Source organism: Jannaschia pohangensis (genome assembly GCF_900113875.1).
Taxonomy (GTDB): domain Bacteria; phylum Pseudomonadota; class Alphaproteobacteria; order Rhodobacterales; family Rhodobacteraceae; genus Jannaschia; species Jannaschia pohangensis.
Genome location: NZ_FORA01000003.1, coordinates 331933 through 526971, shown reverse-complemented (window position 1 = coordinate 526971; position 195039 = coordinate 331933). Strand labels below are relative to the sequence as shown.

Annotated in this window: 201 protein-coding genes, 2 tRNA genes and 2 pseudogenes (1 of these 205 only partly in view); 111 read left to right on the top strand and 94 right to left on the bottom strand. The window is 65.5% G+C overall.

Features of this window, described 5'->3' with window-relative positions; genetic code table 11:
• The 7 genes from BM002_RS13715 to BM002_RS13685 all read right to left on the bottom strand — a co-directional run.
• The coding region (locus tag BM002_RS13715) for a hypothetical protein (RefSeq protein ID WP_139212376.1) at positions 1-222 on the bottom strand (222 nt) is incomplete at its 3' end.
• A gap of 360 nt (positions 223-582) precedes the next feature.
• Positions 583-1779, bottom strand: a complete 1197-nt coding sequence (locus BM002_RS13710; protein ID WP_092782109.1) for a winged helix-turn-helix domain-containing protein — start codon at positions 1777-1779, stop codon at positions 583-585.
• A 112-nt stretch (positions 1780-1891) separates the two neighbouring features.
• Complete coding sequence (zapE, locus tag BM002_RS13705) at positions 1892-2941, bottom strand: cell division protein ZapE (protein WP_092782105.1); 1050 nt, start codon at positions 2939-2941, stop codon at positions 1892-1894.
• Positions 2942-2944: 3 nt separating this feature from the next.
• Complete coding sequence (locus tag BM002_RS13700; RefSeq protein WP_092782102.1) at positions 2945-3730, bottom strand: ABC transporter substrate-binding protein; 786 nt, start codon at positions 3728-3730, stop codon at positions 2945-2947.
• On the bottom strand, positions 3727-4440 hold the full coding sequence (locus BM002_RS13695) for an ATP-binding cassette domain-containing protein (protein ID WP_092782099.1): 714 nt from the start codon (positions 4438-4440) through the stop codon (positions 3727-3729). Before BM002_RS13695 ends, BM002_RS13700 begins: the two co-directional genes overlap by 4 nt.
• Positions 4434-5138, bottom strand: a complete 705-nt coding sequence (locus tag BM002_RS13690) for an ABC transporter permease (protein ID WP_092782096.1) — start codon at positions 5136-5138, stop codon at positions 4434-4436. Before BM002_RS13690 ends, BM002_RS13695 begins: the two co-directional genes overlap by 7 nt.
• Before the next feature lie 63 nt (positions 5139-5201).
• Complete coding sequence (locus tag BM002_RS13685) at positions 5202-6134, bottom strand: glycosyltransferase family 2 protein (protein ID WP_245749257.1); 933 nt, start codon at positions 6132-6134, stop codon at positions 5202-5204.
• 206 nt (positions 6135-6340) lie between these two features.
• On the opposite strand from BM002_RS13685, the gene BM002_RS13680 reads away from it, so the two are divergent.
• The 4 genes from BM002_RS13680 to BM002_RS13665 all read left to right on the top strand — a co-directional run bounded on the left by BM002_RS13680 (position 6341) and on the right by BM002_RS13665 (position 12925).
• Positions 6341-8590, top strand: a complete 2250-nt coding sequence (locus tag BM002_RS13680; protein WP_092782090.1) for a hypothetical protein — start codon at positions 6341-6343, stop codon at positions 8588-8590.
• 141 nt (positions 8591-8731) lie between these two features.
• A complete protein-coding gene (locus BM002_RS13675) occupies positions 8732-11008 on the top strand; it encodes a glycoside hydrolase family 99-like domain-containing protein (RefSeq protein WP_245749256.1) in 2277 nt (758 codons plus the stop codon).
• A gap of 16 nt (positions 11009-11024) precedes the next feature.
• A complete protein-coding gene (locus tag BM002_RS13670; protein ID WP_139212375.1) occupies positions 11025-11996 on the top strand; it encodes a hypothetical protein in 972 nt (323 codons plus the stop codon).
• Positions 11996-12925, top strand: a complete 930-nt coding sequence (locus BM002_RS13665) for a class I SAM-dependent methyltransferase (RefSeq protein ID WP_092782084.1) — start codon at positions 11996-11998, stop codon at positions 12923-12925. The genes BM002_RS13670 and BM002_RS13665 overlap by 1 nt, the downstream gene beginning before the upstream one ends.
• Positions 12926-12967: 42 nt before the next feature.
• Here the strand turns inward: BM002_RS13665 and BM002_RS13660 are convergent, their stop codons facing one another.
• Entirely contained in the window at positions 12968-13327 is a 360-nt protein-coding gene (locus BM002_RS13660) for a Lin0512 family protein (protein ID WP_092782081.1), read from the bottom strand.
• Positions 13324-13668, bottom strand: a complete 345-nt coding sequence (locus BM002_RS13655; RefSeq protein WP_092782258.1) for a Lin0512 family protein — start codon at positions 13666-13668, stop codon at positions 13324-13326. Before BM002_RS13655 ends, BM002_RS13660 begins: the two co-directional genes overlap by 4 nt.
• A 168-nt stretch (positions 13669-13836) precedes the next feature.
• Here BM002_RS13655 and rfbA point away from each other — a divergent pair, with 168 nt between their 5' ends.
• Positions 13837-14712 (top strand): glucose-1-phosphate thymidylyltransferase RfbA, encoded by an 876-nt coding sequence (gene rfbA, locus BM002_RS13650; protein ID WP_092782078.1) that lies wholly within the window; start codon positions 13837-13839, stop codon positions 14710-14712.
• Between the two features lie 2 nt (positions 14713-14714).
• On the opposite strand, the gene choV is transcribed toward rfbA, so the two are convergent.
• The 3 genes from choV to choX all read right to left on the bottom strand — a co-directional run bounded on the left by choV (position 14715) and on the right by choX (position 17597).
• Complete coding sequence (gene choV, locus BM002_RS13645; RefSeq protein WP_092782074.1) at positions 14715-15725, bottom strand: choline ABC transporter ATP-binding protein; 1011 nt, start codon at positions 15723-15725, stop codon at positions 14715-14717.
• Positions 15722-16555 (bottom strand): choline ABC transporter permease subunit, encoded by an 834-nt coding sequence (gene choW, locus BM002_RS13640; RefSeq protein WP_092782071.1) that lies wholly within the window; start codon positions 16553-16555, stop codon positions 15722-15724. Before choW ends, choV begins: the two co-directional genes overlap by 4 nt.
• Positions 16556-16664: 109 nt before the next feature.
• Positions 16665-17597, bottom strand: a complete 933-nt coding sequence (choX, locus tag BM002_RS13635) for a choline ABC transporter substrate-binding protein (protein ID WP_175484900.1) — start codon at positions 17595-17597, stop codon at positions 16665-16667.
• 108 nt (positions 17598-17705) lie between these two features.
• On the opposite strand from choX, the gene betI reads away from it, so the two are divergent.
• From betI to betA, 4 genes are all read left to right on the top strand, one after another.
• Positions 17706-18278, top strand: coding sequence for a choline-binding transcriptional repressor BetI (betI, locus tag BM002_RS13630; protein WP_245749255.1), 573 nt, complete (start codon positions 17706-17708; stop codon positions 18276-18278).
• On the top strand, positions 18275-19780 hold the full coding sequence (betC, locus tag BM002_RS13625; protein WP_092782065.1) for a choline-sulfatase: 1506 nt from the start codon (positions 18275-18277) through the stop codon (positions 19778-19780). The genes betI and betC overlap by 4 nt, the downstream gene beginning before the upstream one ends.
• A 77-nt stretch (positions 19781-19857) precedes the next feature.
• Positions 19858-21318: a betaine-aldehyde dehydrogenase gene (gene betB, locus BM002_RS13620; RefSeq protein ID WP_092782252.1), complete on the top strand. Its 1461-nt coding sequence runs from the start codon at positions 19858-19860 to the stop codon at positions 21316-21318.
• 8 nt (positions 21319-21326) lie between these two features.
• Positions 21327-22973 (top strand): choline dehydrogenase, encoded by a 1647-nt coding sequence (gene betA / locus BM002_RS13615; protein ID WP_092782249.1) that lies wholly within the window; start codon positions 21327-21329, stop codon positions 22971-22973.
• Between the two features lie 7 nt (positions 22974-22980).
• Here the strand turns inward: betA and BM002_RS13610 are convergent, their stop codons facing one another.
• Positions 22981-24000, bottom strand: a complete 1020-nt coding sequence (locus BM002_RS13610) for a LacI family DNA-binding transcriptional regulator (protein WP_092782062.1) — start codon at positions 23998-24000, stop codon at positions 22981-22983.
• A 123-nt stretch (positions 24001-24123) separates the two neighbouring features.
• Here BM002_RS13610 and BM002_RS13605 point away from each other — a divergent pair, with 123 nt between their 5' ends.
• The 14 genes from BM002_RS13605 to BM002_RS13540 all read left to right on the top strand — a co-directional run bounded on the left by BM002_RS13605 (position 24124) and on the right by BM002_RS13540 (position 38998).
• A complete protein-coding gene (locus tag BM002_RS13605; protein ID WP_092782246.1) occupies positions 24124-25179 on the top strand; it encodes an ABC transporter ATP-binding protein in 1056 nt (351 codons plus the stop codon).
• Between the two features lie 30 nt (positions 25180-25209).
• The gene (locus tag BM002_RS13600; RefSeq protein WP_092782243.1) at positions 25210-26535 is read left to right on the top strand and encodes an extracellular solute-binding protein; all 1326 of its coding nucleotides are present in this window, start codon (positions 25210-25212) and stop codon (positions 26533-26535) included.
• A 117-nt stretch (positions 26536-26652) separates the two neighbouring features.
• Entirely contained in the window at positions 26653-27564 is a 912-nt protein-coding gene (locus BM002_RS13595; protein ID WP_092782059.1) for a carbohydrate ABC transporter permease, read from the top strand.
• A 1-nt stretch (position 27565) separates the two neighbouring features.
• Complete coding sequence (locus tag BM002_RS13590) at positions 27566-28423, top strand: carbohydrate ABC transporter permease (protein ID WP_092782056.1); 858 nt, start codon at positions 27566-27568, stop codon at positions 28421-28423.
• 175 nt (positions 28424-28598) lie between these two features.
• The gene (locus tag BM002_RS13585) at positions 28599-29294 is read left to right on the top strand and encodes a cytochrome b561 domain-containing protein (protein ID WP_092782053.1); all 696 of its coding nucleotides are present in this window, start codon (positions 28599-28601) and stop codon (positions 29292-29294) included.
• 81 nt (positions 29295-29375) lie between these two features.
• A complete protein-coding gene (locus tag BM002_RS13580; RefSeq protein WP_092782050.1) occupies positions 29376-30950 on the top strand; it encodes an ABC transporter substrate-binding protein in 1575 nt (524 codons plus the stop codon).
• A 105-nt stretch (positions 30951-31055) separates the two neighbouring features.
• Positions 31056-32006 (top strand): NAD(P)H-binding protein, encoded by a 951-nt coding sequence (locus BM002_RS13575; protein ID WP_092782047.1) that lies wholly within the window; start codon positions 31056-31058, stop codon positions 32004-32006.
• A gap of 114 nt (positions 32007-32120) precedes the next feature.
• Positions 32121-33668 (top strand): ABC transporter substrate-binding protein, encoded by a 1548-nt coding sequence (locus tag BM002_RS13570; protein ID WP_092782044.1) that lies wholly within the window; start codon positions 32121-32123, stop codon positions 33666-33668.
• A gap of 174 nt (positions 33669-33842) precedes the next feature.
• Positions 33843-34820 (top strand): ABC transporter permease, encoded by a 978-nt coding sequence (locus BM002_RS13565; protein WP_092782240.1) that lies wholly within the window; start codon positions 33843-33845, stop codon positions 34818-34820.
• Entirely contained in the window at positions 34817-35731 is a 915-nt protein-coding gene (locus tag BM002_RS13560) for an ABC transporter permease (RefSeq protein ID WP_092782041.1), read from the top strand. Before BM002_RS13565 ends, BM002_RS13560 begins: the two co-directional genes overlap by 4 nt.
• Complete coding sequence (locus BM002_RS13555) at positions 35731-36081, top strand: ADP-ribosylation/crystallin J1 (protein ID WP_092782038.1); 351 nt, start codon at positions 35731-35733, stop codon at positions 36079-36081. Before BM002_RS13560 ends, BM002_RS13555 begins: the two co-directional genes overlap by 1 nt.
• Complete coding sequence (locus BM002_RS13550; protein ID WP_092782034.1) at positions 36081-37064, top strand: ABC transporter ATP-binding protein; 984 nt, start codon at positions 36081-36083, stop codon at positions 37062-37064. The genes BM002_RS13555 and BM002_RS13550 overlap by 1 nt, the downstream gene beginning before the upstream one ends.
• Positions 37061-38047 (top strand): ABC transporter ATP-binding protein, encoded by a 987-nt coding sequence (locus BM002_RS13545; RefSeq protein ID WP_092782031.1) that lies wholly within the window; start codon positions 37061-37063, stop codon positions 38045-38047. Before BM002_RS13550 ends, BM002_RS13545 begins: the two co-directional genes overlap by 4 nt.
• 54 nt (positions 38048-38101) lie before the next feature.
• Entirely contained in the window at positions 38102-38998 is an 897-nt protein-coding gene (locus tag BM002_RS13540; RefSeq protein ID WP_092782028.1) for an SMP-30/gluconolactonase/LRE family protein, read from the top strand.
• Here the strand turns inward: BM002_RS13540 and BM002_RS13535 are convergent.
• From BM002_RS13535 to BM002_RS13520, 4 genes are all read right to left on the bottom strand, one after another.
• Positions 38995-39777 carry an IclR family transcriptional regulator gene (locus BM002_RS13535; RefSeq protein ID WP_092782025.1) on the bottom strand — a complete coding sequence of 261 codons (783 nt, stop codon included), beginning with the start codon at positions 39775-39777 and terminating at the stop codon, positions 38995-38997. The two genes, BM002_RS13540 and BM002_RS13535, sit on opposite strands and share 4 nt — an antisense overlap.
• Before the next feature lie 17 nt (positions 39778-39794).
• Positions 39795-41153 carry a TRAP transporter large permease gene (locus tag BM002_RS13530; RefSeq protein ID WP_092782022.1) on the bottom strand — a complete coding sequence of 453 codons (1359 nt, stop codon included), beginning with the start codon at positions 41151-41153 and terminating at the stop codon, positions 39795-39797.
• On the bottom strand, positions 41150-41824 hold the full coding sequence (locus BM002_RS13525) for a TRAP transporter small permease (RefSeq protein ID WP_092782019.1): 675 nt from the start codon (positions 41822-41824) through the stop codon (positions 41150-41152). The genes BM002_RS13530 and BM002_RS13525 overlap by 4 nt, the downstream gene beginning before the upstream one ends.
• A 137-nt stretch (positions 41825-41961) precedes the next feature.
• A complete protein-coding gene (locus BM002_RS13520; protein WP_092782016.1) occupies positions 41962-43194 on the bottom strand; it encodes a TRAP transporter substrate-binding protein in 1233 nt (410 codons plus the stop codon).
• Positions 43195-43316: 122 nt separating this feature from the next.
• Here BM002_RS13520 and BM002_RS13515 point away from each other — a divergent pair, with 122 nt between their 5' ends.
• Positions 43317-44933 carry a GMC family oxidoreductase gene (locus tag BM002_RS13515; RefSeq protein WP_092782013.1) on the top strand — a complete coding sequence of 539 codons (1617 nt, stop codon included), beginning with the start codon at positions 43317-43319 and terminating at the stop codon, positions 44931-44933.
• 3 nt (positions 44934-44936) lie between these two features.
• Here BM002_RS13515 and BM002_RS13510 read toward each other — a convergent pair whose 3' ends face one another.
• The 4 genes from BM002_RS13510 to BM002_RS13495 are packed head-to-tail and all read right to left on the bottom strand — an operon-like array spanning position 44937 to position 51736.
• Complete coding sequence (locus BM002_RS13510) at positions 44937-46220, bottom strand: mannitol dehydrogenase family protein (protein ID WP_092782010.1); 1284 nt, start codon at positions 46218-46220, stop codon at positions 44937-44939.
• Positions 46217-47368, bottom strand: a complete 1152-nt coding sequence (gene uxuA, locus BM002_RS13505; RefSeq protein WP_092782238.1) for a mannonate dehydratase — start codon at positions 47366-47368, stop codon at positions 46217-46219. The genes BM002_RS13510 and uxuA overlap by 4 nt, the downstream gene beginning before the upstream one ends.
• Positions 47368-48738, bottom strand: coding sequence for a glucuronate isomerase (gene uxaC, locus BM002_RS13500; RefSeq protein WP_092782007.1), 1371 nt, complete (start codon positions 48736-48738; stop codon positions 47368-47370). Before uxaC ends, uxuA begins: the two co-directional genes overlap by 1 nt.
• Positions 48739-48796: 58 nt before the next feature.
• Positions 48797-51736: an L-glutamate gamma-semialdehyde dehydrogenase gene (locus tag BM002_RS13495; RefSeq protein WP_245749254.1), complete on the bottom strand. Its 2940-nt coding sequence runs from the start codon at positions 51734-51736 to the stop codon at positions 48797-48799.
• A 117-nt stretch (positions 51737-51853) separates the two neighbouring features.
• On the opposite strand from BM002_RS13495, the gene BM002_RS13490 reads away from it, so the two are divergent.
• From BM002_RS13490 to BM002_RS13470, 5 genes are all read left to right on the top strand, one after another.
• Positions 51854-52336: an Lrp/AsnC ligand binding domain-containing protein gene (locus BM002_RS13490; protein ID WP_092782001.1), complete on the top strand. Its 483-nt coding sequence runs from the start codon at positions 51854-51856 to the stop codon at positions 52334-52336.
• 340 nt (positions 52337-52676) lie between these two features.
• Positions 52677-53981 (top strand): flagellin, encoded by a 1305-nt coding sequence (locus BM002_RS13485; RefSeq protein ID WP_092781998.1) that lies wholly within the window; start codon positions 52677-52679, stop codon positions 53979-53981.
• A gap of 137 nt (positions 53982-54118) precedes the next feature.
• A complete protein-coding gene (flaF, locus tag BM002_RS13480) occupies positions 54119-54490 on the top strand; it encodes a flagellar biosynthesis regulator FlaF (RefSeq protein WP_092781995.1) in 372 nt (123 codons plus the stop codon).
• A complete protein-coding gene (locus BM002_RS13475) occupies positions 54491-54895 on the top strand; it encodes a flagellar biosynthesis repressor FlbT (RefSeq protein ID WP_092781992.1) in 405 nt (134 codons plus the stop codon).
• Positions 54892-55680: a DUF1217 domain-containing protein gene (locus BM002_RS13470; RefSeq protein WP_092781989.1), complete on the top strand. Its 789-nt coding sequence runs from the start codon at positions 54892-54894 to the stop codon at positions 55678-55680. The genes BM002_RS13475 and BM002_RS13470 overlap by 4 nt, the downstream gene beginning before the upstream one ends.
• A 34-nt stretch (positions 55681-55714) precedes the next feature.
• Here BM002_RS13470 and BM002_RS13465 read toward each other — a convergent pair whose 3' ends face one another.
• Positions 55715-57049, bottom strand: a complete 1335-nt coding sequence (locus BM002_RS13465) for a FliI/YscN family ATPase (protein WP_092781986.1) — start codon at positions 57047-57049, stop codon at positions 55715-55717.
• An 82-nt stretch (positions 57050-57131) separates the two neighbouring features.
• Between BM002_RS13465 and BM002_RS13460 the strand changes: the two genes are divergently transcribed.
• The 10 genes from BM002_RS13460 (at position 57132) to BM002_RS19145 (ending at position 61998) form a co-directional block, all read left to right on the top strand.
• Positions 57132-57500 carry a FlgB family protein gene (locus BM002_RS13460; RefSeq protein WP_175484898.1) on the top strand — a complete coding sequence of 123 codons (369 nt, stop codon included), beginning with the start codon at positions 57132-57134 and terminating at the stop codon, positions 57498-57500.
• A gap of 3 nt (positions 57501-57503) precedes the next feature.
• A complete protein-coding gene (gene flgC, locus BM002_RS13455; protein ID WP_092781979.1) occupies positions 57504-57896 on the top strand; it encodes a flagellar basal body rod protein FlgC in 393 nt (130 codons plus the stop codon).
• A gap of 38 nt (positions 57897-57934) precedes the next feature.
• Positions 57935-58192 (top strand): flagellar hook-basal body complex protein FliE, encoded by a 258-nt coding sequence (gene fliE / locus BM002_RS13450; protein WP_092781976.1) that lies wholly within the window; start codon positions 57935-57937, stop codon positions 58190-58192.
• Positions 58193-58195: 3 nt separating this feature from the next.
• Complete coding sequence (locus BM002_RS13445; RefSeq protein ID WP_092781973.1) at positions 58196-58462, top strand: flagellar biosynthetic protein FliQ; 267 nt, start codon at positions 58196-58198, stop codon at positions 58460-58462.
• Positions 58463-58465: 3 nt separating this feature from the next.
• Positions 58466-59179, top strand: a complete 714-nt coding sequence (locus tag BM002_RS13440; protein ID WP_092781970.1) for a flagellar hook-basal body complex protein — start codon at positions 58466-58468, stop codon at positions 59177-59179.
• 13 nt (positions 59180-59192) lie between these two features.
• Positions 59193-59978 carry a flagellar basal-body rod protein FlgG gene (flgG, locus tag BM002_RS13435; RefSeq protein WP_092781967.1) on the top strand — a complete coding sequence of 262 codons (786 nt, stop codon included), beginning with the start codon at positions 59193-59195 and terminating at the stop codon, positions 59976-59978.
• On the top strand, positions 59975-60391 hold the full coding sequence (gene flgA / locus BM002_RS13430) for a flagellar basal body P-ring formation chaperone FlgA (RefSeq protein WP_092781964.1): 417 nt from the start codon (positions 59975-59977) through the stop codon (positions 60389-60391). The genes flgG and flgA overlap by 4 nt, the downstream gene beginning before the upstream one ends.
• Positions 60392-60409: 18 nt before the next feature.
• Positions 60410-61141 carry a flagellar basal body L-ring protein FlgH gene (gene flgH / locus BM002_RS13425; RefSeq protein ID WP_092781961.1) on the top strand — a complete coding sequence of 244 codons (732 nt, stop codon included), beginning with the start codon at positions 60410-60412 and terminating at the stop codon, positions 61139-61141.
• A gap of 1 nt (position 61142) precedes the next feature.
• Positions 61143-61598, top strand: coding sequence for a hypothetical protein (locus BM002_RS13420; RefSeq protein WP_092781958.1), 456 nt, complete (start codon positions 61143-61145; stop codon positions 61596-61598).
• A gap of 64 nt (positions 61599-61662) precedes the next feature.
• Complete coding sequence (locus BM002_RS19145; RefSeq protein WP_139212374.1) at positions 61663-61998, top strand: hypothetical protein; 336 nt, start codon at positions 61663-61665, stop codon at positions 61996-61998.
• On the opposite strand, the gene BM002_RS13410 is transcribed toward BM002_RS19145, so the two are convergent.
• The 8 genes from BM002_RS13410 to BM002_RS13375 are packed head-to-tail and all read right to left on the bottom strand — an operon-like array spanning position 61938 to position 69972.
• The gene (locus tag BM002_RS13410; protein WP_092781952.1) at positions 61938-63008 is read right to left on the bottom strand and encodes an EscU/YscU/HrcU family type III secretion system export apparatus switch protein; all 1071 of its coding nucleotides are present in this window, start codon (positions 63006-63008) and stop codon (positions 61938-61940) included. The genes BM002_RS19145 and BM002_RS13410 overlap by 61 nt on opposite strands.
• Complete coding sequence (locus BM002_RS13405; protein ID WP_092781949.1) at positions 63005-63757, bottom strand: flagellar biosynthetic protein FliR; 753 nt, start codon at positions 63755-63757, stop codon at positions 63005-63007. The genes BM002_RS13410 and BM002_RS13405 overlap by 4 nt, the downstream gene beginning before the upstream one ends.
• Positions 63754-65814 (bottom strand): flagellar biosynthesis protein FlhA, encoded by a 2061-nt coding sequence (locus tag BM002_RS13400; RefSeq protein ID WP_092781946.1) that lies wholly within the window; start codon positions 65812-65814, stop codon positions 63754-63756. The genes BM002_RS13405 and BM002_RS13400 overlap by 4 nt, the downstream gene beginning before the upstream one ends.
• Positions 65815-65874: 60 nt before the next feature.
• Positions 65875-67626, bottom strand: coding sequence for a hypothetical protein (locus BM002_RS13395; protein ID WP_139212373.1), 1752 nt, complete (start codon positions 67624-67626; stop codon positions 65875-65877).
• The gene (motA, locus tag BM002_RS13390; RefSeq protein ID WP_092781940.1) at positions 67623-68486 is read right to left on the bottom strand and encodes a flagellar motor stator protein MotA; all 864 of its coding nucleotides are present in this window, start codon (positions 68484-68486) and stop codon (positions 67623-67625) included. The genes BM002_RS13395 and motA overlap by 4 nt, the downstream gene beginning before the upstream one ends.
• A 4-nt stretch (positions 68487-68490) precedes the next feature.
• A complete protein-coding gene (locus BM002_RS13385; protein WP_092781937.1) occupies positions 68491-69063 on the bottom strand; it encodes a MotE family protein in 573 nt (190 codons plus the stop codon).
• 2 nt (positions 69064-69065) lie between these two features.
• Positions 69066-69461, bottom strand: a complete 396-nt coding sequence (locus tag BM002_RS13380) for a hypothetical protein (protein WP_092781934.1) — start codon at positions 69459-69461, stop codon at positions 69066-69068.
• Position 69462: 1 nt separating this feature from the next.
• Entirely contained in the window at positions 69463-69972 is a 510-nt protein-coding gene (locus tag BM002_RS13375) for a flagellar basal body-associated FliL family protein (protein ID WP_092781931.1), read from the bottom strand.
• A 127-nt stretch (positions 69973-70099) separates the two neighbouring features.
• Here BM002_RS13375 and fliF point away from each other — a divergent pair, with 127 nt between their 5' ends.
• Genes fliF through BM002_RS13350 form a run of 5 tightly spaced genes read left to right on the top strand, consistent with a single transcriptional unit; the run spans position 70100 to position 74003 of the window.
• Positions 70100-71764 (top strand): flagellar basal-body MS-ring/collar protein FliF, encoded by a 1665-nt coding sequence (gene fliF / locus BM002_RS13370; RefSeq protein ID WP_092781928.1) that lies wholly within the window; start codon positions 70100-70102, stop codon positions 71762-71764.
• Positions 71761-72381: a FliH/SctL family protein gene (locus BM002_RS13365; RefSeq protein ID WP_092781925.1), complete on the top strand. Its 621-nt coding sequence runs from the start codon at positions 71761-71763 to the stop codon at positions 72379-72381. Before fliF ends, BM002_RS13365 begins: the two co-directional genes overlap by 4 nt.
• Positions 72374-72649, top strand: coding sequence for a FliM/FliN family flagellar motor switch protein (locus BM002_RS13360; protein ID WP_092781922.1), 276 nt, complete (start codon positions 72374-72376; stop codon positions 72647-72649). The genes BM002_RS13365 and BM002_RS13360 overlap by 8 nt, the downstream gene beginning before the upstream one ends.
• Complete coding sequence (gene fliP, locus BM002_RS13355) at positions 72646-73359, top strand: flagellar type III secretion system pore protein FliP (RefSeq protein ID WP_245749252.1); 714 nt, start codon at positions 72646-72648, stop codon at positions 73357-73359. Before BM002_RS13360 ends, fliP begins: the two co-directional genes overlap by 4 nt.
• An 8-nt stretch (positions 73360-73367) precedes the next feature.
• Positions 73368-74003, top strand: coding sequence for a hypothetical protein (locus BM002_RS13350; RefSeq protein ID WP_092781919.1), 636 nt, complete (start codon positions 73368-73370; stop codon positions 74001-74003).
• Positions 74004-74019: 16 nt separating this feature from the next.
• Here BM002_RS13350 and ettA read toward each other — a convergent pair whose 3' ends face one another.
• From ettA to BM002_RS13330, 4 genes are all read right to left on the bottom strand, one after another.
• Positions 74020-75675 (bottom strand): energy-dependent translational throttle protein EttA, encoded by a 1656-nt coding sequence (ettA, locus tag BM002_RS13345; RefSeq protein WP_092781916.1) that lies wholly within the window; start codon positions 75673-75675, stop codon positions 74020-74022.
• 109 nt (positions 75676-75784) lie between these two features.
• Complete coding sequence (locus BM002_RS13340) at positions 75785-76069, bottom strand: hypothetical protein (protein ID WP_092781913.1); 285 nt, start codon at positions 76067-76069, stop codon at positions 75785-75787.
• 41 nt (positions 76070-76110) lie between these two features.
• Entirely contained in the window at positions 76111-76803 is a 693-nt protein-coding gene (locus tag BM002_RS13335) for a PspA/IM30 family protein (RefSeq protein ID WP_092781910.1), read from the bottom strand.
• An 86-nt stretch (positions 76804-76889) separates the two neighbouring features.
• Complete coding sequence (locus tag BM002_RS13330; RefSeq protein ID WP_245749251.1) at positions 76890-77477, bottom strand: TetR/AcrR family transcriptional regulator; 588 nt, start codon at positions 77475-77477, stop codon at positions 76890-76892.
• Positions 77478-77580: 103 nt separating this feature from the next.
• On the opposite strand from BM002_RS13330, the gene BM002_RS13325 reads away from it, so the two are divergent.
• The gene (locus tag BM002_RS13325; protein WP_092781904.1) at positions 77581-78180 is read left to right on the top strand and encodes a nicotinate-nucleotide adenylyltransferase; all 600 of its coding nucleotides are present in this window, start codon (positions 77581-77583) and stop codon (positions 78178-78180) included.
• Here BM002_RS13325 and BM002_RS13320 read toward each other — a convergent pair.
• On the bottom strand, positions 78177-79019 hold the full coding sequence (locus BM002_RS13320) for a DMT family transporter (protein WP_245749250.1): 843 nt from the start codon (positions 79017-79019) through the stop codon (positions 78177-78179). The two genes, BM002_RS13325 and BM002_RS13320, sit on opposite strands and share 4 nt — an antisense overlap.
• A 104-nt stretch (positions 79020-79123) precedes the next feature.
• On the opposite strand from BM002_RS13320, the gene dacB reads away from it, so the two are divergent.
• The 5 genes from dacB to BM002_RS13295 all read left to right on the top strand — a co-directional run bounded on the left by dacB (position 79124) and on the right by BM002_RS13295 (position 82334).
• Positions 79124-80572 carry a D-alanyl-D-alanine carboxypeptidase/D-alanyl-D-alanine endopeptidase gene (gene dacB / locus BM002_RS13315; RefSeq protein ID WP_092781901.1) on the top strand — a complete coding sequence of 483 codons (1449 nt, stop codon included), beginning with the start codon at positions 79124-79126 and terminating at the stop codon, positions 80570-80572.
• Positions 80569-81027, top strand: a complete 459-nt coding sequence (locus BM002_RS13310; protein ID WP_245749249.1) for a tRNA (cytidine(34)-2'-O)-methyltransferase — start codon at positions 80569-80571, stop codon at positions 81025-81027. Before dacB ends, BM002_RS13310 begins: the two co-directional genes overlap by 4 nt.
• Positions 81028-81056: 29 nt before the next feature.
• Positions 81057-81350, top strand: a complete 294-nt coding sequence (locus tag BM002_RS13305; protein WP_092782229.1) for a DUF5665 domain-containing protein — start codon at positions 81057-81059, stop codon at positions 81348-81350.
• Positions 81351-81533: 183 nt separating this feature from the next.
• Positions 81534-82004: a DUF427 domain-containing protein gene (locus BM002_RS13300; protein WP_092781895.1), complete on the top strand. Its 471-nt coding sequence runs from the start codon at positions 81534-81536 to the stop codon at positions 82002-82004.
• Between the two features lie 54 nt (positions 82005-82058).
• Positions 82059-82334 (top strand): GlsB/YeaQ/YmgE family stress response membrane protein, encoded by a 276-nt coding sequence (locus BM002_RS13295; RefSeq protein WP_092781892.1) that lies wholly within the window; start codon positions 82059-82061, stop codon positions 82332-82334.
• A 151-nt stretch (positions 82335-82485) separates the two neighbouring features.
• On the opposite strand, the gene BM002_RS13290 is transcribed toward BM002_RS13295, so the two are convergent.
• Entirely contained in the window at positions 82486-82983 is a 498-nt protein-coding gene (locus BM002_RS13290) for a hypothetical protein (protein ID WP_092781889.1), read from the bottom strand.
• A 4-nt stretch (positions 82984-82987) separates the two neighbouring features.
• Entirely contained in the window at positions 82988-85174 is a 2187-nt protein-coding gene (uvrB, locus tag BM002_RS13285) for an excinuclease ABC subunit UvrB (protein ID WP_092781886.1), read from the bottom strand.
• Positions 85175-85790: 616 nt separating this feature from the next.
• Between uvrB and BM002_RS13280 the strand changes: the two genes are divergently transcribed.
• Positions 85791-86102 carry an ETC complex I subunit gene (locus tag BM002_RS13280; protein WP_092781883.1) on the top strand — a complete coding sequence of 104 codons (312 nt, stop codon included), beginning with the start codon at positions 85791-85793 and terminating at the stop codon, positions 86100-86102.
• A gap of 21 nt (positions 86103-86123) precedes the next feature.
• Here BM002_RS13280 and BM002_RS13275 read toward each other — a convergent pair whose 3' ends face one another.
• Positions 86124-86429 (bottom strand): hypothetical protein, encoded by a 306-nt coding sequence (locus BM002_RS13275; protein ID WP_092781880.1) that lies wholly within the window; start codon positions 86427-86429, stop codon positions 86124-86126.
• 133 nt (positions 86430-86562) lie between these two features.
• Between BM002_RS13275 and BM002_RS13270 the strand changes: the two genes are divergently transcribed.
• Positions 86563-86639 (top strand) — tRNA-Arg (locus tag BM002_RS13270).
• Positions 86640-86654: 15 nt separating this feature from the next.
• Here the strand turns inward: BM002_RS13270 and BM002_RS13265 are convergent.
• The 6 genes from BM002_RS13265 to BM002_RS13240 all read right to left on the bottom strand — a co-directional run bounded on the left by BM002_RS13265 (position 86655) and on the right by BM002_RS13240 (position 91915).
• Complete coding sequence (locus tag BM002_RS13265; RefSeq protein ID WP_092782226.1) at positions 86655-87542, bottom strand: CopD family protein; 888 nt, start codon at positions 87540-87542, stop codon at positions 86655-86657.
• Between the two features lie 5 nt (positions 87543-87547).
• Positions 87548-87892 carry a copper resistance CopC family protein gene (locus BM002_RS13260; protein ID WP_092781877.1) on the bottom strand — a complete coding sequence of 115 codons (345 nt, stop codon included), beginning with the start codon at positions 87890-87892 and terminating at the stop codon, positions 87548-87550.
• Between the two features lie 32 nt (positions 87893-87924).
• Complete coding sequence (typA, locus tag BM002_RS13255; RefSeq protein ID WP_092781874.1) at positions 87925-89745, bottom strand: translational GTPase TypA; 1821 nt, start codon at positions 89743-89745, stop codon at positions 87925-87927.
• 147 nt (positions 89746-89892) lie between these two features.
• A complete protein-coding gene (locus BM002_RS13250; protein ID WP_092781871.1) occupies positions 89893-90558 on the bottom strand; it encodes an alpha/beta hydrolase in 666 nt (221 codons plus the stop codon).
• Between the two features lie 113 nt (positions 90559-90671).
• Positions 90672-91370 (bottom strand): anti-sigma factor, encoded by a 699-nt coding sequence (locus BM002_RS13245; protein WP_092781866.1) that lies wholly within the window; start codon positions 91368-91370, stop codon positions 90672-90674.
• Positions 91367-91915: a sigma-70 family RNA polymerase sigma factor gene (locus tag BM002_RS13240; RefSeq protein ID WP_092781863.1), complete on the bottom strand. Its 549-nt coding sequence runs from the start codon at positions 91913-91915 to the stop codon at positions 91367-91369. The genes BM002_RS13245 and BM002_RS13240 overlap by 4 nt, the downstream gene beginning before the upstream one ends.
• 194 nt (positions 91916-92109) lie before the next feature.
• Here BM002_RS13240 and BM002_RS13235 point away from each other — a divergent pair, with 194 nt between their 5' ends.
• Positions 92110-92523: a DUF7282 domain-containing protein gene (locus BM002_RS13235; RefSeq protein WP_092781860.1), complete on the top strand. Its 414-nt coding sequence runs from the start codon at positions 92110-92112 to the stop codon at positions 92521-92523.
• A 311-nt stretch (positions 92524-92834) separates the two neighbouring features.
• Positions 92835-94124, top strand: coding sequence for a cytochrome-c peroxidase (locus BM002_RS13230; RefSeq protein WP_092781857.1), 1290 nt, complete (start codon positions 92835-92837; stop codon positions 94122-94124).
• Positions 94125-94126: 2 nt separating this feature from the next.
• On the opposite strand, the gene BM002_RS13225 is transcribed toward BM002_RS13230, so the two are convergent.
• Positions 94127-95578 (bottom strand): CRTAC1 family protein, encoded by a 1452-nt coding sequence (locus BM002_RS13225; RefSeq protein WP_092781854.1) that lies wholly within the window; start codon positions 95576-95578, stop codon positions 94127-94129.
• On the bottom strand, positions 95575-96819 hold the full coding sequence (locus BM002_RS13220; RefSeq protein ID WP_245749248.1) for an ROK family transcriptional regulator: 1245 nt from the start codon (positions 96817-96819) through the stop codon (positions 95575-95577). Before BM002_RS13220 ends, BM002_RS13225 begins: the two co-directional genes overlap by 4 nt.
• A gap of 202 nt (positions 96820-97021) precedes the next feature.
• On the opposite strand from BM002_RS13220, the gene BM002_RS13215 reads away from it, so the two are divergent.
• The 5 genes from BM002_RS13215 (at position 97022) to xylA (ending at position 103026) form a co-directional block, all read left to right on the top strand.
• Positions 97022-98059 (top strand): substrate-binding domain-containing protein, encoded by a 1038-nt coding sequence (locus tag BM002_RS13215; protein ID WP_092781848.1) that lies wholly within the window; start codon positions 97022-97024, stop codon positions 98057-98059.
• A gap of 157 nt (positions 98060-98216) precedes the next feature.
• Positions 98217-99533, top strand: a complete 1317-nt coding sequence (locus tag BM002_RS13210) for a sugar ABC transporter permease (RefSeq protein ID WP_092781845.1) — start codon at positions 98217-98219, stop codon at positions 99531-99533.
• Positions 99534-99543: 10 nt separating this feature from the next.
• Positions 99544-100299 carry an ATP-binding cassette domain-containing protein gene (locus tag BM002_RS13205; protein WP_092781842.1) on the top strand — a complete coding sequence of 252 codons (756 nt, stop codon included), beginning with the start codon at positions 99544-99546 and terminating at the stop codon, positions 100297-100299.
• Positions 100299-101732, top strand: coding sequence for a xylulokinase (gene xylB / locus BM002_RS13200; protein WP_092781839.1), 1434 nt, complete (start codon positions 100299-100301; stop codon positions 101730-101732). The genes BM002_RS13205 and xylB overlap by 1 nt, the downstream gene beginning before the upstream one ends.
• 1 nt (position 101733) lies before the next feature.
• Positions 101734-103026 carry a xylose isomerase gene (gene xylA / locus BM002_RS13195; protein WP_092781836.1) on the top strand — a complete coding sequence of 431 codons (1293 nt, stop codon included), beginning with the start codon at positions 101734-101736 and terminating at the stop codon, positions 103024-103026.
• On the opposite strand, the gene BM002_RS13190 is transcribed toward xylA, so the two are convergent.
• Positions 103023-103694, bottom strand: a complete 672-nt coding sequence (locus BM002_RS13190; RefSeq protein ID WP_092781833.1) for a VPLPA-CTERM sorting domain-containing protein — start codon at positions 103692-103694, stop codon at positions 103023-103025. The two genes, xylA and BM002_RS13190, sit on opposite strands and share 4 nt — an antisense overlap.
• 122 nt (positions 103695-103816) lie before the next feature.
• Here BM002_RS13190 and yddG point away from each other — a divergent pair, with 122 nt between their 5' ends.
• A complete protein-coding gene (gene yddG / locus BM002_RS13185) occupies positions 103817-104719 on the top strand; it encodes an aromatic amino acid exporter YddG (RefSeq protein ID WP_092782223.1) in 903 nt (300 codons plus the stop codon).
• A 56-nt stretch (positions 104720-104775) separates the two neighbouring features.
• On the opposite strand, the gene BM002_RS13180 is transcribed toward yddG, so the two are convergent.
• The gene (locus tag BM002_RS13180; RefSeq protein WP_092781830.1) at positions 104776-105705 is read right to left on the bottom strand and encodes an ABC transporter ATP-binding protein; all 930 of its coding nucleotides are present in this window, start codon (positions 105703-105705) and stop codon (positions 104776-104778) included.
• A gap of 111 nt (positions 105706-105816) precedes the next feature.
• Between BM002_RS13180 and BM002_RS13175 the strand changes: the two genes are divergently transcribed.
• The 9 genes from BM002_RS13175 to BM002_RS13135 all read left to right on the top strand — a co-directional run bounded on the left by BM002_RS13175 (position 105817) and on the right by BM002_RS13135 (position 113752).
• A complete protein-coding gene (locus BM002_RS13175; RefSeq protein WP_092781827.1) occupies positions 105817-105999 on the top strand; it encodes a zinc-finger domain-containing protein in 183 nt (60 codons plus the stop codon).
• A 9-nt stretch (positions 106000-106008) separates the two neighbouring features.
• Positions 106009-106563, top strand: coding sequence for a hypothetical protein (locus BM002_RS13170; protein ID WP_092781824.1), 555 nt, complete (start codon positions 106009-106011; stop codon positions 106561-106563).
• A gap of 8 nt (positions 106564-106571) precedes the next feature.
• Positions 106572-107237, top strand: a complete 666-nt coding sequence (locus tag BM002_RS13165) for a TIGR02117 family protein (RefSeq protein ID WP_175484897.1) — start codon at positions 106572-106574, stop codon at positions 107235-107237.
• Between the two features lie 63 nt (positions 107238-107300).
• Positions 107301-107981 carry a PAQR family membrane homeostasis protein TrhA gene (trhA, locus tag BM002_RS13160; protein ID WP_092781818.1) on the top strand — a complete coding sequence of 227 codons (681 nt, stop codon included), beginning with the start codon at positions 107301-107303 and terminating at the stop codon, positions 107979-107981.
• A gap of 252 nt (positions 107982-108233) precedes the next feature.
• Complete coding sequence (locus tag BM002_RS13155) at positions 108234-109103, top strand: prephenate dehydrogenase/arogenate dehydrogenase family protein (protein ID WP_245749247.1); 870 nt, start codon at positions 108234-108236, stop codon at positions 109101-109103.
• Positions 109104-109358: 255 nt separating this feature from the next.
• Positions 109359-112151, top strand: coding sequence for a DNA polymerase I (gene polA / locus BM002_RS13150; RefSeq protein ID WP_092781814.1), 2793 nt, complete (start codon positions 109359-109361; stop codon positions 112149-112151).
• Positions 112151-112651, top strand: coding sequence for a DUF6985 domain-containing protein (locus BM002_RS13145; protein WP_092781811.1), 501 nt, complete (start codon positions 112151-112153; stop codon positions 112649-112651). The genes polA and BM002_RS13145 overlap by 1 nt, the downstream gene beginning before the upstream one ends.
• A 7-nt stretch (positions 112652-112658) precedes the next feature.
• Positions 112659-113189, top strand: a complete 531-nt coding sequence (locus tag BM002_RS13140; RefSeq protein ID WP_092781808.1) for a pseudouridine synthase — start codon at positions 112659-112661, stop codon at positions 113187-113189.
• Positions 113186-113752, top strand: coding sequence for a YdeI/OmpD-associated family protein (locus BM002_RS13135; RefSeq protein WP_139212371.1), 567 nt, complete (start codon positions 113186-113188; stop codon positions 113750-113752). The genes BM002_RS13140 and BM002_RS13135 overlap by 4 nt, the downstream gene beginning before the upstream one ends.
• Positions 113753-113762: 10 nt before the next feature.
• On the opposite strand, the gene BM002_RS13130 is transcribed toward BM002_RS13135, so the two are convergent.
• On the bottom strand, positions 113763-113993 hold the full coding sequence (locus BM002_RS13130; protein WP_092781802.1) for a DUF2798 domain-containing protein: 231 nt from the start codon (positions 113991-113993) through the stop codon (positions 113763-113765).
• 94 nt (positions 113994-114087) lie between these two features.
• Positions 114088-114645, bottom strand: coding sequence for a DUF1285 domain-containing protein (locus BM002_RS13125; protein WP_092781799.1), 558 nt, complete (start codon positions 114643-114645; stop codon positions 114088-114090).
• A gap of 66 nt (positions 114646-114711) precedes the next feature.
• On the opposite strand from BM002_RS13125, the gene BM002_RS13120 reads away from it, so the two are divergent.
• From BM002_RS13120 to urtE, 12 genes are all read left to right on the top strand, one after another.
• Positions 114712-115713, top strand: a complete 1002-nt coding sequence (locus BM002_RS13120) for an AAA family ATPase (RefSeq protein ID WP_092781796.1) — start codon at positions 114712-114714, stop codon at positions 115711-115713.
• Positions 115714-115718: 5 nt separating this feature from the next.
• Positions 115719-116603 carry a DUF58 domain-containing protein gene (locus BM002_RS13115; RefSeq protein ID WP_245749246.1) on the top strand — a complete coding sequence of 295 codons (885 nt, stop codon included), beginning with the start codon at positions 115719-115721 and terminating at the stop codon, positions 116601-116603.
• Positions 116600-119305 carry a DUF4159 domain-containing protein gene (locus BM002_RS13110; protein WP_092781790.1) on the top strand — a complete coding sequence of 902 codons (2706 nt, stop codon included), beginning with the start codon at positions 116600-116602 and terminating at the stop codon, positions 119303-119305. The genes BM002_RS13115 and BM002_RS13110 overlap by 4 nt, the downstream gene beginning before the upstream one ends.
• Before the next feature lies 1 nt (position 119306).
• Entirely contained in the window at positions 119307-121367 is a 2061-nt protein-coding gene (locus tag BM002_RS13105; protein ID WP_092781787.1) for a hypothetical protein, read from the top strand.
• Positions 121368-121476: 109 nt separating this feature from the next.
• On the top strand, positions 121477-122505 hold the full coding sequence (locus BM002_RS13100; RefSeq protein ID WP_092781784.1) for a TRAP transporter substrate-binding protein: 1029 nt from the start codon (positions 121477-121479) through the stop codon (positions 122503-122505).
• 67 nt (positions 122506-122572) lie between these two features.
• Positions 122573-123151, top strand: a complete 579-nt coding sequence (locus BM002_RS13095) for a TRAP transporter small permease (RefSeq protein ID WP_092781781.1) — start codon at positions 122573-122575, stop codon at positions 123149-123151.
• Positions 123148-124461 (top strand): TRAP transporter large permease, encoded by a 1314-nt coding sequence (locus BM002_RS13090; RefSeq protein WP_092781778.1) that lies wholly within the window; start codon positions 123148-123150, stop codon positions 124459-124461. Before BM002_RS13095 ends, BM002_RS13090 begins: the two co-directional genes overlap by 4 nt.
• A gap of 367 nt (positions 124462-124828) precedes the next feature.
• Positions 124829-126115 carry an urea ABC transporter substrate-binding protein gene (gene urtA / locus BM002_RS13085; protein ID WP_092781775.1) on the top strand — a complete coding sequence of 429 codons (1287 nt, stop codon included), beginning with the start codon at positions 124829-124831 and terminating at the stop codon, positions 126113-126115.
• 58 nt (positions 126116-126173) lie between these two features.
• Complete coding sequence (gene urtB, locus BM002_RS13080; protein WP_092781772.1) at positions 126174-128123, top strand: urea ABC transporter permease subunit UrtB; 1950 nt, start codon at positions 126174-126176, stop codon at positions 128121-128123.
• Positions 128124-128127: 4 nt separating this feature from the next.
• Positions 128128-129306, top strand: coding sequence for an urea ABC transporter permease subunit UrtC (urtC, locus tag BM002_RS13075; RefSeq protein ID WP_092781769.1), 1179 nt, complete (start codon positions 128128-128130; stop codon positions 129304-129306).
• Positions 129303-130046 carry an urea ABC transporter ATP-binding protein UrtD gene (urtD, locus tag BM002_RS13070; RefSeq protein ID WP_092781766.1) on the top strand — a complete coding sequence of 248 codons (744 nt, stop codon included), beginning with the start codon at positions 129303-129305 and terminating at the stop codon, positions 130044-130046. Before urtC ends, urtD begins: the two co-directional genes overlap by 4 nt.
• Before the next feature lie 3 nt (positions 130047-130049).
• Entirely contained in the window at positions 130050-130745 is a 696-nt protein-coding gene (urtE, locus tag BM002_RS13065) for an urea ABC transporter ATP-binding subunit UrtE (RefSeq protein WP_092781763.1), read from the top strand.
• 3 nt (positions 130746-130748) lie between these two features.
• Here the strand turns inward: urtE and BM002_RS13060 are convergent, their stop codons facing one another.
• The 3 genes from BM002_RS13060 to BM002_RS13050 form a co-directional block, all read right to left on the bottom strand.
• Entirely contained in the window at positions 130749-131966 is a 1218-nt protein-coding gene (locus BM002_RS13060; protein WP_092781760.1) for an NAD(P)/FAD-dependent oxidoreductase, read from the bottom strand.
• A gap of 136 nt (positions 131967-132102) precedes the next feature.
• Positions 132103-132178 (bottom strand) — tRNA-Ala (locus tag BM002_RS13055).
• A gap of 82 nt (positions 132179-132260) precedes the next feature.
• On the bottom strand, positions 132261-132587 hold the full coding sequence (locus BM002_RS13050; protein WP_092781757.1) for a TIGR02300 family protein: 327 nt from the start codon (positions 132585-132587) through the stop codon (positions 132261-132263).
• A 99-nt stretch (positions 132588-132686) separates the two neighbouring features.
• On the opposite strand from BM002_RS13050, the gene BM002_RS13045 reads away from it, so the two are divergent.
• Positions 132687-133382 carry a M48 family metallopeptidase gene (locus BM002_RS13045; protein WP_092781751.1) on the top strand — a complete coding sequence of 232 codons (696 nt, stop codon included), beginning with the start codon at positions 132687-132689 and terminating at the stop codon, positions 133380-133382.
• A 15-nt stretch (positions 133383-133397) separates the two neighbouring features.
• Positions 133398-134045 carry a GntR family transcriptional regulator gene (locus tag BM002_RS13040; protein ID WP_092781748.1) on the top strand — a complete coding sequence of 216 codons (648 nt, stop codon included), beginning with the start codon at positions 133398-133400 and terminating at the stop codon, positions 134043-134045.
• Between the two features lie 3 nt (positions 134046-134048).
• On the opposite strand, the gene BM002_RS13035 is transcribed toward BM002_RS13040, so the two are convergent.
• The 17 genes from BM002_RS13035 to BM002_RS12960 all read right to left on the bottom strand — a co-directional run bounded on the left by BM002_RS13035 (position 134049) and on the right by BM002_RS12960 (position 149879).
• On the bottom strand, positions 134049-134636 hold the full coding sequence (locus tag BM002_RS13035) for a hypothetical protein (protein WP_092781745.1): 588 nt from the start codon (positions 134634-134636) through the stop codon (positions 134049-134051).
• Positions 134637-134874: 238 nt separating this feature from the next.
• A complete protein-coding gene (gene lpdA / locus BM002_RS13030) occupies positions 134875-136269 on the bottom strand; it encodes a dihydrolipoyl dehydrogenase (RefSeq protein WP_092781742.1) in 1395 nt (464 codons plus the stop codon).
• Between the two features lie 76 nt (positions 136270-136345).
• Positions 136346-136756 carry an MAPEG family protein gene (locus BM002_RS13025; RefSeq protein ID WP_092781739.1) on the bottom strand — a complete coding sequence of 137 codons (411 nt, stop codon included), beginning with the start codon at positions 136754-136756 and terminating at the stop codon, positions 136346-136348.
• Positions 136757-136823: 67 nt separating this feature from the next.
• Entirely contained in the window at positions 136824-137000 is a 177-nt protein-coding gene (locus BM002_RS19320; RefSeq protein WP_175484896.1) for a hypothetical protein, read from the bottom strand.
• The gene (locus tag BM002_RS13020) at positions 136997-137536 is read right to left on the bottom strand and encodes a L,D-transpeptidase family protein (protein ID WP_092781736.1); all 540 of its coding nucleotides are present in this window, start codon (positions 137534-137536) and stop codon (positions 136997-136999) included. Before BM002_RS13020 ends, BM002_RS19320 begins: the two co-directional genes overlap by 4 nt.
• Positions 137533-137772 carry a DUF3303 family protein gene (locus BM002_RS13015; protein WP_092781733.1) on the bottom strand — a complete coding sequence of 80 codons (240 nt, stop codon included), beginning with the start codon at positions 137770-137772 and terminating at the stop codon, positions 137533-137535. The genes BM002_RS13020 and BM002_RS13015 overlap by 4 nt, the downstream gene beginning before the upstream one ends.
• Before the next feature lie 533 nt (positions 137773-138305).
• Entirely contained in the window at positions 138306-139871 is a 1566-nt protein-coding gene (gene odhB / locus BM002_RS13010) for a 2-oxoglutarate dehydrogenase complex dihydrolipoyllysine-residue succinyltransferase (protein ID WP_092781730.1), read from the bottom strand.
• A 3-nt stretch (positions 139872-139874) separates the two neighbouring features.
• On the bottom strand, positions 139875-142835 hold the full coding sequence (locus BM002_RS13005) for a 2-oxoglutarate dehydrogenase E1 component (RefSeq protein ID WP_092781728.1): 2961 nt from the start codon (positions 142833-142835) through the stop codon (positions 139875-139877).
• A gap of 253 nt (positions 142836-143088) precedes the next feature.
• On the bottom strand, positions 143089-143676 hold the full coding sequence (locus tag BM002_RS13000) for a hypothetical protein (protein WP_175484895.1): 588 nt from the start codon (positions 143674-143676) through the stop codon (positions 143089-143091).
• 4 nt (positions 143677-143680) lie between these two features.
• On the bottom strand, positions 143681-144562 hold the full coding sequence (sucD, locus tag BM002_RS12995) for a succinate--CoA ligase subunit alpha (RefSeq protein ID WP_092781722.1): 882 nt from the start codon (positions 144560-144562) through the stop codon (positions 143681-143683).
• A gap of 19 nt (positions 144563-144581) precedes the next feature.
• A complete protein-coding gene (locus BM002_RS12990; protein WP_092781719.1) occupies positions 144582-145070 on the bottom strand; it encodes a hypothetical protein in 489 nt (162 codons plus the stop codon).
• A gap of 7 nt (positions 145071-145077) precedes the next feature.
• On the bottom strand, positions 145078-145662 hold the full coding sequence (locus BM002_RS12985; RefSeq protein ID WP_092781716.1) for a hypothetical protein: 585 nt from the start codon (positions 145660-145662) through the stop codon (positions 145078-145080).
• Positions 145659-146144 (bottom strand): succinyl-CoA synthetase subunit beta, encoded by a 486-nt coding sequence (locus tag BM002_RS12980; protein WP_245749245.1) that lies wholly within the window; start codon positions 146142-146144, stop codon positions 145659-145661. Before BM002_RS12980 ends, BM002_RS12985 begins: the two co-directional genes overlap by 4 nt.
• 60 nt (positions 146145-146204) lie before the next feature.
• Entirely contained in the window at positions 146205-146561 is a 357-nt protein-coding gene (locus BM002_RS12975) for a hypothetical protein (protein ID WP_139212370.1), read from the bottom strand.
• Between the two features lie 176 nt (positions 146562-146737).
• Positions 146738-147931 carry an ADP-forming succinate--CoA ligase subunit beta gene (gene sucC, locus BM002_RS12970; RefSeq protein WP_092781710.1) on the bottom strand — a complete coding sequence of 398 codons (1194 nt, stop codon included), beginning with the start codon at positions 147929-147931 and terminating at the stop codon, positions 146738-146740.
• 173 nt (positions 147932-148104) lie between these two features.
• Entirely contained in the window at positions 148105-149046 is a 942-nt protein-coding gene (locus tag BM002_RS12965) for a DUF5666 domain-containing protein (RefSeq protein ID WP_245749244.1), read from the bottom strand.
• Positions 149043-149879: a DUF6502 family protein gene (locus tag BM002_RS12960; RefSeq protein WP_092781707.1), complete on the bottom strand. Its 837-nt coding sequence runs from the start codon at positions 149877-149879 to the stop codon at positions 149043-149045. Before BM002_RS12960 ends, BM002_RS12965 begins: the two co-directional genes overlap by 4 nt.
• Positions 149880-150033: 154 nt before the next feature.
• Between BM002_RS12960 and BM002_RS12955 the strand changes: the two genes are divergently transcribed.
• Positions 150034-150528: a fasciclin domain-containing protein gene (locus BM002_RS12955; protein WP_092782211.1), complete on the top strand. Its 495-nt coding sequence runs from the start codon at positions 150034-150036 to the stop codon at positions 150526-150528.
• 71 nt (positions 150529-150599) lie between these two features.
• Here BM002_RS12955 and mdh read toward each other — a convergent pair whose 3' ends face one another.
• Positions 150600-151562, bottom strand: coding sequence for a malate dehydrogenase (gene mdh, locus BM002_RS12950; protein ID WP_092782208.1), 963 nt, complete (start codon positions 151560-151562; stop codon positions 150600-150602).
• A 177-nt stretch (positions 151563-151739) separates the two neighbouring features.
• Entirely contained in the window at positions 151740-152069 is a 330-nt protein-coding gene (locus tag BM002_RS12945; protein ID WP_092781704.1) for a hypothetical protein, read from the bottom strand.
• 263 nt (positions 152070-152332) lie between these two features.
• On the opposite strand from BM002_RS12945, the gene BM002_RS12940 reads away from it, so the two are divergent.
• From BM002_RS12940 to BM002_RS12915, 5 genes are all read left to right on the top strand, one after another.
• Positions 152333-153190, top strand: a complete 858-nt coding sequence (locus tag BM002_RS12940; RefSeq protein ID WP_092781701.1) for an HpcH/HpaI aldolase/citrate lyase family protein — start codon at positions 152333-152335, stop codon at positions 153188-153190.
• Position 153191: 1 nt separating this feature from the next.
• On the top strand, positions 153192-153737 hold the full coding sequence (locus tag BM002_RS12935; protein ID WP_092781698.1) for an NnrU family protein: 546 nt from the start codon (positions 153192-153194) through the stop codon (positions 153735-153737).
• A 1-nt stretch (position 153738) separates the two neighbouring features.
• The gene (locus tag BM002_RS12930; RefSeq protein ID WP_092781695.1) at positions 153739-153945 is read left to right on the top strand and encodes a DUF1737 domain-containing protein; all 207 of its coding nucleotides are present in this window, start codon (positions 153739-153741) and stop codon (positions 153943-153945) included.
• A complete protein-coding gene (locus BM002_RS12925; protein WP_092781692.1) occupies positions 153942-154979 on the top strand; it encodes a MaoC family dehydratase in 1038 nt (345 codons plus the stop codon). The genes BM002_RS12930 and BM002_RS12925 overlap by 4 nt, the downstream gene beginning before the upstream one ends.
• Positions 154980-155600: 621 nt before the next feature.
• Positions 155601-156296 (top strand): DUF4344 domain-containing metallopeptidase, encoded by a 696-nt coding sequence (locus tag BM002_RS12915; RefSeq protein ID WP_092781686.1) that lies wholly within the window; start codon positions 155601-155603, stop codon positions 156294-156296.
• Between the two features lie 7 nt (positions 156297-156303).
• Here BM002_RS12915 and BM002_RS12910 read toward each other — a convergent pair whose 3' ends face one another.
• The gene (locus tag BM002_RS12910; protein WP_092781683.1) at positions 156304-156636 is read right to left on the bottom strand and encodes a DUF3140 domain-containing protein; all 333 of its coding nucleotides are present in this window, start codon (positions 156634-156636) and stop codon (positions 156304-156306) included.
• Between the two features lie 210 nt (positions 156637-156846).
• Between BM002_RS12910 and sdhC the strand changes: the two genes are divergently transcribed.
• From sdhC to BM002_RS12860, 10 genes are all read left to right on the top strand, one after another.
• On the top strand, positions 156847-157230 hold the full coding sequence (sdhC, locus tag BM002_RS12905) for a succinate dehydrogenase, cytochrome b556 subunit (protein ID WP_092781680.1): 384 nt from the start codon (positions 156847-156849) through the stop codon (positions 157228-157230).
• An 11-nt stretch (positions 157231-157241) separates the two neighbouring features.
• On the top strand, positions 157242-157613 hold the full coding sequence (gene sdhD / locus BM002_RS12900; RefSeq protein ID WP_092782205.1) for a succinate dehydrogenase, hydrophobic membrane anchor protein: 372 nt from the start codon (positions 157242-157244) through the stop codon (positions 157611-157613).
• A gap of 12 nt (positions 157614-157625) precedes the next feature.
• Positions 157626-159437, top strand: a complete 1812-nt coding sequence (sdhA, locus tag BM002_RS12895) for a succinate dehydrogenase flavoprotein subunit (RefSeq protein ID WP_092781677.1) — start codon at positions 157626-157628, stop codon at positions 159435-159437.
• A 30-nt stretch (positions 159438-159467) separates the two neighbouring features.
• On the top strand, positions 159468-159716 hold the full coding sequence (locus BM002_RS12890) for a hypothetical protein (RefSeq protein WP_139212369.1): 249 nt from the start codon (positions 159468-159470) through the stop codon (positions 159714-159716).
• Entirely contained in the window at positions 159713-159955 is a 243-nt protein-coding gene (locus BM002_RS12885; RefSeq protein ID WP_092781671.1) for a hypothetical protein, read from the top strand. The genes BM002_RS12890 and BM002_RS12885 overlap by 4 nt, the downstream gene beginning before the upstream one ends.
• Positions 159956-159958: 3 nt before the next feature.
• Positions 159959-160756 carry a sulfotransferase domain-containing protein gene (locus BM002_RS12880; protein WP_092781668.1) on the top strand — a complete coding sequence of 266 codons (798 nt, stop codon included), beginning with the start codon at positions 159959-159961 and terminating at the stop codon, positions 160754-160756.
• A complete protein-coding gene (locus BM002_RS12875) occupies positions 160746-161063 on the top strand; it encodes a hypothetical protein (protein WP_092781665.1) in 318 nt (105 codons plus the stop codon). The genes BM002_RS12880 and BM002_RS12875 overlap by 11 nt, the downstream gene beginning before the upstream one ends.
• A 12-nt stretch (positions 161064-161075) precedes the next feature.
• A complete protein-coding gene (locus BM002_RS12870) occupies positions 161076-161855 on the top strand; it encodes a succinate dehydrogenase iron-sulfur subunit (RefSeq protein WP_092781661.1) in 780 nt (259 codons plus the stop codon).
• Positions 161855-162274 (top strand): hypothetical protein, encoded by a 420-nt coding sequence (locus BM002_RS12865; protein WP_092781658.1) that lies wholly within the window; start codon positions 161855-161857, stop codon positions 162272-162274. Before BM002_RS12870 ends, BM002_RS12865 begins: the two co-directional genes overlap by 1 nt.
• Before the next feature lie 102 nt (positions 162275-162376).
• On the top strand, positions 162377-162895 hold the full coding sequence (locus tag BM002_RS12860) for a peroxiredoxin-like family protein (RefSeq protein WP_092781655.1): 519 nt from the start codon (positions 162377-162379) through the stop codon (positions 162893-162895).
• A 58-nt stretch (positions 162896-162953) separates the two neighbouring features.
• On the opposite strand, the gene BM002_RS12855 is transcribed toward BM002_RS12860, so the two are convergent.
• Positions 162954-163133 carry a hypothetical protein gene (locus BM002_RS12855; protein ID WP_139212368.1) on the bottom strand — a complete coding sequence of 60 codons (180 nt, stop codon included), beginning with the start codon at positions 163131-163133 and terminating at the stop codon, positions 162954-162956.
• Between the two features lie 160 nt (positions 163134-163293).
• Between BM002_RS12855 and BM002_RS19550 the strand changes: the two are divergent.
• The 3 genes and pseudogenes from BM002_RS19550 to creD form a co-directional block, all read left to right on the top strand.
• Positions 163294-163452: pseudogene (locus tag BM002_RS19550) on the top strand (hypothetical protein); the annotation flags it as partial.
• A 75-nt stretch (positions 163453-163527) separates the two neighbouring features.
• A pseudogene (locus BM002_RS19545) lies at positions 163528-163712 on the top strand (type III PLP-dependent enzyme); the annotation flags it as partial.
• Between the two features lie 140 nt (positions 163713-163852).
• Positions 163853-165271 (top strand): cell envelope integrity protein CreD, encoded by a 1419-nt coding sequence (creD, locus tag BM002_RS12845; protein ID WP_092781649.1) that lies wholly within the window; start codon positions 163853-163855, stop codon positions 165269-165271.
• Here the strand turns inward: creD and deoD are convergent.
• Positions 165217-165921 (bottom strand): purine-nucleoside phosphorylase, encoded by a 705-nt coding sequence (gene deoD / locus BM002_RS12840; protein WP_092781646.1) that lies wholly within the window; start codon positions 165919-165921, stop codon positions 165217-165219. The two genes, creD and deoD, sit on opposite strands and share 55 nt — an antisense overlap.
• Before the next feature lie 156 nt (positions 165922-166077).
• Here deoD and BM002_RS12835 point away from each other — a divergent pair, with 156 nt between their 5' ends.
• Entirely contained in the window at positions 166078-168285 is a 2208-nt protein-coding gene (locus BM002_RS12835) for a HEAT repeat domain-containing protein (RefSeq protein WP_175484893.1), read from the top strand.
• A gap of 63 nt (positions 168286-168348) precedes the next feature.
• Here BM002_RS12835 and BM002_RS12830 read toward each other — a convergent pair whose 3' ends face one another.
• Together BM002_RS12830 and BM002_RS12825 are read right to left on the bottom strand one after the other, a co-directional pair.
• Complete coding sequence (locus tag BM002_RS12830) at positions 168349-168687, bottom strand: H-NS histone family protein (protein ID WP_245749242.1); 339 nt, start codon at positions 168685-168687, stop codon at positions 168349-168351.
• Positions 168688-168767: 80 nt separating this feature from the next.
• The gene (locus BM002_RS12825) at positions 168768-170729 is read right to left on the bottom strand and encodes a protein meaA (protein ID WP_092781639.1); all 1962 of its coding nucleotides are present in this window, start codon (positions 170727-170729) and stop codon (positions 168768-168770) included.
• A 174-nt stretch (positions 170730-170903) separates the two neighbouring features.
• Between BM002_RS12825 and BM002_RS12820 the strand changes: the two genes are divergently transcribed.
• The 5 genes from BM002_RS12820 (at position 170904) to BM002_RS12800 (ending at position 176788) form a co-directional block, all read left to right on the top strand.
• Entirely contained in the window at positions 170904-172271 is a 1368-nt protein-coding gene (locus tag BM002_RS12820) for a 1-acyl-sn-glycerol-3-phosphate acyltransferase (RefSeq protein WP_092781636.1), read from the top strand.
• Between the two features lie 109 nt (positions 172272-172380).
• Positions 172381-173676, top strand: coding sequence for a crotonyl-CoA carboxylase/reductase (ccrA, locus tag BM002_RS12815; RefSeq protein ID WP_092781633.1), 1296 nt, complete (start codon positions 172381-172383; stop codon positions 173674-173676).
• Between the two features lie 206 nt (positions 173677-173882).
• Positions 173883-174521, top strand: a complete 639-nt coding sequence (locus BM002_RS12810) for an acyl-homoserine-lactone synthase (protein ID WP_092781630.1) — start codon at positions 173883-173885, stop codon at positions 174519-174521.
• Between the two features lie 18 nt (positions 174522-174539).
• On the top strand, positions 174540-176066 hold the full coding sequence (locus BM002_RS12805) for an ATP-dependent DNA helicase (RefSeq protein ID WP_092781627.1): 1527 nt from the start codon (positions 174540-174542) through the stop codon (positions 176064-176066).
• Positions 176063-176788 (top strand): SDR family oxidoreductase, encoded by a 726-nt coding sequence (locus BM002_RS12800; protein ID WP_092781624.1) that lies wholly within the window; start codon positions 176063-176065, stop codon positions 176786-176788. Before BM002_RS12805 ends, BM002_RS12800 begins: the two co-directional genes overlap by 4 nt.
• A 3-nt stretch (positions 176789-176791) precedes the next feature.
• Here BM002_RS12800 and BM002_RS12795 read toward each other — a convergent pair whose 3' ends face one another.
• Together BM002_RS12795 and BM002_RS12790 are read right to left on the bottom strand one after the other, a co-directional pair.
• Positions 176792-177556: a TIGR02186 family protein gene (locus BM002_RS12795; RefSeq protein ID WP_092781621.1), complete on the bottom strand. Its 765-nt coding sequence runs from the start codon at positions 177554-177556 to the stop codon at positions 176792-176794.
• Positions 177553-178476, bottom strand: coding sequence for a sulfite exporter TauE/SafE family protein (locus BM002_RS12790; protein ID WP_092781618.1), 924 nt, complete (start codon positions 178474-178476; stop codon positions 177553-177555). Before BM002_RS12790 ends, BM002_RS12795 begins: the two co-directional genes overlap by 4 nt.
• Before the next feature lie 203 nt (positions 178477-178679).
• On the opposite strand from BM002_RS12790, the gene BM002_RS12785 reads away from it, so the two are divergent.
• Positions 178680-180245 carry a GMC family oxidoreductase gene (locus BM002_RS12785; protein WP_092782200.1) on the top strand — a complete coding sequence of 522 codons (1566 nt, stop codon included), beginning with the start codon at positions 178680-178682 and terminating at the stop codon, positions 180243-180245.
• Here BM002_RS12785 and BM002_RS12780 read toward each other — a convergent pair.
• The 11 genes from BM002_RS12780 to BM002_RS12730 form a co-directional block, all read right to left on the bottom strand.
• On the bottom strand, positions 180242-181207 hold the full coding sequence (locus BM002_RS12780; protein WP_092781615.1) for an ABC transporter permease: 966 nt from the start codon (positions 181205-181207) through the stop codon (positions 180242-180244). The genes BM002_RS12785 and BM002_RS12780 overlap by 4 nt on opposite strands.
• A gap of 1 nt (position 181208) precedes the next feature.
• Positions 181209-182369 (bottom strand): ABC transporter permease, encoded by a 1161-nt coding sequence (locus BM002_RS12775; RefSeq protein ID WP_245749241.1) that lies wholly within the window; start codon positions 182367-182369, stop codon positions 181209-181211.
• Positions 182366-183907 (bottom strand): ABC transporter ATP-binding protein, encoded by a 1542-nt coding sequence (locus BM002_RS12770; protein WP_092781612.1) that lies wholly within the window; start codon positions 183905-183907, stop codon positions 182366-182368. The genes BM002_RS12775 and BM002_RS12770 overlap by 4 nt, the downstream gene beginning before the upstream one ends.
• A complete protein-coding gene (locus BM002_RS12765) occupies positions 183904-184266 on the bottom strand; it encodes a hypothetical protein (RefSeq protein ID WP_092781609.1) in 363 nt (120 codons plus the stop codon). The genes BM002_RS12770 and BM002_RS12765 overlap by 4 nt, the downstream gene beginning before the upstream one ends.
• The gene (locus BM002_RS12760; RefSeq protein WP_092781606.1) at positions 184266-185273 is read right to left on the bottom strand and encodes a BMP family lipoprotein; all 1008 of its coding nucleotides are present in this window, start codon (positions 185271-185273) and stop codon (positions 184266-184268) included. Before BM002_RS12760 ends, BM002_RS12765 begins: the two co-directional genes overlap by 1 nt.
• A gap of 125 nt (positions 185274-185398) precedes the next feature.
• Positions 185399-185779 (bottom strand): GNAT family N-acetyltransferase, encoded by a 381-nt coding sequence (locus tag BM002_RS12755; protein ID WP_092781603.1) that lies wholly within the window; start codon positions 185777-185779, stop codon positions 185399-185401.
• Positions 185780-185790: 11 nt separating this feature from the next.
• A complete protein-coding gene (gene tsaB / locus BM002_RS12750) occupies positions 185791-186414 on the bottom strand; it encodes a tRNA (adenosine(37)-N6)-threonylcarbamoyltransferase complex dimerization subunit type 1 TsaB (RefSeq protein ID WP_092781600.1) in 624 nt (207 codons plus the stop codon).
• Entirely contained in the window at positions 186404-186964 is a 561-nt protein-coding gene (locus tag BM002_RS12745) for a NifU family protein (protein ID WP_092781597.1), read from the bottom strand. Before BM002_RS12745 ends, tsaB begins: the two co-directional genes overlap by 11 nt.
• Before the next feature lie 125 nt (positions 186965-187089).
• A complete protein-coding gene (locus tag BM002_RS12740) occupies positions 187090-187545 on the bottom strand; it encodes a universal stress protein (protein WP_092781595.1) in 456 nt (151 codons plus the stop codon).
• A gap of 29 nt (positions 187546-187574) precedes the next feature.
• The gene (locus tag BM002_RS12735) at positions 187575-188570 is read right to left on the bottom strand and encodes a hypothetical protein (protein ID WP_092781592.1); all 996 of its coding nucleotides are present in this window, start codon (positions 188568-188570) and stop codon (positions 187575-187577) included.
• Entirely contained in the window at positions 188567-189430 is an 864-nt protein-coding gene (locus tag BM002_RS12730; RefSeq protein WP_092782196.1) for a branched-chain amino acid aminotransferase, read from the bottom strand. The genes BM002_RS12735 and BM002_RS12730 overlap by 4 nt, the downstream gene beginning before the upstream one ends.
• A 99-nt stretch (positions 189431-189529) precedes the next feature.
• Here BM002_RS12730 and BM002_RS12725 point away from each other — a divergent pair, with 99 nt between their 5' ends.
• Positions 189530-190036 (top strand): YdcF family protein, encoded by a 507-nt coding sequence (locus BM002_RS12725; protein ID WP_175484892.1) that lies wholly within the window; start codon positions 189530-189532, stop codon positions 190034-190036.
• On the opposite strand, the gene BM002_RS12720 is transcribed toward BM002_RS12725, so the two are convergent.
• The gene (locus BM002_RS12720) at positions 190008-192305 is read right to left on the bottom strand and encodes a glycosyl hydrolase family 28-related protein (protein ID WP_092781588.1); all 2298 of its coding nucleotides are present in this window, start codon (positions 192303-192305) and stop codon (positions 190008-190010) included. The genes BM002_RS12725 and BM002_RS12720 overlap by 29 nt on opposite strands.
• A gap of 140 nt (positions 192306-192445) precedes the next feature.
• Positions 192446-193333: a LysR family transcriptional regulator gene (locus tag BM002_RS12715; protein WP_092781585.1), complete on the bottom strand. Its 888-nt coding sequence runs from the start codon at positions 193331-193333 to the stop codon at positions 192446-192448.
• 94 nt (positions 193334-193427) lie between these two features.
• Between BM002_RS12715 and BM002_RS12710 the strand changes: the two genes are divergently transcribed.
• A complete protein-coding gene (locus BM002_RS12710) occupies positions 193428-193808 on the top strand; it encodes a DUF4260 domain-containing protein (RefSeq protein WP_092781582.1) in 381 nt (126 codons plus the stop codon).
• A gap of 9 nt (positions 193809-193817) precedes the next feature.
• On the opposite strand, the gene BM002_RS12705 is transcribed toward BM002_RS12710, so the two are convergent.
• Positions 193818-194210 (bottom strand): DUF4864 domain-containing protein, encoded by a 393-nt coding sequence (locus tag BM002_RS12705; RefSeq protein ID WP_092781579.1) that lies wholly within the window; start codon positions 194208-194210, stop codon positions 193818-193820.
• Between the two features lie 51 nt (positions 194211-194261).
• Positions 194262-195039, bottom strand: partial view of a lysine--tRNA ligase gene (locus BM002_RS12700; protein WP_092781576.1) — the 3' portion only. The gene runs 797 nt beyond the window's last position; only the last 778 of its 1575 coding nucleotides appear in the window; the start codon falls outside the window, past its right edge — the gene reads right to left on this strand; it ends in the stop codon at positions 194262-194264.

Here is a 195039-nt window from a genome sequence, read left to right as displayed (position 1 = left end):
GGAGGGGCTGTCCTGGTCGGCGTTGAAGATGTCGTAGGCGAGGCCCGAAGTGCCCGAGCGGGTCGAGACGGTCACGCCATTGTCGGCCTGGCCGAGCTTGGCGACGGAGGCGCGGTCGCCGCCTTCGAGGGAGCCGTGCAGCTTGGTGTAGACGTCGGCCGACGCGGGGACGGCGGCCAGGGTTGCGACGGCGATGAGGGCGGAAGTGATGAAGGTTTTCATTGTGTTAGTCCTTTGTGTGTTGCGAGGACCCTGTTCGTTGCGGCGGGTCCGGGGTTTGATGTGCGGGGCGATGTTGCCCTGCTGATGGCCCTAACCTGGACCTCTGCGGGCTCACCTTCAATGCACGGACGCGTGATAATGGGCGAATATCGGCGCGCATACGCACAGACCTGTCGCAGGCCCGCACCGCCCTCACGATCCGTGATCCGGGGCTCACGTGGCCGTGAAAATACGTCGAAAACTGTAGCGGATGGACGGGTGATCCACGGGTGATCTGCGTCGGACGTGACTCGGGGTGGGTCCGGACAGGCTGAGGGGACCCTTGAGTATTTGGGAAGCAGAGAAGAAAGGGGCGGCGTTCTACTGGGTGCGCCAGCCGTCCGAAACCTCGACCCGCGCGACGCCGGCCAGGGGGCGGACGCGGTCGAGCTCGGTCAGGAGGCCCGCGACGCGCGCCTTGCCCATGCGGACGCCGTGCTCGGGCCAGAAGGCGCGGACGACGAGAGCGTCGCCGGTCCGCTTGGCATCAATGCGTCCGATGATGCGGTCGCCCTGGAGGACGGGGAAGACGTAGTAGCCGAATTGCCGCTTCGCTTCGGGCACGAAGATCTCGATCCGGTAGTGGAAGCCGAACAGGCGTTCGGCACGGGCGCGGTCGCGCAGGGCAGGATCGAAGGGCGACAGGAGCCGCACCCGCGACGAAGGCTCGGGCAGGGTCGCGGCACGGTCGAGCAGGGCCCGGGTCGTGAAACTGCGGCGCAGGGACCCGTCGGCCAATTCGATCTCGGCCTCCAGAATGCGGCCGGATGCCAGCGCCTCGGCACACCAGGCGCGGGCCTCGTCGCGGGTCACCACCTCGAAGAAGGCGGCGAGTTCGCCGCTGGTGGCGAACCCCAGACGGTCGAGCGAGGCGGTCATCGCCCAGTCCACGATTTCACCATCGTCGCGGCGAACGTTCAGATATTCCGGCGGGATCACCCGTTCGGTCAGGTCATAGAACTTGCGGAACCCCTGCCGGTGGCAGATCGCCAGTTGCCCGGACCGCCAGAGAAATTCGAGCGCGGCCTTGGAGGGATGCCAATCCCACCAGCCGGTCGACGACGTCTTTTTGCCGTCGCCCACATCCAGCGAACAGGCGGCGCCGTGGTCGGCGATGTGACGTTGCACCGTCTCGATCTCCCGCGCCCACCCTGCGCGACGGCCTTCCTGCCAGCGGGCGCGCATCCGGGCTTCGTCGCGGGCGAATTTCAGACGCCACATGGGATAGAACGGCATCGGGATGACGGCGGCGTCATGGGTCCAGTGCTCGAAGGCGGTGCGATGGCGGGCGACCAGATGTTCGAGGGATCTGGGGCGATACTGTCCCCGGCGCGACCAGAGGATCAGGTCGTGGGCGCGGGCCAGGGTGTTGACGCTGTCGACCTGAACGAAGCCGAGATCGTGGAGAACACCGTCGAGGTCCGCGCCGCGACCCGGACCGGAACCGGGGCGGAGAAGCAGGTGACGGTCGAGGAACAGGCGCCGGGCACGAGGGTTGTCGAGGCGGGGGAGTGTCATGGCATCATCCTGGCACCAAGGTCGCGTGCCTTGCAAAGGATCATGGCGCGACGGGGCGATTTCGGCCCTGTCCGCCGGACCGCGCATCGGGCGGCGATGGCCGGCGGCGCGATCACCGGCCCCAGTCGGCGCTTTGCATTTCGCGCAGGCGGGAGGCGGTGCGGTCGAATTCGAAGCGGCCTTCGCCTTCGGCATAGAGGTCTTCGGGCTCGGCCTCGGCCGAGATGATGACGGTCACGCGGGCCTCGTAGAGGGCGTCGATCAGGGTGACGAAGCGGCGTGCCTCGTTCGAATGGGCGCGGGCGAGGCGGGGGACGCGGGTCAGGATCAACACGCGGACCGCCCGGGCCAGGGCGAGGTAGTCGGCGGCCCCGAGGGGTTTGCCGCAGAGGTCGGCAAAACTGGCGCGGGCCACGCCGGACGCGAAGTCGGGCAGGTGCAGATCGCGGCCCTTGACGCGCAGGGTCAGGCCGTCGGTTTTGCCGTCGCTGAGCCGTTGCCAGACATCATCGAGATCGCCGCCGTCGACGACGTAGCGGGTCGCATCGGACAGCCGGTCCTGGCGGTAGTCGGTGGGCGAGGTCAGGTGGTGGACGATCATCCGCGCCTTGAGCAGGTCGATGAAGGGCAGGAAAAGCGCGCGGTTCAGCCCGTTCTTGTAAAGGTCGTCGGGGATGCGGTTCGAGGTGGTGACCACATGGACCCCGGCGTCGAAGAGCTTCTCGAAGAGGCGGCCGACGATCATGGCGTCGGTGATGTCGGTGATCTGCATCTCGTCGAAGCAGAGGACGGTGGTGTCGGCGATGATCGCCTCGGCCACGGGGGCCAGGGCATCGGGGGTGCCGGCGGCGCGGGCCTCGTGCATGCCTTCGTGGACCTGCTGCATGAAGGCGTGGAAGTGGACGCGGCGGGAGGGAACGGGCGAGGCTTCGTGAAAGAGGTCCATCAGCATGGATTTGCCGCGCCCGACCCCGCCCCAGAGATAGCAGCCCATGGGGCCGGTCGGGGCCTTGGCGCGCAGGCCCAGAAAGCCGCGCTTGGGTGCCGGGGCGGCCAACTTGGCGCGGATCGTCTCGAGCGGGGCCAGCGCCGCCTCCTGCGCGGGGTCGCGGGTCAGGGTGCCGTCGGCGACGCGGTTTGCATAGAGGGTCGGCAGGTCCAAGGGTTACTCCGCGTTGAAGGTGAACAGCTGTTGGCCGGCCACGCGGTAGCCGTCAATCACCTGCCGGGCGGTGTCGGAGGTCAGCCAGGACTCGACCACTGCGGCGGCGGGGGCGTTGACGGTGGGGTGGCGGGCCGGGTCAATGGGCAGGAAGCTGTATTGGTTGAAGAGCGCGGGATCGCCCTCGAACGCGATGGCCATGCCGCCCCGGTTGCCGAAGTTGAGCCAGCTTGCGCGGTCGGCCAGCACATAGGCCCCCATGCCCACGGCGGTGTTGAGGGCCGCGCCCATGCCCGCGCCTACGGGGCGATACCAGGGGCCATCCGGCGTGATCCCCGCGGCATTCCAGAGAGCGAGCTCCGCCTGATGCGTGCCGCTGTCGTCGCCCCGGCTGACGAAGGGGGCGCGGGTTGCGGCGATGCGGGCCAGGGCGTCGGCGGCATCCGTGGCCCGGGCCAGATCGGCGGGGTCGGAGGCGGGGCCGACGAGGACGAAATCGTTGTACATGATCGGGCGGCGATAGGGGGCGTGACCTTCGGCCACGAAAGCCTCTTCGGCGGCGCGGGCGTGGACGAGCACGGCATCGACATCGCCCGCGGCACCCAGACGCAGGGCCTGGCCGGTGCCGACGACGACAAGCTGCACCTCGACGCCCGTGTCGGCGGCGATGCGCGGCAGCAGGACTTCGGCAAGGCCGGAGTTCTCGAAGGACGTGGTGACGGCCATGCGCAGGGTGTCGGCCTGGGCGGAGAGCGGCAGGAGGAGGGCGAGGAGCAGGGCGCGGATCATTCAACGATATCTCCGTTCAGGAAGGCGCGGGCCTGGGGTGTCTGTGGCGCGTCGAAGAAGGCGGCGGCGGGGCCGGATTCGTGCACCCGGCCATGCAGCAGGAAGACGACGTCGGTGGCGATCCGGCGGGCCTGGCCCATGTCGTGGGTCGACATGACAAGGCGTGTGCCCCCGTCGGCGGCGGCCAGAAGGTGCCTCTCGATCTGGCGGGTGGCGCGCCCGTCGAGGGCGGCGCAGGGCTCATCGGCGAACAGGACCTCGGGTTCGGTCACGAGGGCGCGGGCGAGGGCGAGGCGCTGAAGCTCGCCGCCCGACAGGGAGGGCGCGGGTTGATCCAGCAGGGCGGTCAACTCGAAGGTGGTGGCGATGGCGCGGGCGCGCGCCTCGGCCGTCGCGGGCGGGACGCCGCGCAGGCGCAGGGGATAGGCAAGGTTGGCCAGCACCGAGCGGCGCAGCACCACGGGACGCTGGAACACATAACTTTGGCGGGTGCGCGCCGTGGCGGGCGGCAGGGACCAGTCGAGGCTGCCGGAGGTCAACCGCTCCAGCCCGTGCATCATCCGCAGAAGCGAGGTCTTGCCCGATCCGTTCGGCCCGATCACGGCGGTGATGCCGCCGGGGCCGATGGTCAGGTCGACGGGGCCGACCAGCACCTGTCCGCGTCGGCGCAACGTCGCGGCGCGCAGGGTGAGGGGCAGCACAGCTACCACAGGCTGCGCCGTTCTGTGCGCAGGGCCCAGTGGCTGGCCCCCGAGACCAGCAAGGCGATGGTGATGAGGATGAGGCCGAGGCCCACGGCCAGGGCGAAATTGCCGCGTCCGGTCTCAAGCGCGATGGCGGTGGTCAGCACGCGGGTCGCCCCGTCGATGTTGCCGCCGACGATCATGATCGCCCCCACCTCGCCGATGGCGCGCCCGAAGCCTGCCAGCGCCGCCGTCAGCAGTGCGCGACGTCCGTCGATCAGCAGGGTCGTCACCCGCTGCCACCGGGTCGCGTTCATCGAGATCAGGAGGTCGTGGTAATCGGCCCAGAGATCTCGCATCGCCTGATGCGCGATGGAGGCGATCAGGGGCGTGATGATGACGACCTGTGCGATGATCATCGCCGTGGGCGTGAACAGAAGGCCCAGAACCCCGAGCGGGCCGGAGCGCGACAGAAGCAGATAGACGACCAGACCGACCACCACGGGCGGCAGCCCGATGAGCGCATTGAGCACGGCGATCACCGCGCGGCGAAACCGGAACCGCCGCACCGCCAGCCAGCCGCCCAGGGGCAGGCCGATGGCACAGGCGATCAGCAGCGCCGTGAGCGTCACCTGGAGGGAGCGGGCCGTGATCTCGATCAGGTCGGCATCCAGCGTCACGATGAGGCGCAGCGCCTCTCGCAGGCCTGCCAACAGGTCGGTCATGGGGTTTCCCTTGGTGCTGGACCCAGATGGACCGGCGGGCGCGGGGGTTTCAAGCCATGCCCCTCAGAACCGGCGCAGCAGGAGCGCACCGGCAAGGCCGAGCTGACCCAAGGCGCCCTGTCGATAGAGGCCGGCGTCACGCATCAGCGACAGACGTTCGGAGAGGACCGCGTCGCGCGCGTGGCGCACGCGGGCCAGCAAGGCGCGGGCGTCGGGGCTCAGAAGGTCGGCAGCGGCGGTCAGCGCGGCCAGGTTCGCATCCATCCAGACGCGGTAGTCGCCCCGCACCATCCGGCGCATCCGGTGGGCCAGCGCGCCAAGGCCCGCGGCATCGCCGATCTGGTTGGACGCATGCTGGCGGTAGTCGAGGCAGGGCACCGGGTCGAAAAGCGCGGTGCCGCCCGCGCCGGTCACCAGTTGATAGAGAAACCAGTCGTGGACCGGGACGGCAAGGTCGAGCCGGGCGGCGGCCTGCACGATGCGAAGGGCGGACGCGTTCAGGACCATCGTGTTGCCGCCCGCGAAATTCTGGGTCAGCGCGTGGCGGAACGTCAGGGGCACCCGGGTGATCCGCGACAGGCTGCGGCGCGTGAGGTCCCGGTCGCAGACGCGGGTCGCGGCCCCATAGAGCGCCGGGCCGGGCAGGGGCTCAAGGGCGGCCACGGCGCGGGCCAGTTTGTCGGGATACCAGACATCGTCCTGATCGCTGAGCGCCAGGTAGTCGGTTTCGGGCACGGCACCGATCGCCCCGAGGAAGTTCGCGGCATAGCCCCTTCGGGGGCCCGCGCGCCGGATGATCGTGCCGGTCCAGTCTGCGGCGAAAGCGTCCACGATGGCCTCGGTGCCGTCGGTCGATCCGTCGTCGGAGACCACGATCAGCGCGGGCGGCATCGTCTGGGCCGCGATGCTGTCGAGTTGCGCGCGCAGGTATTCCGCCCCGTTCATCGTGCACAGGACCACGGCTATGCGTGGCGGCGGGGAGTGCGGTTCGGTCACGGTCGGGCCTTCGGGCAGTCGAGGAGCAGCCCTTCAACTGGCGAAGGCGCGGGGGCCTGTCAATCGCAGAGGGAGATCCGGGCAATTCGCGGCGACCTTTCGACAAAGGCCAGCCAAGGTCCCCAGTGATGCCCAGTCAGTTTCCTTCTGGCACCGTCTTTTGTCCTCAGGTTGGTCCCAATTCGCCACCTTTGAGGCACATTTCGATGGACATCACCCTTCGTCGCGTCATTCGCCCGAACCTGGAAGATCGCCAATCCCATGTGTCGGATATGGCCATCTATGAGATCGGGGGCCAGGTCTTCCTGATTGCCGGGTACGAAGGCAACACGCGGCTGGTCAGCTATGAGATCGGTAGCAACGGCAGCGCGACGTTTCGCGGCGGTCTGACCCTGCCCGGGGGGCCGTCGGTCGGAGATCTGGGGTCGATTGCCGTGGGGGCCATGGGCGATCTGGTGGTGACGGGCCTGTATGGACAGCATCCGCAGGTCGTGGATGTGCGCGCCAACGGATCGCTCGCCCTTGAGGGGATCAGTTCGTTCGGGCGCGACCTGGGCCGGGCGCCGGGCGATTTCGAGCTGGTCGATCTGCCGGGGGGCACCTTTGCCTATTCCATCAGCGGGACGGGGAACCTGATCGAAGTCGACTCGTTTCGCTCCAACGGGTCGGGTGTGGTGGAATCGGTCGTGACCGTCACCGGCGCGAACGGCGGTTACATGGCCATCCGGGATGTGACCATCGCCGAGGTGGGCAGCGCGACATACCTTGTCGCCGCCGTCTCGGGCGCGGATACGATCATTTCCTACAGCGTGGCGGACGACGGGCGCCTGACCGAGATCGGCCGGATCGGGGCGGCGAACGGGCTGGGCATCCACCTGCCGGAGGTCATCACCTCGGTTCACCTGGGCACGCAGACCTATGTCCTGGTCGGCAGCGCCGGAAGCGGGACGCTGACCGTGTTGCGCGTGCCGGCCAACGGGCGATTGCAGGCCGTCGACCATGTGGTCGACGATCTGGGCACGCGGTTCGACGGCATCGTCGCCATCGAGACGCTGATGGTGAACGGCACGCAGCTGGTGTTCGTGGCCGGATCCGACGACGGTCTGTCGGTGCTGCAACTGCTGCCCAACGGGCGGCTGATCCACCGCGCCACGATCGAGGATACGCTGGAAAGCACGCTTCAGAACATCAACGACATCGAGGTCATCCAGAACGGCAACCGCATCCAGATCTTCGTGACCGGAACCGTCGAAGACGGCATCTCCCTGCTGGAGATCGACATCGCAGAGATTGGCCTGACGCGCATCACCGGCACCGCGGGCCAAAGCCTGTCGGGAGGTACGAACGACGACGTGCTCTTCGCGCGCCACATGAACGTGCAGCTGACCGGTGGGGCGGGGGCGGACCGCTTCGTCTTCGACGCGGGCTATGGTGCCTCGGGATCGCTCGGCACGATCATGGATTTCCAGCCGGGCGTCGACCGCATCCTGTTTCCGAGCCTGCCGCATCTGTCGAACCTGTCGCAGTTCGACATCGTCAGCACGGCGAACGGCGCGATCCTGACCTACGGCGAAGTATCGGTGACCATCCGCAGTGCGACGGGTCAGCCGCTGACGGCCGACGATTTCACCCAGGCCGATTTCTTCGAGTTCGATAGCCATTTCATCGGCAATGCGCCCGACAGCCCGGTGTTCGACTATCGCCCGCCGGCACCCGATGCGCCCCGTCACCTGTTGGGGACGCCTTTTGCGGACCGGCTGGAAGGGGCGGGCGGCAACGACACGCTGATGGGCTATGACGGGAATGACGTTCTCATCGGCGCCGACGGACACGACCGGATCGAGGGCGGCGACGGGGCCGATCGTCTGGTCGGCGGGACGGGCAATGACACCATTCATGGCGGCGCGACCTCGGCCGACCTGCGCGACGAGATTTTCGGCGGTGCGGGCAACGACCTGATCGACGGCGGCTATGGCAATGACGAAATCTATGGGCAAGAGGGCAACGACACGATCATCGGGGGGTTCGGGTCCGATGTCCTGGCCGGTCAGCAGGGCGACGACGTCATCACGGGCGGCCCGCTCAGCGACCTGATCTTTGGCAATGATGGCAATGATTTCATCAATGGCGGCTTCGGCTTCGACCGGATCAACGGGGGCGCGGGGGCGGACCGGTTCTATCATCTCGGCATCGCGGACCACGGGTCCGACTGGATCCAGGATTTCAGCGATGACGAGGGCGATGTGCTGGTCTTTGCGAATGGCCGCGCCCGGCCCGAGGATTTCCAGGTCAATTTCGCCGTTACCGAAAACGCGGGCGTGGCGGATGTGGCAGAGGCCTTCGTCATCTACAGGCCCACGGGTCAGATCATCTGGGCGCTGGTCGATGGCGGCGATCTGGATTCGTTGATGATCCAGTTCGGGTCGGATGCAACGCAATATGACCTTTTGGCATGATGTCGCGCGGTTCTCGGATGGCGGTGGCATCCTGGCCTGGATCATCGCCGGCAGGTTGGTGATCGCGCATTAACCTGACCTTAAGCAAGAATCTCCATCCTCTGCCCAAGAGAGACAGGCCTTGGGGCAGGAGGGGATTCGATGGATTTCACGATTCGATCAAAGGTGTCGCGCCTGATGTCGTTCCTGCTGCCGAATTGGCAGCGTGACCGATACGCCTATGACGTCTGGAGGAGCGGGCTTTTCGACCGTGCCTTTTATGCGCAGGCGATTGCGGGGGCCAATCCGATCTATCGCGCCTTCCCGATCCGCCACTTCACGCGCTTCGGCGAGGCGTTCGGCCTGCAACCCAATTCCGATTTCTCGCCCCACGCCTATCTGCGCCTGAACCCCGATCTGCAAACCGCGCCCATGGCACCGTTCCAGCATTTCGTTTCCTTCGGCCGGAAGGAAAACCGCCCCTTTCGGGACACCCCCTGCGGGCCGTCGCCCCGCGATATCGCCCTGGCCGACCGGCGCAGTCTTGCCGCCAGCCACCGCAAGGCACGGTCCCGCTTTGCCCTGCACCTGCACCTCTATTACCTGGATCTCTGGGAGGAATTCGAAGCCGCGTTCCGGTCCCTCGACATTGCCTTCGACCTTTTCGTGACGATCACCTATTTCGGCCCCGAGTCCGAGGCGCTGCGCGACCGTATCGTCGCCGCCGATCCGAACGCCACGGTCCTGCTGATGCCGAACCGGGGTCGCGACATCTTTCCCTTCGTGCATCTGGTCAACGCCGATATCTTCGCAGGCTACGAGGCCGTGGCCAAGATCCACAGCAAGCGGTCGCCGCACCGTGAAGACGGGGATGCCTGGCGCGATCAACTGGTCGGCGGGCTGCTGTCGGGTCAGGCGACGGGTGACCTCCTGGAAGGTTTTCTGGCGGACGCGGACGCCAGCCTCTGGGTCTCGGATGGCCAGCACTATGCCGATCCGATCTGGTGGGGGTCGAACCGCGCTGCGACGGAACGGATGCTGACCCGGGTCGAGATCCCCATGGATGCGGAGAGATTGTCGTTCCCGGCCGGGTCGATGTACTGGCTCAAGCCCGAGTTGGTGGCGACGATCCGGGGCCTTGGCCTGAGCGAGACGGATTTCGAGCGCGAGGCGGGGCAGGTCGACGGGACCACGGCCCATGCCTTCGAGCGTGCCCTTGGCTACATGGCCGAAGACGGTGGCCGCCGCATCGTGCAGACGTCTCATCTGGCGAACCGTGTGACCGGCAAACCGCTGGCGCGCCCGTCTTTCGTCTCGGCGTTCTACCTGCCGCAATTCCACCGCGTCCCCCAGAACGACGCCTGGTGGGGCGAAGGCTATACCGAATGGTCCGCCGCCGCCTCGGCACAGCCGAATTTCGCAGGCCATCAGCAGCCGCAATTGCCGACGTCGCTCGGGTTCTACGATTTGCGCCAGACCGAGGTCATGGGCGAGCAGGCGGCGCTGGCCCGATCCGCCGGGATCGATGCCTTCTGCACCTATTTCTACTGGTTCGACGAGAAGCGGATCCTGGAGTCGCCGATTGACCGGCTTCTGGCGCGTCCGGACATCGATTTCCCCTTCTACCTGTGTTGGGCGAACGAGGCGTGGCGGCGCAACTGGGACGGTCTGTCGGGCGAGGTTCTGCTGGATCAGACCTATGCCCCGGGCTTCGAGGCCAAGCTGGCCCGCGATACCGCCCGCTACATGCGCGACCCGCGCTATCAGCGGCCCGACGGTGTCCGCCCCAGGTTCGTGATCTACCGGGCCGAGGACATGCCCGACCCCGTCGCCAACGTCGCCCGCTTGCGGCAGGCCTGGCGCAGCGAGCAATTGGGCGAAGTGGAGTTGGGCGCGGTCCTGTTCCATGTGGCCGGTGACAGCCCCGTGCCCGAGGGTCTGTTCGACTTCCAGGTCGAGATGCCGCCGCACGGGCTGGTGGGCGAGGCCGACTATCTGGTAGGTGGTCCCAAGGGTCCGGCCCGCGACATGGGATTGGCGCCGGGGTTCGACGGATTGATCTATGACTATCGCGCCGTCGCCCGGAACGCCGTGTCCGACGCCTACCGCGACCGTCTGCCAGCCGACACGATCGCGGGGATCATGCCCAGTTGGGACAATACCGCCCGGCGCGGTGGCAAGGCCCATGTCGCCTGGGGGGCCAACCCGATGACCTTCGACCGCTGGATGCAATCGATCTGCGAGCGGCGATTGGCGTCCTCCTATGGGCAGGAGCTGTTCATCAACGCCTGGAACGAATGGGCCGAGAAGGCGATGCTGGAGCCGACACGGCAATACGGCGACGCGAACCTGCGGGTTCTGCGCAAATGGGCCAGCGGACCAAAGGCACGACGCCGCAACCCGGTGTTAACCGGTCATCGCGTACAGCAGACAGCCTGAGAAAAGGGGAACCGCCTTGGCGAGAATCGTACTGCACGTGGGAACCCACAAGACGGCGACCACGACCATCCAGAAGACGCTGCACCTGAACCGCGCGGCCGCGGCATCGGCGGGCCTCATCTACCCCGAACTGCGAAACCAGCATCATGGGCTGACCTGTCACTGGGTGCGCCTGCCTGCCTTTTATGCCTACGCCGAGGGGGCGCGCGCCGCCTGGGACCGGATCATCGCCGACCATGCGGCGGGCGAGGGCACGGTGCTGATCTCGAGCGAGGAGTTTTCGCGCGGCACCCCCGGCAATCGCGTCGACTACGGCGAGTTGCGCAGTTGGCTTGCCCCGTTCGAGTCGGTCGAGGTGGTCTGCGTCCTGCGCGAACAGGTCTCCCTGATCCAGTCGATCTTCCTGGAGGTGTTCCGCAAGAACGGCCAGTTTCCCTGGGCCCGCTATTTCGACGCGTGCATCGAGCAGCGTCTCGGAACGGGCGTCCACCTCGACTACAATGCCCTGCACGATGCCCTGTTGACCGGCTTCGATGCAGAGGAAATCACCTATCTGCCGTTCCGTGCCGAAGGCGAGCGTCCCGATCCCATGGGCACGCTCTTGCGCCACATCGGGTTCGACACGCTTGCAACGCAGCTTAACCGCCATGACACCAATGTCTCGGGCGATCCCCTGGCGACATGGATCATGGGTCAGCTTGGCGGCCAATGCCCGTCCGATCCAGCGCTCGAGGCGAATATCCGGCGTGTGTTCAAGGATCGCCCGAGCTTCATCTACAACTGGCCCGAGTATCAGAGCGTGATCCGGACCTTTGCCCCGCTCAACGACCGGTTCATCGCGCGCCAGTCCGGGGTGACGGCAGGTGACCTGAAGTTGCTGCACCTCGAGAAAGGCCGGGCGTTCCTGCGTAACGACATGGGGGCGGGCCATTGGATGCAGGTGGCGCGCACCCTGCTGGCGGCACAGACCGCCGCGCAGGCCGCCTGATGGGAAGCGGTCTGGCCCTCCTGACGCGCCGCGCCAGCACCCTGCCGCAATCCGCTCCTGAGCCCGTGGCAGCGCAGCTTTATCGCCGGTCGCGGCAATTCTTTGACCGGTTCGACGCCCTCCACCGCTTCCACCGGGCGCATTTCGATCTCCATCACCCGGCCGAGGCGGCATTATCGCGGCGTGGCGGACAGATGCCGATCCACCACCTTGGCTCGGACGCGGCGGCGGACGTCGATATCGCGACAGGCGCGATGTTTCTCGACCTGTTCAACTTCCGCGAGAGTTTCATCGACCCGACCGGCCTGAACGCTCGCCAGCGCCAGCTGGTTCTGGCGGTCTTGATGCGCCGCGCGGCGCGACCGCAACTGACCGCGCTGTTCGAACACGGAACGGCACTGCACCGGGCGTTGATCGACGCGGGGCTTCCCGTCCATTCCAGCCACTACGTGCCCGATCCCGGCGATCCGTTCCGACAGGACATGCAGGCGCTCGACTACCCGTCGGACAAGTTCGATCTGGCCGTCCATGCGGATGTGCTGGAGCATATTCCCGACCACGCCGCGGCCCTGTCCGAATGCTGGCGCATCCTGAAACCAGGCGGTCAGCTGATCTTCACGACGCCGGTCTTTCCGATGCGCGAAAACGTCCTGCGCGCGGAAATCGCGGCGGACGGCTCTCTGATCCGGCACCATCCGGACGAGATCCACGGCGACAACCTGACCGGCGGCATCCTTGCCTTCCACAACTTCGGATGGGGCCTGATCGAGGATCTGCGCCGGATCGGATTCGGGGATGTTGCCGTCGAGGTCTGCCTTGAACCGCGCCTTGGTCTTTATTCCAGCAATTGCCCGCTCTGGACAACGCTCGACCCGCTTCAACCCGGGAACATGCTGCCGCTCGTCCTCGTGGCGCGAAAGCCGGGCTGACCGCATTGAGACCGGGAGTTGCGCTTTGACAGCACGAGGCAATCAGGCCGGGCGGAAGCCGTGGCCCTCGGTGTCGAGAAAGGCCTTCACGCCTGCAACCGCCAGGGTGATGTCTTCCTGCCCGCCCATGCCGCGATCGTGCAGGCCGCCTTCGATGACCGTGACCTCGATACGTCCGTAGGGCAGGGCGTCGGCCACGGCCTGTCGATCCACCTGGTCGGGAAAAGGCACCGCGATGGTGACCTCGACCCGCATATCGGCCGGGTGTTTGTACGCCTTGAACAGCGTCAGGGAGGAATGCCGGATCGCATCGCTCACCGCGCGCAGGGCGGCCTTGGTCATGTCGTGGCCGTGCACATCGGCCCCCATGCCCATTTCCAGGATCAACGTCTTCTCGGTCATTGGTCGCGCTCCACATCGAAGGACACGCTGACGATGGCGTTCGCCACGATCACCTTGTCGCCATTCATCTCCAGATCCGCGCCGCCCTTGATCGCTTCGGCCGTCACCGTGCCATAGGGCGCTTCGGCGCGGACCCGGTCCAGATCGACGGCGGCGGGGTTGCCGACGCCGATCCTTATGTCGACCAGCATCGCCTCCTTTGGCAGATCGAAGGCCTGCGCCACCGTGAGGTAGTTGCGATGCAGTGCGTCGTGGACCGCCCGGCAGGCCGCCTTGGTATAGTCGGCCCCCTTCAGGTCGGTGCCCATTCCCATCTCGACGGCGAATTGTGTCTTGGCCATGTCGTGCCCTTTCCGGTGTCCGGTTTTGGTCATGCCCGGTCGACGCTCCGTTGCCAAGCCGGGCCGCCCGGGCCCCATCGGGCTGACTCCGCCGATCCCGGGGGCAATCCCTTGTGGCGCAGGGCCCGCACCGCTAGTCAACGCAGACGTATTGCGAAGGGGATATTGATGACACAGCGAAAAGGGATCATCCTGGCCGGCGGCTCGGGCACCCGGCTCTATCCGGTGACGGTCGGCGTCTCAAAGCAGCTTTTGCCGATCTACGACAAGCCGATGATCTATTACCCCATCTCGATCCTGATGCTGGCGGGCATCCGGGACATCGCGGTCATCACCACGCCGCAGGACGCCGATCAGTTCAAGCGAACCCTGGGCGACGGGAGCCAGTGGGGCGTGGCGCTCACCTATATCGAGCAGCCGTCCCCCGACGGTCTGGCGCAGGCCTATATTCTGGCCGAGAACTTCCTTGATGGCGCGCCCTCGACGCTGGTTCTGGGCGACAACATCTTCTTTGGCCACGGCCTGCCCGAAATCCTGAGGGCCGCAGATCAGCGCATACATGGCGGAACGGTCTTCGGATATCAGGTGGCCGACCCCGAGCGCTACGGCGTCGTGGCTTTCGGCAAGGATGGCAAGGCCAGTCAGATCATCGAAAAGCCCGATATTCCGCCGTCGAATTTCGCGGTGACCGGACTCTATTTTCTCGATGGCGACGCTCCGGCGCGGGCGCGTCAGGTGCAGCCGTCGGCCCGGGGCGAGCTGGAGATCACGTCGCTTCTTCAGATGTACCTCGACGATGGCACCCTGTCGGTGGAGCGGATGGGCCGCGGCTATGCCTGGCTCGATACCGGAACCCACGAGAGCCTGCTGGATGCCGGCAATTTCGTGCGGACGCTGGAGCGGCGGCAGGGCCTTCAGACCGGTTGCCTCGAAGAGATCGCCTATCATGCCGGTTGGATCGGACGCGACGATCTGATCGCGCAGGCCGAGCGGTATTCGAAGAACCGCTACGGGCGCTATCTCCTGGGCTTGCTCAACACCTGAGGCTAGCGGCCCAACCGGCTCAGCACCGACTGGCGGTCGACGATGCCGATGGATCGGCCCGCATCCTGCACCGGGATCGGTCCGTCGCGCATTGCGCACAGCCGGATAAGATCGCGGACCGGCATCGTGGCGGGGATCGCCTCGCCGGTGCCGGTGCCCTCCACCGCGATATCCGCCGCCGTCAGCACCCCGAGCGGGTTCATATGCGCCACGAAATCGGCGACATAGTCATTCACCGGGTTGGTGAAGATATCCGCCGGGGTCCCGCATTGGATGATGCGCCCGCCCTCCATGATGGCGATACGCCCGCCCAGTTTGAACGCCTCGTCCAGATCGTGACTGACGAAGACGATGGAGCGTTTGAGCCGGGTCTGAAGCTCCAGCAACTCGTCCTGAAGCCGCGTCCGGATCAGCGGGTCGAGCGCGCTGAACGGCTCGTCCATCAGCAGGAGCGGTGCGTCGGTCGCGAAGGCGCGGGCCAGGCCCACGCGCTGCTGCATGCCGCCGGACAATTCCCCGACCTTGCGGTCGGCCCAGTCGGTCAGGCCCACCAGGTCCAGCTGCGTGTCGACCGCCTTGCGCCGGGCCGCGGGATCAAGCCCGGCCAGTTCCAGGCCGAGGCCCACATTCTCCCGCACGTCGCGCCAGGGCAGCAGGCCGAATTGCTGGAACACCATGGCCACCCGCGTCTGGCGCAGACGGCGCAGGTCGCGCGGTTTGGCGTGGGTGACGCTGACCATCCGGTCGCCATCGTTGATCCGGACCTCGCCCCGCGCCACGGGGTTCAGCCCGTTCACCGCGCGCAGCAGGGTCGACTTCCCGGACCCCGACAGGCCCATCAGGACGAGGATCTCGCCCTGTTCGACCGTCAGGCTGCAATCGTGGACGCCCAGAACCTGGCCTGTCGCCGCCTGCACCTCGGTTCGGGTCTTGTCCTGATCCATGAGCGGCAGGGCCCGGTCGGGGCGGTCGCCGAAGACGATGGAGACGTTGTCGAATTCCACCGCGTTCATTTGCGTTCCATCCGCAGCATCCGGTCCAGCATGATGGCCACGACCACGATGATGAAACCGCTCTCGAACCCCAGGGCCGTGTTGACCTGATTGAGGGCGCGCACCACCGGCACGCCAAGGCCGTCTGCCCCCACCAGTGCCGCGATGACGACCATGGACAGCGACAGCATGATCGTCTGGCTCAACCCCGCCATGATCTGCGGCAGGGCATATGGCAATTCGACCTTCCACAGGGTTTGCGACGGGGTTGCGCCAAAGGCCTGGGCCGCTTCCAGAAGCGGTTCCGGGGTGGAGGAGACGCCCAGATGCGTCAACCGGATCGGCGCGGGCAGCACGAAGATCACCGTGGCGATCAGGCCGGGCACCATGCCGATGCCGAAAAAGACGATGGCCGGGATCAGATAGACGAAGGTCGGGAGCGTCTGCATCAGGTCCAGAACGGGCCGCATCCACGCATAGAGCCGCGGTCGATGGGCGGCGGCGATGCCGATTGGCACACCGATCGCCATGCAGACCACGCAGGCCGAGAGCACGAGGGTCAGGCTCTCTGTCGTTTCCTCCCAATAGTCCTGATTGAGGATGAAGAGGAAGCCGAGCGCAATGAAGAGGCAGAGCTTCCAGCTGCGGTGCAGCGCCCAGGTCAGGGCGACGAAGGCGGCGATGACGATGAAGGGATGGGGCGATTGCAGCACCCAGAGGATCGCATCGATCATCGTCTCCATCGCCAGGGCAAGCCCGTCGAAGAAGAAGGCCAGGTTCGCCTGCATCCAGTCGAAGACGGTTGCCGCAGCTTTCCCCACGGGGATCTTGTTGTCGGTCAGCCAATCCATCGGCGCTTCCTTTGGGCGGTCAGAAGGGCTTTCGCGGAAAGCCCTTCCCGAAGTCCTTGTGAAGGACTTCCCTGTGCAAACTCTTCAACCGAAGAGCCTTGGGGTCGCGTTACTGAAGCGCCGCCGTAACCGCTTCCATGGCATCGCCGCCGTCGAAGGTGGTCACGCCCTCCAGCCAGCCGTCGAGTGCGCCCATGTTGGCCTTGATCCAGGTGGCTGCCGCCGCCTCCGGGTCGGTGCCGTCGTTCAGGATCGCGCCCATGATCTCGTTCTCCATGGCCAGCGTGAATTCGAGGTTCTTCAGCAGTTGGCCCACATTGGCGCATTCGGTGACGTAGCCCGCGCGGGTGTTGGTATAGACCGTGGCCCCGCCCAGATCGGGCCCGAAATAATCGTCGCCGCCTTCCAGATAACCCATCTCGAAATTCGCGTTCATGGGATGCGGCTCCCACCCGAGGAAGACGATGGGCTCTCCGCGCTTGGTCAGGCGGTCGACCTGCGCCAGCATCCCCTGTTCCGAGGATTCGACGACTTCGAAATCGGCCAGGTCGAAGGCCCCCGCGTCGATCATGGACTGGATCAGGCGATTGCCGTCATTGCCCGGCTCGATGCCATAGATCTTGCCGTCGAGGGCTTCGGCCTGCGACGCGATGTCGGCAAACGAGGCGATGCCGAGGTCCATGGCGACCTTGTTCACGGCCAGCGTGTATTTCGCGCCCTGAAGGTTCGCGCGGACGGTGTCGACGGTGCCCGCCTCGCGGTAGGGGGCGATGTCGGCTTCCATCGTGGGCATCCAGTTGCCCAGGAAGATGTCGATGTCGCCCTCGGCCATGGAGGTATAGGTGATCGGCACCGACAGGACCTTGACGTCCGTCTCGTAGCCGAGCGCCCCGAGGAGCGTGGTCGCGACGGCCGTGGTAGCCGTGATGTCGGTCCAGCCCACATCGGCAAGGACGACCTCCTGACAGGCGGCATGGCCATCGGCGAAGGCGGCACCTGCCGTCAGGGCCAGGATGGAAGCGGCGGTGAGCGTGCGGATCATGAGTTTTCTCCCGAGTGTTGACGTTTTCGGCCGTTCGGCGCTTTTTATTGATTGACGAGTCAATTAACACCGACTCGAGCCTGAGTTACAAACCTGCCGGAGTGTGCTGTGCCCAGAATAGGAATGGAACCCCTGCGGCGCGATGCGTTGGTGCAGGCGACGATTTCGGAAATCGCGGCCACCGGGGCCATCGACATCACGGTGGCCCGGATTGCCAAGCGCGCCGGCATGTCTTCGGCCCTGGCGCATCACTACTTCGGGTCGAAGGATCAGATGCTGTTGGCGGCGATGCGGCACGTGCTTTCGGCCTTCGGGCAGGAGGCGCGGAAGGCCCTGGCCGTGGCGGACACACCGGTGACGCGGCTGGAGGCGATCGTGGGCGCCTGTTTCGCCCCGCTAAACTTCCAGAGCGACGTGGTGGCCGCCTGGCTGAACTTCTACGTGCAGGCGCAACGCGATGACGAGACACGCCGCCTTCTGCACATCTATCACGCGCGGCTGCGGTCCAACCTGATCCACGCGCTGCGTCCCCTGACCAACCGGCCGGAGTCGCTGGCCGAGGGGATCGGCGCGCTGATCGACGGGCTCTATGTGCGCCAGGCCCTGCGCAAGGAGGGTCTGACCAGCGCTGCCTCGACCCGCATCGTCCTCGACCACATCGAACAGGGGCTGCGCCGATGACCCGAAACATCCTGATCATCATGGTCGATCAGCTGAACGGCACGCTGTTCCCGGACGGTCCCGCCGAATGGCTCCATGCGCCGCACCTGAAGGCCTTGGCCGCGCGGTCCAAGCGGTTCCGGAACTGCTATACCGCGTCGCCGCTCTGTGCCCCGGGACGGGCCAGCTTCATGTCGGGCCTGCTGCCGTCGCGGACGCGGGTCTATGACAATGCCGCCGAATTCGCCTCGGACATTCCGACCTATGCCCACCACCTGCGCCGCGCGGGATGGCAGACCTGCCTGTCGGGCAAGATGCATTTCGTCGGCCCGGACCAATTGCACGGGTTCGAGGAGCGGCTGACCACCGACATCTATCCCGCCGATTTCGGCTGGACGCCCGATTACCGCAAGCCGGGCGAGCGGATCGAATGGTGGTATCACAACATGGGGTCGGTGACCGGGTCGGGCGTGGCCGAGATCACCAACCAGATGGAGTACGACGACGAGGTCTGTCACTTCGCGAAGATGAAGCTCTACGACTACGCGCGCGGCCATGACGCGCGGCCCTGGTGTCTGACGGTCAGCTTCACCCATCCGCACGATCCCTATGTGGCGCGCAAGGATTTCTGGGATCTCTACGAGGATTGCGCGCATCTGACGCCTCCCGTCCCCGAGATGCCCTACGCCGATCACGACCCGCATTCCAGACGCATCCTCGACGCCAACGACCGGGGCAATTTCGAGGTGACCGAGGATGACGTGCGCCGGTCGCGGCGGGCCTATTTCGCCAACATCTCCTATCTCGACAGCAAGGTCGGGGAGTTGATGAAGGTTCTGGAGGATACCCGGCAGGAGGCCACGATCCTTTTCGTGTCCGACCATGGCGACATGCTGGGCGAGCGCGGCCTGTGGTACAAGATGAGCTTCCTTGAGGGGTCGGCGCGGGTTCCCATGATGCTCGCCGCGCCGGGCATCGAGCCCGGACTTGTCGAGACGCCCGTGTCGAACATCGATGTCTGCCCGACGCTCTGCGACATCGCGGGCGTCGATATCTCGGACGTGGCGCCCTGGACCACCGGCGAAAGCCTGTTGCCGCTGTGCCGGGGCGCGGCGCGAGAGACTCCGGTCGCCATGGAATACGCCGCCGAGGGGACGATCACGCCGATGGTCGCGCTGCGGCAGGACAGGTGGAAATACACCCGCTGCCCGGCGGACCCCGAGCAGTTGTTCGACCTTAAGGCCGATCCGCACGAGTTGACCAACCTGGCCCGGGACCCGGCCCATGCCGAGACGCTGGCCCGGTTCCGCGCCGAAGCCGACAGCCGGTGGGATCTTGCGCGGTTCGATGCGGAGGTGCGCGAAAGTCAGGCCCGCCGGTGGATCGTCTACGAGGCGCTAAGGCAGGGCGGGTATTACCCGTGGGACTACCAGCCGCTGCGCGTCGCGTCCGAGCGGTACATGCGCAACCATATGGATCTGAACGTCCTGGAAGACAACCAGAGGTTCCCGCGGGGTGAATGAGCGCCGGGGGCCAGCCCCCGGACCCCCGGAGTATTTCCAAAGCAGAGAAGACCGGGACGACCCCGGCGGAGACCGAGATGACCCGACCCGACGCCCAACCGACCGCCAGCCATTTCATCGACGGGGCCTATGTGGAGGACACGGGCGGCGACGCCATTCCCGTGATCTATCCCGCAACCGGCGAAACCGTCGCGACCGTTCATGCCGCCACCCCTGCCGTTGTCGAGCGGGCGCTGGCTTCGGCGGTGCGGGCGCAGGTCGAATGGGCCGCGATGGCGCCGGTCGCCCGGGGCCGGATCCTGCGGCGGGCCGCCGACCTGATCCGGGCGCGGAACCGGGAGCTGTCGGTGCTCGAGACGCTGGATACCGGCAAGCCGCTGCAGGAGACGCTGGTCGCCGACGCGATGTCGGGCGCCGATGCGCTGGAGTATTTCGGGGGGCTGGCCGCCGATGTGACCGGCGCGACGATGCAGTTCGGTGGCGACTGGGCCTATACGATCCGCAAGCCCCTGGGCGTCTGCGTCGGGATCGGGGCCTGGAATTACCCCACCCAGATCGCCTGCTGGAAGGCGGCTCCGGCCCTCGCCACCGGAAATGCGATGGTCTTCAAGCCGTCCGAGACGACGCCCCTCTGCGCGCTCAAGGTGGCGGAAATCCTGCATGAGGCGGGCCTGCCTGCGGGCCTGTTCAACGTGGTGCAGGGGAGGGGGCCGGTCGGCGCGGCCCTGACCACCGATGCCCGTGTCGCCAAGGTATCGCTGACGGGATCGGTGCCGACGGGCCGCAAGGTCGCCGCTGCCGCCGCCGGTGCGATGAAGCATGTGACGATGGAACTGGGCGGCAAATCCCCGATCCTGATCTTTGAGGATGCCGATATGGACGATGCCGTTTCGGGCGCGATCAACGGCAATTTCTATTCCTCGGGGCAGGTCTGCTCCAACGGGACGCGCGTCTTCGTCCACGAAAGCATCGCCGCCGATTTCCTGGCTCGCCTGACGGAGCGGGTGGCGACGGCCACTCTGGGCGATCCGCTGGACGAGGCGGTGAACTTCGGGCCGATGACCACCGAGGCGCAGCTCGACATCGTCCTGGGCCACATCGCCCGCGCCCGGGCCGAGGGGGCGACCGTCGCCGCAGGTGGCAGCCGACTGGACCGACCCGGGTTCTGGATCGGGCCGACGATCCTGACCGATCTGACCGACGACATGGCCTGCGTGCGCGAGGAAATCTTCGGACCTGTCATGTCGGTCCTGACCTTTCGGGACGAGGCCGAGGCGCTGGCCCGCGCCAATGCCACCGACTTCGGGCTGAGCGCCGGGGTCTTCACCCGCGACCTCGCCCGCGCCCACCGGATTGCCGCCGCGCTGGAGGCGGGGACGATCTGGATCAACCAATACAACCTGACCCCGGCCGGTATGCCCTTCGGCGGCTCCAAGGCATCGGGCATCGGGCGTGAAAACGCCCGCATGGCGATGGACCACTTTACCGAGGCGCAGACCATCTATGTCGGCATGGGGCCGGTGGACTCGGCCTACTGATGACGCGGATGATTGCCGACTATGTGATCGTGGGGGCGGGGTCGGCGGGCTGCGCCATCGCGTATCGTCTGGTCGAGGCCGGGAAGACCGTTCTGGTGGTGGAATTCGGCGGCACCGATGCCGGACCGCTGATCCAGATGCCGGGCGCGCTGTCGTTTCCGATGAACATGTCGCGCTATGACTGGGGGTTCCGGTCGGAGCCCGAGCCGCATCTGGGCGGGCGCGTGCTGGCGACACCGCGTGGCAAGGTGATCGGCGGGTCGAGCAGCATCAACGGCATGGTCTATGTTCGCGGCCATGCGCGCGACTTCGACCACTGGGCCGACAGCGGGGCTGCGGGGTGGAGCTTTGCGGATGTCCTTCCGTATTTCAAGCGGATGGAGAATTGGACCGACGGAGGCCATGGCGGCGATCCGGCGTGGCGGGGGACGGACGGGCCGCTGCACGTCAGCCGGGGGACGCGGGAAAACCCGCTCTACCGCGCCTTCGTGGAGGCAGGGCAACAGGCGGGCTATCCGATCACCGACGACTACAACGGCGCGCAGCAGGAGGGTTTCGGCCCGATGGAGCAGACGGTCCATCGCGGGCGGCGCTGGTCGGCGGCCAATGCCTATCTGAAACCGGCTCGGGCCTCGGGTCTGCTGGATGTCGTCCGGGGGTTGGCCGCCAGGATCGAGTTCACCGAGGGGCGCGCAACCGGGGTCCGGCTGGTCGGGGGTCAATTGGTCGAGGCGCGGGCCGAGGTCATCCTCGCCGCCTCCTCGATCAATTCGCCCAAGCTTCTGATGCTGTCGGGCATCGGCCCGGCGGCGCATCTGGCAGACCACGGGATCGAGGTGCGCGCCGACAGGCCCGGTGTTGGTCAGAACCTGCAAGACCATCTGGAGATGTATATCCAGATGGCGGCCAGCCAGCCGATCACGCTGTTCAGGTACTGGAACCTTCTGGGCAAGGCCTATGTCGGGGCGCGCTGGCTGCTGACGCGGACGGGGCCGGGGGCGACCAACAACTTCGAGAGCGCGGGTTTCATCCGCAGCCGGGCCGGCGTCGACTATCCCGATCTGCAATTCCATTTCCTGCCACTGGCCGTGCGTTATGACGGCAAGGTCGCCGCCGAGGGACACGGCTTCCAGGCCCATGTCGGACCCATGCGTTCGGCCTCGCGCGGGGCGATCACCCTGCGCTCCTCCGACCCGGAGGAGGCCCCGCGCATCCGCTTCAACTACATGTCCGATCCGCAGGATTGGGTCGACTTCCGCACGGCCATCCGCCTGACGCGGGAAATCTTCGCGCAGGAGGCATTCGCCCCCTTCCGCCGTCACGAGATCCAGCCGGGCGAGGATGTGCAGAGCGACGCCGACCTGGACGAGGCGATCCGCCAGCATACGGAATCGGCCTATCATCCCTGCGGCACCTGCAAGATGGGGGCGACGGATGATCCGATGGCCGTGGTCGACCCCGAATGCCGCGTGATCGGGGTGGACGGGCTGCGCGTCGCCGACAGCTCGATCTTCCCGCGCATCACCAATGGCAACCTGAACGGACCGTCGATCATGACGGGCGAGAAGGCCGCCGATCACATCCTGGGCCGGTCCCTGCCACGGTCGAATGCGCGGCCCTGGATCCACCCGGATTGGCAGACCCGCCAGCGATAGGCGGGCATCAGACCTGCCGCGTCGTGGCCCCGGGCAGCAGTTCGCAGGGCAGCACCGTCACCGGCGCGGGCGTCAACCCGTTGAGCCGCGCCAGCAGATGCTTGGCCCCCTGCACCCCGATCTGGCGGCGCGGGGTGCGCAGGGTGGTGATCGGGGCGGTCATCACGGTCGTCAGGTCCAGCCCGTTGAACCCCGTGATCCCGATGTCGCCCGGCACGTCCAGCCCGGCGCGCTGCGCGGCCATCAACCCGCCGAAGGCCATGTTGTCGGTCAGGAAACACACGACGTCGGGCCGGTCCGACAGGTCGATCTGGCCGAACCCCTCGGCCCCCGCGGCGAAACTGTTGCCGCCGCTGACCGGAATGCGCCGCAACGCCTGCGCCCCCACATCGCGAAACGCCCGCGCAAGGCCCGCGAACCGCTTGTCCGCGCGCGGGTCGAATCCCGGTGGCGCACCCACATAGGCCGCCTTGCGATACCCCAGGTCCGCCAGATGCCGCCCCAGTTGCAGCCCCGCCGCCCCATGGTCGATGCCGACGCAGATGTCGATGGGCGCCTCGGTGACGTCCCACAATTCCAGCACCGGAATCCGCGCCCGGCTCAGTCGCGCGTGCAGGTCGGGCAGATGGTCCACCCCGGTCAGGATGATCGCGGCCGGCCGCCAGGCCAGCGTCCGCTCGGCCCAGGCCAATTCGCGCGCCAGATCATAGTCGCTCGTGTCCATCACGCTGGAATAACCGGCCTGGTCCAGCGTCCGCCGCATCCCCGACAGCACATCCGCAAAGACGTCGTTCATCAGCGTGGGCAGCGATATCCCGACCAGCGTCGAATTGGTCACGGCCAGCGCCCGCGCCGCCGAATTGGGGAAATATCCCATCTCCTGCGCCAGTCGGACGATCCGCTTGCGGGTCCGGTCCGATACGCCGTCAACGCCCCGCATCGCCCGCGACACCGTCATCAGCGACACGCCCGCCGCCTTGGCGACCTCGTGAATACCGATCCGGTCCGTCGATGCCTTGCGTGACAAGTTGATCCTTTCCAGTGGATTACAGGCCAAAACGTTAACGTTAACGCATATGCTTCAGATGCCACCTTCCCCAAGCGCCGTCCAGTCGAAAGGATGACGGGGCGCGATGGAGGGGAGGCCGGGTTGCCACGCATTACCTTTGACAAGGTCGAGAAGAGTTACGGCTCGACGCTGGTCTTGCCGCCGCTGGATCTCACGCTGGAGGACGGCGAATTCACCGTCCTCGTCGGTCCCTCGGGCTGCGGCAAGTCGACGACGCTGCGCATCCTTGCCGGGCTGGAAACGCTCTCGGGCGGCGAGATCTATTTCGACGACCGCCCCATCGGCAAGCTGGAACCCAAGGAGCGGGACATCGCCATGGTGTTCCAGGATTACGCGCTCTACCCGCATATGAACATCGCGCGGAACATGTCCTTTGCCCTGCGCCTGGCCCGCGCGCCGAAGTCCAGGATCGACAGCGAAGTCAATCGCGTGGCCGAAATGCTCAACATCGCGCATCTGCTCGACCGCAAGCCCGCCGAACTGTCGGGGGGGCAACGCCAGCGGGTCGCCATGGGCCGTGCGCTGGTCCGCGACGCGGGCACGTTCCTCTTTGACGAACCCCTCTCGAACCTCGACGCCAAGCTGCGCGCCAAGATGCGCACCGAACTGGCCGAGATGCGCGACACCATCGACAAGAACATGGTCTACGTGACCCACGATCAGGTCGAGGCGATGACGCTCGGCGACCGCATCGTTGTGATGAACGCGGGCATGATCCAGCAACAGGGCACGGCCGAAGAACTCTTTGCCAACCCCGTGAACCGCTTTGTCGCGGGCTTCATCGGCAGCCCGTCGATGAACTTTCTGGCGGGCGAGATCACCGCCGACCGGGTGCAGGGGCAGGGCTTCGACCTTCCGCTGCCGCCGGGTCTGGCCGAACGCGCCGGGGCACGCGCGGTGGAGGTCGGCATCCGCCCCTCGTCCATCGTCCTGGAAGGCGGCGCGCCGATCCAGTTGCGGGTCATCGTCTCGGAATATCTGGGCGCGCAATCCGTTCTGGTGACCCGCTGCGGCAATGTCGACGTGCTTGCCGAAATCGCCAGCGTCGACCGCATCCCGTCGGGCCAGACGCGCGACTTCGGTGTGCGGACCGAGGAAATCATGCTTTTCGACCGCGCCACCGGCGCGCGAATCTAGACGAAACCAAAAGGCATCAGGGAGGATATGATGTTCACTAAATGGAATCTCACCGGTGCGGCCGTCGCGGTCGCCATGGCGGGAATGGCCCAGGCCAACCCCTACGAGCCCTATGCGGGCACGACGCTGGTCGTGAACTTCCCGGCGCATCCGCACTACGACGCGGCCATCGAGGTGCTGGACCAGTTCACCGAAGAGACCGGGATCGAGGTCGAGGTCGATCAACTCGAATACCTCAAGATGCGCGAGCGTCAGACGCTGGAGCTGACCAAGGACGAGGGCGACTATGACCTGATCGCCTATGTCGTCTTCTCCAAGGCCGACTACGTCTATGCCGACCAGCTGGAAAACCTGGCCCGCTTCTTCATGAACCCCGAACTGGCCGATCCGAACTACGACCAGTCCGACCTGATCACCGGCTACGTCGAGAACATCGGCGTTGCGGGCGGCAGCAAGGGCTACCTCCCCGGCCAGCTCGGGAGCGCGTTCGGCGTGCCCTTCGGCGCCGAGACGAGCGTTCTGGCCTATCGCAAGGACATCTTCGAAAAGCACGGGATCACCCCGCCCGAGACCTATGACGAGCTGCTCGAAATCGCCTGCCAGATCCCCGAGCTGGAGCCGGGCATGGGCGGCATGGCCTCGCGGGCCGCGTCCGGTCACCAGGCCAGCCATGCGTTCCTGCTGCATCTGGCGCCCCTCGGCGGCCGGGTGTTCGATGATGAATGGAATCCGATCATCAACAACGAGGCCGGCGTTCAGGCGGCCAATGCGCTCAAGACCATCGTCGATTGCGGTCCCGAGGGCGGCACGACCTTCGGCCCCGCCGAAGCCGCGGCGGCCTTCAAGCAGGGTCAGGCGGCCATGTTCATGGACTCCATCGCCTTCGCCGCCGGGTTCGAAGATCCCAGCCAGTCGACCGTTGCGGGCAACGTCGGCTATGTCATGCACCCCATGGGCGTGCAGCGCGCCAGCCAGACCGGCGGTTTCGGCATCGGCATCCCGCGTAATGCGCCCAACAAGGAAGCGGCGTTCCTGCTGCTCCAGTGGCTGACCTCCAAGCAGGGCGATCTGGCCGTGGCGATGGAGGGGGGCAACCCGTCCCGCTTCTCGACTTACCAGAATGCCGAGCTGAACGCGAAGTTCCCCTATTCGGCGACCTTCGGTGAAGCCCTGCAATATGCTGACCCCGACTGGCGCCCGATCATCCCCGTCTGGGGTCAGATCAACGCCGACATCGGAACCACCATGAGCCAGGTCCTGACCGAAGGTCTCGACCCGCAAGAAGCCCTCGACGGTGTGGCCGAGCGGACCCGCGCGATCATGGAAGAGGCCGGCTACTACAGCTGGCAGGAGTAACCTCCCGCTCCTCGGGCCGGTCCCCTCGCGGGGGCCGGTCACCCGCACGTCCGACATAGATCACCCGTGGATCACCCGTGGTTCAGACGTCGATTTTTCCTGAAACGGACCCCGCCCATGCTGGCCAATGCCAACAGATTGACCCCCTACCTGTTCCTGCTTCCGGCGGTGGCGGTGATGGTCGTCGCCCTGCTTTACCCCATCGGGTACATGATCTGGGCCTCGTTTCTGGACTGGAACCCGAGCCAGCGGATCGGCGAAGCGGACTTCGTCGGACTACGCAATTATTTCAACCTGTTGGGTGACGCGGCTTTCCACGAAAGCCTGTGGGTCACCGTCAAGTTCGCCGTGCTTGTCGTGGGGATCGAGATGGTCCTGGGCGTGGGCCTCGCCCTTCTGCTCGACCGCGAATTGCGGGGCATGACGCTGCTGCGGACGGTGTTCATCCTGCCGATGATGATCGCCCCCATCGTGGTCGGCCTGATCTGGCGCTACATGTACCACCCCACCGTCGGCACCTTCAATCGCATCCTCGACAGCCTCGGCCTGCCGACCGCCCCCTGGCTTTCGGACGGCGATTGGGCCTTTGCCAGCGTGGTCATCGCCGACATCTGGCAGTGGACGCCCTTCATCTTCATCCTGTCGCTCGCCGCCCTGCAATCCTTGCCGAAATCGGCGATGGAGGCCGCCCGGATCGACGGGGCGACCGGCTGGCAACTGATCTGGCACATCAAGATCCCGCTGATGATGCCGGTCCTTATCGTGACCTGTCTTCTGCGCCTGATCGACGCCTTCAAGGTGCTGGAGGTGGTGCTGGTCCTGACCAACGGAGGCCCCGGCCTCTCGACCGAGATCCTGGCCCTGCGGATCAGCCGGACCGCCTCGGAATTCCGCGAACTGGGCTATGCCGCCGCGATGTCGAACGTGCTGCTGATCCTGCTGCTGATCCTGACGCTGGCGATGTTCCTTTACACCAAGATCACCGAGGCCCGCGCCGCCCGGGTTCGCGCCGCGATCGAGGAGGGCTGAGATGCCGCGCCAGAACCCCGCCTTCTATGCCCTGCTGGCCGCGCTGATCGTCATGGCGCTTGGCCCCATCGTCCTGATGCTGGGCAATTCGCTCAAGATGAACGTCGACATCACGTCGCCCACCTCGTCGCTCCTGTTCATGCCGACCCTGCGCAACTACGAGACCGCGCTTTGCGATTTCCTCTGGTACGAGCCCGAGCATATCCGCCGCTGCGACAAGACGTTCGGACGCGCCCTGGTCAATTCGCTGACCATCTCGATCATCTCGACCGGGATCACCCTGATCCTCGGGTGCATGGCCGCTTACGCGCTGGTCCGGTTCCGCTTCATGGGGCGCGGTGTCACGTCGCTCGGGACGTTGATGGTGCGGATGGTTCCGCCGGCCGTCCTGCTGGTTCCGGTCTTCGGCATCTGGACGTTCCAGTTCGGGATCGACGGCACGATCGGGGGCATCATCCTGATCTATGTCGCCATGAACCTGCCCTTCGTGATCTGGATCCTGCAGAGTTTCATCGTGCAGGTGCCCATCCAGCTGGAGGAGGCCGCGCGCATGGACGGGGCGGGGCCGTTCCGCACGTTCTTCCTTGTGGTCCTGCCGCTGATCAAGCCGGGCCTGGCCGCCGCCGCGATCTTTACCTTCCGGGTCGCGTGGAACGAGTTCCTGCTGGCCAATGCGCTGGCGGATCGGGCGACGCGCACCGTGCCCGTGACCATCGTCAACAGCCTGACCGAATACGATATCGACTGGGGCCTGATCATGGCGACGGGCACATTGCTGGCCATCCCGCCGATTCTGTTCACGCTGGTTGCGAGTCGCCAGATCATCACCGGCATGACCGCCGGCGCGGTCAAGGGGTGAGGCACGGTCCGGTCATAAGACCGGCAATCGATCCAGTGGATCGATTGAGTGCCGAACGGGCAGCGCCCCGGGGTGTGCACGGTCCGGTCATAAGACCGGCAATCGATCCAGTGGATCGATTGAGTGCCGAACGGGCAGCGCCCCGGGACCGGAGCGGTTCGGGACGGGGGCGGCGATGATCGACTGGCTTCTGACACCTATCGACGCGGCGCGCGCCCATGACCTCGGCTTTCACCTGAGCTGGCACGGGCGGCTCATGGTGATCGCCTGGGGCGTGCTGGTGCCCGCAGGCGTCATCGCGGCACGGTTCTTCAAGGTCCTTCCGCGCCAGCGCTTTCCCGAAGTGGTCGACAACCGGGTCTGGTGGCGCAGCCATCTGATCGCCCAGGTCATGGCGCTCGTCCTCATGGTGGCGGGCCTTTGGCTGGTGCTGAGCCGACCGGGCACCACGACCTCGCTGACAGACGCGATCTGGGTTCACCGCGCCTTCGGGTGGGCGGTGCTCTGGCTTGGGTTGATGCAGGCCCTTTCGGGTGCTTTTCGCGGCTCCAAGGGCGGGCCGACGGACCGGTCGATGCGGGGCGACCACTATGACATGACGCCCCGACGGCTGGCGTTCGAGGTGCTGCACAAGGTCGCGGGCTATGCGGCGCTGATCCTGTCGATGCTGGCCGTCCTGTCGGGGCTCTGGCAGGCGAATGCGCCCATATGGATGTGGTTGCTCCTGCCGATCTGGTGGGCGATTCTGGGCACGCTTTTCGTCCTCTTCCAGCGTCGCGGCATGGTCATCGACACCTATGTCGCGATCTGGGGGCCGGATGCCGTCCACCCAGGGAACGCCCGAAAGTCGCAGCCGACCGTCGGCGAGTAGCCGCTTGCACATGTCGGCCAACGGTGGTCCCTTGTCGCGCATGAACCCCGGGACAGGGGTCTTTTCCAACAGGAGAACGACATGCTTCGCACAACCGCCATTCTGACCATCCTCGCCATGACCGCCGGGGCCGCCAGCGCCGAGACGCTGCGGTGGGCGCGCGCCGGGGACAGCCTGACGCTGGACCCCCATGCCCAGAACGAGGGGCCGACCCACACGCTGGCCCACCAGATCTATGAGCCGCTCATCATCCGCGATGTCACCGGCGCCTTCGAGCCGGCCCTGGCCACCGAATGGGCCCCGAGCGAGAGCGATCCGAACGTCTGGACCTTCAAGCTGCGCCCGGACGTCACCTTCCACGACGGTGCGGCCTTCACCGCCGAAGACGTCGTCTTCAGCTTCAACCGCGCCAAGTCCGAATTCAGCGCCATGAAGGAGCTTCTGACCTCCATCGTGGAAATTCGCGCCGTCGACGACTTGACCGTGGAATTCGTGACCGACGGGCCGAACCCGATCCTGCCGTCGAACTTCACCAACCTCTTTGTCATGGACAGCGGTTGGGCCGAGGCGAATGGCGTCGTCGACGTCCAGAACATCGCCGAGGGCGAGACGACCTTTGCCGCGACCAACGCCAACGGCACCGGCCCCTTCACCCTCACCTCGCGGGAGCCGGACGTGAAGACCGTGCTGGACCAGAACCCCAATTATTGGGGCATGGAGCAGTTCCCTATGGACGTCACCAGGATCGAATACACCCCGATCCAGAACGCGGCGACGCGGGTTGCGGCGCTGCTGTCGGGTGAAGTGGATTTCATCCAGGACGTTCCGGTGCAGGACCTCGACCGGGTCAACGGGACCGACGGGCTGGTGGTCAAGACGGCCCCGCAGAACCGCGTGATCTTCCTGGGCATGAACATGGGGGCCGCGGATCTGGAGCGTGACAGCGTCGACGGCGCCAACCCGTTTGCGGATGTCCGCGTCCGCCGGGCGATGAACATGGCCATCAACCGCGATGCCATCCAACAGGTCGTCATGCGCGGCCAGTCGCAGCCCGCCGGCATGATCGCCCCGCCCTTCGTGAACGGCTGGACCGAGGCGCTGGACGCCGTCAGCCCGGCGGATGTCGAGGGCGCCAAGGCGCTGCTGGCCGAGGCGGGCTATGCCGACGGGTTCACCGTGCAGCTGGATTGCCCCAATGACCGCTATGTCAACGACGAGGCGATCTGTCAGGCGGTGGCCGGAATGCTGGGGCAGATCGGGATCACGATCAACCTGAACGCCCAGTCCAAGGCCCTGCACTTCCCGCTGATCCAGAACGACCAGACGGATTTCTACCTGCTCGGGTGGGGTGTGCCGACCTATGACAGCGAGTATATCTTCAACTTCCTCGTCCACACCAAGGAAGGGGATCGCGGATCGTGGAACCCGACCGGCTTCTCGGATGCGGATGTGGATGCCAAGATCGTGGGCCTCGCGTCGCAGACCGACCTCGATGCGCGCAACGCCGATGTCGCGGCGATCTGGGACGTGGTGCAGGAGCAGCAGCTCTATCTGCCGCTTCACCATCAGGTGCTGAACTGGGGCATGACCGATGCCGTTGGCACCGAAGTCAGCCCCGAGGATGACCCGAAGTTCAAGCATTTCACCATGAACTGATCGGACGTGTAACAGTGCGGAAGGGGGCCTTTGCGGGCCCCCTTTTGCGTTGCCCGGGCCGGTGTTTGCCCTTGCGCCGATCGTATGGGGACGAAACGGTGAACCATGGCCGCGCAATTGCATTCCATCCTTCTTGCCGGGGCGACCGGGGCCATCGGGCGTGCCGTGGCGTGGGAACTGCTGTCCCAAGGGTTTGCGGTTACGGCCCTTCTGCGCCCCGAAAGCGACCCCTCCGGTCTGCCCGAGGGTGTCGCGGTGCAGGTGGCTGCGCCCGAGGGCACCTTCGATGCGGTTGTCTCCTGCATTGCCTCGCGCACGGGCACGCCAGCCGACGCCTGGGCTGTGGATCATCGGGCCAACCTCGACTTGTTGGCGATGGCGCAAACGGCGGGAGCGGGGCGGTTCCTCTTGCTGTCGGCGATCTGCGTGCAAAAGCCCGATCTGGCGTTCCAGCAGGCCAAGCTCGCTTTCGAGGCGGAGTTGGCCGCTTCGGGTCTCGACTGGACCGTGGTCCGCCCGACGGCCTTCTTCAAATCGCTGTCCGGTCAGGTCGCGCGGGTGCAGGCGGGCAAGCCCTTCCTCGCGTTCGGGGATGGCACGGTCACCGCCTGCAAACCGATCAGCGACGGCGATCTGGCGCGCTTCGTCGCGCGGACCCTGACCGATCCCGCCACCCATGGGACGATCCTGCCCATCGGGGGGCCGGGGCCCGCCATCACGCCACGCGATCAGGCGACGATCCTGTCGGACCTTCTGGGCCGACCTGTGCCGGTCCGGCGGATTCCGCCCATCCTGATGGATGCGATCGTGGGCGTTCTGGATATCGGCGCGCGGATCGTGCCCGGCTTGCGCGACAAGGCCGCCCTGGCCCGCATCGGGCGATACTACGCGACCGAGTCGATGCTGGTCTGGGACGCGGCGGCAGGGCGCTACGATGCCGACGCCACGCCCGAATACGGGACCGAGACGTTGCGCGACCACTATGCCGCCCTGCTGCGCGGCGATCTGGACAGTGACCTCGGGCAGCAGGCCGTCTTCGGCAGACCGAAGGCCTGATTCAAGACCCAAACCCATCAGAATGCGTGATTTGGCCGGACAGACGGCGGAGTCCGGTTGACGTGCCGCCCCGATGCGCCATCGTAGGAGGCATAAACCGGGGAGATATCCGCCATGAAACTTGTCTTGACTGCTGCCCTTCTGGCCGCGGCGCTGCCGGCCGCTGCCGCCGACCTGAGGTTCGCCGCCACATCCGATCCGAACACGCTGGACCCGAACGCGGGCAACTCCGCGCCCGTCTTCAGCCTGCTCGGGAATGTCTACGAGGGGTTGGTCCGCCGCGACCGCGAAATGACCATCGAGCCGGCGCTTGCCGAAGCCTGGGAGCCGCTTGAGGACGGCGACGGCTGGCGCTTCCGCCTGCGGCAGGGGGTCAAGTTCCACGGCGGACAGGATTTCACCGCCGAAGACGTGATTTTCAGCTATGAGCGCGCCTCCAGCGAGCAGAGCGACACGTCGAGCTGGTTCGCCGGTGTCACCTCGGTCGAGGCCATAGATGATTACACCGTCGAAATCCGCACCGAGGCGCCGAACCCGATTTTCGTGGACGGCATCGCCAACTGGATGATGATGGACAGCGGGTGGGCCGCCGAGAACGGGGCCGAGCGTCCCAACATCGAACAGGGCAACTTCGCCACGCTGAACACGAACGGCACCGGCCCCTACATGGTGACCGAACGCCAGCCGGGCCTGAAGACCGTGCTGACCGCCTTTGACGGTTGGTGGGGCGAGGATCGGGGCAATGTCACGACCGCCACCTTCACGCCGGTGCAGAATTCGGCCACGGCCGTCGCCGCCCTTCTGTCGGGCGAACTTGACCTGATCGAGCCGGTTCCGGTGCAGGACGCGGAGCGGGTCGATGCGACGGACGGCGTCAACGTGATCCGCGGGATCGAGGCGCGTGTCATCATGCTCGGCTTTCCGCATGACAAGGACACGCTGCTGACCGGGGGCGAGAACCCGTTCAAGGATGTCCGCGTCCGCGAGGCGGTGGCCCATGCGATCAACGTGCCCGCGATCCTTCAGACGGTGATGCGCGGATCCGCCGAACCGACGGGCCAACTCGTCAGTGCGACGACGCGCGGCTATACCAGCGGGATCGAGCAGCGCGCCTATGACCCCGACAGGGCCCGTGAACTGCTGGCCGAGGCGGGCTATCCCGACGGGTTCGCGTTTTCCTTCAAGTGCACCAACGACCGCTATCTGAACGACGAGGCAGTCTGCACCGCGATCAATGCCATGCTGGCGCAGGTCGGTCTGAAGCCCGCGTTCGAGACGGTGCCGGTCGCCAACTATTGGCCCGCGCTGCGCGCAGATGAGCATGACATGTACCTGCTCGGCTGGTCGCCCGGCACCTTTGACGCGGAACACCCGATCCGCTTCCTCGTCTCGACCCCGAACGAGGAAAAACTGCTCGGATCGTGGAACTTCGGCGGCTATTCCAGCCCGCGCATCGATCAGCTTCTGCCCGGCATCCAGTCGGAAATCGACGAAGAGGCCCGGCAGATCATGCTCGACGAGGTGGCCAATATCGTCGCCGACGACGTGGCCTATGTGCCGCTCTATATCCAGCCGCTGATCTGGGGCGTGAGGGACGGGGCCGAAGTCATCCAGCGGCCCGACAACTTCCTGAACATCCGGTGGATCAACCTGCCGGAATAAGTCGGACCTGATTGTCGAAGGGCGCGGCGGGGCAACCTGCCGCGCCCTTTCGGTTGACGCGACAGCGCCCGGAAACCCGACATATGGGTCAAAGAACGGGACAAGATCCAGAATGTGCCCCAGGCAAGGCGGATCGGCGCTTGACCTCGCCGGTGTATGGGGCAGGTTGGCGGCATGCTCGCATATATCATCCGCCGCGTTTTCCAGTCGATCATCGTCCTGCTTGCGGTCGGTCTGGTCGCGTTTTCCATGTTCCGCTTCGTGGGCGACCCCATCGAGCAGCTTCTGGGGCAGGAGCGCACGGTGCAGGATGTCGAACGCCTGCGCGAGGCGCTTGGCCTGAACGATCCGTTCCCGGTGCAATACGCCAAGTTCCTGGGCCGCGCCGCCACTGGCGATTTCGGGATCAGCTATCGCCAGTCGCGCCCGGTGGCCGAGATCATTGCGGAACGCGCGCCCGCAACGCTGGAGCTGGCCTTCGTGTCGGGTGTCCTGGCGCTCGGCTTCGGGATCGGATTGGGGGTCTTCACCGCGATCCGCAGGGACGGGTGGGCCGCCAACATCATCATGTCCGCCTCGCTCATCGGGGTCAGCCTGCCGACCTTCCTCATCGGGATCCTGCTCATCTATCTGTTCGGAGTACAGCTTCGATGGCTGCCAACCTTCGGGCGCGGCGATGTGGTCGACCTTGGCTGGTGGACGACCGGGTTCCTGACGAGCTCGGGTCTGAAATCGCTGATCCTGCCGTCGATCACCCTGGGCCTGTTCCAGATGACGCTGATCATGCGGCTGGTGCGGTCCGAGATGCTGGAAGTGCTGCGGCAGGATTACATCCGATTTGCCCGCGCCCGGGGCCTGTCGGCCAAGGCCGTGAACTTCCGCCATGCGCTCAAGAACACGATGATTCCGGTCATCACGGTCACCGGCCTGCAATTGGGCGCGATCATCGCCTTCGCCATTATCACCGAGACGGTGTTCCAGTGGCCGGGCGTCGGGTTGCTGTTCATCAACGCGGTGCAGTTCGTCGATATCCCGGTGATGGCCGCTTACCTGATGCTGATTTCGGTGATGTTCGTAATGATCAACCTGCTGGTCGATATCCTTTATGTCTGGGTCGATCCGCGCCTTCGCATCGACGGGAGGCACTCATGAGCGCCCTTCGCACCGCCTGGGACAGCGATCTGGCCTATTCGTTCCGCCGTTCGCCCGTCGCGGTGGTGGCAGCCTTCGTCACGCTGCTCCTGGTGCTGGCGGCCGTCTTTGCACCCTGGGTGGCGACGACGAACCCCTTCGATCCGGCCTCCCTCAACCTGATGAACGGCTTCTCTCGCCCCGGTGAGCCCAATGCCTTCACCGGCGAAAGCTTCTTTCTGGGCACCGACGATCAGGGGCGGGACGTCTTCTCGACCATCCTCTACGGCATGCGGATCTCGCTTTTCGTGGGATTCATGGCAGTGCTCTTCGCGCTGGTCCTCGGGGTCTTTCTGGGCCTTCTGGCGGGCTATGTCGGCGGCTGGACCGAGACGATCATCATGCGCGTGGCCGACGTGCAGCTGACCTTTCCGTCGATCCTGGTGGCGCTCCTGATCTTCGGGGTGGCGCGGGGCGTCATCCCGATCGAACATCGCGACCAGATGGCGATCTGGGTCCTCATCATCGCAATCGGCCTGTCGGACTGGGTGCAATTCGCCCGGGTGGTGCGCGGAGCGACGCTCGTCGAGAAGAACAAGGAATACGTGCAGGCCGCCCGCCTGATCGGGCGCAAGCCCATGGCGATCATGCTCAAGCACATCCTGCCCAATGTGCTGTCCCCGGTGCTGGTCATCGCGACGATTTCGCTGGCCCTCGCCATCATCGCCGAGGCCACGTTGTCGTTCCTCGGCGTCGGCGCGCCGCCCACGCAACCGTCGCTCGGTACCCTCATCCGGATCGGTCAGGATTTCCTGTTCTCGGGCGAATGGTGGATCCTGTTCTTCCCCGCCGTGACCCTGCTGGCGCTGGCCCTGTCGGTGAACCTTCTGGGCGACTGGCTGCGCGATGCGCTGAACCCGAGGCTGCGGTGATGGCTGTTTCAGAGACAACGACCCTGTGGCGACCAGTCGGACCAGAAGAGTTAGAGCTTATTCGTCAAACTGGGATGAAGGCCTTCCCACCTCGTCTGCCGGAACAACCGATCTTCTATCCAGTCACGACCGAAGAATATGCTGTGAAGATCGCGAGAGACTGGAACGTAAAGGCCAGCGGCAGCGGATTCGTCACGAAGTTTGAAGTCGAGAACACCTATCTTGCGGCTTTCGATATTCAGGAAGCAGGCGGGCGAGAGCATCTGGAATACTGGATTCCAGCGGAAGACTTGCCCAACTTCAACGCGGCTATCGTCGGCAGAATCTCAGTGACGCAGGAGTTCCCTTGATGACCACCCCTGTCCTCGAACTCCGCGACCTCACTGTCGACATCCCGACCCGGCACGGCACGCTCCGCCCCGTGGACAACGTGTCGTGGGACATTGCCGCCGGTGAAATCCTCGGCGTGGTGGGCGAGTCCGGGGCGGGCAAGTCGATGACCGGCAATGCCGTGATCGGCCTGCTGGACCCGCCCGCGCATATTTCGGGCGGGCAGGTCTTGCTGGAGGGGGAGCGGATCGACAACTACACCCTGCCGCAGATGCGCAAGGTTCGCGGCAAGCGGATCGGGATGGTGTTTCAGGACCCGCTGACCTCGCTCAACCCGCTGCTGACCGTAGGCGAACAGCTGGAGGAGACGATCCTGCGCCACCTCGACGTGAGCCAGGATGAGGCCGCCGCGCGCGCCATTCGGGGTCTCGATGAAGTGGGCATCCCTTCGGCCAAGAACCGCATGGGTGCCTATCCGCACGAGTTTTCGGGCGGCATGCGCCAGCGGGTCGTGATTGCGCTCAGTCTTTGTGCCGAACCGACCCTGCTCATCGCCGATGAGCCGACGACTGCGCTGGATGTCTCGGTGCAGGCGCAAATCATCGCGCTTCTCAAACGGCTGTGTCGCGAACGCGGGATGGCGGCGATGCTGGTGACGCACGACATGGGGGTGATCGCCGAAACCGCCGACCGGGTTGCTGTGATGTATGCCGGTCGTCTGGCGGAGATCGGGCCGGTGAGTCAGATCGTCGGCCACCCGCGACACCCCTATACCGATGGTCTCATGGCTTCGACGCCTGCGGCCAGTGCGGGCAATGAACGCCTGAGGCAAATTCCCGGTGCGATGCCGCGATTGAACGCCTTGCCCGAGGGCTGTGCCTTTCATCCGCGTTGCCCTTTCGCGCAGGACAAATGCCGCAAGGACCCGCGCCCCGAAGTCGGGGCGTCGGACGCCCGCGCGGCCTGCTGGTTCCCCATCGAAGCCAGTGAGGCGGTCGCATGAACCTTGTCAGCATCAAGAACCTGACCCGCGTCTTCGACGTCTCCAAGCCATGGCTCAACCGCGTCATCGAGCGTCTGCCCAAGCGGATGCTGACGGCGGTGTCGGACGTGAGTTTCGAGATACCGGAGCGGACGACCTATGCGCTGGTCGGGGAGTCCGGTTCCGGCAAATCGACCATCGGCAAGATGGTGGTGGGCCTGCTGCGGCCCACGTCCGGCAATGTGGAGATTGACGGCGTTGACCTCGTGACCGAGAGCGATGCGGCGGTGATCGACCGGATCCGCACCGACATCCAGATGATTTTCCAGGACCCCTTCGCCTCGCTCAACCCGCGCTGGCGGGTGCGCGACATCATCGCCGAGCCGGTGGCCGCGCGGGGCGGCAACACTGATGGTCTGGCCGAGCGTCTGCTGGAACAGGTCGGCCTGTCGGCGGATGACGTGAACAAGTATCCGCACCAGTTTTCCGGCGGCCAACGGCAGCGGCTCTGCGTGGCCCGTGCGCTGGCCTCCGAGCCGAAGCTGATCGTCTGCGACGAGCCGACGTCGGCGCTCGACGTGTCGGTGCAGGCGCAGGTGTTGAACCTGATGAGCGACCTGAAGGAAGTGCATGGGCTGACGTACCTTTTCATCAGCCATGACCTGACCGTGGTGCGGCACATGGCCGACACGATCGGCGTTCTCTATCTGGGCCGACTGGTCGAGGAAGCGTCGCCCGATGCGCTCTTCACCACGCCGGCCCATCCCTATACCGCCATGCTGATCGACGCTGCCCCGCGGCTCGATGCCTTCGGGCGCGAGGTGGAGCCGCCGGAAGGGGAAATTCCCGATCCCATCGATCCTCCCAAGGGCTGCGCCTTCCATCCGCGCTGTCCGCTGGCAACCGACATCTGTTCCGCCGAGCGCCCGACGCTTCAACCATTCAACGGGGGCCGGGTCGCCTGTCACCACGCGGGGCAGGTTGCATTGAAGGGCGCCGCGTGACCGGCTAGCGTTCACGGCGACACCCCGGCGACCCCGCCGCAGGATGGAGCAGACATGTCCGGTTTCGAATCCCACGCTTCGCTTTTCGATGGCTACGTCTTGGGCAATGCCCCTTTGAAACGACTTGCCACCGGGTTCGACTGGGTCGAGGGGCCGGTGTGGTTCGGCGACGCGGATTGCCTGCTGTTTTCGGACATTCCCAACAACCGCATCCTGCGCTGGAACGCCGAGACGGGGATCAGCACCTACCGCGCGGCGTCGAACTTTTCAAACGGCCATACCCGCGACCGGCAGGGACGCCTGATCAGCTGCGAACACCTGACGCGGCGGGTGACCCGGACAGAGCCCGACGGGACGGTCTCGGTGCTGGCGGACCGGTTCGACGGCAAGCGCCTGAATTCGCCGAACGATGTGGTGGTGAAATCGGACGGCTCCGTCTGGTTCACCGATCCGCACTACGGGATTTCTATGGACTACGAGGGGTCCAAGGCCGAGCAGGAGCTTCCCTGCTGCGTCTATCGGATCGATCCCGAAACGGCCGAATTGCGGGTGATGGTCGACGACATGAACTGTCCGAACGGCCTGGCGTTTTCGGCGGACGAGACCTTGCTCTATGTCGCCGACACGGGCCGTTTCCGGCAGGCCGATCCGCAGCATATGCGCGTCTATCAGGTGCGCGACACGGGCCCGCTGACCGGGCGGGATTTCTGCAAGGTGGATGTGGGGGTCAGCGACGGCTTCCGCCTGGATGAGCATGGGAACATCTGGACGTCCGCCGGGGACGGGGTCCATTGCATCGCGCCCGACGGGCGGCTGCTCGGCAAGGTTCTGGTGCCCGAAACCGTCTCGAACGTCTGCTTTGGCGGGCGGGCGCGTCATGTGTTGTATATCACGGCGACGACCAGTCTCTATTCGGTCGCGCTGAACGTCCGGGGCCTCAAGACCGTCTAGGGACCGACGTTGCGTGAGCTGACGTGCGTGGCCAGTTTGGCCGCCGCCTCTCGCAGGTCGGGCAGGAACGACAGCCCGCGTTCCAGATCGATCCTCTGGGTCGGGGCGTGGAAGGACAGGGTCGCCAGCAACCGACCGTTCGCATCGTTGATCGGCACCGCGACGGCGATCATGTCGGGCATGAATTCGCCGCGATCGGTAGCATAGCCCCGCTCCCGGATGCGTTCCAGGGCTGCGGTCAGTTCGGCCCGGTCGGTATAGGTGCCGGGCGCCCGCGGGCGAAGTTCGGTCGCATCGAGGTAGATCTTGAGCTCGGCCGGCTTCAGCGTCGAGAGGAACATCTTGCCCGACGCAGTGCAGTAGAACGGGACCCGCGTGCCAGTCGGCAGCTGGATGCGCAGGGGCCATTCCGTCTCCTCGCGCTCCAGGTAGACCATGGCGTCGCCGTCGGGCAGCGCAATGTTGCAGGTTTCGCCGATAGTGCTGGACAGCTTCTTCAGGATGGCCTGCCGCGCACCTCGCACTCGCGACGACGACAGGACACCTCCGGCCAACCCACGCAGGCGCGGGCCCGGCAGATAGGCGCGGCCCCCGATGTCCCGTTGCAGGAAGCCTTCGTCGACCAGCGTCGAGAACAGGCGATGGATCGTCGGCTTGGGCAGGCCGAGACTTGCGTTGACCTCGGTCGGTGTGACCGGGTCGCCTGCCTTGGCCACCGCCTCCAGCACGAGGAGGAGGCGGAGGTTGGTCGGTATCGCATCGGTCCTCTGGCCGTCCATTTCGGGCGCTCCGTGTCCTATCTTTCAGGCAAAAGTGCCGTCGAAAGTTCCGGTACCAGCGCGACGAAGATCCAGACGGAAATCAGCGCCACGAGGTAGGGCACCGTATAGGGCAGCAGTCTGAAGTATGGAACGCCCGTCACGCCGGATGCGACATAGAGGTTCAGGCCATAAGGCGGCGTGATGAAGCCGATGGACGCTCCGACAAGGAAGATGACCGCGAATTGCACCGGTTCCACGCCGATGTCATGGGCAATCGGCGCCAGGATCGGAGCCAGGATGATCGTGACCGGCAGCGATTCCAGCACCATGCCCGACACGAACACGATGGCCATGGCGGTGAACAGAACGGCGTAGTAGCCGCCCATCCCGGTGACGAAATCCCCGATGACCTGCTGCGCGCCCAGAACCGACAGGATCTGCTGCATGACGACCGAGACGGCGATGAGCGGGGCCAGGATGCCGGTGATCTGCGCCGACCGCATGGTGATCGACGGCAGTTCGAGCGGGGAAAATCCCTGAACCACCAGCATTTCCCACCAGCTCTTCTGTTCCAGAGGGCGATTTCCGTCCCGCCCGATCATCCTGTAGATGGGCAGGCAGATGAAGCCGACGATGATGCAGACGCCGACGGTCACCCCCGCCGCTTCCGTCGGGGAAAAGGCGCCGGTGTAGATGCCGTACAGCACGAGGCCGATCGCCCCGAATCCAAGCCATGCCCCGAGCGCCGTCTTGGCCATCCGCGAGAACGACAGGCCGATCAGGATGCCCCACTTGTTCTTCCACGACAGCAGGAAGGCGGCCATCATCATGGCGAGGACCATAAGGGCCCCCGGAATGATCCCGGCCACGAAGAGATCCGAAATCGGCAGGTTCATGAGAAACCCGTAGACGATGAAGATGATCGACGGCGGAATGATGATGCCGACCGTGCCGCCGGCGGCTGCGGTCGCGGCACTGAACCGTTCGTCGTAGTTGCCCTTCACCATTTCGGGATGGAGCATGGAGCCGATGGTCGCCGTCGTCGCCGAGTTCGACCCGGAGATCGCCGCGAACAGGCCACAGGCGCCGAGCGTCGCCATTGCCAGCCCCCCGCGCAGCCAGCCGAGGCAGGCATAGGCGTAATCCGACAGACGCCGAGCGATGCCCGACCGGTTGATAAGGTCACCGGTCAGGATGAAGAGCGGCATGGCCAGCAACGCGAAGCCGTCGGTGAACACATCCGACAGGGCCGCTCCGATGTTGAGAAGTGGCAGGCCGATGATAAACGACATGCCGACGACCCAATAGCCGATCACCAGAAAGACAGGCACACCAAGCATGAACAGCAGCGTGACGCCTATGGAGATCAGCGTGATGATGGTGCCGTCGGTCATGTGTCACCGCCGATCACGGCCTGTTCGATAAGCGGGGCGCCATTGCGGAAATTGCGCAGGTCGACGACCAGATTTTCGAACACGCGGGCCACCAGGATCGTCCACGCAATGGGCACCGAGACCAGGAACCACCACTGCATCAGGTTGTCGGTTCCCGACATGAAACGGAAATTCGCGGCCGCTGCGACGGTTTCCTGCGTGGTCGTCACGACAACGATCCACGCAAAGCCGGTCCAGAGCAGTGCGTCGAGGAGAAGACAGAAGATCTGACCTGCTGGAGGCATGGCCGTACGGAATTCCGAGAAGGCCAGATGGGTGCGAAGCTTGACGTTATAGCTGCACCCCACCCAGGTCATGATGAGAAAGAGGAAGGAGGGAAGGGTGGTGGACCATGGGTTCTGGTTGTCGAACAGGAACCGCTGCACCACGCTCTCGAAGATGATGAAGCCGATCATCAGGTAAGAGACGACCATCACAGTAGGCTCCAGATGTCGCTCGATCATGGGAACGAACCGGTAGACGAAGAACATCGCCAACCCACCCAGGATCGTGGCCAGAAGGCCAAGGGTCCAGGTCGCGGGCTGGTTCTGCCGAAGCGCGTCCCCCAGTGTCCAGGCATCGTTCGCGAAAAGGGCAGATATGATCTCCCCGATGCCGCCGAAAATCTCCATCGACGGATCCTCCCTGTGGTTGTTGCGACCCCTCCCGGTCGCGTCCGGGGGTCAGCCTGCACGCGGGGTGCCGCCTCGCCCGCCAGTCGGGCCGGGCGCGCGCGGCGCCCGATCCGTTTGCGTGACGGCCCTTCGGATCAGGCCTTCCACCAGCGCCGAGGTTCGACGTTTTCGGCCTTGGTGTCGGCGGGGATCTGACGGGCGACGTCATAGATGCCCTGATAGGTATCCTGACCTCCCGACCAACCGTTCAGACGCTCGCGCCACTGCTCCCAGGCGGCGGGTTGGAACTCGGGCGAGCACATTTCCTCGGCCTTGCGGATTTCCGCATCCGAAAGCGAGGCGACGCGCACGTTGTTCTCGGCAAAGATCGTGCCGGGCAGCTGCGGGTTCGAGAAGCCGACGGTGTTGACCAGCGCCGCCTCGTTGGCCGCCTGCACATGGACCTGGGCCAGATAGGCCGATTCCATCACCGCGTCCTGCAACTCGCCGTCGAGCGCGTCGAAGACCGAGGCCGACATCGCCGTATGCTCGGTGCCGCAGAAGAACTTCAGGTCGACCGATTGGGACACGACGGGCGACATGTTGGCATAGGCCACGGCCGAGGCCCAGGTCTCTGCGCCGTCGATCAGGCCCTGCTTTAGGCCGTCGAGGGTTTCCTCCCAGGCGATCGGCACGGGGTTCAGGTTCAGCAGCTCCATCGCGATGCGACCCAATTGGGTGCCCGTGACGCGGTTCTTGGTGCCGAACAGCTCCTCGATGCTGGTGACGGTCGGCTTGTCGGCAAAGGAAGAACCGGTCTGGATCCCGCGCAGTTCGGCATGGGTGAAGAGGAACTTCAGGCCATGGCGCTGCTCGAAGGGATCGCGCAGCAGCGACACCGACTCGGGGCTGTAGAAGAAGTGGTATTGATCGGCCCGGGAGCGGAACATGTAGGCATAGTCCAGCACGTTCAGATAAGGCGCGCCGCCCGCCGAATTCTGGGTCGAGGCGGAATACATGTCGACGATGCCGGACTGGGTCTTCTCGACGCAGGAGGTCTGGCTGCAGATCTGGTTGTCGCCGATGAATTCGACGCGGATCTCACCGTCTGTGCGGCTTTCGAGATCGCGGGCGAACTCCAGGACGCCGGCGCGTTCGATCAGGAGATTCCGGGCGTTGAAGCCTGCCGCACCCAGTTTGAAGGTGTGCTTGGGTTCTTTGGCGAAACGCTTTTCATAGCTCGATTCCGCGGCCTTCACCAATTCGGGCAGCGTCGCTGCCCCGGCAAAGGTGGACGCGCCGAGGACGACGGACGACAGGCCGTATTGGCCCGACAACTTGAAAAGGTCCCGACGGGAAATCCCGCTCAGGGCGTTTGACGCTTTCATGTTTTCCTCCCTTGGATTGCAAATATGATACTTGCAGTCTCATTATTCAGCATTCTAATATTGGTCTGACAAGCTTTTCTTTCGTCGAGACGTTCAAAAAAGGGTTTGGAGGGACCATCAGCATGGCAGATCGGAGCGCGGATTTCGTCGTTGTCGGGGGTGGGTCCGCTGGCTGTGTCCTGGCGAATCGACTGTCCGCCGACCCCCGCAACAAGGTCATCCTGCTGGAGGCCGGACCGCGCGACTGGAACCCCTGGATCCATGTGCCGGTCGGGTATTTCAAGACGATGCACAATCCGTCGGTAGACTGGTGCTATCGGACGGAACCCGACCCGGGTCTCAACGGACGGCAGATCGACTGGCCGCGCGGCAAGGTCCTGGGTGGGTCATCCTCGCTAAACGGGTTGCTCTATGTGCGCGGCCAGCCGCAGGACTACGACCGCTGGCGACAGATGGGGAATGTCGGATGGGGATGGGAAGATGTCCTGCCCCTGTTCAAGCGCTCCGAACATCAGGAGCGGGGGGCCGACGATTTCCATGGCTCGGATGGGCCGCTCTGGGTGTCGAACATGCGGCTGCAAAGGCCGATCTGCGATGCCTGGGTCGCTGCCGCACAGAACGCGGGCTATCCCTTCAACCCCGACTACAACGGCGCCACGCAAGAGGGAGCGAGCTATTTCCAGCTGACCACCCGGAACGGGCGCCGCTGTTCGTCGGCGGTGGCCTTCCTGAACCCCGCCCGGTCGCGCCCGAACCTGCGGATCATCACCAACGCGCCCGCCACCCGCCTGATCCTGGAGGGGACGCGCTGCACCGGGGTGGCCTATCGCGACAAATCGGGGGCCGAACACATCGTCACCGCCGGGCGCGAGGTCATCGTCTCGGGCGGGTCGATCAACTCGCCGCAACTTCTGATGCTGTCCGGCATCGGCGAGGCGGCACAATTGCGCGACCACGGGGTCGAGGTGCGGGCCGATCTGCCGGGCGTGGGCAAGAACCTGCAGGACCATTTGCAGGCGCGGCTGGTGTTCAAATGCCATGAGCCGACCCTGAACGACGAAGTCCGCAGCCTGTTCAACCAGGCGAAGATCGCCGCGAAATACGCGCTGTTCCGGTCGGGCCCGATGGCGATGGCGGCCTCATTGGCCACCGGGTTCTTCCGCACCGGCGACCATGTCGAGACACCTGACATTCAGTTCCACGTGCAGCCCTGGTCCGCCGACAGTCCCGGCGAGGGGGTGCACCCTTTCTCGGCTTTCACGATGTCGGTCTGTCAGCTGCGTCCCGAAAGCCGGGGCGAAATCCGGCTCGCGTCCGGCAAGGCGGGCGTCTATCCCCGGATCATCCCCAATTACCTGAGCACGCAGACCGACTGCCGCACGATCGTCGAGGGCGTCAACATCGCCCGCCGCATCGCGCGCCACGCGCCGCTGACCGACAAGATCAGCGAGGAGTTCCGTCCCTCCTCCGACCTGTCGATGGACGACTATGACGGCACGCTGGATTGGGCGCGGTCGAATTCGGTGTCGATCTATCACCCGACCGGCACCTGCAAGATGGGCCAGGGACCCGGGGCCGTGGTCGACGACCGCCTGCGCGTCCACGGGATCGGCGGGCTGCGCGTGGCGGATTGCTCGATCATGCCGGAAATTGTGTCGGGCAACACCAACGCCCCCGCCATCATGATTGGCGAGAAGGCGTCGGACATGGTGCTGGAAGACGCCCGCGTCGGGGCCTGAAGGCTACAGTCGAGCGGTGACAGCTGCCTGCCATGTGGGGTCTTCGAAAATCTCGCGATGCCCCAAGCCGTCCAGCCGGGCGAGTGCCCCGAGCGGATTGTCGGATCGCACGGCGGCCCGAAGGCGGTCGGCCAGCGGATCGGACACCTCGGTCGCGCCGCGCAGATAGGTGATCCAGCTTGCGGCGGCGTCGGCATGCGCCGTCACAGCCAGCCCCTTCGCCAGCAGGTCAAGAGCGGGTGCGAAGATGCGCTGTGGCAACTTCTGGCTGCCGTCCATGGCGATCTGCGCGCAGCGATGCGCGATTGCCGGATTTTCGAACCGGGCAATCAGGTCGGCGGCATAGCCCTTGGTGTCCAGATCGGCGGGCAGGGTCTGCGCCGCCGCCATCATGACATCGATCACCTTTGGTCGCAGGTCGGGGTCGGCCATCACGTCGCGCACATGCGTGTGGCCAGAAAGGACGCCCATATAGGCCAGCGTCGAATGCGCCCCATTCAGCATCCGCAGCTTCATCGCTTCGAACGGCGCCACGTCGGGGACGATCTGCGCCCCGGCAGAGGCCCAGTCCGGGATCGGCCCGGCGAAATCGTCCTCGATCACCCATTGGGAAAACGGCTCGGTCTCGATCGCCAGCGGGTCGTCGCGGCCCGTGGCGTCGCGCGCGATGGCGCGCGTCTCGTCACTGGCGGCGGGGGTGATGCGATCGACCATGGTGCCCGGGAAGGTCACGTTGGTGTCGATCCAGGGCAACAGGTCGGGCCGGGTGATCGCGGCGGTTTCCCGCGTCAGCTTTTTCAGCATCGCGCCGTTGGCGGTCATGTTGTCGCAACTGAGAACCGTGATCGGCCCCGCGCCTGCGTCCCGTCGCTGCGCCAGGCCCAGAAGCAGGGTGCCGATCAGGCCATGGGGCGCATCCGGGTGGGCGAGGTCATGGGCGGTCACCGGGTCCGACCGGTCCGGCCCGCCGGTCGCGCGGTCAAGGCCATAGCCCTTTTCGGTGACGGTGATCGTGACCGCCGTGATCGCCGGGTCGGCCAGTCGCGCGGCAATCGGCGCGGCGCCACGGGACAGGGCATGGGCCCGCCGGATCGCCGTGATCCGCTGCACCTTCGGTCCTTCGGGGGCGCGCACGATCAGGGCGAAGCCGTCCTGGGCGTTCAGGGCATCGGCCAGGGTCGGGTCGCGCATCGACACCGCCTCGATCCAGGCGCCCGCATTCTGGGTATAGACCGCCTGATGGGCCCGGTGAAACGCGCCAAGCCCGAAGTGCAGAACTCCGGTCACGACAGGGCCACCATCACGCCGCGCAGTTCGGCCAGACCCTTCAGGCGTCCGATGGCGGGATAGCCGGGCGCGGTGCGGCGGGTGTGATCGTCCAGGATCATCTGGCCGTGGTCGGGCCGCATGGGCATCTGCCAATCCGCGCGGCCCGAGGCGTGGCGGCGGGCCTGTTCGGCCAGAAGGGCGCGGATCACGGCGACCATGTCGGTCGACCCGGCCAGATGGTCATCCTCGAAGAAGGAGCAGGGGACCGTCTCGGCCTCGCGCCGGACATTGCGAAGGTGTACGAAATGGATGTGGGGGCCAAGCCGTTCCACCATTCCGGGCAGGTCCACATCAGCCCGCGCCCCGAGCGAGCCGGTGCAGAAGGTGATCCCGTTCGACGGCGACGGCACGATCCCGACCAGCTCCGCGTAGTCGGCTTCGGTCGAGACAATGCGGGGCAGGCCGAACAGCGGCCAGGGCGGATCGTCGGGATGGCAGCAGAGCCGCACGCCCAGTTCCTCGGCCACCGGCACGACGGCGCGCAGAAAGGCGGCAAGGTTGGCGCGAAGGCCCGCTTCGCCCACATCGGCATAGGCGGCGAGCCGGGTGCGGAAACTTTCGAGGGTCCAGCCCTCCATCGCGCCGGGCAGGCCCGCAAGGATCGTGCGGGTCAGGGCATCGCCGTCGATCTGGTGCGTCATGGCGGCTTCGGTCACAGCGGGCGGATAGGTGGCATCGCGGCCCAGAACCCGAAGATCGAATGCGGCGAAGTCGATCAGGTCGAACCGCAACGCGCGGGCGCCCGAGGGACGCGGATACATCAGGTCGGTCCGCGTCCAGTCGAGGACCGGCATGAAGTTGTAGCAGACCGTCTCGATCCCGGCGCGGGCGACGGCGCGCAGGCTGTCGATCCAGGTGGCGGTGTCGCGGACACAATCGACGTCGCCGGTCTTCATGGCCTCGGTGACCGGCAGACTCTCGACCACGTCCCAGGTCAGGCCCGCCGTCTCGATCTGCGCCTTGCGCGCGGCCAGAGCCCCATCCGTCCAGACTTGCCCCGGGGGCGTATCGTAGAGCGCGGTCACGATGCCTTCGGCCCCGGCCTGACGGATATCGGAGAGGGTGACCGCATCGTCGGGGCCGAACCAGCGCCAGGTTTGCCGCATCATAGCTTGTAGGCCTCCCGGGCCAGACCCGTCGCGAGGCGTGGGGCCAGGGCGAAGGCCTCCTCCTCGTCCAGACGGTGGGTCGTGACCAACCCGGCAAGGAAGGCGCAATCGGCCCGACGGGCCACGTCATGGCGGGCGGGGATGGAACAGAGCGCCCGCGTGTCGTCGTTGAACCCGGCGGTGTTGGCGAAACCCGCCGTCTCGGTCACCTGGCCGCGAAACCGCATCATCCCCTCGAAGCTGTCGTGGAACCACCACGGCGGCCCGAGTTTCAGGCAGGGATAGGCCCCGGCAAGGGGCGCGAGTTCCCGGGCATAGGTGCTTTCGTCCAGCGTGAACAGGATCAGCGTCAGGCGCGGGTCCATTCCCACGGCATTCAGGAGCGGCCGCAGGCCCGCTACGAAATCGGTGCGGGTCGGGATGTCGAACCCCCGGTCGCGCCCGTGCCTGCGATGGACGCCCGCGTGATGGTTGCGCATCGCCCCGGCGTGCAGCTGCATGACCAGCCCGTCGTCGAGCGACATCCGCGCCATTTCGGTCAGCATCTGGGCGCGGAAGGTCTCGGCGTCGCCCGGGCTGGCGTGGCCCCGGATGACCCGCTGGAACACCGCCGAGGCTTCGCCTTCGGACAGGTCCAGGGTGGCGGCGGTCGGGTGGCCGTGGTCCGTGGCCGTGGCGCCCATGGAGGCAAAGAAGGCGCGACGTCTGCGGTGTGCCTCCAGATAGCCCTGCCACCGGGCCGTGTCGCATCCGGTCAGCTCACCCAACCGGATCACGTTGTTCCGAAAGCCGTCGAATTCCGGATCGACACAGGAGTCCGGGCGATAGGTCGGCACGACGCGACCGGTCCAATCGCTGTCGGCGGCGTTCTGATGGTGGGCCAGATCGTCGAGCGGGCTGTCCGTGGTGGCGATCACCTCGATGTTGAACCGGTCATAAAGCGCGCGGGGCCGGAATTCCGGTGTCGCCAGAGCTTCGGTGATCGTGTCGAAGAAGGCGTCCGCGTTTTCTTCGCGCAACCGGTCGGTCAGGCCGAAGACGGTCGAGAAGGCATGGTCCAGCCAGAGCCGGGATGGCGTCGCCGCGAACAGGGGATAGTGGCGCGCAAAAAGGCTCCAGACCTTGCGTGGCTCGCCGTCGAAGGCTTCGAACGGGACGCCCTGGCTCACCAGCATGCGGGTGACGTAGTGGTCGGGCCGCACGAAAAGATCCGTCGCCGTCCCGAAGGGCGCGTTGTCGCCCCACCACGCCGGGTCGGTGTGACCATGGGGCGACACGATGGGCAAATGCTCGACCCCCTCGAAGAGCGACCGGGCGAGGGTGCGCGTTGCGGGGTCGGGCGGAAACAGGCGGTCGGTGTGCATCATGGGCGGCACGCTAGGGTGCGTCTCGCCCGGTGGCAATCCGCCCCGGGCGAGGTTTCGGTCAGCGCTGCTCCATCGCGATCAGCGACGCGTTCCCGCCCGCTGCCGTGGTGTCGGTGCTGACCACGACTTCCTCCACGAAGCGGGTGAGATACAGCGGCCCGCCCGCCTTGGGCCCGGTGCCCGACAACCCATGGCCGCCGAAGGGCTGGCTGCCGACGATGGCGCCGATCTGGTTGCGGTTAACATAGACGTTGCCCGCGCCCACCCGCGCGGTGACATGGGCGATCGTCGCATCCACGCGGGAATGCAGGCCGAACGTCAGCCCGAAGCCGGTCGCCGCGATTTCGTCCAGCACCTTGTCGAGGTCACGCGCCTTCCAGCGTTTGACATGCAGGACGGGGCCGAAGACTTCGGTCGTCAGTTTGTGATCGCGGTCCAGCTCGATGATGGTAGGCGGCATGAAGAGACCATCGGGCACCTCGCCCTCATAGCGGGGCTTGTGGTTCGCCACATGGGCCTTGAGCCGTTCCAGCGCGTCGGCATCGATGATCGGACCGACATCGGTCGCCGGATCCATCGGATCGCCCAGCCGCAAGGTGGCGGCGGCCCCCTCGATCATCTTGAGCATCCCGTCGGCGACATCCTCCTGCAGATAGACGATGCGACAGGCGGAACAACGCTGCCCGGCCGACCGGAAGGCCGACAGGATGACATCGCGCGTGACCTGCTCGGGCAGGGCCGTGGCATCCACAATCATGGCGTTCACGCCGCCGGTTTCCGCGATCAGCGGGACGATGGCCCCCTCACGCTCGGCCAACGCCCGGTTGATCGACCGTGCCGTGGCGGTGGAGCCGGTGAAGGCCACGCCCCCAAGGTTCGGATCGGCGATCAGCGCCTGACCCACCTCGACCCCGCCCGGGGCCAGGATCAAGGCGTCCTTCGGAACGCCGGCTTCGTGCAGCAGGGCGACGGCCTGGGCCGCGATGCGCGGGGTCTGGGGCGCCGGCTTGGCGACCACGGCGTTGCCGACCGACAGGGCGGCGGCGGTCTGCCCCAGGAAGATGGCGAGCGGGAAGTTCCAGGGTGCGACGGTGACGAAGACACCGCGCCCGCGCGCCCGCCATTCGTTCCGCTCCCCCGTCGGCCCAGGCATCGTGCGCGATTGGCACAGCGCCTGCGCTTCGGTCGCATAGTAGCGCAGGAAGTCAACGGCCTCGCGCACCTCTGCGATGCCGTCGTCGATGGTCTTGCCGGCTTCGCGCGCCAGGGTTGCCATCAACGCGGGGCGATGCGCCTCCAGCAGGTCGGCCGCACGGTTCAGGGCGGCGCTGCGGGTGGCGACGGGCGTGTCCCGCCACGCCGGTGCGGCCTTGGCGGCGCGGGCCATGGCGTCGGCGGCCTGCGCGGCGGTCAGCGGCTTCACCTCGTCCATGACGGGGGCGGCGCGCATCGCCTTGGCCAGCCCGTTCAACTCGTCGGCATCCCCGAAGGTCAGGCCATTGGAATTCGGACGCGGCTGAAACAGCGCCGTCGGCAGCGGGATATTCGCGTGGCGCGGCGCTTCGGCCAGGTTCGCGGGCATCTCAAGGACTTGCTCGACCGGTATCTTGTCGTCCCCGGCCTGTGCCACGAAGGACGTGCTGGCCCCGTTCTCAAGCAGGCGGCGGACCAGATAGGCCAGAAGGTCGCGATGCCCGCCGACCGGCGCATAGATGCGGCAGGGACGATCCGTCTCGCGGGTGACGGCGGCATAGAGGGCTTCGCCCATCCCGTGCAGCCGCTGGAATTCATAGCCGCCGGCGTCGCCCGCCATGTGGATGATCTGCGCGATGCTGAGGGCGTTGTGGGTCGCGAATTGCGGATAGAGATGGGGCCGCAGGGCCAGCATCCGTTCGGCACAGGCCAGGTAGTTCAGGTCCGTCACGGCCTTGCGCGTGAAGACGGGGTAATCGGCATGGCCTTCGACCTGGGCATGCTTGACCTCGGTGTCCCAATAGGCGCCCTTTACCAGCCGGACCATCAGCGTCTGACCGGTGCGCCGCGACAGGTCCGCCGCCCAGTCGATGACCGGCAGCGCGCGTTTTCCGTAGGCCTGGATCGCCAGGCCGAAGCCGTTCCACCGCTCGAGGATGTCACCGGCGCAGGCCGCTTCGATCACCGCGATGGACAGTTCGAGCCTGTCCTGCTCCTCGGCGTCGACGGTGAAGTTCAGGTCGTGGGCCTTGGCCTCGGACATCAGGTTGCGCAGGACCGGGGTCAATTCCGCCAGTACCGCCTCGTGGTTGCGAGGCTCGTAGCGGGGGTGCAGCGCCGAGAGCTTGACCGAGATTCCCGGTCGCATCGGGAGCGGGCGCTTGCCTGCGGCCTTGCCGATGGCCGCGATGGCGTCGGAATACGACTTGGCATAGCGCGCCGCGTCCGCGGTCGTCTTGGCCCCTTCACCGAGCATGTCGTAGCTGTGCAGGGAGCCCTTCGCCTCGTTCTCCTGCGCGCGCTTCAGCGCCGCCTTGATTGTCTCGCCCAGTACGAACTGATGCCCCATGAAGCGCATCGCCTGCCGCACACCGGTGCGTACGGCCGGGCCGCCGATCCGACGGGTCAGGTTGCCCATGATGCCCGGGACCGTATCGTTCGGCCGCAGCAGCCGGTTTGACAGGCCCAGACCCCAGGTCGCCGCCGACACCAGCCAGGCGTCGGACGGATCATGCCCGTCCCAATCGCCCGCACCGATCTTGTCGGCGATCAACTTGTCCTGCGTCGCCTCGTCCGGCACGCGCAGCAGCGCCTCGGCCATCGCCATGAGCGCCAGACCCTCGCGGGTGGACAGGTCATAGTCGCGCAGGAAATCCTCCAGACCTCCGATCCGCGTCTTGGCGGCGCGGATGCCCTTGACCAGGCGGGCGGCCATATCCATCGCGTCCTTGCCGACCGTCTGAAACTGTATCAGGGTCGGGAAGATCGCTTCGTCGGCGGGGGCATAGGGGGCGGCAAAGGGCATGATGGAACGCTCTGATTGAGGGGCTTTCCGCATGATACGCCAAGAATTTCCGAATATCTCGCGAAACTTCACAAGTCCCGCTGGCATTTTCCGCGCTTTTCGCAGTAACTCTGACGCATGGCTGAGAATTCCACGAAATTCCCCACCCTTGATGCGCTGGATCGTGCGATTCTTCGCGAACTTCAGGACGATGGCCGAATCCCCGTCACGGCGCTGTCCGAACGGGTCGGCCTGTCTGCCAATGCCACGGCCGAGCGAATGCGGCGGATGCAGCGCGATGGCGTGATCAAGGGGTATTCGGTCCGCCTGTCGTCGGCGGCCCTGGGGCGGGGGATGACGGCCTTCGTGGAGGTCAAGTTGGACCGGACGGCCTCGGACATCTTCGACGCCTTCGCCGCGGCGATCCGCGAGGTCGACGATGTGGAGGAATGCCACATGGTTGCCGGCGGCTTCGATTACCTGCTCAAGACGCGGCACTGGGACATGGCCGCCTATCGTCAGTTTCTGGCCGATACGCTTCTGACCCTGCCGGGGGTTCGCGAAACCCGCACCTACACGGTGATGGAAGTGGTTGCCGAAGGTCGCGCCTTGCCCGTCTGAGCGGCCGAAGGTCGGGAAAACCGCCTGATTTTGATCCGTATTTTCTCCACGAAGGCGCTTGCCCAGGTGGTTTGATCCGATTTTTGTCGACAGATCAGGATTTTAGCAGTGCGGCATCGGGACTCGGGCGACGTCATCCGGTCAAATCTTAAATGAATTCAGAGTATTCGATGCTGGCGCATTAAGGTCCGATTAGGGCAAGCCCAATATCAGGACACACGCCGAGAATGGCGAACGTGGGTGGCCGAATGCGTCGGTTGCCTCAGGACAGAATGTCGATCTGGTTGCGAAAGCAGCTGTCACAAGCCCCGCGAAGCGGGCGCATTCAAAGGAACTACCAATGTCCAGCATTCTGACCAACAATGGCGCAATGGTTGCGCTGCAGACCCTGCAATCCATCAACAAGAACCTCGGCATGACCCAGTCCGAGATTTCGACCGGAAAATCCGTCGCTACCGCCAAGGACAACTCTGCCGTCTGGGCCATTTCCAAGCAGATGGAATCCGACGTGCAGGGCTTCAAATCCATCGAGGAAAGCCTCGCTCTGGGTGAATCGACCACTGCTGTCGCACGCAATGCGGCCGAAACCGTCACTGACCTTCTGACGCAGATCAAGGGCAAGATCGTCGCCGCCCAGGAAGAGAACGTCGACCGCACCAAGATCCAGACCGATATCACCGCCTTGCGTGATCAGATCGGCTCGGTTGTCGGTGCTGCGCAGTTCAACGGCCTCAACATGCTGGGCAACACGTCCCGCACGACGGGCGAAGGATCGGTCAACGTCCTGTCCTCGCTGGATCGGAGCGGGAGTGGTGTCGCCGCCAGCTCGATCAGCATCAGCAAGCAGGACCTCGGCACCACGAAGGCCGCCTACACCGGCAGCACCGCGCTGACCGCTGGCACGGCCGCGAACCTGAACGCGACCCAGACCCAGAACATCGTCATCACGACGGCATCTGTCACTACCGGCCAGGCCTATTCCATCGGCATTGCCGGCACCGACGCGGATGCGAGCACCTTCACCCCCGCCGACTATACCACGGGCACCACGTCAGCAGATCAGTCCAAGATCCTCTATGTCGCTCGCGAGGGTGACACCGCAGCTGACGTGGCTCGGGGTCTGGTAGCGGCCTACAACGGCTATGCCTCCAAGCAAGGTTTGGATCTCGACATTCTCTCCGTTTCGGTCGGCGACAATGTTGCGACCGGCGTCAACCTGAAGTTTACCTCGACCAAGACGGACGGTACCGACTCCCTCGCCGTTCGCGTTGATCAGGGTGCTACCTCGGCGGCAACGGCGACGAACTCGGCGACCATCGGTGGTGCGCTGGCATCGCTTGCCGACTTCGATGTCACCACGAAGAACGGCGCCAAGGCGGCCCTGGCCGGTATCGAAGGGCTGATTTCGACCGCCATCGACTCGGCCGCCGCACTGGGTTCGGCGCAGGGCCGGATCGAAACGCAGTCGTCCTTCGTCTCCAAGCTGTCGAACTCGTTGACCTCGGGGATCGGTGCGCTGGTGGATGCCAACATGGAAGAGGCCTCGGCCCGCCTGCAGGCACTGCAGGTGCAGCAGCAGCTCGCGACGCAGTCGCTGTCGATCGCCAACCAGGCGCCGCAGTCGATCCTGTCGCTGTTCCGGTAATTGGATCGTGGCCCGACCCCTTTTTGGGGTCGGGTTTCCCCGAAGTGGTCGAAATTCCGAACCCTTTGTCCCCCATGGCGCAAAGCGCCGGACCTTCGCCAAAGCGCGAAGCTCGCAAAAAGTGAGACATCGAAGATATGGGCTATTCGCAAATGGCGGCGAACGCATACGCGTCGCTTGATCCCTCTCTGACATCAGCAACACGTGCAGAAGCCTTGGTTTTTGCCAAGGTCACCCGTCGCCTGGAAGCGGCCTATGCTGACGACCAGGCATCCGCTACAGTTCGTGTTTCGGCGCTCCATGACAACCGCAGGCTCTGGCAAGCCGCCGCGATGGCCTGTGCGTCGGATGACAACGAGATGACACCGCAGTTGCGGGCAAGCATCATCAGCTTGGCCGGTTTCGTGGACCGGCAAACGAGCGAAGTTCTCGGCGGATCGGGGAAGCCCCAGGTCCTTTTCGAAATCAACCGCCGCATTGCCGCCGGCCTGTCGAACGGGGCAAGCTGAATGGCCGGCCTCATGCTCAAATTTCCGGCGGGAGATCGCATCGTCGTAAATGGCGCGGTGATTGAAAACGTCGGGCGCGGCGCCCGTCTGCGCCTGCTCACGCCCGACACGCAATTGCTCAGATTGCGCGATGCTGTGGATCCAAACGCTGCCAATTCGCCGGTCAGCCGATTGGCCCACGCGGTCCAGCTCATGCTGATCGGCGAGTGGCCCGCCAAGGAGGGGTTGCCGGAAACACTGGCGACATTGCCGCCCTTGCGGAATGCCTTCACCATGCCGGATGACCGCGCTTGTATCGACCAGGTTCGGGAGCATCTGGAAGCGGGCCAGTTCTATCAGGCGCTTCGTCACCTCGGCCGCCTTCGCAAGCGCGAGTCCGAAATTCTGGCACGGATCACATCATGACCTTTCAGCCCTTCGTTCCGACAGGCGGGCTTGCTGGCTGGCGGTTTCTTCAGAACACCATCTCGGCGCAGCGAGAGGCCCATGGCCAAGGCGCGGTCCTCCAGCGCGACCTGGACTACTTCGCCCAGAACATCGGCAAGATCGACACCGCAGAACAGCTTGTCGGGGATTACCGGCTCTTGTCGGTCGCCCTGACGGCCTTCGGTCTGCAGGATGATATCAATAGCAAGTTTCTGATCCGCAAGGTGCTCGAAGAAGGCACTATCGAGACGGATGCGCTTGCGAACAGGCTGTCGGACAAGCGGTATCGCGATCTGTCGCGGACATTCGGCTTCGGTGATTTCCCGGTGCCGTCGACCAAAATCTCCGATTTCGCCGACCGGATCGCGGAGCGCTACAAGAGCCGAAGTTTCGAGATCGACCTGGGAAAGACAAACGATTCCATGCGGCTGGCCTTGAACGCCGAGCGGGAGCTTGTGTCGATCGGGAACGACGGCACCTCGAACCGGACCAAATGGTTCGCGATCATGGGGACGGCCCCGCTGCGCAAGGTGATGGAAACCGCGTTGAATCTGCCCACGGCATTCGCGACGCTCCCGATCGACAAGCAGCTTGAAACGTTCCTTGAGCGGTCGGAAGCGATCTTTGGGACCAGCGATGTCCGGGAGCTTGGGGAACCAAAGCTGCTCGGGCGGATCCTTGATCGCTATACGGCGTTGGACGGGCTTTCCAACGGGACGACCGCGCCATCCTCGCCTGCACTGGTCCTGTTACGGGGGTTCTAAGGCGCCGACCGCCTCTTTTTCGTCAGCGTCGAATTCATCCCGCGTAAGGTCGGCCGAGAAGTCCGGCAAGCAGTCGAAATCCGTCCGTGATCCGAGGCAAACCCTTGGCTGTGAAGAGTTCGTTCATTCTTGGTGCCAGGACGATCGCTTTGTCGATCTCGGGATTGGACCCTCGGTCATAGAGACCCGACGTCACCATCAAGTCCGAGCGATCCGCAACGCTCAGGATCTTGCGCGCCTCCGCGATGATGGCGTTTTCCTCGGCTGTGGCAGCATCCGGCAAGGATCGCGAGACGGATCGAAGGACATCGATTGCCGGGAAACGTCCTGTTTCGGCAATTTCGCGGGTCAGGACGACGTGGCCGTCCAGCTGGCCCCGGACGATGTCGGCGACGGGTTCTTCCATATCCGACCCTGCGACCAGCACCGAGAAAATCGCCGTGATGTCGCCAGTCCCGCCCTCGCCTGGTCCGGTACGTTCGCACAGCGATGCAAGCAAGGGCGTCAGGCTGGCGGGATGGCCCCGCAGGTTCGCAGCCTCCCCCGCGGCGGTCGCGACTTCCCGGTGGGCCTCGGCGACGCGGGTCAAACTGTCGCAAAGGAACAGAACACTTTTGCCCTGGTCGCGAAAGTACTCTGCAATCGCCAAAGCGGCGAAGGGGCATTTGCGACGGACGTTCGCGGGCATGTCCGATGTCGCGGCCACGACGACCGTCCGACGCATGCCTGCTGGACCAATGGCCCGGTTGACGAATTCGTTGACTTCGCGTCCCCGCTCTCCGACCAGGGCCAAAACGCAGACATCGGCCTGCATCTCGCGGGCGAGACCGCCGAGAAGAGTCGATTTGCCGACACCCGATCCGGCAAACAGGCCCATTCTCTGTCCGGCTACGATCGGTAGCATCGTGTCGAGCACCGCATATCCCGTTCGCAACCTCGCCCCCAAGTGTCGTCGCTGGCCGGGGGCCGGTGGAGTCGCGCGTAGGTGTCGCGGCAGGCCTGGCCGAAGTCGGCCCGAGTCGAGCGGCGCGCCGAAGGGATCGATGACGCGCCCGATCCATGATGTGTCGGGCGAGATTCGGGGCGCCCCGGCTGGCCAGACCGCCAGACCGATGCGCAGGCCTTCGGCGGAACTGTAGGGTGCCGCCCAAAGCGATTCGCGGTCGAGGCGAACGATCTCGGCCCGATGAGAGCGGCCATCCGCGTCTTCGTAGAAGAGTTCGTCCCCCAAACGCGCGTGCTCGGACAGCCCTTCGACCAGAAAGCCGGATGGCTCCAACCGGACGATACGCCCCAACCTATGCGATCTTTTGATCAAGGGAAGCTGGGCCCGGAGGGGGGCGAAGGGGTCTTCGAAGGTCTGTGTCATGGGATTCCCTGAGTCGCTTGAAACGATTTCTAAAGGAATCAGTCTTAAGGCTTCGTTGCACGGACGACGAAGGAGTTGGCCAGTGAACGAGATACCCAATCTGCTCCGCCTTGCTGCGGGAACGGCCCGACACGCCGCAGCCCGGCAAGCGGTCATCGCCACGAACGTGGCAAATGCCGATACGCCGGGCTTCAAGGCCCGGGACATGACATCGTTTCCAAACGCGGTGGAGTTCGAGATGCGGGCCACAAGGTCGGGCCATCTTGGGGTCGCCACCGCCGAGGCGCGCAGTTTCGAACTGCGTGACCAACCCGCCGATCCGAATGGCAACACCGTGGACCTGGAAGATCAGATCCTGCGCGGGATCGAAGCGTCGCGCCGCCATGATCGTGCGATCACGGTGTATCAGAATGCGCTGGACATGATGCGCTCCACATTGGGCCGGAGGTAACACATGGCCGAGTTTTCGAACGCACTCGACATACTTTCGTCGGGCATGCGCAGCCAGGGACAACGCCTGCGCCACGTGGCCGAGAATATCGCGAACGCGGATACACCCGGCTATCGTCGCAAGACGATCGAGTTTCGCGCGACCGTCAAGGATGGCCAGCGTACTGGGGCAGTCGAGGCGGGCCCGGTCCAACTCGACCGAAGTGAACTCCCGAGGATCCATGATCCGGCACATCCTATGGCCGATGCGCAAGGGTACTACGACGGCTCCAACGTCGAGTTGGTGACCGAACTTGCCGACGCCCGCGAGGCGCAACGCAGCTACGAAGCAAATCTGAAGATGTTCGAACAGGTCCGACGCATGTCGTCGCAATTGTTCGATGTTCTCAAGCGCTGACGAACGAACGCGACACCACTTTCCAACAGGAGGCCAGAATGGACCTTAACCCGATCTTGACGGGTCTGGGCGGAACGCCCACGCCCAAGTCGAACCCCGCAATCGATGCCGTCGCCGGTTTCACGGACATGCTTCGGCAGGCTGAAACCCAGGCCACGGCCGCGGTGACCGGCGGGGCCGACCCCCACGCCCTTGTGACCGCGCTGGCCGAGGGGAAACTGGCAATCGATACCGTCGTGACCGTTCGGGACCGCGTCATCGAGGCCTATCAGGAAATCCTGCGGATGCCGGTCTGACCGATGTCCGAGCTCATCTTCTTTGACACCCTTCGGCAGGGCCTCTGGATTTCCGTCCTGATCTCTGCGCCGATCCTGGGTGTGGCGCTGGTGGTCGGGCTGGCCATCGGTCTTTTGCAGGCGCTGACCTCGATCCAGGAAATGACGCTGACGTTCGTGCCGAAGATGGCCGCGATCCTCGGCGCGTTCTGGGTTTCGATGAGCTTCATGACCCTCACGCTCGGGCGGTATTTCACCGACACCTTGCTGCCAATCATTCAGGGGTATTGACCGATGGCCGATGGAATTTATCCCACGCTCGGGCGCCAGACGGGCCTGTTGCGCGAAATGGACGTGATTGCGCAGAACATCGCGAATGCGAACACGACCGGCTACCGGGCCGAGGGAATCGTCTTTTCGGAGTTCGTGATGCGCGGGGGGCGTGACACCCCGTCCGTATCGTTCGCCCATGCCAACGGACGCGAAACGCGCTTCGACCAGGGTGGGTTGGAGCAAACTGGCGGCACCTTCGATCTGGCGATCGAGGGGCCCGGGTATTTCTCCGTGGATGTCGCGGGCGTGCCGCATCTGACCCGCTCCGGTGCGTTTCTGGCCGGACCCGATGGCGGGCTTCAGACTGCCGAAGGCTATCCTGTTCTGGACGAAGGCGGCGCACCGCTTTTTGTACCGGGCAACGCCATTTCCATTCGCATTGCCCCCGACGGGACCGTGTCCGCCGACGGACAGCCCGTCGCTCGGATCGGCATCGTCGCCCCGACCGACCGCGGGGCCATGACCCGCCGCGCGGGCACGATGTTTGCCGCCGAAGATGTTCAACCGGTCGAGAATCCGGCCGTTTTGCAGGGCTTCCTCGAGGCGTCGAACGTTCAGCCGGTGCTGGAAATCGCGCGGATGGTTGCGGTGCAGAATGCCTACGAGATGGGTCAGGGCTTCATGGACCGCGAAGATGAGCGAATGCGCAGCATGCTGCGCTTGATGGAACAATGAGAAAGGTCGCAGAATGCGTGCTTTGAGTATCGCGGCAACGGGTATGGCCGCGCAACAGACCCGGGTCGAGGTGATCTCGAACAACCTCGCGAACATGAATACGACAGGCTACAACGCCCGCCGGGCCGAATTCGCCGACTTGCATTATCAGCAGGTTACGCGGGCCGGGTCGATCAACTCCGCGACGGGCGCAATCGTCCCGGCCGGCGTGCAGCTTGGCCTTGGCGTCCGCCCGACTGCGGTGACGATGGAAGTGGCGCAAGGTGCCCTCGGCCAGACCGGCGGCGACCTCGACGTGGCGATCCAGGGTCGCGGGTATATCGAGGTGACCCTGCCGTCCGGGAACCCGGCCTATACCCGCGACGGCGCGCTCAAACGAACGGGAGAGGGGCAACTCGTCACCTCCGACGGTCACCCTGTCGTCCCGGATATCACGATCCCCGATGACACGCGCTCGATCTCGATCAATCCCGAAGGGGAGGTCTATGCCTATTTCGTCGACCGCGTCGAACCGGAGCTTCTGGGCCAGCTCAGCCTCGTCGGCTTTACCAATGAAAAAGGACTCGAGGCATTGGGCTCGAATCTCTACGCCGAAACCGGCGCATCCGGCGCGCCCTTCGTCGGGTTTGCCGGTGAAGACGGACTGGGCTTCTTTCGTCAGGGATATCTTGAGGACAGTTCCGTTGACGCCGTCCGGGAGATCACCAACCTCATCGAGGCGCAGCGCGGCTATGAGATGAATGCCAAGGTCATCACGGCCGCGGATCAGATGATGTCGGCGACGACGCAAATCCGATGATCCGTCTGGTTCTTCCCTTGGTCATTGCCTGCGCGCAATCCGCGGCCGCCCAATCCGTGACCGTGGTGCAGCCCGTTCGCGCGGGCACCGCCTTGGTGGCCGACGACCTCGCCTTCCGGGAGGTTTCGGACCCGAACGGCTTTTCCGATCCGCGCGACCTGATCGGCCTCGAAGCGCGGGTGAACCTCTATCCCGGGCGGGCGATCCTCGTCCGCGATGTCGGCTTGCCCACTGTCATCGACCGCAACGCTGTGGTCCCGCTCATCTTTCGGCGTGGCGGGCTGACCATCACGCTCGAAGGTCGCGCCCTCAGCCGGGCCGGCGCGGGCGAGCAGGTACGCGTCATGAACCTGTCGTCCCGGACTACCGTCACCGGAGTTGCCACGGCGTCCGGTTCAATCATCGTCAATTAACCCATTTTCGGAGCGAATATGACACGTCTCGTGGCCCTTCCCCTGCTGGCGGCTCTCTCTCTTGTGGCTTGCGCCCGAATTGCGGATGTGGGGCAGGCGCCGGAACTGACGCCCGTTGCCGACAGCAATGAACAACGCGCCATGGCGGCGCCTCAACCGTTCAATGTTCTCGAGGATGCCGATCCCCTTCGTTCCGCGTCGCTCTGGACCGGGGGGCGGCAGTCGCTCCTTGGCGATCGACGGGCGAGCGTTCGCGGCGACATCCTGACTGTCGTCGTCGAGATCGACGAAAGCGCGCAGATCGACAATTCCACCAACAGGTCGCGAAGCGGCTCTGAATCGCTGCAAATCCCCGAGCTTTTCGGCCTTCCCCAAAGTCTGGAGGACGAGCTGCCCGGTGGCGCGACCCTGGGCGATGCTGTCTCGACCTCATCGCAAAGCGCGTCGAACGGATCGGGCGGTGTGCGGCGACAGGAACGTCTGACGCTGCGTGTCGCCGCAACGGTGATCGAGGTGCAGCCAAACGGCGTTCTGCAGATCGAAGGCCGCCAGGAAGTTCGTGTGAATTTCGAGCTGCGCGAGATGCTGGTCACAGGCTACGTGCGGCCCGAAGACATCTCCCGCCAGAATGAGATCACCTACGACAAGATCGCGGCCGCCCGGATTTCTTATGGGGGTCGCGGTCAGATCACGGATGTCCAGCAACCCCGGTATGGCCAGCAGGTCGCCGACATTCTTCTGCCGTTCTGAGATGGGCAAGATCATCGCCATCTTCGTCGTCCTGGTCGCCCTCTGCGGGGGGGCGGCCGCCGGCTATGTCCTGCGTCCTGCACCACCCGAGCGCGAAGACGAGGAACACGCAGAGGAGGTCGCACCTGTCCCGACCGCGGCAATCACCCGGTTTCGCGAGGGGTTCGTTGTCCCCGTACTGCGCGACGGAACCGTCTGGAGCCACGTTGTGCTCAACCTTGGGATCGAGACGGATTTCACGGCGGAGGCGGACATATTCCTGCGTGAGCCGGTGCTTCGGGATGGTCTGACCGAGGCTCTCTTCCTCCATGCAAACTTCGGGGGGTTCGACGGTGATTTCACGGATGCCCAAAATATGAACCGTCTCCGGGTTCGGCTGAACGAAGTCGTTCAGCAACGGCTTGGGGATGACACCGCCCGTATCCTGATCGTCTCCATGGCGCGGCAGGCTAGCTAGGCTCTTCCTAGCGCTTCGACCTGCTCAGTTTTTCCAGAATGGCACGGCGCGCCTGGTCGCGTGCGTGCCGTTCGCGCTCCGGCTGTGCCACGGCTTGCAGGCGCGCGATTTGCGTCGACAGTTCGGCCAGTTGGCCTGCACGCCACCGATCCCATCGATCCTGAACGATCGCCTGCGCGATATCTGCGGACGCGGCCAGTTCCTTGCCGCGCAAATCGTCTGCCTTGGTCTGCAACCGATCAATCAGGGATTGGATCTTGGCCAGGCGTACAGCCGACCGATCCCGCCGCAGGGTTGCCAGTTGTTCAAGGTCACGAAGTTTTCGGGCGGAATTTCCAGTCATTTGCCGTTCTTCTCCAGTTCGCGCGCAAACCTGATGGCGGCGGCGACCGCGGCATAGTGCTCGCGTTCGATCGGGTTGCCGACGTCAACGGCGGCGAAGAGGGCACGGGCCGTCGGTGGGTCGCTGAAAATCGGGACGCCAGCCTCGGTCGCGATCTGACGGATCCGAAGGGCGCTGTGATCGACCCCCTTGGCCACGCAGACCGGGGGCGTGGGATCCATCGGCGACCACTTCAGAGCGACGGCGTAATGCGTCGGGTTCACGACAACCACGGCCGCGTCCGGCACGTCCTTGAGCATCGAGTTCAGGGCAATCTGTTCGGCCCTTTGTCGCCGCTTCGCCCGCATCAGCGGGTCGCCCTCCGACTGTTTCGTTTCGTCCAGGACCTCCTGACGCGTCATCATGTTCTTTTTCATATGCGTGTGGCGTTGCCAGAAATAGTCGACGGCCGCGATCCCGCTTGCGACCAGAACCACGCCGACGGTGAATTCGGCCAGAAGTCTGGGGATGAGCGCCGGAATGGCGCGGGCATCGATGGCCGCTGCGGCCACGATCCGGTCGGCGTGGCGGATCAGGAACCATCCCATGAACCCGCCATAGATCAGCATCTTGACCGCGGATTTGGCGAATTCGAACAAGCCGGAGGGGCCGAACTTGTTCTTGGCATTCGCCAGCAGAGAGATGCGCGAAAGCTTGGGGGCGAGTTTGGTCGGCGCGACGACGAAGGCTTGTTGCGCGACGATGGCTGCTATGATCAGCGCTGCGGCAGGAACGACAAGCAGGCCGGTATTCTGCAGGAATGCCAGCAGAACACGCCCGCCGCCGGTACCTTCGTCAATCCGGACCTGCTCGGACAATCGATCGGCATCAGCCAGGAGCGTGCCTCCGATATCGACAAAACTCCGTCCGACCGTAGGCGCAATCAGCATCAGGCAAAGCAGAACACCGAGATAGCTCGCCGCCGTGGCCACGTCCTGCGACTTGACCAATTCGCCCTTCTTGCGGGCGTCGTCGAGTTTCTGTCGGGTTGGTTCATGGCTGCGTTCGGCGCCGTCGTCCTGGCTCACGGGATGTGTCCGATCGGGTCGCCCAACGTGGCAATCATCGCCGCTTTCCAAACGGTGAGCATGAGGGGCGCCGCCAAGAATAGCAGGACCGCACTGGCCCAGGTGATTGCCGGTGCGCCGACAAGGGCGACCATGAGCTGCGGCATGGCGCGATTGATGACGCCCATGGCGGCGTTGTAGATCAGCGCGGCCAAGGCAAAGGGGGCAGCCAACGCGAAGGCGAGGGCAAAGGCCTCGGCCGCGCGGGCCAGGCCCCAACGTGACAGGTCGCTCCCATCGGGGATGAAGCCAAGTGGCAGGACCTCATAGCTGCGGATCAGCAGGTCGATCACCATCAGAGGCAGTCCCGACGCCATGATGAGCGCCAGACCGGCGAGGTTCAGGATATTGCCCATGGCCGACGACGGCTCGACGGTGCCGAACAGTTGCGCGAGCGAGGTCAGTTGAGCTGCCATCATGCCGGCCATGTTGAGCGCCAAGGCTATGAACCGAAGGACCGACCCCAAAGCGAGGCCGATGATCGTCTCGGTGGCGATCAATCCGGCGGTCACGTCCCCGGCCAGATCGACCGCCGGGGCGACCGCCGCACTCAGCGCGAAACTGACGACCAGCCGCACACGAACCGGGATCATCCGGTCGCCGAGTCCCGGCAGGACGACCATCACCGCGCCGATCCGCAAAAAGACGACAAACAACTGGGACAGGATCGGCGCTGCAGCCTCGTGAAGGGCCAGCGCTGCCTCGATCATGCCGCGACCGAGCCGAGAATGGCGGGCGTCGTGTTGAAACCGATTTCTTCGTAGGCGATCACCGGATTGGGAAGCCCGCGCGCCGACATGACCTCATGGACAAACCGACGGCGCCGCGAGGATGTGACGATCGCAGCCGTGTTTCCATCGCGCGCTGCCTGCCCGATCCCCTCAGCAAGGCCAATTGCGAGCTTCTGGAACAGTTCCGGCGGCAAGGCGATGTCGCGGCGGCCATTCGCACCTTCGAGTTGATGCTGCTCGAAGGTGACCTCCCATTCCGGCGACAATTGGATCAGCGGAAGGGTTCCGTCGGCCCGCTTGAGCTCGGCGGTGATTTGCGTCGAAAGGCGGTGTCTGACGTGCTCGGCAATATCCTCGGGCGAAAGCCCCATGTCGCGCCTCTCGGAAATCGCTTCGAGGATCACCGGCAGGTTGCGGACCGAAACCCGTTCCGCCAGCAGGAGCCGAAGGACGGACAAAAGGAGTTCATGCGGCACCTTGGAGGGGACGATCTCCTCCAGCAGGCGGCGGTTCGCGACGGACTTTTCGGGCGCTGAAACCTTGGTGAACGCATCCAGCAGACGCTGCAGCCCCTTCAGCCCGAGCAGTCGGGGGAAGTTCGACTTGATGACCTCGAGAAGGTGGGTCGCCAGAACCTCGCCCGGCGTCACGATGGTCTCGCCCATCAGCTCCTCGGCCGCTGCCGCCGGAATCCATTTGGCGGGCGCGCCATAGACCGGCTCGCGCACGTTGCGGCCGGGGACCTGCTCGGGTGTGCCTGCGCCGGTCAACATCAGGACGTGATTGCGCTCGAGCCTGTCACGCGCCATTTCCACCCCGTGAATCCGGATCACATATGTTCCGGCGGGCAACCCCTGATCATCCGTCAGCCGGATTTCGGGAAGTATGATGCCAAACCGCTCTGCGATGTGATTGCGCAGGCCGACAACACGCGACTCGAGCCCGTTGGACGGGTCCAGCGCCAGGTCGACCAGATCGAGCGCAAATTCGACCCGGATGTCATCGAGCGCAAGAACGTCACCGATTTCCTTTTCCTTCGGCGCGTCGAATTCGACCTTGTCCGGGGCGGTTTCCGCACGGGTCAGGGTTCCATGGCGCAGCCAGGCTGCCACCCCCAGGATTGCCGCCCCGGCGATAAAGGGGATGAACGGCAGGCCAGGAACCAACGCGAAAACGATCATGATGAGTGCGACGGCGGCCAGCGAAGCGGGATGGCGTCCGATCTGGGTGATGATTTCCACGTCGACGGCGCCTTTACCGCCGCCACGGGCCAGAAGAAGGCCCGATGCAATGGAGATGATGACCGCCGGAATCTGCGAGACCAATCCGTCCCCGACGGTCAGGATTGCATAGGTTTCAACCGCTTCGCCAATCGGCATGTCATGGGCAACCATTCCGACCGTCAGGCCGACGACGAGGTTCAGCAAGGTGATCAGAAGCCCGGCGACCGCATCGCCCTTGACGAATTTCGAAGCGCCGTCGAGGGAGCCGAAGAACGTCGTCTCGGCCAATTCGACTTCCCGTCGACGCTTGGCTTCCTCGTGGTCGATGGCCCCGGCGGACATGTCGCTGTCGATGGCAAGTTGTTTGCCGGGCATGCCGTCGAGCGCAAAGCGGGCGCCGACTTCGGCCATGCGGGTGGCGCCCTTGGTTATGACCATGAAGTTCACGATCAGAAGGACGCCAAACACCACGAGACCCAAGGCAACGCTTCCGCTCATCACGAAGCTGGCGAATCCTTCGATGACGCTCCCTGCGGCGTCGGTTCCCGTGTGCCCCTCGCCGATGATGAGTTTTGTCGACGAGACATTGAGGGACAGCCGCAGCATCAACGACGCGAGGAGGATTGTCGGGAAGGCCGAAAAATCAAGGGGACGCTGAATATAGAGCGTCGTCGTAAAGATCAGGATTGCAAGGGCGAAGCTTGCCGCCAGACCGATATCGAGCACCCACGACGGCATCGGCAGTATCATCATCAGGATTACCGCCATGAGCGCCAGCGCCATCATGGCCGTCGGTTGGAAGATCGTTCTCATGTCGGACCCGTGCGTTCTGCCTGGCTACCGATGGCGTAGTCGATTTCGGTTAAGGCACCGTTACTGAACCGCGGGATCCTGCAGCAGCTCCGAGATTGCTGCGGACATCTGCTGGCTTTCGGACAGGATCAGCTCTGCCGCGGCAAGGTCGCCTTCCGGGTCAATCGTTGCATCGCGGTCGAGGATAAGTGCCGCGACCGCCTTGCGGGCCGCGACGTCTTCGGTCTCGAGCAAGCTTGCGTAGTCGCGTGAAAGCCATGGGTCCGGCACGATCGCCGCGTCTGAAGGGACGTCCTGAACCGGTCGCGGCTGCCGCGGCGCATAGGCTCCGGCAAGGCTGGAGAGACCAAAACCCTCCAGAAGGGCAGCGGCCCTGGCACGTACCGGACTTGAGATCGGCAATCGGGAGCGTGCCCGCATTGCGAATTCGACGGCCAAACCCGGTGCCAGCGTCGCAAGGGCATGCTCGGTCAATATTTCGGTTTGGACAGGGTCCGATTCGACCAGCTTCAGGGCGTCTTCCATGTGCCCGGCTTTCAGCAGTGCCAAAGCCAGCCCCTCGCGCATCGCCGTTTCCTGCGGCCCGGGCGGCACGGATGGCAAGAGCGCAAGCGCATTCACGAGATTCGTCTCATCGAGAACTTCACCATCTGCCGCGGCCTGCTCGAACAATCGCAGGACGGCATCGATGGCCGCGGCATCCGTTCCGGCCAGATCGGGGAGGTCGGGGCCCGGGTCGGGCACGACAGTGTTCTTGTGCAAGCCAATGAGCAGGTCTTCGGCAGAAAGTGACGCTAGCGCATTGGCGATCCTCGTTTCCAGGTCCTTCCAACGCGTGTCGGGAAGATCCGCGAGAAAGCGAACCAACGCGGACTGATCGCTGCGCGCCCAAAGTTCGCGATCTGTCCCGATGAGAAGCGCAAGTGTCGTTGCGGCCGCACCGCACCCCGGGTCGACGATCGAAGAATGCCGAGGCACCGTGTTGTCGAGCGCGGAGGCAATCACGTCGCGCTCGGTATCCGATATTTTCCCGGCTTGCAGAACGGCGATGGCCTCGGCCCCCCATCCAGCGGACAGATAGAGATCGGCGAGCCTTTCGATGGCGGCCTCCTCCAGCAAGTCCTGACCGTCGAGAAGGCTGGACGTCGCTTCAGTCAACTGGGCAAGGGCCGCGTCGGGATCTGCATTCAGGATGCCAGCCGCGCGCTGTTCCAACGAGCAAGTCATCGTCGACGCCTCTGCCTCGGGCGATTGCTCGGGCAGGATCAGCGGCGCAATCCTGAGCGGCTGGACTCGGACCTGACTGGGTGTGTTCTCACGAAGCGGAGCTTGCGCCAGGCGAGGTCCCGTCTTCGGTTCGGCCGGGGATGGCACAAGATCCAGTGAGAGTCCCTGAAGCGGAACAGGGATTGATCTGACAGCGATCGTCTGACCGGCGGGGCTATCCGGGTCTCCATCGCCCACGTCTATGACGACATGCCCGGTCGGGATCTGGCTCACGTCGACACCGCAGTCACATGCCAGGTCGAGAGAGAGAATCCCGGATTCGTACGCAATATCCCGGATCCGGTCGCGCGGGATCAGATCGAAAACCCGGCTGACGTCGAGCTCGGGTTCGCGCGCTGAAAAGCGGATCTCGACACGGCGTTCTGTTGGCCTGTCGATCTGCCATGTCTGGTCGGGCTCATCGGCAAAAACCAATCGCGAAAACCCGTCGTGTTCGCCCGAGCGCAACTGAACGGATTCTGCCAAAGCGCTGCAAGGCAGCAGGAACACACCGAAGGCAAGGACCCGCACGGCTCCGAATGTCATGCAGCCTTGCGCCCCTTGAGCGCTTCTTCGAGGTCGGCAAAGCTGGGACGGAAGTGACTTGGCGTGGATTGACGACCCACTTCGATGCAGATGTTGGTTGCATGGTTGTGCAGGTTGGCCACGAGGACTTCCTGGATGAGGCAATAGAAGTGCCCATCCTGTTCATTGACCGCCTTGAGCCGCACCGCGAAGGGTCCGACGATCCCGTAGGCCAGAAAGACCCCGAGGAACGTCCCGACAAGCGCGCCACCGATCAGCTTGCCCAGAACTTCGGGGGGTTGATCGATGGCGCTCATCGTCTTGATCACACCGAGGACAGCGGCCACGATACCCAAGGCAGGGAGGCTGTCGGCCATCGATTGCAGGGCATGACTGGGATGCAGCGAATGATGGATGTTTTCCTCGATCCGATTGCTGAGGACTTCTTCGACCTGGTGCGGATCGTCGTAGTTCATCGAGATGGCCCGAAGCGTATCGCAGATCATCGCGATCGCCTCCTTGTCGGCCAGAATCCGCGGGTACTCCTGAAAGATCGGGGACTCAGCGGGGTTCTCGATGTGCTCTTCCAGAGCAACCGCATTCTGCCGACCCAAGCGTACGAGTTCGAACAACAGACAAAGAAGATCGCGGTAGTCGTCAGGCTTCCACCGCGCACCCTTGAAGACTTTTCCCAGGTCCTTCAGCGTGTGCTTTATCTCCGACATGCTGTTGCCGATCAGGAATGCTCCGACGGCTGCGCCACCGATCATCATCATTTCGAACGGCAATGATTTCAGGATGATGTCCATCTTGCCGCCGGCGATCAGATAACCGCCGAACACCATGATAAAGACGCAGGCTAGTCCCGCTGCTCCAACCATTTTCCTACTCCCTGGCCGCGTTTGCATTGCGCCCGGCCATCAGAACGCTCAGGGCGTAGGCCTTTTCGGGCGACAGATTCGAGAAGAGCGCGGAGGCCGCGTCGGCGTTCATGCGGGCGAGGAATCCCGCGGCGAATGCCGGTTCCATCGTTTCGAACAGCAGGGCCGCGTCCTTGGGTTTCATGCCCTCGTAGACGTTGACCAATCGGGTCACATCGTCTTCGGCAGCCGTGCTCGACTGGGCCATGCGGTTGGCAAGGCGCGCCTCCGCCTCGGCCAGGCGAGAAAGAGACACTTCGATCTCCTGCCGAGCCACGGCAAAGTCCTGTTCGCGAAGGGCCGCGGCCTCTTCCCTTGCCATGAGCTCCTGCTCGCGGGTCGCGATATGTTCGAGCAGGGTCGCGACTTCGTCGGATGGCGGACACAGAAGCGCGGCCCGGTCGTGCTCCACCTCGTCTGCGGACCCGTCCGGCACGGACGAGAGGCTTGCAGAAACGATCCGGGTCAAGGCCGACAGCACGAACAGGGCCATCAAGACCGTCATCGAAACCAGCTTGAGCTTTTGCAGCAGTGCCATGATCAGAGGTTCCCCTTCACTTGCTGGACGGGCCGCATTGCGCGAAAACTGGGCACGGAATCCGGCATGACCTCGGCGTCGGAAAGCAGGCGGTCCGCTGTCTCCTGCTCCAACTCCTCCAGGCTGGCCATGAGCATCTCCATCCGACCGATCCGATCATCGGCAGAGCTGTTGGCCGCCTCGAGGCGTTCCAGGCGATCATCCCGATAGGCTGTGGCCGCGGAAATCGAGGCCTTGAGATCGTCGACCTGGGTCGACATCGCCGCGATTGTCCCGCTGAGGCCCTTCTCGAGATCGTTGAACGCGCGCAACCGCTTTGTAAGAACGCGGCACCACAGGGCCATGCCGACAGTTGCCGCGACGAAGATCAGATCGGAGAGGAGGGTCAGATAGGGCATGTCAGGTTATCACGAAGTCCACGATGAGAAGGTCGCGAACCGAATCCGGTCCGACGAGCAGTTGGATGCGCCGAAGAAGTTGGGCGCGCAGGTGCAGAAGGGCCGTCGGATCCTCGAGGCGGTCGACGGGAACGGCGCGCAGATAGGTCGCGAAGATATCCAGGATCCTGGGTCTGAGGGCAGCCACGGTTTCATCCGGACCGTTGTGTAGCTGAAGGAAGGCGCGGAACCGAAGTTGCCGGATGGAACCGCTGCTGCCGACAGTCACGACCAGGGGGTCGAGTTCCAGGAAAGTTGGAGCCGCCACCGTTTCAGGCTCGGCCGTCGGGTGCGATTCGGCTTCGGTTTCGGAGGTGCCGAGGATCGGGTCCAGCATTCCTGAAAATGTTGCAAAGAAACCGCCACCGGCCAACAGGAGCGACAGGACAAGCGTGATCACCAGGCCAAGCTTGCCCTTCTTCTTGCCGGTCTCCTCGACCTCGTCTGGCTGTGTCTCGTCCGGTTCGGCCATATCGGCATCCTCGTCATTTCGAGGTTTGTCGTAACTGATCGGTGACTAACCGAATGTTAACGCAAGTGCGGAATCCTGCCCCTCGACACCCAGAACGGGTGAACCGCATCCGAAGGGGGATCGCACGTTGGAGAATCTGAGCACGTTCTGGCAGGGACAGGACAAGCGCCGCCTGGCCGTTCTGGCCTTGGCGACGCTGGTGGCCTTTGCGTCTGTGTTGTTTCTGACGCGTTTGGCGACCGCGCCGCGCATGGAACTCCTCTTCGCTCGGTTGGAGCCAGCCGCCGCTTCGGAGATCGTGGCCAGCCTCGAATCCCGCGGCGTCGCCTTCGAGGTGCAGGGCGATTCGATCTATGTTGACGGCACGATGCGCGACGCGCTGCGGATGCAGCTTGCGGGCGAGGGTCTGCCGCGCATGGACGGCGCCGGGTATGAATTGCTCGATGGTCTGAGCGGGTTCGGCACGACGTCACAGATGTTCGATGCGGCTTTCTGGCGGGCCCGTGAAGGCGAGCTGACGCGCACGATCCTGGCATCGCCGGGCGTGAAGGTCGCGCGCGTTCATCTGGCCACCGGGGACACATCCCCCTTCGCGCGGGACCGGTCGGCCACGGCCTCCGTCACGCTCCAGATGACGTCCGGGGTCGTCGGTGCGTCGCTGGCCCGGGCGGTGCAATCGCTTGTGGCGGGCGCGGTTCAGAACCTGTCGCCCGAGGATGTGACGATCATCGACGGGGCCAGCGGGCGTGTCGTGGGCGGCGGCGCCGTCGACACCCAGGCAGAGGAGCGCGATTCGCGGATGGCTGAAATGCGGGTGGCCGTCGAAAACCTGCTGGCGGCACGCGTCGGGGCGGGGCGCTATGTGGTGGAACTGGCTGTTGAGACGCGGCAGGACCGTGAAATGATCACCGAGCGGCGGTTGGATCCCGACAGCCGCGTTGTGGTCAGCACCGACACCGAAGAGCGGTCGTCGTCCGACCGTGGCAGTGCGGGGGCCGGTGTCACCGTCGCCAGCAACCTGCCCGAGGGCGATGCCGCGGGGGGCGGCGAAGGCAGCGAAAGCAACAACGCCGAGACGCGGGAACGCGTGAACTACGATTTCTCGGCGACCGAGCGTCAGATCGAGCGCGCACCGGGGGCGATCGAGCGGGTCACCGTGGCCGTCATGGTCGACGGGCTGCGCGAACCCGCGGCGGATGGCACCGTCGCCTGGTCCCCGCGTTCGGACGAGGAACTGGCCGTTCTGCAGGAACTGGTGCAGTCGGCCGTCGGATTCCGCGAAGATCGAGGCGATATTGTCACCGTGCGGAGCATGCAGTTCGATTTGCCCCCTGGCGCGGAGGCCGCTCCGGGACTGGCCCTGCCGTGGTTCAGCGGCGGACAGGTCGCGCAGATGGTGACGGCGGGCCTTCTGGCGCTGCTCGGCCTTGGCGTGCTGGCTTTCGTGGTCCGGCCGCTACTCGGCAAGGTTCTGACGCCGCAGTTGCCGCCACCGGCCGTCGGCGATGGCATGCAACTTGCGCCCCCCGATTCGATCGAAGCTCCCCGGGAGCTATCGGCACCGCAGTCCGCATCTTCGAAATCCGACGACGGTTTCGATCTGGGCGACTTGGGAGCCTTGCCGGATCTGTCCGATTTGGGGTCCCTCCCGATGGCATCCGGATTTGACCGGCCATCCGAAGCGGAACAGGACCCGGTCGAGCGGCTGCGCCAATTGATCACGGATCGCCGCGAAGAAACGGTCGAAGTCCTGCGGGGCTGGATGGATGACAGCCAGCGAGAAGCACGATGACGGCGCTCGCACTCGAGGATTTCGGCCGGGGCAAGGCGCCATCGGTCCCCCGAACCGAATCGCCCGTCGAGACGGCGGATCGCTTTGACGAAGGCTACAACGCCGGTTGGGATGACGCCTTGGCCCAGGTCGAGGCGCAGCAGACCCGTGTGAGCGAGCAACTCGCCGAACGCCTCCAGATGCTCGGGAGAGAGCAGAGGGCCGCGATGGCCACGGCTCTGCAAACGATGGAGCCGGTCCTGCGCGACATCTTCGACAAGCTGCTGCCGCATATGGCGGAACGCGCCTTTCTGGGGATCCTGATGGAAGACCTTCGGGATCTGGTGCAGCGCGATACCGAAAGCGTCACGATCGTGGTCGCTCCGGAGGAGGTCGCCGCGTTGACCCGTCTGGTGGAACGCGCCGACTTTGGATCCCTGCGCGTCACTGTCGAGGCGGAAGCGGCGTTGCCCATGTCGCAGGCCCTGGTGCGCTGGCCCGGACAAGAGCGGCGCATCGATCTGGAGGGCACGCTGACCGCACTCGACGACGCGCTCGAAACCTTTCTCGAAACCATGGATCGCGGAGAAGCCGCCGATTCTCATCCCCTAGATGACAAGGAGGCCATGAATGGCTGATTTTTCCGGCGATACGCATTCCTCGCTATCCCGCGTCCCCGTCGAGATCACGATATCCGTGGGGCGCGCGCATCCGACGGTCGCCGAACTTCTCGCGCTCAAGCGTGACGCGATCCTGCCGCTGGATCGCGGCGTGTCCGATCCGGTCGAGCTCTATGCCGGGGATCGATTGATTGCCCGGGGCGAGTTGGAGGAAGTGGAGGGCGACCCCAATGGGCGGCTGGCCGTTCGTCTGACCGAGGTCGTCGATACGGACGGCGGCGCGTGAAATTCCGCATAGCTGCGCTTATCGCCCTGGCTGTCGTCCTTCCCGGCGCAGCTCTGGCGCAGGAGCTGTCGCTCGACCTGGGCGGGGAAGGGTCGCTGACGCTGCGCACGGTGCAGATCATCGCCCTTCTGACCGTTCTGAGCCTCGCGCCCGGGATCGCGATCACCGTGACCTGTTTTCCGTTCATCGTGACGGTGCTGTCCATCATGCGGCAGGCCATGGGGTTGCAGGCGTCGCCACCCAACATGCTCATCGTCAGTCTGGCGATGTTCCTGACCTATTTCGTGATGGAACCTGTCGCCACGGCCGCTTGGGAGGCCGGGATCGGGCCGCTGACACGTGGCGAAATGGAGCCGGGCCTTGCCATCGAGGCCGCAGTCGAGCCGTTCCGCGCCTTCATGCTCGCCCGGGTCGATGCGGATACCCTTGCCCATTTGCAGGACCTGCGACCCCAGGCCGAGAGTGGCGCGCTCAGCGTCCTCGTCCCGTCCTTCCTTCTATCGGAAATCAGCCGCGCCTTTCAGATCGGGTTCCTCGTCTTCATGCCGTTCCTGATCATCGACATGGTTGCGGCGGCCGTCCTGATGTCCATGGGCATGATGATGGTCCCGCCGGCCATCGTGTCGCTTCCCTTCAAACTCGCCTTCTTCGTCGTGGTCGATGGCTGGACGCTCGTGTCCGGCGCGCTCGTGCGAAGCTATCTGCAATGAGGTCTTCCATGTTGAATTTGCGTCGCCTGCGGCCTGCCGCCGCTTCGGAACCCCAATTGACCAAGGCCAAAGCGGCCCCGGACCCGGTGCCATCCGCCAGCAACGCCGAAAAGGCCCGTGCCCTGATCGCCCTGCTCGAAGCGCGGGAGCAGGGGGCGGCGGGGACGCAAGCGCCGCCCGAACACCTGCGGGACTGGGCCCGCGACCTTATCCGCACGGTCGAGGCGCGGCGGGCTGACCCGAAAACCGAGCCTGCGCAGGCACCGACCAAGGCACCGGTCCGCCTGTTCAGCACGGCGGCCCCGCGCTTGACCGACCCGGTGGCGCCTCCGCCCCAAGCGAAGCCCATTTCTGAACCGGCCCATGATGTGCCTCGGGAACTCGCGGCAGCAGTGGCGCAACCGCCGACCCCGTCTGGCCGCACCGCAACGATGGCCAGTCCGACCCTCGCCCCGGCCGAGGTGCGCAAGCTGATCGACGGCGCGTTCGACCCGGCGATGATGGCGCGGGAGCATCCGGCAATCATCGCGATGACATTGGTCGGAAAGCCGTCGATGGAACAGGCTGCGGCCCTGCGCAGCCTGCCATCAGGGCAAGTGCGCGCCGTTCACAAGGCGTTGCGGCAGATGCAGATGGGGGCCTGACGGCCCCCGATCCGGGTCAGCGCGTGAATTTCTTGTACTTCACGCGCGTCGGCTCCAGCGCATCGGGGCCAAGGCGCCGCGCCTTGTCTTCCTCGTAGGCTTCGAAATTGCCCTCGAACCATTCCACATGCGCCTCGCCTTCGAAGGCGAGGATGTGGGTGCAAAGACGGTCCAGGAAGAAGCGATCGTGGGAAATGACAACGGCACAGCCGGCAAAATCGGAAATCGCGTCTTCCAGTGCGCGCAGGGTTTCGACGTCCAGGTCGTTCGTCGGTTCGTCGAGCAGGAGGACGTTGCCACCGTCCTTGAGCAGGCGCGCCATATGGACCCGGTTGCGCTCGCCCCCCGACAGAAGGCCGACCTTCTTCTGCTGGTCGCCGCCCTTGAAGTTGAACGCCCCGCAATAGGCCCGCGACGCGATTTCGGCGTCGCCCAGTTTGATCAGTTCCGCCCCGCCCGAGATCGCTTCCCAGACGTTGTTGTTCGGGTCAAGGTCATCGCGCGACTGATCCACATAGGACAGCTTGACGGTATCGCCAAATTCGACGGTTCCCGAGTCGGGCTGCTCCTGACCCGTCAGCATCCGGAACAGGGTCGATTTGCCTGCCCCGTTCGGGCCGATGACGCCGACGATGCCGCCCGGCGGCAGCGAGAAGCTGAGGTTGTCGATCAGCAGGCGGTCGCCGTAGGCCTTGGAGATGCCGTTGACCTCGATCACCTTCTGGCCCAGGCGCGGACCGTTCGGGATGATGATCTGCGCACGCCCGATCCGTTCCTTTTCGGACTGGCTCGCCATTTCCTCATAGGCCGCGATCCGGGCTTTCGATTTGGTCTGGCGGGCCTTGGCGCCGGCCCGGATCCACTCCAACTCGCGCTCCAGAGTCTTGGTGCGCGACTTGTCTTCCTTGGCTTCCTGCGCCAGCCGCTTGGCCTTCTGTTCGACCCAGGCGGAATAATTCCCCTCGTAGGGAATGCCGCGCCCGCGTTCCAGCTCCAGGATCCAGCTGGTGATGTCGTCGAGGAAATAGCGGTCGTGGGTCACGATCAGGATCGTGCCCTTGTATTCGATCAGATGCCGCTGAAGCCAGGCGATGGTCTCGGCATCGAGGTGGTTCGTCGGCTCGTCCAGCAAGAGCATGTCGGGCGCTTCGAGCAGCAGTTTGCACAAAGCCACCCGGCGCCGCTCGCCGCCCGACAGGTTGACGGGCGATGCGTCGTCGGGCGGGCAGCGCAAGGCCTCGAGCGCGACGTCGATCTGGCTGTCGAGATCCCAGAGGTTCTGGCTGTCGATCACATCCTGCAATTCCGACATCTCTTCGGCCGTCTCGTCCGAATAGTTCATCGCCAGTTCGTTGTAGCGGTCGAGAATGGCCTTCTTTTCGGCGACGCCCAACATGACATTCTCGCGCACGGTCAGACTGTCATCCAGATGCGGCTCCTGCGGCAGATAGCCGACCTTGGCGCCCTCGGCGGCCCAGGCTTCGCCCTGAAAATCCTTGTCCTGACCTGCCATGATTTTCATCAGGGTGGATTTACCGGTGCCGTTCACGCCCACGACGCCGATCTTCACGCCGGGCAGGAAGTTCAGTTTGATGTTCTCGAAGACCTTCTTGCCGCCGCCGTAGGTCTTGGACACGCCGTCCATGTGATAGACGTATTGATAGCTGGCCATGGGTCTCTCCGTGTTCGGGTTCCGGGGGGATTTAGCCCGCCCTGTCCACGGGTGAAAGGGCAGAATGGCCTTTGCCATCCTGCCCTCTCGCACGGTCCGGGACGAAGCGTCAGGACGACTTGTCGGTGGTCACATACTCTTCGAGCAGGCGTTCGTTGCGCGCGTCCTCGATCCGCTGGATACGGTCGTTGCTCAGGCGAGCGTCGAAGCGGTACTTGACGAAGTTCACGAGGCTCAGGGTCAGCATCAGCACCGCGATGCCCCAGAAGCCCTTGGTCGACAGCGGCACCTCCGGCGACATGTAGAGCGAGATGGAGAGCAGCACATAGGATGCGACGACGCCCAGAAAGTTGAACGAGATGATGAGGCGGTTGTCTTCGGCGAATTGGTTCATTGTTTTGGTCCTTGTGAGATGTGTGGTGAGTCGTGAAATGATCAGGTGGCAGGGTTGGAGCGGGTTGCCTTCAGCCGGGCCAGGACATCCGCCGCCGTCGTCTTGAGCGACGGGCCAAAGCCTTCGCTGGCCATCCGATCCGTGAGCGTTTCATGGTTCAGACCTTCGTTGATTTCGCGCAGGATTTCGGCCTGCTCGCCCGGATCATCGCGACGCAGGACGCGGGCGATCAAGGCCTCGGCCTCGTCGACGGGTGCATCCTGACCGGGAATGGTCCGCAGGCGGCCCTGCAGGTCCTGCTCCCGGCGGACGGCGCGGGCGGCCATGGCTCCTTGCTTGAGGTCGAGAATGCGCCGATGTGTGGCCTCGATCGTCTGGCGCAGGCGCAGCACGCTGCTTTCGATCGTGCGCAGGGTGTCCTGACGGATCCGCCGCTCGTTCTCCATGTTGGCGATGGCGCTTGCGGCCTCGGTGGCGAGGTCTTCGCGCGCATTCGACAGAGCCTCCTGGGCGCGGCCGGTCAGATCCTCGATCCTTGCCTCCAGCTGGAACAACTGGCGGCGTTCGGCCCGTTCGCGCTGGATCATCGAGGCGAGTGTGGCCTTGGCGGCCTTCATCTGCGCGTCCGCTTCGCGGATTTTCTGGTCGATGAGGTCGAGGGCAAAGCGATCTCGCAGCCCCTCCTCCTGACGCGCGGCGGCGGCATTCATCAGATCTTTGAAGATTTTGAACATCGGAACTCTCCTTTGAACATTGTTCATGAGAGCGATATGGCAGGACTTTGAACGTTGTTCAATAGGAAAAATGAACAGAGTTCAAATTATTTTCCAACAGACTCCACGATGAAGCGGATCATGTCCGAGATGTTGTCTTTGCCGACCGAGGATATCCGCTCCTCGATTCCGAGCAGCACGATCCCGTGGATAGATGAGAAGAGCGCCCGCGTGCGAAGGCGGACGGCATCGGGCGGCAGGTCGGGGAAAAGATCGGACACCGGCGCGTCGATGATCGACAAGAGCTCGTCGAGCGCCTCCAGATACCACGACGGCAGGTTGCTTGTCTCGGTGATGGGGACGTCGAACAAGGCGCGCCAGAGCTGCGGATGCGCTGCCGCATAGGCGAGGTATGCTTCGGCCATGGTGATCATCCGGTCCGTCGGCGTCGTCGCAGCCGAGGCCACAATCGCGTCGGTCACCGCCTGACCAAGGTCCCGGAACGTCTCGCCGTTCACGGCCATGACCAGCTCGTGCATGTCGCCGAACACGTTGTAGATGGACCCGACGGAACACCCGGCTTCCGCGGCCAGGGTCCGGGCCTTGAGGGCCGAGGTGCCTTCGCCTGCAATCGTCTCTCGTGCGAGGTCGATCAGGGTATCGCGCAGGTTTGCGCGCCGGTCGGTTGTGGACATCATGCCCTCCACGGATAATGAACGCCGTTCATTCCCTACGCTCCTCACCCCCGCTTGGCAATCGCCCCTTGCGGCGGCCCGCGTGGCCAGTGTTGATGGCGCGATGCAGGGCGGGTTTCCTTTCGCGCGGGCCGGTCAGGTCGTGGGTCTTCTGGGCGGGTCGTTCGACCCCGCTCACCACGGTCACGTCCACATCACCCGTGAGGCGCTCAAGCGACTTGGGCTCGATCACGTCTGGTGGCTGGTGTCGCCGGGCAACCCCCTCAAGGCGCGGGGGCCGGCCACGATGGAGCGTCGTCTGGCCCGCGCCTGTCAGATCATGCGGCACCCCCGGGTGAAGGTCACCGATCTGGAGGCGCGGCTCGGAACAAGGTTTACCGCCCAGACCATCGCCGCGCTTCAGGCTCGCTATCCCGGCGTGCGCTTCGTCTGGCTGATGGGGGCCGACAATCTGGCGACGTTCCACCATTGGGAGAACTGGCGGGACATCCTGGCCCGGGTTCCGGTTGCGGTTCTGGCCCGCCCCGGGGACCGGATCGCGGCGCGCACTTCGCCTGCGGCGACGATCTTTCGCGCTGACCGGATCACCACGCAGGCGGCCCATGGGATCGGCAGGCGCGCGCCGCCGGTCTGGACATTCCTCAACATGCCGATGGACGATGCCTCCTCGACCGAAATCCGGGCGACCGGGGCCTGGTCCTAGCGCCGCAGGGCCAACGTGGCAAAGCCCGCACCGACGACCAATGCCAGACCCATCAGGGCCAGCGGGTCGGGAAAGGTGCCGAAGACCGACCAACCCAGCAACGTGGCCGAGACCAGTTGGAAATAGACGAACGGGGCCAGCACGGTCGCCCCCGTGCGCTTGTAGGCCAGGATCAGCAGAAGGTTCCCCGACGCCGAGGCCACCCCGGACATCAACGTCAGGCCGACCACCGGCAGCGTCATCACCGGCACCTCGATCAGTCCGATGGGGGCCAGCAAGATGGTTCCCAGAACGGTCTGCGTCAGCATCAGCTGGCGCGGCGGTGCGACATCCGACAGCCAGCGCGACGCCGTCAGGAACGCGCCATAGAAGCAACCGGCAAGCACGGCGAAGCCCAGTCCGGGCGTCATCCCGAACCCCGGTCGCACCACCAGAAGAACACCGCCAAGCCCGAGCGCCAGCAGGACCGTCCGTCCAACGCTCACCCGTTCGCCCAGGAAGTAGATCGACAGGCCATAGCTCACGACAGGCCCGATGAAGAACGCGCCAAAGACGGTCGCGATGTCTTCGGTCGCAAGCGCGGTCAGGATGCAGGCGATCCCGGCGGCGATCAGGCCCGCCCGAAACCAGATGCGCCAGTCGCGGTAGAGCGGCCAGAGAACGCGCCCGCCCAGGATCAGCGCGATCATCGCGGCCCCGACGGCAAACCGGCTGAAGGCGACGAAGAAGGGTGCTACCCCATGTTCGGTCGTCAGCAGTTTGCCTGCCGTATCCCCAAGCGGGATCAGCGACATCGCCACGAACATCAGCGCCACGGATCCAAGCATATCACGGGTCATTCCGGTCGCTAACACCCGGTTGTGACCTTGCCCAGATGCAAGCGGGGCTTCACTTCCCGAAGACGACATTGCATCAAGACACCGGGTGCGGAGGTTTTTTCACCATGCAGAGACGTTTCTTCCTGACCGGGGCATTGACCACCGCGGCCTTGCCCGCCTGTGCCAACGCTCCCGAGACGTCGGCCCGGCCGACCTTGAAGCCCGCCGACGCCCTGGCGCGGTCGGCCCCTGCGGCAGACCGCCTTGTGGGCGAGGCGCAGCTTGGCGGGCATGTGGGCTTCGTTGTGGCAGATGCGCGGACCGGCGAGGTTCTGGAAACCTACAACCCGATCCGACCGATGCCGCCAGCCTCGGTCGCCAAGGCCGTGACCGGGCTCTACGGTCTGGAGACGCTTGGCGTCGGCTATCGCTTCGACACCCGCCTTGTCGCCACCGGCCCGATCCAGAACGGTCGGCTGGAGGGGGATCTGGTGCTGGTCGGCGGCGGCGATCCCGCGCTCGACAGCGACGGCCTTCATGACCTTGCCGGTCAGGCCAAGGCGGCTGGCCTGCGCGAGGTTGCAGGGCGGCTGCTTGTCGATGGGGGCGCCTTGCCTGCAATCGACCGGATCGATGCGACCCAGCCGGACCACGTCGGCTACAACCCCGCTGTCGGGGGCCTGAACCTCAATTTCAATCGCGTCCATTTTTCGTGGCAACGCAGCGGCAACAGCTATCAGACGGCCATGGATGCGCGGACCGACCGGTTCCGCCCCGAGGTCGCGTCGGCACGGATGCGCGTCGCCGACCGTTCCCTGCCGGTCTACAGCTATGCGCGCGAGGGTGATGTCGATGCCTGGACCGTCGCGCGGGGGCAGTTGGGCAACGCAGGGTCGCGCTGGCTGCCGGTGCGCAACCCGGCGCTCTATGCGGGCGACGTGTTGCGGACGATGCTGCGGTCCAACGGGATCACCGCACCTGCCGCGCAGGCCGGAACGGGGCAGGGGACGACGATCGCCGTGGGGCGGAGCGCGACGCTGGATTCGGTCGTCAAATCGATGCTCAAGTTTTCCACCAACCTGGTGGCAGAGGTCATCGGGTTGACCGCGACGGCGAAACTGTCGGGGCGACCGGGGTCGTTGAATGCATCGGCCGACACGATGTCCGCCTGGGTCGGGCAGCGCACCGGGGCGCGGCGGCCGGATTTCGACGATCATTCCGGGTTGAACGGGACCACGCGGATCTCGGCCAACGACATGGTTCAGCTGCTGACCGCGCCGGGGGCCATGGGGCGTTTGCGCCCGCTTCTCAAGGAGTTGACCCTGGAAGGGCCGCCGAGGCAGCCGGTGCAGGCGAAGACCGGGACGCTGAATTTCGTGTCGGGGCTGGCCGGGTATTTCGACGCGCGGTCGGGGCGGAGCCTGGCCTTCGCGACCTTCGCGGCGGACACGGATCGGCGCGACCGCCTTTCGGTGGCCGAGCGGGAGCAGCCGCAGGGTGGGGCGGCCTGGGGCCGTCGGGCGCGGTCGTTGCAGTTCGACCTGATCGAGCGTTGGGCGGCCGTTCACACGTGAAACCGGCCATCGTCCTGGTCGAGCCCGAGATCGCGGGAAACACGGGATCGGTGGGGCGAACCTGTGTGGCTTTGGACCTCGATCTGTGCCTAATTAGGCCCTATGGCTTTGAAATTACAGACAGAAATGTCCGCAGGGCGGGTCTGGACTATTGGAAGTTCGTCCGGCTGCATGAATATGACAGCTGGGCGGATTTCCTGCGGTTGCGCGCGCCGCGTCCCGAGGCGCTGTTCCTGTTCGAGGAATTCGGGGCGCGGAGCGTTTATGATGTCGAGTTTCCGCCGGACTTTCATCTGTGTTTCGGGCGGGAGACTCGGGGGTTTGACCCGGAGCTGTTAAGGGGTCGTGAAGATCGGCTGGTGAAACTGCCGATGCGGTCGCCGCATATCCGGTCGCTGAACCTGGCCAATGCCGCGACGGCAGCAGCCTATCAGGCGTTGCGGGGTGTCTTGTGATGACGGACGAGGCTGATAGGGTCGGCGCCATGCCTGATGAACGCCTGCACGATGAAATCGCCGCTCTCCGCCGAGAGGTCGCCTCGCTCAACAGCCACCGCTGGCTGAAAGTTCACAATTCTTTTCCGAGACTTATCGCGTTCCAGCTGGCCCGGGGCCTGGCCTTTGGCCTGGGCACGGTGCTGGGCGCGTCGGCGTTGCTGTCGGTGCTTGTCTGGTCGCTGAGCCAGATCAATTTCATCCCGATCATCGGGGATTACGCCGCCGACATCATCAGCATCATCCAGCCTCAACTTGAAGACGACACCCCACCCGCGGAATAAATTTTCCGGCGTTAGGATTGGTTAACGGGGCCGTCCCAAAGGGGGCACCTGCTGTACACCCCCCGTACACCCCCCATGCAGACCGAGGGAGCCACGGCGCACCACGTTCACGAAGGTTAACGAAACCGGGCAGCGTGCGTCGACCCGCTTGACAGGTCGACCGCTCGGGGTAGGTCAACGATCATGACATTGCCCCCCGAAAACGTGCAGACCTATCCGCGCCCGCCGCTGGTGGAGCCGGTCGCGGCGCTGGTCGAGGTCTGGCTGGGCGGAGAGAAGATCGTGTCGACCACCGATGCGATCCGGGTCTGCGAGACGCACCACGCGCCGACCTATTACATCCCGCGCAAGGCGATCCGGGCGGTCATCACCCGCGCCCACGGGTCGAGTTTCTGCGAGTGGAAGGGCGGCGCGCGCTACTGGACGTTCGAGGCGGGCGGCAAGGTGGCCCGCAAATGCGCCTGGGGCTATCCGACGCCGACGCAATGGTTCAAGGATATCGCGGGACGGCTGGCGATCTATGCGGGCGAGATGGACGAATGCCGCGTCGCGGGAATGAAGGTCGAACCGCAGCCGGGCGAATTCTACGGCGGCTGGGTCACGCCCAACCTGCGGGGCCGCATCAAGGGCGGGCCGGGAAGTTACGGGTGGTAGACGCCCGCGATGCAATTATCGGCCCGTCTTCGGGCTCCTGCGAGAGGTGAGGATATGGAAGGTTTTCTGGAAGGGCTGGGCACGTTCGTCCTGCTGCTGCTGGCGGTCGCCGGGCTGTTGGTCGGCGCGCTGGCGGGCAAGCTGACGGGTCGAAGCGTGGCGCTCTATGCGGCGATCGGCGCCGTGGCCGCCATCGCGACGCCGTTCATTCTGGCCGCGCTCGGGGTGACGGTGCTGGCGGCGGGCGGCGCGCTCCTCGTGGTGGTCGTGGGCGCCGTGGGCGCGGCGATTGTCGTGGGGATCGTGCGGGCGCTGTCGAAGAAGGCATAGGATCGGCAGGCGATCCGTCGGGCCGGGGGAAGGCCCGGCGACGGGTTGGCGTCTTCAGGATCGGGCGGGGACGGCAGGCCGACGGTCCGGCGTGCCCGTGCGGTTGTCTTGTCGGGGACGGGGGGTGGCGGGGTGAACCCCGCCCTACAGCCTAGTGGAGAACTTGTCCGTCTTCAGGTGTTTCGCTCAGGCTGTTCTTCTTTATTTCCCCTTGATCGAGGGCGCGAAACACGAGGTCCGATATATCGCGCAAGACTTCATTTGTCATTTCCGGCACCACGTCCGGCATGGAGGCGGCCTGAAAATGTGCCTGATGCAGGGCGTCCAGCCAGTTCAGGCAGACACGTGACACATAGGCGCCATCGTCCGCCGGATTGTCTCGCATGGCTTTAGCCATGAGACGGGATTGTTCGTCGATACACTGGATCAGTTCGGCGCGTTGACGGTACGTGAGTTCTGCCGGGTTCAGGATCACGTCGATGGGCCGTTTGGATTTTTCACGCAAACCCAGAAGCACGACGGGCAACACCATGCCAATCGTCGCGAATTCATCCGGTTCGGCACGCTCCCGTTCCAGCATCATATCGACACCCCGACGCAAGACCTTCACAGCCTTCTTGTGGCTTCGACGGAACACCCATTTCAGCATGATTTTACCGCTTCTTCCGCCGTGACACATTCCCACCCCGCTGACCCGGCCTTCCCGCCGTAGACCGGCCCTCGGCCTTGCGGGCGTCCTCTACCGCCTGTTCCACGGCGGATTGGCGGGCGAGGGGGTCTTCGGAGACCATGAGGTCGACGGTTTCGAGCCGCTTGACCTCGTCGCGCAGGCGGGCGGCTTCCTCGAATTCCAGGTTCTCGGCGGCCTTGCGCATCTGAGTGCGCAGGGCGTCGAGGTGGGCCATGAGATTGGCGCCGACCATGGGTTTGTCGATCTTGGCAGTGACGCGGTTCATGTCGACGTCGCCCTTGTAGAGGCCCGCCAGGATATCCTCGACGTTCTTCTTGACGGTGGCGGGGGTGATCCCGTGTTCCTCGTTATAGGCCATCTGCTTGGCGCGGCGGCGGTCGGTTTCGCGCATGGCCCGCTCCATCGAGCCGGTGATGCGGTCGGCGTACATGATGACGCGGCCATCGGCGTTGCGGGCGGCGCGGCCGATGGTCTGGACGAGGGAGGTTTCGGAGCGCAGGAACCCCTCCTTGTCGGCGTCCAGAATGGCGACGAGGCCGCATTCGGGGATGTCGAGGCCCTCGCGCAGGAGGTTGATGCCGATCAGGACGTCGAAGGCGCCGAGGCGCAGGTCGCGCAGGATCTCGATCCGTTCGATGGTGTCGATGTCGGAGTGCATGTAGCGGACCTTGATGCCCTGTTCGTGCAGGTATTCGGTCAGGTCCTCGGCCATGCGTTTGGTCAGCGTGGTGCAGAGCGTGCGCATGCCCCGGGCGTTCACCTTGCGGATTTCGTCGAGCAGGTCGTCAACCTGGGTCCCGACGGGGCGGATCTCTACCTCCGGGTCCAGAAGGCCGGTGGGGCGGATGACCTGTTCGGTGAAGACGCCGCCGGTCTGCTCCATCTCCCAGGCGGCGGGGGTGGCCGAGACGAAGACGGATTGGGGGCGCATGGCGTCCCATTCCTCGAACTTGAGGGGGCGGTTGTCCATGCAGGACGGCAGGCGGAAGCCGTGTTCGGCCAGCGTCATCTTGCGGCGGAAGTCGCCCTTGTACATGCCGCCGATCTGGGGGACCGAGACGTGGCTTTCGTCGGCGAAGACGATGGCGTTGTCGGGGATGTATTCGAAGAGCGTGGGGGGTGGTTCGCCCGGAGCGCGGCCCGTGAGGTAGCGGGAATAGTTCTCGATCCCGTTGCAGACGCCCGTCGCCTCCAGCATCTCGAGGTCGAAGTTGGTGCGCTGTTCAAGGCGCTGCGCTTCCAGCAGCTTGCCCTCGCCCACCAGCTGGTCGAGGCGGACCTGGAGTTCGTGTTTGATGCCCTTCATCGCCTGCTGCATCGTGGGGCGGGGCGTGACGTAGTGGCTGTTGGCGTAGATGCGGATCTTGTCGAAGGTGTCGGTCTTCTTGCCGGTCAGCGGGTCGAATTCGGTGATCGACTCCAGCTCTTCGCCAAAGAACGACAGGCGCCAGGCGCGGTCGTCGAGGTGGGCGGGCCAGATTTCGAGGGAGTCGCCGCGCACCCGGAAGGAGCCGCGGGCGAACCCGGCGTCGTTGCGTTTGTATTGCTGGGCGATCAGGTCGGCCATCACCTTGCGCTGGTCGTAGTCGGAGCCCGCGATCAGGTCCTGGGTCATGGCGCCGTAGGTTTCGACCGACCCGATGCCATAGATGCACGAGACCGAGGCCACGATGATCACATCGTCGCGTTCCAGAAGGGCGCGGGTGGCTGAGTGGCGCATCCGGTCGATCTGTTCGTTGATCTGGCTTTCCTTCTCGATGAAGGTGTCGGACCGGGGGACATAGGCCTCGGGCTGGTAGTAGTCGTAGTAGCTGACGAAGTATTCGACGGCATTGTCGGGAAAGAAGCCCTTGAACTCGCCATAGAGCTGCGCGGCAAGGGTCTTGTTGGGGGCAAGGATGATGGCGGGACGTTGCGTCTCCTCGATGATGCGCGCCATGGTGAAGGTCTTGCCGGTGCCCGTCGCGCCCAGAAGGACCTGATCCTGTTCGCCGTCGATCAGGCCCTGGGTCAGCTCGACGATGGCGGTCGGTTGGTCACCCGCAGCTGAGAAGTCGGTCTTCATGACGAACTTGCGCCCGCCCTCCAGCTTGGGACGCGCGGAGGGGGGCAGCACGGCGGGCATCTGGTCGGGGCGGTTATTGTGCATTTCTCGGCCTTGTCCTCTGCGGCGGGTCTGTCACAGACTTGTGTGATCTTCGCCCCGGATCAAGGGCATGGGCGCGCACAGGCGAAGACTGCTGACACGACCGGACAGTGGTTGCGCCGCAGGTCGGTATGGCGCAATTCTCTAAAATGCGACGCAACCTTAGATTGTTTGTGTCCGCGAACGCGTATAATATGAAGCTCCATGCAGCAGCGTGGCTGCTGTCGGGTCTTGATACCCACCCCACCCCTCGCTCCTCGAGGTTCGGTAGCAGCCACAGCCTGAGTGTGGTTCCAGCAAGGCGCGCGCCGAAGTCGGTCCGCGCCATGAAGTCCCCCCAAAAACCGCATCAACCTGTTGTTCTCGTTGGACAACGTCGATGTCATTTGTGTCTGACGCGGGCGGCCCCCCGGTCAGCAGGTCGTCCTGCCGTTCGCGGCGACCCGAACCGTTGCGCAGGGCAAAGCTGTCGAGGCCGGCCGTCCGCACCCCCCGGACCGCTGGAAACATGGGTCAGCCCCTAGCTAATGCAACTTTGACGACAACGCCGAAATCCGGTGGCGTTCGGGTCGGCTGTGCCGTAGTCTCGGGGTTCGATTTTGCCCTTCGGAGATCCCCAATGCGCGCCCGCATCTTCAAGCCCGCCAAGACCGCGATGTCCTCGGGGACGGCGAAAACCCGCGACTGGGTTCTGGAATTCATGCCCGAGACCCCGCGCGAGATCGACCCCCTGACCGGCTGGACCGGGTCGCGGGACACGCAGGCGCAGGTGAAGTTGCAGTTCGAAAGCCAGGCCGAAGCCGAGGATTATGCTCGCGACAAGGGCATCGATTATGTCGTGCTGCGGCCGCAGGCCCGCAAGGCCAACCTGCGCCCCGGTGGATATGGCGATAATTTCGCCACCAATCGGCGCGGCGTCTGGACGCACTGACCGACACGGCCCGCACGCCCGTCAGTCAAGGACCAGCAACGCGAGAAACTCCGCAAGTCCCGCGAGACAGGCGCAGGCCCCCGCCATGACGACGGCGCGGGGGATGTCCCGGCGCGCGATTGCCCAGAGCATCACGATCGCCGGGGGCAGCGCCACGGCGAGGATGCCGCGATGACCGATGGTCTGAAAAAAGCGGTCGACGGACGTGCCGAACATCGACCAGTGGTTGCCGCCGTGGCGGCTTTCCGTCGCAAGAACCGCCACGATCGCGGTCCCCACCAGAAGCGTATAGGCCAGCGTGACGATATAGGTCGGGCGAAGAAGCATGGCAGTGGGGCCAGTCAGATGGGTGGCGGGTTGCCCTCTGTGGGCTATCAGCTGCGGATCTTGCGACCAAGACCGCGACGGGCCCATGTCCAATCTTTACCCCCGCCGCCGATCTGGTTAGGCATCGCGGGCGGGGCTCATAGCTCAACTGGATAGAGCAGCCGACTTCTAATCGGCAGGTTGAGGGTTCGAGTCCTTCTGGGCCCGCCATCGCAGACCGCCGTCTCAGAAATTCATAGGCGGTGTCGTCACCGTGGTAAGGACGGCCGTCGCGATCAGGATGACGGCGACCAGCATCAGTTCCGCCTTGATCGTGCGACGCAGGGCCGTTGACGCGTTCGGGTCACGGGCGGCCACGGCCGGAACCAGCCACAGCTTGTTGCGCGCGGCCAACAGCAGAAGGCCCGAGACTGCCGCCACCTTGGCCAGCAGCGTCACGCCGTAGGCGCTGCCGATGAGGGCTGTGACGGAGCCGGTCATCTTCCACGCGAAGGCCACCCCGGCCGCGATCAGGATCGGGACCGTCAAGCTGGCCAAAGTGCCGAAGCGGTGCAGAAGCGCGGCGCCATCCGGGGCGATGACGGCCCGGTGGAGCGGGATCAGGGCGCCCACCCAGAACGCCGCGGCGAGCAGGTGGACCGCCAGAAGAGACGCCAGCACGAGGCGCGGATCGCCGAGGGAATGGCCGACCAACGTCTGCGACACGGCGATCAGGAGCGCACCACAGAGCGAAAGCAGGGTGCCAACCGCCCGGTCGAGCACGACGCCCAGAACGAGGACCGCCCCGACCGCCTTCCAGATGGCGAGCGTGCCGCGCGGGCCGTCCCAGATGATCCCGAGCATGAAGGGATCCATCGCGCCGTCGAGGCCCATGCCGGAAATGCGCGCGGCCTGAATGCCGAACCGCACCGCGAGGATTGGCAGGATCGCGAGGGCCGAGACCACGGCGATGCGGCGCGCCAAGGTCCTGACGCCGGGGTCGGCTGCGCGGAAGACCGCAAGGAACAGGACCCCGCCCATGGCCCCGAGGGCCGCCACATAGGACAGGGATTTTGCCAAGATGGACAGGATGGCCCAGCCGTCGATGGTCGCCAGACCCGCGAAACCGTCCATCGGGGTCATTTGGCCAGGGTGAAGCCGAATGTTCCCTGCATCGCGTGGCCATCCGCCGATAGGCCGCGCCATTCCACCGTATAGTCGCCGTTGGGCAGATCGGCGGGCGGCACCCCGTCGAAGTCGGTCGCGGGATCGAAACCCGCCTCGCGGGTCAGCGCGACCTCCCCGTCCGGGCCTGTCATGGTGATGGAGGTGACGCGCAGCGCATCCTTGAAGCGCAGCGCGATGGTGTCCACAACCGCGACGGTCGCGGCATCGGCAGGCTCGGAGGAGTCGAGCGCGGAATGAGCCTGAGCGCCGGTGGCGAGCGTCAGAACGGCCAGTGCCGCAACCAGAAATCGTCTCATCGCTCGTCCCCCCTGTCGTCCGTGCGGGCCCGTCAGCCCGCGGCGCGGGACTGACGCTTGCGCTCGTGCGGGTCGAGGAAACGCTTGCGCAGGCGGATCGCGCTTGGCGTGACTTCGACCAGCTCGTCGTTGTCGATGTAGGCGATGGCCTGTTCCAGCGTCAAAGTGATCGGCGTGGTCAGGCGCACGGCCTCGTCCGTGCCGGAGGCGCGCACGTTGGTCAGCTGCTTGCCCTTGAGCGGGTTGATCTCCAGATCGTTCTCGCGCGTGTGCTCCCCCAGGATCATGCCCTGATAGACCTGCTCCTGCGCGCCGATGAAGAACCGGCCCCGATCTTCCAGCTTCCACAGGGCATAGGCGACGGACACGCCGGATTCCATGGAGATGAGAACGCCCGCGCGACGGCCCGGGATCGGACCCCGATAGGGCGACCATTCGTGGAACACGCGGTTCATGACGCCGGTGCCGCGCGTGTCGGTCAGGAATTCGCCGTGATAGCCGATGAGACCGCGTGACGGCACATGGGCGATGATGCGGGTCTTGCCGACGCCGGCGGGCTTCATTTCGGCCAGGTCGCCCTTGCGGGTGCTGGTCAGCTTTTCGATCACGACGCCCGAGTATTCGTCATCGACGTCGACGGTGACTTCCTCGATCGGTTCGTGCCGGACGCCGTCGATGTCGCGGAACACCACCTGCGGGCGGGAGATCGACAGCTCGAACCCCTCGCGGCGCATGTTCTCGATCAGGACGCCCATCTGGAGTTCGCCGCGACCGGCGACCTCGAAGGCCTCGCCGCCCGGGGTGTCGGTGACCTTGATGGCGACGTTGGTCTCGGCTTCCTTGAGCAGGCGCTCGCGGATGACGCGGCTTTGCACCTTCTTGCCGTCGCGCCCGGCCAGGGGCGAGTCGTTGATGCCGAAGGTCACGGTGATGGTGGGCGGATCGATGGGCTGCGCCGGGATCGCTTCGGTCACCGAGGTGTCGCAGATCGTGTCGGCCACGGTGGCCTTGGTCATGCCCGCGATGGTGACGATGTCGCCCGCTTCGGCGGCGTCGATGGGCGTCTGGCTGAGCCCCCGGAAGGCCAGGATCTTGGTGGCGCGGAATTGCTCGATCTTCTCGCCGGTGCGCGACAGGGCGTGCACGGTCTGGCCCGCCCGGAGCGTGCCCGCCTCGACCCGGCCCGTCAGGATGCGACCGATGAACGGATCGGCGCCCAGGGTGGTGGCCAGCATGCGGAACGGCTTGTCACGATCGGCGACCTGTCGCGGAGCGGGCACATGGGACAGCACCAGATCGAAGAGCGCCGACAGATCCTTGCGCGGCCCGTCAAGCTCCATATCGGCCCAACCGGAACGGCCCGAGGCATACATCGACGGGAAATCCAGCTGGTCGTCGTCGGCGCCGAGGTTCGCGAACAAATCGAAGCATTCGTCCAGCGCGCGGTCAGGCTCCGCGTCGGGCTTGTCGACCTTGTTGAGCACCACGATGGGCCGCAGGCCGAGCGCCAGCGCCTTGGAGGTCACGAACTTGGTCTGGGGCATCGGGCCCTCGGCGGCATCCACCAGAAGGACGACACCGTCGACCATCGACAGGATGCGCTCCACCTCGCCGCCGAAATCGGCGTGGCCGGGGGTGTCGACGATGTTGATCCGCGTGCCCTTCCACTCGACCGAAGTCGCCTTGGCGAGGATGGTGATCCCCCGCTCGCGCTCCAGATCGTTGCTGTCCATGGCGCGTTCTGTCGTCGCCTGGTTCTCGCGGTAGGTTCCGGATTGCTTGAGAAGCTCGTCCACCAAAGTGGTCTTGCCGTGGTCAACGTGCGCGATGATCGCGATATTGCGAAGGTCCATTACATCAGTCCTGACGGGGAGGTTGCGGGCGCGTTACCGCCAATTGGGCCAAATGACCAGAGCCGATGCCCCTTCTGTGACGCTACGGGGCGGTTTCGGGCTCTGTCGGGTGATTGCGTGCCCCGGCACGGATGGGCGGACACCGGACTATGATCCGATGAAGTCCGACACGTCCTTTGACAGGGCCTCCAGGAAGGCATCCCGGTCGGGGTGGGCATCGGTGATACCCGGCGGCAGTTCGTTCATATATATGAAGTGCCCTGCATCCTCGTCGATCTGGATGCTGACCGGCACGTGTCCCTGAAGGGCCGAATGCAGGAACAAGACCTGATCCGGTGGCGTGATGGTGTCCTTCGCGCCAACCCGGATCCTGACCCGTGCGTCGACGCCAGACAGCGCGCCCGGTCTTCGAAAGAACCCGGTCGGCGGGGCGAGCAATGCGAGGCGATCGAACCGGACAGGTCGTTTCGACGCGAACCGATCACCGGCCCGCGTGTCTCCTCTGCCACCGACGAGGGCGAGCAAGACGACCGCGCCGATCGAGTGACCGACCCCCGTCAACGGGATGCCGTCCGGAGCATGTTCGGTCAACGCGGCTTCGAGGATCGGGATGCGCGCCTCAAGTTCCTCCTTTTCCGGAACGGCGGTCTTCAGCATGTCGAATTGGGGGGCGATGACCGTTGATCCGGCATCGACCAAGGCGGTCAGCAACGGAAGATGGCGCATCGGATTGCCCCCGCGCCCCGCCGCAAACAGAACGATGTTCCGCGGCCCGGCGGCCTTCATCACAATGACGCACGGATCGTTCGACATGGGCAGGCCCTTGGTTCCATTTCGACGGCTCGATGAATGCTGCGCATCCGTGGCTCTGGCGATCTCTCATCCGGGCATGGCGTGGTGACGTCATCGCCAGGGCACCTGGCCGCCTAGAGGGGGTCCGTGACGCCCGGAATATCGACCGTGCCGAAAACACGGCCCGACGGGGAACCGGTCACGGAGCCGCCGGGGGGTTCTTCGCTGATGCCGAGGGTCAGGACGCCTTCAACGGCTGCGATGGTCTGCGGCATCGGCAGGCGGATCGTGTCGCCTTCGGGCCACAGGCCGACCGAAATGGCGGGTGCGCCTTCGCCGTGGCCCCAGACCTGAAGGATGCGGCCCTCGGGTGCCGCGCCGGCCGTGCGAGTCAGGAAGACCTCGTTTGTTGATTTGTCGATCACGGCGACGACGCGGAAATCCCCGGCCTCCGCCACGATCTCGGCCGTATAGAGCGGGCCGCCCGTCGACGTCGGCGCGTTGACGCCCAAGGCGAAGGCAATCGCGAGGGCCAAGAGGCCGAGGACGCCGACGCCCTGCCACAACCAGAGCCGCTCCCAGGTCGGTTTGCGGGCCGGTTCGGCAAAGAGTTCGGCCATCAGGGCGGTCTTGACCGCAGGGCCGGACGTTTGCGGAACAAGCTCTTCTGTCAGCGTCGCCAGACGGATTTCCCAATCCGTGACCGCCCGCGCAAAGGCCGGGTCCGCCCCTACCCGGCGCTTCGCCTCGGCCAGGTCGTCCCCGGTCAACAGCCCGAGGGCGTATTCCCCCGCCAGCATGTCCTGCTCGTCCGATGTTTGGTCCGTGGTCATCGCGACATGCACTCCCGAAGGGCCGACAGGCCACGGCGCAGCCAGGTCCGCATGGTATTGAGCGGCACGTCGAACTGATCCGACAGGTCCTTGTAGCTTTGGCCCCGAAGATAGGCCCCGGAAATGGCGGCGCGGCGGTCCGGCTCCAGTTCGGCCATGCAACCGATGATGCGCCTCGAGTCCGAGGCGGCAATAGCGGATTGCTCGGGCGTCAGCCCCGGTGCCGCGATCCTCTCGCTGAAATCGTCCACGTCGTGGTCGATCCGGCGGGCGCGCAGCCGGTCGATGGCCGTGTTGCGGGCAATGGTGATCAGCCATGTCATCGGCGAATGCCCCGTCACCTGATAGCGGCGGGCGTTCTTCCAGACTTTGACATAGGCATCCTGCATTGCATCCTCGGCGGCGGCGCGTTCGGTCAAGACACGCAGGCAAACGGCCAGAAGTTTCCCCGACGTGGCATCGAATAGCGCCGAGAACGCGGCCTGATCCCCCAGGGCCACCCGGGCGATCAGCGTTTCGATCCTGTTCTCCTGGTCTGCGGTCATCAGAGTATAGAGGCGGAAAGCCCCGGCCCATGAGGTTTGTCTGGTGCGTTGCGTAGCGTGAAAGCAAGGCATTGCCCATTGGCTTCCTTGTCCGCGAATTTTTTTCGCATCGGCTGAAACTTCCCGGGCGGCGTCTCCGTGTCTTCCCCGATCCAGAGGACATGAGGTTCTCTGACTCGAACAAGGAGAGACCTATGAAAACGCTCGTTTCCACCATCGCCCTGACGCTTGTCGCCACCGGTGCCTTTGCCGCAGGTCATGCCGTGACCCCCGCCGTCGAGGCCGCCAATCAGTCGGTCGAGAATGGCGTCGTCAGCGCCGACATGGTCATGGCCGCCGAAAACGGCTGGATGGTCGTGCACCGGACCGACGCAGAGATGAAGCCCGGCCCCGTCGTCGGCTATGCGCCGCTGCGGATGGGTGAGAATATCGACGTCGCCGCGATCCTGACCGAAGCCGTCGCCCCCGGCGAAATGCTCATGCTGATGGTTCATTCCGAAGCCGGCGGCACGATGACCGGCGGGTTCGAATACACGCTCGGCGCCGTCGAGGATGGTCCGATCCGGATCGACGGCAATCTGGTGATGGCCGTCATCACCACCGAGTAACGGCGACGTCGGGTCGGGCGTGCCCCAAGTGCCCGATCCCGGACCACGACCGAAATGTCGCCCGCAGCATCTTGCCTGCTGCGGGCGATTTCATCGCCGCCGTCCGCGCGCATGGCCTGATCCGCAGCGACGGCCCCCCACCACGCATCCCGGCCATGTCCCGCGGCAAGGCGTTCAGCCGTCCCGGCAGGTCCCCCGTCCGACCGTCCCGACCCTGACCGCCGCGCCAGCCGACCAATCCCTCGCCCAGATCGTCGCATCCATCGTCAAGCCGCTTGTCGGCGAGTCTACGGAGTGCTTCTACTGCCGCCATGATCCGATACATTACGCCCCTTCTGTTCGCCCTTCCCGCCGCCGCCATGGACTTTCCGGCTCCCGTCGGCGACGACGCCTTCCGGCCGGTCGATCCGGCGCAGGTCGAACTGGGGCGGCTGCTGTTCTGGGACCCGATCCTGTCGGGCAATCGCAACATCTCCTGCGGGACCTGCCATCATCCGAAGTTCGGCACCGGCGACGGGCTGAGCCTGGGGCTGGGCGAGGGCGGCGTGGGGCTTGGCCCCGACCGGGTCGTGGATGCCGCCAATCCGCCGGAGCAGCGGATCCCGCGCAATGCGCCGGGCCTCTGGAACCTGGGCGCGCGGGAGTTCACGGTAATGTTCCACGATGGCCGCATCGAGGATACACCCGAAGGCCTGCGCACGCCCATGGGCCCCGAGATGGTCGAGGGGTTCGACACCCTGCTGTCGGCCCAGACGATGTTTCCGGTCCTGTCGGGTGACGAGATGGCAGGCCATTATTCCGAGAACGAGGTGGCGCAGGCCGTGCGTCAGGGGTTGATTACCGGCGAGGGCGGGGCGTGGAACCTTTTGTCGGCGCGGGTCGCGGCGATCCCGGAGTACAAAGCCCTCTGGTCCAAGGCGTTCCCGGGCGACGACCGGCTGGATTTCACCGACATCTCGGATGCCATCGGCGCCTTCGTGGAGTTCGAATGGCGCTCCGACACCGCGCCCTTCGACGCCTGGCTTGCCGGAGAGGGCGAATTGCCCCCCCGCGCGCTTGCGGGGATCGAGCTGTTCTATGGCAGCGCGGGCTGCGCCGACTGCCATTCCGGCCCCTTCCTGACAGACCACCGGTTCCATGCCATGGGCCAGCCGCAGCTTGGTCCGGGCAAGGCCGCGCGGTTCGAGCACAACGCCCGCGACGATGGTCGCTTCCGCGTCACCGGGGTCGAGGCGGATCAATACGCGTTCCGCACCCCGTCGCTGCGCAATGTGACCGAGACGGGGCCCTGGGGTCACGCCGGGGCCTATTCCGACCTTCGGGCGTTCGTCCGCGACCATGCGAGGCCGCGCGCCGCGTTGTCGGAGTATCTGCGCGACGTCACGCTGCCCGCGTTCGAGGCGGAAGACTGGGCCGTGATGGACGACCCCGAGCAGGTGACCGCCATCGCCGCCGCCGTGCAGGGGGTGGAGCGGGCGCTGACCGAAGACGAGGTCACCTCGCTGATGGCGTTCCTCGACACGCTGCGCGACGCAGAGGCGTTGAAGGGGCGGTTGGGCATTCCCGAAACCGTGCCCTCGGGCCTGCCCGTCGACCGCTAGGATCAGCGCCGGATGTGAAGGCGGCCCGGCGCGACGGCTTGCCAGTCGGCGATGGTGCCATCGGGCCAGATCACCCGAACCTCGGCCGATGGGGCCGTCCCGATCCCGAAGTGCAACGGTCCGACCGATCCGCCCGCATGGCCGCCCCCAACGCTCAGCTCCTGCACCTGTTCGCCCGTGGCGCTGCGCAGTTCGACCCAGGCGCCCACGGCATCGCGATTGCCGCCCGCCTGTTCCAGCGTGACCGACAGGAAGCTGCCCGCAGCGGAGGTGTTCCGCCAGACTTCCAGCGGCGCGCGGCGGTTCACCACCGCCAGGTCCAGCCGCCCGTCGCCGTCCAGATCGGCCAGTGCGGCGCCCCGGCTGCGGTGCAGGCTGGCCACGCCGGCGGCGACCGAGACTTCGCGGAACCGCCCGCCTTCGTTCAGAAGCAGATTGTTGGGGTCTTCCATCGCCATGGTCGGCATCTGGTCCACGTTGCCCTTGGCGATGAACAGGTCCGCATCGCCGTCGTTGTCCACATCGCCCCAGGCCGCGTGCCAGCCGGTCGAGGGCCGCCCGTCACTCCCCAGGTGGGGCCGCTGCGCGAAGCTGCCGATGTCGAAGGGGGCCATGGCGTGGCCCGTGGCCGTGGACAGCATGGTCAGCTGATCGCCCATCGATGTCAGCACCAGGTCGGGCCGCCCGTCGCCCGTGATGTCGCGCGACGCGATCCCCATGCCCCAGATGGAGGGGCCGTCGAAGCCGTCTTCGGCCCCGAGAAACCGCCCGGCGTCCAGCGACCACATCTGCTCGGCCCCGCCGCGCACGTAGTAGTGCCGGTCGTTCGACAGGCGCAGGGTCGCGGTGCCGTCCCGATCCTCGTCCGAAAACAGGATCGACAGGGCGCAGAACCCCGGGTCCAGGATCGTCGCGGCATAGCCCTCGCCCTCGGGGCGCAGCAGCAGGTTGGTGTCGCAAGCCTCGAACGGGCCATCAGGGTCGCTCCGGTCGACGTAATGGCCAAAGGCCAGCGTCGGGCGGTCGTCGCCCTCCCATGTGGCGGAAAAGGCGGTGGTCCATGCGTCCTGTTCGGGCAGGCCGAAGTCATGGACGGCAAAGCCGCAGGCCCCGTCGCCGCGCAGCGTCACGTCCGGGCCGACCCGCAGCACGACAAGGTCCTGCGCCCCGTCCGCATCGAGGTCGAGGGCATAGACCCCGGTCGCGTCCGTGATCTGGGGGAAGGGCGCGGCGGTGAAGGCCATGTCGCCGCCATTGGCCAGCAGGATCATGGGCTCGGTGCCCCCGGCGGCCACCAGTTCGGGAAGCCCGTCGCCGTTGCAGTCGGTCGCGGCGATGCCGCCGCCCACGAAATGCTCCCACCCGCCCGAATAGACGTGTTCGGGCACCTCGACCGGCTGGAACGTCGGGTCGGCACAGGCCGGCCCCGCCAGCAGAAGAACAAGCCACCTCATGCCATCAATCGCGGAGTGAGGTCTGACAGGGCGAGGGCCGCAGCACCCCGAGCCCAGACGAAATCGTCCCAGGCGTTCACCTCGATCGGGGGCGGCGTGTTCAGGGTCAGGCCCGCCACCTCCTCCAGCAGTTCGCGCGCATAGAGGAAGTCATAGCGCATCCGGCTGCCCGACAGGATGATCCGGCGCGGGTCAAAGAGGTTGGCGACATTGGCGATGCCGAGGGTCAGGTATCTCCCGGCCCGGTCGAAAATGGCGCGCGCCGCCTCGTTCCCGTCCTTGGCCTGGGCATAGAGCGTGGCCAGCACCTCGCCCCGCGGCGGCAGGGCCCCGTCGAGCGCGATCGGCGCTTCGCGGACCAGTGCGAAATCGGCGACATAGGCCTCGAGACATCCGCGCTGGCCACAGCGGCAGAGCGCGCCGTCCAGTTGCACCTTGGTGTGGCCCAATTCCATCCCGAGGCCATGGGCCCCGCGGTAGGGCGCGTGGTCGACGACCAGCCCCAGGCCGACCCCGTATTCGATGGTGACAACCGCGAAATCCGACAGCGACCGGCCCTTGCCGAACCACAGCTCGGCCATGGTCAGCAGGTTGGCGTCATTGTCGACCGACACCGGCAGGCCCAGTTGCGCCGACACCAGCCCCTGCAAGTCGACGTCGCGTTCGGCCACGATGGGCGACCAGCGCATCCGGCCCGACGCATGGTCGATCATCCCCGGCATCCCGAGGCCCACGCCCAGAACCGGCGGCGCGCCCGGCCCGGCGGCGGTCATCAGGCGGTCATAAAGCATGGCCACATCGCGCAGCAGATCGGCCACCGACCGGCTTTCCGCGGCGCGCAGCAGCGTGGCCTGCGCCACCGGATGGCCCGCAAGATCGACCAGAAGGGCCGAGAATTCGTGGTCGCTGACCTTGAGGCCCGCCACCAGACCCCGGTCCGGATTGACGCCCAGGGTCACGGGCGGGCGGCCCCGGCCCGTGTGCTGCGTCTCGTCCTCCAGTTCGCGCAGCAGATGGGTGGCGATCAGGTCGGACACCAGCGGCGTGACCGACCCGGGCGAGACCTCCAGCTCCTTGGCGAGGGCGGCGCGGCTGATTCGCCCGGCGGAGCGGACCTGTTCATAGATGCGCTGGCGCAGGGACGCGCTGCTGGCCTGTCGGGCGCCTCTGAGGGGTCCGCACCCCGGGGTGTCGGCGCCGACCAGCTGAGTCGCGGCGAGTCCCATCTCATCGAGTGACATTAATTCGCTTTCGCAACTAAAAATTCGTGCATCGCCCGAAAATTCCGCGTCCAACCGCACCTCCCGCACGGCTGATACGCGAATATTGAACGATTCTTACGACGCAACGTCAAATTAATTTTGACAATCGAATAAAAACTTGCTTCCTTTGGGCTGTCCGGTTCGCACCGCGGTGCAGGGCTGTACTCAACGGGAGGAAATCATGAATAAACTTTGGACGGTGGCCGCAGCGGCCTCCATGTCGCTTACCGGCTATGCCGCCCTTGCGGACGCTCACGCGCCGGTCGTCGGCGTCAGCTGGTCGAACTTCCAGGAAGAGCGTTGGAAAACCGACGAAGCCGCGATCAAGGCCGCTCTCGAAGCTGCCGGCGCGACTTACATCTCGGCGGATGCGCAGGCCTCGGCTGCCAAGCAGCTGACGGATGTCGAGGCGCTCATTGCGCAGGGGGCCGACGCCCTCATCATCCTGGCGATGGACAAGGACGCCATCGGCCCCGCCATCGACGCGGCTGCCGCAGAGGGCATCCCGGTCGTCGGCTATGACCGCCTGATCGAGGACGAGCGCGCCTTCTACATCACCTTCGACAACAAGGGTGTGGGCCGCATCATTGCCGAGACCGTGGTCGCGGCGCAGCCCGATGGCAACTTCGCCATCATCAAGGGCGACAAGGGCGATCCGAACGCTCTGTTCCTGCTGGAAGGCATGATGGAAGTCATCGGTGACGACGTCGCCGCCGGCACGATCACCATCGCCTGCGAGGCCTTCACCGACGGTTGGAAGCCCGACAACGCACAGCGCAACATGGAGCAGTGCCTGACCTCGACCAACAACGAGATCGACGCCGTTCTGGCCGAGAACGACGGCATGGCCGGTGGCGTCATCGCCGCTCTGGCCGCCCAGGGCATGGAAGGCCTGCCGGTCGGCGGTCAGGACGGCGACCACGCCGCGCTGAACCGTGTGGCCCGTGGCACCCAGACCGTGTCGGTCTGGAAAGACGCCCGTCAGCTTGGTGCCGGTGCCGCTCAGGTGGCCGTGGCCCTCGCCGGTGGAACGGCCCTCGGCGACATCGAAGGTGCGCAGAGCTGGTCCGGTGGCGAGAATGGCGTCGAGATGAGCGCCATCTTCCTTGAGCCGACGCCGGTCCGTGCTGACAACCTCGAGGTCGTGATCGACGCCGGTCACATCGCCAAGGACAAGGTCTGCGAAGGCGCGATGGACAGCGTCGCCGCCTGCCAGTAACGGCCCAGGCCCCCGGCGTGCGGATCGCGCGCCGGGGGCATTCCCGGACCGGGCCCGACGGGCCCCCGTGCCGACCCCGAACAGATGCGCACCGGCAACGGCGGCCAGACGGCCCGCTGGCCGGAGATGACTGCCCTCACGCTGCCGGATTCGCCCCATGACCGACACGACCAATTCCACGAAACCCGCATCCAGCGACGGCATCTTCGCCCGCTTCCTGCGCGCCACGGAACTCGACACCCGCCTTCTCGGCATGATCGGAGCTTTGGCGCTGATCTGGATCGGTTTCCACATGTACGGCGCGCTCGTGAACGGCTTCGGCGCGTTCCTGACGCCGCGCAACCTGTGGAACCTGTCGGTCCAGACGTCATCGATCGGGATCATGGCCTGTGGCATGGTGCTGGTCATCATCACCCGCAACATCGACCTGTCCGTCGGCTCCATCCTGGGCTTCTGCGCCATCGTGATGGGCGTGGTGCAGGTCAACATCCTGCCCGCCTATCTGGGCCTCGGGCACCCGCTGATCTGGGTGCTGGCCGTGGCCTGCGGCCTGATGGTCGGCGCTCTGGTGGGCGCGTTCCACGGCTTCCTGATCGCCTATGGCAAGATCCCCGCCTTCATCGTCACCCTGGGCGGCCTGCTGGTCTGGCGCGGTGCGGCCTTCCTCGTGGCCCGGGGCGAGACGATTTCGCCGGTCGATCCGACCTTCTCCAAGCTTGGCGGCGGGCCTTCGGGCGCGGTCGGGGCCACCGGGTCCTGGATCGTGGGCGCGCTCGGCTGCGCCGCCGTTCTGGGCCTGATCGTCTTCGGACGCCGCCAGCGCGTGAAATTCGCCTTCCCGCTGCGCCCCGTCTGGGCCGAGGCGTTCCTTGCCATCGTCGGCTGCGGCGCGGTGATCGCGGCAACGGTTCTGGTCAATTCCTACTTCTGGCCGCGCGGCATCGTGCAGCGCTATGCCGAGGCCGAGGGGATCACTATCCCGGAAGGCGGTCTCTTCATCAGCCACGGCTATGCCATTCCGGTCCTGATCCTTCTGGCCGTCGCCATCGTGATGACCATCGTGATGAAGATGACCCGCTTCGGGCGCTACGTCTACGCCATCGGCGGCAACCCCGAAGCGGCGGAACTGGCGGGCATCAACTCGCGCATGATGACGGTCAAGATCTTCGCCATCATGGGGTTCCTCGCCGGTCTGTCGGCGGTCGTGGCCTCGGCGCGCCTCAACTCCGCGACCAACTCTCTGGGCACCCTGGACGAGCTTTATGTCATCGCCGCCGCCGTCATCGGGGGCACCTCTCTGGCCGGGGGCGTTGGCACGATCTATGGCGCGATCCTGGGGGCGATGGTCATGCAATCGCTTCAGACGGGCATGGTCCTGATCGGCTTCGACGCCGCGATCCAGCAGGTCGTCGTCGGCTCGGTCCTGGTCCTCGCCGTCTACCTCGACATCCTCTACCGCCGCAATTCCAAGTGAGGGCCGCAAGATGACTGCTCAAACTCCCCTCGTGGAACTCCGCGATATCTCGATCTCCTTCGGGGGCATCCGCGCCGTCGACGGCGTCTCTCTCGATCTGCATGCGGGCGAGGTGGTGGGCCTTCTGGGGCACAACGGTGCCGGCAAGTCGACGCTGATCAAGATCCTGTCGGGGGCCTACAAGAAGGACAGCGGCGAGATCCGCATCAACGGCAAGCCGGTCGAGATCAATTCGCCCCGCGATGCCCGCGACCACAACATCGAGACGATCTATCAGACACTGGCGCTTGCCGATAACCTCGACGCCGCCTCGAACCTCTTTCTGGGGCGGGAGCTGACGACACCCTTCGGCTTCGTCGACGACGCCAAGATGGAGGCCGAGACGCGCAAGATCCTGGCCCGCCTCAACCCCAACTTCAAGAAGTTCAACGAACCGGTCAGCGCCCTGTCGGGCGGTCAGCGCCAGTCGGTCGCGATTGCCCGCGCCGTCTATTTCAACGCGAAGATCCTCATCATGGACGAACCGACGGCGGCGCTCGGCGTGCACGAGACCAAGATGGTCGCCGACCTGATCCAGGAGCTGAAGGCCTCGGGCCTCGGCATCTTCCTCATCTCCCATGACACCCGCGAGATGATGGACCTCTGCGACCGCGTCTCGGTGATGAAGAACGGCCAGATGGTCGGGACCGAACGGGTCGAGGACGTCACCGAGGACGACATCCTGTCGATGATCATCCTGGGCAAGAACCCCAAGGCCGCCGCCTGATGTTCATCGGCCTCGACCTCGGGACATCGTCGCTCAAGGCGATCCTGATCGACGAGGCGCATCAGGTTCTGGCCGAGCATTCGGTGCCCCTGTCGGTGCAGCGCCTGCACGACGGCTGGTCCGAGCAGAGTGCCGAAAGCTGGTGCATCGCCGCGCGCGATGCCCTGGCGGCGCTTGCGGGCAAGCACGATTGCAGCCGGGTCGCGGGCATCGGTCTTGCCGGGCACATGCACGGCGCGACGCTGGTGGGCGAAGACGGGCGCGCCCTGCGGCCCTGTCTTTTGTGGAACGACACCCGCGCCCATGCCGAGGCGGCCGAGATGGACGCCGACCCCCGGTTTCGCGCGACCACCGGCAATATCGTCTTTCCGGGGTTCACCGCGCCCAAGGTCGAATGGGTCCGCCGGAACGAGCCGCAAATCTTCGGGCGGACGCGCAAGATCCTGCTGCCAAAGGATTTCCTGCGGCTCTATCTGACGGGCGACTATGTCTCCGAGATGTCGGACGCGGCGGGCACCGCCTGGCTCGATACGGGCGCGCGGGACTGGTCGGACGACCTGCTGGCCGCCTGCCATCTGTCGCGTGACCACATGCCCGCCCTTGTCGAAGGGTCTGCGGTCAGCGGCACCCTGCGCGCCGACCTCGCCGCCGAAGTCGGACTGCCCCGCGTGCCCGTCGCGGGCGGTGCGGGCGACAATGCCGCCGCCGGGATCGGCGCGGGCGTGGTGCGCGACGGCACGGCCTTCCTGTCGCTGGGCACCTCGGGCGTGCTCTTTGCCGCCAACGACGGCTATCGCCCCGATGCGGCGACGGCGGTCCATACCTTCTGTCACGCGGTGCCCGACACCTGGCACCAGATGGGCGTGATCCTGGCCGCTTCGGATGCGCTGGAATGGCTTGGCCGTCTGACCGGGCAATCGGCGGGCCACCTGACCGGCGACCTCGGGCCGCTGCGCGCTCCCGGTCGGGCGCTTTTCCTGCCCTATCTGGGCGGCGAGCGGACGCCCCACAACGACGCCGCCATCCGGGGCCAGTTCCTGCATTTCGACCATGCGATGGATGCCCGCGCCGCCGCCCGCGTGGTGTTGGAAGGCGTGACCTTCGCCTTTGCCGACTGCCGCGACGCGCTGGCCGCGACGGGCACCACCATCCGTCAGGCGCTGGCCCTGGGCGGGGGCAGCCGGTCGCGCTACTGGCTGTCGGCGCTGGCCACGGCGCTCGACATCCCGCTCGACCTGCCTGCGGCGGGGGAGTTCGGGGCCGCCCTGGGCGCCGCGCGACTAGGCCAGATGGCCGCCACCGGGGCCGGGGCCGAAATCGCCACGCCCCCCGCCATCGCCGAAACCGTCGACCCGGATCCCAAGGTTGCCGAGGCCTTCGCCGAAGGTCATGCCCGCTATCGCCACGCCTATTCGATCCTCAAGGACCTCTGACATGACCGACTTCTTCGCCGGGATCGCCCCCGTCCGTTTCGACCCGACCGCGCCCGACGACCTGAGCTATCGCCACTACGACCCCGACCGCGTCGTCATGGGCAAGCGGCTGGAGGATCACCTGCGCTTCTCCGTCGCCTGGTGGCACAGCTTTGCCTGGCCCGGCGGCGACCCCTTCGGCGGGCAGACGTTTCAAAGGCCGTGGTTCGACAACACCCTCGACGCCGCCCGAATGAAGGCCGATGCCGCCTTCGAGATGTTCGACATCCTGGGCCAGCCGTTTTTCTGCTTCCACGACGCCGACATCCGCCCCGAGGGCGACAGCTTTGCCGAGAATACCTCCAACCTCAATGCGATGACCGACTACATCGGCACGAAGATGGAGTCGTCGGGCACGAAACTCCTCTGGGGCACCGCCAACCTGTTCAGCCATCGCCGCTACATGGCCGGGGCCGCGACCAACCCCGATCCGGACGTCTTCGCCTTTGCCGCCGCCACCGTGAAGACCTGCATCGACGCCACCGTGAAATTGGGCGGTCAGAACTATGTCCTCTGGGGCGGGCGCGAAGGCTACGAGACCCTGCTCAACACCGACCTCGCCCGTGAACGCCAGCAGGCGGGGCGGTTCCTGACCATGGCCGTCGAATACGCCCGCAAGATCGGCTTCGAGGGCACGATCCTCATCGAACCCAAGCCGCAGGAACCGACCAAGCACCAGTACGACTATGACGTCGCCACGGTCTATGGCTTCCTCAAGGACTTCGGTCTGGAAAACGAGGTGAAGGTGAACATCGAACAGGGCCACGCCATCCTGGCCGGCCATTCCTTCGAGCATGAGCTGGCCATGGCCGCCTCGCTCGGCATCTTCGGGTCCATCGACATGAACCGCAACGACTACCAGTCGGGCTGGGACACCGATCAGTTCCCGACCAATGTGCCAGAAATCGCCACCGCCTATTACGAGGTGCTGCGCGCGGGCGGCTTTACGACCGGGGGCACCAATTTCGACGCCAAGCTGCGGCGTCAGTCGCTCGATCCCGTCGACCTGATCGCGGGGCATGTGGGCGCGATGGACGTCTGCGCCCGCGGCCTGATCGCGGCGGCGGCGATGCTGGAGGACGGCGCATTGGAGGCGGCGCGGACCGCCCGCTATGCCGGATGGGACGCAAAGGCCGATCTTCTGGTCTCCGACCTCGCCACGATTGCGGCGAACGTGGAAAAGGGCGGGATAAATCCCGCCCCGGTCTCAGGCCGTCAGGAGCGGCTGGAGAATATCGTCAACCGTTACGTCTAGGCGGCGGCGGGCAGGGCCTCGGCCTGCCGGGCCTTGCGGCGCCGCATCAGGCCCAGTCCGCCAAGCGCCGCCAGAAGCAGCAGCCCCGGTGCGGGCAGCGGGACGACGGCCGTTGTCCCGTTCACGATCAGCGTGGCGGAGTTCAAGCGGAAGGTATCCGTGTTGAAGAACCCGACCTCGTCGAAGATGAACGAGAATTCAAGGTTGGCCAGTGCCGTAGCGAAGGCATTGACGCCGCCGACATCCGTGGCCGCCGAGAAGGTGATCGACTGGGGCGAATTCGCGTCCGACAGGCCCACGACCAGATCGTCGAGCGTGGAGTTGTTCTGGCTGCCGAGGATGTTCACCTCCCACCGTTCCAGGTCGAACAGCGTGCCGCCGAAGTTGATCAGGGTCGGACCCACGCCCGAATAATCGAGGATCAGCGTGAAGCTTTCGATTGCCTGTCCGGCAAGCTCCGAGAAATCGAACGTGTCGATGAACCGGGAATTGGCGGGCCGGTTTTCCCGGATCGTCACGAAATCGTTGCCGAGTTGGTCTGCGCCGGGCGGATTGTACTGCCCGATGCCGTAGTCATGCTCATAGGTTCCGATCACGGCCGCAGAGGCGGGCCCCGAGAGGGCGATCGAAGCTGCCAGCGCAGCGAGGGGGAGGGCAATATGTTTCATGACATCTCGTGTGGCGGGGAATCCGTTCGAAATTGAGGCGAATTGGGGGAATTTGCGGCCCTTGTTTGCGGCAGCGAGCGCGAGCCTTGCGCGCGCCCGACGGGTCGGGCAATCCCCTTGCCATGGCACCCGACCTCTCCTTGCGCGCCGCGACGTTGATCGGCTTTTGCGCCGTGGCGCTCTGGGCTTTGCTGGCGCTGTTCACCACGCTGTCGGGCGATGTGCCGCCGCTTCAGCTTCTGGCGATGTGCTTTGCCATCGGCGGCATCCTCGGCCTCGTGGCGGGGGCGCGACGCGGCGGGCACCGGGCCTGGCGGCAACCGCCCGCGGTCTGGCTTCTGGGGGTGGGCGGACTGTTCGGCTATCACCTGCTTTACGTCCTGGCCCTGCGCGCTGCCCCGGCGGTCGAGGCGAGCCTGATCGCCTATCTCTGGCCGTTGCTCATCGTGATCTTCGCATCGTTCGGGCGGGGGCTCCGGGCGCATCACCTGATCGGGGCGATGCTCGGTCTGGCGGGGGCCGCGCTGATCGTGACGGGGGGTCAAAGCCTCAGCTTTTCGCCCCAGAACCTTCCGGGCTATGCCATCGCCTTTGCGGCGGCCTTCGTCTGGGCGGGCTATTCGGTCCTGTCGGGCCGCCTGCCGCAGGTTCCCACCGATGCCGTCACCGGCTTCTGTCTGGCGACGGCGGTCCTGTCGTTCGGGGCGCATCTGCTGCTCGAAACGACGGTCTGGCCGCGCGGCATCGAATGGCTGGCCATTCTGGGCCTTGGGCTGGGTCCCGTCGGCCTGGCGTTCTTCCTGTGGGACATTGGCGTCAAGCGCGGCGATCTGGCCGTGCTCGGGGCGGCCAGCTATGCGGCCCCGCTTCTGTCGACGCTGGTCCTGATCGGCGCGGGGCAGGCCCGGGCCAGCTGGGCGGTCGCTCTGGCCTGCCTTCTGATCACCGCGGGCGCGGTTCTGGCGGCACGTGACATGCTCTGGCCGGGCGGCGGGCGCAAGCCCGATTCGTCAACACCTAGCTAACCTTTTGTTAACGTTCGATTAACGGTTACCCGCGGGTAACCCAAATGCGCCCCGGGTTACCCGTGGGTGAGCGAGACGAAGACATCCTCCAGGTTCGCCTCTTCGGTGCGCACGTCACGGATCGTGATCCCCGCGCCATGCACCGCCGCCAGCAGCGCCTCGGCGCTCACCTTGCCGCGCCCATAGGTCAGGGCCAGCGACCCGTCGGCCCGACGGTCCAGTTCCACCCCCTCGGGCAGCGCGATCTCGGCGGGCGCCTCGCCGTCGGGCACGATGACCATGGTCTTGCCATCCAGCCGGTTCAGAAGGTTTTCGGTCCGGTCGCGGATCACCAGCTCGCCCTGGGCGATGATGGCGATCTCGTCGCACATCTCCTGCGCCTCCTCGAGATAGTGGGTCGTCAGGATGATCGTCATCCCCCGCTCGCGGTTCAGCTTGCGCACGTTCCGCCAGAGCATCTGCCGCAGTTCGATGTCGACCCCGGCCGTCGGCTCATCGAGGACCAGGACCTGCGGATGATGCACCAGCGCCTTGGCCAGCAACAATCGCCGCCGCATCCCGCCTGACAGGGTCCGGGCATAGGCATCGGCCTTGTCGGCAAGTCCCACCAGGTCGAGGATTTCGGCGGTGCGCCGCTGCGACTTCGGCACACCGTAAAGCCCCGCCTGCACCTCGAGCGCGGCGGCGGGCGAAAAGAACGGATCGAGGTTCAGCTCCTGCGGCATCACTCCGATGGCGGCCCGCGACTGGCGCGGGTTCACGTCCTGATCGAAGCCCCAGATGCGGACCTTGCCCGCGGTCTTGCGCACCAGTCCCGCCAGGATGTTGATCGTGGTGGATTTGCCCGCGCCGTTGGGCCCGAGCAGGCCGAAGATCGAGCCCTGGGGAATCGTCAGGTCCAGACCCTTCAGCGCCTCCTTGGCCGGGGTCTTGCCGCTGCCGCCATAGACCTTGCGCAGCCCCTCGATCTCAATGGCATTCGTCATCTGACCCTCCGGGGTGTTGCGCGACCCCCGGCCCCTGTTCCATAAGCCGGTGACGCCCCACCTATGCGGGTGGTGCCCATCCGACAACCCGTCCCCGCCCGGAGCCGACCCATGACCAGCCAGCCGCAGACCCCCCCCGAGGTCGAGACCGTGACCGCGACCCGCGTCGCCTGTGACGGGGGCGAGGGTGCGCTTGGCCATCCCCGCGTTTGGCTGTCGATCGATCCGGCACAGGGTTGGGTTGAATGCGGCTATTGCGACAAGCGGTTCGTTCTGGACGGCGACGGGCACTAGGGTCGCGCGATGACCCGGCGTGTCTGGGCCGGACTTCTGGTTCTGGTCCTTGGCGGGGTGTCGCTCTGGTGGATGCGGCCCCCTGACGATGTCATTGTTGTTCTGCACCACGACATGCTCGACGCCGCGCTGGCCGAGGCGCTGGCCGCAAATGACAGGATCGGTTTTCTGACACAGGTGCAGGTCGACCGGATCGACATCGACTGGTCCGATGGCGCGCGGCTGACGGGGCAGGGGGCCTGGATCAACACGACCGGTTCGGGGGCCCGCGGCCTTCCCGATGTCGCGTTCGAGGGGCGTGTTCCCACATCCGCCTGGCAGTGGGGAACCGATGGCCTGCGGGTGACCGGGGTCGAAATCGACGCGGCGATGCGCCTCGCTTTCGGCACCACGCCGGCGCGTCCGGAACCCCCGGCAAATCAGGCCGGATGGGCCGACAAGCTGGGTGACCTGCTGGCGCGGAGCGGACCCTACGCCGTGGTCGGGCCGGACGCGGGCGATTGGGCGATCGGGTCAGTGACCTATGACACCGATGCCGTGCGCGTGACGTTGGTGCCGCGATGATGCGGGCGATGCGGCAAAGACTTCTGTCGCTTGTGGTCGCGCTGCCGGTGCTGATCCTTCTGTGGTTTCTGGCAGGTCTGATCGGCGCCGTGATCCCGTCGGGTGAGGCACCGGAAGGGACGGCAAGAACGGTCGAGATCCGGCTGGTTGCCGCCCCATTGCACTATGATGTCCTGTTGCCCCCCACGCCCGAGACGTTGGCCATGCTGGCCTTTGCCGAAGACGCGGGCCTGCCCTTGTCCGATCCGTCGACCGGCTGGATCCTGGTCGGATGGGGCGCGCGGGAGTTCTACATATCGTCAGCGGCTTACGCGGATATGGAGGTCGGCGCGACCCTGCGGGCGATTTCCGGGGATGCGTCGGTCTTGCGGGTGGAGCCCTGGCCCGACTTCGACCCCGGCATGGCGGGCGCGGGGGCCAAAGTGCTGCACGTGACGCCCGACGGCTATGCGGCCCTGCTGGCGGGGATCGCGGGCAGCACGACCGGAGAAGTGATCCGGGGCGCGGGGCTGAGCGACCGCGACCGCTTCTTTGACGGCACGGGCCGGTTCAACATCCTGCGCACCTGCAACGTCTGGGTCGGAGAGATGTTGCGCGCCGCCGGTCTGCGTTTCGGCAGCTGGACGCCGACGCCGCAGGCTGTTCGTCTGGCATTGTCGCTCTATGTCGAATGACGAGACCGCGCTTTGCGCGATTTTGTTACTTAATTCTCAACACATGGCTGCTACGCTTTGCTCATGACCCGCTCCGAATCCCCAGATCACGATGACCGGGCGACCTGTCGCGACTATGACCGGGTCGAACGGATCAGCGATGCCGTGGTCCATCTGGCCGGGCTGATCCTGGCGCTGGCGGCGGTCCCCGTCCTGATAACCCTGACGGCGATCTTGCGCGGTGACCTGGCCGGCGTCGCGGGCGTGACGGTCTACGGCGCGACGCTGATCGCGATGCTGTCGGCCTCGCTGGCCTACAACCATGTGCCGAACCCGCAGTGGTCCGACATGCTGCGGCGGCTGGACCTGTCGGCGATCTACCTCAAGATCGCGGGGACGGTGACGCCCTTTGCCCTGTTGTCGGGGACCGGAACCACCTTCCTGATGGCGATGTGGACCGCGGCCATCGTGGCCACGGCGACCGCCTTCCTGCGGCGCAAGCGGTCGACCACCCTGTCGGTCGGCATCGGTCTCGCCATGGGCTGGGCGGTTCTGTTCGCCGGGGGCGAGGTGATCGCGACGACATCCTGGCCGGTCTTCGCGCTGATGCTGGCGGGGGGCATCCTCTATTCCCTGGGCACGCCGTTCCTGGTGCTGGAGCGGATGCGGTTTCACAACGCCATCTGGCACGGCTTCGTCGTCGCCGCCTCGGTCGTCTTTTTCGTCGCCATCACCTGGCACATGGTCGCGACGCGGGTGATCTGACGGGGCAGGGGCGCGGCCTTTTTCGTTGCGAATAGGCCTGAAAGTCCTGTCAGCGGCAGACCGGCCAGTCGCATGGTGTCCAGTTGAGGTTTGCATGGCGGGGCCAGACTTCTGTGCCGGAGCGAATGGCCGCCAGGCGCCATGCCGTTGACTTCGATCCGTTGCGTGCAATAGCTCTCGTCACATGATGAAATCGCCTTCCCCGTTTCAGGACTATTATCCCCAGCTTCCATAGCTGCGGGCCTTTCATCATTGGTTTTCCGCTGGCCCCTGACAGCGGTCGACAAGCAGACGACCTGGTGCCGGGCGGCACTTTCAGAGGTCGAGACATTGAACAGCACCAGCAGAAATCAACGGACGTCACTTGGCATCGTCGGGTTCGGTGCTTTCGGGCAGCTTGCCGCCCTTCATCTGGGCAAGCATTTCGAACTGTCGGCTTATGATCCCTCACCGGGCCTTGCCGAGGTTGCCCGGAAACTCGGCGTGACGCTTGCGCCATTGCACACAGTCTCACAGGCCGATGTGATCCTTGTCGCGGCACCGGTATCCTCGTTCGAGCAGGTCGTCAGCGAGATCGCGGTTGCTTGCAAACCCGGCGCGCTGATCGTCGATGTCGGCTCGGTCAAGGTCATTCCCTCGGAAATCATGCGGCGGCTGCTCCCGAATTGCGTCGACATCGTCGCCACTCACCCGCTGTTTGGTCCTCAGAGTGCTGGGACAGGAATTGAGGGACTGAAAGTTGTGGTCTGTCCCATTCGGGGGAGACGACACGCGCGGATGGCAGCGTTTCTGCGAAAGGCCCTCCGGCTTACTGTCATCGTGACGACACCGGAAGCGCATGACAAGGAAGCGGCTGTTGTTCAGGGGCTCACTCACCTCATCGCGAAGGTTCTCCTTCGAATGGGGCCTTTGCCAACGCACATGACGACGAAGAGCTTCGACTTGTTGTCAGAGGCGATTTCCATGGTTCAGCACGACGCGCCAGAGGTATTCGAAGCGATTGAAATGGCCAATCCCTATGCCGAGACCGTGCGACGACGATTCTTCGATCTGGCGGCCGGTTTGAGTGTCGAGCTGGATACCGCCTCCGCGACGCCTTTGCTTCAGGAACGCGGACATTGACGGTGCGGCAAGCAGGGACGGCTTCTTCGCGCGACCCGGCACCAAAGCCCTACCGTCGCGGATGGCCGGGTGGGGGGTCCACATCGTCGACATCCGGTCCGCCTCGGCGTGATGCGCCGAACCATCCGGGTCGGCCAAGCGATGCCAGGGACACAGCCCCCGGCCGGAATTTCGCGCAGGCGGAGTGGGGTGTGGTGGTGCCGGTTTTTCGTTCGTGGCAGTAAGGGGCGACCTTTCAGCCAAGCGGAGCTTCTCATGGGATTCGGCAAGGGATGCCATCTGCATCTGATCGACGGCTCGGCCTATATCTTCCGGGCATTCCACGCGCTGCCGCCGCTGACGCGCAAGTCGGACGGGCTGCCGGTGGGGGCGATCAGCGGGTTCTGCAACATGCTGGACCGCTACGTCGAGAACAACTCGGGCGCGGATGCGGCGACCCATGTGGCGGTGATCTTCGACAAGGGGTCGCACACCTTCCGCAACGACATGTACGACCAGTACAAGGCCAACCGCTCCGAAATGCCCGAGGATCTGCGCCCGCAGATCCCGCTGACGCGGGAGGCGACGCGCGCCTTCAACATCGCCTGCGAGGAGATCGAGGGGTTCGAGGCCGATGACATCATCGCCACGCTGGCCTGCCGCGCCCGCGAGGCCGGGGGCCGCGTCACCATCCTGTCGTCCGACAAGGACCTGATGCAGCTGGTCGGGGACGGGGTCGAGATGCTGGACCCGATGAAGAACAAGCGGATCGACGACGACGGCGTGTTCGAGAAGTTCGGCGTGGCCCCCAACCGGGTCGTCGACGTGCAGGCCCTGGCCGGGGATTCGGTGGACAACGTCCCGGGCGCGCCGGGCATCGGGATCAAGACGGCGGCGCAGCTTATCCAGGAGTTCGGATCGCTCGAGGAGCTTCTGGACCGCGCCGAAGAGATCAAGCAGCCGAAACGCCGCCAGACCCTGATCGACAACCGCGCCCAGATCGAGCTGTCCAAGAAGCTGGTGAAGCTGGATTGCGACATGGAGTTGCCGTTCGGGCTGGACGATCTGGAAATTCGCGATGCGGTGGCCGACGACCTTCTGGAATTCCTGAACCGGATGGAGTTCCGCACCCTGACCCGGCGGATCGCCGACCGTCTGGGCAAGGAGCCCCCCGCCGTGATCGAGGCCGCGCCCGAGGCGGATGCGCCCGATGTGCCCGAAGATGCGCCCATCGACCATGCCACCTATGAGGTGGTCCGAGACGCCGAGGCCTTGCAGGTCTGGCTGGACCGGATCGCCGCGACGGGCGTGGTGGCCGTGGATACCGAGACGACATCGCTGGACGAGATGCGCGCGGATCTGGTGGGCATTTCGCTGGCCACGGAGCCGGGGGTCGCCTGCTACATCCCGCTGGCGCATCGCACCGGGGGCGGCGACCTGTTCGACAGCGACGCTCTGGCGCCCGGGCAGATGCCGATGGAGACGGCGCTGGAAATGCTCAGGCCCATGCTGGAGGACCCGGCGGTCCTGAAGGTCGGGCAGAACATGAAATACGACTACAAGATCTTTGCCCGCCTCGGGATTCTGGTCGATCCCATCGACGACACCATGCTGCTGTCCTATGCGCAGCACGGCGGCCTGCACGGGCACGGCATGGACGCGCTGGCCGACCGCTATCTCAACCATCAATGCATCCCGATCAAGGACCTGATCGGGTCGGGCAAGAGCCAGGTGACCTTCGACCGGGTCGAGATCGACCGCGCCGCGCCCTATGCCGCCGAGGATGCGGATGTGACGCTGCGCCTGCACCGTCTGCTCAAGCCGCGCCTGCATCGGGCGCGTGTCACCCAGGTCTATGAGACGCTGGAGCGGCCGCTGGTCCCCGTGCTGGCGCGGATGGAGATGGCGGGCATCCTGGTCGATCGCCAGGTCTTGTCGCGCATGTCGGGCACCTTCGCGCAAAAGATGGCCGGGCTGGAGGAGGAGATCCACGCCAAGGCGGGGCGGCCCTTCAACGTCGGCTCGCCCAAGCAACTCGGGGAAATCCTGTTCGACGAGCTGTCGTTGCCCGGCGGCAAGAAGGGCAAGACCGGGGCCTATTCGACGGGCGCAGACATTCTGGAGGATCTGGCGACGGAGCATGAACTCCCCGGCCTGATCCTCGATTGGCGGCAACTCAGCAAGCTGAAGTCGACCTATACCGATGCTCTGCAGGACCACATCAACCCCGAGACGGGGCGGGTTCACACGTCGTATTCCATCGCCGGCGCGAACACCGGGCGGCTGGCCTCGACCGATCCGAACCTGCAGAACATCCCCGTGCGCACCGAGGAGGGTCGCCGCATCCGGCAGGCTTTCGTCGCGCCCGAGGGTCGGGTTCTGGTGGCGCTCGACTACAGCCAGATCGAGCTGCGCATCCTGGCCCATATCGCCGGCATCGATCAGCTCAAGCAGGCGTTCAAGGATGGCCACGACATTCACGCGATGACCGCGTCCGAGATGTTCGGTGTGCCCCTCGACCAGATGACGCCGGAGGTGCGCCGCAAGGCCAAGGCGATCAACTTCGGCGTGATCTATGGCATCAGCGGTTTCGGTCTGGCCCGCAACCTGCGCATTCCGCGGGCCGAGGCGCAGGCCTTCATCGACACCTATTTCGAACGCTTCCCCGGCATTCGCGCCTACATGGACGACACGGTGAAATTCGCCAAGCAACATGGCCGGGTCGAGACGCTGTTCGGGCGACGGATCCACACCCCCGATATCAATGCCAGCGGTCCGGGCGCGGGTTTCGCCAAACGCGCGGCGATCAACGCGCCCATTCAGGGGACGGCGGCAGATGTGATCCGGCGCGCCATGGTGCGGATGGAGGCGGCCACCCGGGGGATCGATGCCAAGATGCTGCTCCAGGTGCACGACGAACTACTGTTCGAAGTGGGCGAGGACGAGGCCGAGACCCTGATCGAGCGCGCCCGCGAGGTGATGGAGGGCGCGAACATGCCGGTCGTCGACCTGTCGGTGCCACTCATCGTGGACGCGGGGCAGGGGGCCAACTGGGCCGAGGCGCATTGATGGACTGGGCCGAGACCCCCCTGACCCCTCCCATTCTCGGCACCGAGGTGATGCTCCTCGAATTCGAGCCGCTGACCGACGCTGGCCGCAGCGCCCTGGCCCGGTTCATGGCCCTGCCACCCGAGGCCTTGGCGCAGACATTCCGGCACATCTACGCCTATTACCGCGATTTCCACGCGGCGGTCGGTGGTGAAGACTGGCTGGATGCCATCATGGGCGTGCCGTCCGGACCAGAGGCGATCTGGCAGCATGTTCGACCCGGAACGTTGGGTGTTGGGCAGCAGGTGGAAAACGGACCCTGGTATGTCAGCCTCGAAGCCTCCTGCGATTGGGAGGAGGAGCACGGTCTCAACATCGTCTGGCAGGACGGGACCGAGGTGGTGAAGGTCGGATCCTATGACGGGCACATGACGAACGAACACTCCTATGGCGATGCGACCATGGCCAATGTCGTCTATGCGGCGACCGATCCGCGATGGCGCACCCTGCGGGGCGCGTGACAGGCCCATGCTGATCGCCTTCAACAAGCCCATGAACGTCCTCAGCCAGTTCACCGATGAAGGCCAGTGGCCGGGGCTGAAACATCACATCGACATCCCCGGGGTCTATGCCGCCGGACGGCTGGACCGCGACAGCGAGGGGCTGCTGATCCTGACCGATAACGGCAAGGCGCAGGCGCGGATTTCCTCGCCCCGCTCGAACACGCCCAAGACCTACTTCGCCCTGGTCGAAGGCACGCCCTCGGCGGCGGCCCTTGCCGCGCTGCGCGAGGGCGTGACGCTGAAGGACGGGCCGACGAGACCTGCGATGGTCGAGGAGGTCGCCGCGCCGGACTGGCTCTGGCCGCGCGACCCGCCGGTTCGGTTTCGCAAGACGGTGCCAGACGCCTGGCTGGAGCTGACGATCACCGAGGGACGCAATCGCCAGGTCCGCCGCATGTGCGCGCATGTCGGCCTGCCGGTGCTGCGGCTGATCCGGTGGTCGGTGGGCGAGTGGACGCTGGAGGGTTTGCCGCCGGGGCAGTGGCGCGCGTTGTGACCGACCGGCCGCTCATCACCGTCGCCAGCCGTGCGGTCCTGCGCGATTGGCTGGCGGATCATCACGGACAGGCAGGGGCGATCTGGCTGGCAACCTATCGCAAGCATCATCCCGATTACCTGCCGTGGATCGCAGTCGTGGAGGAACTGCTCTGTTGGGGATGGATCGATGCGGTGGTCCGAAAGGTGGACGCAGACCGCTCCGCCCATCTGGTGGCCCCGCGCAAGCCCGGATCCGCCTGGTCGGCGCTCAACAAGTCGCTGGTCGAAACGGCCATCGCCTCGGGGGCCATGACACCGGCGGGGCTGGCCCGGATCGACGCCGCGAAGGCCAATGGCATGTGGAGCTTTCTGGACGACGTGGAGGCGGGCGTCGTGCCGCCCGACCTGGCCGAGGCCCTGGGACGACATCGGCCTGTCTGGGACGGCTGGCCGCGCCACGTGCAGCGCGGCACGCTCGAATGGATCAAGATGGCCAAGACACAGCCGACCCGGGCGCGGCGGATCGCCAACGTCGTCGACAGCGCCGCCCGGGACCTGCGGCCCAGTCCGTTTCGACGCTGACCCCTGCGGGTCAGGCGGCGGGGGCGGTCAGGCGGGCGACCAGGCGCCGGGTGATCGGCGCGACGATCAGGACCGCCGGGAAGGCGATGGCCCAGGCCGCCAGCCACGCGCCGAGCCACAGGCCGATGAAGCCATCGATCAGGCCGAGGGCGCGAAACGTCGCCACGCCCGACACCAGAAGGGACATCAGGCCCGACAGGATCAGGCCGAAGAGGACGGGGGCGAAGCGGGCGGGGATCATGGTATCGGGCTTTCGTGGGGCAAGTCGTCGCATCTTCGCAGGGTGGGGGCCGGGGACAACCTCCCGGCGTGCAGGGCGACCCCTGCGCACACGCTCAGACCCGCAGGGCCGCGGCGTCGATGATCGGGAAGAACACGCCACCCGAGGTGACGCCGAATTGCCCGTCTTCCTCGTGGCCCAGATCGACAAGGCGATAGAAGGTCTTGCGGTCGATCAGCGCCTCGAGCCCGCGCCGCACCTCCACATAGGGCGACGGTTCGCCGTCGGCGGCCAGCACCACGCGGATCGGGTGGTCGGGCCCTGCGGCGACGGTGTCGCCCACATTGGTCGAAAAGGTGATGGTTCCCCCTGCCGCCTCGAAATCCTGTGCCACAAACGGCGCATCTTCGACCTTGATGCCCACTTTTTCGACGGGGGTGACCAGGAAATGACGCTCGCCCTCGCGCTTCAGGATCGAGGCAAACAGCCGCACGAGGCCTGGTCGCCCGATGGGTGTTCCCTCGTGGATCCATGTGCCGTCGCGCTTGATGACAATATCGATTTCGCCGCAATAGGGCGGATCCCACAGATGCACCGGAGGCGCCCCCTTGGCGGACGTCGCCGCCGCGATGAGGGACGCCGCCGACCCGGTCACGTGAACTTGCTCAGCCATTGCCCTTTGCCCTCAACTGCGTCAGCCATAAGTAGAGCATAAGATAAGCCGCGCGGGAGTGTTGCAATGGCCGAAGACCTGTTGAACGAGATCGAAACCCTGGGCGAACGTCTTGGCGAGGCGCGCAAGGCCGTCGCCACCCGGATCATCGGTCAGGATCGGGTCGTCGAGCTGGCGCTTGCCGCGATGCTCTGTGGCGGTCACGCACTCTTGATGGGTCTGCCCGGTCTGGGCAAGACGCGGCTGGTCGAAACGCTGTCGACGGTAATGGGCCTGACCGGCAACCGTATCCAGTTCACCCCCGACCTGATGCCGTCGGATATTCTGGGCTCCGAAGTGCTGGAGACGGCGGGCGACGGAAGCCGGGCGTTCCGCTATATCGAGGGGCCGATCTTTGCGCAGCTTCTGATGGCGGACGAAATCAACCGCGCCTCGCCGCGCACCCAATCGGCCCTGCTCCAGGCCATGCAGGAACGGGAAGTGACCGTCGCGGGCCAGACCCGCAAGCTGCCCGCGCCGTTCCACGTTCTGGCCACGCAGAACCCCATCGAGCAGGAGGGGACATACCCCCTCCCCGAGGCGCAGCTGGATCGCTTCCTGGTGAAGATCGACGTCGAATATCCCGACCGCGCGACCGAGCGGGCCATCGTGCTGGCCACCACCGGCGGTGCGGAGGCCGAGGCGCCCACGATTTTCGACCCCGCGTCGCTGATCGCCGCGCAGTCGATCGTCCGCCGGATGCCCGTTGGTGACAGTGTCGTCGACCTGATCCTCGATCTCGTGCGTGCCTGCCGCCCGGACGATCCCGATGCCCCCGAGGTCGTGCGCAAGCATGTCGCATGGGGCCCCGGCCCCCGCGCGGCGCAGTCGCTGATGCTGCTGGCGCGGGCGCAGGCCCTGCTCGAAGGGCGGCTGGCGCCCGACCCGGGCGATGTGGCCAGTCTGGCGCGTCCCGTTCTGGGGCACCGGATGGCGCTTTCGTTTGCGGCACGCGCCGAAGGGATCGTGCTGGAAGATGTCATCGACGAGGTCGCGGGCCGCGTGGCGCGGGTCGAGAAGGCCGCCTGACCGCCGTGGCGGATACCCTCCATACACCGGCGACGCTCCGCGCCCGCTCCGAAGGGGCCGCAGCCACCTTGCCCGGCCTCCTGATGGGGGCCGAGCGGTTGGCCGCGACCGTTCTTCTCGGCGAGCATGGGCGCAAGCGGGCCGGGCCGGGCGATGCCTTCTGGCAGTTTCGCGCGGCACAACCGGGCGATGCGCGCCGTTCCATCGACTGGCGGCAGTCGGCCCGGGGCGACGGGCATTTTGTGCGCGAGACCGAATGGCAGGCGGCGCAATCGCTGATGCTGTGGGTGGACGACGCGGCCTCGATGGCCTTTGCCTCCAAGGGGCGGCCGTCCAAGCTGCGCCGGGCGCAGACGCTGGCACTGGCGCTGGCGGTGCTGGCGGTGAAGGGGGGCGAACGCACGGGCCTTGCCGCCCTGCCGGAGCCACCCCGCAGCGGCAAGGCGCAGCTCATCCGGATTGCCGATGCCTTGATGGAGGGCGGCGACGTTCCCGACTACGGCGCGCCCCGCCCGCAGGTCATGCCCTTCGGGGCGCGGGCCGTGTTCCTGTCGGATTTCCTGGGGCCGGTGGAGCCGCTGGTCGAAGCGCTGACCGCGGCCGCCGACCGGGGGGTGCAGGGTGTCCTGGTTCAGATCCTAGATCCCGAGGAGGAGGCCTTTCCCTACGACGGGCGCACCCTGTTCGAGAGCATGTCGGGGGCCGTCCGGTTCGAGACACTGAAGGCCGGACAGCTTCGTGACGACTATCTTGAGCGGCTGGCGGCGCGCCGCGCGGCGTTGCGCGACCTGTGTGCGCGCACCGGCTGGCGCTATCAGTTGCACCACACCGACCGGTCCGCCGAGGCGGCGCTGCTGTCGCTTTACACCGCTTTGGAGCGGCGCAGATGACCGATCTGGCCTTTACCACGCCGCTTTTGTTGCTGGCGCTTGTCCTGTTGCCGATCCTGTGGTGGCTGCTGCGGGCCGTGCCGCCCGCGCCGATCCGGCGGCGGTTTCCCGGCATCGTCCTGCTGCTCGGGCTGAAGGACGACGAAAGCCAGACGGCGACGACGCCCTGGTGGCTGCTGCTGCTGCGGACGCTGGCGCTGGCGGCGGTGATCCTGGGCTTCTCGGGGCCGATCCTGAATCCCCGGGCCCTGGGCACCGGGACGGGCCCGCTGCTCATTGTGATGGATGCCAGTTGGGCCTCGGCCCGCGATTGGCCCGCCCGGATGGAGCGGGTTGAATCGCTGCTGCGGGATGCGGCGCGGGCCGGTCGTCTGGCCGCCGTGCTGCCCCTGACCGAGGATCTACCCGATGACATTCCGTGGCAATCCGCCGCCGCCTGGGTTGAGCGTTTGCCGTCGATCCTGCCGCAGGCGCGCGCACCCGACTACGACGGGCTGTCCGCGCTGGACGTGGACGGCGCAGAGGTGGTCTGGGTGTCCGATGGGTTGGACCGGCCCGGGCGCGATGCCCTGTCCGCACGCGTTCTGGAAGGGTCGCGCCCGATCTTGGGCCTGACGCCCGCGCGCTATGTCGACGGGGTGATCGAATTGCGGGCCCTGCGGGTCGGCGGCGGCCCCGAGCAGGCCGTGGAGATTGCCGCCATCGGGCCCGGGCCGAACGGCGGGCTGACGCAACTGGGCAACGCGCCTGCGATCTTCGAGGCCGGCGCGGATGCCGCCGAGGTAACGCTGTCGCTGCCGCCCGAATTGCGCAACCGCGTCCAGCGGTTCGAGGTAGTGGGCGAGCGGTCGGCCGGTGCGGTCTCGCTGACCGATGACAGTCTGGCGCGGCGCGAGGTCGCCCTTTTGACCCGGGCCGAGGACGAGGCGCAGGATTTGCTGTCGCCGCTCTTCTATCTGCGCAACGCGCTGGCCCCCACGGCGGACCTGATCGAGGGCGATCTGGCGACACTGCTGCCGGCGGGGCCGGATGTTCTGGTCATGGCCGATGTCGCCCGCCTGTCGCCGGGCGAGACGGCGGATGTCATCGCCTGGGTCGAGTCTGGCGGGCTGCTCCTGCGCTTTGCCGGGCCGCGTCTTGCCGCCTCGGACCTGAGCCGGGACGAAGAGGATGCGCTGATGCCGGTGCGCCTGCGGTCGGGCGGGCGCACGGTCGGCGGAACCCTCAGCTGGGGTGAGCCCAAGGCGCTGCGCCCCTTCGACGAAGCCTCGCCCTTCTTCGGCCTGCCGGTCCCGGATGAGGTTTCGGTCACCAGTCAGATCGTCGCACAGCCCGACCCCACGCTGGCCGAGCGCACGATCGCCGCGCTGGCCGACGGCACGCCTTTGATGACGCGCAAGGCGCTTGGGCAGGGGCAGGTCGTGCTGGTCCATGTGACGGCCAATGCCGAATGGTCGACCCTGCCGCTGTCGGGTCTGTTCGTGCAGATGCTGGAGCGGCTGGCGATTTCGACACGCCCCGCCGCCATGGACCCCGAGGCGATGGCGGGTACCACCTGGGTGCCGCGCATGGTGCTGGACGGGTTTGGGACGACGCGGGATGCGGGCACGCTGGCCGGTGTGCCGGGCGAAGATCTGGTCGAGGCCGTGCCGTCGCGCGCCCTGCCTGCCGGTCTTTACGAGGGGCCGGGACAGAGCCTGGCCCTCAACGTGCTTGGCCCCGATGCCACGCTTGCCGCCGCCGATTGGCCGACGGGCACAGTGGTCGAGGGGCTGGAAGGGTCCGAGGAGACCGATCTGATGCCCTATCTGCTGGCCTTCGCCCTTGGCCTTCTGACGCTGGATGTGCTGGCGTCGCTCTGGCTTGGCGGCCGGTTGCGGCGGGGCGTCAGCACGGCGGCATTGACGGTGCTTCTGGCGCTGCCGCTGGCGCCGGGCCAGGCGCGGGCTCAGGATCAGGGCTTCGAGGTCCCGACCGAGGTCTCGCTTGCCTATGTCGAGACGGGCGATGCGCGGATCGACGAAATCTCCGAGGCGGGTCTGCTGGGCCTGAGCCTTGTGCTGACGCAGCGCACCTCGATCGAGCCTTCGGCCCCGCGCGGCGTGAACCTCGAGACCGACGAACTGGCCTTTCTGCCGCTGCTCTATTGGCCGGTGACGGAACGCCAGCCGATCCCGTCGGACGAGGCCTATGCCAGGCTGAACCGCTATCTGCGGGGCGGCGGCATGATCGTCTTCGACACCCGCGATGCGGACCTGGGCGGCTTCGGCTCCTCCTCGCCCGCGTCGCAGCGATTGCGCGATCTGGCCGCCCCGCTTGATATTCCGCCGCTGGAACCCCTGCCCGCCGACCACGTGATGACGCGGGCCTTCTATCTGCTTCAGGATTTCCCGGGCCGCTACAATTCGCGCGAGGTCTGGGTCGAGGCCAGCCCCGAGGTCGAGGCGGTCGAGGGCATGCCGTTCCGCAACCTGAACGACGGGGTCACGCCGGTCGTCATCGGCGCCAACGACTGGGCCGCCGCCTGGGCCGTGGATGCGCAGGGGCGTGCGTTGTTGCCGGTCGGGCGTGGCTTTGCCGGGGAACAGCAGCGCGAGATTTCCTATCGCTTCGGCGTCAATCTGGTGATGCACGTCCTGTCGGGGAACTACAAATCCGACCAGGTGCATGTGCCCGCCCTTCTGGACCGGTTGGGGAACTGAGATGACACGCCAGATCCTCTTTGATCCGATGTTGCCCTGGGCGGTGATTGCCGTCCTCGGAGGCGTGGCTTTGGCGCTCTGCCTGCTGGCGGCACTGCGGGGCTTGCCGGGCTGGTGGCTGCGCGCGCTTGCCGTGGGTGTGCTGACCCTGGCGCTGGCCGATCCGTCGCTTCAGACCGAAGAGCGGGAGCCGTTGTCCGACATCCTTCTGGTCGTGGTCGATGAAAGCGCCAGTCAGGGTCTGTCGGATCGCGCGGTCCAGAGCGAGGAGGCGCTGGCCACCCTGATGGCCGAAGCGGCGCGTGACGGGCTCGACACCCGCATCGCGCGGGTCGGCGACGGGGAGGGGGACGAGGGCACGCTGGCCATGGCCGCTCTGTCGGAGCTGATGGCCGAAGTGCCGCGCGACCGGGTTGCCGGGGCTGTCGTGATTTCGGACGGGCAGGTGCATGACGCGGGCCAGGCCCCCGACCTGCCCGCGCCGCTGCACCTGTTGCGGACGGGCCGGGAAGGCGACTGGGACCGCCGCCTGATCGTGTCGAACGCGCCGAGCTTCGCCATTCTGGGCGAGGAATTCACCATCACCCTGCGGATCGAGGATCAGGGCGACGTGCCCGCCGATGCCGGCACCGAGGCGGATATCGTCCTGTCGGTGGATGGTGGCCAGCCCCGGGCCTATCGGATGCCCGTGGGGCAGGATCTGCAACTGCCGATCACGCTGCCGCATGGCGGGCTCAACGTCATCGAATTCCGCGTGCCCGAGGCCGAGGGCGAGTTGACCGACCGCAACAACGCCGCCGTCATCCAGATCAACGGCGTGCGCGACCGACTGCGCGTCCTTCTGGTCAGCGGCGAGCCGCACCCCGGCCAACGGACCTGGCGCAACCTTCTGAAGGCCGACAGCGCCGTCGACCTGGTACATTTCACCATCCTGCGCCCGCCGGGCAAGCAGGACGGGGTTCCGGTGACCGAGCTGAGCCTGATCGCCTTTCCGACGCGGGAGCTGTTCTCCGAGAAGATCGACGAATTCGACCTCATCATCTTCGACCGGTATCAACGGCGCGGCATCCTGCCCGGCAATTATTTCGAGAATGTCCGCGACTATGTCGAACAGGGCGGCGCGCTGCTGATCGCGGCGGGGCCGGATTTCGCCAGTGCCGACAGTCTCTATCGCTCGCCCCTGTCGCCGATCCTGCCCGCGCGCCCGACCGCCATCGTCATCGATCAGCCGTTCACGCCCGCGATTTCCGAGACCGGCGAAAAGCATCCGGTGACCGAGGGTCTGCCCGATGATTTCGGCGTGGACGGCGCGCCCTGGGGCCGCTGGTTCCGTCAGGTCCAGGTCGAGGCGCTGCCGAACACCGAAGTCCTGATGACCGGCGTTGACGACGAACCCTTGCTTGTTCTCGACCGGGTGAAGAACGGTCGTGTCGCCCTTCTGGGGTCGGATCACGTCTGGCTCTGGGACCGGGGTCTGGAGGGCGGGGGGCCGCAGGCGGAACTGCTGCGTCGTCTGGCCCACTGGTTGATGCAGGAGCCTGAGCTGGAGGAAGAGGCGCTGACTGCCGTGGCCCTGGGTCAGGAGATCACCGTGACGCGCCGGACCCTGGGCGATGCGCCGGGGGCCGTGACGGTCACCGCGCCCGATGGCACCGAAACGGAGCTGACCCTGACCGAAGAGGCACCGGGCCGTTTCGTCGGTCGGATCGTCGGGGCGGAGCAGGGGCTTTACCGTCTGGTCGAAGGGGAGCGGACCGCCGTCATCGGCCTGGGCCCCGCAGCACCCCGCGAATTCGTCGAAACCATCGCCACCGATGCTGTCCTGGCGAATGCGGTCGCAGCGCAGGAGGGCGGCGCGCTGGCCATCGAGGCCGGGTCCTTCGATCTGCGCTCGGTTCGTGCCGGGCGGCAGGCGGCGGGGCGTGGCTGGATCGGCTGGACCCCGCGCGAGGCCTATCTGACGGCGGATGTGCGCATCCTGTCGCTGGTGCCCGCCTGGCTGTTCCTGCTGCTGGCGGCCAGCCTTGCGACCCTCGCCTGGCTTCGCGAAGGGCGGCAATAGACGCCTTTCGCTTCATCTGGTTTTGCATGGCGCACGGATGTGTGGTGATGTCGGGCGTGGCAGATCCCGGAAAGGGGTCGCCGCGACAGATCATCAGGGAGGATGACACATGATTGACCGCAGAACGCTGGCGCGCCTTTTGGGCGGCGCCGCGCTGGCCTTGGCGGCCCTGCCCGCCGCCGCACAGGACGTGACGTTGAAGTTGCATCAGTTCCTGCCCGCGCAGGCCAATGTGCCCCGCCTGATCCTGGATGTCTGGGCCGACAACATCGAGGCCGCGTCCGAGGGGCGCATCAAGATCGACCGCTTTCCGGCCATGCAGCTTGGCGGCAGCCCGCCCGAGTTGATGGATCAGGCCATCGACGGTGTGGCCGATGTTGTCTGGACCGTCGTCGGCTATACGCCCGGTCGGTTCCCGTCGACCGAGGTTTTCGAGCTGCCCTTCATGGTCAGCGATGCCCGCGCCGGCAGCTCGGCCTATTGGCAGATGTTCGACACCCGGATGCGCGACGAATTTCAGGGTGTCGAGGTCCTGGGCGCCTGGATGCACGGGCCCGGCATGATCCATGCCAACAGCGAGATCGTGACCCCCGCCGACATGCAGGGCAAGAAGATCCGGGGCGCGTCGCGGATGGTCAACCAGCTTCTGGAGACCCTCGGTGCGACGCCCGTCGGGATGCCCGTGCCCGCCATCCCCGAGGCGCTGTCCAAGGGTGTGATCGACGGGACCACGATTCCGTGGGAGGTGACCGGATCGCTGAAGGTGCCCGAGTTGGTGACGCATCACACCGAATTTGAGGGCAACTACCTTTATGACGTGACCTTCGTTCTGGCCATGAACAAGGGGGTCTATGACGGGCTGCCGGACGATCTGCGCCAGATCGTGGACGACAATTCCGGGCTGGACTTCTCGGTCTTCGCGGGTGGCGTCATGCTGGAGGCCGATGGCCCGGCCCGCCAGGTCGCGGTCGATGCCGGGAATTCCATCGTCACGGTCAGCGAGGCGGATGCGCAGGCCTGGGTCGAGGCCTCGGCCCCGGTCTATGCGGCCTGGGTCGCGGAAATGGCCGAACGCGGCATCGACGGTCAGGCCCTGATCGACGAGGCGCGGGCTCTGATGGACGCTTACGACGGCTGACGCTAGACGTCGACATCGGGGCCGCGTCCGGATCGGCGCGGCCCCGTTGCGGGGCAAGGGGTAGGACATGCTGGCACGGATGATCGAGGCGCTGGCCCGGGTGATGGCGATCCTGGGCGGGATCGTCCTGTCGGCGCTGATCCTGATGAGCTGCGCCAGCATCGCGGGACGTTTCCTCAACGGTCTGATGTATTCCGACGCCCTTTCGGGGACGGCCCTGTCCCAGACCCTGCTGGCCTGGGGCCTCGGACCGATCAACGGCGATTTCGAACTGGTCGAGGCCGGTATGGCCTTTACTGTCTTCGCCTTCCTGCCGATCACGCAGCTGACGGGCGGACATGCCAGCGTCGACGTGCTGACCGCGCGGTTCGGGGCGCGGGTGAACCGGGTTCTGGCGGTGCTCTGGTCGCTTCTGTTCGCAGGCGTCCTGATCCTGATCGCCTGGCAGCTGTGGCAGGGAACGCAGGCCAAGGCCCGCTACGGCGAGACGACCTATCTGATCCAGTTTCCCATCTGGTGGGCCTATGCGGGGGCGTTGGCCGGGGCCGTGGTGTCCGCCGTGGTCGGCGTCTATGTCGCCGCGGTGCGGGTGGCGGAGCTGCTGACCGGCCTGCCGATCCTGGCGTCGGACGGGGCAGACCATTGAGCACGCTTGAAATCGGCTTCTACAGCTTTCCGGCTCTGCTGGCGCTGATCTTCCTGCGCGTGCCGATCGGCCTTGCGATGTTCGTCGTCGGTGTCGCGGGCCTCTACTTCGTGACCGGCGGCAATGTCATGGCGCTCAGCCGCCTGAAGAACGAGACCTATTCGACGTTCTCCAGCTATTCGCTGTCGATCATTCCGATGTTCCTCCTCATGGGTCATTTCGCGACGCTCGGCGGCATGTCACAGGCGCTGTTCCGGGCGGCCGAGGGGTTTCTGGGCCATCGGCGGGGCGGTGTCGCGATGGCGGCCATTGGGGCCTGCGCGGGGTTCGGGGCGATCTGCGGCTCGTCGCTGGCGACGGCGGCGACCATGGGGCGCGTCGCCCTGCCGGAGCTGAAACGCTATGGCTATGACGGCGGGTTCAGCACCGCGACGCTGGCGGCGGGCGGCACGCTCGGCATCCTGATCCCGCCCTCGGTGGTGCTGGTGATCTATGCGATCCTGACAGAGCAGAACATCGCCAAGCTTTTCCTGGCGGCCTTCATCCCCGGCCTGCTGGCGGCGCTTGGCTATGTCATCGCCATTTCGATCTATGTGCGGCTGAACCCGGCGGCGGCGGGCACCCGCGATGCCATTCCCATGTCGCAGCGCTTTCGCCAGCTGGCGGCGGTCTGGCCGGTGCTTCTGGTCTTTGTGGCCGTGGTCGGCGGCATCTATGGCGGCATCTTCACCCCGACCGAAGGCGCGGCCGTGGGCGCGCTGGGCACCGGGATCATCGCCTTTGCCAACGGCGGGCTGAACGGGCGCACCCTGATCGAAAGCTTCACCGTCACCGCCAAATCCAGCGCGATGATCTTCTTCATCATCCTGGGCGCGGCCATCTACAACGGCTTCCTCGCCCTGACGCAGGTCCCGCAGGAGATGTCGTCCTGGGTCGTGGCCCAGGGTTTCGCGCCGATCACCGTGCTGATCGTGATCCTGATCTTCTACCTGCTTCTGGGCTGCGTGATGGATTCGCTCTCCATGATCCTGCTGACGATCCCGATCTTCTTTCCGGTCATCACGGCGCTCGATTTCGGCATGACCACCGAAGAGGTGGCGATCTGGTTCGGCATCCTGACCCTGATCGTGGTGGAGGTCGGCCTCATCACCCCGCCGGTCGGCATGAACCTGTTCGTCATCAACGCGATGGACCGCAGCACGCCGATGCTTCGGACCTATGCCGCGGTCATGTATTTCGTGGGCACCGATCTGGTGCGGGTCGCCATCCTTGTGGCCTTCCCGGCGATCACGCTGTTCCTCATCACATAGCGGGCAGTGATTCCGCAGGTCTGGCCGGACTGCCGCATTTTTGGGCTGTCGCGGGGTCAAGCCCGTCCGTGGCGTTGCGTAAAAAACGGCAGGTCGCGTAGCAGCGCCCAAAGATTGGGCATTCTCGGTGTGGCGGCGCATTTGCGGGGCTCAAAGATTTGCCCCGCCACAGCTGCTTTGCCAGCGTCGCGATGTCTTTTGAGAGAGACGACAAAAAATGCCGCGCAGGGATGTGATCCTGGACGATGACGATCCCCGCGCGACTGCAACATGAAGCTGCGGCTTTGGCGACTACAGGAGTGTCCGGTCCCTGACCAGACAGACCTGGTCACAGTGCCGTGGTCCTGACACGGGGACTGGACCTTTGATGAACCGCAAGACACTGCTCACCAATCTTTCCGCCGCTGCGCTGGCCACCGCTGCCAGTCAGGCCGCGGCCCAGGACTGCACCATCAAGGTGGGGGTCCTGCATTCGCTGTCGGGGACGATGGCGATTTCCGAGACCACGCTGGCCGATACCATGCAGATGCTGGTCGCCAACCAGAACGAAGCGGGCGGCGTGCTTGGCTGCCAGCTCGAGGCGGTCGTGGTCGACCCGGCCTCCGACTGGCCGCTGTTTGCCGAAAAGGCACGTGAACTGCTGACCGTGCACGAGGTCGATGTGATCTTCGGCAACTGGACCTCGGTGTCGCGCAAATCGGTGCTCCCGGTGATCGAGGAGCTGAACGGCCTGCTGTTCTATCCGGTGCAATACGAGGGCGAGGAAAGCTCCCGCAACGTGTTCTACACCGGGGCCGCGCCGAACCAGCAGGCCATCCCGGCGACGGATTACTTCCTCGAGGAGTTGGGCGTCGAGAAGTTCGCGCTGCTTGGCACCGACTACGTCTATCCGCGCACGACGAACAACATCCTCGCCTCCTACCTTGCCGCCAAGGGCATCGCGGAGGAGGACATCTTCGTGAACTACACCCCCTTCGGTCAGTCGGACTGGGCGACCATCGTGGCCGATGTCGTGGCACTCGGGGCCGATGGCAAGCAGGTCGGCGTGATCTCGACCATCAACGGGGACGCGAACGTCGGCTTCTACAAGGAATTGGCCGCCGCGGGCGTCAGCGCCGATGACATCCCGGTCGTCGCTTTCTCGGTCGGCGAGGAAGAGCTTTCGGGCCTCGATACCTCGGACCTGGTCGGGCACCTGGCGGCCTGGAACTACTTCATGTCCGCCGACACCGAGGCGAACGCGGAATTCATCGCGGCGTGGCATGCCTATACCGGCGACGACACCCGGGTGACGAACGACCCGATGGAGGCGCATTACATCGGCTTCAACATGTGGGTGAACGCGGTCGAAGCGGCCGGAACTGCCGAAGTCGATGCCGTCCGCGAGGCAATGTACGGGCAAGAATTCCCGAACCTGACGGGCGGCACCGCCGTGATGCTGCCGAACCATCACCTGGCCAAGCCGGTGCTGATCGGCGAGATCACCGCCGATGGTCAGTTCGACATCATCAGCCAGACCTCCGAAGTGGACGGCGACGCCTGGACCGACTTCCTGCCGGAAAGCGCGGTGCTGACCTCCGATTGGAAGGACCTTGGCTGCGGGATGTACAACACCGAGACCCAGACCTGCGTTCAGCTGACCTCGAACTACTGACGATCGGTCCCGGGCGGTTCATGCCGCCCGGGCCTTTTGCGACCTGAAAGACCCCCCGATGCGCGCCCTGCTGTTCGCTCTGGCCTTCCTTGCGTCGGTCGCAGCCGTGACCCCGTCCGCCAATGCCCAGACGCTTCAGTCCGTTCTGCAGGACAACGCGGAGGCCGTGGCCAAACCGGCGCGCCGCACGGTCGAAGCCGTGCTTGCGGCCCTGTCCGCGGCCCAACTGGAAGGCGTTCCCGAATTTCTCGAAAGCTGGCGCGACCGCAATCTGTGGCAGCGCAATGCCGATGGGCTGTTCTTCGTCGCCGCCGAGGCGGACGGCGGGTTGGTCCTGACCGATCTGGACACGGGCGCCGAAAGCCGGGCCGAAAACACCCGCGATTTCAGCCAGATCAGGCCGAATGCCGGGGTGCGCCGGGTGATCGACGCGGCGCTGGTGCAGTTCCTGCTGTCGGACCCGGATTTGAACCGGCGGCTGGCCGCGCTCGATGCGATCAGCCGCGATCCGGCAGAGGATCAACTGGAGCCGCTGCGTGCGTCCATCGACGGCGAAGGCAACAGCACCGTTCTGGCGCGAAAGCAGCAACTGGAACGGCAGTTGACCGCGCTCTATGACGCCGACCCCGCCGCGCGCATTACCGCGATCGAGGCGCTGTCGGGCGATCTGAGCGTGGAGGTGCGCGGCATCCTGAGCCGGATCCTGTCGGCGCGCGACGCCGTTGCCGCCGCGATCCCCGAGGGGGTCAACGTCGCCGCGACGCTGACCCCGGGCGAGGATTTCGACATGGCGACGGCCTATGCCCGCCTTGTCGACGCCGACCTGGCACCCGCCACGGTGCAACCGGCGGACGTCAACGCCGCCCTGATCGCCCGGATCGCCGAGGGGTCGGTCGCGGGCGTGCCCGTCGCCACCCTGAACACCGAAGCCGCCCGCGTTGCCGCCTATCGCACGCTGGTCGCCGCAGGCGAGGTGCCGCCTTTCATCACGCCCGACGAACGCGAGGCCGCCATCGCGGCCCACGTGTTCTATCAGGCCTACAACGAGCCGAACGCCGAGGTGACCGCCGCCGCCGAAGACGCGCAGGCGGCCATCGCCACTCGGTTGGCGGCAGGGCAGGCGGCGGACCTGACGCTGGATGCGCTGTCGCTGGCGTCGATCTATTTCCTGGCCGCCGTGGGCCTTGCCATCACCTTCGGCGTCATGGGCGTTATCAACATGGCCCATGGCGAATTCATCATGATGGGGGCCTATACCGGCTATGTGGTGCAGCTTTTCGTGCCCGACTACACCCTGTCGATCCTGATCGCCCTGCCATTGGCTTTTGCCGTCACCTTCGGCGCAGGGGTCGCGATGGAGCGGCTGGTGATCCGCTGGCTGTATCATCGCCCGCTCGAGACGTTGCTGGCGACCTTCGGCATTTCCATCGCGCTCCAGCAGCTGGCCAAGAACATCTTCGGCACGCAGGCGCGGCCCCTGACTTCGCCCGATTGGCTGGCCGGGGCCTGGGTCATCAATGACGTGGTGCAGATCAGCTATATCCGCATCGCCATTTTCTTCCTTGCGCTGATTTTCCTCGGCTTGATCCTCTTTATCCTGAAGCGCACGCGCCTGGGCCTTGAAGTGCGGGCGGTAACGCAGAACCCTGGCATGGCCGCCTCGATGGGGATCAACCCGGACCGGATCAACATGCTGACTTTCGGTCTGGGATCCGGCATCGCGGGCATCGCGGGTGTGGCCATCGGGCTTTATGCCAAGGTGACGTCCGAGATGGGGTCGGATTACATCGTGCAAAGCTTCATGACCGTCGTCGTGGGCGGGGTTGGCAACGTCTGGGGCACGCTGGCAGGGGCCACGATGATCGGTTTCACCCAGAAGGGGATCGAGTGGTTCAACCCGTCGAACACCCTGGCGGCCCAGACCTTCATGATCCTCTTCGTCATACTGTTCATTCAATTCCGGCCCAAGGGCATCGTCGCCCTTCGGGGTCGCGCGGCGGGGGACTGAGGCCATGGAGCGTAGCTTTGTCGCCCGCAACCCGTCGGTCCTGTGGTTCCTGCTGGCCCTGTCGATCTTCACAATCGTCGTGACGATCCTGAGCGAGGCGCTTGGCCTCGGACTCATGTCGACGTCCTTCCTCAAGACCTTGGGCAAGACACTGTGCCTCTGCCTGGTCGCCGTCGCGATGGACGTGGTCTGGGGTTATTGCGGCATCCTGAGCCTTGGCCATTTCGCCTTCTTCGGGATCGGCGGCTATGCCGTGGGCATGTGGCTGATGTATGCGCGGACCGAAGGGATCGTGCTGACTTCGCTCGCTTCCGCGCCCCTGCCGCCCACGCCCGAAGAGGTGACAAGCGCCATCGGAACCCAGATCTTCGGCGTCGTGGGGTCATCGGAATTCCCTGCCATCTGGGCCTTTTCGGATTCGCTGATCCTGCAACTTCTGGCGGTGGTTCTGGTGCCGGGCCTTCTGGCGCTGGTCTTTGGCTGGCTCGCCTTCCGCAGCCGGGTGACGGGCGTCTACCTGTCGATCCTGACGCAGGCGATGACGCTGGCCTTGTCGCTCTACTTCTTTCAGAACGACACCGGGCTGCGTGGCAACAACGGATTGTCCGGGTTGCAGAACATACCCGGCCTCGAGTCGGTGTCGCAGGCGACGATCTCGCTGTGGTTCTTCTGGGCCTCCGCTCTGGCCCTGGGTCTGGGCTATGTCCTGTTCGCCTGGCTGGTGTCGGGCAAGCTCGGCTCGGTCATCCGCGCCATTCGCGACAACGAGGCGCGGGTGCGGTTCCTCGGCTATCACGTCGAGGGCTACAAGCTCTTCGTGTTCACCGTCACGGCCATGGTCGCGGGCATCGCGGGCGCGCTCTATTATCCGCAGGCGGGCATCATCAACCCGGCGGAAATCGCGCCGGTCGCGTCCATCTATCTGGCGGTCTGGGTGGCCATCGGGGGGCGCGGGCGGCTTTACGGCGCGATCATCGGCGCGGCGCTCGTGTCGCTCATGTCGTCGTGGTTTACCGGGGGCAGCGCGCCGGACATCAACCTTGGCATCTATGTCGTCAAATGGACGGATTGGTGGCTGGTCCTGCTTGGCCTGACCTTCGTCGCTGTCACGCTGTTCTTTCCCAAGGGCATCGGCGGGCTGTTCGACCGGCTGGTCCGTAATCCGGATGGAGGTGCGCGATGAATGGATCCCTGCTCGAGGTGTCGGGTGTCACGGTCACCTTCGACGGCTTTCGCGCCATCAACAACCTGTCGCTTCAAATCGGCGAGCCGGAATTGCGCGCCGTGATCGGGCCGAACGGGGCGGGCAAGACGACCTTCATGGATATCGTGACCGGCAAGACCAAGCCCGACGAGGGGCGCGTTCTCTGGGGCGAGAAGTCTGTGTCGCTGCTGGAGATGAGCGAAAGCCAGATCGCGCAGGCCGGCATCGGGCGCAAGTTCCAGAAACCCACCGTCTTCGAGGCGCAGACCGTGCGCGAAAACATCGTCATGGCCCTGCGCAATCCGCGCGGGCCCTTCGACGTGCTGTTCCGGCGGGGCGAAGTCGCGTCGGAGGAAAGGGTGCGCGGGATCAGCGACGAGATCGGGCTGACCGAGGCGCTGGACAAGGTGTCGGGCACGCTGAGCCACGGACAGAAGCAGTGGCTGGAGATCGGGATGCTGCTGGCACAGGACCCGCGCCTGTTGCTGGTGGACGAGCCGGCGGCGGGCATGACCCCGGCCGAGCGCGAACATACGACCGACCTTCTGGTGCGTGCGGCCAGGACCCGCGCCGTCATCGTGGTGGAGCATGACATGGAGTTCGTCCGCCGCCTCGACTGCAAGGTGACGGTGCTGCACGAGGGGTCGGTCCTGGCCGAGGGTCGGCTGGATCACGTGACGCAAAATCAGGACGTCATCGACGTCTATCTGGGGCGCTAGGCGATGCTCGAAGTCACCGACCTGACCCTGAAATACGGGCAGAGCCAGATCCTGAACGGGGTCAGCCTGACGGCGCGCCCGGGGCAGGTGACGGCCGTGATGGGCACCAACGGGGTGGGCAAGACCAGCCTGCTCAAGGCCATTGCCGGGCGGCACCCCTATGCCGGGGGCACGATCACGCTGGACGGCAAGCCGCTCGATCACCTGACCGCCTTTGGGGCCGCCCGCGCCGGGATCGCCTATGTCCCCCAGGGGCGCGAGGTCTTTCCGATGATGACCGTGGCCGAAAACTTGGCGAGCGGCTTTGCCTGTCTTCCGGGCAAGGGGCACCGCGTGCCCGACCACATCTATGACCTGTTCCCGGTGCTGCGGGAAATGACCGGGCGGCGCGGGGGCGACCTGTCGGGCGGGCAGCAGCAGCAGCTGGCCATTGCCCGCGCGCTCATCACCCGACCCCGCGTGTTGCTTCTGGATGAGCCGACGGAGGGCATCCAGCCCAACATCATCACCCAGATCGGCAACGTCATCCGGACCCTCCGCGACCAGGGGGAAATCGCCATCGTGCTGGTCGAGCAGTTCTTTGATTTCGCCTATGATCTGGGCGATGAATTCGTGGCGATGAAGCGCGGGGAAGTCGTGCTGCGCAAACCGGCCGCCGACCTGTCGCGGGAGGCGCTTCTGGCCGAAGTGTCGGTCTGAGGGTCAGATCACCGCGACCTCGGGGATGGGGTTGCCCGCTGCGATCCGATCGAAGGCGAAGGGCCGCAGGTCGAGGCTGCGATAGTCGCCATAGGTCAGCCATTCCGCCAGACCGCGCCCCATGGCGGGCGATTGCTGCAAGCCGTGGCCCGAGAAACCGTTGATGAAGTGGAAATTCGTCACTTCGGGATGGGGGCCGACGATGGCGTTGTGATCGAAGGTATTCATGGCATAGTGCCCGACCCATTGGCTGGTCACCTTCACAGCCTCGAAGGCCGGGATGCGGGTGGCGATGGCGGGCCAGACGTGACTTTCCCACAGGTCGTGATCCATGGTGAAATCATCCGGTTCGACGCCTGGGTCGATGGCGGAATGGCCGCCGGCCAGATAGGTGCCGCCACCGTGTTCGCGCACATGCGCGCCCGATGGATCGATCGTCAGCGGCAGGTCGCGGTCGAGCGGGGTTTCGGCCTTGAAGACCCAGGAATAGCGCTTGCGCGGCTCCACTGGCACCTTGATCCCGGCCATGGCGGCGGTGCGGGCGGCGCGGGGGCCGCTGGCGTTCACCACCTGACCGCAAGCGATAACCTGACCCGAGGCGAGCGTGACGCTCTCGACGCGGGTCCCGGCGGCGTTGCGGTTCAGGGCCACGACCTCTCCGTGCAGGTATTCGACGCCGCGTTCGCGCGACTGCCGCCGCCACCAGTCGAACACCGTGGCCCCGTCCCAATACCCCTCGTCCACCACGTTGATCGAGCCAAGGAGGATGTCGTCGACGTTGTAGAAGGGATAGGCCGCCTTGATCTGCTCGGCGGACATCAGCTGGGTGGCGGCACCGGCGGCTTGCTGCACCCGGTGGTTTGCGCGCAGGGTGTCGGCAAAGCCGGGCGTGTCGGCCAGATACATGTAGCCGAAGGACCGGATCGCCAGATGCGGGACACGTTCGTCGCCCCCCATGTAGCTGCGGATGTTCTTGATGAAATCGGCGGCGAACTGGCTGACCCTGACGTTGAGCTCGGTCGAATACTGCTGGCGGATGCAGCTGTTGGTGTGGGCGGTCGAACAGGCGGAATAGGTCGGGTCGCGCTCCACCACCAGGATGCTTCCGTCGAAGTCGGGATTGTCGGTCAGAAACCAGGCGGTCGAGGCCCCCATGATGGCCCCGCCGACGATCACGATATCGTAGGATTGGCGGCTTGGTCCGGCGGAATCGGATGTCATGGCAAAGGTCCCCTGCGCAGTCGCGTCACGGTCCCTGCGATTGGGCGAGCCGTCAAGCGGTCGTTGAGGCAATGCGGAATGGCATTCCGAACGTCGTTCGCGTCCATGGCCTTGTCGCCTGAATTTAGAGGGGATTTGGTGGAGCCTAGGGGAGTCGAACCCCTGACCTCTTGCATGCCATGCAAGCGCTCTACCAACTGAGCTAAGGCCCCTGACCGGCCTGCGTCCTACGGCAGGGCCGTGGGCGGCGCAAGGGAAAAAATCTCCTGCATCGCCCGCTTTCGAAGGTGTCGATCAGTCGTCGTCGTCGCCGCCCGACACGTCCCCGATTTCGTCGAGCGACACGGTGTCGTCATCGTCGTCTTCCAGGACATCGTCGTCATCGTCGACAACGTCGTCTTCCAGTTCGACATCGTCATCGTCCAGCAAGGCGTCCTCGGACTCCTTGGCCTTGGTTTCGGCGTCATCCTTGTCGGCGACGAGGATTCGGGTCTTGTTGCCGGTATCGACGTTCACCGTCTCACCCGTGTAGGGGCTGACGATGGGCGACCGGTTGAGATCGTAGAAGCGCTTGCCAGTGGTCGGGCAGACCCGCTTGACGCCCCATTCTTCCTTGGGCATGTCGGTTCCTTCATGTCGTCCGGGCCGGATGGCCCCTTTGTCGGGAATCTCGGTCGGATGCCACAGGGGACAAGGGGTGGCAAGTCCTTTGCAAAAACCATGACGGATAGTTTGCCCGTGCCCGGTGCGCCGGGGGTCGAGGTGGTGTTGCGGCGGTCGGTGCGGGCGCGGCGCATGTCGTTGCGCGTCGGGCGGTCGGACGGGCGCGTGACGCTGTCCATGCCGCGCGCCATGAGCCTGGCCGAGGCGCAGGCCTTCGTGGCGCAACAGGCGGGCTGGATCGCGCGGCATGTGGCCGCCGCCCCCGCGCCGCGCGGGATCGCCGTCGGCGGCACCGTGCCGCTTCTGGGGCGCGATGTGCCAGTGGTGGCGGGGGCCGGTCGGTCGGCGCGCTGGACCGGCGACGCGATTGCCGTGGCCGACGATTCGCGGGCCGGGCCCCGGGTGAAGGTCCTGCTTCAGACGATGGCGCGGACGCATCTGACCGAAGCGGTCGCGCGCCATGCCGAGGCCCTGGGACGCCATCCCGTCAAGATGACCCTGCGCGACACGCGGTCCCGGTGGGGCAGCTGTTCATCGCGGCGCGAGTTGATGTTCAGCTGGCGTCTGATCATGGCACCGCCAGAGGTGCTGGACTATGTGGCGGCCCATGAGGTCGCCCATCTGGCGCATATGGATCACTCGGCCCGCTTCTGGGCCCAGGTCGCGGCGCTGATGCCCGATTATGCCCCGCGCCGCGCCTGGCTGCGCCGCGAGGGGGCCGCGCTTCATGCAGTGGATTTCGGAGGGAAGTAACGCGATGATGGCACCATGCTTCTGACCCCACGCCCGGATGGTCCCGGTGCCGCCCACGACCGGCTCTATCGCTCGCTTCGCAGTCGCATCATGCACGGCGAACTGGCCCCCGGTGCTGCCCTGACCCTGCGCGGGATCGGCAAGGACTACGGCGTGTCGGTCACCCCCGTCCGCGAGGCGATGCGCAGGCTTGTGGCCGAAGGGGCGCTGTCGCTGTCGGCCTCGGGGCGGATCACGACGCCCGAATTGACCGATGACCGGATCGAGGAGCTGGCGGCGCTGCGATCATTGCTGGAGCCCGAACTGGCCATTCGCGCCCTGCCGCGCGCGCATCTGGCCCTGATCGACCGGATGGAGACGATCAACCGCGCCATCGCCGAGCAGATCGCCAAGCACGATGCCTCGGGCTATATCCGGACCAACCTGGAGTTTCACCGCACGCTCTATCTGCGGGCGCAGGCGCCGGCGATGCTGGCCATGGTGGAAACGGTCTGGCTTCAGATGGGGCCGACGATGAAGGCGCTCTATGGGCGGCTCAACCGCACCGAAGTGCCCAAGAACCACCGCCTGATCGTCGCCGCGTTGCGCGCGGGGGACGAGCCGGGCCTGCGCCTTGCCGTGCGAGCCGATGTGACCCAGGGGCTGCGCCTGCTGGCGGGGTAGGGGTCAGGTCCGGGTCAGGCTGCTCAGGTGGCGCAGGTCGTCCTCCGTCAGGCCCAGACCGCGTGTCAGGATGCGCAGGAAGGTTCGCTCGCTCCGCGTCAGCGGACCGTCAGCCAGAAGGACCGAGGCCGTCGAATTGAAGACGACCATCTTCTCGCCCTTGTTCAGACCGTCCCGCATCCAGAAGAAATTCGTCGGCACGATGACGCGGTCGGTCAGAAGGGCCACCTCGTTCAACTGCTCGAGGGTATAGTCCTTGCCGGTCGCGTCACGTGCGATTTCAAGCGCGCGTTGCAGTCGCGGCTTGCTGATCGTGTTGGCCTTGCGCGCGGCATGGCACATCGCGTCGATCATCCGGAAGCGCGGGCCATTGCGCAGCTCCAGCAGCTCATGACGCATGATCCGCCGCTTGCGACGGAAGCGCGTCACCAGAGTCACGAAGGTCGCGGCAAGGATCAGGGTGATGGACACACAGAACAGGATCTTGCCCGGCGACAGCGCATCGGCCAGCCAATGGGGCACCGGCGCAAAGACCGGCGGCATCCAGGGATGATGCTCGGCCATTGCCGGGGTCGCCATGGCAATGGCCATGAACAACAGGCCTGCACGGCTTTGGAATGTCTGGGGAATCGGGGGCACTTGCTAAACTGGTCCTGAACTTCGCTACGGTTCATGAATGTCAGGGAAAAGCGGCAGGACTGCGAAGGGCGGGGTCCGCAATTGCGACGACTGTGGGGAATCTGTCGGGCGTTCCAAGGGGTTAGAAGACGCTTACACTTGCCTCCGGGGCTTGTGGGCCCGCCGAAGATTACGGCGGGCCTTGGCGCATTCAGGCGTGGATCGCACCGTCGCCGCAGGCCAGCGCGGCCTCGCGCATCGCCTCGCTATAGGTCGGATGCGCGTGGCAGGTGCGGGCCAGATCTTCGGCGGCGGCGCCGAATTCCATCGCGACGCAGACTTCGTGGATCAGGTCGCCCGCCATCGGCCCGATGATGTGACACCCGAGGATCCGGTCGGTCTTGGCGTCGGCCAGCATCTTGACGAAGCCGTCGCCCGCGAAGTTGGCCTTGGCGCGGCCATTGCCCATGAAGCTGAACTTGCCGACCTTGTACTCGCGCCCCTCGGCCTTGAGCTGCTCTTCGGTCAGACCGACGCTGGCCACTTCGGGGTGGGTATAGATGACGCCTGGGATCACGTCATAATTCACGTGACCATGCTGACCGGCCAGGATCTCGGCCAGCGCCATGCCCTCGTCTTCGGCCTTATGCGCGAGCATGGGGCCTTCGATGACGTCACCGATGGCGTAAATCCCTTTGACGTTCGTCTGATAGCCGTCATCGACCGCGATCTGGCCGCGCTTGGTCATCTTCACCCCGAGCGCGTCGAGGCCCAGGCCATCGACGTAGGGACGCCGACCGGTCGAGACGAGCACGACGTCGGCCTTCAGGTCATGCGCGCTGTCGTCCTTGCGCAGGGTATAGGACACCGTGGCCTTGCCGCCGCTGGTGGCGACCTTGGACACGCCCGCGCCGGTGATGAACTTGAGCCCCTGCTTGGTCAGCAGCTTCTGAAACTGCTTGGCCACTTCGGCGTCCTGACCCGGGGTAATGGCATCGAGGTATTCGATCACGGTCACCTCGGTGCCCAGACGGCAATAGACGCTGCCCAGTTCCAGCCCGATGACACCGCCGCCGACGACCACCATCGTCTTGGGAATGCTCGACAATTCCAGCGCGCCGGTCGAGGTCACCACGATCTTTTCGTCGATGGTCACTTCGGCGCCCGGGATGGAGGCGGATTCGGAGCCGGAGGCGAGGATGATGTGCTTGGCCTCGTGCACGTCATCGCCCACCTTGACCTTGCCCGCCTCGGGGACCGACCCCCAACCCTTGAGCCAGTCGATCTTGTTCTTCTTGAACAGGAATTCGATGCCTTTGGTGTTCTGTCCGATCACGTCGTCCTTGTAGGCCAGCATCTGTTTCCAGTCGACCGAGGGCGACTTGCCCTTGAGGCCCATCTTCGCGAAATTGTGTTCCGCTTCATGGAGTTGGTGGGAGGCATGCAGCAGCGCCTTGGACGGGATGCAACCGACGTTAAGGCAAGTCCCGCCCAGGGTGTCGCGGCCTTCGACCACGGCGGTCTTCAGGCCCAGTTGAGCGCAACGGATGGCGCAGACATAGCCGCCGGGGCCACTGCCGATGATGATGACGTCATATTGGGACATGGGATTTCGGCCTCCAGGGCGGCGGGTGATCAAGGGGTGATCCACGGGTGATCCACGTCGGACGCGGGTCGTCGGATCAGACGAGAGTGGAGATAACCATCAGAAGCGTCGCCGTGAACCCCACGAACCAGATGAATGACCGCCAGGGCCGCCAGCCGAAGGCATAGGCGGGCACATAGAGCACGCGGGCGGCCAGATACGTCCAGCCGCAGGCCGCCGTGAAGGCGGTGCCCTGACCCGACAGCGTCACGACGACGACGGCGGCGGTAAAGAGGATCAGCCCCTCGAAGTGGTTGTTCATCGCGCGATAGAGGCGGGCGGTCTTTTCCGACAGCATGTCTTCGAGGCTGCCCCCCAGGCGGGCGCGGTCGCGGGCCGAGGTGGTCTTGCCCGGCCCCAGCTCAAGATTTGCGGGCACGGCCATCAGGGTGAATTGCACGGCCTGCCACAAAATGGCGAGGGCGAGGGCGGTGAGTTCAGGCGTCATGACGACGGCTCCTTCGGGCAGGCGGCGAATGGTCCGTGGACCGTGCGGATCACGGAGGACAGTCGAGTCATTTCTGCCGCCGGATCAGAATGAACGTGGTGAAGCCGGAAATCACCGCATAGCCCGCCGCCAGATACCACAGGAACGGGTCGGGGCCGTGCCAGGCTTGCAGCACGATCACCAGGATGACGGCGATGGCGACGCGGACGATCCAGAAGGCCAGGGTGCGGCGGATGGGGCTCATGCGTCGATCTCGATGGGTGTGCCGTTGGGGACGCGGGACCAGATGTCGCGCATTTCGGCATTGGTGACGGCAATGCAGCCGTCCGTCCAGTCCCATGCTGTCTGGAGCGCGCCGAGCCAACCCCAACCATTGGCGATGCCGTGGATCATGATGAGCCCGCCCGGATCATCGCCCGCCGCCTGCGCCCGAGCGATGTCTTCGGCGTTCGGATAGGAGATGTGCAGGCTCAGATGGGCGAAACTGCCGTCGTTGCGCCAGTCGATCACATATTGGCCCTCGGGCGTGCGCTCGTCGCCTTCCCGTTGCTTGTGGCCGTCGTCCCCGTTCGATCCGAGGCTGATCTCATAGGTGGCAATGGGCGCGCCGTCGCGCAGCAGGGTGAGGATGCGGTCGGATTTGTCCACGTGGACCCTATCGGCCTGCTGATCCTCGGGCGCCATGGGCGGCGCCGTCACGAGGTCGAGCCGCGCCATGACGGCGGTATAGGTGGGGACCGCAAGGGCGATGAAAGCGAGAGTGAGGAGGAGGCGTTTCATGCGGTGCGCATGAACCGCCCGCTGACCGGTCCGTCGGTCTGGTTTTCTGCGTCGAGCCAGGTCTGCGCCTTGTTTCGGTCGTTGACTTCGAAGAGCGCGGTGACACCCCCGCCGTCCACATCGCGCCAGAGTTGCATCAGGGTCAGACCGGCGTTCATGCGGGTTTCCGCATTGGCGTCGAAGTCGGCCTTCCAGGCGTCGTAGTCGGCGGGGGTTTGGTGGGTGAGGAGGTTCATGGGGTGGCTCCGAGTTGCGGTATGAGGGGTCAACCCGTGAAATTGCGCATTGGTTTCGACGTCAGGCGCGCCTTCGTCACGTACCCGATGTTTGCTCGAAACCTGGAAGGATAATTTCATTGAATGCAAAGACAGCCGCACCGGAAACCAAAGCGAGGACTTGAAGCTTTCGGGCCCACGTTCTTCGGCGTCCGATAGATTTCATTTCGTCTTGTAGCCAATTTCTGGCAGGTTCCCGCGCTGCCGGGTCACGGTCAACGATCTCGAGATATGTATGATTTGCGATCAGAAGGTCTTCTTCTCGCAAAACGTACCTCACTCCACACCAGAAGCTCACTGCCCAAAGTCCAAGTGGTGACACGGCTAGAACGCCGATCCAATCATGATCAATTGGATCAGCTTTCGACAAGTAAAACGCGATAGACGCACCTGCCGCAGACAGAAGAAAGTAGCACTGCTTTAATTGTGTTTCACGCAGCTCAACCCTCAGAGCGTTCAAGCCACTTTGCATTTCCCTGAAGCCTTTCCTGCCATCACAAATCCATCAACAACCTTCTTGGATCCTCCAGCGCTTCCTTCACCCGGACGAGGAATGTGACCGCGCCTTTGCCGTCCACGATCCGGTGGTCGTAGCTGAGCGCGAGGTACATCATCGGACGGATGACGATCTCGCCGCCTACAACCATGGGGCGGTCCTGGATCTTGTGCATGCCGAGGATGCCCGACTGCGGCGGGTTCAGGATGGGCGATGACATGAGCGAGCCATAGACGCCGCCGTTGGAGATGGTGAAGGTGCCGCCCTGCATGTCGGCCATCGACAACTTGCCGTCGCGCGCGGCGGCGCCCTTCTCGGCGATGGCCTTCTCGATCTCGGCGAACGACATGGCGTCGGCGTCGCGGATGACCGGCACGACCAGCCCCTGGGGCGTGCCCGCGGCGATGCCCATGTGGACGTAGTTCTTGTAGACGACGTCGGTGCCGTCGATCTCGGCGTTGACCTCGGGGACCTCGCGCAAGGCATGGACGCAGGCCTTGGTGAAGAAGGACATGAAGCCCAGTTTCACGCCGTGTTTCTTGAGGAACAGGTCCTTGTATTCGCTGCGCAGGTCCATGACCGCCTTCATGTCCACCTCGTTGTAGGTGGTGAGCATGGCGGCGGTGTTCTGGCTGTCCTTCAGGCGCTTGGCGATGGTCTGGCGCAGGCGGGTCATCTTCACCCGCTCTTCGCGCGCGTCGTCGCCGGCAGCGACGGGGGCGCGGGGGGCCGAGGCGGCGGGGGCGGGGGCCGAAGTTGCGGCGGTGGCGGCTTTCATCACGTCTTCCTTCATCACGCGGCCATCGCGGCCCGATCCCGTCACCTGATCCGAGGTGAGGCCCTTTTCGGCCATCAGCTTCTTGGCCGAGGGGGCGTCTTCCACGTCGCCCTTGGCTGCACCGCCCTTGGCGGCGACGTTGGCCTTGGCCTCCTCGATCTCCTCCTTACCGGCGTCCGGCGCGGGTTTGGGGTCGACGGCCTTGGGGGCGGCCACGGCGCTGTCGCCGGTCGTCAGGATGGCCAGCTTGCCACCGGCGGCGACGGTGTCGCCCTCCTGTGCCAGAAGTTCGGTCAGCGTGCCTGCGGCGGGGGCGGGCACCTCGACCGAGACCTTGTCGGTTTCCAATTCGCAGAGCATCTCGTCCGCCTCGACCGTGTCGCCGACCGATTTGAACCAGGTGGCCACGGTCGCTTCGGTCACGGATTCGCCCAGGGCGGGGACCATGACGTCGACCGCCTTGCCTTCGCCCGACGGCTTGGCCGCGCCCGAGGGTTTAACGTCGGCCTTCGCCTCGGCCTTGGGGGCGGGTTTGGGGGCCTCGCCCTCGCCCTCCTGAATGGTGGCCAGAAGGGCGTCGACGCCCACGGTATCGCCCTCCTGTGCGACGATCTCGCCCAGGGTGCCGGCGGCGGGGGCGGGCACTTCGACGGTGACCTTGTCGGTTTCCAGCTCACACAGCATTTCGTCGGCGGCGACCGTGTCGCCCGGCTGCTTGAACCAGGTGGCGACGGTGGCTTCGGTCACGCTTTCGCCCAGGGTGGGGACTTTGACATCAACAGTCATGGCTTACTCCGTGGTCAGCGCTTCGGAGACGAGCGCTGTTTGTTGTGCTTTGTGCTGGCTGGCGAGACCCGTCGCGGGAGAGGCGCTGGCGGTACGTCCGACATAGCGGGGTCGGGTGTGGCTTGCGCCGATGCGGGTCAGCACCCATTCGATGTTCGGCTCCACGAAGGTCCAGCCGCCCTGATTTTTGGGTTCTTCCTGACACCAGACGATTTCGGCCTGCTTGAAGCGTTGCAGCTCGTTGACCATCGACAGGGCCGGGAAGGGATAGAACTGCTCCAGCCGCAGAAGGTAGATGTCGTCGATGCCGCGCGCGTCCCGCTCTTCCAGCAGGTCGTAGTAGACCTTGCCCGAACAGACGACGACACGCTTGATCTTGTTGTCGGCCACCAGCTTGGTGTCGGAATTGCCGTATTGCGCATCGTCCCAGAGAACGCGGTGGAAGGACGATCCGGTCAGGAATTCCTCTTTCTTCGACACGGCCAGCTTGTGCCGCAGAAGCGACTTGGGCGTCATCAGGATCAGCGGCTTGCGGAAGTCGCGGTGCAGCTGGCGGCGCAGAATGTGGAAATAGTTGGCCGGCGTCGTGCAATTGGCCACGATCCAGTTGTCGGAGCCGCATTGCTGCAGGAAGCGTTCCAGACGGGCCGACGAATGCTCGGGGCCCTGACCCTCGAACCCGTGGGGCAGCAGACAGACGAGGCCCGACATGCGCAGCCACTTGCTTTCGCCCGACGAGATGAACTGATCGAACATGATCTGCGCGCCGTTGGCGAAATCGCCGAACTGCGCCTCCCACATGGTCAGCGCATTGGGTTCGGCCAGCGAATAGCCGTATTCGAACCCGAGCACCGCGTATTCCGACAGGGCGCTATCGATGACTTCGTAGTGCGCCTGCCCCTTCCGGATGTGGTTGAGCGGGTAATAGCGCTCTTCGGTTTCCTGGTTGATGAAACCGGAGTGGCGCTGGCTGAAGGTGCCGCGCGTGCTGTCCTGTCCCGCAAGGCGGACCCGGTAGCCTTCGGTCAGCAGCGAGCCGAAGGCCAGCGCCTCGGCCGTGGCCCAGTCAAAGCCTTCGCCGGTGTCGAACATCGCCTTCTTGGCTTCGAGCAGGCGGTCGATGGTCTTGTGCAGCGGGAAGCCGTCGGGGGCAGACGTGAGGGCGCGACCCACGTCGTCCATGGTCTCGGCGGCAATCGCCGTCTCGCCGCGGACGTAGTCTTCCTCCTTGCGCCGGTCCAGATGCGACCAGCGTCCGTCCAGCCAGTCGGCCTTGTTGGGCTTGTAGTCCTTGCCGGCCTCGAACTCTTCGGAGAGGCGGGCCTGGAAGGCGGCCTTCATGTCCTCGATCTCGCCCTCGGGGATCAGGCCATCCTTGACCAGCCGCTCGGTATAGAGCGACAGGGTCGTCTTGTGGCCCTTGATCCGCTTGTACATGATCGGGTTGGTGAACATGGGCTCATCGCCCTCGTTATGACCGAAGCGGCGGTAGCAGAAGATGTCCAGCACCACGTCGCGCCCGAACTTCTGACGGAATTCGATGGCCACACGGGCGGCGTGGACCACCGCTTCGGGGTCGTCGCCGTTTACGTGGAAGATCGGCGCCTCGACCACCAGCGCGTTGTCGGTGGGGTAGGGGCTGGACCGGCTGAAGTGGGGCGCGGTCGTGAAGCCGATCTGGTTGTTGACGACGATATGGATGGTGCCGCCGGTCTTGTGGCCGCGCACCCCCGACAGGGCAAAGCACTCGGCCACGACACCCTGACCGGCGAAGGCCGCATCCCCATGCAGCAGGATCGACGCGACGGCACGCCGTTTCGTATCGCCCAACTGATCCTGCTTGGCGCGGACCTTGCCCAGGACGACGGGGTTCACTGCCTCCAGGTGCGAGGGGTTGGCCGTCAACGACAGGTGAACGGTGTTGCCGTCGAATTCCCGGTCGCTGGAGGCGCCCAGGTGGTATTTGACGTCGCCCGATCCATCGACATCCTCGGGCTTGAAGCTGCCGCCCTGGAATTCGTTGAAGATCGCCTTGTAGGGTTTGCCCATCACGTTGGCCAGAACCGACAGGCGGCCCCGATGGGGCATGCCGACGACGATTTCCTTGAGGCCCAACTGACCGCCGCGCTTGATGATCTGCTCCATCGCGGGGATCAGTGCTTCGCCGCCATCGAGGCCGAAGCGCTTGGTCCCCATGTATTTGACGTGCAGGAATTTCTCGAAGCCCTCGGCCTCGACCAGCTTGTTGAGGATGGCCTTGCGGCCCATCTGGGTGAACTCGATCTCCTTGCCCAGACCTTCGATCCGCTCTTTCAGCCAGGCCGATTGCTCGGGGTCGGAAATGTGCATGTATTGCAGCGCGAAGGTGCCGCAGTAGGTGCGCTTCAGGATGGCGACGATCTGGTTGAGCGTCGCGACCTCGAGGCCCAGGACGTTGTCGATGAAGATCGGCCGGTCCAGATCGGCCTGGGTGAAGCCATAGGATTTGGGGTCAAGCTCGGGGTGCGGCTCCTCGGCGCGCATGCCCAGGGGGTCGAGATCGGCGGCCAGGTGGCCCCGGATGCGGTAGGCGCGGATCAGCATGATCGCCCGGATACTGTCGAGGACGGCGCGCTTGATCTGATCGTCCGACGGGGCGGGGGCGCCCAGGGCTTCGGCCTTGGCCTTGATCTTGTCGCCCGCCGCCTGTGCCTCGGCGGGGGCGGGCCATTCGCCGGTCAGGGCCGCGGTCAGGTCATCGCCCGGCATCGGCGGCCAGTCGGCGCGCGCCCAGGACGGGCCCGCCGCCTCGGCCCGCACGTCCTGTCCGTCGTCGCGCAGGGCGGCGAAGAACTGCCGCCATGTCTCGTCCACCGCGTTCGGATCGGCGGCGTAGCGCGCGTACATCTGTTCGAGGTATTCCGCGTTGTGCCCCTGCATGAAGGACGTGGAGTGGAAGGCGTCGTTGCTGGATTGGTCGGTCATTGGGGGACCTCATGGGATACGGGTTGGGGGCGTGAGAGGGGCAGGCAGCGGCCCGCGACATTCGCGAAGGTCCACAGCGCAAAGACAGGAAGAAGAACGAGGGCAGCAAGATGGGCGGTCGTCTCGTGCCGGCCAAAGGCGAGTCTAGCACCGACGGGGACGACCGAGACGGTGACCCGGGATGTCGGCCACGTCGCGGGTCCGTCGCCCAAGACCGCCCGGCGCAGCGCGTCGAGGTATCGTTGGCGGCGCGTCATTTCACCTCCGGCAGCACGGTGGTGATTTCGGCCAGCGCGGGAGCACCTTCGGCTTCAATCAGGTCGAGACCTTCGGGCGCCTCTGTGGCGGCCAGACGGCAGACGCGTTCGACCCGGCCCGGAATGGTGCGGGTCTGGACCAGCGTCAGCGCGTCGTTCCCCTGAACCAGCACGCGCGACCGGGTCGTGTCGGTGTCGCGGCGCAGCAGAAGACCCGGCACGGCCTTGCGCTGCAGGTCGAGAAGGGTGGCGATGTCCTCGCCCCCGTCATCCCCGGCGATGTAGCCGGTCATCAATGTCCAGGCGAGCGCGTCGATCTGCTCGGGCGTCAGATCCGCATCGCGGGTCAGCACGGTCCAGCCCTCTCCCTCAAGCTGTGCCACGGCCTCCGGGAAGGCGGCGGTGACGGCGCAGGCATCGGTGACGTCGGCCGAGGACGGGTGCGCCGTCAACGTGGCTGCCACCGTCACCAGAAGCGCACCGAGCGGCACGGCCGAGGGGCGAACGGGACATGGCAAGGTCGACCTGTGGCGTTCTGTACCCCGGCTCCTGTCCTTACCGAACGTCCGCTTGATCTGTCGCATCACATCACCCGATTGCTTCCTTCACCGCCTCGCCCAGTGTGGCGGGGCTGTCGGCGACGATGATGCCGGCGGCCTTCATCGCTTCGATCTTCGATTCCGCGTCGCCCTTGCCGCCCGCGACGATGGCGCCGGCGTGCCCCATGCGACGGCCCGGAGGGGCGGTGCGACCGGCGATGAAACCGGCGGTCGGCTTCCAGCGACCGGCCTTGCGTTCATCGGCGAGGAACTGCGCCGCTTCTTCCTCGGCGGTGCCGCCGATTTCACCGATCATGATGATCGACGTCGTTTCCGGGTCGGCCAGGAACATCTCGAGCACGTCGATATGTTCGGTGCCCTTGATCGGGTCACCGCCGATGCCCACGGCGGTGGACTGGCCCAGACCCATGTCCGTCGTCTGCTTGACGGCCTCATAGGTCAGCGTGCCCGAGCGCGACACGACGCCGACGGACCCGCGCTTGTGGATGTGGCCGGGCATGATGCCGATCTTGCAGGCGTCGGGCGTGATGACACCGGGGCAATTCGGCCCGATGAGCCGCGTCTTCGAGCCGTCGAGCGCGCGCTTGACCTTCATCATGTCGAGCACCGGGATGCCTTCGGTGATGCAGACCACCAGCGGGATTTCGGCGTCGATCGCCTCCAGGATGGAGTCGGCGGCAAAGGGGGGCGGCACGTAGATGACGCTCGCATTGGCACCGGTCTTCTCCACCGCCTCGTGGCAGCTGTCGAAGACGGGCAGGTTCAGATGGCTCTGGCCGCCCTTGCCGGGGGTGACGCCGCCGACCATCTGCGTGCCGTAAGCGATGGCTTGCTCCGAGTGGAACGTTCCCTGCGAGCCGGTGAAGCCCTGGCAGATCACCTTGGTGTTCTTGTCGATGAGAATGGCCATTCAGGGCCCTCCTTGAAGTTCAGCGCTCAGAGAGCAGACGAATGTTGAAATAGGTGCGCCCGTTGCGTTGGTTCGGGTCGAGAAGCAGGACGGTCTTTCCACGATGCTTGCCGACATCGCCGAATTGCGAGGGGGCGAGCGTTCCGTATCGGGCCATCAAACCGCGCCGCATGGCCGCCTCGCTGACCGGGACGCTTGCGATCATGGAACAGGTCGGGCCGATGCGAGGGTCGCGGAAGATGCGGAACGAGACATCCTCGGACTGGCTGTAGATCACGTCGCCCGCCGTCGCCCGCGTGACGCCCACACTGGCCATCTGGGTGCGCGCCGAGGCGAAATCGGGCAGCGATCCGCCGCAAACCGTCTCGAACATCGTCAGGGCCCGCGACAGGGCGACAGGCGGCAGGCCGTCACCCCGGTGGGTGAGCACCTCGTCCGACGGCTGACAGGCGGCGAGGGTCGCGCCCGCGACGACCAGCAGAGCATATTTGCGGAGCGTTGCGATCATGGGCACCTCAGTTGTGGATCACGAGAATGACGGGGTGGTTGAAGGCCACGCCCTCGCCAGTGTCGGGGTCGGTAAATGTGGTGCGCGCCACCGGAAGGGTGACGGACAGGTTGTCGAAGAAGAACCCGACGCCGCCATCCTCGTTGGTGCCGGCGCCGAGCGGGGCCAGCAGCGTGTCACTGCCGTCGACCAGGCGGGGCGCCAGGATCTCCCCGGCCAGCTTGTTGGCCAGGTTCGTGCCCACGGCGGGTGAGCCGACCGAACATCCGTTGCCCTGAACGATCTGACGCTGGCCCGCGGCATTGGTGAAGCTCTGTGCCGGGGCCGGTCCGATGCGGATGAAGGTCAGCGTGCCGGGGTTGATGTAGACCGTTGCATCGCCATCGCGTTCGCGCACCGGGAAGTTCAGGTTCTGCGCCGACCGCCGCTGCGCCGCGCGGGAGCGGTTGTTCAGGCAGACCGCCTCGGCGGCGAAGCGCATGCGCTGTGCGGCGATGTCGCTGACACCGGGGCTGAAGCCGTTGTTGCCCGCGGGAACGCAGGCGGCGACGCCACCCAGAAGGCCCAGGGCGAGGGCGAGTTTGCGGATCATCTGAGGGCCTCGCTGCTGGCGTTGGGGGTCAGCCGTTCGACGCTGAGGAAGGTTTCGACCCCGTTCGGGCCGGGGCGGGTACCGGTGTGGACCACAGCGACACGGTTCGGGTTGAGCGCGCGGGCGGCCAGCAGGGTCGTGCCGGGCAGCGCGGCGTCGGCGTGTGTCGCGGGCAGCGGCGCGTCGGTCAGGATGCGCTCGGCGGCCAGGGCGTTCGTGGCGACCTCGGCAGCATCGGCACCATGGTCGCCGTCGAAGGAGACTTCGCAGCGGCGGTCCGTGCCGGGGGTGATATCGGTGTCGGACGTGCGTTGCACGACGGCGAACGTCAAGTCGTAGTAGTCGATCCGCGCCCCCGTGCTGGCGATGTTCGCCTCGGCTGTGGCCGCGTTCAGGAACGGGCTGAAGCAATTGGTCGCGAAGGCGTCCAGCATTGCCGCGCGGGCCGGGTTTGCCATCGCCGATGCCGACAGAACAACCATTGCAGCGAGACTGGACGCGCAGGCAACGAGACCGGTTCGGAATGAGATCGCGTGCAGCATCTACAGAGTCCCCTTTGCCCAGCCGACGATTGCGGCGATGATCCCGAGGAAAATCGCGAAGATCGCCGCGAAGCGAAGGACCCTGATGAAGTCCATGTTGGCTTTGTAGTAGCCTTCCTGCGAATACCACCCGAGCATAACGCCAAGGTCTCCCATACCGGATTTGCTTACCAGCCAGACAAACGCCTGTGCGGCATAGGTAACAATGACTATTACAAGTCCACCCACGATCAGCAGGTTTACCGTTTCGCCGGTCGGCTCCCATTCCTGCGCCGCCATTGCACCTGTCGATGACATGGCCGTTGCCAGACCCGCAGCGACGATCACCGACAGATTGTTTGCTGAGCGTCGACTCATCCGCCCCTACCGAGTGCCGGGCGCCGTCCGCCCGGAGCCGTCGTGGGGCGTGCCGCGCGGACCGGCGTCAAGCGTCCTGATGTTCCTGTCGAAGGGGATGGCGTCGTTCGCGTTTGCATTCCCTGCCAAGGTGACAGGGTCGACCGGCGCAAGCACGCAGCGCTGCATGGCGCGGGTCAACCCTTCACCGCCTTCACGATCTTCTGTGCGCCGTCCTTCAGGTCGTCGGCGGCGATCACGTCGAGGCCGCTTTCGTTGATGATCTTCTTGCCCTGCTCGACGTTCGTGCCCTCGAGGCGCACGACCAGCGGGACCTTGAGGCCCACCTGCCTGACGGCGGCCACCACGCCTTCGGCGATGACGTCGCAGCGCATGATGCCGCCGAAGATATTGACCAGGATGCCCTTCACCTGCGGATCGGAGGTGATGATCTTGAAGGCCTCGGTTACTTTTTCTTCGGTGGCGCCGCCGCCGACGTCGAGGAAGTTGGCGGGCTCCGCCCCGTAAAGCTTGATGATGTCCATCGTCGCCATGGCGAGGCCCGCGCCGTTGACCATGCAGCCAATTTCACCATCCAGCGCGATGTAGTTCAGATCGAACTTGGAGGCGGCGAGCTCCTTGGGGTCTTCTTCGGTCTCGTCGCGCAGCTCGGCGATGTCCTTGTGGCGGTACATGGCGTTGCCGTCGAAGCTGACCTTGGCGTCCAGCACCTTAAGGTCGCCGGTGTCCGTCACGATCAGCGGGTTGATCTCGAGCATCTCCATGTCCTTCTCGGTGAAGGCCTGGAAAAGCTGTCCCATCAGCTTGACGCATTGCTTGATCTGCGCGCCCTCGAGCCCGAGCGAGAAGGCGACCCGACGGCCATGGAACGGCTGGTAGCCGGTGGCGGGATCGACGCTGAAACTGATGATCTTTTCGGGGGTGGAGGCGGCGACCTCCTCAATGTCCATGCCCCCTTCGGTCGAGCAGACGAAGCCGATGCGGCTGGTCTGACGGTCCACCAGAAGGGCGAGGTAGAGTTCGCGGGCGATGCCGCTGCCGTCCTCGATATAGACGCGGTTCACGGTCTTGCCTGCCGGGCCGGTCTGATGCGTGACGAGCGTGCGGCCCAGCATCTTGCGGGCCTCGTCGGCGGCTTCCTGAACCGACTTGGCGAGGCGGACGCCGCCCTTGTCGCCTGCGTCGGCCTCCTTGAACTTACCCTTGCCGCGGCCGCCCGCGTGGATCTGCGCCTTGACCACCCAGAGCGGGCCGTCGAGCTGGCTTGCCGCGTCCTTTGCGTCGGCTGCCTTGGTGACGGGCACGCCATCGCTGACCGGAGCGCCGAAGTCGCGCAGCAGCGCCTTGGCCTGATATTCGTGGATGTTCATGGGTTGGGCCCCCGTCTGATCAAAAATGCGTCGATCCCGCGTGACACGCGAGGGGGTGAGTTGGAACCATTATCGGCTCGATTGTTCCGACTTTGCAGGGAAAAGCGACATTTGTGATCACAGGTTGCGGGGGTGTGATCACAAATATTGTGCCGATGTGAAGTGGCTGCGACTCAGCGAGTCGAAATCGCCTGATCCGGCAACCCATCGCGCAACAGGGACCGGCGGGCCGCGAAACTCTCGGGCAGGACATAGGCGGACGAGGCCGCGAAAGTGCCGGTATAGGGGCCGAAGAAGATGGCGCGATCCGCCGCCAAGGGGGCCAGGCGCAGGTCGCGCGCGAAACTGTGGCCAAGACCCGCAATACGGAAGGCGGGCGCTTGGGCGACGGGTTCCAGATAGCCCTCGACCGACAGCAGGCGGAGGGGCGATGTGGCCGCCCCGAACCGCCCGGGCCGCGTCTGATCGGCCTGGATGGCGGTGCCGTCGAACGTGCCGCGCACCGCAAGGAACGTGCCGCTTGCCGGGGCGATACCCGGAAGGCGCACGGGCGTGCCCCCGACGGTCAGGCCAGTTGCGCCGCCGCGTTCCACCACACCGGCGACGCCATCGGCCAGGTCTCCGGCCGGGTCGATCCGGCTGGCAGCGATCCCTCGGGGTGTCCAGATGCCGCTGACGGCAACGCGGGTGCCCGGGGTCAGGGTGCCGATGGCCCCGGGCTCGGCGCGGACAGGCACGCCGTTGACGCGGATCGGCCCGCGTGCCGTGCGGGTGACGGGGCCAATCACCGGGTGGTCGATGCGAACCGCGCGCGCCACGAGCCGGTCCCGGCTGCGATCGGCCAGCACCGTCAGGGACATGCCGGGGGCGACGGCCCCGCTGGCCACCGGCCCGAACGCGCCCACATATCGGGTCGCAGAGGTCAGTTCGACGCGCAATCCGTTGATCTTGAGGCTGCCGAAATCATTGAGGACCCCGACGATGCCGGTGCCGCCGATCCCGCCCTCGAACGGATCGCCCGCCGCCCGCGTCACCACCACCGGCGACGGCACGCAAGCCGACAGCGCGCCGCCGGACAGGAGGGCAAGGGCCGTGCGTCGGGGGAACTTCGTCACTTGCTTTCGTCCTTGTCGTCCTGCGGGGCCGCGGAGTCTTCGCGGTAGAAGTATACCCCCAGACGGTACCGTCCGGTGTTGTCCTTCGCCAGTCGTTCGGCCGTCTGATGCGCCGCACTCGTGGCGTTGATCTCTTCCAGCATTGCCTGGCTGAGTATCCGGGCCCGCGCCTCGATCTGTTCAATCGCATTCGGGGTCAGCCGGTTGTAGAACACCGCCCGCTCGAAAAACGGGGGTGTCTCAGTCAGCAGGTTTTCGGAGGCCGCCGCGAGATGGTCACCGACATTGGCCGCGAAAAACACGAGTTTGTGGTCGTCTGAGCCGGGGCCCACGACCGGCGGCCCGGTGGGCGCGATGCGGCTATCGGAGGTTTCGGCAACCAGCCCCTGATTGAGCAATTCGTCCAGGATCGTACGGGGCCGGATATCGGTGCTGACGGTGGTCACCAGGCTTTCGAAATCCGCGCCGGGGGCGCCGGTTCGGGGCAATGGCCTCGCGACCCCATTGTCGGAAAAGCCGTCGAGGGTCTGCCAGCGGGCCAGCACCGTGGCGAGCGTGGCCGACCTGCTGCGCGCGGCCTCCCAGGCAGTGTCGCCCTCGGCCAGGATCGTGCGGATGTCGCGGCGATGGACGCCGGTCAGAAGGCTGACCCGGCTGTCGGTCGGTGGCGCGTCATCCAGCCGGAACGCCTCGCGCGCGACCTCGACATAGACCGATTTCAGCAACCGATAAAACGTCGGCGCCGTGACACCGCGCGCGATCAGCGTGCGGACCAGCGGGCGCAGCAGTCCGCGCAGAATGCGCAACATCTTGTCTGAAGGATCGGTCGTCATGGTCGGATATCTGATGCCTCGTGGAATTTTTTTCCACCCTCTTTCTTGACTCAGGCCGCAACTGTGCCAATTCGTCGCTTGTGGGAAAAAATCCCACTAGACTTTTGCGGCGTCTGGGCCGCCACACAGGGAGCTTGAGAAAATGAACATCATGATGAACCGTCGCCGTGTGTTGACCATGGGTGCAGGACTTGCCGGCGCTGCCGCCCTTGCCGGTTGCGTTCCGGCCAGTGGAAGCGGTGGGTCCGACATCGTCGATACGGCCGTTGCTGCCGGGTCGTTCACCACGCTTGTCGCGGCCGTTCAGGCCGCCGGTCTGGTCGAGACGCTCAAGGGCCCGGGCCCGTTCACCGTTTTTGCGCCGACTGAAGAAGCCTTCGCCGCGCTGCCCGCGGGCACCGTCGAGACGCTGCTCAAGCCCGAGAACAAGGACCAGTTGGTCAGCATCCTGACCTATCACGTGGCTCCGGGGCTCTATCCTGCGTCCTCGCTGCTCGGGACGCGCGGCGCGATCCCAACGGTTCAGGGCGGGAACCTGCACATCGACGGGCGCAATGGCGTGCGGGTCGAGAATGCGACCGTCATCACGCCGGATGTCACCGCGTCGAACGGTGTGATCCACGTGATCAACAGCGTCCTGCTTCCCTGATCCGACGACCTGTTCAAAAGCGAAGGGGCGCCCGGTTGGGACGCCCCTTTTTCAACGCGGTGTCGAGCGGATCAGGCGAGCGAGCTGTCGATCGCCTTGCAGGCCTCGACCAGGCCCTTCACGGCCTCGACCGATTTGTCGAACATCGCCTGCTCGTCGCGGGTCAGCTTGATGTCGACCACGCGTTCGATGCCGCCCGCGCCGATCACGGTGGGCACGCCGACATACATCCCGGTCAGGCCCAGGGCCCCGTCGACCCAGGCGGCACAGGGCAGCAGGCGTTTCTGATCCTTGAGGAAAGCCTCGGCCATCTCGATGGCGCTGGCGGCGGGGGCATAGAAGGCCGATCCGGTCTTGAGCAGGCCCACGATCTCGGCACCGCCGTCGCGGGTGCGCTGGACGATGGCGTCCATGTTTTCCTGACTGGTCCAGCCCATTTCGACAAGGTCGGGCAGGGGGATGCCGCCGACCGTGGAATAGCGCACCAGCGGCACCATCGTGTCGCCATGTCCGCCCAGAACGAAGGCCGAGACGTCGCGCATGGAAACGTCGAACTCTTCGGCCAGGAAATGCCGGAAGCGTGCCGAATCGAGGACGCCGGCCATGCCGACGACTTTCTCGTGGGGCAGGCCGCTGAACTCGCGGAGCGCCCAGACCATCGCGTCAAGCGGGTTGGTGATACAGATGACGAAAGCATCGGGTGCGTTGTCGCGGATGCCTTCGCCGACAGCCTTCATGACCTTGAGGTTGATGCCGAGAAGGTCGTCACGCGACATGCCGGGCTTGCGCGGCACGCCGGCGGTGACGATGCAGACGTCCGCCCCTGCGATATCCGCATAGTCATTGGTGCCCTTCAGCTTGGCATCGAACTTTTCGACCGGGCCGGATTCGGCGATGTCGAGGGCCTTGCCCTGCGGCGTCCCCTCGCTGATGTCGAAGAGGACGATGTCCCCCAGTTCCTTGATGGCGGCCAGGTGGGCGAGGGTGCCGCCGATCTGTCCGGCGCCGATGAGGGCGATCTTGGGTCGGGCCATGTCTGTCTCCGATATGTCGGTCGTGATGTCGCGGGTGAGGTATCGGAAGGGACCGGGCGGACGCAAGACCCGCCGCACCTGCATCGTCGTGTTGTGATCCGACCCGCCGCTTTGCACGCGAACGGGGCGATCCGCCGGACGCCCCTTCGATGGTTGCTCGGGCCGGGATGCAACGGCCTAGATTTCGGCGTCTGCCAGATAGGCAAGGTCGTCCATCCGGTCTTCCCAGGATTGGCCCGAGGCGATCAGGCACATGCGGCCGTCCGGCATGGTGACCGTGATCGTCCAGGTGCCGCTGTCGTCCGAGGCGAACACCTCGACCACGCGGTCCTGGCTGCCGAGGCCGATGCCGCGGCGGGTTTCGCCATAAGTCGAGGAAAGGCGCGCCACGACGTCGTTGCGCGGGCCGCAATTCGCGACTTGCGCCCGGGCGGGGATCGCCACGAGGAGCAGCGCCGCACCTGTCGCCGAAGCGAAAAAGGCATTCAGGATCTGGGTCTTCTTCATCGGACTTCCTTTCGTGAGTGTGGACCGGCCGCGACGCGAAAGAGAGGCGAGGGGCCATCTCGGGGTCGCGTCGGCCCGGGTCTTTCCCGGATCCGAAGGGATGAAGTGACATTGCCGCAAAGAAGCGAAGAAATGGTTAAGCGCCGACCTCAGCGGACGCGCCGCAGGGCGGCGAAGAGAGGCGCAACAAAAGTTCAATAAACACCGAAACACTTGCCATTCCTTGCGCAACATGTTTGCAAGCGCAGCAAGGAGATCGCCAGATGACCCCAGCAGACCGCCCGTTCCGTTCCGTGCTCTACATTCCCGGCTCCAAGCCCCGGGCGCTGGAAAAGGCCCGGACCCTGCCGGTCGATGCGATCATCTTTGATCTGGAGGATGCCGTCGCACCCGACGAAAAGGAAAATGCCCGCAACACCTTGGCCGAGTATCTGACCGAAGGTGGATATGCCCCGCGTCAGGTGATCGTCCGAATCAATGGCGCCGACACGCCCTGGGGGCGCGACGACCTTGCGACCTTTGCCAGGCTGTCGCCTGACGCCATCCTTCTGCCCAAGGTCAACGGGGCGGGCGACGTTGCTGCGGCTGCACAATCACTGACCGGATCCACCCGCGTCTGGGCGATGATGGAGACACCCGAGGGCATCCTGAACGCCGCGTCGATCGCCCGTGCACCGGCCATGGGCGGCTTCGTGATGGGCACCAACGATCTGGCCAAGGACCTGGGGTGCCGGACGCGGGCGGACCGGTTGCCGCTGATGACGGCGCTCCAGACCTGTCTGCTGGCGGCGCGGGCTGCAGCGATTCCCTGCATCGACGGGGTCTTCAATGCCTTCAAGGACGAAGAGGGCCTGCGCGCCGAATGCGAGCAGGGGCGCGACCTGGGCATGGACGGCAAGACGCTGATCCATCCGGCGCAAATCGCGGTGGCGAATGCCGTTTTCGCACCGAAGGTCGATGAGATCGACCTGGCCCGCCGCCAGATCAAGGCCTTCGAGGCGGCAATGGCCGCCGGGCAGGGGGTCGCGGTCCTGGATGGGCGGATCGTCGAGAATCTGCATGTGGACACGGCCCGCCGGACACTGGCAAAACACGCGGCAATCACCGCGTTGGAGAATTGACATGATCCTCTTGATCCTTGGCCTCGCCCTCTGGGTCGGGGCGCATCTGTTCAAGCGGGTCGCGCCCGGCCCGCGGGAGCGGCTTGGTAGTGGCGGCAAGGGGTTGGTGGCGCTCCTGCTGGTCGTCTCGGTCGTCCTGATGGTGCTGGGCTACCGGGCAGCCGATTTCGTCCCGCTCTGGGAGCCGCCGGGTTTCCTGCGGCATATCAACAATCTGGCGATGGTGCTGGCGTTCTATGTCTACGGCGTCGGCGCGACCAAGGGGCTTTTGTCGGCCCGCATTCGCCATCCGCAGCTGACCGGGTTCAAGATCTGGGCCGTGGCGCATTTGCTGGTGAACGGCGATCTGGCCTCGGTCATCCTCTTCGGCGGCCTCCTGGCCTGGGCCGTGGTCGAGGTGATCGTCCTGAACCGCGCCGCGCCCTGGGTCCGCCCGACTGAGGTTTCCGCCAAGGGCGACATCAAGGCCCTGTTGATCGGCCTGATCCTCATGGCCATCGCGGCCTCCATTCACATCTGGCTCGGCGTCAATCCTTTCGGAGGTTAACATGACGACACTCTACCGCCTGCTGACGGGCGAAGACGACAGTGCCTTCTGTCACAAGGTCTCCGAGGCGTTGTCGAAGGGCTGGGCGTTGCATGGCTCGCCCTCTTATGCCTGGGACCAGCGTCAGGGCCGGATGTATTGCGCGCAGGCCGTCATCAAGGACGTCGATGCCCGCTATGACCCGTCGATGAAACTCGGCGCCCAATGACATCCAAGACCAACCCGGGCCGTTTCTTCGAGGATTACGCCGTGGGGCAGGTCATTCGCCACGCCGTCCCACGGACAGTCGGCGAGGGGGAGCGCGCGATGTATCACGCGCTCTACCCGCAGCGGTTCGCCCTGTCGTCGTCGGACGTCTTTGCGCTGGATTGCGGCCTGGGCTGTTCGCCCCTGGACGAGTTGGTCGTGTTTCACACGGTCTTCGGCAAGACGGTGCCGGATATCTCGCTCAATGCGGTCGCGAACCTTGGCTATGCCGAAGGGCGCTTCCTGAAACCGGTCTTTCCCGGCGACACCCTGCGGTCGGAAAGCGAGGTCATCGGCCTCAAGCAGAATTCCAATGGCAAATCCGGCGTCGTCTGGGTCCGCACCACCGGGTTCAACCAGATGGACGAGCCGGTGCTGAGCTATGTCCGCTGGGTCATGGTCCGCAAGGCCGATCCGGCGGCTCCGGCCCCCGAGACGGTGATCCCCCCGCTGGACGATGCGGTCGCCGCCGCCGACTTGGTCTTGCCCGTTGGCGACGCGCCGCTCGCCTTCGACAGCTATGATTTCGACCTGGCCGGAGAGCCGCACCGCGCGTCGAATTATGCCGTCGGTGAACAGATCGACCACGTCGATGGCGTCACCATCGAAGAGGCCGAGCATATGCTGGCCACCCGCCTGTGGCAGAACACGGCCAAGGTCCATTTCGACGCCACGCACCGCGAGGATGGCAAGCGGCTGATCTATGGTGGCCATGTCATCAGCCTGGCGCGGGCGCTGTCATTCAACGGGCTGGCCAATGCGCAATGCATCGCCGCCATCAACGCGGGCGCCCATGCCAACCCCTGCTTTGCGGGCGATACGGTCCGGGCCTGGTCCGAGGTTCTGGACAAGGCGCAGATGACGGCCGATGTGACGGCGATCCGCCTGCGGCTTGTGGCGACGCGCGGCGCGGCCTTTGCCCTTCGCGGCGCGGACGGAAAGTACCTGCCGGATGTGCTGCTCGATCTCGACTACTGGGCGCTGATGCCGTCGTGAGGCGATCGCTCGACCGTTTCCACCTGCGGTTCGCCGTCCGAATTCAGGCGCAGGCCCTGGCGGATTTTCACGCCGGTCGCCTTCGCCGAACTGATGGCCTCAATGTGATGGCCGTAGCGATTGCGCGGATGATCCTGATCCTGCCGCTGCTGTTGTTGGCCGGGGGATGTGCGGTTGTCTGGTTTGGATGGCCGGCTCCGACTTGAGACACCGTCGGGGCCGCTGGTGTTGCCCGGGGGCTGGAGCAGCTGACCCTTGCGCCGCTTCTGGAAAAGCGCATCAACGGCTATTTCGGAGAGGAGACGCCCGACGGTACGCCTATCTCGCCTATTCGGTCACCGCCATTTCGGAGGCATCGCCCGACACGCGCGCCCGCCTGCTGGACCTGGCCCTCGCCGATGGTAAAGGCATCGACCGGACCCATCCGCCCCTTGCCCTGACGCTCGATTTCATCGCGGAACTCCAGATCGCAGGGCCGTCCCTGCCCTCGCAGCAGATCGACTGGGCGGCCATCGACGCGGAGTGGTTGCCGCATTCGGAGCGTCCGGGATCGATGCGGCGGCGGCAGAGCCTTGTGCACTGCCCCTTGCCGAGACGCGGCGGGGCTTCCATGCTGGGCGCATGTTCCGTGTTCTCTTCCTTCTCGTTGCGGGTCTCGGTGCGATGCCCGCGTCGGCGGATTTCGTTCTGAACAACCTGCGCTACACGCTCTACCACGAATTGGGCCACGCCCTGATCGACCAATACCGCGTCCCGATCTTCGGCCCCGAAGAGAACGCCGCCGACAGTTTCGGCTTCGTCTATGCCGACCGTGTCCACGACGAAACCGAGATGGCCGACCTGATCCGTGATGTCGTCCGCCTGGGCCGTGCCGAAGCAGCAGAGGAACTGTTCGATCCGTGGTCGGAATACATGCCGGGAAATCAACGCACCGCGCGGGCGATCTGTCTCTATTTCGGGCTGAACCCCGGGGAGCGGGGCCATCTGGCCCGCGCGCTCGGGATGCGCCCGGATGACGAACGGTTCTGTATCGAAGCGGCCACGTCAAACCGGCGCGCCTGGGAAGCCGTTTTGGAGCAGGCCCGCCCGGTGGGGGGCGCGCCGGGGACACTGGTCTCCAGCGGCCAAGGCAAGGCGCTCCGCCTGCTGGCCCCAGATATCGAGCGGATAAACCGCACCATCGCCTTGCCCCGCCGGACGCCGTTGACCGTGGAAACCTGCGGTCAGGACAATGCCTATTACTATCATTACGACGACCGCATGGTGATCTGCTCCGAGATGGAAGACGTGCTGCGGACCCGCGCGCGGCAGCCCTAGCTTACCGTCACTCCGCCAACGGGTCGTGCCCCCAATTCATCAGGGAATAGCGCCAGGCCGAATGCTCCACATCTTCGTCGGGTCCGCCCTGCGACAGGTGGCGTTTGATGTAGCCGACGACCTTGCCCATGTGGCTCCAGTCATCATCGCTCAGGTCGTCCTTGTTGGTGCGTTTCAGTTTCACGATCCGGCGGCCCGATTTGTGCCCGGTGCTCTCGGCGTCGTCGCTGTCGCCCACCGATTTGCTTTCCTCGGTCTCGAGCCAGTCTTCCAACTCGGCCGGGGCCATGTTGACCAGATCGCGCCATTCATCCCAGATTTCGGCTTGGCTTTTGGACATCTCGCTCTCCTTTTCGCGTCACGAAAGCCCAATCCGGACACCCGTCGGCGGGTTCCGTCCTGATTTGTGACCACGAAAATCTGGCTGTGGTCACAAAATCGGCAAATCACGTCAATTCGCGGCAACTGCGACCGCGCGCCCCCGTGACTCCGCCCGGGAAATGGTTAGAACCGGGGAAACGACCGCATTCCGAGACGAAGGAGGCCCACGATGGCCGATGTGAACCGGGGCAATCGCCCGCTCAGCCCGCACCTGCAGATCTATCGCCCGCAGCTGACCTCCATCACGTCGATCCTGACACGGATCACCGGCAATGCGCTGATCGTCGGCGGCTTGCTGATCACCTGGTGGTTCGTCGCCGCCGCGGCAGGACCCGATGCCTTCGCGACGGCCAACGGGGTGCTGACGTCCTGGTTCGGCAAGCTGGTCTTCCTGGGGTCGATCTGGGCGCTCTGGTATCACACACTCGCGGGTATCCGGCACCTGATCTGGGATGCGGGGTACTTCCTCGAAGTCGACAAGGCCGAGCAGCTTGGCTGGGCCATCGTCATCGGCTCGGTCATCCTGACCCTGTTCACCATCGTTGTTCTGTGAAGGAGGCCGACATGTCCTACATGACCGATCGCAAGCGCGTCGACGGCCTCGGCGCCTCCGGTTCCGGCACGATGCATCATTGGCACCAGACGGTGCTGTCGGCCTCGCTCGTCCTGCTGGTGCCGCTGTTTGTGTTCACCTTCGGGGCGGTGCTTGGCGCGCCCCACGAAGAGATCGTGGCCTATTATTCCCGCCCCTGGCCCGCGCTGGTCGCGCTTCTGACGCTGACCGTCGGCTGGGTGCATTTCGCTAAGGGCGTTCAGGTCCTAATCGAAGACTATGTTCCGGGCACAGCCCGCAAGATCGCAATCATCGCGACCACATGCCTCAGCTACGCGGCGGCCCTCGCCTGCGTTTATGCTTTGGTCCGTCTCGCGCTGTAAGGAGAGTTACGAATGGCTGCCTACGAATACGAAACCCATGAATATGACGTCGTTGTCGTGGGTGCCGGCGGCGCCGGCCTGCGCGCGACCCTCGGCATGGCGGAGCAGGGGCTTCGCACCGCCTGCGTGACCAAGGTCTTTCCGACCCGGTCCCATACCGTGGCGGCACAGGGCGGCATCGCGGCCAGCCTTGGCAACATGGGCCCCGACAGCTGGCAATGGCACATGTACGACACCGTGAAGGGGTCCGACTGGCTGGGCGATACGGACGCCATGGAATACCTCGCCCGCGAAGCGCCCAAGGCCGTCTATGAGCTGGAGCATTACGGCGTGCCGTTCAGCCGGACCGAAGAGGGCAAGATCTATCAGCGTCCTTTCGGCGGCCATACCACCGAATACGGCGAAGGCCCCCCGGTGCAGCGGACCTGCGCCGCCGCCGACCGCACGGGCCACGCCATTCTGCACACGCTTTATGGCCAGTCGCTCAAGCAGAAGGCCGAGTTCTTCATCGAGTATTTCGCCATCGACCTCATCATGTCGGATGACGGTGTGTGTCAGGGCGTTCTGTGCTGGAAACTGGATGACGGCACCCTGCACCTGTTCAGCGCCAAGATGACGGTGCTGGCGACGGGCGGCTATGGCCGCGCCTATTTCAGTGCCACCTCGGCCCATACCTGCACCGGCGACGGTGGCGGGATGGTCGCGCGCGCCGGTTTGCCGCTTCAGGACATGGAATTCGTGCAGTTCCACCCGACCGGCATCTATGGCGCGGGCTGCCTCATCACCGAAGGCGCGCGGGGCGAGGGCGGGTTCCTCACCAACTCCGAGGGCGAGCGGTTCATGGAGCGCTATGCCCCCACCTACAAGGACCTCGCGTCGCGCGACGTGGTGTCCCGCTGCATGACCATGGAAATCCGCGAGGGCCGCGGCGTCGGCAAGGACGGGGATCACATCCACCTGAACCTGTCGCACCTCCCGGCCGAGACGCTGGCCCTGCGCCTGCCCGGCATTTCGGAAAGCGCGCGCATCTTCGCGGGGGCCGACGTCACCAAGGAGCCGATCCCGGTTTTGCCGACGGTCCACTACAACATGGGTGGCATCCCCACGAACTACTGGGGCGAGGTTCTGGCCCCCACGGCGGACGATGGCGACCGCGTGTCGCCCGGCCTGATGGCCGTGGGCGAGGCCGGCTGTGCGTCGGTTCACGGGGCGAACCGCCTCGGGTCCAACTCGCTCATCGACCTTGTGGTCTTTGGCCGGGCCGCCGCGATCCGCGCCGGTGAGGTGATCGACCGCGATGCTGCCGTGCCGTCCCCGAACCTGCGCTCGGTCGAAGCGGCGCTGACCCGCTTTGACGGTCTGCGTCACGCCAGCGGTCAAGTCGGCACCGCCGAGCTGCGGCTGGAAATGCAGAAGACGATGCAGGACGACGCCGCCGTGTTCCGCACCTCCGAAACCCTTGCACAGGGCAAGGACAAGATGGAGGATATCGCGACCAAGCTCTCCGATCTGTCGGTGACGGACCATTCGCTGATCTGGAACTCCGACCTGATGGAGACGCTGGAGCTGGCCAACCTGATGCCGAACGCCGTGGCCACCGTGGTCGCCGCCGAGGCGCGCAAGGAGAGCCGCGGCGCCCATGCCCACGAGGATTTCCCGAACCGCGACGACGAGAATTGGCGCAAGCATTCGTTGACCTGGTTCAAGGGCGACGAGCAGAAGGCCTCGCTCAGCTATCGTGGCGTCCATCTGAACCCGCTGACCAGCCACAACGACGGCGGCATCGACCTCAAGAAGATCGCGCCCAAGGCGCGGGTGTACTAGGTCCGCGTGTCGTCCATCGGCGATCTTGTCATGCCCGACGGGCCCATCCTGCCGGGTGATCCACCGGCTCAATTGCGGCGGCTGGCCATCGCGCCCATCAGCGCGGTGTCGGTTGCCGTGGTGCTGTCGGCCTGCATGCCAACGACCCCCGAAGCGCGGCGCGCGACCTATCTCGATTGCGCCCGCAAGCAGGGCGTGGCCGTTGAGGGACAGACGATCCGCATTCGCAAAAGCGACGACCTGAGACGTCTGGACGCCTGCGAGGCGATTCCGCGATGAGCCGCAGTGTTCTAATCCTCGGGACTGGTGTCCTTCCGCTTCTTCTGGCGGGCTGCATCGGCGGCGGCGAAACCGGGACATCCCAGGCTTTGGCGACGGGCGACGGAGTTGCGCCCGGCCATGCCTCCTGCCTTGCGGCAATCGGACGCCCGGATGTCGCGATGGACCCCGAGGCGGAGCTGACCAAGACCGAGATCACCGAATTCCTGGCCTGCATTTCCGAGCGGGCGGGCGGCTGACCCATGGAGCTGATCGCGCCCCGCATTTTCTGTGTCGGAACCCACCACAAGACGGGGACCATCTGGATGCGCAGCGTTTTTCGCGCGCTGGCGCAGGCCATCGGCGTCGCGGATCATATCGTCTTTCCGGCCAGCGGGCTGAAATTCGTGCCGCCGTCCGACCGGGTGTTCCTGTTCCAATGGACGTCGCGGTTTCCGCAGGCGGTGCTGGATCGTCCCGATGCCCGGGTGCTGCACGTGATCCGCGACCCGCGCGACGTGCTTTTGTCGGGCATGCGCTATCACTTGACCTCCGACCACGCGGAAGAGGCGTTCCTGCACGAAGCGCGCGATGACCTGGGCGGGCAAAGCTATCAGCAGCATCTGGCGCAGCTGCCCGACGACACCGCGCGCCTGATGTTCGAGATGCAGGGCAAACATGCCGAGACGCTGGCCGACATGCTCGCCTGGGACTATGCCCGCCCGAACGGGATCGAGGCGCGCTACGAAGACCTGATGGCCGACACAGATTGCCGGGGGTTCCGCGAACATCTGCGCAATCTGGGCCTGACCGAGCCCGAGGTGGAACGTGGCATGGCGCTGTTCTGGCAGATGTCGCTCTTTGGTGGTCAGGCCAAGGGCACGCGGGCCAAGGCCCGGATGGCCAGCCATGTGTCGCATGGCGGCGTGGCGCAGTGGCGCGACCTGCTGCCCCGGGCCGTGGCCGAGGCCTATGCCGAAACCCATGGGGCTGCGCTGGTGCAGCTTGGCTATGAAGATCACCCCACAAACTGGCTCAACGAGGTCCGTCATGCGGCTTGAGGCCCTGATCCCCGTCGTTCTGCTGGCGGCCTGCAACACCGCCATCGGCACCGAAGTCAGTCGCAGCGCTGCCAAGTCGGTCGTGAATCCGATCGTGGCCGAGCGGTTTCCGGGCGTGCCGCTGGAGCCGACCACGGATTGCATCATCGACAACGCAAGCGGGGACGAGATCGTCACGCTGGCCACCTCTGCCGCCACACGTGACGACCAAACGGCCACGCAACTGGTTCTCGACATCGCGCGCCGCCCCGACACCATTCAATGCATCGCGACCAACGGTCTGCCGGTGCTGATCAATACCCTCTGAGAGGAGACGACCATGGTCCAATTCACCCTTCCGAAGAATTCCAAGATCACCGTGGGCAAGACCTGGCCCAAGCCCGAGGGCGCCAACCGGCTGCGAAAGTTCCAGATCTATCGCTGGAACCCCGATGAGGGAAAGAACCCCCGGCTCGACACCTATTGGGTCGATCTGGATACTTGCGGGCCGATGATCCTGGACGCGCTGATCAAGATCAAGAACGAGATCGATCCGACGCTGACCTTCCGGCGGTCCTGCCGCGAAGGCATCTGCGGGTCCTGTGCGATGAACATCGACGGGGTGAACACGCTGGCCTGCACCTGGGGCATCGACGAGGTCGATGGCGACGTGAAGATCTATCCGCTGCCGCACATGCCCGTCATCAAGGATCTGATCCCCGACCTGACCCATTTCTATGCACAGCATGCGTCGGTCATGCCGTGGCTGGAAACGAAGTCGAACACGCCCGCCAAGGAATGGCGCCAGTCCATCGAGGACCGCGAAAAGCTGGACGGCCTGTATGAGTGCATCATGTGCGCCTCCTGCTCGACGGCTTGCCCCTCCTACTGGTGGAACGGCGACCGCTATCTGGGACCAGCGGCGCTGCTCCACGCCTACCGCTGGATCATAGACAGCCGGGACGAGGCGACGGGCGAGCGGCTGGACGAGTTGGAAGACCCGTTCAAGCTCTACCGCTGCCACACGATCATGAATTGCGCCAAGACCTGTCCCAAGGGCCTCAATCCCGCCAAGGCCATTGCGTCCATCAAGAAGATGATGGTGGAGCGGCGCGTCTGATGCGGATGCGTCTCGCTCTCTGTCTTGCGCTGCTGGCGTCGCCCGTTGCGGCGCAACAGTCGAATGCGGCGCGATACCTTGTGGCCGAGGAGCTCGCGGCCGCCTGCGAGGATCGCGGCGGACAATTTGAGTCCGGCATCTTCGAGACCGACTTCGACGGGGATGGGCAACTGGATCTGATGCTCCATCACGAGGGCATCGTCTGCAACGGCGTGCCGGGACGGAGCCTGTTTTGCGGTGCGCAGGCCTGCACGTTGAAGATCTGGCTGCGGCGCGGCGACCTACTGAAGTTGGCGGACGAGGCGCTGCTGGCCTCGGTGACGGTCGATAGCGCCACGCCCCCGGTCGTTCGGGGCTATCAGCACGGCGGCCAAGAACTCGCGTTTCGTTGGACGGGCACGGGTTTCGAGGTCCGGTAGGGATGTGAACGCCCGGAGCCCTGACCATCGAGGGATCGTGAATGGCTTTCCGGCCACCGAACGGTCATCACGGACGCGACCCAGACCACTCCGAGGACCAAGATGCTCAAGATCGATCACGCCGCGCCCGCCCTTTCATTCCCGCTGCTCGGGGGCGGGACGTTCCGCCTGAGCGACGAGTCGCCGGACAATTTCACGCTGGTCCTGTTCTATCGTGGGCTTCATTGCCCCCTTTGCCGCAAACAGATCGAGGGCGACGTGGTGCCGAACCTGGGCAAATTGGCAGAGCTTGGTGTGGAGATCGTCGCGGTGTCGATGGACGACAAGGATCGGGCAGAGAAGCAGGCTGCGGAGTGGGGCTTCGGGGATTTGCGCGTCGGCTATGGCCTGTCGGAGGCGAGCGCGCGGGAATGGGGGCTCTATATGTCGTCGGCCCGGCCCGATACCGCCGAACCCGCGATTTTCAACGAACCCGGCATGACCCTCGTGCGCCCGGACGGCAAGGTCTTTGCCAACTGGCAGCAGTCCGTGCCTTTCTCGCGGCCCCTGATCGCGGATCTACTGGGTGGGCTGAATTTCGTGATCAACAACCATTACCCGCCGCGCGGCACTGCAACCTGAAATGCGGGCGGCCCCGGATCCCAATTCAGGGACGCGGGGCCGCAGCATAGGGCAGATATCAGCCCGAGGTGCCGACTTCGATGCCGGACTGCGGAACAGTGCCGTCGCCGTCGATATCCTGATCGAGCGTCGCCTCGAGTTCGTCCTCCGTGTCCACGCGATTGTCGCCGTTGGCGACGCAGCCAGCGGCCAAGACAACGATGGGCAGGACGGCAAGGGGTTTGAGTAGCTTGTGCATGTTTCTCTCCTTGATTTTCATGGGAGGACAACACGCGCCCCGGAGCAGGGTTCCACCGTTGCGTTTCCGACGACCTTGGATCGCGACTGAATTTTCAGAAGAGTTTTGCGAGTTTTCACTTTAATCGACTCTGCGTCTGGCCTCGCATAGAGGCCTACGCATGCGCCCCCGGCACGGCGAAACGCACAGTTACATAGCGACGATAACGTCTCCCTTGAAAGTGAGCGGTCTGCGTCGGGCCCACATCCACTATGCCGTCAAGGCGAACCCGCACCCCGCCATCATCGAGCGGCTGGTTGCCTTTGGGTCGGGCTTCGACTCGGCCTCGCGCGGCGAGATCGAGCTGGTCCTGGATCAGGGCGCGGATGTCGACCACGTCTCCTTGGGCGACGTCCCGCAGATCATGGTCGGCCCGTCCTGTGATAGCGCGGACGTCCTCTCCGAGAAGCGCCCGATCGGCCTGCCACTGTCGCTCAGGGCCGGGAAAAGATCATCATCCGCAACTGCGGTGCCTATACCACGACCTATTCGTCGGTTGGCTTGAACGGCTTCACGCCACTTGACGCTGTCGTCATCTGACCTGTTGACGAGCCAGATCCGGTGCCGGTGGAAACGCCGGGGCCTTTTTGCGTCTGCACGGGTTCTGCACCAGTGCTGCGCCGGGCCTGCATGACCGTCAGCCTACTCCGAAGCATTCACACTGCATTCGGGGACAGACCATGCGATCCACAGGTTTCAGATTTCTCGTCGTCGCGCTTCTGGCGCTTCTGATGTTCATTCCACAATTCTTTGCATCCGCCATCGTGCAGGACCGATCCTTCTACGCCGACCAGACGCGCCGGACCATCGGCGAGGAATGGGGCGGGCCGCAACGATTGTCCGGCCCCTACCTCACCATCCCGGTTGAAGGCGACAGCACCCGGATCGAGCAGCGGGAGGTGACCGACCCCGAGACCGGAGAGCTGCGGACCGAGCAGGTGCGCGTGCCGATCCGGGCGCGGACCACGCCGATCATCCTGCTGCCGGAGGATTTCGTGGCCGACATCGATACATTCACCGAGATCCGCAGCCGCGGCATCTTCGAGGTTCCGGTCTATTCGGCCAGCATAGGGATGACCGCCAGCTTTGATTCCGCACGGCTCGACGACCTGTTGCGCGACGGGGAGGAGCTGATCTGGGATGAGGCAACCTTGCGCCTTGGCCTGACCGGGAACCGCGGCCTGCGCGGCGACACGGTGGTCGAGGGGCCGGATGGCCCGCTCGACCTCGAACCCTTTGCAACCGGCGAAGAAACGGGGGTCGAGGGACGGACCGGCCGGTTGACGTCGCCCACAAGCTTCAGCATCGATCTGTCGCTGAACGGGGCCGAAGAAATCAGCGTCGCACCCGTGGGCCGCATGTCAGAGGTCACGATGCGGGGCGACTGGATGGACCCGAGTTTCTCGGGCGCGTTCCTGCCGTCGACCCGTGACGTCACCGACAGCGGCTACTCCGCCAGTTGGACGGTCCCGCACCTGGCCCGCGCCCTGCCGCAGGTTCAGCGCGCCGAAAACCTTCTCACCCGGGAAACCCTGTTCGGAACGACCTTCATCCAGGTCAACGACTTCTATCAGACGGCCTGGCGCGCAGGTCGCCATGGCATCCTCTTCATCGCGCTGACCTTCCTGACGGTCCTGCTGCTCGACCGAAAGGACCGCCCCACCCATCCCGTCCAATACATCTTCATCGGTGTGGCGCAGTCGCTGTTCGTATTGCTGATGGTGGCCTATGCCGAACAGATCGGCTTTACGCCCGCATATCTTCTGGCCTCGATCGCGACGGTCGGGCTTTTGACCTTCTTTGCCTGGGTCGGATTGAAGATGGGGCGGCGCACCTTGGCGATTGGCGGGCTGCTGACGGCGCTTTACGGGACGTTGTTCGTCATCCTGCAGAGCGAGGATCTGGCGCTTCTGTTCGGCGCGACGCTGGCCTTTGGCGCCTTGGCGCTCACCATCGTGCTGACCCGGAACGAGGAGTGGTACGGCGCGGGTGGGCCTGGCAACGGCTTCCGCCGCAAGGCCCAGACCTCCGTGCCGAATGTGGCTCAGGCGAAGGCGGCTTCCAGCGCGATCTCGACCATGTCGCCGAAGGAGGACTGACGGTCCGCGGCAGGCAAGGCTTCGTGGGTCAGCAGGTGATCGCTGACCGTGAGGACCGCCAAGGCCCGGCATCCGTGCCGGGCCGCAAGGTTGTAGAGTTCCGCCGCTTCCATCTCGACCGCCAGAATGCCGTGGCGAGTCATCATCTCGGTCAGGTCGGGGCGTTCGTCATAGAAGACGTCCGACGAATAGATACCGCCCACATGCACGTCGCTGCCCTTGCCCAGTGCCGCCTTGTGCGCCGCGACCAGCAGGCCGAAGTCGGCACAGGGGGCGAAGTTCACTTCCCGGAAAATGCCGGCCGAAGGGGTCGAGATGCTGCTGGCGGTCTGGGCAAGGATGACATCGCGGATCTTGACGTGGGATTGCATCGCCCCGGTCGAGCCGATGCGGATCAGGGTCTTCGCCCCGTATTTCGCGATCAATTCGTTGGCGTAGATCGACAGGCTCGGCATGCCCATCCCGGACCCGTGGATCGTCACGCGGTTTCCCCGCCACGTCCCGGTGAACCCCAACATGCCGCGCACGTCATTCACCAGTTCGGGCTCATCCAGAAAGGTTTCAGCCGCCCATTTGGCACGCAACGGGTCGCCCGGCATCAGGACGGTTTCGGCGATCTGGCCAGCTTCGGCGCGAATATGGGGGGTCATGTGACGCTTCCTCGGGATTGCTCGAAAGCAGGGTAAGGAAATCCCGACCTGATCGAAAGATGTCATTCTGATAGGATGACCCCAGGGCGCGACGATTTTTTTCAGACGCACCATCTCCTGCCGCCCCGCGTCGCCTATCCATTTTCGAGGTTTGCCATGACGTATTCCGTCCTGCGCGCCGCAGCCTTTGCTGCGGTCAGCGTCCCCCTTTTGCCGGGTCTTGCCGCCGCTCAGTTCACCACAATCCCTGGTGTCGGGTGGGAAGGCGCCGGCGCCGGTGCCACCTTTGCCCAGATCGACAGCAATCCGCGACCGGACCTGATCTTCATGGCCTATGACGATCCCGCGCGGGACAACAACTTCCGCTATCGCATCGGGTTCAACGTCAACGCCGCGGGTCAGGCCACCAGCTGGTCCAGCGATTTCATCCGTGTGGACGGTCTGGGATGGGAGGGCGACGGCGCGGGTGTGGCCGTCGGCAACATCGACGGGGACAGCCGTCCCGACATGATCCTGATGGCCTATGACGACCCGACGGGGGCCAATTCATTCCGCTACCGCGTGGGCAAGGACCTCAACAGCGCCGGTGTCGCGGCCAGCTGGTCCGGGTCGATCCAGGTTCCCGGCGTCGGCCACAAGGGGGCAGGCGCGGCGGTTGCCCTGGCCCAACTCGATGGGGACAGCCGCCCTGACATGATCCTGATGGCCTATGACGATCCGGTCCGCGGCAATTCCTTCCGCTACCGGGTCGGCCTGAACCTCAATTCCAACGGAATCGCCACGGCTTGGTCGAGCAGCTATCTGACCGCCCCCGGTGTCGGCTGGGAAGGTCAGGGCGCCGGGATGGATGTCACCGACCTCGATGGCAACGGTGTCCCGGATGTCATCTTCATGGCCTATGACAACCCCGAGCGGAGCAATAATTTCCGCTATCGTGTCGGCATGAACATGGCTCCGAACGGTGCCGTCGAGAGTTGGTCCGAACCTTTCGCCATGCTGCCGGGTGTCGGGTGGGAAGGACAGGGCGCGGGAGCCGCCGTGGCCGACCTCGACGGTGATGGCGCGCCCGAGATGATCGTGATGGCCTATGACAATCCGGAGCGGGGCAACACATTCCGCTACCGACTTGTCCCGTCGCCGATCCGGCCGACCGCCGAGATCGCTCTGACTGTCTCGCGTCACGAGGATACGACGCTGACCAATGCGGATGTCGACCGCATCTTCGCGGACGCCTCTGCGGTTCTTCAAGCGGATGACGGCGGCGGCGATGTCGCCTGTCCGGTCCGGCTGCGCCGCAATGGCGACGTGGGTGTCTTCACCACGGGCGATGGCAGTCTGGACACCTCGGCAGAATTGCAGGCGGTCTTCGCTCTGGCCGGAAACATCAAGGTCGTCGATGACGTCAATTTCTGCGCCGGGGGCTTCAACAGCTCCTTCATCGGCTGCGGCCAGACGCCGGGGTCATCCTTCATCACCGAACGCTTCACGGCATCGCTCGAAGGCATCCTCTGGGGGCATGAGTTCGGGCACAACACGGGCCTGCCGCATAATTCCTCCAGCAATTTCGTGATGTTCGGTTCCATCGGCAGCAGTCGGATCCGGGTCACGAACGCGGAATGCAATTCGCTACTGGCACGGGCGGGTTCCCCGGCCACGGGTGCCTTGACGGGCGCGCTGGCCTTGCCGCAGGCCGATGACGTGATCCGGCTGGAGCGGGTGGGCGATTTCACGCCTGGCGCCGTGCCGATCCAACCGATCAAGGACTTCGTGACGCAGATCTATTTCGAGGGTCTGCCGCTCGACGTGGCGGCCAGCTATGGCCCCGACGTCGTTCCCGAATTGGTCGAGATGCTGGCCGATCCGTCGCTGGTGACGTACCACGAGAATATCGCCCTGACCCTTGGCCTGATCGGCTCGCCCCTCGCGGCGGAACCCTTGCAGGCCTATGTCTCCAGGGGCGGCGTGGATGATGGCGACCTGCGCCGTGCGGAGAAAGGTATCGTCGGGGCGGTCATCGGACTGGGCTATCTTGCCGGTCAAACAAGCGACCCGGAGCTGGTCCAGTTCCTGATCGACCTGGCAGAGCCGACCGAGTTGCGTTCGGAAACGGCGGCCCGTCTTGCGACAAAGGCCGGGGGTTCGGTGGCCGAGGCGAATGACGACGTGGCGCGCTATGCGATCATCTCGCTTGGCTTTACCGGCCAACCGGAAGCCTCGGCCTTCCTTGAGCGGACCTTGGCCGCGCCCGAAGATGTGCTGAAACTGCGGGTGCCGGACGTGCAGAACCTGCTGCGTCAGGGAATCGAGAGCAATGATCTGATCCGCCGCGACGGCCTGCAGATCATCCTGCCCATCGACCGCTGATATCAGGAAAAAAAGGGGCCGTCCTGCGGCCCCTTCTTGCGTTTTCCTCCCCCGAAGAAAACGTCAGACAGACAGGTCCTTGTCGGTCTTTCCGGCTGCGATGGCATCCTTGTACCATTGCGGCTGACGGCCACGTCCCGACCAGGTCACCGATGCATTCTCGGGATGGCGGAATTTCGGTGCGGCCTTGGCCTTGGTCCCCTTCTTGGGGGCCTTGCCGTCGAAAAGCGCCGCAATGGAATACCCTTCCTTGGCCAGCATCGCTTCGATTTCGGCGCGCAATTCCTTCAGGCGCCGCCCGTCGAATTCCGCCTCGGCCTTGGCGATTTCCTTCAGACGCGCTTCGGCTTCCTTGCGCTCTTTTGCCAAATCCTGTTTGGTCATCTTGTCCAACTTTGCCATTTCTCTCTCCCCATATGTCATGATCGACATTCCCGGCCAATAAAACCGGGAGCGAGGAAGAGCAAGAGTTGTTGAAGATCCTATTGCGCTGCGATTACGCCGGGGTCCGCCAATTCGACGATATCTCCCATGATCCGGTTCAATTCGAAATCCTTGGGCGTATAGACTGCCGATACCCCGAAATCCCGCAATCTTGCAGCGTCTTCATCCGGAATGATGCCGCCCACGATGACAGGAACATGGTCGAGCCCTGCGGCCTTCATCCGCGCCATCAGGTCTTCGACCAACGGCAGGTGAGAGCCGGAGAGGATGGACAGGCCGACGACATGCGCACCGGCGTCTTGTGCCGCCGCGACGATCGCCTCGGGCGTCAGGCGGATCCCTTCGTAGCGGATCGCCATGCCACAGTCCCGCGCGCGCACGGCAATCTGCTCGGCCCCATTGGAATGCCCGTCGAGACCGGGCTTGCCCATCAGGAAGGTCAGCCGCTTGCCCAATCTGGACGAGACCGCGTCAACCGCCGTCCGCAGTGCGTCAAGTCCTTCGACCCTGTTGGACGGTGACGCGGAAACCCCCGTAGGGCCGCGATATTCCCCGTGAACCTGCCGCATGATGCCCGCCCATTCCCCGGTGGTCACACCGGCCTTGGCGGCCGCGATGGACGGCGGCATGATGTTTGTCCCGTCCCGCGCGGCCTGGGCCAGATCGGCCAATGCGGCCTCGACGGCGGCGGCGTCGCGGTCCGCGCGCCAAACGGTCAGGCGGCCAACCTGGTCCGCCTCGACCGCCGGGTCCACGACCATGATCCCGCCGTCTTCGCCCACCAGCGGCGAGGCCTCGCCATCGGTCCAGGCGTTCACGCCCACCACGGTCGTCTCGCCCCGTTCGATCCGACCCAGCCGCTCCGCATTGGACTCGACCAGCCGCGATTTCATGTATTCGATGGCCGACACGGCGCCGCCCATTCCATCCAGCACATCCAATTCGGCGCGCGCCCCCTCTTTCAGGGTCGCGACCTTGGCGGCCACCACGGGCGAGCCGTCGAACAGGTCGCCGTATTCCAGAAGGTCGGTCTCATAGGCAAGAACCTGCTGCATGCGCAGGGACCATTGCTGATCCCAGGGGCGCGGAAGGCCAAGCGCCTCGTTCCATGCCGGCAATTGAACGGCGCGGGCGCGGGCATTCTTGGACAACGTCACCGCCAGCATTTCCAGCAGGATGCGATAGACGTTGTTTTCGGGCTGCTGCTCTGTCAAACCAAGCGAGTTAACCTGCACACCGTAGCGGAATCGACGGAATTTCGGATTCTCGATCCCGTATCGCTCGACGCAGATTTCATCCCACAATTCGACGAAAGCGCGCATCTTGCACATTTCGGTCACGAACCGGATGCCCGCGTTGACGAAGAAAGAGATGCGACCCGCCAGCTGCGGAAATTCGTCGGCCGGAACGCGGGGACGCAATTCATCGAGGACCGAAATGGCTGTGGCCAGCGCAAAGGCCAATTCCTGCTCCGGCGTCGCACCCGCCTCCTGCAGGTGATAGGAACAGACGTTCATCGGGTTCCACTTCGGGATCTCGGTATAGCAATACTCGGCCACATCTCCGATCAGCTTCATCGACGGCTTCGGCGGCAGGACATAGGTCCCGCGCGACAGGTACTCCTTGATGAGATCGTTCTGCACGGTCCCCTGAAGCGCGCGCGTATCGGCCCCCTGCTCCTCGGCGACGGCGACATAGAGCGCCAGCAACCACGGGGCCGTCGCATTGATGGTCATGGAGGTATTCATCTGGTCGAGCGGGATATCCCGAAACAGCATCCGCATGTCGCCCAGGTGGGACACCGGCACGCCGACCTTGCCGACTTCGCCCCGCGCCAGGATGTGATCGCTATCGTATCCGGTTTGCGTCGGCAGATCGAAGGCCACAGACAGGCCGGTCTGCCCCTTGGCCAGATTCGCCCGGTAGAGCGTGTTGGACTTCTCTGCCGTGGAATGGCCCGCATAGGTGCGAAACAGCCAGGGGCGATCTTTCTGCGACATGGCATCCTCATACGCAATATTATTGCTTTTTGGATTACATATACGACACATCCGATTCAGTCAATTCGCCGCGGTGCGGCATCGACCGTCTGGGTTTTCTCCGCGACTTGTGGCTGGCCAGTTGCTCCGCGCCGGGTCCCGGCCTACCTTTTGCGCATAAACCGGGGGACGGCGGTGTTCAGGACGATCGAACTTCCAATCTGGGCACTCGCCCTTCTGATGCTCTTTGCGGCGGTGACCTTCGCGTCGCATTTCCTGTTCCCCTCCGTCAGGTGGTTCTTTCGCAAGCGTGCCGAACGGCTGGTGGCGAAGCTCAACACCCGGCTCAAGCGACCGATCCAGCCGTTCAAGCTGGCGCGCCGGATGGACACGATCAACCGCCTGACCCATGACCCGGGGGTCGCGCAGGCCATCGCGGAACATGCGCGCGACAATGGCATCCCCGAGGAAGTCGCCTTCGAGGACGCCAAGCGCTACGCCCGCGAAATCGTGCCCGGGTTCTCGGCCAGCCTCTATTTCGGCTTTGCCACACGTGCGGCCCGTTGGCTGTCGAAGGGTCTTTACCGGGTTCGCGTGACGGGCGAGGCGACGGCGATGGACGGGATCGACCCCAAGGCGACGGTGGTCTTTGTGCTGAACCATCGCTCCAACATGGATTACGTGTTGGTCACCTGGCTGGCCGCGCGTCAGACGGCCTTGGCCTATGCCGTTGGGGAATGGGCGCGGGGTTGGCCGCTTCGGGTGCTGATCCGGGCCATGGGCGGCTATTTCGTGCGGCGAAAGCACCTAAATCCGCTCTATCGCAAGGTTCTGGCCCGCTACGTCCAGATCGCCACCCAGAACGGCGTGACCCAGGCCGTCTTCCCCGAAGGACGGCTCAGCCGCGACGGCAAGTTGCAGCCGCCGAAGCTCGGTGTCCTCAGCTACATCATCGCCGACCACGATGCAGAGAGCGCGCGGGATGTCGTCTTCATCCCGGTCGCCGTTAACTATGAGCGGGTGCTGGAGGATCGGGTCCTGATCTCGGCCGGGCGGGACAGCAGCCGCAGCGCGCAACTGCGCTGGTATACTGTCGCGCGCCACGCGTTGATGCATCTTCAGCTCCGCCTGACGGGTCGGTTCACGCGTCTGGGCTATGCCGCGGTCTCCTTCGGCGAGCCTTTGTCGCTGCAGAGTTTTCTCTGGAAGGGGCACAGCGATCCGGCTGCCGCCTTGGGCGAAGAATTGATGAGACGGATCGAGGCCGTTCTTCCGGTCGTTCCGCTGGCGCTCGTCTCCGAGGCGCTTCACCATGGAGCCCGCGATGTCGCCGTCGTTGCCGCCCATCTCGAAGCCCGGGTCGAGGACTGGAAGGGCACCGGTCACCCCGTCCACTATGCGCAACGCGAGGCCCGCGATACGGCCCTGGTCGCCTTGCGGATGCTGGAAGCGCGCGGCGCCCTGGCCTTGCAGGATGACAGGATCACACTCGAGGAAGACTGGCTGTATGTGGTCGCATACTACGCCGCCAATTTGCCAGTGCAGAAAGAACTAGAGACATAAAATTACAACATGGGTTTCGCAGGGGTTGGAAAGTTACCTGCAAGGTGATAGCTCTGTTGCAACGCAGCGCGAGCGATTCCGCATCGCGGCATGATTGCAGGAGGGATTGATGGCCTTGGATACGAACACAGCACTTCTGGACTATGACGCAGTGGCCAAAGATCTGTACGAAATGGGCGAAATGCCCCCGATGGGCCATATCCCCAAGCAGATGTACGCCTGGGCCATCCGGCGCGAACGTCACGGCGACCCTGACACGGCGATGCAGCAGGAAATCGTCGATGTCCCTGAACTCGACAGCCAGGACGTCCTCGTTCTCGTGATGGCGGCCGGCATCAACTATAACGGCGTCTGGGCGGCCCGCGGCGTCCCCATCAGCCCCTTCGACGGCCATCAGCAGCCATACCATATCGCCGGTTCCGACGCGTCCGGGATTGTCTGGGCCGTCGGTGACAAGGTGAAGCGCTGGAAGGTCGGGGACGAGGTCGTCATCCACTGCAACCAGGACGATGGCGACGACGAGGAGTGCAACGGCGGCGATCCGATGTACTCGCCCACGCAGCGTATCTGGGGCTACGAGACGCCGGACGGCTCGTTCAGCCAGTTCACCCGTGTCCAGTCGCAGCAATTGATGCCGCGCCCCAAGCACCTCACCTGGGAAGAGGCGGCGTGCTACACGCTGACGCTTGCGACCGCTTACCGGATGCTGTTCGGTCACGAACCACACGACCTCAAGCCCGGTCAGAACGTGCTCGTCTGGGGCGCGTCCGGCGGCCTCGGCTCCTATGCGATCCAATTGATCAACACGGCCGGCGCCAACGCGATCGGCGTCATCAGCGACGAGAGCAAGCGCGCCTTCGTCATGGGCCTGGGCGCAAAGGGCGTCATCAACCGCAACGATTTCTCGTGCTGGGGTCAGATGCCCACGGTCAACACGCCCGAATACAAGGCTTGGTTTACCGAGGCGCGCAAGTTCGGCAAGGCGATCTGGGACATCACCGGCAAGGGCGTGAACGTCGACATGGTGTTCGAGCACCCGGGCGAGGCGACCTTCCCCGTCTCGACCTTCGTGTGCAAGAAGGGCGGCATGGTCGTCATCTGCGCCGGAACGACCGGGTTCAACCTGACGTTCGACGTGCGCTACATGTGGATGCACCAGAAGCGCCTGCAGGGATCGCATTTCGCCCATCTCAAGCAGGCATCGGCGGCCAACAAGCTGATGGTCGAGCGGCGTCTCGACCCGTGCATGTCCGAATGCTTCGACTGGTCGGACCTGCCCGCGGCTCACATGAAAATGATGCGCAACGAACATAAGCCCGGCAACATGTCGGTGCTGGTCCAAGCGCCCCGAACGGGCCTGCGCACGCTCGAGGATGTTCTGGAGGCCGGCCCCGCAAAACGCTGAAAAAACTAGCACGATCAATATGCAAGCCCCGCCTATCTGGCGGGGCTTTGCCGTTTGCAGGTGCGACCATGGGAAGTCTATCGAATCTGATCTATTTCGCGGTCTTCTAGAATCCCAGAGGTTGAGCGCTTCGGACGTCAAGGTTTTGTTAACCAGTATGGCGCGACATCTTTGGTTGTACTCACCAACCAAAAAGGCCTGCCAAAATGATCAGATTTCTACGCGCTTCCGAACTCGAACATCACAGCGATCTCGCCGCATCGATGTTCCGGGATCGGACCAAGCAATTTCGCGACCGCATGGGCTGGGACGTGACCGTCGATCAGCTGGGGTGGGAGACGGATCAATATGATGCGCTCAACCCGATCTATGTCATTGCCGAGAATTCGGACGGTCTGCATGCGGGGTCGATGCGGTTTCTGCCCACGTCGGGCCGCACCATGCTGGACGAAATCTTCCCGCAACTCAAAGGCGGTCGCACCCTGAGCAGCCATCGCATCTGGGAATGCACGCGGTTCTGTCTGTCGCCCGGTGCGGGGGCCGATACTGCGCGGCTCATGCTGGTCGCGGGTCAGGAACTGGGCCTGTCCATGGGGCTGAGCCATTCCGTCGGCGTCTTTGACCGCCCGATGGTCCGCGTCTATCGCCGCCTTGGGTGGGAACCCGAGGTTCTGGGCACCGAAAACGGCATTTCGGCCGGGATCTGGGAGCTTTCGCGCGCGACGATGTCGCGGATGTGCGAGGCTGCGGGGATCGACCCGTCGCTTCTGCGCAAGTGGTGCGATGCGGCGCGCATCGACGTGACCACGGGCAATGGAACGCAAGCCCTTCCAGTCAGCGCCTGACGCGGGCACAAGGGGGCGATGCCAGAGCTCGCCCCCCAACTCTCTCCGGATCAGGCCGAAGCCTGGGACCGGATCGCCGGCGTCCTGTCGGACAGCGGGGTCGCGCTTGCTGACGGCTTTGCCGGGCCGCGTGGCGACGATGACAGTCGCGTGCTGGCCGTCACCGGCAAGGCCGGGTCGGGCAAGACGCTCCTGCTGGCGCAACTGGTCAAGGGGTTGCGCGAAGCGGGCCTCGACCTCGTGTCCGGCGACTACGAGCGCAAGCGCAAGGACCGCCGGACCCTCGCCGTGCTGGCGCCCACCAACAAGGCCGCCTCGGTGCTGCGCAATCGCGGCGTGCCTGCGACGACGATCCACCGCATCCTCTACACCCCGATGTACGATCCGGAATACGAGAAGATCGCAGAATGGCTTGCCGGAGACGGCGACCGTCCGGTGGTCGAGGGCCTGACCGACGAGGCGATGGACCGCGCCAAACGCGTCTATGACGAGACGTCGTCAGTGCCCGGTGCCCTGGCCGCCGCGGGTCTGCGAGGCTCGGATTTCATCACCGGATGGAAGCGGCGCGATAGCCCGCTTGATATCGGGTTCGTCGACGAATCCTCCATGCTCGACGACAAGCAGTTCGAGGACCTCAAGGAGATCTTCCCGACCCTCGTCCTCTTCGGGGATCCGGCACAGCTGGCCCCGGTCAACCAATCCGGCCGGATGGTCTTTGATCGATTCAGCGGCGACGATCACCTCCACCTCAGCCGCGTTCACCGCCAGGAGGCCGACAGCCCGATCCTGGACCTGGCCCACGCCCTGGGCGACCCGGACCTGTCGTTCCATGATTTCGAACAGATGATCGAGGATGCGGCGGCCTGCGATGACCGGGTGGTGGTGGCCAGCCGCGTCGACAGCGATCTGATGGCGCGGTCGCCCGTTCTGGTCTGGCGCAATGCGACCCGCATCCGCCTGATCCGGGCCTTCCGGCAGGCGCATGGGGCCGACGACACGCATCTTCTGCCGGGAGAGCCGTTGATCTGTGACGGGCTGGAGCTGCCGCTCAAGCATCGCAAGCGGCGCATCGACCTCGAGGCGCGGGGCCTGATCAAGGGGGCACAGGTCGTCTATCTGGGACCCGGGCGCAAACCGGGGTTCAGCAAACTGCACGTGGTCGGCGCGCCCGAACCCGAAATCTCGGTCAGCTCCATCGTCAAGATCGAGCACCCGGACGAGGAAGAACCCTTCCTGCCTTTCGCCGCCCGCATGGGGGCTGCGTTCCTGCACGGGGCGGCGGTCACGACCCACAAGGCCCAGGGCAGCCAATGGGACGCGGTGCAGGTCTTCGCCCCCGATCTCTATGCCGCGTCCCAGGCCGGGCGGGTCGAGGCGGGACAACACCTTTGGAAACGTCTGGCCTATGTCGCGATCACCCGCGCGGTGACCCGGCTGATCTGGGTCAAACGCTATGCCCTGGGTCGCCCGCAACACCCGCTCGATACATCCGACTTGCGGACGGCTCCCGCGCCGCTCACCCTTGAATCGGAGGATACATCATGATCCGCAGCATTCTTGTCACGGGGGCGTCGTCCGGCATCGGCGCGGCTACGGCGCAGCTGTTCCTGTCCGAGGGCTGGACCGTCGGCCTTATGGCCCGCCGCGAAGACGCGCTGCGCGAAGTCGCGGGGGATCATCCGAATGCCCATGTCCTGCCGGGCGACGTGACCGATCCGGAAGCCGCCGAGCAGGTCGTGGCCGCCTTCGCAAGGGCCGCCGGGCGCCTCGACGTTCTCTTCAACAACGCGGGCATCTTCGTGCCCGCCGCCGCGATCGACCGGACATCCGTCGACGACTGGCACAAGGCCGTGGCCGTGAACCTGACCGGCATGTTCCTGATGGCGCGGGCGGCCTTTGGCGTCATGCGGGCGCAGGGCGGCGGGCGTATCATCAACAACGGCTCGATCAGCGCGCATGTCCCGCGCGAGGGCGCGGTGACCTACACGGTGACGAAACACGCCATCACCGGCCTGACCCGGCAGTTGGCGCTGGACGGGCGCAGCCTGAACATCGCCTGCGGTCAGATCGACATCGGCAACGCGCGCACCCCGATGCTCGAAGCGCTTGATACCGCGCAGCGGGCGTCAGGCGGGGCCGGCGTGGCGATGATGGCGGTCGAGGATGCGGCCCGCGCCGTCCTCTCCATGGCCGATCTGCCCGAGGGGACCAACGTGCTGACCATGACGATCATGGCCAACGGCATGCCCTATGTCGGGCGCGGCTGACGTTCAGAAGCGGACGAAGCGGAACACGGCGGCCGCACTCCACCCGGCGGCAATCGCGATGAAGAGCGACAACAGGCCATAGACCACCGGCTGCTCATGGGCGAGGTTGTAGATCCACCGCTCCATCCCGATCTTCTGGACGTAGATCGACGTGGCAAAGCTGTCGATCACCTCGCCGTCCCGGGTCAGGAAGATCCGCGTGGCATAGCTGCCTTCGACCAGATCCGACGGCAAGGCCACCGTCGTGGAAAAGAGCGTCGCATCGCGCACCGCGACCGAGCCTTCGGCACTCCCATAGAGCCCTGCCGTGGTGTTGACCCGGATCAGCGCATCCAGGAACTCGGGCTCGTCGTCGGACATGGTCCCCATACCGGGTCCGCGCAAGGCGCGCGCGGTGCTGATGTGCCATTGATCGTCGGCTTCGGGCGACAGGGCCTGGGCCAGGGGGATCGAGGAGGCCACGGCATAGAAGCTGGGCGCGCCCGCCACATCGACGGAATCGGTGTTCACCCAGATACCCAGGCGTCGTTCCTTGCGGCGGATCGTGACGTCTTCGCGCGGCCCGGTCACCGTGATGATGACGGCCATCCGGGTGCCGACGGGTTGCGGTTGATCGCGTTTGATCGCGCCGAAGATCAGGATCTCGGACCCGTCGAAATTGGTCGAGATGGAGATGCGGTCCTGGCTCAGGTCGGCGACGATTTCCTCGGCGGTCACGGGCCAGATACTCAGCAGAAAAACGGCAAGCAGGGCGACAAGGCGCGTCATCCGTGGCCCCCCTGTGCGATCGAGAAGAGCTCTGACGGCTCCAGCAACAGGTCCAGCGCAAGTTTCCCGCAGACGGCCAGCACCATCAGCGCCAGCAGGATGCGCAGCTGTTCGGCCTTCATCTTGACGCCGATCCGGGTGCCGATCTGCGCGCCGACCACGCCCCCCACCAGCAGAAGGACCGCCAGCACCATGTCGACGGTATAGTTCGTAGTCGCATGCAGCATGGTCGCAAAGGCGGTCACGAAGATGATCTGGAACAGCGATGTCCCCACGACCACCTTGGTCGGCATCCCCAGAAGATAGATCATCGCCGGGACCATGATGAACCCGCCACCGACGCCCATGATCGCGGCCAGGATGCCGACGAACAGCCCGACCACAAGCGGCGGAATGACCGAGATATAAAGCCCGCTGGTGCGGAACTTGATCTTGAAGGGCAGGGCATCCATCCAGCCGCGCTGTCGCCGCACGATCTTGGGGGCGGGGCCCTTGGCCCGGCTCTTGCGGATGGCGTTCAGGCTCTCGATGAACATGAGCGCGCCGATCACGCCAAGGAACAGGACGTAGCAGAGCTTTACTAGCAGATCGACCTGGCCCAGACCCCGCAGGATATTGAAGACCTGCACGCCAAGTGCCGCGCCGATCAGACCCCCGATCAGAAGGACGACCCCCATGCGCAGGTCGACCGTCTTGCGTTTCAGATGCGCCAGCACCCCTGAAAACGACGAGGCGACGATCTGGTTCGCTTCGGTCGCGACGGCCACGGCGGGTGGAATGCCGATCATGAACAGGAGCGGTGTCATCAGGAACCCGCCGCCCACGCCGAACATGCCCGACAGGATGCCCACAAGCCCGCCCAACCCCAACAGGAGGAAGGCGTTGACCGAGACTTCGGCTATGGGAAGGTAAATCTGCACCGGGCACCTATCGGGGGCGATGCATCCCTTAAGCTGAATGCGGCGCGCGGTGTCAAACCCCGGCGCCAGAAAGTCGTGCGATATCGCTGCGTGCGACGGCAATTGGCTCCACGTGCGGTGTCGATCTGGCCTTACCGCCGCTGCGGCAGGCTTGTGTGCGGCGCGCCAAGGCGGCACCCTCCGGCCTGGCGGGAGGGACCGGGATGACAAAGCAGGCAGATATCGTGATCGTGGGTGGCGGGTCCGCCGGATGCGTGATGGCCGCGCGTCTGTCCCAAGACCCGTCGCGACAGGTGATGCTGGTCGAGGCGGGCGGCGCGGGTGGGAACCCTCTTTTGCATCTGCCCGCCGGTCTGGCCGAGGTTCTGGGCAACGGCATTGCCGACTGGGGCTATCACACCGAGCCGCAGCCGGGCCTGAACGACCGCCGCATCCGGTGGCCCCGGGGCAAGGTCCTTGGCGGATCCTCGGCGATCAATGCCATGTGCTATTTTCGCGGCGACCTGAGCGATTACGACGCCTGGGGCCACGGGTGGAGCGGGGCCGAGGCCCTGCATCTGTTCAAGGCCGCCGAATGCCATTCCGAAGGGGTCGGGCAATGGCATGGCGACGACGGGCCGCTCCACGTCACGCGACCCGACTGGTTCCACCCCGCAACCGCGCGCTTTCTGTCTGCGGGCCGACAGGCGGGCCATGCCGACGTCCCCGATTTCGCGGCCCCGGATCGGGACGGCGTCGGGCGCTATGACACCACGACTCACAAGGGCCTGCGTTGTTCTGCGGCGCGCGCCTATCTGACGGCCGAGGTCCGCGCCCGCCCGAACCTGACGATCCTGACCGGGCAGCAGGTGGCGCGGGTTCTGTTCGACGGGACGCGGGCGGCGGGGCTGGCCCTGCTCGACGGAACGGAAATCACCGCACGGCAGGAGGTGATCCTCTGCGCGGGGGCCATCGGGACGCCGCAGATCCTGATGCTGTCGGGCGTCGGCCCGGGCAGCGACCTGCGCGACCTGGGCCTGAGCCTGGTGCGGGACGCGCCGGGGGTCGGCGGCAACCTTCAGGACCATCTCGACATCAACGCGATGATCCTGACCCGACCCGGCAGCGCCATCGGCTATACGCCGGGGTTCCTGCCACAGGCGCTCTCGGCCCCGGTTCGCTGGCTGCGCGACCGGCGTGGCCTTCTGGCATCGAACCTGGCCGAAGGCGGCGGCTTTGCCCGCTCGCGCGAGGGGCTCGACAAACCGGATATTCAGTTCCACTTCCTGCCCGCCCTGGGCGAAAATCATGGCCAGACCCGCAACTGGGGCAAGACGGGCGTGTCGCTCCATGCCTGCGGGCTCTATCCCCGGGCACGCGGGCGGCTGCGGCTGCGGTCCGCCGATCCGATGGCGAAACCCGTGATCGACCCGAACTACCTGTCGGCGGACGAGGACATGGCCGTGCTCATCGCGGGCGGCAAGATGGCGGTGGAAATCCTGTCGCAACCTGCCTTCGATGACATCCGCCTGGGCTGGCACAAGCCCGATGCCGTCCCTGCGTCCGATGCCGAATGGGAGGCCACGATCCGCGCGCGGGCCGACACCATCTATCACCCGGTCGGCACAGCGGCCATGGGCGACGTCACCGATTGGGAGGGGCGCGTCGAGGGCGTCAGCGGCCTGCGGGTCGTGGATGCGTCGCTGATGCCGACCATCGTGGGCGGCAACACCAATGCGCCGGTCATCATGATGGCAGAACGGATCTCGCGCCGGATGGCCGAGGCCTAGCGCTCCTTGACGTAGGGCTCGCCCCCCGCGCGGGGCGGAATGGCCTTGCCGCCCAGACCCGCCAGGATCAGCACCACGAGAATATATGGAAGCGCCTGCATCAGCTGCACAGGGACATCCGCACCGAATAGCTCCAGGCTCTGATAGCGGTTGCCGAAGGCCTCGAGGAAGCCGAACAGAAGGCAGGCTCCCATGGCGTGCCAGGGCCGCCATTTCGCGAAGATCAGCGCGGCCAGCGCGATGAACCCGCGACCCGCCGACATCTCCTTGACGAAACCGGCAGAGAGAGCCGTCGCCAGATAGGCCCCGGCGATCCCGCAAAGCACACCGCAGATCAGCACGGCGGCATAGCGCAGGCCCACGACACTGACGCCGGCGGTATCGACCGCAGCCGGATTCTCGCCCACCGCACGCAGGCGCAGGCCGAAGCGCGTCCGGAACAGCACCCACCAGCTGAGCGGGACCATGGCGAGCGAGAGGTAGACGATGATCGTATGGCCCGAAATGACGTCGCTGTAGATCGGCCCGAGCAAGGGAATACCCCGCAACGGGTCGGCCAGGGGCAACATCAGCTCGTGAAACCGCGAGGCGCCCTCCAGCTGCGGGGTGCGCCCACCCAGGGCGAACCAAGCCTCGCCGATGACGACGGTAAGGCCCGAAGCCAGGAAATTGATCGCCACGCCGGAAATCAGCTGGTTGCCCCGGAAGGTGATCGACGCGACCCCGTGGACGAGGGCCAGCACAAGCGAGGCCCCGATGCCCGCCAGCAGGCCGATCCACACGCTGCCGGTATAGGAGGCGATGGCCGCCGACATGAAGGCCGAGGCCAGCATCTTGCCCTCCAGCCCGATGTCGAAGATGCCCGCCCGCTCTGAGAAGAGACCCGCAAGGCAGGCCAGAAGCAGCGGCGTGGACAGGCGCAGGGAGCTGTCGAAGAGTTGCAGAAGCGTCAGAAGGTCCATGCTACGGCTCCACCTTTCCGGCATCCGGGTTGCCGCCGGGATGCGTCGGATCCTTGGGCAAGGGGGCGACAGGCTGACGGCGGCGCGACAGGAACAACCGCTCCACCGGCATCCGGACCATGTTGTCGAGCGCGCCGGTGAACAGGATGACGAGGGCCTGGATCACCACGATCATCTCGCGGGTGATGCCCGGGATCTCGAATTCGACCTCAGCCCCGCCCTGATAGAGGATACCGAACAAGAGCGCCGCCAGCAGCACGCCGACCGGATGCGACCGGCCCATCAACGCGACGGCGATGCCGACGAACCCTGCCCCCTGAACCGAGTCGATGACGAGGCGCTCCGCCTCGCCCATGACGGCGTTGACCGCCATCATCCCGCAGAGCCCGCCCGACACCAGCATGGCGATCATGATGATCCGCGTGGGCGAGATGCCTGCATAAAGCGCCGCGGGCTCCGAAAATCCGAACGCGCGGATCTCGTATCCAAGCCGAGTCCGCCAGATCAGGAGCCAGACGCCAAGCGCCGCCAGCATTGCCACGAAGAACGAGATGTTGAGCGGCGTGGACCGGCTGAACCCGAGCCAGGGCGCGATGTCATAGGCCGAGGGCAGGCGCACCGCCTCGGCAAAACGCGCCGTCTCGGGCGAGCCGCCGGCGCCGGGCACCAGCAGGACCTTCGACAACAGATAGACCATCAGCGCCGAGGCGATGAAGTTGAACATGATGGTCGTGATGACGATATGGCTGCCGCGCCGCGCCTGAAGCCAGGCGGGAATCGCGGCCCAAGCCGCCCCGAACACCGCCGACGCGGCAATCGCCGCCAGAAGGCCAAGCGACCAATGCGGCCAATCCACGAACAGTAGGATCAGGGCGACGCCAAGCCCGCCGAGCGCGGCCTGCCCCTCGCCCCCGATGTTGAACATCCGCGCGTGGAAGGCGACGGCCACGGCCAGCCCGGTAAAGATGAAATTCGTCGCATAATAGAGCGTGTAGCCCCAGCCATAGGCCGACCCGACCGCGCCGTTGATCAGGATGCGCAGCGCCTCGAACGGGTTTTCTCCGATCAGGGCAACGACCACGCCCGACACGAACAGGGCCAGCGCCAGGTTGATGATCGGGATCAGCAGGATGTCGGCCCATTTGGGCATCGCGTCGTTCATGCCGCCGCCCCCGTGACGCCCGCCATCAGAAGGCCCAGTTCCCGCTGATCGGTCTGATCGGGCAGGCGTTCGCCCATGATGCGGCCATCGAACATGACCGCGATGCGGTCCGACAAGGCCATGATCTCGTCCAGCTCGACGGAGACCAGCAGGATCGCCTTGCCCTGGTCGCGCAGTGCGATGATCTGCTGGTGGATGAATTCGATGGCCCCGATGTCGACGCCGCGCGTCGGCTGACCGATCAGAAGAAGGTCGGGGTTCCTCTCGATCTCGCGCGCCAGGACGATCTTCTGTTGATTGCCGCCCGAGAAATTCTTGGCCGTCAGGTTCGGGTCGGGCGGGCGCACGTCGAAGCGTTCCATCTTGGCCACGCAATCGGCCTTGAGGGCGGCGTTGTCCATGAAGATGCCGGAGCCGAATTTCGCATCGTGGTGATAGCCGAAGCCCACGTTTTCCCAGGCGCGGTAATCCATGATCAGACCCTCGCGCTGACGATCCTCGGGGACATGGGCGATGCCCCGCGCGCGCCGGGTGCGCGCATCGGAGGCGGTGCCGGTCAGGTCGATGGGTTGGCCGTTGACCCGGATGGTGCCGGTGCCGTTGGCATAGCCGCCCAGAACCTCCAGCAACTCCGACTGGCCGTTGCCCGCGACGCCCGCGATGCCCAGAACCTCGCCCGCGCGGATGGTCAGGTCGATGCCGCGCAGGCGCTCCACCTTCTGCTCGTCGACGACGCGCAGGTTCTCCACCTCCAGCACGACCGCGCCGGGCTTGGCCGGGGTCTTGTCGACGCGCAGCAGGACCTTGCGCCCCACCATCAACTCGGCCAGCTGCTCGGGCGAGGTTTCGGCGGTTTGCACCGTCGCCGTCATCTCGCCGCGCCGCATGACCGACACGCTGTCGGTGATCTCCATGATCTCGCGCAGCTTGTGGGTGATCAGGATGATCGTCTTCCCCTCGTCGCGCAGCCCTTCGAGGATACGGAACAGGTGGTCCGCCTCGGCCGGGGTCAACACGCCCGTCGGCTCATCCAGGATCAGGATGTCGGCCTCGCGGTAGAGCGCCTTGAGGATCTCGACGCGCTGCTGCTGGCCCACGCCCAGATCCTCGATGATGGCATCGGGGTCGACGTCCATCTCATAGTCATCCGCCAGCTGTTTCAACAGTTTGCGCGCCTTCGACAGGGACGGCTTGAGCAATCGCCCGTCTTCGGCGCCCAGAACCACGTTCTCCAGCACCGAGAAATTCTCGACCAGTTTGAAGTGCTGGAACACCATGCCGATTCCGGCGTCGATGGCGGCCTGGCTGTCGGGGATGTCGGTCTTCTTGCCGCCGATGTAGATCTCGCCCGAGTCGGCCTTGTAGAACCCATAGAGGATCGACATCAGGGTCGATTTCCCGGCCCCGTTCTCGCCGATGATGCCGTGGATGGTGCCGCGCCGGACCTGGATCGAGATGTCCTTGTTGGCCTGGACCGGGCCGAATGCCTTGGAGATGCCGCGCAGTTCGATGGCAAGGCTGGTGTCGCTCTGGGTCATTGGCTCTCCACGAAGCCGGTCACGCGGGTCAGGCCGTCATCCCCTGCCGTTCCGATGAAGGTCACCGTTGCAAAGGGCGCCCCCGCGCGGTCGATGCGCGCGGTGATCCTGGCGGTCCGGTGGGTCACGTCCGGCGCGCCGAGCGGCAGAAGGATCGCATCCGGCAGGTTCGCGCGAAAGACGTTCAGGTATTCTTCCATTCCGCTCGCGCCGTCGAAGGGGGCGGGGGCATGGGGATCCTCATAGGTGAACGAGGCCCCAAGGGCCTCGTCCAGTGTTTCGCCACGGACCCCGGCGTCGGTTTCGTTCCAGGCCGACAGAAGTCGCAGGAGCAGTCGTCCGGGGTCCGCGTCGGTCATCAGTAGGCGGGGCAGGTGTTGTCCGACAGGAAGTCGTGAACCACGATCTCGCCCGCGATGATCTTGGCCTTCGCGTCTTCGACGGCGGCGATCATCTCCGGCGTGACCAGCGCTTCGTTGTTCTCGTCCAGCGCAAAGCCGACACCGTCGTTGGACAGGCCCATGACGCTGATCCCGGTTTCCAGCTCGCCTGCGGCGGCGGCGGTGAAGGCGTCATAGACGGCGTTGTCCACGCGCTTGATCATCGAGGTCAGAACCTCGCCGGGGTGCAGGTAGTTCTGGTTGCTGTCCACGCCGATCGACAGGATGTCGGCATCGGCGGCGGCCTGAAGCACACCGATCCCGGTGCCACCGGCGGCGGCAAAGACCACATCCGATCCCTGGCTGATCTGCGATTTGGTCAGCTCGGCGCCCTTGACCGGGTCGTTCCAGGCGGTCGGCGTGGTGCCCGTCATGTTGACGATCACGTTCATCTCGGGGTTCACGGCCTTGGCGCCCTGGGCATAGCCGCAAGCGAACTTGGAGATGATCGGAACATCCATGCCGCCCACGAAGCTGACCGTGCCGGTCTCGGACGCCATGGCGGCCATCATGCCGACCAGATAGCTGCCCTCGTGCTCCGAAAAGACGATGGACTTCACGTTCGGCTGATCGACGACCATGTCGACGATGACGAAGTCGGTGTCGGGATAATCGGGGGCCACCACGTCGAGGGTGGAGCCGTTGGCAAAGCCCAGAACCACGACGGGGTTCGCGCCACGCTCGGCCATGCGGCGCATGGTCTGCTCGCGCTGCGCTTCGTTGGCCAGCTCCGTCTCGGCATATTCGCCGCCGGTTTCCTCGACCCAACGCTGCGCGCCGTTATAGGCGCTCTCGTTGAACGACTTGTCGAACTTGCCGCCCAGGTCGATGATCAGGCCGGGGCTGGAATGCGCGTCGGCTGCGGCCAGACCTGCGGTCAGCGCCAGGGTCGCCGCGGCGCCCATGAGGGTCTTGATGGTGGTCATGTGTCTCTCCCGTCGATGGATGCGGTCGGGCGATGATTCCCGTCCCCCCGGATCCGATTGATGGCCCCGATAAGGCCGCAGGGTCACGGGAACGTCAACCTGTTCGCGATCCTCGTGACCCGGGGTCAGAGCATCTTGCGCAGGATCAGGGCATCGGTGCCGTCATAGTAGCCGCCGCGCCGACCGACTTGCCCCCATCCGGCCCCAAGATAGAGCGCCAGGGCCGGGGCGTTGTCGGCGGCCACCTCCAGAAACGCCTTGCGGGCGGCCTTGCGTCGCGCCCTGTCCTCGAAGTCGGCCAGAAGGGCGCGCCCCGCGCCACGGCGTCGATGGGTGGGGTCGACGACAAGGGTCAGCAATTCGGCCTCCTCTGAGATCACCCGGCCCAGGACAAAGCCATCGTCGGTCGCACAGAATATCCCCGCCGGATCGTCGCGCGCCGCGACAAGTGACGCTTCGGACCAGCGGGCCGCTCCGGCAAAGACCACGGCATGCAGTCGGGCCATGCGGGCGGGTGTCACGGCAAAAGGACCGGCGGCCGGTCCGACGCGGGCGCGGCATCGGCGGGGCGCAGATAGACAGGGGCCGGTCGCGCCCGTCCCGGCGCGGCCCGGGCGGCGGCGATGCGCGCAATGCTGGTTGCCAGATCGGGTGCCGGCTCGACCGCCCGACCCGTGGCCGCCGCGACCACGGGCGCCGCAGGCCCCGTCAGAGGTGCATGCCAATTGACAGGCAGGTCATCCGGATCGATCAGGCGGATATCCCCCTGCCATGCCATGTGGACCTGATCGCGGGGCGCGGGCAGGCAGACGATCACGTCCCGCCCGTCGGCATAGGCCTCGGACAGGCTCACCCCCTCGGACGGGATGCCAAGGCCAAGCGACAGGCCCCGTGCGGCAGCCACCGAAATGCGGACGCCCGTGAAATTGCCGGGCCCTGTGCCGACGCCGATCACGTCCAGATCCGCCCATGTCGCGCCACCCTGGACCAGAACCGCTTCCAGAAGCGGCATCAGGCGTTCGGCCTGTCCCTTGCGCATCTCTTCGATTTGGGTGGCCAGAACCCGGTCGCCCGAGACGAGAGCGGCCGCGCAATGCGCGGCCGATGTGTCGAAAGCGAGCGTCAGGCGGTCAGACGGCAACCGGCCGGACCTCCAGCACTTCGGGAATGTAATGCCGAAGCAGGTTCTCGATCCCCATTTTCAGCGTCATGGTCGACGACGGGCAACCGGCGCAGGCGCCTTTCATCTGCAGATAGACCACCCCACGCTCGAACCCGTGGAAGGTGATGTCGCCGCCATCCTGCGCCACGGCGGGCCGGACGCGGGTGTCGAGAAGTTCGGTGATCTGGCTGACGATGGCGCTGTCTTCCTCGGCGTGGTTGGCGCCGTGGGCCGCCTCGGCCGCGCCTTCCATGATCGGCTCACCCGACTGGTATTGTTCCATGATCGCGCCCAGGATCGAGGGCTTCACGTGGTCCCATTCGGTCGCGTCATCTTTGGTCACGGTGATGAAGTCGATCCCGAAGAACACGCCCGACACACCGCCGATCGCAAAGAGACGCCGCGCAAGCGGCGACTTCTCGGCGGCCTCGGCGGTCGGAAAATCGGCGGTCCCGGCCTCCAGCACGGTCTGTCCCGGCAGGAACTTGAGCGTCGCGGGGTTCGGAGTCGTTTCGGTCTGGATGAACATGGTGCACCTCTGGTGTGTCGACCATCTATGTGAGGTTCCAGCCGGTCGGTGTCAATAAGTTGGAACGATTCTAAGCCTGTCCTGCGCCGCGACGCGCCGCCGGACGTCAGCAGATCGCCGTCACGTCAGGCGATCCCCTCCAGTTGCTCCTTGGACAGGTTTCCCGGCACCAGCGTCATCGGAACCGGCAATTCCCCCGCCGATTTCGCAAGCTGTGTGACCAGCGGGCCCGGGCCCTTGCCTTCGGCCGAGGCGCCGAGGACCAGAACGCCGATCTCCGCATCCTCCCGGACCTGCGCCAGGATTTCGTTCACCGGCTCACCCTCGCGGATGACCAGATGGGGGTCGAGGTTGTGCTTGTCCCGCATCCATTTGGCGAAGACTTCGAAATGGGCGACGATCCGTTCCCGTGCCTCTTCGCGCATGATGTCGCCGACGCCGATCCAGTGGTTGAACTCATCGGGCGGAATGACCGACAGAACCTCGACCCCGCCGCCCGTGTGCTCGGCCCGCAGGGCGGCGAACCGCATCGCGTTCAGGCATTCGCGGCTATCGTCCAGAACGACGAGGAACTTGCGCATCTGTGTATCCGGGATAGTTTCTTCTGCGGTCAGCTTTGCCCGCTTGCGCGCGGGCTGTCCACTGCCTTGGACAGGAGGGTCCGGGCGACCACGCCCCCCAGGCGGACGGCCAGAACCATGGCGACCTGGGTCAAGCACAGCCACAGCAGTATCAGCGTGCCCGCGGCCATCCGGCTGAGCCGCAGGGTCGCGCGAAAGGCGCGGGCCTTGCCAAGGGTGGCCAGCGTGCGGGTGGTGCGCGGTCCCGCCGCCTCGGCCACGCGGGCCAATCGTGCGGCATCTTCGGGCGTGTCGACAAGGCGCATCAGCCGCAGGGTCTCGGGGGCAGATGTGGCCGCGCGAACCGCCCCCAGATCCGCTGCAACCGCCTGAAGGACGGGCCGCTTGGCCACATCCGTCACGTCCAGAAGGCGGGTCAGGCCGGGTGTCAACGTCCCCATCCGCCGTGCGATCCGCAGCATCCCTGCCCCGGCCTTCACACTCAGGCTGGACCCGCCCGACATCACGACGGCCCCCGTTGCCCCCAGTCCGACGACCGCAAGGCCCGCGTCGATGCCGTCAATGTCCTCCTCGTTCCACCAGGCGATGCCCGCGCGGCGCAGCGCATTCGCGTCGCCCAGAGGCGACAGTTCAAACGGAACGGCGCAGGCCGCCAACTGCCGGATCGAAGGGCAACTCCCCACATCGACCATACAGGCCGCGCAATCCGCCGCGGCCGCCGTCCATCCGCTGCGGCTCGCGATCATCGCCTCTGCGGCGCGGGTGTCGACGGGGCGTTCCAGGTCGCGGGCCAGATCGATGAGCATTTCGGCCCGGTCCAGATCCTCCGCCTGCGTGGCCTGATCCAGTTCCGCCGTGATCCATTCGGTGGTCGCCGCGCGCCGTACCTGCCGCTCCAGCGTCAGGATCAGATCGACCTTCCCCCGCTCCACCAGAGGTGCTGCCAACGGGTTCGTCGATAGCGCCCAGGCCGTCGCCCCCATCGTCACCACAAGCGGAAACGCCCGGAGCGCGGCCAGGATCATGCCGCCGACAGCGCCCAGTCCCAGTACATCTCGCGCACCCGGCGGGTCACCGGGCCGACCTGATACTGGCGGTCGTCGAAGGCGGTTACGGGCGTCACCTTGGTCAGGTTTCCGGACAGGAACACCTCGTCCGCATTGCGGAAATCGTCGAAGGTCAGCACGGTTTCCCGAACGTCCACCCCGTCGGCGCGCAGGTTGGCGATGTGCCGCGCCCGGGTGATCCCCGACAGGAAGGTGCCATTGGCGATCGGCGTGAAGATCTCGCCGTCGCGCACCATGAAGACGTTGGCGGTGGCGCTTTCGGCGACATTGCCCATCACATCCGCGACCAGCGCGTTGCCGAAGCCCGCCCGCTGCGCTTCGGCCAACATGCGGGCGTTATTTGGGTAAAGGCAGCCCGCCTTGGCGTCGCAGACCGCGTCCTCCAGAACCGGTCGGCGGAATTTGGTGGTGGTCAGGGTCGTCGTGCGGTCGGGCGCATGCATCGCGACCTCTTCGAGGCAGATGGCGAAACCGGTTTCCTCGGTCGACGGCACAAGGCCAAGCTCGCTGCCATGGATGCCCCAGTACATCGGGCGGATATAGACCGCCGCATCGGGCGCAAAGCCCGCCAGACCCTCGTGCACGATCTCGACCATGTCCTCGGGCTTGACCGTAGGCTTCAGCATCAGCGCTTCGGCCGACCGATTGACCCGGGCGCAATGCCGGTCGAGATCGGGGGTCACGCCCTCGAACCGGCGCGCGCCGTCAAAGACGGAACTGCCCTGCCACATCCCGTGATCGGCGGCCCGCATCACCGGCACATCGCCGTCATGCCAACGGCCATCGAAATAGGTGCGGATCACGGTGCCGAAGGCCATGGGGGTCTCTCCTGTCTGATTGCCGCGAACGATAGGGCCGCAGCGGACACGCGTCCAGCCGCCCTTGCGCGCTGCGCCATCCCGCGCCAGACCCCTGGCATGACCGCCCCCCGCTCTGTCCCGCGCATCGCCATCGTCCTCGGGGCCGCCGTCCGCCCGGATGGCTCGGCCTCGCCCACCCTGGCGCTGCGCGTCGATCACGCGGTGGACCTTCTGCTGGCGGGTCAGGTGGACCGGCTGTGCCTGACCGGCGGACAGGGCCGCCATGGCCGGGCCGAAGCGGTGGTTGCCCGCGATCTGGCGCTGGCCCGGGGTGTGCCCGACGCCGCCCTCCTGATCGAGGACCTCTCGGCCTCCACCTTCGAAAACCTGACCGGCGCGCTGGCCCTGGTGCCGCCGGGCGCAACGCTCACCCTCGTGTCAAACCGCTGGCACCTGCCGCGCGCCTGGCTGATCCTGCGCCTTCTGGGCCATCGCGCCCGCCTGTCGGGGCCACGGGCGCGCACGCCTGCGCACAAGACAATGGCGGCAATCCTGCGAGAGATCGCCGCCACACCCGTCTCAGTCGGTCGCGCCCTTACCCGGGGGTATCGCAACGGGCGGTGACAAAGACCTTGCCTTTGACCGCCTCGGGCCAGGTCAGCCGGATCGACTGGCTGTCCCCGCCGATGCGGCCCTGCGCATAGGGTGCTGCCCAGACCACCGTGTTGTTCCCGCGACGCAAGGGACCCTCGGGCATGACCGACGTGACGATCCGCGCATGTCCCCGGAACGGCAGGGTGTTCGTCAGATCGGCATCCCAGGTGGCCGACGGCGTGTTTTCCGTCACGGCGACCAGCGTGGGATTCTCGCACCGGTTGTTGACCGCATGGAACGTGTTGGAGTTGAAGTTCACGTCCACGAACCGGCTGTAGTCCAGGTCCGCATGGGTGGTATCCACGAAATCCACCCGGTTCAGCGCCTGACCCCGGATCGTCTTGAAGTTGTTGCCGGACACCGTCATCCCGTTGATGAAATGCCCGCTGCCATAGGGTTTGATGTGCAGCGGCGCATAGCTCGACGCCACGTTCGACGAAAAGATGATGTTGCCGACAATCTGCAAGCCACCGAACGACAGCTCTGCCGAAAAGTCAGGCTCGGGGTCGTATTCGTTCGTCCACTCCAGATAGGCGTTGTCGACATAATTGCCCACGAACACCGTCTTGGCCTGCGGATCGGCAAAGATGATGCCGGCCGTCCGTTGGCCGATACTGGGGCTGTCACCCTGGAAGAAGTGGTTGCCGGTGATGATATGCCCCGACCCGCCCAGCACCGCAAAATGGCGAAAGCGCACGGCCCGGTTGTTGCGGATCTTGACGTCGTTGGCGTTGACGTTGAATCCGATGCTGACGCGGTCCTCGACATTGGCCTGCTGCTCGTTCGACAGGAACTGGCACCGGTCGATGAGCAGGCCCTGACATCCCAAACCGTGACTGGTCAGCCCGCGATCCTTCGGCCCGCTGAAGAAGCAGTCCTTCACATGGAAGATCACACCGGCCGGCGGCAGCAGGATGCCCGACGCCTTGCCCGACAGCAAAAGCTCCACATTCTCGAGCGAGAACCGCTGCAATTGTGCGAAGCCGCTGAAATCCAGAGCGTATTTGAAGCGGTCGAAGGTATAGGTCTGCCGCCCCGGCGCCCCCCAGAGCGGATTGCTCAGCTCGATCCAGCCCGCGCTGTTGTTCTTGGACAGAACATAGATTTCCCGGCCCACACCCTGAGGCCCGCGAACCAGCGACCCGACCTTGATGGTCCCGATGTTCTGCACATTCGTCAGGCGACGTGGGTTGTCGGCGGTAAAGCTCGCCGCCGCCGTCACGCGCTCGGTGTTGAAGGCGGCGGTGTCCTGCACGTCGATCTGACCGTTCTGGATCGATCGCTGGTTGGCGTAGGTGTCCTTGTCGAATACCGCCGCCTGCACGTCCAGCGGTTGCGACAGCTCGATCCGGCGCCCCATCATGTCCAGCGTGTCATGGTCGGTGAAGTTGAACAGGGCCTGGATCGCCCGGCGAAACCCCTCCTCCTCGTCGCCGAAGGCATCGATATAGCTGTTGAGTTCGAAATTCTTGGTCAGGCTCAGGCGCTTCGACGCGGGCATCGTGACCCGGCCCTCGAACCGGGTCGGCGATTCCATCGTCACGTGATCGTCCAGCCGGAAGACCCCCTTCGACACCAGAACCGACCGCCCCGCGGCGGCGTTGTCGGCGGCGGCAAAGGCGGCGGTGTCGTCGGTCACCCCGTCTCCCTTGGCGCCGAAATCGCGCACGTCGACCCAGTCCATCATGTCGCGCAGGAAGGCGCCGGTGATGTCCTCGACCTCGATGTCGTCGACCCGCACGACTCCGCCGTTCGGGCCCAGGAATTCCAGCCCCAGATGCGCAAAGGCCACGTCCGACCCCCAGGCCATGTCCACGCCGCCACGCCCGCCCGTGCCCAGGATCGCCGTCACCGTCACGACCCGGCCATAGGCGGTCAGCGTGGTCTCGGACCCCGCCGTGACGACCCCGGACACGACGCTTCCGTTCGCCCGGACCGGCGTCGCCGCCGCACGCACGCGGGGCAGGTTGCCCGACACGGCCTTCACCCGCGCCGTGATGCGATAATAGCAGCCCGGGAAAATCGGCGTCGCCCCCATGAACCGGATGCGCTGCAGGCTGTCCGCCTTGATCAGCTCCAGGCAGGACGCGAAATCCTGATCCGCCGGGACGATCGCGGCGTTGCCCGCGTTGGCATAGGTGTCGGTGCCCGGACGCCCGTCCTCGAGCGACCAGACATTCAGCCCCGCCTCGAACTTCGGCGGCGTCAGCACCAGCCCCTCGGTTATCGCCTTGTTCATTCCAGTCCCCTTCATGTCAGGTCCAAAACAGCAAAGGACCGCCCATCGGCCTGGCCGGGACGGTCCTCATCTGTGCGCAAATCCATCGCGGGACAGACCCGCCGATATGGGGAACCTGATCGCGAACACTTAACGGATGGTTAACGAACGCCGGTTGGGTCCGCACCGAAGGCTGCCACCATCATATCGAAGCTTCGCCGAATGCGGGGCAGGGCGATCTGATCCTCATGGGCAGCGATCCAGACCTGCAGGTCCATTCCCCAATTCGGCGCGATCCGCCGCAGGTCCAGGCGCGCGGCGATCCCGCACTGACACACACCCGCGCCCACGCCCCCTGCGATGGCGGCGATCTGCGTCACCTGATCGTCGGTGTGCAGCGCGATCCGCGCCGGTTCCGTCAGCCCCATCTGTGCCGCAGCCACCGCCAGAAATCGCGCGCGGTCGTCCCAGACAAAGGGCGTCTGCGCCAGATGCGCGTGGAGATCCGCCTCGTCCGGACAGATCGACGTGAAATCGCGGGCCACAAAGACACCGACCGGACGTGCCGTCACCTTGCGCGCGACAATCGCCTCCTGATCGGGCAACGCGAGCCGAACGGCGATGTCGGCATCCCGCCGCATCAGGTTCTCGACCCTGTTCTCCGCCACCAGTTCCACGGTCAGATCCGGGTGCAGCCTGCGCAATTCCGCCAGCGGGGCGGGCATCAGATAGGTTGCGAAAATCTGCGGACAGGTGATCCGGACAACCCCCGAGACCCGGTCTATGTCCCCTTGGGCCGTCCGCAAGAAGGCCCGCGCCATTGCCTCGATCCCCTCGGCCATCGGCATCAGCGCAAGGGCCTCCGCCGTCGGGGTCATTCCATTCTCGGCCCGTGTAAACAGCCTGACGCCCAGCGTCTGCTCCAACGCCTCGATCTGCCGCCGCACCGTAGGTTGCGCTCGTCCCAAGGCCCGCGCTGCCGCCGACAGGCTTCCAAGGCGGACGACAGCCTCGAAGGCGATGATCAGATCGGCGGAAGGGCTGCTCATCAAAATTGTATAGGCGGCCCATCAACGTCCAGCAATTCCTATCCAGCCTCCCACAGGTTCAACTCCCCGCGTCCCCTAACCTCCAAGGCTCCCTATGACGCCCTTCACCACACCCCTGCCACCCCCGCTCCGCCACACCCTGCGACTCGAAGGCGCCGCCGTCGCCGTCGCCGCGACCCTGGCCTATGCCCACACGGGCCACAGTTGGTTGCTCTTTGCAGGCCTGCTCCTCACGCCTGACCTCTTCATGGCAGGCTACCTGCGCGGACCCCGAGTTGGCGCGCGTCTCTACAACATTGGCCACACCTATACGACGCCGCTCGCCCTCGCCGCCGCCGGATGGCTGTCGATGACGGCGCTGCCCCTGTCGCTCTCATTGATCTGGGTTGCCCATATCGGAATGGACCGCGCCGCTGGCTACGGTCTCAAATACCCGACCGGGTTCCGTCGCAGCCACCTGTCGTCCCCGGACTAGGGCGGCAGGTCACGCCCCCACTTCGGGCGCGCGCAGGATCTCGACACCGGCGATCTTCCAGCCATCCGCCGTCTCGACCATGGAATAGCGCAGCTTGTGCAACCGTCCGAACCCGTCGGTGATCAGGACGTCCTGCGTCCACAACCCGCCTTGGTCGTCGGCCCCGAGGTATTCCACCGTCCCCGGCTGCCAGACCATCGGATAGCCCTGCCGAACCATCGTTCCGAAACGGTCAGCCGTGCCGAACATGCCCTGGATGTTGGGCGCGGCGAAGGTGAAGGCGGTATCGAAATCATCCACCTTGAAGGCGTCGATCTGGCTTCCGATGACGCCCCGGATCGCGCCTTCGTCGGCCTGTGCCATCCCTGTCGCCAGGATCAGTGCCGCAATCAGTCGTTTCATGCTCAACCCTCCGCCGATGCCCCGGAAATCCTAGGGCACGGCGGCGGCGGTTCAATCCCCGACCAGCGACCCCGCCAGCGCAGCGTCGATAAGGTCCGCCGTCTCGGCTACCCCGTAGAGCGCGATGAAGCCGCCGAAGCGGGGCCCCTGATCGGCACCCAGCAACACCTGATACAGTGCCATGAACCAATCGCGCATGGGATCGAACCGGTCGCGGCCCACGTCATAGACCAGCTGCTGCAATGCCTCGTCCGACACCTCGCCCTCCCAGGTCCGCAACCCGTCGCGCAAGGCCTCCAGCGCCGCGCGCTCGGCCTCGGTGGGCTGGCGGTACACCTTGGTGGGCTTCACGAAGTCATTGAAAAAGCGCACCGCCCCCTCGGCGGCCCGGTCCATCTGCGGGTTCCCCTCGGGCGAGGCATCGGGCGCATAGCGGTTGATGAAGCCCCACAAAACGTCCTTGTCCTCGGCCCCCGACACGCTGGCGATGTTGAGCAGCATGGCGAAGGGCACCACCATATCCGACGCGGGCACGTCGCCGCCATGGATGTGGAACACCGGGTTGGCCGCCTGCTGCGCCGCGTCCTGATCGGGATAGGCCCGCAGCTGCTGATGATACTCGTCCACGGCCTTCGGGATCACGTCGAAATGCATCCGCTTGGCCGTCTTGGGCTTCAGATACATGAAATACGACAGGCTCTCGGTCGCCGCATAGGTCAGCCATTCGTCGATGGTCAGCCCGTTGCCGGACGTCTTCGAAATCTTGTGCCCATCGGCATCGAGGAACAGCTCATAGGTATAGTTCTCGGGCGCCTTGCCCCCCAGCGCC

Bases quoted from the DNA above. Each gene is read 5' to 3' on its own strand.
- BM002_RS13710 (WP_092782109.1), bottom strand. From the start codon at position 1,779: ATGACACTCCCCCGCCTCGACAACCCTCGTGCCCGGCGCCTGTTCCTC.
- BM002_RS13700 (WP_092782102.1), bottom strand. From the start codon at position 3,730: ATGATCCGCGCCCTGCTCCTCGCCCTCCTCCTGCCGCTCTCCGCCCAG.
- BM002_RS13690 (WP_092782096.1), bottom strand. From the start codon at position 5,138: ATGACCGACCTGTTGGCAGGCCTGCGAGAGGCGCTGCGCCTCATCGTG.
- BM002_RS13680 (WP_092782090.1), top strand. From the start codon at position 6,341: ATGGACATCACCCTTCGTCGCGTCATTCGCCCGAACCTGGAAGATCGC.
- BM002_RS13675 (WP_245749256.1), top strand. From the start codon at position 8,732: ATGGATTTCACGATTCGATCAAAGGTGTCGCGCCTGATGTCGTTCCTG.
- BM002_RS13665 (WP_092782084.1), top strand. From the start codon at position 11,996: ATGGGAAGCGGTCTGGCCCTCCTGACGCGCCGCGCCAGCACCCTGCCG.
- BM002_RS13660 (WP_092782081.1), bottom strand. From the start codon at position 13,327: ATGACCGAGAAGACGTTGATCCTGGAAATGGGCATGGGGGCCGATGTG.
- BM002_RS13655 (WP_092782258.1), bottom strand. From the start codon at position 13,668: ATGGCCAAGACACAATTCGCCGTCGAGATGGGAATGGGCACCGACCTG.
- rfbA (WP_092782078.1), top strand. From the start codon at position 13,837: ATGACACAGCGAAAAGGGATCATCCTGGCCGGCGGCTCGGGCACCCGG.
- choV (WP_092782074.1), bottom strand. From the start codon at position 15,725: ATGAACGCGGTGGAATTCGACAACGTCTCCATCGTCTTCGGCGACCGC.
- choW (WP_092782071.1), bottom strand. From the start codon at position 16,555: ATGGATTGGCTGACCGACAACAAGATCCCCGTGGGGAAAGCTGCGGCA.
- choX (WP_175484900.1), bottom strand. From the start codon at position 17,597: ATGATCCGCACGCTCACCGCCGCTTCCATCCTGGCCCTGACGGCAGGT.
- betC (WP_092782065.1), top strand. From the start codon at position 18,275: ATGACCCGAAACATCCTGATCATCATGGTCGATCAGCTGAACGGCACG.
- betB (WP_092782252.1), top strand. From the start codon at position 19,858: ATGACCCGACCCGACGCCCAACCGACCGCCAGCCATTTCATCGACGGG.
- betA (WP_092782249.1), top strand. From the start codon at position 21,327: ATGATTGCCGACTATGTGATCGTGGGGGCGGGGTCGGCGGGCTGCGCC.
- BM002_RS13600 (WP_092782243.1), top strand. From the start codon at position 25,210: ATGTTCACTAAATGGAATCTCACCGGTGCGGCCGTCGCGGTCGCCATG.
- BM002_RS13595 (WP_092782059.1), top strand. From the start codon at position 26,653: ATGCTGGCCAATGCCAACAGATTGACCCCCTACCTGTTCCTGCTTCCG.
- BM002_RS13590 (WP_092782056.1), top strand. From the start codon at position 27,566: ATGCCGCGCCAGAACCCCGCCTTCTATGCCCTGCTGGCCGCGCTGATC.
- BM002_RS13585 (WP_092782053.1), top strand. From the start codon at position 28,599: ATGATCGACTGGCTTCTGACACCTATCGACGCGGCGCGCGCCCATGAC.
- BM002_RS13580 (WP_092782050.1), top strand. From the start codon at position 29,376: ATGCTTCGCACAACCGCCATTCTGACCATCCTCGCCATGACCGCCGGG.
- BM002_RS13575 (WP_092782047.1), top strand. From the start codon at position 31,056: ATGGCCGCGCAATTGCATTCCATCCTTCTTGCCGGGGCGACCGGGGCC.
- BM002_RS13570 (WP_092782044.1), top strand. From the start codon at position 32,121: ATGAAACTTGTCTTGACTGCTGCCCTTCTGGCCGCGGCGCTGCCGGCC.
- BM002_RS13565 (WP_092782240.1), top strand. From the start codon at position 33,843: ATGCTCGCATATATCATCCGCCGCGTTTTCCAGTCGATCATCGTCCTG.
- BM002_RS13560 (WP_092782041.1), top strand. From the start codon at position 34,817: ATGAGCGCCCTTCGCACCGCCTGGGACAGCGATCTGGCCTATTCGTTC.
- BM002_RS13555 (WP_092782038.1), top strand. From the start codon at position 35,731: ATGGCTGTTTCAGAGACAACGACCCTGTGGCGACCAGTCGGACCAGAA.
- BM002_RS13550 (WP_092782034.1), top strand. From the start codon at position 36,081: ATGACCACCCCTGTCCTCGAACTCCGCGACCTCACTGTCGACATCCCG.
- BM002_RS13545 (WP_092782031.1), top strand. From the start codon at position 37,061: ATGAACCTTGTCAGCATCAAGAACCTGACCCGCGTCTTCGACGTCTCC.
- BM002_RS13540 (WP_092782028.1), top strand. From the start codon at position 38,102: ATGTCCGGTTTCGAATCCCACGCTTCGCTTTTCGATGGCTACGTCTTG.
- BM002_RS13535 (WP_092782025.1), bottom strand. From the start codon at position 39,777: ATGGACGGCCAGAGGACCGATGCGATACCGACCAACCTCCGCCTCCTC.
- BM002_RS13530 (WP_092782022.1), bottom strand. From the start codon at position 41,153: ATGACCGACGGCACCATCATCACGCTGATCTCCATAGGCGTCACGCTG.
- BM002_RS13525 (WP_092782019.1), bottom strand. From the start codon at position 41,824: ATGGAGATTTTCGGCGGCATCGGGGAGATCATATCTGCCCTTTTCGCG.
- BM002_RS13520 (WP_092782016.1), bottom strand. From the start codon at position 43,194: ATGAAAGCGTCAAACGCCCTGAGCGGGATTTCCCGTCGGGACCTTTTC.
- BM002_RS13515 (WP_092782013.1), top strand. From the start codon at position 43,317: ATGGCAGATCGGAGCGCGGATTTCGTCGTTGTCGGGGGTGGGTCCGCT.
- uxuA (WP_092782238.1), bottom strand. From the start codon at position 47,368: ATGCGGCAAACCTGGCGCTGGTTCGGCCCCGACGATGCGGTCACCCTC.
- uxaC (WP_092782007.1), bottom strand. From the start codon at position 48,738: ATGATGCACACCGACCGCCTGTTTCCGCCCGACCCCGCAACGCGCACC.
- BM002_RS13495 (WP_245749254.1), bottom strand. From the start codon at position 51,736: ATGCCCTTTGCCGCCCCCTATGCCCCCGCCGACGAAGCGATCTTCCCG.
- BM002_RS13490 (WP_092782001.1), top strand. From the start codon at position 51,854: ATGGCTGAGAATTCCACGAAATTCCCCACCCTTGATGCGCTGGATCGT.
- BM002_RS13485 (WP_092781998.1), top strand. From the start codon at position 52,677: ATGTCCAGCATTCTGACCAACAATGGCGCAATGGTTGCGCTGCAGACC.
- flaF (WP_092781995.1), top strand. From the start codon at position 54,119: ATGGGCTATTCGCAAATGGCGGCGAACGCATACGCGTCGCTTGATCCC.
- BM002_RS13475 (WP_092781992.1), top strand. From the start codon at position 54,491: ATGGCCGGCCTCATGCTCAAATTTCCGGCGGGAGATCGCATCGTCGTA.
- BM002_RS13470 (WP_092781989.1), top strand. From the start codon at position 54,892: ATGACCTTTCAGCCCTTCGTTCCGACAGGCGGGCTTGCTGGCTGGCGG.
- BM002_RS13465 (WP_092781986.1), bottom strand. From the start codon at position 57,049: ATGACACAGACCTTCGAAGACCCCTTCGCCCCCCTCCGGGCCCAGCTT.
- flgC (WP_092781979.1), top strand. From the start codon at position 57,504: ATGGCCGAGTTTTCGAACGCACTCGACATACTTTCGTCGGGCATGCGC.
- fliE (WP_092781976.1), top strand. From the start codon at position 57,935: ATGGACCTTAACCCGATCTTGACGGGTCTGGGCGGAACGCCCACGCCC.
- BM002_RS13445 (WP_092781973.1), top strand. From the start codon at position 58,196: ATGTCCGAGCTCATCTTCTTTGACACCCTTCGGCAGGGCCTCTGGATT.
- BM002_RS13440 (WP_092781970.1), top strand. From the start codon at position 58,466: ATGGCCGATGGAATTTATCCCACGCTCGGGCGCCAGACGGGCCTGTTG.
- flgG (WP_092781967.1), top strand. From the start codon at position 59,193: ATGCGTGCTTTGAGTATCGCGGCAACGGGTATGGCCGCGCAACAGACC.
- flgA (WP_092781964.1), top strand. From the start codon at position 59,975: ATGATCCGTCTGGTTCTTCCCTTGGTCATTGCCTGCGCGCAATCCGCG.
- flgH (WP_092781961.1), top strand. From the start codon at position 60,410: ATGACACGTCTCGTGGCCCTTCCCCTGCTGGCGGCTCTCTCTCTTGTG.
- BM002_RS13420 (WP_092781958.1), top strand. From the start codon at position 61,143: ATGGGCAAGATCATCGCCATCTTCGTCGTCCTGGTCGCCCTCTGCGGG.
- BM002_RS13405 (WP_092781949.1), bottom strand. From the start codon at position 63,757: ATGATCGAGGCAGCGCTGGCCCTTCACGAGGCTGCAGCGCCGATCCTG.
- BM002_RS13400 (WP_092781946.1), bottom strand. From the start codon at position 65,814: ATGAGAACGATCTTCCAACCGACGGCCATGATGGCGCTGGCGCTCATG.
- BM002_RS13395 (WP_139212373.1), bottom strand. From the start codon at position 67,626: ATGACATTCGGAGCCGTGCGGGTCCTTGCCTTCGGTGTGTTCCTGCTG.
- motA (WP_092781940.1), bottom strand. From the start codon at position 68,486: ATGGTTGGAGCAGCGGGACTAGCCTGCGTCTTTATCATGGTGTTCGGC.
- BM002_RS13385 (WP_092781937.1), bottom strand. From the start codon at position 69,063: ATGGCACTGCTGCAAAAGCTCAAGCTGGTTTCGATGACGGTCTTGATG.
- BM002_RS13380 (WP_092781934.1), bottom strand. From the start codon at position 69,461: ATGCCCTATCTGACCCTCCTCTCCGATCTGATCTTCGTCGCGGCAACT.
- BM002_RS13375 (WP_092781931.1), bottom strand. From the start codon at position 69,972: ATGGCCGAACCGGACGAGACACAGCCAGACGAGGTCGAGGAGACCGGC.
- BM002_RS13365 (WP_092781925.1), top strand. From the start codon at position 71,761: ATGACGGCGCTCGCACTCGAGGATTTCGGCCGGGGCAAGGCGCCATCG.
- BM002_RS13360 (WP_092781922.1), top strand. From the start codon at position 72,374: ATGGCTGATTTTTCCGGCGATACGCATTCCTCGCTATCCCGCGTCCCC.
- BM002_RS13350 (WP_092781919.1), top strand. From the start codon at position 73,368: ATGTTGAATTTGCGTCGCCTGCGGCCTGCCGCCGCTTCGGAACCCCAA.
- ettA (WP_092781916.1), bottom strand. From the start codon at position 75,675: ATGGCCAGCTATCAATACGTCTATCACATGGACGGCGTGTCCAAGACC.
- BM002_RS13340 (WP_092781913.1), bottom strand. From the start codon at position 76,069: ATGAACCAATTCGCCGAAGACAACCGCCTCATCATCTCGTTCAACTTT.
- BM002_RS13335 (WP_092781910.1), bottom strand. From the start codon at position 76,803: ATGTTCAAAATCTTCAAAGATCTGATGAATGCCGCCGCCGCGCGTCAG.
- BM002_RS13330 (WP_245749251.1), bottom strand. From the start codon at position 77,477: ATGTCCACAACCGACCGGCGCGCAAACCTGCGCGATACCCTGATCGAC.
- BM002_RS13325 (WP_092781904.1), top strand. From the start codon at position 77,581: ATGCAGGGCGGGTTTCCTTTCGCGCGGGCCGGTCAGGTCGTGGGTCTT.
- BM002_RS13320 (WP_245749250.1), bottom strand. From the start codon at position 79,019: ATGACCCGTGATATGCTTGGATCCGTGGCGCTGATGTTCGTGGCGATG.
- dacB (WP_092781901.1), top strand. From the start codon at position 79,124: ATGCAGAGACGTTTCTTCCTGACCGGGGCATTGACCACCGCGGCCTTG.
- BM002_RS13305 (WP_092782229.1), top strand. From the start codon at position 81,057: ATGCCTGATGAACGCCTGCACGATGAAATCGCCGCTCTCCGCCGAGAG.
- BM002_RS13300 (WP_092781895.1), top strand. From the start codon at position 81,534: ATGACATTGCCCCCCGAAAACGTGCAGACCTATCCGCGCCCGCCGCTG.
- BM002_RS13295 (WP_092781892.1), top strand. From the start codon at position 82,059: ATGGAAGGTTTTCTGGAAGGGCTGGGCACGTTCGTCCTGCTGCTGCTG.
- BM002_RS13290 (WP_092781889.1), bottom strand. From the start codon at position 82,983: ATGCTGAAATGGGTGTTCCGTCGAAGCCACAAGAAGGCTGTGAAGGTC.
- uvrB (WP_092781886.1), bottom strand. From the start codon at position 85,174: ATGCACAATAACCGCCCCGACCAGATGCCCGCCGTGCTGCCCCCCTCC.
- BM002_RS13280 (WP_092781883.1), top strand. From the start codon at position 85,791: ATGCGCGCCCGCATCTTCAAGCCCGCCAAGACCGCGATGTCCTCGGGG.
- BM002_RS13275 (WP_092781880.1), bottom strand. From the start codon at position 86,429: ATGCTTCTTCGCCCGACCTATATCGTCACGCTGGCCTATACGCTTCTG.
- BM002_RS13265 (WP_092782226.1), bottom strand. From the start codon at position 87,542: ATGGACGGTTTCGCGGGTCTGGCGACCATCGACGGCTGGGCCATCCTG.
- BM002_RS13260 (WP_092781877.1), bottom strand. From the start codon at position 87,892: ATGAGACGATTTCTGGTTGCGGCACTGGCCGTTCTGACGCTCGCCACC.
- typA (WP_092781874.1), bottom strand. From the start codon at position 89,745: ATGGACCTTCGCAATATCGCGATCATCGCGCACGTTGACCACGGCAAG.
- BM002_RS13250 (WP_092781871.1), bottom strand. From the start codon at position 90,558: ATGTCGAACGATCCGTGCGTCATTGTGATGAAGGCCGCCGGGCCGCGG.
- BM002_RS13245 (WP_092781866.1), bottom strand. From the start codon at position 91,370: ATGACCACGGACCAAACATCGGACGAGCAGGACATGCTGGCGGGGGAA.
- BM002_RS13240 (WP_092781863.1), bottom strand. From the start codon at position 91,915: ATGACCGCAGACCAGGAGAACAGGATCGAAACGCTGATCGCCCGGGTG.
- BM002_RS13235 (WP_092781860.1), top strand. From the start codon at position 92,110: ATGAAAACGCTCGTTTCCACCATCGCCCTGACGCTTGTCGCCACCGGT.
- BM002_RS13230 (WP_092781857.1), top strand. From the start codon at position 92,835: ATGATCCGATACATTACGCCCCTTCTGTTCGCCCTTCCCGCCGCCGCC.
- BM002_RS13225 (WP_092781854.1), bottom strand. From the start codon at position 95,578: ATGAGGTGGCTTGTTCTTCTGCTGGCGGGGCCGGCCTGTGCCGACCCG.
- BM002_RS13220 (WP_245749248.1), bottom strand. From the start codon at position 96,819: ATGTCACTCGATGAGATGGGACTCGCCGCGACTCAGCTGGTCGGCGCC.
- BM002_RS13215 (WP_092781848.1), top strand. From the start codon at position 97,022: ATGAATAAACTTTGGACGGTGGCCGCAGCGGCCTCCATGTCGCTTACC.
- BM002_RS13210 (WP_092781845.1), top strand. From the start codon at position 98,217: ATGACCGACACGACCAATTCCACGAAACCCGCATCCAGCGACGGCATC.
- BM002_RS13205 (WP_092781842.1), top strand. From the start codon at position 99,544: ATGACTGCTCAAACTCCCCTCGTGGAACTCCGCGATATCTCGATCTCC.
- xylB (WP_092781839.1), top strand. From the start codon at position 100,299: ATGTTCATCGGCCTCGACCTCGGGACATCGTCGCTCAAGGCGATCCTG.
- xylA (WP_092781836.1), top strand. From the start codon at position 101,734: ATGACCGACTTCTTCGCCGGGATCGCCCCCGTCCGTTTCGACCCGACC.
- BM002_RS13190 (WP_092781833.1), bottom strand. From the start codon at position 103,694: ATGAAACATATTGCCCTCCCCCTCGCTGCGCTGGCAGCTTCGATCGCC.
- yddG (WP_092782223.1), top strand. From the start codon at position 103,817: ATGGCACCCGACCTCTCCTTGCGCGCCGCGACGTTGATCGGCTTTTGC.
- BM002_RS13180 (WP_092781830.1), bottom strand. From the start codon at position 105,705: ATGACGAATGCCATTGAGATCGAGGGGCTGCGCAAGGTCTATGGCGGC.
- BM002_RS13175 (WP_092781827.1), top strand. From the start codon at position 105,817: ATGACCAGCCAGCCGCAGACCCCCCCCGAGGTCGAGACCGTGACCGCG.
- BM002_RS13170 (WP_092781824.1), top strand. From the start codon at position 106,009: ATGACCCGGCGTGTCTGGGCCGGACTTCTGGTTCTGGTCCTTGGCGGG.
- BM002_RS13165 (WP_175484897.1), top strand. From the start codon at position 106,572: ATGCGGCAAAGACTTCTGTCGCTTGTGGTCGCGCTGCCGGTGCTGATC.
- trhA (WP_092781818.1), top strand. From the start codon at position 107,301: ATGACCCGCTCCGAATCCCCAGATCACGATGACCGGGCGACCTGTCGC.
- polA (WP_092781814.1), top strand. From the start codon at position 109,359: ATGGGATTCGGCAAGGGATGCCATCTGCATCTGATCGACGGCTCGGCC.
- BM002_RS13145 (WP_092781811.1), top strand. From the start codon at position 112,151: ATGGACTGGGCCGAGACCCCCCTGACCCCTCCCATTCTCGGCACCGAG.
- BM002_RS13140 (WP_092781808.1), top strand. From the start codon at position 112,659: ATGCTGATCGCCTTCAACAAGCCCATGAACGTCCTCAGCCAGTTCACC.
- BM002_RS13130 (WP_092781802.1), bottom strand. From the start codon at position 113,993: ATGATCCCCGCCCGCTTCGCCCCCGTCCTCTTCGGCCTGATCCTGTCG.
- BM002_RS13125 (WP_092781799.1), bottom strand. From the start codon at position 114,645: ATGGCTGAGCAAGTTCACGTGACCGGGTCGGCGGCGTCCCTCATCGCG.
- BM002_RS13120 (WP_092781796.1), top strand. From the start codon at position 114,712: ATGGCCGAAGACCTGTTGAACGAGATCGAAACCCTGGGCGAACGTCTT.
- BM002_RS13110 (WP_092781790.1), top strand. From the start codon at position 116,600: ATGACCGATCTGGCCTTTACCACGCCGCTTTTGTTGCTGGCGCTTGTC.
- BM002_RS13105 (WP_092781787.1), top strand. From the start codon at position 119,307: ATGACACGCCAGATCCTCTTTGATCCGATGTTGCCCTGGGCGGTGATT.
- BM002_RS13100 (WP_092781784.1), top strand. From the start codon at position 121,477: ATGATTGACCGCAGAACGCTGGCGCGCCTTTTGGGCGGCGCCGCGCTG.
- BM002_RS13095 (WP_092781781.1), top strand. From the start codon at position 122,573: ATGCTGGCACGGATGATCGAGGCGCTGGCCCGGGTGATGGCGATCCTG.
- urtA (WP_092781775.1), top strand. From the start codon at position 124,829: ATGAACCGCAAGACACTGCTCACCAATCTTTCCGCCGCTGCGCTGGCC.
- urtB (WP_092781772.1), top strand. From the start codon at position 126,174: ATGCGCGCCCTGCTGTTCGCTCTGGCCTTCCTTGCGTCGGTCGCAGCC.
- urtC (WP_092781769.1), top strand. From the start codon at position 128,128: ATGGAGCGTAGCTTTGTCGCCCGCAACCCGTCGGTCCTGTGGTTCCTG.
- urtD (WP_092781766.1), top strand. From the start codon at position 129,303: ATGAATGGATCCCTGCTCGAGGTGTCGGGTGTCACGGTCACCTTCGAC.
- urtE (WP_092781763.1), top strand. From the start codon at position 130,050: ATGCTCGAAGTCACCGACCTGACCCTGAAATACGGGCAGAGCCAGATC.
- BM002_RS13060 (WP_092781760.1), bottom strand. From the start codon at position 131,966: ATGACATCCGATTCCGCCGGACCAAGCCGCCAATCCTACGATATCGTG.
- BM002_RS13050 (WP_092781757.1), bottom strand. From the start codon at position 132,587: ATGCCCAAGGAAGAATGGGGCGTCAAGCGGGTCTGCCCGACCACTGGC.
- BM002_RS13045 (WP_092781751.1), top strand. From the start codon at position 132,687: ATGACGGATAGTTTGCCCGTGCCCGGTGCGCCGGGGGTCGAGGTGGTG.
- BM002_RS13040 (WP_092781748.1), top strand. From the start codon at position 133,398: ATGCTTCTGACCCCACGCCCGGATGGTCCCGGTGCCGCCCACGACCGG.
- BM002_RS13035 (WP_092781745.1), bottom strand. From the start codon at position 134,636: ATGGCCATTGCCATGGCGACCCCGGCAATGGCCGAGCATCATCCCTGG.
- lpdA (WP_092781742.1), bottom strand. From the start codon at position 136,269: ATGTCCCAATATGACGTCATCATCATCGGCAGTGGCCCCGGCGGCTAT.
- BM002_RS13025 (WP_092781739.1), bottom strand. From the start codon at position 136,756: ATGACGCCTGAACTCACCGCCCTCGCCCTCGCCATTTTGTGGCAGGCC.
- BM002_RS19320 (WP_175484896.1), bottom strand. From the start codon at position 137,000: ATGAGCCCCATCCGCCGCACCCTGGCCTTCTGGATCGTCCGCGTCGCC.
- BM002_RS13020 (WP_092781736.1), bottom strand. From the start codon at position 137,536: ATGAAACGCCTCCTCCTCACTCTCGCTTTCATCGCCCTTGCGGTCCCC.
- BM002_RS13015 (WP_092781733.1), bottom strand. From the start codon at position 137,772: ATGAACCTCCTCACCCACCAAACCCCCGCCGACTACGACGCCTGGAAG.
- odhB (WP_092781730.1), bottom strand. From the start codon at position 139,871: ATGACTGTTGATGTCAAAGTCCCCACCCTGGGCGAAAGCGTGACCGAA.
- BM002_RS13005 (WP_092781728.1), bottom strand. From the start codon at position 142,835: ATGACCGACCAATCCAGCAACGACGCCTTCCACTCCACGTCCTTCATG.
- BM002_RS13000 (WP_175484895.1), bottom strand. From the start codon at position 143,676: ATGCGACAGATCAAGCGGACGTTCGGTAAGGACAGGAGCCGGGGTACA.
- sucD (WP_092781722.1), bottom strand. From the start codon at position 144,562: ATGGCCATTCTCATCGACAAGAACACCAAGGTGATCTGCCAGGGCTTC.
- BM002_RS12990 (WP_092781719.1), bottom strand. From the start codon at position 145,070: ATGATCGCAACGCTCCGCAAATATGCTCTGCTGGTCGTCGCGGGCGCG.
- BM002_RS12985 (WP_092781716.1), bottom strand. From the start codon at position 145,662: ATGATCCGCAAACTCGCCCTCGCCCTGGGCCTTCTGGGTGGCGTCGCC.
- BM002_RS12980 (WP_245749245.1), bottom strand. From the start codon at position 146,144: ATGGTTGTTCTGTCGGCATCGGCGATGGCAAACCCGGCCCGCGCGGCA.
- BM002_RS12975 (WP_139212370.1), bottom strand. From the start codon at position 146,561: ATGAGTCGACGCTCAGCAAACAATCTGTCGGTGATCGTCGCTGCGGGT.
- sucC (WP_092781710.1), bottom strand. From the start codon at position 147,931: ATGAACATCCACGAATATCAGGCCAAGGCGCTGCTGCGCGACTTCGGC.
- BM002_RS12960 (WP_092781707.1), bottom strand. From the start codon at position 149,879: ATGACGACCGATCCTTCAGACAAGATGTTGCGCATTCTGCGCGGACTG.
- BM002_RS12955 (WP_092782211.1), top strand. From the start codon at position 150,034: ATGAACCGTCGCCGTGTGTTGACCATGGGTGCAGGACTTGCCGGCGCT.
- mdh (WP_092782208.1), bottom strand. From the start codon at position 151,562: ATGGCCCGACCCAAGATCGCCCTCATCGGCGCCGGACAGATCGGCGGC.
- BM002_RS12945 (WP_092781704.1), bottom strand. From the start codon at position 152,069: ATGAAGAAGACCCAGATCCTGAATGCCTTTTTCGCTTCGGCGACAGGT.
- BM002_RS12940 (WP_092781701.1), top strand. From the start codon at position 152,333: ATGACCCCAGCAGACCGCCCGTTCCGTTCCGTGCTCTACATTCCCGGC.
- BM002_RS12935 (WP_092781698.1), top strand. From the start codon at position 153,192: ATGATCCTCTTGATCCTTGGCCTCGCCCTCTGGGTCGGGGCGCATCTG.
- BM002_RS12930 (WP_092781695.1), top strand. From the start codon at position 153,739: ATGACGACACTCTACCGCCTGCTGACGGGCGAAGACGACAGTGCCTTC.
- BM002_RS12925 (WP_092781692.1), top strand. From the start codon at position 153,942: ATGACATCCAAGACCAACCCGGGCCGTTTCTTCGAGGATTACGCCGTG.
- BM002_RS12915 (WP_092781686.1), top strand. From the start codon at position 155,601: ATGTTCCGTGTTCTCTTCCTTCTCGTTGCGGGTCTCGGTGCGATGCCC.
- BM002_RS12910 (WP_092781683.1), bottom strand. From the start codon at position 156,636: ATGTCCAAAAGCCAAGCCGAAATCTGGGATGAATGGCGCGATCTGGTC.
- sdhC (WP_092781680.1), top strand. From the start codon at position 156,847: ATGGCCGATGTGAACCGGGGCAATCGCCCGCTCAGCCCGCACCTGCAG.
- sdhD (WP_092782205.1), top strand. From the start codon at position 157,242: ATGTCCTACATGACCGATCGCAAGCGCGTCGACGGCCTCGGCGCCTCC.
- sdhA (WP_092781677.1), top strand. From the start codon at position 157,626: ATGGCTGCCTACGAATACGAAACCCATGAATATGACGTCGTTGTCGTG.
- BM002_RS12890 (WP_139212369.1), top strand. From the start codon at position 159,468: ATGCCCGACGGGCCCATCCTGCCGGGTGATCCACCGGCTCAATTGCGG.
- BM002_RS12885 (WP_092781671.1), top strand. From the start codon at position 159,713: ATGAGCCGCAGTGTTCTAATCCTCGGGACTGGTGTCCTTCCGCTTCTT.
- BM002_RS12880 (WP_092781668.1), top strand. From the start codon at position 159,959: ATGGAGCTGATCGCGCCCCGCATTTTCTGTGTCGGAACCCACCACAAG.
- BM002_RS12875 (WP_092781665.1), top strand. From the start codon at position 160,746: ATGCGGCTTGAGGCCCTGATCCCCGTCGTTCTGCTGGCGGCCTGCAAC.
- BM002_RS12870 (WP_092781661.1), top strand. From the start codon at position 161,076: ATGGTCCAATTCACCCTTCCGAAGAATTCCAAGATCACCGTGGGCAAG.
- BM002_RS12865 (WP_092781658.1), top strand. From the start codon at position 161,855: ATGCGGATGCGTCTCGCTCTCTGTCTTGCGCTGCTGGCGTCGCCCGTT.
- BM002_RS12860 (WP_092781655.1), top strand. From the start codon at position 162,377: ATGCTCAAGATCGATCACGCCGCGCCCGCCCTTTCATTCCCGCTGCTC.
- BM002_RS12855 (WP_139212368.1), bottom strand. From the start codon at position 163,133: ATGCACAAGCTACTCAAACCCCTTGCCGTCCTGCCCATCGTTGTCTTG.
- creD (WP_092781649.1), top strand. From the start codon at position 163,853: ATGCGATCCACAGGTTTCAGATTTCTCGTCGTCGCGCTTCTGGCGCTT.
- deoD (WP_092781646.1), bottom strand. From the start codon at position 165,921: ATGACCCCCCATATTCGCGCCGAAGCTGGCCAGATCGCCGAAACCGTC.
- BM002_RS12835 (WP_175484893.1), top strand. From the start codon at position 166,078: ATGACGTATTCCGTCCTGCGCGCCGCAGCCTTTGCTGCGGTCAGCGTC.
- BM002_RS12830 (WP_245749242.1), bottom strand. From the start codon at position 168,687: ATGGCAAAGTTGGACAAGATGACCAAACAGGATTTGGCAAAAGAGCGC.
- BM002_RS12825 (WP_092781639.1), bottom strand. From the start codon at position 170,729: ATGTCGCAGAAAGATCGCCCCTGGCTGTTTCGCACCTATGCGGGCCAT.
- ccrA (WP_092781633.1), top strand. From the start codon at position 172,381: ATGGCCTTGGATACGAACACAGCACTTCTGGACTATGACGCAGTGGCC.
- BM002_RS12810 (WP_092781630.1), top strand. From the start codon at position 173,883: ATGATCAGATTTCTACGCGCTTCCGAACTCGAACATCACAGCGATCTC.
- BM002_RS12805 (WP_092781627.1), top strand. From the start codon at position 174,540: ATGCCAGAGCTCGCCCCCCAACTCTCTCCGGATCAGGCCGAAGCCTGG.
- BM002_RS12800 (WP_092781624.1), top strand. From the start codon at position 176,063: ATGATCCGCAGCATTCTTGTCACGGGGGCGTCGTCCGGCATCGGCGCG.
- BM002_RS12795 (WP_092781621.1), bottom strand. From the start codon at position 177,556: ATGACGCGCCTTGTCGCCCTGCTTGCCGTTTTTCTGCTGAGTATCTGG.
- BM002_RS12785 (WP_092782200.1), top strand. From the start codon at position 178,680: ATGACAAAGCAGGCAGATATCGTGATCGTGGGTGGCGGGTCCGCCGGA.
- BM002_RS12780 (WP_092781615.1), bottom strand. From the start codon at position 181,207: ATGGACCTTCTGACGCTTCTGCAACTCTTCGACAGCTCCCTGCGCCTG.
- BM002_RS12775 (WP_245749241.1), bottom strand. From the start codon at position 182,369: ATGAACGACGCGATGCCCAAATGGGCCGACATCCTGCTGATCCCGATC.
- BM002_RS12770 (WP_092781612.1), bottom strand. From the start codon at position 183,907: ATGACCCAGAGCGACACCAGCCTTGCCATCGAACTGCGCGGCATCTCC.
- BM002_RS12765 (WP_092781609.1), bottom strand. From the start codon at position 184,266: ATGACCGACGCGGACCCCGGACGACTGCTCCTGCGACTTCTGTCGGCC.
- BM002_RS12760 (WP_092781606.1), bottom strand. From the start codon at position 185,273: ATGACCACCATCAAGACCCTCATGGGCGCCGCGGCGACCCTGGCGCTG.
- BM002_RS12755 (WP_092781603.1), bottom strand. From the start codon at position 185,779: ATGGCCCGACTGCATGCCGTGGTCTTTGCCGGAGCGGCCCGCTGGTCC.
- BM002_RS12745 (WP_092781597.1), bottom strand. From the start codon at position 186,964: ATGTTCATCCAGACCGAAACGACTCCGAACCCCGCGACGCTCAAGTTC.
- BM002_RS12740 (WP_092781595.1), bottom strand. From the start codon at position 187,545: ATGCGCAAGTTCCTCGTCGTTCTGGACGATAGCCGCGAATGCCTGAAC.
- BM002_RS12735 (WP_092781592.1), bottom strand. From the start codon at position 188,570: ATGATCCTGGCCGCGCTCCGGGCGTTTCCGCTTGTGGTGACGATGGGG.
- BM002_RS12730 (WP_092782196.1), bottom strand. From the start codon at position 189,430: ATGGCCTTCGGCACCGTGATCCGCACCTATTTCGATGGCCGTTGGCAT.
- BM002_RS12725 (WP_175484892.1), top strand. From the start codon at position 189,530: ATGACCGCCCCCCGCTCTGTCCCGCGCATCGCCATCGTCCTCGGGGCC.
- BM002_RS12720 (WP_092781588.1), bottom strand. From the start codon at position 192,305: ATGAACAAGGCGATAACCGAGGGGCTGGTGCTGACGCCGCCGAAGTTC.
- BM002_RS12715 (WP_092781585.1), bottom strand. From the start codon at position 193,333: ATGAGCAGCCCTTCCGCCGATCTGATCATCGCCTTCGAGGCTGTCGTC.
- BM002_RS12710 (WP_092781582.1), top strand. From the start codon at position 193,428: ATGACGCCCTTCACCACACCCCTGCCACCCCCGCTCCGCCACACCCTG.
- BM002_RS12705 (WP_092781579.1), bottom strand. From the start codon at position 194,210: ATGAAACGACTGATTGCGGCACTGATCCTGGCGACAGGGATGGCACAG.